Below are 230,686 nucleotides of genomic sequence, written 5' to 3' on the forward strand. Positions count from 1 at the left end.
TCCTGACCGATCCGTTCGGCAGGCTGCTGTGGGCCTCGCCCGCTCTGCCCGGCTCCACGCATGACCTGACCGCCGCCCGCGCACATGGGATCATCGACGCGCTGACCGACGCCGGGCTCAGGTGCTGGGCCGACAAGGCGGATCAAGGAGCCAGCCACCTGGTCCGCGTCCCGTTCCGGGGCCGACGGCTCAAGAGGTGGAAGCGGCGGCACAACACCACCCACGCCAAGATCCGCTGCATCGGCGAGCAGGCCATCGCCGTCCTGAAGAGCTGGCGGCTCCTGCGGAACCTTCGCTGCTGCCCTGACCGCATCACCGACATCGTGAAGGCCGCCCTCGCCCTTCACCACGCCTCAACGTGAGGTTGGAAAAGGCTCAGTGTCAGGTGGAACTGCGGTGGCCTGTGCCGGATCAGCCCGGCGCCGCGCCCAGCCGGAACACCACCTTCCCGAAGTGCTCGCCGGAATCCATGCGCGCGAAGCCCTCGTGGGCGCGGTCGAGTGGCAGCAGCTGGTCGATGACCGGCCGTACGCCGGTGGTGGCGCAGAAGGACAGCAGGCCTTCCAGTTCGTCCTTGGTGGCCACGGTCGAGCCGACGACGTTGATCTCCCGGTAGAAGATGCGGGTGAGCTCGGCGTGCGCGGGCCGGTCTCCGCTCGTGGCGCCCGAGATGACCAGCGTGCCGCCCCGGCGCAGGGACTTGACCGAATGGGACCAGGTCGCGGCGCCGACGGTCTCGATGACGGCGTCCACCTGCTGCGGCAGCCGCTGCCCGGGCGCCAGCGCCTCGACCGCGCCGAGTTCCACCGCACGCCTGCGTCTGGTCTCGTCGCGGCTGGTGGCGAAGACCCGCAGCCCCGCCGCCTTGCCGAGCACGATCGCGGCCGTGGCCACTCCGCCGCCCGCGCCCTGGACGAGGACCGAACCCCCGGCGCGTACACCGGACTTGGTGAAGAGCATGCGGTACGCGGTGAGCCAGGCGGTCGGCAGGCAGGCGGCCTCCGCGAAGGAGAGCCCCGGCGGTTTGGGCACCAGGTTCCAGGTGGGTACGGAGATGTGCTCGGCGAAGGTGCCCTGGTGGTGCTCCGTGAGGATCGAGCGGGGCTCCCCGGGGGCGAGTCCGTGGCCGGTCAGTCCGATCACCGGGTACACGATGACCTCGTTGCCGTCCTCGTCGACTCCGGCGGCGTCCGTGCCGAGGATCATGGGGAGCCGGTCAGGGGTGAGACCGACCCCGCGCAGGGACCACAGGTCGTGGTGGTTCAGTGCGGCGGCTCTGACGTCGATACGGCTCCAGCCCGGGCGCGGCCGTGGAGCGGGGCGCTCTCCCTGCCGCAGGCCCCGGAGCGGTTCGCGCAGTCCGATCTCTGCGGCGTAGACGGCGAACATGAGGCGGCGGTCACCACTCTCGCTGCGGGAAGTTCTCGCTGCCGCACCAGTGGACGACCGTCCCTCCGTAGCTCATGCCGGCGCCGAAGCCCAGCAGGAGGACGCGGTCGCCGGGGTGCAGCCTGCCCGTCCGCTCGGCTTCGGCGAGCGCGATCACCACACTGGAGCCGCTGGTGTTCCCGTACTTGTCGGCCACGATGACGGCCTTGTCCGCCGGCTGGCCGAGGCGGCCGACCAGTTCCCGTACGAGGGTGGGGTTGGCCTGGTGCGTGATGATCAGCCGCACGTCGTCGAGGCCGACTCCCGCGGACGCGGTGACCTCGTCCACGAAGCCCGGGACGACGTCCAGGGCGAAACTCTTGACTCCCTTGGCGTCCATGCGGGTCACGTTCGAACCACTGAAGCGGTTCAACTGCCCGTCGCTGTCGCATCGTTCGACGAAGGCCGTGTAGTAGCGCTCCGGGTCCGTCCCGAGAAGGATCCGGCCGATTCCGGGGCTGTCCGAGCAGCGCTCCAGGAGGTAGCAGGCGGCACCGTCCCCGAAGATCGCGGCCTGGGTCCGGTCGTCCGGGGTGTTCAGCTGGGCCACCGTGTCCGCGACGACCACCGCGACGCGTTCGTACTGCCCCGACTGCACGTACTTGAGGCCGACATCCAGGCCGTAGAGGCCGCCTGCGCAGCCTCCGGCGTTCACATCGAAACCCGGCACCCCGTGGATCTGCGCCTTGCGCAGGATCAGCGCGGCCACCGCCGGGATCATGTGGTCGGGCGTCGAGGTGCAGCAGATCAGGAGGTCGATGCTCGCCGGATCCACCGCGGCCCGCTTGCACGCGTCCTCCAAGGCACCGAGAGCGAGGTCCGAGGTGAACTCGCCGGGTCCCGCGATCCGTCGGCTGTGGATACCGAGCCGTTCGCGCATCCAGGCATCGGTGGTGTCGTAACGCTCGACGAGTTGTGCGTTGGTGACTTCTTTCTCCGGAACACAGACGCCGATGGAACGTATCCCCACACTCATGCCACATTCACCTTCTCTGGGTTCGGACCGGGTGTTTCAGGAGCTGCGACGCCGCAGCCCGGGGGACATGCGGACCGCACCGTCGATGCGGAGGGTCTCCCCGTTGATCATGGGATTGCCGATGATGTGGGCCACCAGGCCGGCGAACTCATCGGGATGTCCCCACCGCCCTGGATGCACGAGATCGAGGTCCAATTCCCGACGGGCCGCCCCGGGTACGGAGGCGACGGCCGGCGTCTCGAAGAATCCCGGTGCGACGGTGACCACGCGGATGAGCGAACCGGCGAGCTCACGCGCCAGAGGCAGCGTCATGGAGACCACGCCGCCCTTGGACGCGGCATAGGCCGCCTGACCGACCTGCCCCTCGAAGGCCGCCAGGGAGGCCGTGTTGACGATGACGCCGCGCTCCTGCTCGCTCGGCTCGTTCCGCATCATCCGCTCCGCGGCCAGCCGGACGACATTGAAGGTGCCCACGAGATTGGCGGTCAGGACGTCCACGAACCGCCCCAGCGCGTGCGGGCCGTTCCGGCCGACCACTTTCGCCGCGTGGGGCACGCCGGCACAGTTCACGACGATCCGCAGGGTGCCGTGCCGCAGCGCGACATCCAGCGCGGCGGTCACGTCCGCCTCGTCGGCGACGTCGCCGCGTACGAAGACCGCGGTGTCTCCCAGGGACTTCAGCGCTTGCCGGCCGCGCTCCTCGCTGCGGCCGAGGACGACCGGAGTGACACCGGATGCGAGGAGCCGGCGGGCGACGGCGAGCCCCAGGCCGGAGGTTCCGCCCGTCACCAGGGCGACGGTGTCCGCCGGCATCACGACTCCCGCCCTCCTTCGCCGAGGAGGCGCCCGGAGACGACCGAGGCGAGAACCTGGGGCTGATGGGTGACGAAGTAGTGGCCGCCGCCCCGGATTTCCACCAGTTCGACGCGGGTCGCGTGGCGCTTCCAGTCCAGATACGCGCTCGCGTATCCCTCGGTCGCGCTGTCCTCGTCACCCATGACGGCGATCAGCGGAGTGGCGAGCGGCTGCTGCCGGCCCTGCTCCATGCCGATCTGGAATCGCAGCCCCTGCGTCATGTCGTGCCGGATCGCCTTCAGGACGGACCGCAGATCGGATTCCTCCAGCGCTCCGTCGAACCCCCCGAGCGACTTCATGTACGTGTACAGCGTGTCCGCCGACCAGGTCTCCGCACTCGCGAGCTCCTTCTCCGGTGCGGTGGCCGGCAGCGCGGCACCGATGTACAGCGCGGCCGGCCGACGGCCCTCATCTTCGAGGCGGCGGGTGACGGCCAGCGCGAGGGCCGAACCGGCGCAGTGCCCGTACAGGGCGAAGGGCCCGGTCAGGGAGGCGCGGATCTCCGCGGCGATCAGCTCGGCGGTCTCGTCCAGATCCAGGAAGGGTTCCTGCGGCCGGGTCGGATCGTGGCCGGGCAGTGCGGCGCTCCAGGTTCCGATCCCGGGTGCCAGTTCGGCGGCGAGCCGGTGGTAGGCCGCGGCGGTGCCGCCCCCGTAAGGGATGCAGACCAGAGTGACGGCCGCGTCCTCGCTCAGCGGCCGCAGGATGCGCCGCTCCGCGGTCGCGCCGTCCAGCGCGCGGATACGCAGGGCCAGGCTCTGCGGCGTCGGGTTCTGGAAGACGTCGAGCACCGTGGTCCCTCGGCCCAGACGGCGGGCCAGCCGCACCGCCTTGAAGGAGTCCCCGCCCAGCTCGAAGAAGTCGTCCCCGGCAGTGATCCCCGGCACCCCGACCGCATCGACGAAGGCGTCAATCACCGCCTGTTCCAGGGGAGTTGACGATGTCGTGTCCTGCGGCTCCCTTACGTGTACGGGATCCGGCAGGGCGCGCCGGTCCAGCTTCCCGTTGGCGGTGAGCGGTATCCGGTCGATCGCCGTCACGGTGGCCGGCACCATATGGGACGGCAGCCGGCGCGCGAGGCGGGCACGCAGCGCGGCGGTGTCGACCCCGCCCGGCTCCGCCGGCACCACGTACGCGGCCAGCACGTCGTCCCCGACGGCATCCCTGCGGACGACCGCACAGCAGGCCTCGACCCCCGGCGCGGCGCGCAACTGCGCCTCGATCTCGCCGAGTTCGATACGGAAGCCGCGGACCTTCACCTGGGCGTCCGCGCGGCCCTCGTACCGGAGGACTCCTGCGCGGTCGCGGCCGGCGAGATCCCCGGACCGGTACATGACCGAGCCGGGCGCGCCGAAGGGGTCGGCCAGGAAACGTTCGGCGGTGAGGCCCGGTCGGTTGAGATAGCCGCGGGCGGTCTGGCCGCCGGCCACATAGATCTCCCCGGTGACACCCGGCGGTACGGGCTGCAGGTTCTCGTCGAGCACGTAGAGCGCGAGCCCCGGCAGGCTCCGGCCGATCGGGCTCCCGCCGCGAGACGCGACGAGGGAGTTGTCGAGGGCCAGATGGCTCGCATGGACGGTGGTCTCCGTGATCCCGTACATGTTGACCAGTACCGGGCCGTCGTCCGGGTGGAGTGCGCACCACTCATCGAGCCGCCGCACGTCGAGGGCCTCGCCGCCGAACACCACGTACCGGAGGCGGAGACGACGTCCGATGCCCGGCGCGTCCTTGTGTGCCTGCAGCAGTTGGTAGAACGCCGACGGCGTCTGGTTCAGCACGGTGACCGCCTCGTCGGCGAGCAGCCGGAGCAGTTGATCCGGGGCGCGTCGCGTGGCCGGCGGTACCAGGACCAGACGCCCCCCGTGCAGCAGCGGGCCCCACAACTCCCATACGGAGAAGTCGAAGGCGAATGAGTGGGCCATGGTCCACACGTCGTCGGCCCGGAAGTCGAACAGCTCCCGGGTCGCCGAGAACAGGGCGAGGACGTTGCGATGCGGCACGACCACGCCCTTGGGGCGTCCGGTGGACCCCGAGGTGTAGATGACATAGGCCGCGTTGTCCGGTGACAGGGCCCGGCCGAGCTCCTCGGGGCGAAGGTTCTCCGGGGAATGCCCGGCCTGCTGCCGCAGGGTGGCCTCGCCGTCGGTCTCCACCCTGACCGGGCCGGAGCGTGCGGCGGTACCGGAGGCGGTGGTGAGCAGGAGCACCGGCTTCGCGTCGTCGAGCAGCGAGTCGATGCGGTCCTGCGGGTACTCCGGGTCGACGGGAAGGTAGGCGGCCCCTGACTTGAGGACCGCGAGAAGCGCCACCAGCAGGCCGGCGGTCGGCGGCAGCGAGACGGCCACCAGGCGCTCCGGTCCCGCGCCGTGCTCCGCGAGGAGCCGGGCCAGCCGGTTGGCCCGGGCGTTCAGTTCCCCGTAGGTCAGACCCTCGGTGCCGTCCGTGACGGCGACGGCGGCCGGAGTGCGGGCGGCCTGGGCCTCGAAGGCGTCGACGAGCGTGCGGGACTCGTCACCGTCGTACGAACGGTCACGCGGGCGAAGGAACTCACGCCGTTCCGCGGAGGTCAGCACGTCGATCTCGCCGAGCGGGCGATGGGCCCGGGCGAGGACCTGTCGCAGGAACTCCCCGAACCTCGCGCGATGGTCCCTGAGGTCATCGGCACTGTAGAGACGCGCGTTGGCGTCGATCGTGAACGTCAGGCTCCGCGGTGTCTCGTACACACCGAGCATGAAGTCCTCGATCGGTCCCGGCGCGAGGTTGTGATGCTGTGCCGGGCACCCGCCGAACGACAACTCGGTCTCCAGCGAAAGGACATTGACCGTCGGGCCGAACACCCGCGCGCTCCCCCTCTCCTTGCGGAGGTCGCGCCGGATGTCCTCGAAGCGGTAGCGCCGGTGGGGGCGGGTCTCGTCGATCTTTCCGGTGACGTGCGCGAGCAACTCGACGAACGTGTCCGTACGGGAGGTCCGCACCCGCAGCGGGACGATGTTGGAGACCATGCCCGGGGTCATGGCGGTCGCGGCGGTGTGGCGGTTGGAGACCGGGAGGCCCACGATCGTGTCCCGCGAGCCGGTGAACCGGCTCGCGTACGCGGCGAACGCGGCGACCATCACACGCGACCACTTCACCCCGTGGGCGCGCGAGAAATCGTCGAGCAGTTCCCTGAGTTCCTGGTCGGCGGACCAAGTTTCCCGCAGCGCGACGCCCGCCGGAGGCAGAGCTTCCGCACAGAAACCCGTCACCTGGTCGATATCGGCGAACTCGCCCAGCCAGTAACGGCGGTCGAGCGGGAAATCGGCCGACGAACGATATTCCCGGTCCTCTTCGACAAGGCGGGAAAGGCTACCGAAGGGTGTGGCGGGTGGTTCCTTTCCTGCGGCCGATGCCCCGTATATCTGTGCCGCACGGAAGGCGAGCAGCTGGGAGCTCACGCCGTCGGAGACGATGTGGTGCAACTGGCAGAACCAGATATGGCGTTCGGGCGCGAGGCGGAGCACCGCGTGCCGCTGGATCTCTCCCGCGGCGGGATCGAGCGGCAGGTCGATCCGCGCACGCATCCATCGATGAGCCGCTTCCCACGGATCGCCCTCCGCGGTGAGATCGACGAGGGGGACGGGGGCGTCCGGGGCGGACTCCACCCGCTGCCACGGACCTTCCGGATCCTCACCGAAGGACACCCGTAGCGCCTCCGCCTCCGCGATGACCCGGCCCACCGCTTCCTGCAGCAGTGCGGGGGACAGCGAGCCCCGGATGTCCAGGAACTCCGCGTAGGCATAAGCGAGTCGGGAGTCGTCCAGCTGCCGGCCGTACCAGATTCCGGCCTGGCCTTCGGTGAGCGGGAGCTTGGACGAGGCGTCGACAGGTGAACCGGTCACGTCGGGGCCCTCTCATGGGGGAGGGCCGGGAAGCCCGGCCCTCCTGTCTGTGCGTACGTACGGGTGCTAGCGCGAGGCGCTCGCGCCCCGGCAGATCTCCAGGAGCGCCATCGCGATGGCCGTGCCTTGCCGGCCGAACGACTCCGTGTACGGGGAGATGACGCGCATCTCGCGGGTGAAGTCGGTGCGGGTGCCGCCCGTTAACATCCGGGTGCGCTGGACTTCGCGGGACAGATCGCGGCGGCGCTCCACCAGGGCGCGGATCTCCGCGTCCACCAGGTCGAGCTGGTCACGGAGCGCGGACACGTCCGCGAGGGCGGTGGACTCGGTGTGCGCCATGATCAGTTGCCCCAGGTGTGGTCGAAGGGGGTCAGCAGTTCCACAACCTCGCGCACGACTTCCCGCGTCTCCTCGACGGCGGTGGTGGCGGTGGCGGCTATGGTGCGGCCCGGAGCGGACTCCGTGGCGGTGGCAGCGGTGTCCCGGCCCGGAGCGGGCTGCTCGGAGGCCATGGCCGCCGAGACCGGCACGGTGGTCGCGAGGACCACCAGGGCGACGGTGGCGACCCGGCGGGTGGCGGGCTTGGCGATGCTGCGGAGGCTGTGACGGACGATGGCACGCATACGGTGATGTCTCCCCTGAACTTTCACTTCGGTGCGGTTTCGTTCTCGGTCTCCTTGAGTTTCACACTCACCGCCAGTCCCGTCAGCACTACCGAGTGTCAGGGTCCTGTGATGGCAACTCCCTGTCATCGGGGCCGTCGTGGGAGTCCAGGCCGAGCTGTTCGAGGGCGCTCACGAGAGGGGTCGCCGGGGCCCAGTCGAGTTCCGATTCCGCCGTCGCCGGCAGCGCGCGGGCGACCAGACGGGCCGCCGCCGCCTCGGTTCCTTTGCTGTCGGGATGACCGAGGAACAGGGTCAGGTGTGCACCGCCGTCGGGGGACGGGAGAACGTGGATGTGCTCCAACTGATCTTCAGGGAGGGCGAGTTGGCGAATACGATCGTCGAGGGACGGCTCGCCGGGCAGCGCTTCGGCGGGCACGGTGGTCGTCACCAGGTACATGGGTTGCGCCTCCGCGAACTTCCTGTGAACCGGATCGCGTACCCCTGAGTAAGGTTGCCCTTGATCGAACTGGGCTGCGATAGTTGAGGGGACTGCGACGCGGTTTGTCCGGTCGATGGGGGAACTCTGGGGGGAGTTGAGTAATGGGGCAACTGGGTCTTGATGCGGATGCCGAGGCGGTATACCGCATTCTGCTGAAGCAGCCCAGGGCCGGGGTGACGGAGATTGCGGAGGGGCTCGACTGGCCCGTCGAGCGGGCCAGGGCCACGCTGGACAGACTCGCCGAACTCACGCTCGTACGGAATTCCTCCGAGGAGCCGGGCAAAGTCCGCCTGGTCAATCCGGAATTCGGGCTCGCGGGTCTGCTGCAGCGCCAGGAGCAGGAGCTGGCCCAGCGCCAGCAGGCCGTCGCCACCACCCGGCTCGCGATCACGCAGATGCTCACGGAGTACGGCCAGGACCAGGACGTACAGACCGACGAGGTCCGCAGATACACCGGGCTCGACGCCATCAACTCCCAGATCGAGCGCCTCGCCCACGGAGCCGAGAGCAGTGTCGAGGTGTTCGCCCCGGGCGGCGCCCAGACGGAGGCGGCCCTCAAGGCCGCCCGCCCGCTCGACCGTGCCGCGCTCGAGCGTGGAGTGCAGGTGCGCTACGTCTACCTGGACTCGGTGCGCAACGACCCGGCGACACTGGCCTACGCCCGCTGGCTGCACGAGATCGGCGGCGAGGTACGGGTGCTGCCCCAGCTGCCGCTGCGGATGATCATCTTCGACCGGCGCGCGGCCATCGTGCCCATCGATCCCGAGGCCGCCGCCCGGGGCGTGCTGATCCTGCAGGGCGCCGGTGTCGTCACCGCGCTCGTCTCGCTGTTCCAGCAGACCTGGGAGCAGGCCCAGCCGCTCGGCACCAGCAGAGCGGTGACGGCGACACCGGACGGGCTCACCCCGCAGGAACAGGCCGTGCTCGACCTGCTCTTCGACGGCCACACCGACGACGTGGTGGCGCGCAAGCTGGGCGTCTCGGTGCGCACGGGCCGGCGGATCACCGCCGACCTGATGGCCCGCCTCGGCGCGCGCAGCCGCTTCCAGGCGGGGGCCCTGGCGATGGAGCGCGGCTGGCTCGGCCCCGGGGCGGCCCCGGACGGCGACGAGGGCGGCGACTGAACTCACCGCGCGGGCACGGACGCGTCGCGCGGCGCGTTGACCGCGTCCGGTACGGGCATCCCGGCGAGCGCGAGCAGCACGGACTCGGCGGCCTGGGTGCCCGCCCGCTCCTGCGCCTCGGGCGTGCTGGCCCCCAGGTGCGGAGTGGTCACCACGTTGTCCAGCTCGAAGAGCGGGGAGTCCGTGCACGGCTCCTGTGCGTACACATCCAGCGCGGCGCCCGCGATCCGGCCCTCCTTGAGAGCCGCGTACAGCTCCTGCTCGTCCACGATGCCGCCGCGCGCCGCGTTCACGATGCGCAGATCGGTGCGTACGCGCTGGAAGGCATCGAAGCCGATCAGGCCGGCCGTCCGCTCGTTCAGCGGCAGATGGACCGTCAGGAACTGTGCCCTGGCGAGGAGTTCGTCGAGGCTGGTGAGGCGAACGCCGAGACTCCGCGCGTGCTCGGGATCCGCGTACGGGTCGTACGCGATCACCTCCATGTCGAACGCGGCGAGCCGGCGCGCCACGAGCGAGCCGATGCGGCCGAGTCCGAGCACCCCGAGCGTCTTGCCCGCGAGCTCCACGCCCGTGTACGAACTGCGCGCCCAGCGCCCGTCCTTGAGCGCGGAATGCGCCTGGGGGACATGGCGGGCCACGGCCAGCAGCAGCGCGACGGCGTGCTCGGCGGCGCTGACCACGTTGGAGGCGGGGGCGTTGGCGACGAGCACACCGGCGGCGGTCGCGGCCGGCACGTCCACGTTGTCGAGACCGACCCCGGCCCGTGCGACGACCTTCAGACGGGGGGCCGCGGCGAGGGCTTCGGCGTCGATCCGGGTGGCGGACCGCACCAGGACGGCATCGGCCTCCGCGAGCGCGGCGAGCAGCGCGGGCCGGTCGGTGCCGTCGACGTGCCGCACCTCGGCGGCGCCGTCCCGGGTGAGCACCTGCACGGCCTGGGGGCTGAGCGCGTCGGCGATGAGGGCGACGTAGGGACTCATGAGGCGAGTGGCCTTTCAGCGGTGGGAAGGATGGGGTCAACAGGCCCAGCGAGCAGGTCGGTTGGCGTATGGAGGGCCGCGAGCAGTGCGGAGCCGTCGTGCCGGGTCGGCCGTACCGGTGCCCCGACGGTGGCGAGTGCGGCCAGATGGCCGGGGCCCGCGTCCAGGTCGTACAGGTGCAGCGGCAGCCAGGGACGGTCGGGACCCGACCACGACAGGAGCCGGGGCGCGGCGGCGGGCGCCGTGACGTGCAGCAGTTCCGGTGCCACGGCAAGCCCGTCGCCGGTGGACTTGAGCAGGGCCTCCTTGCGTGTCCAGTAGCGCACGAAGCCCGCGGGCCGCTCCGCCGAGGGGAGCGCCGCGAGGGCGGCACGCTCGGGTGGGGCGAGGACCCGGTCCGCGGTCTCCTGCTCGCACGGGGCGATCCGCTCCACATCGACGCCGATGTCGGTGCCGAGCGTGAGCGCGACCACGACCCGCTCCCCGGAGTGCGACCAGGAGAGCCGCAGCGGCCGAGGCGGCTGCGGTTTCCCGTGCGGACCGCCGCACTGCTTGCATACGGCGGTCAGGGTCAACTCATCTGTGGATACGCCGAGTTGGGCGGCCGTCACCGTACGGGCGAGCGCGTGCGCGGTGAGGTGGAGCGCACGCGCCGCCGGCTTGCGCAGCCGGTCGGCGCGGGCGCGCTCCCCCTCGTCGAGCAGCTCCCGCAGCCGCGGGTGGGCGTCCCTGGCCGACGCCCACCACAGCTGGCACTCACCGGGCCGCAGCGGCGGTACGAGGGCCTGGTGCGCCGGGGCGGCAGGCAGTGGCTCCGCGGCCCCGGCCGTCACAGCCCGCCGTCCACGGGCAGCACCGCACCGGTCACATACGAGGCGCGCGCGGAGGCCAGGAAGGACACCGCCTCGGCGACCTCGGCCGCGAGCCCGGTCCTGCCCAGGGCCGTGCGCGCGGTGACCTGCTGCTTGACCTGGTCGTCGAGCACCGCCGACATGTCGGTGTCGATCAGGCCCGGCGCCACCGCATTGACGCGGATGCCGCGCCGTCCGACCTCCTTCGCGAGCGAGCGCGTCAGGGCGATGACCCCGGCCTTGGACGCCGCGTAGTTGGTCTGCCCGGCGTTGCCGTACAGGCCGGAGACGGACGAGACGGTAACGATGGCGCCGCTGCGGCGCTTCATCATCGGGAACACGACGGCCCGGCAGACGTGGTACGCGCCGTCCAGATTGGTGTCCACGACGTCGTGCCAGTCGTCGTCGGACATCATCAACAGAGGCTTGTCCCGCGTGATCCCGGCCGAGGTGACGGCGACCGCGACGGGTCCGAGTTCCTTCTCGGTGGCGTCCGCCCAGTCCCGTACGGCCGCCGCGTCCGTGACGTCCACGCGCCGTGCCAGCACGCGTGCGCCCGATGCGGTCAGCTCCTTCTCCAGGTTCGCGGCGGCCTGTTCGTCGCCGCGGAAGCAGAAGGAGATGTCGTGACCGTCCTCCGCGAGCCGCAGGGCGACGGCCCGGCCGATCCCGCGCGAGCCGCCGCTGATGAGCGCGACCGGACGCGAAGTCCGCTGCTCGGGGCTGTTCATGTGCTCTCTCCGTCCGTCATCAGGCGCAGTACGGCGCATCCCACGGGCCCGTCCGGATCGGTGGCCGTCACCAGGGCGATACGGCCCGGCGCGCCCGGCTCGGACAGCAGAGCCGCGAGCTGGTACGCACCCGTGGCGGCGGCCGTCTCGCCGAGCAGCGCGACGGAGGCCGCGCGGCTACGCACCTGCGGGCCGAACAGGTCCTCGTGCACCTGCCGTTCCTGCGCGCCCGCCACCCCCGGGGCCTCGCCGGGCACGGCGGCCCAGACCGACTCGGCCTCGACACCCGCCTGGGCGAGCGCGGTCCGCACCGCGGCCGTGAGTACCTCGGTGAACTCGCCCTGCGGCGCCACCCGGTGGTGCACCGCGAGCACCTCGGCGAGGGGCCGGCCGGTCGCGGTGTCGCCGGGTTCGAGCAGGACCATCACACAGCCCTCGCCCAGCACGAGGGCGTCCCCGTGCGCCGCGTGGGTGAGATGGGCGCGGATCGCCGAGTACTCCTCGGCCGAACCGGCGACCACCCGCTCGGCCCGCCCCTCGGCGAGCAGCCGTACGGCCTGGTCGAGGGCGATGAGCCCGGAGAGGCGTCCGGCGGCGACCGTGGTGTTGGGGCCCTTGAGCGCATGGCGGATCGCGCTGGCCGAAGCCGCCCTGTTCATCGCCATGTTGGGGACCTTCGACGGCATGACGTCGATGGGACGGTCCCCTTCGAGCGAGGCCTTGGTGAACTCCATGAACCCCTGCGCGCTGCCGGCCGCCGTGCCGAGGACGACACCGGTGCCGAGGTCGCCCTCCGGCAGCGCCGCCGTCTCGTGCGTCAGGAGCTCCCGTACGGTCACCGCGGTGAGGCCGGTCAGCCGGTCCATGCCCCGCGTGCCGGCCTTGCCGAGCGCTTCACGGACCTCGAACCCGGGGACGAGACGGGCCGTCGCGTCCGGCTGCGCCGTCCACTCCTCGGGCCCGGCGGACTCTGGCGGCGCGACGCGTCCGCGCAGACCGGCCGCCAGCGGGGCGCGGCCCGTGCCGTACGGCGACACGGCCGACCATGCGGTGATGACGGCGGTACTCATCGGACGTACTCCCCTCGGGGGCTTTCGTTGCCATGGCCCTGGTGGGCACGGCTCTCGTGACCACGGCTGCGGTGGCCACGGTCTTCGTGACCACGGTCTTCGTGACCACGGTCTTCGTGACCACGGTCCTCGTGCCGGCCGAGCAGCACGACGGCGTTGTTGCCGCCGAACGCGAGCCCGTTGTTCTGCACGATGCGCACATCGGCCGGCACCGACTCGTTCGGTACGACGTCCACAGCACACTCCGGGTCGGTGCTGCGGTGGTTGGCGGTCGGCGGTATGAACCCGTGCCGGATGGCGAGCGCCGAGGCGATGGCGCCCAGGGCGCTGGCCGCGCCCATGGTGTGCCCGATCATCGCCTTGATGCCGACGGTGCGCGGCGCCTCGTCCCCGTACACCTGGCGGATGGCCGCGATCTCGGTGGTGTCGTTGGTCGGGGTGCCGGTGCCGTGCGCGGAGATCAGGTCGACCTCCTCCGGCTTGACGGAGGCGTTCTCCAGGGCGAGGCGGATACAGCGGGCGACGCTGTTCTCCTCGGGCGCGGTGGGGTGCGCGGCGTCGCAGTTGAGGCCGTAGCCGAGTACTTCGGCGTAGATGTGTGCGCCGCGGGCGAGCGCCGACTCCTCGGTCTCCAGGAGCAGCAGGCCCGCGCCCTCGCCGGTGAGCAGGCCCACCCGGTCGGCATCGAACGGACGGCACTCGTCGGGCGCGATCAGACCGAGCCGGGCGAAGCCCGCGAAGGTCTTGCGGTTCAGGGCGTCCGCGCCGCCCACGAGCGCCCACTCGGCGCGCCCGTTGCGCACCGCGTCGAAACCGGCGCCGATCGCGTAGTTTCCGGCGGCGCACGCGGTGGCGATCGTGGACGACTCCACGTTCGTCAGGGCCAGTTCGCGGACCACGCCGAGGGCGAGACTGCCGGTGGCGGTCCCGCCCAGGGCCGCACCGGTGAACGCGCCGAGCCCGATGGTCAGCGCCGACTCGGTGAGCAGATCGAGCTCGCCGACCTCGCCGTCGGTGGTGCCGACGACGACGGTGCCGCGCCGCTCGCGCAGCCAGGCCTCGTCGAGCCCGGCGTCGTCGAGCGCCATCCGGGCGGCGGCCGCCGCGAACTGCGTGGCACGGCCGGTGTGTTCGGGCCGCACCCGGTGCAGCCGGGCGGCGGCGTCGAAGCCGTGCACCTGGTGGCCGCGGCCGCTGGGGAAGCCGGTGGTGTCGAAGACGGTGATGGGCCCGGTGCCGACCCGGCCGGCCCGCAGGGCCGCGGTGAACTCCGCGACCCCGTTGCCGACGCTGGACAGCGCACCGCAGCCGGTGAGGACCACACGGCGAGGAGCGGCCGCGGCCTCGGCGGCGCTCATGGCTGACGCCGTTCGGCCGTGGCCAGCACCTCGAGCACGGCGTCCAGGTGGATCAGCTTCACGAGGTCGTCCTGCGGCAGGACGACGCCGAGTTCCTTCTCGATGCGGGACAGGATCTCGATGGCGCCGAGCGAGTCCGCGCCGTGGTCCTCGATGAACAGGCTGGTGTTGGTGAGCTCGTCGTCCTCCAGCTCCAGGATGTCGATGATGATGGCCCGGACGGCGGAGACGTCCACGGGAGTGTTCACAGTCATGTCAGCTGCCTCTCGGATCGGATGGCCCGGTTGCTCAGGCCGCGGTGCGGGTCAGGGACTTGGGCCGCATGTCGGTCCAGGTGCGCTCGATGTGGTCGAGCGCGGCCTCGCGGGGGCCGGCCGGAAGCACGGTGGTCCAGCCGGCCGGGACGGCGGCGAACTCGGGCCAGATGCAGTGCTGGCCCTCGTCGTTGGCAAGGACGAGGAAGGTGCCGCTCTCGTCGTCGAACGGGTTGTTCTTCATGGGTCTTTTCCTCCGGATGTACGTGCGGGAATTCAGGCCGAATGCGGAGTGGGTGCACTCCGTGAATTCACTGCGTGCGCTCGAGGTGTTCGGCGATGATGCGTCCGATCGCCCGCTGAGGTTCGGGCCGCATCATTCCGTCGTGGTCCGATGCGATGCTGTGGTGGGAGATACGGCCGCCGATGTACGGCTCCCATTCGGCGATCGTCGGCGACTGCTCGTCCCTGTCGTGTGCGGCGGACAGGAAGAGCACGTCACCGCCGAAGCGCTCGGGGGTGAACTCGGCGCTGAGGACCGCGTGGTTGCGCACGATCCGCAGGAGCCGGGCCAGCTGCCGCTCGTCGAGGCCGGCCAGCGGGTTGGCGTCCCGCCGGAACAGCTCCAGGACCTCGGAGAGTGTGGGCTCGCCGCCGGCGAACGCCGCCGCGTCGTAACCGCAGTACTCCAGGATCTTCGCGAGCAGGGCCCGGTCGTCCGGGATGCCGTCCGGCTCGGGGACCGGGTAGCTGTCGAGGTTCGCGAGGAACGCGACGCGGTGTCCGAGCGCTTCGAGACGGGTGGCCGCCGCGTGGGCGAGAAGCCCGCCGAAAGACCAACCGATTAGATAGTAGGGCCCGTTGGGCTGGATTTCCAGAATTCTTCCCACATATTCCTGGGCCATTTCCGCGATCGACGACGGAAGCGGTGCTTCCGTGACAATTCCGGACGCCTGGAATCCATAAACGGGGAATTCCTTTGCCAGATGTTCCACGAGCCCGAGATAGGGCCAGCTGAGACCGACTCCGCCGTGCAGGAAGAACAGCGGCGCACGGCTGCCGTCGGGCCGTATGGGCAGCAGCGGCTCGAACGCCTCGACGAGCAGCGCGGGTCGTTCCGCGCCCGGGGGTACGGCGAGCTCACCCGCACGCTCGGCCAGGGTGCGCAGCGCACGGAACCAGCCGTCGGCGAGCGCCTCGGCGTCCTCCGGCTCCAGCACCTTGCCCGCCCAGGTCCAGTTGGCGACGAGTTCGGGCCCGTCGGGGCCGTCCTCCACCAGGGCGTCCACCTCGATGCTGTGCCCGAGGGGCATCCCGCCCGAGGTGGCCGCGAACGCCTCCCGTGACTCGGGTGCGGCCGCCCAGCCGCCGCCGTACGCCTCCATCGAGGCGAAACGGCCCAGGTAGTTGAAGCCGAGCTGCGGGTTCGCCGCCGGCAGCGGCGCGGGTCCCTCGCCGAGGTGGCGCAGGATCCCGTGGCCGAGTCCGTGGTCCGGCAGCGCCGTGAGCTGCTCGTGCATCTCCTTGACGGACTGCTCGGGCCCGAGCGCCGCGGCCCTCAGGAGCACCGGATGGGTGCCGGTGAACCAGCCGACCGTACGGGAGAGATCGATGCCCGGGTGCACCTGCTCGCGGCCGTGGGTCTCGACCTCGACGAGCAGACTGCGGCCGCGCCACTCGGCGACCGCGAGATCGAGTCCGGCGAGCAGCACATCGTTGATTCCGGCCTGGAAGGCGGCCGGGGCCTGCTCCAGGAGCGGTGCGGTGTGCTCGGCCGCCAGGGTCAGGCGAAGCGTCCGGGCCGTGGCGTACGTGTCGCGGCCGGGGTCGAGGGCGCGCGCGCCGACCGGCTGCTCCTTGCGGGACAACAGCTGCTTCCAGTACGGCAGTTCGCGGGCGCGTGCGGTGGCCTGCGAGTGCAGCAGCTTCGACCAGTGGCGCAGCGAGGTGCCGACCGGGTCGAGTGCGGTGCCGGGGTGTTCGTACGCGGTGAGCAGATCGGGCAGCAGCACACGCCAGGAGACGCCGTCCACCACGAGGTGGTGGAGCATCAGGATCAGCCGGCCGGGGCGGCTGTCCCCGCGGTCGATCCACACGGCCTGCAGCGTGACCGCGTCCCTCGGGGCGAGCCGGTCGCGTGCGGCCTCCGCCTGGGCGGCGACGGCGCGGCGCAGCAGCGCCTCGTCCTCGTACGCGCGATGACTCGCGTCGATACGGGTCACGAGCGGGGCGACCGGCACGGCTCCCGGCTCGCTGATCACCAGCCGCCAGTCGCCGGGGCCGTGACCGGTCAGGCGCGCCCGCAGCGCGTCGTGGTGGTCGACGACCTGCCGGAGTGCTCCGGTGAGCCGTTCCAGGCTGAGGTCGGTGGGGGTGGTGAGGACGACGGACTGGTTGAAGCCGTCGACGGGACCGCCTTCTTCGAGCAGCCGGAACATGACCGGCAGGAGTGCCAGTTCACCCACACCGTCGTCGGTGCCGGCGATCTCGGCGGGCTCGGCCTCGCCGACGGCCGCGGCGAGCGCGGCCACCGACTTGTGCGTGAACACATCGGCCGCGGTGACCCGCAGCCCCGCCCGCCGGGCGCCCGCGACCACTTCGATGGAGCGGATGCTGTCGCCGCCGAGGTCGAAGAAGCTGTCGTCGATGCCGATGGAGGGCAGCCCGAGGACGGTCGCGAAGATCTCGCACAGGGCGCGCTCGGTGTCCGTACGGGGGAGGCGGGCCGGTCCCGTCGCTACGGCCTCCGGGGCGGGCTCCGGGAGGGCCTTGCGGTCGACCTTGCCGTTGGGGGTCAGGGGCAGCGCGTCCAGGGTGAGGAAGGCCCCGGGCACCATGTAGTCCGGCAGCACCGAGGAGAGCGCGCTCTTGGCGTCGTCGGTGGTGCCGATGAGGTAGCCGACGAGGCGTCCGTGGTGGACGGCGGCCGCGGCATCCGTGATGCCGGGCAGGGCGCGCAGTGCGGTCTCGATCTCGCCGAGTTCGATGCGGTGGCCGCGGATCTTGACCTGGTGGTCGGTGCGCTCCAGGAACTCCAGCTGGCCGTCGGGGCGTTGGCGCACCCGGTCGCCCGTGCGGTACATGCGAGTGCCGGGGACGGTGGCGTGCGGATCGGCGACGTAGGTGACGGCGGTCTTACCGGGGTCGTCGAGGTATCCGTGCCCGACGCCGACACCGGCGACGTACAGCTCGCCCGGCGTACCCGCAGGCACCGGCTGCAGCGCCGGATCCAGCACGTACAGGCGGGTGTTGCGCACCGGGTGTCCGATGGGGGCGCGGGTGCCGAGCGGGGTGTCCGGAGTGATGACGGCGTGGGTGACGTCGTCGGAGCACTCGGTCGGCCCGTAGGCGTTGACGAGCGGGATGTGCGGCGCAAGGGCCACCCACTCGCGCGCCAGGTCCGCGGGAAGCGCCTCACCGGTCACCAACAGGTGCGTCAGCGGAGCGAGTTCGGGCTGCTCCAGGCCGTTGCTCCAGGAGTCGACGGCGGCGCGGAGCAGGGAGGGGACGACTTCGAGGATGGTGACGTGGTCGGTGGCGACGCGCCCGAAGAGTTCCTGGGGGTCGGCTGCGGTGTCGCGGTCGACGACGACCAGCCGGCCGCCGGTGACGAGCGGGGAGAGCATCTGCCATACGGAGATGTCGAAGGTGACGGGGGCGTTGTGGACGACCACGTCATCGGAGGTCAGGCCGAGGTCGTCGACCTTGGCGAGCAGGTGGTTGACCATGCCGGCGCGGTGGACCATCGCGCCCTTCGGCCTGCCCGTGGACCCCGAGGTGAAGATGATGTACGCCAGGTCGTCGGCGCCACCGGCCGGCGGGAGCAGTTCGTCGTCCGCCGACCCGTTCCAGCCGACGATCTGCGGGCTGGTCTCCGCGTCGCCGAGAATCCGCGCGGCCGTATCGGCCTGTCCCGGTCCGACGTAGAGCACATCGGCCCGGCTGTCGCCGAGCAGCGCGGCCGTACGCGCCTGCGGGGCCCGCAGGTCGAGCGGGACCCAGGCCGCGCCCGCGCCGAGCACCGCGAGGATGCCGGTCACGAACGGGATCCCGGGCTCGCACAGCATCGCCACCCGCGACCCCGGACCCACCCCGGCCGCGACCAGGCGACGGCTCAACGCCGAAGCGAGACAGACCAGTTCACCGTACGAGACGGAGCTCTGCGGATCCTGCACCGCGAGCCTCCCCGGCTCCGCGGCGGCACGCTCCCGCACCCGCTCCACGACCCCGGCGTATGCCTCCTCGACGGCGGTCGCGCCCCATGCCGCGCGCACCGCGGCCGACTCGGCCGGCAGCAGCACCTCGGCCTCGCCCACCGGGCGGTCCGGAGCGCCGGTCAGGGCCCCGAGCAGATGCGCGAGACGCTCGGCGAAGGACCGTGCGGTCGCCTCGTCGAACAGGTCGCTGCTGTATTCGAGGACCGCGTCGATCCCGTCCGGAGCGCCCTCGTCCGTGCGCCGCTCGAAGAGCTCGAAGGCCAGGTCGGCCTTCGCGGTCCCCGTGCCGAGAAGCAGCGGCTCCGACTCCGTGCCGGCCAACTGCACCGCGGAATCAGGAGTGTTGTGCAGGGTGAGCATCGTCTGGAACAGCGGGTGCCGCGACAGCGACCTGGTGGGCGCGAGCGCGTCCACCAGGGCCTCGAAGGGCAGGTCCTGGTGCGCGTAGGCGGCCAGGTCAGTGGCGCGCACCCGGTCGAGCAGCTCGCGGAACGTCGGGTTGCCGGACAGGTCCGTCCGCAGCACGAGGGTGTTCACGAACAGGCCGACGAGGTCGTCGAGCGCCGGGTCCGTACGGCCCGCGACCGGCGAGCCGAGCGGGATGTCCTCGCCCGCCCCCAGCTTCGACAGCAGGGTGGCGAGCGCGGCCTGCAGCACCATGAACGTGCTCGCGCCCTGGGCGCGGGCCAGCGCGGCGACCGCCGCGTGCAGGGCGCCGTCGATACGGAACTCCACCTGCCCGCCCCGGTGCGTGGGCGCGGCCGGGCGCGGCCGGTCGGCCGGCAACTCCAGCTCCTCCGGCAGGCCGTCCAACACCGCGCGCCAGTAAGTGAGTTGCTCATCCGACACGGAGCCGAGCAGCTCGCGCTGCCACAGCGTGTAGTCCGCGTACTGCACCGGCAGCGGCGACCACGCCGGGGCCTCGCCCGCGCGCCGTGCCTCGTACGCCCGCGCCAGATCGGTGCCGAGCGGACCGACCGACCAGCCGTCGGCCGCGATGTGGTGCACCACGAGCAGCAGGACGTGCTCCTCGTCCGAGAGACGGAACAGCTCGGCTCGCAGCGGCAGTTCCGCGGCCAGGTCGAAGCCGCGCCGCGCCGCCGCCCGTACGGCCTCCTCGCTCAGTACGGAGACCGGCAGATCCACGCGTACGGCAGCGGCGTCCACGATCTCCTGGCGCGGGCGGCCGTCCGTGTCCGGGTAGCGGGTGCGCAGCGCTTCGTGGCGTACGACGACATCGCGCACCGCGGCCCGCAGCGCGGCGACATCGAGGGCGCCCTTCAGGCGGACGGCCACCGGGATGTTGTAGGCGGGGTTGTCCGTCTCCAACTGGTCGAGGAACCAGAGGCGTTGCTGGGCGGGGGAGAGGGGGAGCGGCTCCGGTCGTACGGCCTGCGTCAGGGCCGGCCGGGCCTCGCCGGATGCGGCGTCCGAGCCCGCGACGCGGGCCGCCAGGGCGGCCGGGGTGGGCGCGTCGAAGACCGCGCGGACCGGCAGTTCGGCGCCGAGCGCCGCCCGGATCCGGCCGGTGAGCCGGGTCGCGAGCAGTGAGTGGCCACCGAGCTCGAAGAAGGAGTCGTCCGGGCCGGCGGGCCCGGGAAGCCCGAGCACCTCGCCGAACACCTCGCACAGGAGCTGCTCCTGCGCGGTGCGCGGGGTGCGGGCCGCGGTGCGCGCGCCCTGGGCGGGCGCGGGCAGCAGCTTGCGGTCGACCTTGCCGTTCGCGGTCAGGGGCAGCGCGTCCATCGCCACGTACAGGGCGGGGACCATGTGCGCGGGCAGGCTCTCGGCCAGGTGTGCGCGCAGCGCGGCCGGGGCGGCCGTACCGACCGTGTAGGCCACCAACTGCATGCCGCCCGGCAGGTCTTCCCGCGCCAGGACCGTTGCCTGGGACACCTCCGGGTGTGCCGCGAGCGCGGACTCGATCTCGCCGAGCTCGATACGGAAGCCGCGGATCTTGACCTGGTGGTCGGCCCGTCCGATGTACTCGATCTGACCGTCGGCGCCCCACCGCACCACGTCCCCGGTGCGGTACATCCGGCTGCCCGGCGGACCGAACGGATCGGGCACGAACCGGGTAGCCGTCAGCTCGGGCCGCCCGTGGTAGCCGCGCGCCACCCCGTCACCGGCGATGTACAGCTCGCCGATCGCCCCCGAAGGGGCGGGCCGCAGCGCGTCGTCGAGCACGTACACCTGTGTGTTGGCGATGGGCCGGCCGATCGGCGGCACCCCCGGACGCGTGCCGTCCAGGATGGCGGCGGTGGACCAGATGGTGGTCTCGGTGGGCCCGTAGACGTTGGTGACCTCACGGGACGCGGCACGCAGCGCGTCGGCGAGCGGCTCGCCGACGGCCTCGCCGCCGATCAGCACCCGCAGGGCGGCCAGGCTCTCCGGGTGCTCGGTGACCAGGGCGTGCCACAGGGTCGGCGTGGCCTGCATCACGGTGGCGTCGCTGCCGGTGATCAGGGCGGCGAGCGCGGCCGGGTCCCGCACGGTGTCGCGCTCGGCGAGGACCAGTTCCGCGCCCGTGAGCAGCGGCACGAAGATCTCCAGGTTGGAGATGTCGAAGCCGAACGTGGTGACGGAGAGGAAGCGGTCGGCGCCGTCGATACGGAACCGCTCGGCCATGTCGTGCACGAGGTTGATCAGCGCGCCCTGCGGGACCACGACCCCCTTGGGGCGGCCGGTCGAGCCGGAGGTGTAGATCGTGTACGCGGTCTCCAGGGGGTCCGGGTCCACGGTGACCACGGGCCCGGTGGGCCGCTGCGCGAGCAGTTCGCCCGCGGTGTCCAGGGCCAGGTGCTCCCGTGCGGTGACCGAGGGCAGCGCGGCCGCGACGGCGGTCGTGGTGACGACGAGCGCGGGGTCCGCGTCGTCGAGCATGTAGCCGATGCGGTCGGCCGGATAGTCCGGGTCGAGCGGCAGATAGCCGGCGCCGGCCTTCACGACGGCGAGGGTCGCGACGATCAGGTCCGTCGAGCGGGGCAGGGCGAGGGCCACCAGGGCGCCCGGCCCGGCGCCGCGCGCCACCAGCTCGTGTGCGAGCCGGTCGGCACGCTCGTGCAGCGCGGCGTAGCTCAGGCGCTCGGCGCCGCAGCGCAGCGCGGGCGCGTCCGGCGTGGCCGCGGCGAGCGCCTCCAGCTGCTCGCGCAGAGCGTGGCGCGGGTAGGCGCGGGCCGTGTCGTTGTACGAGCCGAGCAGGGTCGCCCGCTCCTCGTCGCTCAGCAACTCGAGCTGCGAAAGCGGCAGTTCCGCCGTCTCGGGCAGAGTCTCCAGGAGTCGGAGCACCCGCCCGGCGAGAGCCGCGGCCTCCTCGGCGGTGACCAGGTCCGGCGCGTGGTCGAGCCGCAGGGTCAGCTGCTCGCCCGGCAGGACGAGCAGCGACAGCGGGTAGTGCGTGGCGTCGCGGCCCTTGATGCCCGCGACCGTCAGACCGGGCACGGCCGTGCGCAGGGCGTCCGCGTCGAGCGGATAGTTCTCGAAGATCATCACGGTGTCGAACAGCTCGCCGTGTCCCGCGTCCTGCTGGATCCGGGAAAGGCCCAGGTGCTGATGCGGAAGCAGGGCGGTGTGCTGCTCCTGCGCCGCCTTCACCACGTCCGCGAGGGAGTGCGATGCGGGCGCCTGAAGCCGTACGGGAAGGGTGTTGATGAACAGGCCGACCATCGACTCGACACCCGGTATCTCCGGCGGACGACCCGAGGTCGTGGTGCCGAACACCAGGTCGTCCCGCCCAGTCAGGGCGCCGAGCACCACGGCCCACACACCCTGGAGCACGCTGGACAGGGTCACGCCCTGCGCACGCGCCCACGCGGTCAGACGCGCGGTCGCCCCGGCGTCGAGCCGGGCGATGTGCTGTTCGGGCAGCACCGGCGCACGGCCGGGCGGCGCGGACACGAGCCGGGTGGGCTCCTCCAGGCCGGAGAGCAGCTCGCGGTAGGCGGCCGCGGCGGCCTGCGCGTCCTGCCGGTTGAGCCAGGACAGATAGCTCTTGTACGAGGTGACGGCGGGCAGTACGGAGGCGTCGCCGCCGGCCGCGTACGCGGTGAACAGCTCGGACAGGAGCAGGGGCATCGACCAGCCGTCGAGCAGGATGTGGTGGCAGGTGACCAGCAGCCGGTGGCGGTCCGTGCCCGTGGCGATGAGCGTGAAGCGGATCAGCGGCGGCCGGCCCACGTCGAACGGCTCGGTGCGGTCACGGTCGGTCAGTGCGTCAGGATCCTCCGCGGCGTCCAACTCCCGCCAGGGAACGGGCACTTCGCGCGGGATCAGCTGGACCGGCTGCCCGTTTTTGCGGTAGCGGAAGCCCGCCCGCAGATTCGGGTGCCGGGCAAGGACGCCCGCCGCGGCGGCCTTCAGGGCGCCGCGGTCCAGCGGCCCTTCGAGGTCCAGGACGAGCTGGACCGCGTACACGTCGAGTTCCTGCCGGTCGTACACGGCGTGGAACAGCAGGCCCTCCTGCAGCGGTGTCAGCGGCAGTACGTCGCTGAGGCCCCCCGTCGCCTGCGCTTTCCCCTTGGGTGCGGTCGTACTCATCCTTCGGTCCCCCACTCGTGTGCGAACTCGTTCTCGAACTCGTCGATCTCGTCCTGCTCGAGGCCCTCGACAAGCCCCAGGTCCGAGGGTGTGAAACCGCCGGCGTCGGGCCGTGCGGCATGTGCGGACAGCGCCTTCAGCGCCCGGAACCAGCCGTGCGCGATCGCCTCGGCGTCGGCGTCGGCTACGGTGCGCCCGGCCCATGCCCACTCGGCGACCAGGCGCGGGCCGTCGGAGCGGTCCTCGGTGCGCGCGTTGACCCCGAGCGCGTGCGGCAGCGGCATACCGGGGTCGGTGCCGGCCGCGACGTCCAGGGACTCGGGCGTGAGCTGCCAGTCGGCGGGCTCCGAAAGAGCCATCCGGCCCAGGTAGTTGAAGCCCAGCTGCGGCGCCGGATACGCGCCGAGCACCGGCGCCGTGTCCGGGCCGAGGCGGCTCAGCAGACCGTGTCCGATGCCGTGGTCGGGCACCCGGCGCAGCTGCTCCTTGACCTCCTTGAGTGCCTGGCCGAGTGCGGGACCACCCGCATGGACCTCGTCCCAGTCGCACAGGCCCACGTCCAGGCGGACCGGGTGCGTACTGGTGAACCAGCCGACCGTGCGCGTCAGATCGACGCCGGGCACCACCGCCTCGCGCCCATGGCCTTCGAGGTCGACGAGCACGTCCTGCGCCTCGCCGCGCCCGCGCCGCCAGTCGGCGACGGCCAGCGCGAGCGCCGTCAGGAGCACGTCGTTGATCTCCGCGTGGAAGGCGGCGGGGACGGAGGTGAGCAGCTCGGCGGTGTACTCGGCGGGCAGTTCGAGGCGCAGCCGGTGCGCGGTGCCCATCGTGTCGAGCGCCGGGTCGAGCGGACGCGCGCCGATCAGCGGGTCGCCCGGCGCCAGCATCTCCTGCCACAGCGGCAGTTCGGCCCGGCGTTCGTCCTGTACGGCCTCCTCGTGCAGCAGGTGCGCCCACTGCCGGAAGGAGGTGCCCACCGGAGTGAGGGGCCGCTGCGGGTGCTCGTACGCCTGCGCCAGATCCGGGAGCAGGATCCGCCAGGACACCCCGTCCACGACCAGGTGGTGCAGCGTGAGCAGCAGCCTGCCGGGCCGGCCGGCGCCGGCGTCGAACCAGACGGCCCGCAGCACATCGCCCTCGCGGGGCGCCAGTTCACCGCGGGCGGCCTCGGCCTCCTGGCGCAGGGGAGAGGCCGGATCGCCGGGGGCCGCCACCCTGCGCAGCACGTCCTCGGCCCGCACCGCACCGGCCTCGCGGATGCCTTCGCCGCTCCAGCGCAGCACGTCGTGGTGGTCGAGCAGCGTCTGCAGCGCGGCCGCGATCCGCTCGTACGAGGCATCGGCGGGCGTCCGCACCACCGCGGCCTGGTGGAAGCCGTCGGTCGGCCCGGGGATCGCATCGAACCAGGCGGTGATCGGTGTGGCCGGCACTGGACCGGTGCCCTCGCCCACACCCACCGTCTCGACCTGTCCGGCGGCTGCGGCGGCGAGCGCCAGGCCCTGCGGTGTGCGGTGCACGAACACGTCCTGCGCGGTGATCGCCAGGCCGAACTCACGTGCTTTGCCGACCAGTTGGATGGAGCTGATGCTGTCGCCGCCGAGGTCGAAGAAGCTCGCGTCCGCACCCGCCGACTCCAGGCCGAGCACCTCCGCGAATGCCCGGCACAGCGCAGCTTCCCGCTCGTTCGCGGGGGCGAGGCCCGCCGCGACCGCGGTGTAGTCGGGCGCGGGCAGGGCGCGGCGGTCCAGCTTGCCGTTGCCCGTGAGCGGCAGCGCGTCGAGGGCGACGACGGCGCTCGGCACCATGTGTTCGGGCAGTTCCGCGGCGAGCTGCGCGCGGATCTCCCGTACGTCGGCGTGCGCGCCGGCGGCGACCACGTACGCGACGAGCCGCTTGTCCCCGGGCCGGTCCTCACGGACGATCACCGCGGCCCTGGCGATGTCGTCCCGTGCGAGCAGCACGCCCTCGATCTCGCCCGGTTCGATACGGAAGCCGCGCAGCTTCACCTGGTCGTCGACGCGGCCCACGTAGTCGAGGCTGCCGTCGGCGTTCCAGCGCACCAGGTCGCCCGAGCGGTACATCCGGCCGCCCGGCGCGGTCGCGAACGGGTCGGCGAGGAAACGGTTCGCGGTCAGCCCGGGCCGCCGCAGATAGCCGCGGGCCAGCTGGTCGCCGCCGATGTACAGCTCGCCGGTGACGCCCGGCGCCACCGGACGCAGCCGCGCGTCCAGGACGTAGAGACGGGTGTTGTGCAGCGGGGAGCCGATGGGCGGCTTGACCGCACCGGACAGGGGCTCGCTGATGCTGGCACAGACGGTGGCCTCCGTCGGCCCGTACGCGTTGCGCATCACCCGTCCGCGGGAGAACCGCTCCACCAGCTCCGGCGGACAGGCCTCGCCGGCCACGACCAGCTGTACGCCCTCGGGCATCGGCCGGTCGTCGGGCCAGGCGGACAGGACGGTCGGCGGCAGGCAGACCATGGTGGTGCCGGTGCGCTCGACGAGCTCGGCGAGGGGTTCGCCGGGACCGCGCTCCTCGGCCGTCGACAGGACCATCGTGGCGCCCGAGAGCAGACCGATGGCCAGCTCCCAGGTCGCGGCGTCGAAGCTGTACGAGGCGAACTGCAGCCAGCGCGTGGCGGGTCCGATGCCCATGCGCGGACCCTGGTCGGCCACCATCACGGCCACCGTGCGGTGTTCCACGACGACGCCCTTGGGGCGGCCGGTGGACCCGGAGGTGTAGATCACGTACGCGGGGTCGCGCACGGTCAGCGGCCGGGTCCGGTCGGCGTCGGTCAGGGCGCGGGCGGGCCTGGCCGCGACCGCGGCGCGTACCTCAGGGTCGTCGAGCAGCAGCAGGGGCGCCGCCGAGGCGTCGAGGCCCACCGACTCGGCGGCCGTCGTCAGGGCGAGTGCGGGACGGGCGTCCTCGAGCATGTACGCGATGCGGTCCCGCGGGTACGCGGCGTCGATCGGCAGATACGCGGCGCCCGCCTTCAGGACGGCGAGCAGCGCGACGACCATCTCCGGCGAGCGGGGAAGCAGCAGCGCGACGAGGTCGCCGGGGCCGGTGCCGCGTGCGGCCAGCTCGTGGGCGAGTCGGTTCGCGCGGGCGTCCAACTCGGCGTACGACAGGACCTGTTCGCCGAACTGAAGGGCCGGGTGTTCAGGCTGCGCGGCCGCCCTGGCCGCGTACAGCTCGTGCACCGGGGCCACGTCCACGTGCTGCACGGGACCGGCCCACTCGCCGAGGATGCGCTCCCGCTCGGCCGGCAGCAGGGGGTCGACACGGCCGAGCGGGAGGTCGGGATCGCCGGTCAGGACACCGACGAGATGGGCGAACCGGTCGGCGAAGGACCGTGCCGTGGCCTGGTCGAACAGATCGCTGCTGTACTCGAGGACCGCGTCGATCCCGGCCGGCGCCCCGTCGGGGCCCTGCCGCTCCGTGAGCTCGAAGGCCAGATCCAGCTTGGCGGTGCCGGTGCGCACGGGGACGGTCTCGACCTCGAGGCCGGGCAGGGCGAGCTCGGTGGAGGCGTTGTTCTGCAGCACCAGCATGGTCTGGAACAGCGGCTGCCTCGACAGCGACCTGCTGGGCGCGAGCGCGTCGACCAGCGCCTCGAAGGGCAGGTCCTGGTGCGTGTACGCCGCCAGATCGCTCGTACGGACCCGGTCGAGCAGCTCGCGGAAGGTCGGGTCGCCGGAGAGATCGGTGCGCAGTACCAGCGTGTTGACGAAGAAGCCGACCAGCTCGTCGAGCGCCGGGTCGGTACGTCCCGCGACCGGTGAGCCGAGCGGAATGTCCTCGCCCGCCCCGAGACTCGACAGGAGGGTGGCGAGCATGGCCTGCAGCACCATGAACGTGCTCGCACCCTGGGTGCGCGCGAGTTCGGCGACCGCCGCGTGCAGCTCGCCGTCGACATGGAACTCGACGGTGGCGCCGCGGTGGCTGGGCACGGTGGGCCGCGGACGGTCGTACGGCAGCTCCAGCTCCTCCGGGATGCCCTCCAACACCTCGCGCCAGTAGGCGAGTTGTTCCTCCGACACGGTGTCGAGCAGCTCGCGCTGCCACAGCGTGTAGTCCGCGTACTGCACCGGCAGCGGCGCCCAGTCGGGGGCACCGCCCGACCGCCGCAGCGCGTAGGCCTCGGCGAGATCGCGGGCCAGCGGTGCCACGGACCAGCCGTCGGATGCGATGTGGTGCAGGACGAGCAGCAGCACGTGCTCGTCGTCGGCCAGCTTGAACAGCTCGGTGCGCAGCGGCAGTTCGGCCGCCAGGTCGAACCCGCGGGAAGCGGCGGCGGTCAGCCGTTCGGGCAGCGCCTCACGGGAGGTGCCGGTGACGGGCAGGCCCAGGTGCGCCTCGCCGGTCGGCACGACCCGCTGGCGGGGCCGGCCGCCGTCGTCGGGGAAGACGGTGCGCAGGCTCTCGTGGCGGGCCAGGACGTCGCCGAGCGCACGGTGCAGCGCGTCGACGTCGAGCGCGCCGGACAGCCGTACGGCGAACGGCAGATGATAGGTGGCGGAACCGTTCTCCAGCTGGTTCAGGAACCACAGACGCTGCTGGGCGGGGGAGAGCGGCAGTTCGGCCGGGCGCTCGGCGGCCGCGGTCAGCGCGGGCCGCACCGCGGCGGCCGCGTCGTCCAGGCGGGTCGCGAGTTCGGCCACCGTGGGCGCCTGGAAGAACGTACGGATGGAGACCTCGGCGCCGAGCCGGGCCCGGATCCGGGACGCGACCTTGGTGGCAAGGAGCGAGTGGCCGCCGAGGTCGAAGAAGCTGTCGTCGATGCCGACGGCCGGCAGCCCGAGCACCTCCGCGAAGATCTCGCACAGTGCCTGCTCGCGGGCGTTGCGCGCCGGAAGCAGTCCGGAAGCGGCAGTCGACGGGTCGGGCACGGGCAGCGCCTTGCGGTCGACCTTGCCGTTGGGGGTGAGCGGCAGCGCGTCCAGGGTGACGAAGGTGCTGGGCACCATGTATCCGGGCAGCGTGGCGCCGAGCGCGGTGCGGGCGTCCGGGGTGGCGCCGATGAGGTAGCCGACGAGGCGTCCGTGGTGGACGGCGGCCGCCGCGTCGGTGATGCCGGGGAGCCGGCGCAGTGCGGTTTCGATCTCGCCGAGTTCGATGCGGTGGCCGCGGATCTTGACCTGGTGGTCGGTGCGCTCCAGGAACTCCAGCTGGCCGTCGGGGCGTTGGCGCACCCGGTCGCCGGTGCGGTACATACGGGCGCCCGCTTCGAGGGCGAACGGATCGGCCAGGAACGTGACGGCGGTCTTGCCGGGGTCGTCGAGGTACCCGTGCCCGACGCCGGCACCGGCGACGTACAGCTCGCCAGGGGTGCCGGGGGGCACCGGCTGCAGCGCCGCATCCAGCACGTACAGGCGGGTGTTGCGCACCGGGTGCCCGATCGGCGCGCGGGAGCCGATGTCGCTGCCCGCGTGGATGACGGCGTGGGTGACGTCGTCGGAGCACTCGGTCGGCCCGTAGGCGTTCACCAGGGGGATGACCGGCTCGATCTCGCCCCAGGTCACGGCGAGATCGGCGGGCAGCGCCTCGCCTGTGACCATCAGGGAACGCAGCCCGTCGAGCGAGGGCCGGGGCGTGCCCGCCTGCCAGGAGTCGACGGCCGCGCGGAGCAGGGAGGGGACGACTTCGAGGATGGTGACGCCGTCGGTGGTGACGCGTCCGAAGAGTTCCTGGGGGTCGGCCGCGGTCTCGCCGTCGACGACGACCAGCCGGCCGCCGGTGACGAGGGGGCAGAGCATCTGCCATACGGAGATGTCGAAGGTGACGGGGGCGTTGTGGACGACCACGTCATCGGAGGTCAGGCCGAGGTCGTCGACCTTGGCGAGCAGGTGGTTGACCATGCCGGCGCGGTGCACCATCGCGCCCTTCGGCCTGCCCGTGGACCCCGAGGTGAAGATGATGTACGCCAGGTCGTCGGCGCCACCGGCCGGGGCGGCCAACTCGTCGTCCGCCGACCCGTCCCAGGCGACCACCGTCGGCGCGTGGGACGCGGCGGCCAGGATCTCGGCGGCGGTGTCCGTGTGCCCCGGTCCGACGTAGAGCACATCGGCCCGGCTGTCGCCGAGCAGCGCGGCTGTACGCGCCTGCGGGGCCCGCAGGTCGAGCGGGACCCAGGCGGCGCCCGCGCCGAGCACGGCGAGGATGCCGGTCACGAACGGGATCCCGGGCTCGCAGAGCATCGCCACCCGCGACCCCGGGCCGACCCCGGCCGCGACCAGGCGACGGCTCAACGCCGAAGCGAGACGGACCAGTTCACCGTACGAGACAGAGCCCTGCGGATCCTGAACCGCAGTCTTCGCGGGCTCGTCGACGGCCAGTGCCCGAACACGTTCCACCACCCCGGCGTATGCCTCGTCGATCGCGGTGGCGTTCCACCCCGCGCGTACCGTCTCCGACTCGGCGGGAAGGAGCACGTCCAGCCGGTCGACCACCGCCTGAGGACCCGCCTCGGCCAGCGTCCGCAGCCAGCCGAACAGGCGGCGCTGGTGGAGCTCGAGCTCCTGCTGCGTATAACGCGAGGGGTTGGCGTCCAGGCGGACCGCGTAGCCCTCCTCGGCGGAGTCGAGGTAGATGATCTGCAGGTCCTCGACCGGTCCGGTCGACAGGTTGTGCAGCAACCCGGTGCACTCGCCGAAGGCGTAGTCGAAGCCCGATTCGAGGACGTTGACGGTGGGGCCGAGCGAGCGGCCCGCGTCTCCGGTGAAGCCGAGGTCGCGGCGGATGCGGTCGCCCCGGTAGTTCTGGTGGCGCAGGGTGGAGCGCAGCTCAACAGCGCTGTCGCGCAGGAAGTCGGCGACGGTACGGCCGGGCAGCACCTGCACGGGATGCGGGACGAAGTTCGCGCGCATCCCGGGGACCGCCCGGGCGGCCGCGGTGGCGCGGGCCGGCACCGCGAGGGTGAGCAGGGCACGGTCCACACCGGCGGCGCGCTGGACGTACGCACCGGTCGCGGCGATCAGGAGCGTCTGCCAGGTGATACGGGAGTCCCAGGCCAGCGCGCGCAGACGCTCGACCGTGTCCGAGGGCAGCACGGCCTCGCACCGCAGCGAGCCGCGGGCCGGGCCGCCGGGCCGCTGGGAGAGGCTGACCGGCTCCGGCTGCTCCTCGAACCGGGAACGCCAGAACGCCTTCTCCTTCGCGTACTTGGCGGTCTGGGCGAACGCGGCCTCGTCGTCGGTGAGGGTCTGCGGCTCGGGGAAGGCGCCCTCGGCGTCCGGGTCCGTGTACAGCGCGGCGAGCCGGTTGTAGATGAGGACGCGGCTGAACCCGTCGACCAGGATGTGGTTGACCCGTATGTAGAACAGCGCATGCTCGGGGCCGAGCCGGAGCAGCACCGAACGCAGCGTGCCCGCGGTCAGATCCGGCGGCGTGAGCAGGTCCTCCCGCATGAACGCCTCGGCGGCTTCCCGGGGTTGAGGCTCCTGGGACAGATCCAGCGTCTCCACGGGGAAGTCCCCGGCAGGGGCGAGCTCCTGGCGGGGCTCGCCGTCGTGCTCGGTGAAGCGGGCGCGCAGGGTGCCGGCCTCCCGCAGCACCCCCTGCCAGGCGGCCGTGAACCGCGCTGTGTCCAAAGGACCGCGCAGCTCCAGGAAGTCGCCCATGGTGAAGACGGGGTTGCCCGGGTCGGCCTGCTGCCCGTACCACATCTCGCGCTGAGCGGCGGAGAGCGGCAGCTGCTGCCGTGCAGGGGGTGTGGGGATCATGACTGCTTTGCTCCAGAGGGAAGGTCCAGCGGGTCGATGCCGTACACGTCACCCACCCAGCTCGGCTGGTAGACGGTGTCGAGATAGCGCTCGCCGAGATCCGGGGCGATGGCGACCGCCGTGGTGTTCTGGCTCGGACGGTGCTCGGCGAGCCAGCGCAGCGCGCCGCTCACCACCGTTCCGGTGGAGCCGCCGAAGAGGAATCCGCCACGGGCCAGGGTGTGGCAGGCGCGCACGGTGTCGGCCTCGGGCACATGCACGACGTCGTCGATGTACGAGGTGTCGAGCAAGGCGGGCCGCACGCCCGTACCGAGTCCGGGGATCATGCGCGGGCCCGCCGGGCCGCCGAAGGTGACGGAGCCGACGCTGTCGACCGCGACCACCGTCACCGGCCGCGGCAGCTCCTTGAAGTAGCGGGCGCAGCCCATCAGCGTGCCCGTGGTGCCGGCGCCGACGAAGAGCACCTCCAGATCGGGGAACTGCTTCTCGATCTGCGGCGCCGTGGTGCGGTAGTGCGCCCGCCAGTTGTCCGGATTGGCGTGCTGGTTCAGCCAGACGACCCGCGGGCTGCGGGCGAGCAGCTCCCGTACGTACGCGAGCCGCGCCGCGAGGAACCCGCCGTCGGCGGCCGGTTCCGAGACGGTGTGCACCTCGCTGCCGAGCGACTCGATGACCTTGCGCGTGGCGGGGTTCGTCCGTGAGTCGACCACACAGATGAAGTGGTAGCCCTTGGCCGCGGCGATCACGCTCAGCGCCACCCCGAGGTTCCCGGACGAGGATTCGACGAGGGTCGAGCCCTCGGTGAGGGCGCCGCTGCGCTCGGCCGCCTCGATCATGCTCGCGGCGGCCTTGAGCTTGATGGACCCGGCGAAATTGAAGCCCTCACATTTGAGGTGCAGCGGATAGCCGTACATCTCCCGGAGATCCACGTAGAGATCTTCGGTATTGAATTCGTGCGGTGCCGATATAACCGGCATGGTTCCCCCAGGAAGACAAGGTCATCGCGTGGCCGACTTGCGGTACACGCGCAGGCTCAGAGGTATGAGAACGGCGATGAGCAGCCCGATGCTGATCAGCGAAACGATCACCGGATGCTGAACCGGGAAACTGCCGGACGTCACCGCGCCGGTGTTTCCCCACAATTGGCGGCAGGCCTCCGAGACCGCACTGACCGGATTCCATTCGGCGACCGCCTGCAGCCAGGCCGGCAGACCGGTGAGCGGCATGAACGAGCTGGAGAGGAACGAGAACAGGACCAGCATCAGCGCGGCGACCCCGCTGATCGCCTCCAGGTTGCGCATCACCATGCCGAGGAGCGCGCCGACCCAGAGCATCGCGTAGGCGAAGGCGAGCAGCAGCAGGAATCCGGTGACGTTCTCGGCGAAGCTGCCGTGCACCCGCCAGCCGACCGCGAGTCCGGTGACCGCCACGAGCGCGATGCTCAGGGCCGCGGCGGCGAGATCGGCGAGCGTATGGCTGACGAGGACGGTCGCCCGGCCCATCGGCAGCGAACGGAACCGGTCGATCAGGCCCTTGCCGAGATCGCCGGCCACCCCGATCGCGGTGATGCCGATACAGGAGAGCCCGACCTGGGCGAAGACGCCGGCCATGATGTATTCGCGATAACTGGCGCCGGTGCTCTTCACCTCGACGACCGTCGCGAACAGATAGCCGAGGATCACGACCATCGCGACGGGCGTGAGGGCCACGCCGATGATCTTCTCCGGGGTGCGCCGCAGATGGCGCAGATGCCGGCCGGTGAGGGCGGCGACATCGCCGCCGTGGGCAAGCGCCGAGCTCATAGAGCGGCCTCCGCTTTCGCCGTACGGGGGTGACCGGCCGGCTCTGCGGCCTGCTCGCCGGTCAGCTCTCCGGTCAGATGGAAGAACACGTCGTCGAGCGAGGGCCGCCGCAGCGCGAACTCCTCGACGCCGACCCCCGCGTACTCGAGCGCGGTCGCGGCGGACGCCAAAGCGCCCATGCCGTCGGGGAGTTGGATGTGCAGGGTGCGCTGCCGCTCGTCCAGCTGGGGCGCGCCCACCGCGAGCGGTGCGAGCACGCTCGCGGCCTGCGCGAGCAGGGCGGCGTCGGCGAAGGACACTTCGAGGCGCTCGCCCCCGACCTTCCGCTTGAGCTCGTCGGAGGTGCCCTCGGCGATCACCCGGCCCCGGTCGACGACCAGGATCCGGTCCGCGAGGAAGTCGGCCTCCTCCAGGTACTGGGTGGTCAGCAGGACCGTGACGCCCTGGTCGACCTGGTCCTGCACCATCCGCCACAGCGTCGCCCGGCTGGCCGGGTCGAGTCCGGTGGTGGGTTCGTCGAGGAACAGCACCTCGGGCGAGGCGATCAGGCTGACGGCCAGATCGAGCCGGCGGCGCATGCCGCCCGAGTACTCCTTCGCCGGCTTGTCCGCGGCGGCCTCCAGCTCGAACTGCGCGAGCAGTTCGGCGGCCCGGGCCCGCGCGCCCCTGCGGCCCAGGCGCAGCAGCCTGCCGAGCAGGACCAGGTTCTCGCGGCCGGTCAGGAGTTCGTCGACGGCGGCGTACTGCCCGGCGAGACCGATCCGGCGGCGCACCTCGCGCCGCTGCCGCACGATGTCGAAGCCCGCGACGCGAGCCGTGCCGGAATCGGGTTCGAGCAGAGTGGCGAGCGTGCGGACCGTGGTGGTCTTGCCCGCGCCGTTGGGCCCGAGCAGACCGAGCACCGTGCCTGCTTCGACCGACAGGTCCACACCGTCAAGGGCGCGGTGGCTGCCGTACTGCTTCGTCAGTCCTTCGGCCTCGATCGCGGTGATCACGGAAATTCCCCCTTTCGAGCATCGGATGCATCAGGTGAATTGGCGAATAGCCGAATTCCCGAGTCAGCGAATTGCTGAGACGAGTAGGAACCTAGCCGCCGATCTGGCCGGATCGGGCCGTTCCCGCTGTCCGCAGACTGCCGGTGCAGCATGTTGCCGACCCCGTGCCGACCTGCGGATCTTCAGGCGTTGGCAGGATCCTGCAGCGGCATTCAACTGACATATCAGAAGGGCGAGTTCAGGGGGCGCCGATATCTACAGTGAGACACGTCGCTGATCAATGGTCCCCGCAGACGTCCCACTGGGAGAGGTAATGGCAAGGCAACGAAATCTGGCGGCTTCACTGGGCGCCTGGAGCGCCCGGCACCGCAAGACCGCACTTTTCGGATGGCTCTTCGCCGTCATCGCGCTCACGGTCCTCGGCGGGATGGCGGGCCAGAAGAGCCTGACCGAAGCCGACTACGGCACGGGCGAGTCGGGCCGCGCCGCCCGGGTCCTCGTCGACGCCGGCATCAAGACCCCCGCACCCGAGATGGTCCTGGTCCACAGCGGTGAACTGACCGCCGATGACCCCGAGTTCAGGAAGGCGGTTGCCGACGCGATCGCCGCCGTGGACGGCACAGGCCTCGCGCAGAACATCGGTGACCCGTACAAGACGGGCGCGGTCTCCGAGGACAAGCACGACGCCCTGGTCCAGTTCGCCGTGAAGGGCGACCCGGACACCGCCGCGGACCGCATCCAGCCGGTCGTCGACGCCCTGGCGAAGACCGACGAGGCCCACGCGGGCGTCACGCTCGGGCAGTACGGCGCCGCCAGCGGCCTCAAGGGCATCAACGACTCGCTCGGTGAGGACTTCACCCGGGCCGAGTTCACCGCCGTACCCGTCGCGCTCGGCATCCTGCTCGTGGTGTTCGGCGCACTCCTGGCCGCCGTGCTGCCGCTGATCCTCGCGATCACCGCGTGCGTGGCCGCCATGGGACTGCTCGCGCTCTCCAGCCAGTTGGTCCCGGTCGACTCCATGACCAACTCGGTGCTGCTCCTGATGGGCCTCGCCGTCGGAGTCGACTACTGCCTCTTCTACATCCGCCGCGAGCGCGAGGAGCGCGCCGCCGGCCGCGACAAGGAGACCGCGCTGCGGATCGCCGCCGCGACCTCCGGCCGCTCGGTGCTGATCTCCGGTCTGACCGTGGCCGTCGCCATGGCCGGCATGTTCCTGTCCGGGCTCACGGTCTTCGAGGGCTTCGCCGTCGCCACGATCGAGGTCGTCCTGATCGCCGTGCTCGGCTCCATGACGGTGCTGCCCGCGGTGATGGCGATGCTCGGCGACCGGATCGACGCCGGCCGCATCCCGGGCCTGCGCCGCAAGGCGCGCGTGCGCACCATGGGCGACAAGCCGGGCAAGCTGCTCGGCGCGGTCCTCAAGGCGCCCGCCCTGTTCGCGGTACTCGGCGTCGCCTTCCTGCTCGCCCTGGCCGCGCCCGCCCTGTCCATGAAGACGGAGAAGCTCGGCTTCGACCAGCTGCTTCCCGCCGACAACGTCACCGCGCAGACCGCCCAGCGCATCGAGAAGGTCTTCCCCGGCGCACCCGCACCGGCCCAGATCGTCTTCGAGACCGGCGACATCACCTCCGCCGCATCCACCGGCGCCATCGAGGAGTTCAAGAAGCAGGCCCTCGCCTCCGGTCACGTCAAGAACCCCATCGAGGTGACCGTCCACGAGGACGAGAACATCGCCGTGATCAACGCGCCGCTCGCCGGCGACGGCCGGGGCGCCACCTCGGTCACCGCACTGGAGCAGCTGCGCGACGAGATCATCCCGGCCACCCTGGAGCAGGACTCCGCGAACCAGGCACCGGTCGGCGGCGACCTCGCGTTCTCGACCGACTACAACGACCAGCTCAAGTCGTCGATCGTGCCCGTCTTCGCCTTCGTCATGGGCATCAGCTTCCTGCTGATGCTGCTCTGCTTCCGCTCCCCGGTCATCGCGATCACCTCGATCGTCCTCAACCTCCTGTCCGTGGCCGCCGCTTACGGCGTGATGACCGCGGTCTTCCAGAAGGGCTGGGGCGACGAGCTGGTCGGTACGACGGCCGTCGGCGCGGTCGAGTCCTGGATGCCGCTGTTCGTCTTCGTGGTCCTGTTCGGCCTGTCCATGGACTACCACGTCTTCGTGGTCTCCCGGATCCGCGAGGCCTACGACCAGGGCGTCGACAACCGCGCGGCCGTGGCCCACGGCATCCGCTCCACCGCGGGCGTGGTCACCAGCGCGGGCCTGATCATGGTCGCCGTCTTCGCGGTCTTCGGCACGCTGTCCATGCAGGACTTCAAGCAGCTGGGCGTCGGCCTCGCCGTCGCCGTCCTGCTCGACGCCACGCTCGTACGCGCCGTGCTGCTGCCCGCCGTGATGACCCTGCTCGGCCGCTCCAACTGGTGGCTGCCCGGCTGGCTCAAGTGGCTGCCGCAGCTCTCGCACGGCGAGGAGCAGCCGGCCGCGGCCCCCGTACGGGAGCACACCGTCCCGGCTCCGTCCGAGCCGCCCACGCTGGCCCGCCGCTGAACAGCCCGCCCCGCCCCGTATCCGCTCACGACCCCAAGGACCCTTTTCCATGTACGAGTTCAGCGTCATCGGCGGCAAGACCGCACGGGAGATCATCGGAGCCTCCCGGCAGGAGATAGTCGACGTCGTACGCGACACCTACCTCGCCCACCACGCGGGCGACTCGGTGAACCCCGACAGCTACTTCCTGCGCTTCCCCGAGAAGCCCGACGCCCGCATCATCGCGCTCCCCGCGCACCTCGGCGCCGGTGACACCGAGGTCTCCGGGATCAAGTGGATCAGCAGTTTCCCGGCGAACATCGAGCGCGGCATCCCGCGGGCGTCCGCGGCCCTGCTCCTCAACGACTATGAGACGGGCTACCCCTTCGCCTGCCTGGAGGCCTCGCAGATCAGCGCCGCCCGTACCGCCGCCTCCGCGGTGCTCGCCGCGGAGCATCTGACCGGCGGGCGCACCGCCGGGAAGCTGACGGTCGTCGGCGCGGGCATCATCGCCCGCAACATCCTGGAGTTCTTCAAGTCCCGTGACTGGCAGGTCGGTTCGGTCACCGTGCACGACAAGAACGAGGAGTACGGCTCGGCGCTCGCCGCCCACGCCACCACGGAGCTCGGCTACCCGGCCGGCACGGAGTCCGACCTCACGGCGGCCGTCGGCGGCGCCGACGTGGTGGTGCTCGCGACCACCGCCGCCGAGCCGTACATCCTCGACCCCGAGGCCTTCGCGCCCGGCCAGGTCGTGCTCAACATCTCGCTGCGGGACATCGGCCCGGAGCTGATCGAGGGCGCGTACAACATCCTCGACGACGTCGAGCACTGCATGAAGGCCAACACCTCGCCGCACCTCGCGGAGCAGAAGTACGGCGACCGGCACTTCGTCACCGGCACGCTCGCCCAGTTCATCAAGGGCGAGGTGGCCACCGGCACCGACAAGCCGGTGATCTTCTCGCCGTTCGGCCTCGGCGTCCTCGACCTCGCGGTCGGCCTGCATGTCTTCCGTACGGCGAAGGCGTCCGGCGAGGCCGTCGAGATCCAGGACTTCTTCGGCGAGACCACCCGCTGGTAGCCCACCCACCGTCCCCATGCCGAAGGGCCCGGTCAGGAGAGTTCTCCTGCCCGGGCCCTTCGGTCCGACCGATTCGAGGTCCTGCCGTGCCAAGAGGCTGTTGTCCAACCCCGCTCCGGGCCCGAGGGGCCTGGCACCGCCGCCTCCCGCGTTGTCGTCGGTCGCCATGGCTCCGCCATGACTCCCTCCTCCGCCTTGGATTCGACGGCGCCGGGCCCCTCGGTCTGATCCGAAGCGGGGTTGGACAACAGCCTCTAACCCACGAGCCGGTAAGAGGCGCACACCCCGAGGAAGACCAGTGCGGCCAGCGTGCTGCACGTGTAGTGCAGCCGGCCGGTCACCCGCCACCAGCGCCGCCGCCAGGCGAGGAACGCGCAGACGACCATGGCGCACGTGGTCGCGAGCGCGATGCCGGTCAGCGCCGGTACGGCGGTCAGGAGGGCCGAATCACCCACGATGATCGTGCGGTTGAGGGCGTTCGGATCGGCGGACAGGAGCAGGAAGCACACCGTGGCCGCGGTGATCAGCGCCCCGGAGGTCCACAGGATCAGCTTGGCGGCGCGCGCCCCGGCGGGAGCGCCCGGCGAGCGGCGGCGTACCACCGCGAGCACCGGCAGCGCGAGCACGGTCAGGGCGAGGAAGGCGAGGGAGCCGAGCAGCGCCTGCTGGTGCAGGGTGGGGGACAGGTACCAGGGCAGCCGCTCGTACGCGACGGAGGCGTCGGAGGCGAGGGTGAGCCGGCCGTCGTGGAAGGCGATGCGGTCCTGGCCGCCCTTCTCCTGGAAGAGCCCCGGGCTCAGCTGCACCCAGTGCCGCTCGGTGACGTCCGGATTGCGCGACAGGCCCGTGGTGGTCAGCGTGGCGCCCTCGCCGGCGCTGACGTGCACCGAACCGGTCAGGGCACTCACCCGGGTCAGCTCGGAGGAACTGGTGCGCGTGGAGCGGTAGTCGCCCTCGTACCCGGAGACGTCGGCGTGCGAGGCCGAGCGCTGCACCTTGGCCGCCGTACCGAAGTGGTCGGCGACCCGGTCGGCCACCTCCTGCCCGGCGTAGGCGGCGCGCCCGTCCGTGCCGTCCCCGTTGTAGACCACGTACACGGCGGCGTCCCGCTCGGGCAGCAGCGCCAGATTGCCGTGGAAGCCCGGCAGATCGCCGTCCTTGACCAGCATGCGCTGCCCGCCGCGGACCCGCTCCTCCAGGATGTAACCGAGTCCGGACAGCCGCTTGTCGTTGCCGAACTGCCGGGCCTGGAGCGCCGAGTTGGAGCGCTCGGTCAGGATCGGGCCGCCGTCCTCGTCGAGCAGCGCCCGCAGCAGCTTCCCCATGTCGGCCGCCGTGGTGACCGCGCCCGCACCGGTCGGCGACCAGTCCCCGTACTGCCCGTCCTCGACGTGCTGCCCCTTGCCGTCGGGCCGGTGGCCGCGGGCGAGGTCCGCCTCGATCGCGGGGGTGTGCGGCTGCGCGAAGCTCGTACGGTCCATCCCGAGCGGCCGCAGAATCGAGCGGTCCACGTACGTGGCGAACGGGGTGTCCGTCACCGTCTCCACGAGGTATCCGGCAAGCGCCACACCGTAGTTGTCGTAGCTCGCGACCTCGCCAGGCGGCCGGACCCGGCGCGGCTGGTGCTCGGCGAGGCTCTCGCCGAGCGGGCGGACGTCCTCGGGCCGGGTGGCGGCGCGCCCGATGATGTTGTTGTCGAAGCCGGCCGTGTGCGTGAGCAGATCGCGTACGGTCACCGGGCGGCCGGGATAACTGTCCTCGATACGGAAGGACTTGAGGTAGCGGTTGACGTCGGACCGCAGGTCGAGCCGCCCCTTCTCGACCTGCTGCAGCACCGCGACCGCCGTGAACAGCTTGGCGTCGGAGGCCATGAAGAACCCGGTGCGAGCCGGGTCCACGGGCGTCCCGGCGCCGGCGTCCGCGACCCCGTACCCCTTGGCGAGCACCTGCCGGCCGTCTTCGACCACGACCACGGAGGCGCCGGGGATCCGGTAGTCGGCGAGCTGCCGCCGTACGAGGGAGTCGATCCGCTCGGCCAGGGAGCGGCTCTCCGGGGAGGCCGCCTGGGCGCTGCCGCCACCGCCCGCCAGGAGCAGCAGCACGCAGAGCGGAAGAAGCAGGAGCCGCAGTCGCTGTCGCAGTCGCATCGTCATGGATCAAGTCAAGCCCGGACGACGCGGACGAAAAAGGCACCTCGGTGGCATCCCGAGGGGGACCTGGGTACACCACCGTGCAGGGGACACATGTCCCGTGTGCGCAGGCCCGGCGTCGAACAGACTCGGGGCATCACCACGGCAGCGAGCCGTGCGCAGAGGGGAATGGGACGACCGTGAACACAGTGAACATCCGGACCGGAATCCGATCCGCCGGCAGGGGGCTGCCCGTCCTGGGCCTCGCCATCGCGGAGCTCGTCCTCTTCTGCCTCTTCGTGACGGCGGTGGCGCTGCTCGGCGTCGGCCTCGGCGTGCTGCTCGTCCCCGCGCTCGCCGTGGCCGTACGGGCGGTCGTGAACACCTCCCGCAGGACGGCCGCCCGTTGGTCGGGCGTCGCCCTTCCCGAGCCGTACCTGCCGCCGCCCGCCGCCGAACCGGGCCTCAAGGGCCAGTGGCAGCGCACGCACTGGGTCCTCACCGACCCGGCCACCTGGCGCGACCTCGCCTGGATGCTGGTCAACCCGGTGGCCGGCGTGGTGCTCGCGCTGCTGCCGTTCGCCCTCGTCGTCGGCGGCCTCGGCGGCGTCCTGATGCCCGCGGTCTATCAGCCGATCGCCGACGCGGGTGAGAACTACTACCTGTGGGTGGAGATCAGCGACATGACCTCCGCCTGGTACGCCGCCGCCCTCGGCCTGATCACCCTGTTCGCCGGCCTCGCCGTCGGACCCGCGGCCCTGCGCGCCCACGCCGCCCTGGCCCGGACGCTGCTCGCGCCCACCGCCGCCGCCCGGCGCGTACGGCATCTGACCGACACCCGCAGCGACGCCGTGAACAGCTCGGCCGCCGAACTGCGCCGTATCGAAAGGGATCTGCACGACGGAGCGCAGGCCCGCCTGGTCGCCCTCGGCATGAACCTGGGCGTCGCCGAGCAGCTGCTCGCCAAGGACCCCGAGGCCGTCCGCGCCATCCTCGCCGACACCCGCAAGGCCTCCGCCGCCGCGCTGACCGAGCTGCGCGACCTCGTCCGCGGCATCCACCCGCCGGTCCTCGCCGACCGCGGTCTCGCGGACGCGGTGCGCGCCCTGGCGATGGACTGCCCGCTCGACGTCACCGTGCAGGCCGATCTGCCCGGCCGCGCGGAGGCCCCCGTGGAGTCCGCGATGTACTTCGCGGTCGCCGAGGCCCTCACCAACGCCGCCAAGCACGCCTCGGCGGACAGCGTGAGCATCGACCTCTGGTACGAGGGCGGCGCGCTGCGCGGCCAGGTCATCGACGACGGCGAGGGCGGCGCCGACCCCTCGCGCGGCACCGGCCTGCGAGGGATCGAGCGCCGGCTCGCCGCCTTCGACGGAATACTCGCCGTGAACAGCAAGTCCGGTACGGGAACCACCCTGACCATGGAGCTGCCGTGCGCGTTGTCCTAGCCGAAGACCTGTTCCTGCTGCGGGACGGCCTGGTCCGCCTCCTCGAGTCGTACGACTTCGAGGTGGTGGCCGCCGTCGACAACGGGCCGGGACTGCTCAAGGCCCTGCTCGACCACAGGCCGGACGTCGCCGTCGTCGACGTCCGGCTTCCGCCGACGTTCACGGACGAAGGCCTGCAGGCCGCGCTGGAGGCCCGCCGCCAGGTGCCCGGTCTGCCGGTCCTCGTCCTCTCCCAGTACGTGGAGCAGCTCTACGCCCGTGAGCTCCTGGCCGACGGCAGCGGAGGCATCGGCTATCTGCTCAAGGACCGGGTGTTCGACCCGGACGGCTTCGTGGACGCGGTCCGCCGCGTCGCCGCCGGCGGCACCGCGATGGACCCCGACGTCGTGGCCAAGCTCTTCGCCAAGGGGGCCCACCGCGACGGCCCGCTCGCCCGCCTCACCCCGCGCGAACGCGAGGTCCTGTCCTTGATGGCCGAAGGCCGCTCCAATGCCGCGATCGCCCAGAGCCTGGTGATCACCGAACGCGCCGTCATCAAGCACACGTCGAACATCTTCACCAAGCTCGACCTGCCGGTCTCGGACGCGGACAACCGCCGGGTGCTGGCAGTGCTCGCTTACATCGGGTGAGGGCAAGGCCGGCGGACAGTTCCCGGCGAGCTGCGGCGTGATGCCTGCGCGCTTTCCGTACGGCGGCATGGGCCGCTGTTGCGGTTCTGTGTCGCGGGCGGGGAAAGAGTGGCGTTGAACCGTTTCAACGGGCACTGTGGGCGGCGATCCGTCGCCCGACTCCCGGACCGTACACGGAAGTTGTGGTGCGCCGCGCACTGCCCGCCCCCGGAAGGAACCCGATCATGAGCACCTCCCGCCGTGCCTTCGCCGCCCTCGCCGCCGGGGTCGCCCTGGCCGCGCTCGATCCGGCCGGGGCCGCGGCCGGTTCCCGGCGCGGGCGCAGGCTGCTGGCCAGGGACGGGTTCCGGCACGGGCTCGGGCAGTGGGCCGTCGAGCTGGAGGCCGGGGGCACCGTCACCGCGACGGGCGGTGTGCTCGAGGTCGACACACCGGCCGGTGCCACGATCTGGTTCAAGCGGAAGCTGCCCGCCTCCTACGAGATCACCTACACCGCCACCCCGGTGTCGGCCGGCGGTGCCAACGACCGTGTCTCCGACCTCAACAACTTCTGGAACGCCTCCGACGTCCGCTCGCCCCACGACCTCTTCGCCACCCCCCGTACCGGCGCCTTCGCCGACTGCGACTTCCTGAAGATGTACTACGCGGGCTTCGGCGCCAACTACAACACCACCACCCGCCTGCGCCGCTACGTGGGCGAACCCGGCGTGCGGCCCCTCCTCTTCGACTACACCGCACCCCTGCTCACCCCCAACGCTCCCCACCACGTCCGCCTGGTCTCCGACGGCCCCCGCCAGGAGTGGTGGCTGGGCGGCGTCCGGATATTCGCCTACGAGGATCCGGCTCCCTACCTCGGCGGCCACTTCGCCTTCCGCACCACCTGGAGCCACTTCGCCTTCCGCGACTTCGAGGTGCGCGGGCTCTGATCGGAGAGTTGGCGTGTCCGGCCGTGCAGGCACGGCACGGCCGAACACGCCCCGGGGTCAGGCGAGGAGGGTGACGGCCTCCGCGAAGTCGGCGTGCGCGGGCTCGAAGGTCCGCGCGGCGACGAGGAACATCGCGCGGTCCGTCAAGGCCCGCGCGAGCCGCGCGGGGTCGTCGGGCAGGCGGCGGGCGAGCGCCACGCCTTCGTCGAAGTACGGCTTGAACCGCTCCTCGAAACGGTGGGGACGGCCGCCGTCGCGCAGGGCCGCACGGATGCTGATTCTGCGCTGTACATCGGCCAGTTCGGGCAGCCGGCCCGCCTCGCGCAGCCCCGCCGCCTGCGCTTCGAGCTCGGGCAGAGTGCCGAGAAAGGCCTCTCGTGTATCAGCCGACCACTGACGGTCGGCGCCGAAGGGCGGCATCGGGGACTCGGCGGTCGCCGCCGGTTCGTCGGCCCGTCCCGACAGGGCGAACAGGGTGACCCACCACGCGAGAATGCAGCTCCAGTTCTTCGGCTCGCCCGTCGTCGCCAGCTCCTCCAGGACGGTCAGGGCCTCCCGCCGGAGGGCCGCGGCGTCCGCACCGTGCCCGGCGGCCTCGCGCATCCGGGACAGATGGACCAGCTCCCAGGTGAGGATGGCCGGCGACTTGTCCTGCTCGGCGGCCTTGCGCCGGGTCTCGTCGAGGAGTTCACCGAAGACGGCAGATGCCTTGTCGTGCAGGCCCGCGCCCTCCAGGTTCGCCGCCCACTCGACCATGTGCCAGAAGGAATGCTCCGGCTGGCCGTTCCGTACCGCCTTCTCGTTGAGCTCCGCGGCCTCCCGGAAGCGGCCCTCCTCCGCCAGGATGTTCGCCAGCCTCCCGTTCCACCCGGCCTCGGCCATTTCCTTGCAGACCGTACGTCCCTCTGCTCGGCGTCCGAGGGCGAACAGGGCCCGCTGATAGGCGTCCAGCGCCCTGCACAGCCTTTCCGTACGGCTCGGCTCCCCGGCCTCGATCCTCCGCGCGGCCCCGACGGCCTCGGCGCGCAGCGCCACGTCCACCTTCGGGTCCCGGGTGTGATAGCTCAGCGTGAGAAGCGCGTCGACCAGCTTCGGCAGATACGCCTTCGGGCTCACCTCCGCCAAGACCCGGTACGCGGTGACCAGTTGGAGCTCGCTCAGCCGTCCGGACCCCAGCAGCAGCACGCGAGCCCGCAGCACCGCGTCGTGATCGATTTTCCCCATGTGCCCCCTGTCTCCGGTGAGAAGTACGAGGGAGATTCTGGGACGCGGGGAGCGGACCGGACAAGGCTCGCGAACTGTGCGTTCCGTCCTACGAAAAACGCCGCTGACCTGCCATGATGGACATGCGTTCACGCTTGTTCCGGTCCAGTTGGCTCCGTTGCGCCGGCTCGAGTCGGTGCCGGCCTAATCCGGTTCGGGCGCCGGCCACTGCGGCAGCAGCTCCTCGATGGTGTCGAGAGTGCGGCGCAGTTGGCGTACCAGGAGCTCCCGTACCGTCTCGCGGTCGGGCTCCGCGCGGTCGAGCCAGTCGAGAGTCACCCCCTCCACGCCGCTGAGCCAGCCGACCAGCGCGAGCCGGGCCAGCGGCGGTATGTCCCGCCGCTGGTAGGCCCCTTCGGCGATCGTGGCGATGAGCTCCTCGCGTACGGCATGGCGGATCGCGAAGACCTCGGTGTCGAATCCCACGCCGCCCGTGACGATCGCGCGGTACGCCGCGCGGTGCTCCTTGGCGAAGCGCAGATAGCCGTCGACCGTGCGGTGGACGCGGATCGTGCGCGGCAGATCCTGCGCGCTGCCCGCGCGGGCGACGAGTGCCGCGGCGGAGTCCTCGACGATGGCCAGGTAGTAGCCGCGCTTGGACTTGAAGTAGTAGTAGAACAGTCCCTTCGCGACCCCCGCGCGCTGGGCGATGTCGTCCATCGACAGCGCGTCGTACGAGGTGTCGGCGAACAACTTCCGTCCGATGGCGATGAGTTCGGCGCGGCGTGCCTGGGAACGCCCGGTGCTGCCGCGCTGTTGACTATTATTCAAATTGCGCCCTAGTCTCCAACTGCCCGCGGAATGCCCGTAGTACGGCGCGCAGTATCGCGCACCGCGCCGAGCTGCGTCGATGTTCCGCGAGAGAACGGGCCGCATGCGGCGCGCTCCCGCATCCGGCCACGCACCCCCCTTACGCACGTGGACGACGTACGGGAGGCACCGTGAGCTCACAGCAGCGGCCCACCCCAGTGGGCAGAACCAACTGGAAGAAGACCGCGGTCGTCGCCCTGCCGGCGGTGCTCTGCGTCGGTCTGATGGCCTCGGTGATGGCCCAGGGCGCCCTGGCCGCGTCCTTCGCCGTCTCGGGAACGAGTTTCCAGGTCTCGTCGGGCAAGCTCTCCAGCGAGGGACTCGCCTCGTATGTGCAGGTGGACCGCTCGGTCGACGGCAAGGGCCATCCCGTGGCCCTGCTCGGCATCGGCGATGCCACGCTCTCCGACATCTGCCAGGCCGCGGAGGTGAAGACCCCCATCGGCACCGTGGTGTTCAAGCTGACGGCGGGCGGCGAGGCCGGGAACGTCACGGCGAGCAACCTCGTCATCGACGGAGAGGACCTCGTCGGCGACGCGCGCTTCGGTACGGCGCAGATCGGCCGGGACGCCTCCACCCTCGACAGCGTGGAGGGGGTCAAGGGCGAGGCCGGCAAGTTCGGTCTGCAGGCCGGGGACATCGAGGTGTCCGGTGTGAAGTCCAACGCGTGGTCCGCGACGGGTGGCAACTTCCGGCTCAAGGGCATGCGCGTGGACGTCAGCCTGGACGGCGACAAGTGCTTCTGAACCGCCACGGCGACGACGGACACGTCGGCGGTGGTGGCGGAGGAGGCGGCGCAGGCAGCGACGGCGGCGGAGGGTGGCTCGACCGCCGGCTGCCGGGGCCCGAGGCGCGCCGGGTCCTGCGCCGCTGGCGCCGCACCCGGCCGTTCTGGGGCGGACTGCTCCTGATCCTCGGCGGCGTCGAGCTGCTCCTCGTACCGCTGTCGCCGCTCACCGTCCTGGTCAGCCTCGGGCTCGGCGGTATCGCGGCGATCGGCATCGGGCTCGCGTTGATCGTGGCCGGGCTCTTCCTGTGGCTGCTGCCGCACACACGGCACTACGTGAGCATCAACGCCCTGATCCTGTCGGTGCTTTCGTTCGCCGCGACCAACCTCGGCGGCTTCCTCGTCGGCATGCTCCTGGGCATCGCGGGCAGCGCCATGGGCTTCGGCTGGACCCCGGTCGACCCGGACGCCAAGGAGAAGGCGAAGCGCGCGCGGATACGGGACGGGCAGGGCACGCGCACCCTCGGGCTGCTGCTCCCGGTGGTGCTCGTCGGCGCGGTCCACGGCCCCGGGGTCGGCCGGGCCCTGGCCGCACCGGCTGAGGACATCGTGGCGGCCCGCACGCCTCCGACGGTCACGACCTCCCTCTTCGCCCCGCAGGGCTTCCTGTTCGCAGGGGTCGAGGAACTGCCCACCGCAGACGGACCGTTGAAGGTCATGGTGCTCCGTATGAAGGCGGCCTCGCTCGACGACTACCGGCTGCGGACGCGAGACGGGCGCGACGAACTGGGGCTCGGGGCCGACACCTTGGAGCTGTCCGGTGATGTCACGCTCTACCTCACCAAGTTCAGCGGCTGCCTCGAAGGCCTGCTCTGTCTGACCTTCACGCCGGACGGCCTGCCCGTGCCGCCCGTCGTGCCGCCGTTCGTCTTCATGACCCAGGTGGAGGCCGAACAGGCCCTGGTCACCTCGGACGTGATCGTGGCCGACGGACTCACCCTGGAGGCGGCGCCATGATCCAGATCCAGGCCGCGCTGTTCTGGGCCTACGCGATCGGGGCCACGTTCGCCGTCGCCGCCGGACGCCAGCTCCAGATCTGGGAGCGGCTGAGCGTCGGCGAGGGCCCCCGCACCCGCAGCCGGGTCGCCAATCCGTATCTGACCCTGACGATGCTCTTCGCGACGGTACTGCTCGTGCCGACCGGCCTGTTCCTGCTCTGGCAGAACCCGTCCTGGGCGACCATGCAGGTCGCGGACGGCCACCGGGGGATCTGGGCCGGGTTCGTCCTCTTCTATGCGGGCGGCATCCCCGTCGCCACGCTGCTCGGGTTCACCGCGGCCCAGGCCCTCGTGCTCATGGGCGCGGGCTACTGGGCGTATCTGCAGTGCGTGGGCGGGTACTTCCTGCTGTTCGGGACGCTGATCCACGGCTGGGACGGCGAAGGCTACGCCCGCTTCTTCTCCACCGGCGCACGGGACTTCGCCGACTGGCCCGAGGACAGCATCGTCAACAACATCCTGGACTTCCTGACGTCGGGCACCTTCCTGGCGCTGCTCCTGCTCGGGGCCGCCGTGATCGGCACGATGCTGGTCACCGAGATCGCCTGGCTGTTGGAGGGGTGGGACCTGCCCGGCGGCGACGAGGACCGCAAGGTGCCCCGTATCGTCGCGATCGCCATCGCTGCCGCGGGCGTGTACGGACTGCCGTTCTTCGGCGCGCTGGTGGCAAGTGGCCTGATGCGGCTGCTCGGAGCGGTCTTCGGACTGCTCCTGTTCGCGGTGCTCGCGGGGGTGGTGCTCCTTCACCGCAGCTCGCCGGTGCGCTGGCTGTACGGCCTCGTGGGGATCCCGGAGCGGCACTGGCGGGCCTCGATGGACGTGACGGGGGTGGGGGAGGGCGTGGTGGGGGAGGGCGTGGTGGGGGAGCGCGGGATCGGGGAGCGCGACTGAGGGCCGCGCTCCCCGTGCCTCCACGCCGTCTACCCCGCGGAGTCCTGGAACGCCGGCAGGGCGAAGATCCGGGTCTTGTCCTCGTCCGACATCAGCTCGACCAGGGGGAGGACCACATCCCACAGGTCCTGCTTGTCCACCTCGCGGGCGAGCGCGTCGAGTTCGGGGTCGGTGAGCGCGCCCGCGGCGTCCGCCACGACCTTGCGGGACTCCTCGGGAAGCAGCTGCGCCAGCGGCAGGAACTCCGCCCACAGCCCCGTGCCGACCACGGCCCGTACGACCCCGGTGAGCACCTCGGCGCTGCGCAGCGAGGGCAGCACGGCGACCGCCCGCAGCTCGTCCGCGGGCAGCAGTGCCACCAGCGGGAGCAGTGACTCCCACAGACCCTGCTCGGCGGTCACGGTGACCAGTGAGTCGAGCCGCTCCGGCGGCTGTGCGGCCGCGAGCGAGGCGATACGGGCCCGCTCCTCGCCGGTCACCATGCCGGCCACCGCGAGCGCCTCGGGCCACAGCCCGTCGGCGGCCGAGGCGATGACCGACTCGAGCCGCTGCCCGCCCATCAACTCGATGATGCGGCTGAGCTGTTCGGGCCGGTCGATGGCGTATCCCGTACGGAGCACGGTCGCGTCGGGGACGTGCGGCAGGATCCGGCTGAGCGCCGAGTCCCGCAGATGCCCGACGAAGCGGCCCATGGTGAGGTAGTCGCCCTCTTCCGCGAGCCGTACGGCGATCCGCACGGTGAGGTTCTCGTCGAGCCGGTCCACGATCTGCGGGATGCGGCGCGGGTCGAGGTGCGCACAGGACTCGGCCGTGAACGCGACCGGCAGCTTCTCGATGATGTCGGCCGCGCGCCCCGCCTCCAGGCGGCCCGCGACGGCGGCCGCGAGCCGCGGTCCGAGCGCCTTCTGCGAGATGGCGGCGGCCACCCCGGCGGGCACCAGCTTGGTGGCGGCGGCGATCCGGTCCAGCATGTCCGGCACCTGGTCGAACAGGGCGGCGACGGCCTGCTCGCGGAAGCGCCGTACGTCCTGGAGGGGCAGCGCGGAGAGGAAGCCGATGGCGGCCGGATCCATGTCGAGGAGCGCGGCGATCTTCTCGGTCTCGGCGCGGTTCTGCAGTACTTCGGCGGCGTGGGGCCGGGGTGCTTCGGTGGCGCTGTGCTGCGGTGCCTCGGTGGCGGCGCTGTGCTGCGGTGCTTCGGTGGCGGCGCTGTGCGAGGGATCCATGACATGGCCTCCGGGTCAGCGGAACAGGATGCGGCGGACGGGTCCGCGGGCGAGCGCGGGCACCAGCTTGAGCGCGTCCTCGGCGGCCTCGTTCAGGCCGGCTGCCTGGCGTTCGCGGCGGGAGCGCAGGGCGTCGGCCAGGACGCCGGTCTGTGCGGGCGTCAGCTGCCCGAAGCTCGCCGGAGGGGCATCCCTCAACTCCGTACTCAACTGCGCCGTCGTTTCCGTACTCACGGGACCTCCCGGGCGGAGTGTGGCCGATGGAGCGGTGGTCCCGAGCGTCGTGCGCAATTGACTATTAGTCAATAGTGGTCGCCCAAGGGGCCTGCGGACCAGGGGTGTTGGGGCCTGGCGGGAGTCCCCGCGCAAAGTACGAGGTTTCACCGAGCGGTACTGCGCGATGGCCGCACGGTCGATCGAGCTGCCGGACCGCGGGGCGGGGGAGCCCGATGTCCTGATGCGGCACGCGGTGGCCGACCTGGAGGACTCGCCCCCCGGACGGCGAGCGGCACGTACGGATGGCGCATCTGCGGCTCACCGGCGAACAGTTCGCCGAGCTCGGGGCGCGGCTGCAGGCGCTGGCGGACGAGTACCGCGAGCTGTCCGACCCGTCGCTGCCGGACACGTCGCTCGTCTTCGCTCTGTTCCGGCCGGCGCAGGGCGGGCAGGGCGAACGGGCCGCGCAGGGCATGCAGGGCGAGCAGGCCAGGCAGGGCGAGCAGACCGGACAGGGCGTGCAGACCGGACAGGTCCAGTAGGCCGAGAGGGACGCCAAGTGCGTTTGGGCATAAGGAGGTTGCCGCCCGGATTCGGCCGGCTGTGGACCGCACAGACCATCTCCTCGCTCGGCGACGGCGTGATCCATGCGGCACTGCCCCTGATCGCCCTGACGCTGACGCGGGACCCGATGGCACTCGCCGTCGTCACGGCCGCGGGCACCCTGCCGTGGCTGCTCTTCGGCGTGCTCGGCGGTGCGCTGGTGGACCGCTGGGACCGCCGGCGCACGATGTGGGTCGAGGACACGGCACGTGCGGCGCTGCTCGCCGTCCTCGGACTGGCCGCCGCCCCGAATCCGTACGCGGCCGGTCTCGCGCTCGCCGTCTGCGGGGCCGGCATGGGCGCCACGATGGTGCTCGGCCGCTCGCTGCGGCAGGCGATCGTCCCGGCCCGCCTCATCGGCCGGGTCACCTCCACCTCCCGGATGCTGGCCATGTGTGCCGCCCCCTTCGGCGCCTTCCTCGGCGGCTGGCCGGCCACGCGGTACGACGTCCGCACCCCGCTGTACGCCGCCGCGGCCCTCCTCCTCGCGATGACCGCCATCACGGCGTCCCTGACCAGCAACCGCCGGGTCGAGGCGGCACTGCGCGCGGCCGCCTCGGCCGAGGACGAGGATCTGCCGGATCCCTCGGATCGTCCGGATCTCTTGGGTCACCCGAACCACTCGGACCACTCGGGCTACTCGCGCCACCCGGACCATCCGGACCATCCGGACCACTCGGACCACCCGGATGGTCCGGTGGCCAAGGAGCGCGCCCGGGACGGTGCATTCGACGCGCTGCGACAGTGCATCCCTGACCGTCGCGACCGCCAACTGGCCTGCTGTGTACGGGACTTGGTGGCCAGGCCTGGAGTGGCACGGCAGTCCGTCCCCGACGTCCGCCGGCCCGTCATCGGCCCCAGAGGAACCAGCCGGATCCCGCCCCTTAGGGGTGCCCGGGTGTTTCCCTGACCTTCACGGCGGACTTGTTAAATCCGCCGTGTTACGTGTCAGGTTCTTCTTACAGGTGTCATGCGGGTGTCATGGGTGACGAGAGGACGGTGAGAGGCATCGGTGAGTGGAGCGGGACGTGGCCGTATCTCCTGATCGTGCTGACCGTGGTGCCTCCGCTGGTGCCGAACTCGTGGCTCCTGATGACCGCGGGCGCCCTGTCGGCCACAGGCCGGCTCCACCTGCCGGCCGTACTCCTGGTGGCGGTGTGCAGTGCGGTCCTCGGTGACCTGCTGATCTACGGCAGCGCCCGGCGCTTCGGCGGCGGCCTGGTCCGGCTGCTCAACCGCGGCCCCCGGCGGCGGCTTGCGCTGGAGTGGGCGGCGGCCCGGATCGAGCGCTACGGGATCCCGTTCATGATCGCGGCACGTTTCGCCCCGAGCGGGCGCACCGTCGGCATGTCGGCCGCGGGCCTGGTGCGCTTCCCGTCGCGCCGCATGCTGTGCGCTTCGGGCGCCGCCGAGTCGGTGTGGGTCGCGTACACCGTGGGCCTCGGCTACTTCGGCGGCGCGGCGGCCGGGGAGGGCCCGCTGGGCGTACTGATCGGCCTGGCGATCTCGGGGACGGTGGGCGCTTTGCTGGCCACCGCGCGCTGGGTGATGCGACGCCGCGGCGGCGCGGCGGCGTCCCGCGTGGTGACCTGCGGCGAGACGCTGCGCGCGGACGCGGCGCTGCAGGCCGGACCGAAGGCGGGCGCCCGGGCGGACTGATACTCCGCACGCGACGTCCCGGCTTGTGCTCCTCGTAGCGGCCTGGGCCCTCGACCCGGCAGGTGCCCCTCTTCGCCGACTGTGCCCTTCGGGCGGCCCTCAGCCCAAGCTGACCGAACGCGAGGCGATGTGGAGGCGGATGCCCTCGTCGGTGAGGGTGACTCCGGTGATGTCGGCCTGGAAGGGGCCGCTCGAGAGGGTGACCATCTGCGGGGGTGCGCCCTCGGTCTCCGGCGTGAGCACCAAGTCCGGGCCCTGGCCGGTCAGTCGGGCGATCACATGCTGCCCGCCCGTGGTGACGCGGACCCGGTTCGCGCCGCCCGTCACGGCGGCGATCTCGATCTCGCCCTGCTCGGAGTACTGGCGCTGCAGCGCCTGCGCGAGCGCCTCGTAGGGGACGACCGCCTCGCCGTCGATGCTGTCGGCCACCGCGCTCGACATGCCCTCGACGCGTACGCCGTGGGCGGTCAGCGTGGCGCTCGGCAGGGTCAGGGCGGAGGAGCCCGTGGGGTCCGCGGTGTCCTTCACGGTGATGTCGATCTCGTCGAACTCACCGGCCGCGGCCTGCGTCAGAAAGGGGAAGCCGAGGATGTCCACGTCCACGCCGCCCTGCTGTCCGGGGAGCCGTTCCTCGACTTGGCCCGCGGCGAGGTTCTCGGCTATCTGCTCGGCCGCCAGATCGGCGCCCAGCGCCAGGGCGGACAGAACGCCGAGGGTGATGAGAGGCGTGCGCAGGCGCATGGGGCGGGTTCCTTCCCGAAGACGAGTGCCTTGTCTTGCACGTCGCCCGCGGGCAGGCGGATGGAGTGCCGGGGAGGTCGCTCATGCGGCTGCCTCGGCTGGTCGACAGGGCGGGGGAGCGGATCATAGCCTACCGATATCCGGAATCGAAACTCCGGCATACGGAAGATCTTTGCGCGTACTCGGCGGGGCGCCGGTCCGGCGCCGGCCCGGCGCCGGGGTGATCCATGATCCGGCCCATGGACCTCGCCCGGATACTGCGGAGCGCCTCGCCGCTGCCGCACAGGAGTTGGCTTTCGGCCGCAGCCGGGAGTGGTGCCGGTTGCGGGGTGGGGAGGCGCGGGCCGGTGTCATCCGGGCCGAGCTGACCCTGTGTCCCGCAGGGGAGGCGTTCCGGCGGACGCCGGTGCCGGGCGCCGGCGTGCTGCGGCCGATGTGGGACATCGGCGCCGGCGGGGCGCGCGAGCTGGATATCGCCCGGCTGTGGGTCGAGCACGCCGCCGAACTCGCCCCTGGCGCGACGGCGACGGTGCGGCTCCTGCCGCTCACCGCCGCGCGCTGGCGGCAGCTCGCGCCGGGCGACCGGATCACGCTGTACGAGACGGCGGAGGCCGGCGGGACGGGGGTGGTCGTGGAGGTGCGGCCGCCGGAGACGATCGCCCTCCCGAGGCGCGTCCGAGTCGTGATTGAGTAGGCGGCGGCCATGCCTGAACAGCGCGCGGCGACCAGGCCCGAACCGGCCCGCAGTTGAAGCGAATTGACCCGAAACCGAACCGAACTGTCCCGAACGAAGAGGAGCCCCCATGCCCGAGTCGGCCGCGAGGCGTCAGGCCCGCAATTCCGCCGCCTTCTGGGCCGCGACCGCCGAGTCACGCGGCCACGAGGTCGTACGGCGCCGCGGGTTTCTCGCCGCGGTCGGCGACGAGCGCGCCGGGACCCGGTTCCTGCTGCAGGAACCGGACCTCGACGCGGACGAGCTCGCGGAGCTGACCGGGCTGGCGCGGGGCGCGAGCGGTCCGGTGGATGCCGAGGATCCGTTCAGTGCCACCGACCTCGGCCACCTGGGGATGCGCAACTGGCAGATGCCGGTGATGGTGCGCGAGCCGGGACCCGTGGCCGCGCCGGCGATGGAGGTCGTCCGGGTGCACAAGCCCCAGGAGCTGCAGGACGCCGAGCGGATGGTGATCGGCGGCTTCGGCCTCGGCCGCTTCGAGCCGTACCGGCCCGGGGAGATGTTTCCCGACGCGCTCCTCGAACAGCCGGGCGTGGACGTGTTCCTCGCCGTCCTCGACGGTGAGCCCGCCGGTGCCTGCGTCACCGTCGTCGACGAAGGGATCGGCAGCCACTACTGGGTGGGCACGCCGGACACCTTCCGCTCCCGCGGTGTCGGGCGGGCCGTCATGCTCGGCTCGCTCGCGCCCCTGGCGGACCTGCGGGTGACCCTCACCGCCTCGAAGCTCGGACGTCCGCTGTACGAGTCGCTCGGCTACACCGCGCTCGCCGAGTCGACCTGGTGGGCTTCGAACTGACGGCAACGACCTTGTCAGCGGCGTGAGTTGAGCCGTACCGAACTGTTCTCCCGGTCGTACGTTCCGGGCCGTATCCGTCTTGGCATGCCCGCGCTAGCTTGCGCGCCATGAACCCCCACCACGCGCACGGATGCGCTCACGACCACGATCACCCGGCCGACCCCGCCGTCCCGTACGGCCATGTCGATCACCAGCACGGCGGGCTCGGCAGACGCGCCGTGCTGGCCTCCGCCGGCGGCCTGCTCATGCTCGCCGCCATGCCCGGCAGCGCGCGGGCCGCCCACGCCACCCAGGCCGGCTCCGCGCTGCCGCTGCTCGCGGCCTCGCGCACCTCGAAGCTGACGCAGGGCACGACGCTCGTCCACGCCGATATGCACAACCACACCGTGATGTCCGACGGTGACGGCTCCGCGCAGGCCGCGTTCGGGTCCATGCGCGAGGCCGGGCTCGACGTCGCGGCGCTCACGGACCACGCGACGCTGTTCGCGATCGACGGCCTGAGCTCCGGCGAGTGGAGCACCCAGGGCCAGCTCGCGGACGCGGCCAACGACCCCGGGCAGTTCACCGCGATCCGCGGCTTCGAGTGGTCGAGCCCGCTCGAAGGCCATATCAACGTCTGGAACACCGGCGACTTCGCCGACCTGCTCCGCGCCGCCGGACCCGGCAACCTCTACAACTGGCTGGCCGCACGGCCCGCGGGCCTCGGCAGCTTCAACCACCCCGGGCGCGAGCCCGGCCGGTTCAACGAGTTCGCCTTCAAGGCCTCGGTGCTCCAGCAGATGGTCGGCCTGGAGATGTTCAACCGCACCGACGACTACCTCTTCGAGGGCTGGTCGTCCGGCAAGGCGTCGCCGCTGGTCGTCTGCCTCAACTCCGGCTGGCGGCCCGGCCTCACGGGCGTCACCGACGAGCACGGCACCACCTGGGGCTTCCACGAGGGCAAGGGGCGCAGCGGTCTGTGGGTCACCGAGAACACCCGGGCCGGGGTGTTCGAGGCGATGCGCGCCCGGCGCTCCTTCGCCACGCGGGTCTCCGGCCTGCGGGTGGACGCCACGGCCAACGGCGTACGGATGGGCGGCACGCTGCCGGTCACCTCCGGCGACGTGCGCTTCCTCGTCGACATCGACCGCGGCCCCGACTGGGACGGCAAGCCGCTGCGGGCCCAGGTGCTGCGCCCCGGCACCAAGGCCCCGACGGTGGTCGACGTCGTGGACACGGTGAACGGCGCGGTCGCCGACCTCACCGTCCCGCTGAACGCCGCCGACGGGAACTGGGTCGTCCTGCGCGTCTCCGACCCGTCCGTCGCCAACGGCACCCCGGGTCCCGCGGGCCACGCCTGCAACGACTTCGGCGTCGCGTACACCAGCCCGTGGTGGCTGGGAGCCTGACCGGCCGGCATCGCTCGGCGGGCGCCCGTCATACGGTGCCTCGTACTAGGCGGGCGCCCGTCATACGGTGCCTCGTGCTCCGCGGGGGCGTCACCCGGCGCCCCCGCACTCCCCACCCGGCGCCCCGCACTCCTCACCGGCGCCCGTCACACCGAGCCCAGCGCCCCCCGTCGCAGCATCCGCGGATGGACGGGACCGTCGCGCAGGATCGCGTCCTGGAGGTCCTTCAGCTCGCGGGTCAGATCCAGGCCGAGCCGGGCAGCGAGCCGTGTGCGGGCCGAGGAGAGCACATGCAGGGCGTCCGCGCGGCGGCCGCATGCGTAGAGGGTGGCGGCGCGGAAGGCGAGCAGGGTCTCGTGCTCGGGGTGGGCCTCGGTGAGGCGGGCCAGCTCGGCGGCGAGCGGCCAGTAGTTGCCGATATCGAACTCGGCCGCCACATGCAGGAGTTGAGCCGTCAGATGCAGCTCCTCGAAGGCCGCGCCGACTCCGCGCCGTATGCGGTCGGAGGCCACATCCTCCAGGACGGGCCCCCGCCACTCCGCCAGGGCCAGCGAGGCGAGGCGCGAGATCTCCTGCGGGGTGGTGGCACCGCGCGCCCGGTCGACGAGGCGCGTGAACCGGTGCAGGTCGACCAGCTCGGGATCGCCGGTCAGGGTGTACGTGGAGCCGCTGCGCAACAGCTGTACGGAGCCGTCGCCGCCCCGGCGCAGGCTGGCCCGTAATCGGCAGACGTCCACGTACAAGTCGGCCCGTGGACGCGGGCGTTCGCCTTCCTCGGACAGTAGATCGGTCAGCCGGTCCATCGGCAGCGGCCGCCCCATCTCCACCAGGAGCAGGCCGAGCAGCAGCCTTTCGCGGCGGCGGCCGATGGCCGCGGGGCGTCCGTCGACGGTCCATTCGACGGTGCCGAGCACCCGGAAACGAGACCCCGTGGCAAGCATGGCGGCATCATGCGCACCTCGTCATGTTCCTGGCAAGATCTTGGCATTCTTGCGACAGGCACCACCTTTCACACTGATCCCTCCTGCATCTGCGCCCATCCGCGCCAGGGGGTCGGAACTTGCCTTACGTCATCACGGGTCTCGTGCTCGTCGCCGCCGTCGCCGCGCTCAACACCGTCCTGCTCGTCGTCATCCTGCGCCGCTGGCAGGAGCTCGAAGCCGTCCGCCGCCGTGACGGTTTCGCGGGCCAGGGGCCTCAACCGGGCGATCGGCTCCCGGAGTTCACGTCCACCGCGGTCAGCGGCCGCACCCTGAGCGAGAGCGACCTCCGCTCCGGTGAGCTGCTGCTCGGTGTCTTCTCGCACGACTGCCCGTCCTGTACGGACAGCCTCCCGGACTTCGCCGAACAAGCGGGGCGCGCCCGTGCGGCGGGCGGCCGGGCCGTGGCCCTCGTGATGGGGGAGGAGGCCGGCGACAGCGCACTGACCGGCCAACTGGACGGCATCGCGGACGAGATCGTGGTGCACCCGGAGGCGGCGCCGTTGTTCCGCGCGCTGCAGGTGCCCGCGTTCCCCACGATCCTGCGCTACCGGGACGGTGTGGTCACCGCCCCCTTCGCCGCCGACCGTGAACCGGTGCCGGCGGCCTCCTGAACCCCGGTGCGGCCGCGGATCGCGGCCGCACCGCGGAGTACGCACATCCCCAACCCACAGGAAGAGGAGAACCATGCGCACACTCAAGGCCGGCGCCGGCCGACTGATCGAGCGGATCCTCCCGAAGGCGGAGGCCGAGGCGGGCTGCCCGCCGGACTGCTGGACCGAGTGGTCCACCAGCGCCCAGCGCTGTCGCCGCTGCTGCTACACGGCGGCGTGCGGCGTGAGCTGCGGCAGCTGGAGCTACTGCTGACACCCGCGGGGCGGGCCGCGTGCGGCCCGCCCCGTTCCCGCCGGCTGTCCACGGTCGCCTCCCTGACCGTCGCGGTCTCCTCGCCGTCCCGGCCCGCCCGCCGTTCCGGTCCGCCTGCCCTCGGTCGCCGTCCACCCCTCCGGAGTGCCTCGTGTCCGACTCGCTGCTCCTGTCCGATCTGCTGCTCGTCTGCCGGCTGACCCTGGTCTGCGTCCTGGCCGTGGCGGGCCTCGCCAAGCTCCGCGACCGGCGCCGGTTCGCCCTGGCGCTACGGGACTTCGGCTTCGTGCCGGACGCCGTGCGGCCCGCGCTCGCCGTCCTTGTGCCGGTGGCCGAACTCGCCGCCGCCGTCCTGCTCGCCGTGCCCGGGACGCTGGCCGCCGGCCTCGCGCTCGCCGCGGCCCTGTGCGCCGCGTTCTGTGCGGTGGCCGTCTCCGCCATGCGGCGCGGCGGCGGCGCGGGCTGTCCCTGCTTCGGCAGCAGGACCGCCGTGCCGATGGGCGCGTGGCACGTCGCCCGCAACGCGCTCCTCACGGGGCTCGCGCTGCTCGGCGGCGGCATCGTCCTCGCGCAGGGCGCCTCAACACCCTTCAGCGGTCCGGCACTCGCGCTCGCCGCGGCGGCCGCCGTGTACCTCACCGCCTTCGCCGTCTTCACCGACGACCTGGCCGTCTTCTTCGCCACCCCGGCCACGCGCGCCTGACGTACGGGCCCGCCTCCCACGCCACCCGCTCCAGCCGGAGTCCGCCCCCGCCGAAAGGACGACCACCCCGTGAACTACGCCCTCGCCGGCCTCGCCCTGCTCGCCGCGATCACTCTCGCGAACGCCCTTCTGACCGCCGCGGTCGTGAAGCGCTGGAGGGCCGCCGTCACCGCCTCCGCCCATGCGGCCCACGCCTCCGCCGCACCTGCCGGCCCACCCGAACTAGCCGTACAAGAGGGCGACCCCGTACCGGAGTTCACGCTGCACACACCACAGGGCGAGGTCACCGCCCAGGACCTGTCCGGTCACACGGCTCTGCTCTGCTTCCTGCGCCCCGACTGCGGCCCCACCCGCGAGAGCCTGCCCGCCGTCCGGCGCTGGGCCGAGACGCACGCCCCGGCAGGCGCACGGGTCGTCGCGATCGTGAACGGCGCGCCCGAGGCCGCCGGACCGCTGCTCGAAGCCGTGGCCCCGTGCACGGAGCTCACCACCGTCGAGGCCCCGGACGGCCCGCTCGCCCGGACCTTCGGCGTACGCCACCACCCGTCGTTCGTCCTTCTGGACGCGGACGGCACAGTCACCGAGACCGGCATCGGCAACGGTTCCCTCACCGCGCTCGACCTCGCCACCGTATGAGCACGCGCCGCCGGATGAGCACGAAGCCGAAGCCGACGGGACCCGGACCGGACGGAAGCGAGAGCGCCCCGCGCCGCAGCGACCTCCTGCGCGGACTCACCGCCGCCTTCGCCCTCGCCCTGCGCGCCTGCCCCGGCGCGCTCGCCACCCGCGTGGCCACCGTCGTCGTCGCGGGCGCGGCCCCCATCGCCGCGTCCTGGCTCCTCAAGTACGTGGTGGACGGCCTCACTTCGGGGGACTTCCGCGTCGCCGACCTCACCTGGGCCGCCGCCGGTATCGGCCTGCTCACGGTGGCGCTCGCGGCCGGCGCGGCCGTCTCCTCGTACGCCGACGGCCGGATCCGGCGCGCCACTGGCACCCGCGCCCAGAGCGAACTGCTCGAAGCGGTGAACCGGCTCAGCGGCCTGTCCCGGCTGGAACAGCCCGCCTTCCACGACCGCCTCCAGCTCGCCATCCAGAGCGCACAGGGCGCCGAACGCCTCGTCGGCGCGGCACTCCAGGGCGCCCAGGGACTCCTCACCATGACGGGCTTCCTCGGCAGCCTGCTGCTCATCAGCCCGGTGCTCACCCTGATCGTGGTGGCTGCCGCAGTCCCCGCCCTCTTCGCCCAGCTGGCCAACAGCCGCCATCGCGCCGACCTGTTCTGGCGCACCAGCAACCTCGCCCGCCGCCAGATCTTCTACCGGGGCCTGCTCACCGACTCCCAGGCCGCGAAGGAGATCCGCCTCTACGGCCTCGGCCCCTACTTCGCGCGGCGTCTGCGCGAAGACCTCGACGGCATCAACGGCCAGGAGGAGCGGCTCGACCGCCGCCTCGTCCGCCACGAGAGCGCACTCGCCGTGCTCGGCGCCGCCGTGTCCACCGGGGCGCTCGTCTGGGGTGTGCACCAGGCCGCGACGCATGCCCTGAGCGCCGGTGACGTATCGCTGCTCGTGGCCGCGCTCGCCGGGGTGCAGACCTCGCTGATCAGCCTGGTCGGGTGCATCGCCCAGAGCCACCAGACGGCGCTGCTCTTCGACCACTTCCTGTACGTGACACAGGTGACGGACGACCTGCCCGCACCGGTGGCCCCCGTCGCGGTGCCGGCCCTGCGCCGCGGCATCGAACTGCGCGACGTCTGGTTCCGCTACACCGACGACGGGCCCTGGATCCTGCGCGGCCTCGACCTCACCATCCCGTACGGCACCAGCCTGGCCGTCGTCGGGCTCAACGGGGCCGGCAAGAGCACCCTGGTGAAACTCCTCTGCCGCCTCTACGACCCCCAGCGCGGCAGCATCAGTTGGGACGGCACCGACCTCAGGGTGCTGTCCGCCGAGGAGCTGCGCCGCCGTATCAGCGTGGTCTTCCAGGATCCCATGGAGTACGACCTCACGGCCGGCGAGAACATCGGCCTCGGCGATCTCGACGCGCTGCACGACCAGGAACGTCTGCGCGCGGCCGCCACGGATGCGGACATCCACACCGCGCTCGCCCGCCTCCCGCAGGGGTACGACACGATGCTCAGCCGGATGTTCTTCCCCGACGACACCGAAGAGAGCGCCACGGGCGTGCAGTTGTCGGGCGGACAGTGGCAGCGGCTCGCGCTCGCCCGCGCCCTGATGCGCTCCGGACGGGACCTGATGATCCTCGACGAGCCCGGCACCGGCCTGGACGCGGTGGCCGAACGCCATGTCCACGACCGCCTGACCACCCTGCGCCAGGGCGCGACGAGCATCCTCGTCTCCCACCGGATGGGCACCGCACGCGCCGCCGACCTGATCGTGGTCATCGCCGACGGCACCGTACAAGAGCGCGGCAGCCACGAGGAGTTGATGGCACTCGACGGAGCGTACGCCGAGCTCTTCACGACACAGGCCGAGGGGTACGAGGAGACCGTCAGGTGACCGCCGCGCTGCTCCTGTCCCTGGTGGGCCTGCCCCTGCTCGCCCTGCTGCTCCTCCGCGGCCGCCTGGTGGCCGTGACCGTACGCGGCTACAGCATGGCGCCCACGCTGATGCCGGGCGACCGCATCCTGATGCTGCGCGGCCTGCGCCGGATTGCCTCCGGCCGGATGGCCGTCGTCACCGCGCCCCACCCGGAGCACGGCTGGCAGCCGCCTGCCGGTGAGGCGCCCGCGTCCTGGTACGTGAAGAACATCGTGGCCGTGGCCGGAGAGCCCGTGCCCGACTGGGCCCACCGCTGCCCGGGCCCCCGCGTACCGCCGCGCATGCTCGTGCTGCTCGGCGAGCGGCCCGGGTCGATGGATTCAAAGCAGTGGGGCTACTGCCCCGAGGACCAGGTCATCGGGACGGTCCTGCTCCGCCTGCGGACGGCTGCACCTTCCCCTGGCCCTACTCCGGCATCGGCAGATCCAGCTCCGCCAGCCTCACCGGGTCGTTCACCACACTGATCCCGATGATCCGGCCGTCCGCGACGGAGAAGGAGAGCACCGAAGCCACCTTGCCGTCCACGCCCCAACTGACAAGTCCCGGACGCCCGTTGACCACGGCGGTACGACCGAGCGCCGCCTCTCCCGCCCCGAACCGCGCACTGGCCGCGACCTTGGTCGCACCGAGCACCACGACCTCGCCCTCCGCGGTGTCCACGCTCAGCCGGACCTCGGGGTCGAGCACCCGGAGCAGCTCGTCGAAGTCCCCGCCGCGCGCGGCCTTCAGGAACGCCCGCACCACGGCCCGCTGTTCGGGCCCCGGCTGCGGCCGCTCGGCCGCCTGCACCTTGCGCCGGGCCCGGCTGGCCGTCATCTTCGCGGCCGCGGTCGACCTGCCGAGGATCCGGCCGATCTCGTCGAACGGCACCGCGAACAGGTCGTGCAGCACGAACGCGAGCCGCTCGTTCGGCCCGAGCGACTCCAGTACGACGAGCAGCGCGGCCCCGACCGAGTCGGCGAGCGCCGCCGTCTCCTCGGGAGCGGGGACGGGGTCGGCGTCGAGAGTCACCACGAGCTCCGGCAGCTGGTCGTCGTACACGGGCTGGGGGCGGGTCCTGCGCGAGCGCAGCGCGTCGAGGCTGAGCCGGCCGACGACCGTCGTCAGCCAGCCGCCCAGGTTGTCGATGGCCGCCGGGTCCTGCCGCGCGAGCCGCAGCCAGGCCTCCTGCACCACGTCCTCGGCGTCCGCGTGCGAGCCGAGCATCCGGTGGGCCACCGCGTGCAGCCTGCCGCGCTCGGCCTCGAAGGCCTGGGCCACGGGCTCGGCCGGGCGGGGTTCGGTCATGTCGTTACCTTCCTCGGAACTGCTCCGTCATGGGGGATGACGGGCCCGAACGGGTCCGGGTAACGAATGAGGAGCATCACGATGGAAGCACGTATCAAGAGCACCCCGAACCCCGACGTGACCACCGCGGTCAAGCACCTGTACAAAGCCATAGCGGCAGGGGGAGTGGACCCGAAGGTACTGAGCCTGGTGCACCTGCGCGCCAGCCAGATCAACGGCTGCGCACCCTGCGTCCACGCCTCGGTCACCGCGGCGAAGCAGGCGGGCGAGACCGACGAGCGGCTGCACACCGCGGGCACCTGGCGCGAGACGCCCTTCTTCACCGACGAGGAGCGGGCCGCGCTCGCGCTCACCGAGGCCGCCACCCGTATCCAGGACGGCGCGCCCGGAGTGACGGACGAGATCTGGGACGCGGCCGCGGACCACTTCACCGAGGAGCAGCTCGGCTCGCTGATCCTGGAGATCGCCCTGACCAACTTCTTCAACCGCATCAACCACACGATCCGCGAGCAGGCGGGCAAGACATGGTGAGCGTCCAATCCTGGTGAACTCCCTTGCCTCCCAAGGCAACTGAGTTTGTCAGATCCGTTGACGAATACCTGCGCCCGGCCTAGCTTCGTCGCGTCCTTCGCCATATCTCATATACGAGACGCGATATCCGATCCGGAGAGGTGAGGTCGACGCATGAGAGCAGCGTGGAAGGTTTCGGTGCTTGCGCTGAGTGCTGTGCTGGTCGCTTCGGGGGCCGTGCAGGCCGACGGCAGGCAGGCACCGGAACCCGCCGCCCCGAGTCCGGCCGCCGCGAGCGCGGCGCAGTCCGCCGCCCGCGACCTGGGCCGTGAGGTCCTGCCCGCAGGGGACGGCTGGGCGAGCGCGGACGGCGGCACCACGGGCGGTACCGCCGCGGACGCCGCGCATGTCTTCACCGTCCGCAACCGCGCCGAGCTGGTGCGCGCCCTGGACGGCGGCAGCGACACCCCGAAGATCATCAAGATTGCGGGCACCGTCGACGCCAACACCGACGACCGCGGCCGCCGGCTCGACTGCGCGGACTACGTGACCGGCGGCTACGACCTCGACGCCTATCTGAAGGCGTACGACCCGCGCACCTGGGGCGCCGCCAAGCCCTCGGGGCCGCAGGAGGAGGCCCGCGCCGCCTCCGCCGCCCGCCAGGCCGAACGCGTCGAGCTCGCCGTCGGCTCCAACACCACGATCGTCGGCGAGGGCACGCGCGCCGTCCTCGAAGGCGGCAGTCTCCAGGTCGAGAACGCGGAGAACGTGATCATCCGCAACCTCGAAGTACGCGACGCCTACGACTGCTTCCCCGCCTGGCAGCCCAACTCCGGCGGCCTCGGCGACTGGAAGTCCGCGTACGACACCATCTGGCTGCGCGGCGCGCGCCATGTCTGGGTCGACCACGTCACGGCGAGCGACGGCGACCGCCCCGACGCGGGCGAGCCGGTGCACTTCGCCCGCCCGTTCCTGCGCCACGACGGACTGCTCGACATCACCAACGGCTCCGACCTGGTGACCGTCTCCTGGAGCGAGTTCGACGAGCACGACAAGGCGATGCTGATCGGCAACGGCGACAACGTCACCACCGACCGCGGCAAACTGCGCGTCACCCTCCACCACAACCGCTTCAAGTCGGTGGTGCAGCGTGCACCGCGCGTGCGCTTCGGCCAGGTGCACCTCTACAACAACCGCTACGACATCCCCGGTGACGGCCACTACCGCTACTCGATCGGAGTGAGCACGGAGTCGCGGATCGTCGCCGAGAACAACGCGTTCACGGCGCCCGCCCACATCGAGGTCGCGGACCTGGTGAAGAGCTGGAACGGCACGGCCCTGAGCCAGCGCGGCAACGAGTTCAACGGCTTCCCGGTCGATCTGCTCGCCATCTACAACTCGTACAACTCGGGGAGCGAGCGCGACCTGGTGGCGGATGTCGGCTGGACGCCCGAGCTGCACGGCCGGATCGACAGCGCGGGCGAGGCGGCCAAGGACGTGGCGCGCGGGGCGGGCGCGGGACGCCTGAGCCTGCGCGCAGCCGATGCCACCGCCACCACCGCCGCACTCACCACACACGACAGCCCCCACCTCGCCGACCGCCCTCACGGCTTCGCCTCCCTGGGCGGCGGCACGACAGGCGGCGCGGCGGGCGAGACCGTCACCGTCCGCACGCAGGCCGACCTGGCCAGGTACGCGGCCGCCCCGGAGCCGTACGTCATCCGGATCGAGGGCGCGATCGAGGTGGCGCCCTTCGGCTCGGACATCGTGGTGGCCTCGGACAAGACTCTGATCGGCGTGGGCACTTCGGGCGAGATCGTGCACGGAGAGCTGCACCTCAACCCCGGCACGAACAACGTCATCATTCGCAACCTCACCATCCGCGACTCGTACGTCGAGGGCGACTGGGACGGCAAGACCACTGACTTCGACGCGATCCAGATGGACTCGGTGCACCACGTGTGGATCGACCACAACCGCCTGACGCACATGGGCGACGGGCTGCTCGACATCCGCAAGGACAGCGACTACATCACCGTGTCGTACAACCGCTTCGAGAACCACAACAAGGCGCTCGGCATCGGCTGGACGAAGAACACGCAGACCCGGATCACGATCGACCACAACTGGTTCCTCGGCACGAAGCAGCGCAACCCTTCGGCCGACAACTGCGCATACGCGCATCTCTACAACAACTACCTGTCCGCCCAGGTCGACGACGGCGACCCGCTGTGGACGTACGGGAACTGGGCCCGCGGCAGCACCAAGATGGTGATCGAGAACAGCTACTACGACGGCGTGCAGCACCCCTACCAGGCGGACGCCACCGCCGAGTTGGTGGAACGCGGCTCGGTCCTGAAGGACGCCACCGGCCGTCACGACGAGTGGGGCGAGGCCTTCGACCCGCGCTCGTTCTACAGCTACCGCCTGGACCCGGCCCACGCGGTGCCGGCGCTGGTCCGCAAGTTCTCCGGACCGCAGTAAGCGACCGATGGTCCGGCACCTTGCCCCCCGTGCGAGGTGCCGGACCAACGGGGGCCGGGGGTCAGCTGCCCGCGTACTTCTCCACCGCCACCGCGACCTGCTCGGCGTCCACCGGGAACCCCGGGAAGCGGACCAGGCGGCTGAGCGGGATCGCCCGCATCATGGCCCCGTTGTGCGGGTCGAACATGATGCCCGCGAAGCCCTCCGTGCCGAGCGCCTCGCGCAGCCAGGGACCGGCCGCCGGATGCCCGAGCCACTGCTCGGCCGTCGATGCGGCGGCAAGCGGCGCCACGAAGCCGTCCCCGGCGAGCTCGACCGAGGTCTCCAGGCGGATGTCGCGCGAGGACGCGCCGACCCGGAGCCCGAACGTGCCGCCCTCGACCGTCCAGCGGCCCGCGCCCTCGTGCCAGTACGCGAAGGCCCGCCGCGTCAGCGTCAGCGTGACCCGCTCGCTTTCGCCCGGCGCGAGGAACACCCGCGCGAACGCCCGCAGTTCCTGCTCCGGACGCTGTACGGACGCCTCCGGATCGGTCACGTACAGCTGGACCGTCTCGCTGCCGGCCCGCTCCCCGGTGTTGGTCACCCGCACGCTGACCTCGACCAGCGGATCGTCGCCGTCGGCCTTCACCGTGGTCACCAGGTCGCTGTAGTCGTACGTGGTGTAGGACAGGCCGTGCCCGAACGGGTAGGCGACCGCCGCCCGCCGCGTGTCGTACCAGCGGTAGCCGATGAGCAGCCCCTCCGCGTACCGGACGCGGCCGAACTCGCCGGGGAACGCGCCGAACGCCGGGGTGTCCTCGTACCGCAGGGGCAGCGTCTCCGCGAGCCTGCCCGACGGGTTGGCCGTGCCGAGCAGGAGATCCGCGCAGGCCGCACCGCCGCCCTGCCCGAGCAGCCAGGTCTCGAGCACGGCGGGGACGCGGTCCTGCCAGGGCGCGAGGGTGACCGCGGAGCCATTGGACAGAACGACGACCGTACGAGGATTGGCGGTGGTGACCGCGTGCAGCAACTCGACCTGATGGGCGGGCAGTTCCATGTGCGTACGGTCGAATCCCTCGGACTCGTACGAGGCGGGCAGCCCGAGGAACACCACGGCGACCTCGGCCTTCGCCGCAGCCCTGAAGGCCTCGTCCACGAGCTCGGGGTCGGCCTGCTCGGACTCGATCACATAGCCCGGCGAGAAGGTGACCTCGCGCCGGCCGTCGAGCGCGGCCCGCAGCGCGTCCAGGGCGGTGTCGACCCGGGTCGGATTGACCTGTGAGGAGCCCGCGCCCTGGAAGCGGGGCGTGCGGGCGAACTCGCCGATGACGGCCAGCGAACCCCCGGCGTCGGGGTCGAGCGGCAGCAGCCCGTCCTCGTTCTTCAGGAGCACGGCGCTCGCGGCGGCCGCCTCGCGGGCGAGCGCGTGGTGCGCGTCGGCGTCGAAGCCGGCCGGCGCCTCGTCGAGAGCGGGCAGCGCGCGGTCGACGAGGGTGAGCAGCCGGGTGACCGCCCGGTCGAGGTCCGCCTCGGTCAGCCGCCCGTCGTCCAGGGCGTCGAGGAGCGCGCGGGCGCCCGTACCGCCGGAGGACGGCATCTCCAGATCGGCGCCCGCGGCGAGGCTCGCGGGACGGTCCTCGATCCCGCCCCAGTCGGAGACGACCAGGCCCTCGAAGCCCCAGCCGTCGCGCAGGATCTCCGTGAGCAGCTCGCGGCTCTCGGCCACGTACCTGCCGTTGACCTTGTTGTACGAGGACATCACGGTCCACGGCTGCGCCTTGGTGACCACGGCCTCGAAGGCCGGCAGATAGATCTCGCGCAGGGTGCGCTCGTCGATCTCGGCGGAGACCGTCATCCGGTCGGTCTCCTGATTGTTGGCTACATAGTGCTTGAGCGAGGCACCGACGCCCTGGCTCTGCACGCCCTCGACCCAGGCGGCGCCCAACTCGCCCGCGAGGTAGGGGTCCTCCGAGAAGTACTCGAAATTTCGGCCGCACAGCGGCGAGCGCTTCATGTTCACGCCGGGTCCGAGCAGCACCGACACCCGCTCGGCGCGCGCCTCACGGCCGAGCGCCTCGCCGACCCGCGTGAGCAGGGCGGTGTCCCAGCTGGACGCGAGGCCCGCGGCGGGCGGGAAGCAGGTGGCGGGCACGCTGTGCAGAAGGCCGAGATGGTCGCCGTCCTCGGGCTGCTTGCGCAGACCGTGCGGCCCGTCCGAGAGCATCACGGACGGGATGCCGAGCCGTTCGACGGGCTCGGTGTGCCAGAAGTCCGAGCCGTCGAGCAGCGCGGCCTTCTCCTCGCGGGTGAGCGCGGCGAGCAGGGCGGGTATGTCGAGGCGGCGTGACGTGGTGCCGGCGGCGGTCATGCGTCAACTCCTTGCTGTGTACGGGTGGTTGGTGCCGTGTCGGCGACGGTGTTCACCGCTGCGGCACCGGCGCCGCCCAGACCTCCCGCACCGCCCGCAGCGGATCGCGCTCCACGCGCGGGATGTCGTCCCAGAGCATCGTGGCCCGGTCCTCCTCCGTGTACGGGGGCCAGTGCGCGCCCGGGTCCAGGTCGGTGACGAAGGCGACCCAGGCCGCGTGCACCGCGTCGGCGAGCTGCTGCGGCGGGTTCTCGCCGAGCGCCGCGGTGACGCCTTCGGCGTCGAGAAGGTCGAAGGCGAAGGGCAGGTCCGTGCAGTGGTACGCGAGTCCGTCGACGCCCGGAGCGGTGGCGGTCCGCGTGAACTCGTAGAGCCAAGTGGGCAGGTGGCGGCCGGCCCGCGCATCGGCGATCGCCAGCGTGGGCGCGCGGAACACGGTGTCGGTGACCGCCTGGCCCCACAGGAGCCCCGGCCGCTCCGCGTACGCGGGGTGCGACTCGGCGAACAGCCGGGCGCGCTGCTCGTCGAGACCGAAGGGCGCGAGCATGGCCGCCGGGTCCTCGTCCGCGCCGCCCGGGGAGGGCGCCGCGTTGAACTCGTGCGAGGTGAACCCCGCCATCAGCGGCACATCCGCACCCGTGTCGCCGAACGCGAGCTCCTCGGCCACCGGGCGCGGGATCAGCTCCCCGTCGGCGAACGGCGCGAGGACGAGCATCGGCAGATCCCCGCGGTCGGGTCCGGGAGCCCCCAACGCGTCCTGATACGCCAGCAGTTCGGCGTCGCTCGCGTCCTGCAGCGCCGCGGCGGTCGCGGGCACGCCGGTACGGGAGGTGAACAGCCGGCTCACGGCTTCGGCGGTGGCGCGGTCCTGCGGCTGCATCACCGCCCCCGACACCGAGATCGCCGCCCGGAACAGGCCCTGCGCGGACGGCGTGGCGAGCAGGGTCTGCACCGCGCCGCCGCCCGCCGACTGCCCGGCCACGGTGACCTTGGCGGGGTCGCCGCCGAAGAGGGAGATCGTGTCGCGCACCCACTCGAGGGCCGCGATCCAGTCCCGTACACCCCGGTTGTCGGGGGCGTCGTCCAGGTGCAGATAGCCCTCGATCCCGAGCCGGTAGCCCACCGAGACCAGGACGACGCCGTCGCGGTTGAACGCGCTCCCGTCGTACCAGGGACTCGCCGCCGACCCGGCGACGAAGCCGCCGCCGTGGAACCAGACCAGGACCGGCAGTTGGGCGCCGGGGTACGGCGCGGGCGTGAACACGTTGAGGTTGAGCGTGGACGCGCCGGGGATCGTCGGCTCGGGGATCGTCGTGACCTCGGCGAACGGCCTGCGCTGGGCGGTCGGCCCGTACGCGGTGGCGTCCAGGGTCTCCGTCCACGGCTCGGGCGGCACGGGCGCGGCGAACCGCAGCGCGCCGACCGGCGGCTGGGCGTACGGAATGCCGAGGAAGCGCACGCCGGTGGCGCGCCGCTCCCCGCGGACGGGGCCGCGCGGGGTGCGGACGGTCACGTGGGAGGTGGTGGTGTGGTCGGGCATGTGGTTCTCCACAGTCGGCGGCGGTTGGCGGTTGGCGGTCGCGGTCGCGGTCGGCGGTTCAGGAACGCGGCGCGTACCGGGTGACGTACTGCTCGATACGGCGCAGTTCGCGGCCCCCGTCGGTCCGCACCCCGTACGTGCGGTCGGCGGTGATCGGGGCGACGGTGATGTGGCCCCGCTCAAGGAGGGCGGTCGAGTCGGCGTCGGGAACGGTCTCGGTGCACGGGTCACCAGGGCGGCCGGGGCACAAGCCCATCGCGATGTCGTAACTGTCCTGGTCACCACCGGACTTGGCCTCGTAGGCGTGCCACACGACCTGCCCGTGCCCGACCTTCGTCCAGGTGGGGGCCTTGGCCCGCTGCCCGGCGCTGACGTCCGGGTAGTCGACCTTCAGCGCGAACCGGTCGGTGAACAGGTCGCGTGCGCGCAGCCCGGCGACGAATCCGGCCGCGAACCGGGCGTGCGCACGGTAGTTGGCGACGGGGAAGCGCATCTGCGAGGCATCACCGGACGAGGACAGCGCCACCGCGGGCACGCCCTGGTCGATGGCGGCGATCGCGGCGCCCACCGTGCCCGAGTCGTTCACCTGGGCGCTGACGTTGGGCCCGGAGTTGATGCCGGTGACCACCAGGTCGGGTCCGTCCTGCCAGCCCGCCTTGGCCGCGAGGCCCGTACGCAGGGCGAACTTCACGGTGTCCGACGGGGTGGCGCTCGCGCTGTCCGGACCGCAGGGGACCGCCGACAGACAGATGCCGTAGACGGGGGAGCCCGAGGGGGTGCCGGAGCAGTCGTTCTCGTAACCGGCGGGCAGCTGGATGCGCTTGGCGAGGGTCAGGGTTCCGCCGTTGGTGACGGCGGTCCCCTTGCCCGACTGCACCTGCCAGGGCGCCATCACGACCACGTCGGCGCCCGCGTCGCACAGCGCCTTGCGCAGCTCGTACAGGCCGAGGCCGTCGGCGTTCGAAGCCTTCGCTGCCTGCATCGAGTCGTCGTTGGAGACGAGGATCCGCATCCCGTCCAAGGGCTTGGCCGATGCGGGCGTGCGCGAGGTGCCGTCCTGCGAGGCGGCCACCGTGAGCGAGGACAGGACCGCACCCGTGGTGCAGGCGACGACGAGGAGGGTGCGCAGCGCGCGATTCATGCGGGGGCTCCTTGAGTTGAGGGGTTCATGGCGTTCGGGGCTCAGCGCACGCCGCGGATCGGGACGACCGACAGGGCCCCGAGAACGGTGATCACGGCGCCGGCGACGAACAGCGCGGGGTAACCGCCGAGCGAGCCGACGACCACGGAGGCCAGGAAGGGGGCGATGATCTGCGGGCCCGCGTTGGCCACGTTCAGGACGCCCATGTCACGGGCGGCGTCGTCCGCGCTCGGCAGGACGAGGGTGACCAGGGCGGTGTCCACCGCCATGAAGCAGCCGAAGGAAAGCCCGGTCACGACCGCGAACACGAGCATGCCGGTCCAGGTCGGCAGCAGAACCGGGATCATCATGCCGATCGAGGTGAACACACAGGAGACCGCGATGAACGGCTTGCGACGGCCCACCCGGTCCGAGAGCACCCCGCCGACCACGGTCGACAGGAGCGTGCAGACCGCGCCGACGGGGGAGAGGATCGCCAGGGCGCCGGCCGGCGACAGTCCGCCGGGCAGCTCGACGTGGTCCTGCAGGACGTACAGCTGGTAGAGCATGACGGCCATGTAGCCGAGCACCATCAGGAACCGTCCGATGAAGGCCCACCGGAAGTCCGGGGTCCGCAGCGCGGACACCAGCGCGGCCAACTGCCGCCCCAGCGACTGCGGTTGGGGCACGACGGCCGGCAGCTTCTTCTCCCGTACGAGCGAGGTGAAGAGCACGGCCACGGCGGCGATGACCGCACCGAGGACCAGATACCCGGTCCTGACGTCGTCGGGCACGAAGGCCGAGGCGACCGTGACACCGATGATCGTGCCGATGGGCGTACCGATCCCGACCATCGCGGAGGCGAGACCGCGGCGCTCCATCGGCACGCGGTCGGGGACGACGGCGGTGATGGCGGCCTGGTAGACGTTCATCGTCGCCTGCACCAGGCACCAGCCGACGGTGACGAGCAGGATGCTGCGCACCGCGCCGAGCAGGGCGAGCGCGCCGAGTGCGGCGATACCGCCGCCGAGTATCCAGGGGTTGCGGCGCCCGGAGCGGTCCGAGAGCAGACCGGCGAGCGGGTTGAAGAGCGTGGCGAACACGGCCGAAATGCCGGAGACCAAGCCGAGGTTGGCGACCTTGTCGGCCGGGTTCAGGGCTTCGACCTGTACGGGGAGCAGCACCTGGCCGACGCCCATGTAGATCATGAACATCGCGGTGTTGCCGACCGCGAGCAGGCACAGGAGCGGGCCGAGCCGTCCGGTGTGCTGACGGAACGGCGTCTCGCCGGGGGACTCACCGGGTGACGGGGACGACGGGGGCGTTGCTGCCGAAGGCGTGCGGTGGGCTTCGGGGTTTGCAGTGCTCATGTCCGGCTCCTCAAGGGGCGGCTCTACGGGGACGGGGCACGTGGGGGGACAGACCGGTGATGACACGTGTCAACATCGACGGCGCAAAGCGGGGGCGCCCTAGGGGCGAGCACAGAGAACCACGAAACCCGAGTGGCCAATAGGTTTTCGGAAAGTGATACAGGTCACTCCGATCGAGGTGCCCGGCCCGGTCTACGGTGATCCACATGGACCGGACCAACGACCGTCAGCCCCGCCCTGCGACGAAGGCCGCGACGAAGGCCGCGCCGAAGGCGGCAGCCAAGGCGCGCGGCCCCTACGCCGTCGGCGACGAACGGCGGCGGCGCATCCTCGACGTGGCGGTCGAGCACTTCGCCCAATGGGGTTTCCACGCCTCGTCGTTGGCCCGTATCGCGAAGGAGGTCGGGGTCACGCAGGGCGGCCTCCTGCACCACTTCCGCAGCAAGGAGGACCTCCTCGTCTCCGTCCTCGAACGCAGCGAGGAGCACGACATCGAGCAGTCCTTCGCCGAGGACTTCGACTCCGCCGCGGACTGCTTCCTGCGTCTGATCGACCTCGTCGCGTACAACAGCCGCCGCCCCGGCCGCACCCGCATGTTCAACGTCCTGATCGGCGAGGCCTCGGACCCCGGCCACCCGGCGCACGCCTTCTTCAAGCGCCGCTACGCGACAGTCACCACGCGCCTGACGGACACCTTCGAGGCCGCCGTGGCCTCGGGCGAACTCCACCCGGACACCGACTGCACAGCCGTCGTCCACGAACTCATCGCGGTCATGGACGGCCACCAGCTCCAGTGGGCCCTGGCCCCGGACGAGGTCGACATGGCGGCGCGCCTCCGCCTCTACTTCGACCGTCTGTACCGGTCGATCTCGCGCGAGGGTGCCTCGCTGCCGTAGGGGGCCGGGGTGTGCCCTCAGCGCCCCCTGTCGGTGTCCTTGGGGTGTCCCGGTGACGCTCCGAGGAGCCATACGGTGCGGCGGTCGAGGTCGACGACATGGCGAACCCGGCCACCGCTGGTGACCTCGTATTCCCACTGGGGTAGTTGCCGCCCGTTGTGCTGGTGGGTGCCGAGATCGCCTCGCAGGCGGTGCTGGCGGTCGGGGTTGGCGGGACTGGTCGTTTCGGGGTCATTCGGTGATCTCCACCGGCCCGAAGTCGCCCTCGGTCGGCTCCTTGGCCTCGCGGTACTCGTCCGGATCGGCCTTGATGCGGGCTGTGGCGCGCCAGTCGGCGATGACGGCGGCGGCATTGCGATCGAGGTCGAGTTCCGCCGCATCCGACAGCGCTCCGACCAACTCGACGGTGAACTCCCGGACTTCACGGTCGGCCAGATGGCGCGCCCATGGGAACACATCCGGTATGGCGAGCTGCAGAGCCCGTGCACTCGCGTCGTGCCGCATCAGGGCCATGAACACCTGCGATGCCGTAAGGAGTGACTGGTCGCGCTGGTCGGACCGGTCCGCGTCCGTCAGGTAGAAATCGTGCGCATCGCGGTGGGTGATCCGCAGCCGTCCGAGCCGTGCCGCCTTCTCGGCGACCGCCTTCGGGTTGCGGGAGAGGTCCGAGAAGGTGACGGCTTCACTCTGGCTCAGCCTCATGCCGTCACTGTACTCAGAACGTATTCTGATGTCGACTGGATTCGTTCACGCACGCGCCCACTCGGTGGCCGACGTGCCGGGGATAAGCCCATCGGAGCCCAGGCCCCCGAGGGACCCGGGCTCCGGTGTCGGATGCGGGCTCAGTTCTGCGAGAACGGAGCCACCGTCAGCCGGTCGATCAGCGGTGCGAAACGCGAGCGCAGGAGCACACCCGGGAACGTGTCCGAGGCGTAGGTCGTGCCGTCGAAGTTGGGCAGTTCCTCGGAGCGGAACGTGAGGGTGTTCGGGCCCGCCTTCAGCTCCACCGGCACCGTCAGCTCCCAGAAGTTGTTCCGGTGGAAGCTGTGCGGGAAGGTGATGCGCTTGGCCGCGCCGCCGTTCACGCTCAGGTCGGCGTGGCGGGCCAGCGGGTCCGGGTTGTAGTGGGTGGCCTCCGACTGCTCGGGGTTGGCGTAGCGGATCCGTACCGCGTGCAGGCCGGCGCGGTCGGCGGTGGCCGTGAAGGTCGCCGTGTTGCCGTTGCCGGGCGCCCCGCCGATGTCCTTGATCGCCGTGCCGCCCGTGGCCAGCGAGAGCGGGGTCAGGGCCGCGGAGCCGCTGAGCTTCGCCTCGGAGGCTTCGTACGTACGGGTCCTCAGCGCGCCTTCCGTCGCCGTGGCCGTGAGCCGGTCGACCAGCGTCGTGACCGAACCGCCCTTCACCGTCACCTTGTTGAGGCCCCCGGACAGCGAGACCGCCGCGCTCGACCCGCCCGCCGCGAGCTGCCGCACCGTGTGGCCGTTGACGGAGAGCGTGGCGCCCGAGCCCGCCAGGGTCTCGACCTTGAGCGTCGCCTCGCGGTCGGCGGGCGAGTACACCCAGAACGTGGCGGTCTGGTTCCGCGCGACCCGGGCCGCACCCGAGCCGGTGGCCGGCTGCTTCGGCAGGTCGTAGACCGCCTGGGCGCCGTTCGCGAGCCACGCCAACTCACCCTCGTACACCTGGGAGTCGGCCGATGCGGACGGCAGGGAGAGCGTGAGGCGGTCGACGATCGCGTCGCCCTTCGTCGCGCGCGTGCCGTCCGCGCTCCTCGCCGCGAGGGTCAGCGTGTGCCGCCCCTTGGTGAGCTTCACCCTGGTGTCGGCGTGGTCCCACACCACCCACTTGTAGCCGAGCGGCAGATGCAGCTCCTGCTCGGTGGCGGCGTCCCCGTCCACGCGCAGGAAGACGTTCGTCGGACCCTGCTCCTTCACCTTGTCGAAGGTGTTGAGGGAGTTGGCGAAGACGCTCAGGTCGTACGTGCCGTCCTCGGGCACGTCCACCGTGAAGTCGAGCGTCACATCCGAACCGGTGCGAAGCCCGCCCACGTCGTAGCCGCCGGAGGTGTAGAACTTCGCCACGTCGCGCGGGGAGCCCTCCGGGCCGTTCTTCGTCCAGCCGGTCCCCGTGTGGGCCGCGTTCTCCGCCTCGTACGAGGAGTTCCAGCGCACGGGCGGCGTCTGGACGGACTTCGCGCGTCCCGCCGGGCTGAGGACGATCTCGTACGAGGAGGACTCCTTCAGCGCGGGCAGCGCACCCTCACCGGAGGAGCCGAACGACACGACCACCGTGCCGTCCGCGCCCACCTGCAGATTCTGCTCGGCGAGCAGCTTCGGTCCGGAGTGGTCGCCGAGCTGGCCGCTCCACTCGATCTCCCGCACCCAGGCGTGCACGCGCTCGCCGAAGACCTCCTTCGGCACATCGGAGAAGGTGATGTGGCCCTTGCCGTCCGAACCGCCGAAGAGCAGCCGGGACTGCTTCTTCTTCTCGTCGAGCGTCGCGACGCCCTGCATGGTGTAGTTCTCGCCCGGGAACGGCGGGGTCACCGCGACCGTGTGCCCGCTCATCGAGGCGTACGCATTCAGCAGCCACCACTGGCCGTTGCCGCGGTTGGCCTGCACGGCGGAGTCGGAGAGATTGCCGTCGATGTTCCAGTACGCGATGTCCGCGTCGACCTTGGACTCCTCGATCGCGGAGACCCACTGGATCATCTGGCCGGGGACCGAGGTGTGGTAGTTGAACGCGTACTCGTTGATATTGACGGGGAGTTGGGTCCCCTCGCGGTCCGTGCCCGCGAAGAGCTCCTTCTCCCAGGTCCGGTACTTGGCGACACTGTCGCGCACCGCCTCCGGGTGGCTCAGCTCGTGCCAGGTGACCACGTCGGGCAGGGTGCCGGCGGTCAGCGCGTGCTGGAGGAAGCCCTTCACCTGGCTGTAGAGGACGCTGGTGTTGGGGCCCGCTATGCGGGCGTCGGGCATCTTGCCCTTGATGAGCCGGTGGAAGTCGTCCCAGGCGGCGAAGTAGTCGTCCGGGTCGTTCAGCCAGCTGACCTTGTTGTAGCTCCACTCGCCGGTGCCGAACATGTTGCCCTCGGGCTCGTTGAACGGCACGAAGACGATGTTGTCCCGGTACTCCTCGGGCAGCTTCAGGACCTGGTCGACCTGCGCGGCCACCTTTTCGCGGAACAGCTTCAGCTTCTCGTCCGGGGTGCTGCCCGGCCACTGGTACGGGAAGCCGCGGTGGATGTCCGTCATGTAGATGTACACATCGCCGTCGGTGGAGTCCGCCAGCGGCTTCACCACTTCGAGCGCGTCGGCGCCCGGATGCTGCGGACCGTCCTGCGCCTTCGTCGAGACCGTGCGCAGCCCCATGCCCTCGATCAGGTTGTTCGTCGGCACGTCGGGTCCGTACACGCCGTAGAGGGTGCCGGAGGCGCCGCCGTGGAACGCGCCGGTGTCCGAGCCGAGATCGACGGTGAGCTGCCCCTCGCGGACCACCGTGACCGCCGCCTTCACCTCGCGCCCGGCCGCCTTGCCCGCCACGGTGAACGTGCCCGGCGCGGCGTACTGCTCGGGCGGTACGGAGTCCCAAGTGACCGGCGTATCGCGGTCGTAGCCGTCGGAGAAGGTGGCGCGGACGGCCTCGGGGAGTGCGGGGGCGGTCCCGGTCGTGGTGCGGACCTCGAAGGACGTGCGCGTCAGCTCCTGGAGGGTGGGCACGGCCTCGACCGTACCGGCGACCTGCTCGGCGCTCAGCGCCGCATGCCAGACCGTGAAGTCGTCGACGGCGCCCTTGAGCAGCGGGTCCGGCCACAGGGACTTGCCGATGTAGCCGGCCGAAGTGGCCGTGTCGGCGAGCACGTCCTTGGCCTTGAGATCCGTCTTCGCGGAGGAGACCGGGACCCCGTCGAGATACGTGGTGAGGCGGGCGGCGGCGGTGTCGAGGGTGACGGTGACCGTGCGCCACTCGTTCGCGGGCAGCGGTGCGTAGCCGCGCACCTGGGTCTCCCCGCCCCCCTTGGTGATCGCGGTCTGCAGGACGCCGTCCGCGTTGTGCGGCGTCGCGAACAGGTACTTCGTGGTGTCGGTCCCCAGGTCGAAGAGCCGCTGCCAGGGCGCCTTGTCGCCGCTCCACCGCACGCGTGCGGAGACCGTCAAGTCGCTTGCGCTGCCGATGACTTCGCGGGGCAGGCGGACATACGCGCCGTCCGAGGCGGGCGCACCGCCGGGCAGGGCGAGGGCCTTGCCGCCGCCGGTGCCGGGGACGGAGGAGGCGGTGGCGCCGTTCACCAGGGTCGCGGTCAGGTTGTTGCCGGAGCTGTCGGTGATCTGTCCGGAGGCCAGGTCGTCCTGGTCGAAGGTGTAGCGGGCGGCGGGTGCGGGGGTGGGCTCTTCGGCCGCGTGGGCCGTCCACGCAGGGGCGGAGAGGAGGCCCGCGCCGAGGGTCACGGCGAGGGCGGCGGCGGTGGCTCTGTCAGCGGAATGCATGGAGTGCGTCCTCAATGTCGAACCGGTTCGCTGGCGTTGGGCGAAGCTAGCACCGCGAAAAGTGCACCAGCAATCACTCCGACAGCAGTAATTCGCCTTGTGCGACAAGGGACTTGCCGATTCGGCACGAGGATGAGGAGGTGCGGTCGGAACGGTTGACAGGCGCCCGGGGTATCCCTAACTTCACTTCACGCGAACCGGTTCGACGATGTGTCCGAGGGGTCGAATAGGTTCGGGCAGCGCGCAGTACGCCGAGCAGCAGAACGACCAGAAGCGCGAGCAGTACGCCGAGCAGCAGGCAGAGCCGAACAGCAGCCAGAGCAGTCCGCCCGAGGAGGCGCCGTGAACATCGGTGAGATCGCCCGGCGAGCCGGTGTCTCGCGGAGCACCGTCTCGTACGCACTGAGCGGCAAGCGGCCCGTCTCGGACGACACCCGGCTCAAGATCCAGCGGGTCATCGACGAGCTCGGCTACCGGCCCAACGCGAGCGCCCGCGCCCTCGCCAACGGCCGGACAAGCACCATCGGCCTGGTCTTCCCGCCGGCCGGCAACCACTACACCGGGATGCAGCTCGACTTCATCGGCAGCGTCGTGGAGGCCGCGGCCGCATACGACTACGACGTGCTCCTGTCGCCGAGCGGCGTCGACAGCGACCGCTCCTTCCAGCGGCTGCTCGGCGAGCGGCGCGTGGACGGCGCGATCCTGATGGAGATACGCCTCCAGGACGACCGGGCCGACCACCTGGCCGACCTGGACTTCCCCTCCGTCGCCATCGGCCGCACCGCACAGCTCGACGGCCGCTGGTGGGTGGGCCTCGACCACACCGCGCTCGCCGCCGCCTGTGTGCACCACCTCGCGGACCTCGGCCACCGCCGGGTCGCCTTCGTGAACCGGCCCGAACAACTCCTGCGCGCCGGCTACGAGTCGGCGCACCGTGGCCTCGACGGCTTCACCAAGGCCGCCGCCGAACGCGGGCTCACCGTCCGCACGTACTGCTGCGGCGACGATGCCGCGGCCGGCCAGGAATGCGTGGAGCGGATCCTCCACGACGACCCGGCCACCACCGCCCTCGTCACCCTGAACGAGGCCGCGCTCGGCGGCCTCTACCGGGGCCTGGCCCGCGCGGGCCGCCATGTGCCGCGCGACTTCTCCGTCACCGGCGTCGTCGCCAACCGCTGGGCGGAGACGGTCACTCCGCAGCTCACGGCGGCCGATGTACCGGCGGCCGAGATGGGCCGGCTCGCGGTCGAACTGCTCGTGGAACGCCTCGACCAGCCCACGGCATCCGCCCGGCACCACCTCCTGACGCCACCGATCTCCCTGCGCGGCAGCACGGGACCGGCGGCGGCCGCGCCGGCTTCCTGACAGCGCCGCACCTCTTCGCAGATCCGCAGCACGGCCCGTTTCCCCTCTTTCATCCCCTTCCTCCCTCGCCCGTGGCACCCGCATGCCCAAAACCGAAGGAACCCGCGATGAACAGCCTCATCCGGCGCCACCGCCCCACCACCGCGGTCCTGGCCGCCCTGGCCCTCACCGCCACCGCTTCCGCCTGCGGCTCCGGCTCGGGCGGCACGAACACGGGAGGCGGCGACAGCGGTACGTACACGATCTGGGACCCGTACCCGCAGTTCGCCAAGGGCTCCGACTGGGCCAAGCTGCTCGACAAGTGCGGCAGCGACGCGGGCGTGAAGATCAAGCGGACCGCGTTCGACACCAGCGATCTGGCCAACAAGTCGCTGCTCGCCGCCCAGCAGGACAACTCGCCCGACGTGCTCATCGTCGACAACCCGGTGGTCTCCACGCTCGCCGAGGCGGGCGTGCTCACCAGCACCGACGAGACGAAGCTCGACACCTCGAAGACCGACCCGAACCTCCTCGCGGCCGGCCAGTCCGGCGGCAAGACGTACGGCACCCCGATCGGCGCCAACACCCTCGCCCTCTACTACAACAAGGACGTCCTGAAGGACGCGGGCATCGACATAGCCTCCGTCAAGGACTGGGCCTCGCTGACGGCCGCGCTCGACAAGGCCGAGAAGGCCGGCAAGAAGGGCATCACCTTCTCCGCGATCGGCACGGAGGAGGGCAGCTTCCAGTTCCTGCCGTGGTTCTGGGGTGCGGGCGCCGAGCTCACCGCCGTCGACTCGGCGAAGTCCGAGGCCGCGCTGACCTTGTGGTCGGACTGGCTCAAGAAGGGATACGCACCCAACTCGGTGCTCAACAACACCCAGACGACCAGCTGGCAGGAGTTCGAGAGCGGTCAGTACGCCTTCGCCGAGAACGGCACCTGGCAGCTCGCAGGCGCCGAGAAGGCGACGTTCGAGTACGGGGTCCTGCCCATCCCCGGCCAATCCGGCGGCACCGCGGCCGCCCCGACCGGCGGCGAGTTCGTCACGATGCCCGTGCAGAGCGACACCGGCCGCTACGCCACGTCCCAGAAGCTGGTCACCTGCCTGACCAGCACCCAGAACCTGCTCGCCACCGACACCACGCTCTCCTACGTGGCGCCCACCGCCGAGGTCCAGGACAAGCAGGTCGCGGCGAACGCGAAGCTCGGGCCGTGGGTCGACGCGGTCAAGGCGGCCAAGGGGCGCACGGATGATCTGGGCACCAAGTACCCGAAGATCTCGGAGCAGTTGTGGAAGGCCGTGCAGTCCGCGCTCAGCGGCGCCAAGTCCCCGAAGGACGCGCTGAGTGCCGCCCAGGAGGCGGCGGCCAAGTGAGCACCACCCAGGGGCCGTTGACCAGGCCCGCGCTCGATGTCCCCCGTGACCGGACCGCCGGGCCACGGGGGGCCGCGAAGCCCGTACGGAAACGGCGGCCCACCTCGCAGCAGCTCGCCGCCTGGGCCTTCCTCGCGCCCGTCGCCCTCTACCTCGTCCTCTTCTACGCGTATCCGCTCTACCGCAACATCGACCTGAGCCTGCGCCACTACACGGTCCGCTCCTTCGTCCAGGGCGACGCACCCTTCACCGGCCTCGCGAACTACCGGACCGTCTTCGAGGACCCGGCCTTCGCACCCGCCCTCCTTCACACCATCCTCTTCACCACGGTCTGCCTGGTCTTCCAGTACGTCATGGGCCTGGCCCTCGCGGTCTTCTTCCACCGGAACTTCCGGCTCTCGGCGACGCTGCGCGCCCTGTTCCTCGTACCGTGGCTGCTGCCGCTGATCGTGTCGGCGTCCACCTGGTCCTGGATGCTCAACAGCGACTCCGGCATCGTCAACGCGGCCCTGCACGCGATCGGCATCGACCCGGTCAACTGGCTGACGTCCCCGACCTGGTCGCTGACCGCGGTGATCCTCGCGAACATCTGGATCGGCGTCCCGTTCAACCTGGTCGTCCTCTACAGCGGTCTGCAGAACATCCCGGCGGGCCTGTACGAGGCCGCCGCACTCGACGGGGCGGGTCCCTGGCGCCGGTTCTGGAGCATCACCTTCCCGCTCCTGCGCCCGGTCTCGGCGATCACGCTGCTCCTGGGCCTCGTCTACACGCTCAAGGTCTTCGACATCATCTGGATCATGACCAAGGGCGGCCCGGCGGAGTCCTCCACGACCTTCGCCACCTGGTCCTACCAGCTCGGCTTCGGCAACCTGGTGCCCGCGTTCGGCCCGGGTGCGGCCGTCGGCAACCTGCTGGTGATCGCGGCGCTGGTGTTCGGCCTGATCTACGTACGGGTGCAGAGAAAGCAGGCAGAGTCATGACGACCGCACTCGCCAAGCGCACCAGGAACACACGGTCCTGGGGCAGGACCGCCGTCGGGCTGCTCCTGACCGCCGTCATGCTCTTCCCGGTCTACTGGATGGTGAACGTCTCCTTCACCCGCGCCGAGGACATGCGCAAGAGCCCGCCGAACCTGTTCCCCTTCGAGGGCACCCTCTCCGGCTACCGCACCGTCCTCGACCAGCAACTCCCGTACCTGGGAACGAGTTTCGTCATCGGACTCGGCACGGTCGTCCTGACCGTCGCCCTCGCCGCCCCGGCCGGCTACGCGCTCGCCAAGCTCCGCCCGCGCGGCGGCGGCCTGCTCGGCTTCCTGCTCCTGGTGGCGCAGATGATCCCCGGCATCATCATGGCGATGGGCTTCTACGCCATCTACCTGCAGCTCGGCCTGCTCCAGTCCGTACCGGGCCTGATCGTCGCCGACTCCACCCTCGCCGTGCCGTTCGCGGTGCTGATCTTCACCGCCTTCATGTCCGGGATCCCCGGCGAGCTGCTCCAGGCCGCGAAGACGGACGGCGCCGGAGTCGTCCGTACCTTCTGGTCGATCGTGCTGCCGATGAGCCGCAACGCGATCGTCACGGTGTCGCTCTTCGCGTTCCTGTGGTCCTGGTCCGACTTCGTCTTCGCGAGCACCCTCGTCAACGGCGGCGCCCACGAGCCCATCACGCTCGGCATCTACCACTACATCGGCAACAACAACCAGGAGTGGAACGCCATCATGGCCACCGCCGTCGTGGCCTCCCTGCCGGCCACGGTCATCCTCGTCCTCGCGCAGCGCTATGTCGCCGCCGGAGTGACGGCCGGCGCGGTCAAGGACTGAACTCCCGCTCTTTCCCCAGCACTTGAGTACGGCCCTGCCGGGCGCCCCTGCCCGAGAAACGAGTGACGTTTACATGACCGACGCCGCCCGACCCGGCCCGCGCTTCTCCCTCCGCGACATCCCGTTCAGCACGTACGGGTCCTGGTTCGGGATCTCCCCGGTGACAGCGGAGGCGGCCTGCGCCGACGACCTCCACCTCGTCTCGCACCAGAACGGCATGCACGCCGTCCTGCGCCTCGTCCCCTTCGATACGGCGACGGGTGAACGGGCGGAGGACGTCCAGGCGGACGCGACCCCGGGCCTGCTCTCCTGGACGCACCCGGAAGGCCACCGGATCGATCTCGCCTACGAGACACCGGACACGGTCCGCCTGCGCGGCACGGGCCTCGGGCTGCGCATCTCGGCGGTCGCCCCCGCCCTGACCCCCTTCAGCGGCACGTACTTCTTCCACGATCCTGTGGCGGATGCGTATGTCTTCACCTCGTACGAGACCGGTCGCCGCTACCGGGTGACAGTCCTGTCCGGGGATGTGGCCGAGACCCCGGGCACGCAGGGCCTCGGCAGTACGGAGCGGGGGCTCGCGCTCGCGGGGGAGTGGGAGATGGCGGTCGAGGAGTACGACACCGCCCGCCGCTCCTACGCCTCCACGACCGCCTTTGCCAAGATTGCCCAGGCCGCACGGAACGCCTTCGGCGACTTCGCCGACCAGGTCGCGCCCTGGCGCTCGGCCGAGACGCCGGCCGCCGAACTCGCCGCGTACGTCCTGTGGTCCGCGACCGTACGTCCGGCGGGGCTGGTCAAGCGGCCCGGCGTCCTGATGTCCAAGCACTGGATGGACAAGGTCTGGAGCTGGGACCACTGCTTCAACGCCCTTGCCCTGGGCGCGGGTTGTCCCGATCTCGCCCGTGACCAGTTCCAGCTGCCCTTCGACCACCAGGACGAGACGGGCGCGCTGCCCGACTCGGTCACCCACTCCGAGGTTCTGTACAACTACGTCAAGCCCCCCATCCACGGCTGGGCCCTGCGCCGCCTGCGTGCCCGGCTGCCCGAGCCCCTCGACGCGGCCGAACTGGCCCTGACGTACGACCGGTTGGCGCGCTGGACCGACTTCTGGCTCACCGAACGCCGAGCCCCCGGCGACGTGCTGCCCCACTACCAGCACGGCAACGACAGCGGCTGGGACAACGCCACCACCTTCGACCCGGAGCGCGTCATCGTCACGGCGGACCTGGCGGCCTTCCTCGTATTGCAGCTGCGTCAACTCGCCGAGCTGGCTCAGGTATTGGGGCGCGCCGAGGACGCGGATCGCTGGCGCAGCACCGCCGCCGAGGTCCAGGCGGCCCTGCTCGACGAGCTGTGGGCCGGGGACCGCTTCGTGGCCAGGGGAGTCGCCACCGGCAACAGCTGGAGCAGCTCCAGCCTGCTCGACCTGATGCCCATCGTCCTCGGCGAGCACCTGCCCGAGGACATCGCCGCGGCACTCGCCGACCGCATCGAGACCCACCTCACCCGCTACGGCCTCGCCACCGAACTGCCCTCCTCACCGCACTACCGCTCCGACGGCTACTGGCGCGGCCCCATCTGGGCGCCCGCCACGATCCTCGTCGAGGACGGCCTGCGCCGGGCCGGCCACACCCGTCTCGCCGACGAGATCGGCGCCCGCTTCCGCGCCCTGTGCGAGACGCACGGCTTCGCGGAGAACTTCGACGCCGCACGCGGCACGGGCCTGCGCGACCGCGCGTACACCTGGACCGCGAGCGCCTACCTCCTCCTGGCCGAGGCGCACACCCGCGGGGCGGGCGGCTGACCTGTGCAGCTGCTGCGGAAAGCGGCGGGCGGCTGACGTGCGCACCTCCCGGCTGATCTGCACACCTCCCGAAGGAAGCAAGCCGGGCACCCCGTGGACGAAATGTCGTAGGCCCCCCTTATGCTGCGCGGACGATCACGCGTGGCACCTGGGGAGGGCGCGGCATGTTGGGGAAGCTGTTCGGCAGAGGCGGGGATGCGGCGGGGGCGCCGCAGGGCCTCGCGCCGCGCAAGGGCAAGCACGGGGTGGTCACCCTGCGCGCGCTCGGCGACCCGCGGGTGCTCGCCCTCGTGGAGGCCGCCGACGCGGGGGACTGGGCCGGGGTGAAGGCGGCCGCCGCGCCGTTCGACCTCGGCCGCGAGCAGGCCGTGCTCGGCGAGCTGTCCGATGTCGCCGGCCTGGAGGAGTGGATCGTCCGGGCCGCCGACGAGGACAAGGAGCACAGGGCGACGGCCCTGCTGATCTCCGGGATGCGCCATGTCCACTGGGGCTGGGAGGCCCGCACCTCCGCCCGCGCCGTGGACGTCTCGCGCGAGCAGTGGCAGATCTTCTACGAGCGGCTGCGCATCGCCGAGGAGCACCTCCTCGAAGCCGCGGAGCTGCGCCCCGACTGGATCACCCCGTGGCGGCATCTGCTCACCTCGGGACGCGGGATGTCCGTGGACCGATGCGTCAAGGAGGCCCGGCTCGACGCCGGTCTGCGCCGCGACCCGCTGAACACCTCGATCCACCTGGAGTGGATCTCGCAGCTGCAGCCCCGCTGGGGCGGTGAACCGGGTGAGGCCCTGGAGTACGCCCGCAAGGCCTTCGCCGCCGCACCCGACGGACACCCGCTCGGCACCGCCGTCGCCATGGCGTACGTGGAGAACTGGGTGGAGTCGGACGACGGCGACTGCCTGGAGGACCCCCGGATCCGCACCGAGCTGCGGGAGGCCGCGGAGCGCAGCATCCTGCACCCCGCGTACCGGCGCCACCTGGGCTGGCACGGCGACTTCAACATCTTCGCCATGGCCCTCTCTCTGGCCGGCAGCAGCACGGCCGCCAAGGTCTTCCGCGAGCTGGACGGTGTGTTCACCGAGTGGCCGTGGACGTTCATGGCGGACCCGCAGAAGGCCTACGCGCGCTTCCGCAAGACCGCCTGAGCCACCCCGCCGGCCCCTCGCCCGGCCCGCTCTCCGCCGTCCGCCCGTCCACCACTCCACCCCGGACTGCCCCATGACTCTGCCCGAAAGCACCGAGCACACCGCGCACACCGACCGCACCTTCCAGGTCGACCTGCGCGGCCTCGTCGACCTGCTCTCCCACCACCTCTACTCCAGCCCCCGGGTCTACCTGCGCGAGCTGATGCAGAACGCGGTGGACGCCCTCACCGCCCGCCGCGCCCTCGACCCGCAGGGCAGCTTCGGCATCCGGCTGTACGCGGACGGCGCGGTCGTACGCGTCGAGGACGACGGCGTCGGTCTCACCGAGGCCGATGTGCACACCTTCCTCGCCACCATCGGCCGCAGCAGCAAGCGAGCCGAGAAGATCGCCGAGCAGCGCGCGGACTTCATCGGCCAGTTCGGCATCGGTCTGCTCTCCTGCTTCCTGGTCGCCGACGAGATCCACGTCGTCAGCCGCAGCGCCCGCACCCCCGGCGCCCCCGCCGTCGAATGGCGCGGCCGCGGCGACGGCAGCTACACCGTCCGTACGCTCCCGGCCTCGGCCCGCCCGCAGCCCGGCACCACCGTCACGCTGACGCCCCGCGCGGATGCCGCCGAGTGGACGAAGCCCGGCCAAGTGCACTCCCTCGCACGGCACTTCGGCTCGCTCCTGCGCCACCCGGTGACCTTCGAGGACGGCACGAGCGGCCCCGCCGTCCCGGTCAACCCCGAGCCCGCGCCGTGGTCACAGACCCACCCCACGCCGGGTGCGAGAAACCGCGCCCTGGCCGCGTACGGCGAAGAGGTCTTCGGCTTCAAGCCGCTGGACACCATCGAACTCGACCTGCCCGCCGTCGGGTTGAAGGGCATCGCCTGCATCCTGCCCGAGGCCGTCCCGAGCGGCCGCCGCCACGGCCACCGCGTGCACGTCAAGGGCATGCTCCTGTCCGAGCAGGCCCCGGAGATCCTGCCCGAGTGGGCCTTCTTCGTGCGCTGCGTCGTCGACGCCGAGTCCCTGCGCCCGACGGCCTCGCGCGAGTCCCTGTACGAGGACGACACCCTCGCCGCCGTACGCGACGCGCTCGCCGAGCGCCTGCGCGCATGGATCGCCAGGGCCGCCGCCAGCGATCCCGATCTGCTCGGCCGCTTCCTGCAGGTCCACCATCTCGCCGTGAAGTCCCTCGCCGTGCACGACGACGAGATCCTGCGGATGCTGCTGCCCTGGCTGCCGTTCGAGACCACCGACGGGCACGCCACGCTCGACGAGTTCGCCCGCACCCACCGCACCGTCCTGGTGACCGCCAGCGTCGAGGAGTTCCGGCAGGTCGCCGCGATCGCCTCCGCCGCCGGGCTCGGGGTGGTCAACGGCGGCTACACGTACGACCGCGAACTCGTCCACCGGCTCCCCGAGGTGCGCCCGGAGGTCAGCGTCGCCGACCTCGACCCGGAGACGCTCACCGCCCACCTCGACCCCGTCGACCGCGAGACCGAACTGGCCGCCGCGGCCTATCTCGCCCGCGCCCGCGACGCCCTCGCCGTCTTCGACTGCGATGTGGCCCTGCGCACCTTCCAGCCCGCGTCCGCCCCGGCCCTGCTCATCGACAGCCGCGACGCCCGGCACGAACGCACCCGCTCCCAGCTCGCCCGCGAGCAGGAGGGCGGCCTGTGGGGCGACATCCTCGGCTCGCTGCGCCAGGAGGTGCCCCGGGCCCAGCTGATCCTCAACCAGCTCAACCCCCTGGTCCGCACCGCCGTGGCCATCGAGGAGCCCGAACTGGCCCGCACCAGCGCCGAAGCCCTGTACGGACAGGCCGCGCTGCTGTCCCGGCGGCCGCTGCGGCCGTCCGAGTCCAGCCTCATCAACCGCTCCTTCCTCGACCTGCTCGCCCACGCCCTCCGCAAGGACAGCTGACGATGCCGACCGCACCCCTTCCGCAGAACACCGACGAGCTCTACGCGGCCCTGCGCGACAACGGCCAGCGCCCCTACGGCCGTACGCGCACGGTCACGGCCGAGGAACTCGTGGACGCAGCCGAGCAGTTCGACGACCCGGCCGCCCTGGTCTGCGCGCTGCTCGAACTGCAGAGTGCCTACACCTACGGCTCCGAGCCGAGGAAGTCGCCCGTCGTCTTCGCCCGGATCCTCAACCTGTACGACGAGCAGCCCGACGTCTTCGACGACTCGCTGCGCCACCAGCTGTTCTGGCGCTTCAAGTGGGTGGCCAACGCCCTGCTCGCGCTCCCCGAGGTCCCGCTGCCCACCCTGCGCCAGTGGCTCACCGAGATGCGCGACCGCTACACCAAGGCGGACCTCGACCTGCAGCCGTACTACGGCCAGGCCTACGACCTCGCCGCGCACATCGGCGAGGGCGCCGACCTCGCGTACGACCTGTGGGCGAGCCGGGTCCGCACCCGGCTCAGCGACTGCGAGGCCTGCGAGATCTGCACCCGCGCCCGCTACCACCTCGGCGCGGGTGACGACGCCCGGGCGCTGCGGATCTGGGAGCCCGTCCTGTCCGGCAAGGACTCCTGCCAGGAGGAACCGGCCCGCTCCGTCTCCTACGCGCTCCTGCCGCTCCTGCGCACCGGACAGACCGACCGCGCACGGGAGTTGCACCTCGCCGGATACCGCGCCTGCCGGCGCAACGCCTCCATGGCGGGGGAGGTGGGCCGCCATCTGGAGTTCTGCGCGCTCACCGGGAACGAGGCGCGCGGCCTGGAGCTGCTCTCCGAGAACCGGACCCTGTTCGAAGAGGTGGACTCGCCCTCCGAGCAGCTCGACTTCCTCACCGGTGTGGAAGTGCTCCTCCAGCGCGTCGAGTTCCTCGGCCACGGAGAGCTGGCCTGCGCCGGATACGCGGGCCGCGCCTGGACGGTCTCCGCTCTGCGCGCCGAGGTGCGCGGCCGCGCCGACGACCTCGCCGCCCGCTTCGACGCCCGCAACGGCACCACGACGCAGAGCGCCCACCGCCGCGCCCGCCTGGAGTGCGCCCCGCTGCTCGACGCGCTCGAACTGACGCTGCGGCCGCGGGAGCTCGACGATCTGGTGGCGTCCGATGAGGCGGTGCCGGCTGCTGCTCCCGTACGCCGGACCGCTGCCCTTCCGGAGTCACTGTCCGAACTGATCCTGCGCGCAAGGGAGTTGCACGCCCAGGGCCACCCGGGCGACGCGGCCTGCTGGGCACGCCTGCGCGTCCTGACCGCCGCGCGCGACTACCGCCACCCCGAGGACCCGGCCGTCGGCCCGCTCCTGCAGCTGCGGGCCGACCTGCTGACCGACGAGGCGTACACGGCCCGGTCCAAGGACGAGTTCGACGAGGCCGTGGCCCTGCACGAGGAGGCGGCCGGCCTCTACGAGGACGCCGGGCTCGCCGGTGACGCGGCCGTCGCGCAGGCCTGCGCGCTGCTCGCGGCGGCCGAGGCGCCCGTACGGGACCAGTCGGCCGAACCCGCCGACGAGACCGCACAGATCGAGGCGCTGACCGCCGCCCACGCGGCCATGGTCCGTCTCCAGGAGGAGACCCTTGGCCTCACCCCGCTCCAGGAGGCCAGGCTCCTGCGCCTGCGCGCCTCCGCGCACGGCATCCGCCTGCAGGCCTCCCGCAGCGAGGAGCACATCGCCCCCGCCTTCGCCGAGCTCGGCCTGCTCCAGGAGTTCGCCGCCCGCCACGGGCTCGCCAACCAGAGCTCCGGCGCCGGACTCCTGCATGCCACCCTGCACGCGCTCTCCGGCAACCTGCCCGCCGCGGTCACCGAAATCGACGCCCTGCTCGCCCGGTTGAGGGCCGAAGGACCCGCGTGGCACCTGCCGCGCACGCTCGGCCTGCGCGGCCGGATCCAGCTCGGCCTGCAGGACCCCGAGGCGGCGTACAAGGACCTGACCGAGGCGCTGCGCGCGGCCGGCGAGTGGCCCGCGGACGCGGACGACCGCGGCCGCATCCACCAGGACCTGGCCGAGACGTGCATGCACCTCGGCCGCCCCGACGAGGCCCTGCGCCATCTGACGCGCGCCGCCGAACAGCATCTGCGGTACGGCAGCCGCGTGGACGGCTTCTGCGCGTACAGCAACGCGGCCCAGCTCAGCGTGGACCTCGACCGGGTCGAGGACGCCATCGCGCTGCTCGACTCGGTCCTCGCCGAACCCGACATCGCCAAGGGCGAGCTGGACGACCGTCTCACCGCCCAGCTGCGGCTCACCCGGGCCCGCGCCCTGCACGCGGGCGGCGACCTCAAGGCGGCCACGGCGGAGTTCGCCGAGCTCGCCGCCGAGTCGGCGGGCTGGGACGACGACCCGGGCAGCCACGCGATGATCGCCGGCGAGACGGCCGTGGTGCTCGCGGAGGGCGGCGAGTTCGGGCCCGCCCGCGCGGCCCTCGGCCAAGCGCTCGCCGCCCACGCCAAGTCCCCGCGCTACGAGCAGATCAGCAACCACCTGCGCGAGGTGGCCCGCCTCCAGGCCAAGCACCAGGGCATGGAGGGGCTGCGCGACGCCCGCGCGGTGCTCGCCGACGCCGAGCGCGTCGCGGTCGCGGCCGACAAGGCCGGGTTCACCCCGCAGGGCCGCTCCCTGGAGAGCGCCCTCGCGTACGAGCACGGCCGGGTGAACGCCTACGCCGGCGAGTACGAGAGCGCGCTGGCCGCACTCGACCAGGCCTGCGCCCTGCTCGGCGAGTTCGGCCCGGGGGACGACCGGCTCGGCGAGTGGACCGAGTGCGTCCGCCTCGCGGGCGCCGTCGAGGGCCTCTACATGGAGCGCACCGCCCCTGCGCTCGCCCGCGTCGACGCGGCGATCACCCGCCTGACCGCCCTGGGAGCGACCGAGGAGGCCGCACCGCTGAGGGAACTGGCGGCACAGATACGGGACGAGTGAGGAGCCGGAACGTCCCCTGTATCCAGACCCGGAACCGCCCTGCATCCAGGGGCGGTTCCGCGCCTGCTCCTGGGCCACGACGGTGCTACGGGTTGACGGGGGCATGCCGAGGCAGTTCAATCACGGCTCAAGAAAAGCAGGTTGACCAGTACTGCCCTTTTTGCGTACGACACCTGTGAGGAGCCGTCATGCCCCGCGCCAGCGCTCTGTCCTTCTTACGCACCAGACGCCGCACCGCTTTCGTGGCGATAGCCGCCGTCACCGCCCTGCTCGGCCCGCTCGCCCCCGCATGGGCGCAGCCCCCGGCGGGCGACCCGCAGCAGCAGCCGCTCTACCTCGACGCCCGCCAGTCCACCGAGCGCCGCGTCGCCGACCTCCTCGGGCGGATGACGCTCGAGGAGAAGATCGGCCAGATGACCCAGGCCGAACGGGCCGCCGTCGCCGACGACCCCACCAAGGTGAGGACCCAGATGCTGGGCTCGCTGCTCTCCGGCGGCGGCTCGACCCCGGCCGAGAACACCCCGGCCGCCTGGGTGGAGATGGTCAACTCCTTCCAGGAGCAGGCCCTCAAGACCCGCCTCAAGATCCCGCTCATCTACGGCATCGACGCCGTCCACGGCCACGGCAATGTGCACGGCGCCACCGTCTTCCCGCACAACATCGGCCTCGGCGCCACCCGCGACCCGAAGCTGACCGAGCGCATCGGCCGCGCCACCGCCGAAGAGGTACGGGCCACCGGCATCCCCTGGAACTTCTCCCCGTGCCTGTGCGTCTCGCGCGACGAACGCTGGGGCCGTACGTACGAGAGCTTCGGCGAGGACCCCGCCCTGGTCGCGCAGATGGCCACGGCGGTCAAGGGGCTGCAGGGCGACGGCCCGCGCCGCGGCTGGGACGACGACGAAGTCCTCGCCACCGCCAAGCACTTCGCGGGCGACGGCGGCACCCGCTTCGACACCGCCACGGCCGAGGCGAACAAGACCAAGCCCTGGTGGGAGCAGAAGTACACGATCGACCAGGGCATCACCGTCACCACCAAGCAGGACTTCGCCCGCCTCCACCTCGCGCCCTATCTGCCGGCCCTGCACCGCTACGACGTCGGCAGCGTGATGCCCTCGTTCTCCAGCGTCGACTGGATCGAGGACGGCGTCGGCAACCCGACCAAGATGCACGCCCACAAGGACCTGCTCACCGGCACGTTGAAGGGCAAGCTGGACTTCGACGGCTTCGTGATCTCCGACTGGGAGGGCATCCACCAGATCCCCGACCCCGCCGATCCCGCCAACGCCGCGCTCACCGCGTACAAGGTCCGCACCGGCGTGAACGCGGGCACCGACATGTTCATGGAGCCCAACACCTCCAAGGAGTTCCAGGACCTGCTGCTCGCCGAGGTGCAGGCCGGACGCGTGCCGATGTCCCGGATCGACGACGCCGTGGCGCGCATCCTCACCAAGAAGTTCGAGCTCGGACTCTTCGAGAACCCGTACGCCTCCGCCGACGACCTCGACGAGGTCGGCAGCCGCGAGCACCGCGCCCTCGCCCGCAGCGCCGTCGCCAAGTCCCAGGTCCTGCTGAAGAATGCGGGCCGCGCACTGCCGCTCGGCAGCAAGGACAGCCTGTACGTGGCCGGGCGCAACGCCGACAACCTCGGCAACCAGGCCGGCGGCTGGACCATCAGCTGGCAGGGCGAGTCGGGCGACACCATCCCCGGCACATCGGTACTCGACGGCATCCGCCAGGTCGCACCCAAGGCCGACATCACCTACAGCGCCGACGGTTCGGCCCCGGTGGGTGACGCGGACACGGCTGTCGTGGTCGTCGGCGAGACCCCGTACGCCGAGGGCTACGGCGATGTCGGCGGACCCGAGTGCGGCTGGTGCGGCCCCGCGAACCACGAGGAGAAGTCCCTCTCCCTGCAGAGCGCCGACCAGAAGGTGGTCGACGAGGTCTGCGCCGCCGTGGACACCTGTGTGGTCCTCATCGTCTCGGGCCGCCCGCAGATCGTGGCCGACCCGCAGGGCCGTATCGACGCCCTGGTCGCCTCCTGGCTGCCGGGCTCGGAAGGCGCGGGCGTCGCGGACGTCCTGTTCGGCAAGCAGCCCTTCACCGGGCGGCTCCCGCTGACCTGGCCGGCGAGCGCGGACCAGGTCCCGATCAACGTCGGCGACCGCGACTACCGTCCCGCGTACCCGTACGGCTGGGGCCTGCGCACCGGCGGCCACGACGCCGCCTTCGCGGCGCAGGACCGGGCACAGGACGCGGTGCTCGCGGGCAGCGCCCCCGCGAACTGGGCGAGCCTGATCGCCGAGGCCGAGCAGGCGCGTCTCGCCGGGGACGGCGACAAGGCGAACGTCCTGCTGTCCCGGGTCGACCGCGGGTGAACCGAGGGCCGGCCGGTGATCGTCCGATCGCCGGCCGGCCGATTCCCGTTCCGGCCGAAGGCCCGGCCGCCGGGGGAGTCTTCGGTCCCTGTGACCGGGAACGTACGGCCCTCGTGCCCGCGTACGGCCGCGTCGTACGTTGACGGGCCCGCATACAGGAACACGGCACCGAGCAGCCCCGAACTCTGCCGGACTGTGGCAATGCACGGCCACGGCCGCCGTTGCGACGATGCGAGCGCACAGCAAGGACCACACGGGGGACGAGGGAGCGATCAGTGGCGCGATCAAGAGCGCAGAGCGTACGGAGGGCCGTCTCCGCGGTGGCCGGCGGGGCCGACCCGCGGCAGCTGGCCGAGGAGGAGATCCGGCGCCGCGTCGGGGGCGCCGCCGAGGGCGGGCGCGGCGCGTTCGAGCCGCAGGAAGAGGGCATGGACCCGGCCGACTTCCCCGCCGCACGCGAACAGGGCGGCGCCCTCGCGACCCTCATGGTGCAGAAGACCGTCGCGCTCGACGAGGCCGGCGAGGCCCTGAACCAGAGCGAGCAGACCCGCGAGGGCGGCGAGCAGGTCCATGTGATCTGCCCGATGGTGCTGCCCAAGGGCCGCTCCTTCATCAGCATGCTGCCGGTGCTTCTGCTGGTCGTCATCGGTGTCGTGGGCACCGTCATCGTGTCGGCGACGGATGAATCGCCGCTGACCAACCCGCTGTTCGGCCTGCACTACTGGGTCATCGCGCTCGCCGCGGTCGCCTTCGTGTGGTGGCGGCAGGGCATGGTGATGGTGCCGGACGGCTGCCAGGCCCTGATCACCCGCTTCGGCAAGCTGGAGAAGGTGGTCGGCCCGGGCCGCGTCACCCTCATCAGCCCGTGGAAGCGCGTCTCGTACATCGTCAACACCACCCGCGAGTACCCCTTCAACGCCCCCGTGCGCGAGGCGCCCACCAAGGGCGGCGTGAAGGCCTCGATCGATCTGTTCATCCAGTTCCGGATCAGCGACCCCACCGAGTTCGTGTACACGCTCGGCGCGGTCCGCGGCTTCGAGGAGAAGCTCGCCAACGCGGTCAGCGAGACCATCCGCAGCCTCATCTACGAGCAGGAGGCGGCGGGCATCTACGACATGGTCGGCGAGGACACCAGCCGGCTCCTGGAACAGCTCAACCAGCAGTTCCGCCCCGCGGTCGAGCTCACCAACGCCAACATCACGCACGCCGAGCCCTCCGACCAGGCGTACCGGATGGACCTCGCCGCACCCGAGATGGTGCGGATGGCGAAGGAGGCCTACACCCACGAGTACGCGTTGATGCTCCGCAAGGAGCAGGACGAGGGCGACCTGACCAAGGAGCTCGCGACCAGCCACGAGACGCTCTCCGCGATCCAGGCCGACATCGCCCAGTACCAGGCCCGGATGGACACCGCCGTCGAACGCGAGACCAACCGCGCCCAGGCACTCGCCCACCAGCGTTACGTACAGGCCGAGTCGGAGGCGAAGGCCAACGCGGCGCTGCTCGAAGCGCAGGCGCTCGACATCCGGGCGGTGACCGCGGCCGAGGCGCCGGAGATCCTCGAATACCGCTATCAGCAGCAGATCCTCGACACCCTGGAACAGGTCGCCGACCATCTGCCGCACCTGGTGCGGATCGGCGGCGCGGAGGCCGACGGCAGCCTCGGCGTGGACTTCCTGCGCCTGGCAAGGGAGTTGGTGGGCGAGCACGGCGACGAACTGTTCACCGAGGCCGACACGGCGGCCGTACGGGACCGTCTCGACGAGGTCGCGGCACGGATCGCCGCACGGCAGGGCGAGATCGACGAGCTGCTCGCGGCGGAGCGGCCGACGGTCGTGGCGGTCGTGGAGGAGGACGGGCCGGCCGTCGCCGGCGAAGCCGGACCCACCGTCATGGAAGCGGCCGCCCCCACCGTCACCGAGGCCGAGGAAGGCGACGAAGCATGAGCACCCCTCGTACCCACCGCAGGTCGGTCATCTCCGAGGCCGTCGCGCCCTGGGGCCGCGTCGCACAGCTGCTCCGCGGCGGCGAGGCCGGCACCCTGATCCCGGTCATCATCCCGCGCAGCACCCGCCGCCTGTGGTGGATGCTGCCGCTCTGGCTCGGCCTGTTCACGCTGCTCTCCGGCGTCATGCTGTCCCTGCGCGAAGCCGGCTCGGACGGCCTCGGCGGACTCGCGTACGGCACGCTCGCGACGCTCTCCTACACGGCGGGCGCGCTGTTCCTGGTGATCGGCGCCCTGTGGTGGTGGCGCTCCTCGATCGTCGAGATCGAGCAGGGCACCAACGGCGTCCTGACCCGCTACGGAGCCGTCACGCGCACCCTCGAAGCGGGCCGCCACTACCTGTGGCACCCCTGGTCGCGGGTGGACTTCGTGGTCGACACGGCAACCGAAATCCCGTACTCCGCCCCGGTGATGGCCTGCCCGACCCGCGAGAACGTGCCGCTGCGCTCGATCGAGTTCTTCCTCAAGTTCCGTATCACCGACGCGGTCCTGTTCGTACGGACCATCGGCGCCGGCAACTTCGACCTGGTGCTCTCCAGCGCGGTCCAGGACGCCATCCGCCAGCGCGCCCGCATCATCTCCACCGAGCGCGCCTACGACCTGCGCGGCTCGGACGTGGCCGACATGCAGCAGCTCCTCAACCGCCAGCTCGACCGCTACGGCGTCCGCATCACCGGCTGCAACATCCCGGACGTCCAGCTCCCCACGCAGTACCAGCAGCACCTGGCCACCCGCGAGCGGGTCGCCAAGGAGCGCACGGCGTACGAGCAGGAGTGGGGCCTGACGCGCAAGCGCCGTATCGACAGCCTGGGCATGGACATCGAGCGCGCCAAGAAGGTGCGCGACGCCCGCATCGTCGAGGTCAAGGCGGCCCTCAACAAGGCGCGCGAGCAGGTCGCCCAGCTCCTGGAGGAGCAGGAGACCAACGCGCAGCGGGTCCGCTTCGAGATCGAGACCCGCGGCCGCAGCGGCCTGATCTCCGCCGAGAACGAGGCCCGCGCCCAGCGCGCCCTGGCCCAGGCCTACCGCGACAACCGCGCGGTCCTCCAGTACGAACTGGCCCGCCGCCGCCTCGACGTGGGCGCGGAACTCGCCTCGAAGGCCCCGCAGCCGGTCGTGGTCCGCACGGACGGCGGAGCGGGCACCGGCGACACCTCGGCCCTGTCCACCCTCCTCGCGGCCCAACTCCTGCCGCGCATGACGCCGTTGCCCCAGGGGCGCGGCGAGGTGCGGGCGCTGCGGGAGTACTTCGACGGGGAGGGGCAGGGGGAGGACTGACGCGGCAGTGACAGAAATGGGGGCTGCCCGGGCGTGAGCCCGGGCAGCCCCCATTTCTGCTGCGTGTCCTCGGTCAGTCGCTCTTCGACGTGTCGAAGTATCCGACGCCGCCCTCCTGGAACGACTTCGCCGCCTGCTCGGCCTCCTCGGCCGTCAGCGTCTGGCCGGCGACTTGGTACACCCAGTCGATCTGCATGTCCCAGGCCCGCTCACCGGAGAGCGGCTTGTCCAGGTCCACGAACCAGGTGTTGAAGTTGATGTGCATGTCCGAGCGCGGCACGTAGGCCTTCTTGCTGCGGTACAGCGTCTTGCCGTCCATGCTGTACGTGACGCCGTCCTCGTCCACCACGATCAGCATCGTGTGCCAGCCGCCCAGGCGCTGGTCGTGCTCGCGGGTGACGCGTGCGCCGATGTCGTCGAGATTGTCGTTGCGCCAGGTCGTGGTGGTCAGCCGCGGACCCACGGCGCCCCAGCCGCCGTTCGGCATGTACTCGAAGTCGAGCTCGCTGTACTTGGCGCCCTTGCCACCGATGGTGAAGAAGGTCTGCTGGATCGGGTCGCCGTTCTTGCCGGCGGCCGGCTTGTCGGAGAACTTGATCCGCGCGGCGTAGGTGCCGGTCCGGAACGTTCCGTTCCTGGTGCCGATCGCCGACTGGCTGGTGCCCGCCTTGGTGCCGTCCGTGGCGGCCCTGAGATTGAGGACCTGCCCGTCGATTGCGTCCTTCGCGCCGGGGAAGGAGATGCCCTCCGGCTGCCAGGTGTCCTCGATACCGGGACCGCCCTCGCTGGAGCGCACCAGCCAGTTGTGCTTGAACAGCGCGGTGTCCTTGGGGCCCTGGTAGTTGAAGTTGTCGAACACGGCGCCCTGCGGGAGCTCGGTGAAACCGCCGGCGGCGGTGCGGCCGGTCCCGCCGTCCGGCTCCTTGCCCCAGGCGAGCTCACCCTGCCGGTAGGCCGCGATCTGCTCGGATTCCGTATAGGCGGTCTTCGCCGCATCGAACGACCAGTCGTCGTCCTGCTGCAGGGGCTTGTGGTCGGTACGGAACAGCTGCAGTTCCAGACCCTTGCTGTTGCCGCCCGGCGCCACTGTGCCGGACTTGTCCGAGAAGCCCAATTCCAGGTAGTGATCTGCCTTTTCGCTGGGCTTGTCCATGGTGACGATCGTCCCGGACAGGTTCGAGCAGCCGATGTGGGCTTCGACGCAGTTGAAGGCGTACGAGGCGTCGTCCTCGGCCGTGAAGTAGTAGCGCAGCTTCACTTCGCTGAGCGGCAGGGGCTTGTCGGACGTGTTCAGAACCTCGAGCCAGGGGCGTGCCGCATCGGACTCGGCCTTGGTCTCGGTGCGATAACGCACCGTAAGGTCTGGTTCGTCCGGATTGAAGTGGTTGTACAGCGGTTTGGCGGCAAGAGCCGCACCGGCGATGACCGCCACGGCGAGCAGGACTTTGAACGCTCGGGCTATTCGGCTGCGGCCACGAGGCCGACGGCGGCGAGTTGACGCCACGGTGACTCCTTGGGGGGCGCGGGGGCGATGCGCGCCCGGCTGCTGGAACGGCGCCGAGACTACCCGCTGCGAACGGGTGGGGCGGGTGGGCGGCGAAGTGACGGATGGGTAACGGAGGATGAGGTTCCTTGTTACCAGTGGGTTCTTCGCAGGGGGTGACTATCCAGGGGGTGAAAGGGTTGTACGTCGGTTCCTGTGAGAAGAGGAACCATGTGCGAGTTGTGAAGGCTTGGCCAATCCTCGCTACCATCGCGAGTCGATTATTCGATTCTTGAGAGAACTGGGCGCCTGCCACCGGGGGGTCGGCGCGGTGGTGGAAAGCGTGGCCGTGAACAGAACCGCAGCTGTTGATCTGGTCGTTGTCGGACTTGGCTACGTCGGCCTGCCGCTCGCCCGTGCCGCCAGCGCATCCGGGCTGAAGGTGGTCGGACTCGACCGCAGTGCACCGGTCATCGAGGGGCTCAACTCGGGTGTTTCGCACATCGACGACATCAGCGACGCGGATGTCCAGGCGATGGTCGGGCGCGGCTTCCGTGCCGTCGACAGCCCGGAGGTCATAGCCGAGGCGGCCGCCGTCGTCATCTGCGTGCCCACCCCGCTGACCGATCACGGGGCTCCCGAGCTGGGTGCGGTGAACGCCGCGGTCGCCGACATTGCCGCCCACATGCTCCCGGGCACCCTGGTGGTCCTCGAGTCCACCACGTACCCGGGCACCACTGACGAGGTGGTCCGGCCCGCGCTGGAGGCCGGTGGCCTCACGGCCGGCGTCGACTTCCACCTCGCCTTCTCGCCCGAGCGCATCGACCCGGGCAACCCGACGTACGGCCTGGAGAACACCCCCAAGGTCGTCGGCGGCACCACGCCCGACTGCACCAAGGCCGCCCGTGCCCTGTACGAGGGGTTCGTCGGCGGGGTCGTCGAGGCCAAGGGCACGCGTGAGGCCGAGATGGCCAAGCTGCTCGAGAACACCTACCGGCATGTGAACATCGCCCTCGTCAACGAGATGGCCATGTTCTGCCGCGAGATCGGCGTCGACCTCTGGGACTCGATCCGCTGCGCCTCCAGCAAGCCCTTCGGCTTCGCCCCCTTCTACCCGGGTCCGGGTGTCGGCGGGCACTGCATCCCGATCGACCCCAACTACCTCTCGTACAAGGTGCGCTCGCTCGGCATCCCGTTCCGTTTCGTGGAGCTGGCGCAGGAGATCAACCAGCGGATGCCCGCCCATGTCGTCTCCCGCGCCGCCGACCTGCTCAACGAGCAGGGCAAGCCCGTCCGCGGCTCGAAGGTGCTGCTCCTCGGCGTGACGTACAAGCCGGACATCTCGGATCAGCGTGAGAGTCCTGCCGTCGATGTCGCCGAGCTGCTGCTCGAACGCGGCGCCGACCTCGTCTACTACGACCCGCGCGTCGAGGGCTGGACCGTCGAGGGCACCGAGGTGCCGCGGGCCGACGATTACCTCGAGGGCGCCGCGCAGGCCGACCTGACCATCCTGCTTCAGCACCACAGCGAGCTGGACCTGGACAAGCTGGCCGACCACGCCACGATGCTCTTCGACACCCGAGGCAAGTCCGCCGACCACCCCCAGGTAGTCAAGCTGTGAGCGATACGGACACGTACATACCGGGCGCCGTCGACACCGACGGCCGCCGCCGGCACAAGCGCCGACGACATCTGAAGGTGTCGTACATCTTCTTCATCGCCATCGCCGCGGTGATCGCCTCGAAGCTGGACCCGGACTCGCTCCACCTGTACTCGTTCGGTGCGATGGGTCTGCTGACCCTGAAGATGTTCGGCGCGCTCTTCTACCGGCCCGCCAAGGCGGACCGCGAACAGCTGATGTACCTCGACAACGCGTGGGTCACCGCGGTCATCCCGATCTACAACGAGGACCCGGTGATGTTCGAGCAGGGCATGCGCTCCCTGCTCGCCCAGAGCCGGCTCCCCAACGAGATCCACATCATCGACGACTGCAGCGCGGACCCCGGAGGCATCCGGGCGGCCAAGAAGATGCGCCGTGAGTTCGAGGCCAAGGGCGTCAAGTACACCGTCAGCATCCAGCCCGTGAACAAGGGCAAGCGCGAGGCACTCGCGCTCGGCTTCGAGGCGGCGCCGTACACGGATCTGTTCCTGTGCGTGGACTCCGACACCGTGCTCTCCCGCGACACCGTCCGTGAGCTGCTGCTGCCCATGGCCGACCCGAAGATCATGGCCTCGACCGGCATGGTGCTCGCGCTCAACCACGACAGCAACATCTTCACCCGGCTCCAGGACCTCAGGTACGGCAACTCGTTCCTCTTCGAGCGGGCCGCGTACTCCCGCCTGAAGTCGGTCCTGTGCTGCTGCGGCGCCCTGTCCGTGTACCGCGGCACCCTGGTGCGCAAGTATCTGCCGGACTTCCTCAACCAGCAGTTCCTCGGCAAGCCCGCCGTCTTCGGCGACGACCGCCGGATGACGAACTACTGCCTGATGGAAGGCCAGGTCGTCTTCCAGGAGACCGCCGTCGGCTACACCGCCGTCCCGGAGAAGCTGCCGCACTTCCTGCGCCAGCAGGTCCGCTGGAACAAGTCCTTCTTCCGCGAGTCCCTGTGGGCCTTCCGCAAGCAGAAGAAGTACCGCCCGGCCTTCTGGCTGACCTGCATGGAACTCGCCCTGTGGCTGATCTTCGGCTCGGCGATGTTCTACTCCATGGTCATCCTGCCGATCATGCGCCCCGAGCAGTTCGTCAACCACATCGGCGACTACCTGATCTTCATGGTCCTGATGGGGTACCTGCGCAACGTCCGCTACCTGGACTTCCCGCGCCGCGGCATGGGCTTCATCAAGCGCTTCGGCATGTTCCTGCTCGCCCCGCTGTACGGCGTGATCCAGCTCCTGCTGCTCACACCGCTGCGCTTCTACGCGCTGCTCACCCTGCACAAGGGCAGCTGGGGTACGCGTCAGGCCGGCGTCGAGGTCTCCGTGGCCGGCCACGAGGGCGAGATCGCCGAGGTCTGGGAGGAGGAGGACCTCAACTCCTCGCGCCAGGTCTCCTCCACGATCGAGATGATGCGCCTCGAAGGCATCGCGCTCGCCCGCACACAGCCGCACCACACCGAGCGTCCGCTCGCGGGCCGTCCGTACCACGATGCGTACAGCGACGACGAGTTGAAGGACCTCGGCGCCAGCACTCCGCAGCAGCGGGTGGCGTGGAGCGGAGTACCGGGCGAACCGCAGCCCATCCCGCAGCAGGGACAGCGGCCCGTGTACCAGAACGGCCAGCCCACCCCGGCCCGCGCCCCCTACCAGCAGCCGCAGCAGAGCGGGTACCCGCAGGCGCAGTACCCGCAGAACGGGTATCAGCAGAACGGGCACCCCCAGAACGGGCACCCGCAGGGGCAGTACCAGCAGAACGGTTACCAGCAGAACGGTTACCCGCAGGACCAGCACGCCCCGGCCCGAGCACAGTCCCAGGGCGGCTACCAGCAGGGCGGCCACATCCCGCAGCAGCCGCAGGGACCGCACCCGATGGCGGGCCGGTCGCAGGGCGGTCAAGTCCCTTACGGACAGGGCGGTCCCGCGCCCCAGCAGGGTTACCCGCAGGGGCAGCAGCCGCAGGGCCAGTACCCGCAGGGCGGACAGCCGCAGGGCCAGTACCCGCAGGGCGGACAGCCGCAGGGGTACGGCCAGGGCGCCGGCCGTCCGCAGGGCGGACAGCCGTCCCGCATCCCGCAGCAGCCGCAGGCCGGCTATCAGCAGCAGCCGCGGCAGCCCGGTGGCTACGGGCAGCGGGGATACGACGGTACGGAACCGCAGCCCGACCAGTACGGCAACAGCCGCCGCAGCCGCGAACCGCAGCCGCAGGACGGGTGGTTCGGCGAAGGCCGCTGACAGAAGAGCGGTCCGCGGGCGAACAGCCGCGTGGACCGCACGCAAAGGGGCGGGGCCCGGTGTCGATCACCGGGCCCCGCCCCTTTTCCCGACGGCCCCGCCCTCAGGCGTAGTACGTCATCGCTTCCTGCACGGTGAGCACCTCGATCTCCCGCTTCTCGATCTCCTTGAGAAGCTTGCCCAGACCCGCCTGGCTGATCTCGGTACTCGTCTTCGGCGGGCCCTCGGTGAGCTTGTGCAGACACAGGATGAGCCAGTCGCCGCTCTCCGCGCACCGGTCGAGCTGCCCGCCGGGACCGATGACCTTGGCCAGCGTCGTACCGCCGATCCCCGAGCCGTCGTTGATGCCCGTCAGCGCCTTCAGGCGGTACGGCATGGCCGGTGCGAAGGACTCGATGGTCTCGGAGATGATCGACCGGGCCGTGGTGAAGTGGCGTGCGGCGAGCATGTCGACGGGCACACCGTCGGTGGTCTTCTGGAACGCGCCGTGCGGATAGGCGAAGTGGTCGCTGGTGAAGCCATTGCTCACCAGCCACTCGCGCAGCTTGCGGAAGTCCTCGTCCACCTGCTGGGCCGTGAGCTTCGCATAGCTCGCCGTGTGCGCCGCGTTGGCATACGAGTGCCCGGCCATCTCCCAGCCGGAGGAGTCCTGCAGGCTGCGCATCTCGTCGATGGTCAGGAAGGTGCCGGTACCGATCGCGTCGGCGATGTTGTAGATGGTGCCGGGCATGCCCAGCTCGTCCATCACCGGACGCCCCAGATCGTGGATCGACTGATGGGAGTCGTCGAAGGTGATCGAGACGACGCCCTTGGGGAACTTCGACGTCGTGTCCGGCACGGCCTCCACGGCCTGCAGGTTGTACGTCACCTTGCCCGCGCCGTCGTCGTACACCGCGAAGGACAGATCGGTGAAGCCGGTCTTCACCGAGGGCTTCCCGGTGGCCGAGAGCGTGTACGCGCCCGAAGCGGCGGCGACGTCGGCCCACTGCAGATGGACCGTGACCCATTCACCGGACTGCACATAGTTCGCGGCGGTCCTGGAGTGGTTGTGGAAACGCCAGCTGTAGGTGTCCTTGAACCCACCGCTGCCCAAGTAGAAGACCATCTTGGAGAGATGGTCGGCATTGTCGACGCGGAAGATCAGCCGGAGCATCTTGCCGGTCATGTTCAGCGCCGGCAGACCGGCCTTGCGGATGTACGACTGTGCTCCGGCACCCGTGGTCGTGGCCCGCGCCGACTGTGTCCCGCGCGTGAACACCTCGGTGTCGTCGGGATCCGAAGAGGCGGTCCCGGAGCCGCCTATGGACCAGCCGTGGCCCTTCTGGAACTGCTGGCTCCACGTGGCCCGGCGGTAGCGGGGCCGCCGGCCCGACGGGGCGAACGACGGCACGGTCAGACCGTCCACCTGGCTCCCGGCGGGCAGGCTCAGGGCGCCGGTGGCGGTGGCGGCCTGGGCCGTGGACGGCAGGACCAGATCCTTGCCGAGCACACCCGCCGCGGCCCCGCCGGCCGTGAGCAGCCCGCCGAAGCCCATGAACTTGAGCGCCGAGCGCCGGTTCTGCCCCTTGGCGGCCTTGCCCCGGACCGGCTCGGCGGCCGGGCTCGGCTCCGGTTCCGGCCGGCTCTCGGGCTCTGCGGGCCGCTGGTACGAGGGGTCGGGGCGGCGTCCGTAGGAGGCGTCCGGCTGGTCGTAGGACGGCTGACCGTACGAAGGCTCCTGACCGTACGAGGACTCCTGACCGTACGAGGGCTGCTGGCCGTAAGAGGACTGCTGCCCGTACGAGGGCTGCTGGTACGAGCCCTGGTCGTAGGACGGCCGGCCGTGCGGAGGCCGGCTGTGCGACGGCCGGCCGTACCCGTCCTGCGGATACCCGTAGGACGGTTCCTGCCCGCCGTACTCGGGCTCGCCTGCCGAATAGTTGCTGTTGCTCAAGGCGACTCCTCGGTGACTACAGGGCGAGGACGGTCGACGTGATCCCCCCGGACCTTGAAGATCCCCCGGCCCTGCGACTTCCGGCTCAGCGATGCGTCATCCCTGCGACGTCAGGCAACGGAAGGTGTGGTCTATGAGCCCGGAGTATAGCCGCGAGGCCCGATCCACCATCAGTGGCCGGACGATTGTGACGCGGCCCGTGCAATCCTTGCCGAGTGAGAGGAAAAGTGCCGCTCGACGATCTGAAGCGCCTGCGGCGGGCCCGCGACATGATGGACCGCGACTACGCCGAGCCGCTCGACGTGGAGCGGCTCGCGCGGCACGCCCATATGTCGGCCGGGCACTTCTCGCGCAGCTTCCGGGCCGCGTTCGGCGAGACCCCGTACAGCTATCTGATGACGCGGCGGATCGAGCGGGCGAAGGCCCTGCTCAGACGCGGTGATCTGTCCGTCACCGAGGTCTGCTTCGCCGTGGGATGTACCTCGCTCGGATCGTTCAGCACGCGCTTCGCGGAGCTGGTGGGCCAGTCGCCGAGTGCGTACCGGGCCATGGACCACGAAGAGGTCTCCGACATCCCGGCGTGCGTGGCGATGATCTATTCGCGACCGCTCAGGAACGCAAAGCCGGACAACAAGCCGGGCAACAAGCCGGACGACTGACCCGCGTCCGTACCGGTCAGGAATGAAGAAGCGGTACGGCCGGGACCGGCCGTACCGTAAGCCCATGGACATCAAGCTGAAGCAGTGCTTCATCGCCGTCGACGACCACGACAAGGCGCTCGCCTTCTACCGCGACGCACTCGGGCTCGAAGTGAAGAAGGACGTCGGCTTCGAGGGCATGCGCTGGGTGACGCTCGCCTCTCCGACGCAGCCCGACGTCGAGGTGGTGCTCGAGCCGCCGCTCGCCGACCCCAACGCCTCGCCCGACGACCGGCAGGCCATGGCCGAGCTGATGGCCAAGGGCATGCTGCGCGGCGTGATCTTCTCGACCGAGGACTGCGACGCGACCTTCGAGAAGCTGGCGGCCTCGGGCGCAGAGGTGATCCAGGAGCCGATGGACATGCCGTACGGCGTGCGCGACTGTGCCTTCCGCGACCCCGCCGGCAACCTGCTCCGGTTCGCCCAGCGCCCGAAGACCGCCTGAGCCCCGCTGCCTCTACGGCTTGCGGCCCACCGCGCAGAACTCGTCGACCTCCGCCGGCTGCCCGAAGGGATTCTCCTGCGGGCGCCAGCGCGAGCAGGACACGACGCCGGGCTCCAGGAGTTCGAGACCTTCGAAGAACCCGGCGATCTGCTCGGGATTGCGCAGGTGGTACGTGGGGCGGCCGACCTGGTTCCAGATGGCGATGGCCTGCTCGAAGGCCTCGCCCGTGACGACGTTGGTGCCGTCCGCGGTGACCAGGTAGCTGCCCGAAGGCAGCGCGTCCACCAGGCGCTTGGCGATCGAGGTCGCCTCCGCGGTGTCCTCGATGTGGCCGAGGATGTTCAGCATGCACAGCGCGACGGGCCGCTCGAAGTCGAGCAGCTTGGCCGCACGCTCCAGGATCAGGTCCGGGTCGCGCAGATCCGCGTCGATGTAGTGCGTGGCCCCTTCGGGGCTGGACGTGAGCAGTGCGCGGGCGTGGGCGAGCACGACCGGGTCGTTGTCCACGTACACGATGTGCGCGTCGGGGGCGGTGCGCTGGGCGATCTGATGCGTGTTGTCGTGCGTGGGCAGCCCCGTGCCGATGTCAAGGAACTGCCGGATGCCGGCCTCGCCCGCGAGATACGTGACCGCGCGCGTGAGGAAGCCGCGCGAGTGCCGGGCGATCGGCACGATCGACGGGTAGATCTCGAAGAACTGGTCGCCGACCGCGCGGTCGACCTCGTAGTTGTCCTTGCCGCCCAGCCAGTAGTTCCAGATACGGGGCGAGCAGGGGACGGTGATGTCTATCGCGGGGCCTGGCGAAGGGGACTGTGCGGTCACGGGGCATCTCCTGAGAGGACGTACAGGATGTATGCGGTACGGGGGACAGGCGGAGGACCGGCTCGGAGCTCGACGGTGACGAGGAGGACCGACTCGGAACTCGGCGGTACGAGCAGGACCGACTCGGAACTCAGTAGTACGAGTCGAGCAGCTCCTCCAGGAACCGGACGCTGGCCTCCGTGTCGGAGGCCGCCGAGCAGACCTGGTCCATCACCGCCATGTAGTTCTCGACATCGGCACGTTTGTCGAGATACAGGGCGCTGGTGAGCTGTTCGAGATAGACGATGTCCGGCAGGTCCGGCTCGTCGAAGCGCAGGATCGTTATCGGCCCGCCCGCCGCGGCGAGCCCCCCGGCGCCGAACGGCGCCACCTGCAGGGTGACATGGGGCATCTCCGCGACCTCGATGAGCCGGCGCAGCTGGGTCCGCATCGTGAGGCGGCCGCCCATCGGCCGGCGCAGCGCGGCCTCGTCCACCACGAACCAGAGCTTCGGCGCCTCGGGACGGGTGAGCAACTCCTGCCTGCGCAACCGCAGTTCGACCTTGCGCTCGATCTCGCGCACCGACCCGCGGGCCTCGCCCAGGCTCACCACGGACCGTGCGTAGTCGGAGGTCTGCAGCAGCCCGGGCACGAACTGCACCTGGTAGCTGCGTATCACCGCGGCGGCCTCTTCCAGGCCGAGGATCGTCTCCAGCCAGCTGGGCATGACGTCGCTGTACTTCTGCCACCAGCCGGGGTTGCTCGCGCGCCGGGCCAGGTCCAGGTACTCCGCGCGCTCGTCGGGGTCGGTGACGCCGTAGAGCGTGAGCAGGTCGGCTACGTCCCGCTCCTTCTGGGCCACCCGGCCGAGCTCCACGCGGCTGATCTTCGCGTGCGAGGCCCTGATGGCGTCGCCCGCGTCCTCACGGGTGATCCCGCTCGCCTCACGGAGCCGGCGCAGATGCGTGCCGAGCACGATGCGCAGCACCGTGGGACCGCCGTGCCGCTGAGCGGCTGTCGACCGGAGCCCGGGTGTCCCCGTCAGCTCCGGAGCACCCTCTGCCCGAGAGCCCGTCATGCCATCCCCAAATTCTCGACGACGCCCGAACAGGGAGACCTCATCCGCTCCCCGCTTGTCCGCCGTCGGTCCGGCAGTTCGATTGGCGGCTCAGTGTCGCACCGGCGCGCGCGGCGTGTACAGCGTTCCGAACTAAACGTGGTCCAGACTTAGTTGGGCGCCTAGCCGGTCGCCGCTGCCTCCTGCGCTACGTCAGGTCGTCGAAGTCCCCGTCCTTGGCCCCGCCGATGAACGCCGCGATCTCGGCTCTGGTGTAGATCAGCGCGGGCCCTTCGGGGAAACGGGAGTTGCGCAGCGCGATCTGCCCGTCGGCGAGCTCCGCGACCTCGACACACTCCCCGTTCGCGTTCGAGCGGCCGCTCTTGCGCCACCGGACTCCGTCGAGAACGGCCGCGGACATGCCGTTGTCAAAGTCCCCGGAAAAGGCGTGTGGTGAGCGCATGCGGGTCTCTCCCCTGGACGTGTATATGCGGATGTACGTGCAAGCGTAAGCACAGGCGTACTTGCAGACGTTCTTGCAGATGTTCTTGCGGATGTGCTTGCAGTGACGCGGGGGACACCCCACCATGTCCGCGTATGCCCTGTTGGCCAAGGGCCGTGACGGACAAGGGAGTTCAGGTGACCACTGCGCCAAGCCGCCCGGCGGAACTGCTGCTCGGCGCGGCGGCGGCCGGCGCCGACTCGGCGACCCTGTCGCTCCCCGCCGACTTCGGCGCGGAGAAGGCGGCCTGGGCGTTCGTGGACGCGACCCTGGTCCGCTGGCGGCGCACCGCGCTCGCGCCCCGTGTGCACACCGCGGCCGGCGAACTGGTGGCGAACGCACTGGAACACGGCCTGTCCGGCCCCTTTGCAGAACCCTTTCCGCACCCGCTCGTCGTCGCCGTGCTGAGCGAGGGCCCGGACGTCCTGTGCGCGGTGTTCGACCCGGGCACGGGCCTCCCGCTCAAGGCCACGGGCCACGGCCTGCACGTGGTCGACGCGGTCTCCGACGCGTGGGGCTGGACCGTGCCGGGCCCCTGGGGCAAGGGCGTCTGGGCGGCGATCTCGGCATCCGGCACAGGAGCGGGCCCCGCCCCGCACACCGTCCGACGACTGCTGCTGCTCACGGAGTTCCTCACGGGCGACGAGCGGCCGCGCCTGGTCACCGCCGGCCGGGAACCGACGGTGCCCGGTCTGGTCTGAGCCCCCGGACTCAGAGAATCCCGGCTCCCCGCGCCGCCCTGATCCACTGCGGGAACTCGGAGAGCAGCCGGTCGTAGAGCTCCTCGTCGGAGACCTTGTCGATGTCGTCCACGGCGAAGAAGCCCACGTTGTCCACGCGCCGTCCCGGCAGGGTGTCGAACCGTTCGAGCACGCCGTACGAGGCCCGTCCGAGCCCCACGAACTGCCAGAACACCGGCTCCTCCACGGCCTCGCGCAGCTGCTGCTCGATCTGCGCGTTCCGGTAGACCCCGCCGTCCGAGAAGAACAGCACGAGGGTCGGATCCGCCGTGCGGTTCCCGCGGACGTACGAGCGGACCTCGGCGATCACCTTCTGCTCCTCGTTCTGGATGCCGACGAGCCGCATGTCGACCTGCTCGTCGAGCAGTCCGCGCTTGCGCTTCTTCGGCCGCAGCAGGCTGATCTCGCCCACGCGCACGTGGAGTTGGAGCCACTTCGGCAGTTCGCCGAGCCACAGGTCGGGCAGCCGCGCCGGGTGGGAGGCGAAGGTCCACGCCTGCATCGCCCCGTCGTCGTCCAGCTGCGCGGCCACGGCCGCCATCCGCTCGACCACGCTCGCGACCGTGCCGCGCTGGTACAGCGCCGACATGGATCCGGACGCGTCGAGCACGAGGATCACCCGGGCCCGTACCCCGGTCGCACCGTGCTTCTGCAGACTGACGGCGACCTTCTGCTTGCGCAGGTCCAGGCGCTTGCGCATGTCGACGGGGAGGTTCTCCTCGCCCTTGGTCATACGGGGAGGAGTGCCCGGTCCCGCAGCGGTCGCCGCGACCGGGGGAGTGGGCGCCACCGGCGGCGCGGGCGGCGGAGCCGGGGTGTACGCGGGAGCGGGCGGCGGCACGGGCGGGGGAGTCATCGGTGTCGGTGAGGGAACAGGTCCGAAACCAGGGGGAGTTGAAGGGGCGTACGGGGACGATCCGGCGGCCGGAGCCGCACCGGCACCCGGAGCCGCACCAGCACCCGGACCCGAGCCCGCTGCGGAAGCAGAACCCGCCCCGGTGCTCTCCTCGTCGTCCACACTGATCCCGAAATCCGTGGCGAGCCCCGCGAGCCCCGACGCGTAGCCCTGCCCCACGGCCCGGAACTTCCACTGCCCGCCGCGCAGATAGAGCTCACCCCCGATGAACGCGGTCTCGCTCCCCGCCTCCGTCTCGAACCGGGCCAGCTCCGCCTCCGTACCGGCGTCGAGGAGCCGCAGCGTCAGCCCGGCGAGCTGTCCGAACGTGCCGCCGTCGGCCGAAGCGGTGAGCACCACCCGCTCGATCTCCGCTTCGAGCTGCGTCAGCCGCACCTCGACGGAGTTGGCCACCGTGCCCGGCTCCCGCTGCGTCCCCAGATAGCGCACGGCGCCCGAGGCGTGCTCGGGCTGGTTGTAGAAGACGAAGTCGAGGTCGTCGCGCACCTTCCCGGTCGCGGTGAGCAGCAGCGCCGAGACATCGGCCTCGGGGCTGCCCGGCCGGTCCGCCCAGCTGAGCACCGCCCGTACGGTGGCGGCGGGAACCGGGATGTTGGCGCCTTTGCGCATCGATGTCGTCACCCGGCCCAGTCTGCCGACAGGTCCGGGTGACGACCAGGGGCCGAGGGCGCCGCGAGCCGCCGGCCGCCCATGAGTCGAGCCGCCGGCCGCCCCTCAGCCGAGCACGAGCAGCGCGGCGATCGCGGGCCCGAACGCCCCGCCCAGCTGGTAGCAGAGCACGAACAGGCCGATGGCGGACGCCCGTTGGTGCGCCGGCGCCTCCTGCCCCGCGTACACCGCGAGGACCGCGTTGCCGCCCGTCGCCGCGAGCACCGCGACCGTCGCGGCCACGAGCAGCAGCGGCGCCCACGCGGCGCAGACCGCGGTGAGCGGCGCCAGCGCGCCGAGGGTCAGGAGCACCCCGTACACCGCCCGCCGGCTCATCCGCACCGAGACGGCCGCGAGCCCCCAGGACAGCGCGGACCCGGCGAGCAGCGCGATCATCTGGCCCAGGCCGATGGCGCTCTGCTCCCAGCCCGCACGGTCCGCGATCAGCCGCGGCAGGGCGAAGAGCAGCGAGAAGTACGAGGTGGAGACGGCCAGCGCGGTCAGTGCGGCGCCGGCGAAGCGCGGCGAGCGGACCACGGCGGCCGGCACCAGACCCTCGGGCCGCCGCCGCACATGCAGGACGAGCAGCACGGCCGCGGCGAACGCGGCGAGCAGGACGGGAGGCGCGGCCCCGGTCTGCGGAATCAGCACGAGAGCACTCGCCAGGGCGACCAGCGCGCCTGCTCCCCGTACGTCGAAGGAACTCCCCTTCACCGGCGCCGACTTGGCATACCGCGCCACCGCCGGCACCGCCACCAGGGACACCGCGGACAGGAGCAGCGCCACGCGCCAGGACGCGGCCTCGCCGATCAGGGAGCCGAGCAGCGGCCCCGACGCCCCGAGCACACCGAACCCGGAGGTGATCACGCCCATCCGGCGGGCGGACCCGGCCGCGAGACTCATTGCCACCGCCACGAACCCTGCCCCGCCGAGCGCCTGCGCCGCACGCCCCACGAGCAGCGCGGGCAGCCACGGCGCGAGCGCCACGAGCGCGCTGCCCGCGAGGACGAACGCCGAACTCACCCACAGTGCGGCACGCAGGCCCCGCAGCCGGAGCAGCCCCGCGAACAGCGGTGTGCCGACCGCCATCGCCCAGGCGAAGGCGGTGACGATCCAGGTCACGGAGGCCGTGGAGACCCCCAGCGAGGCGGCCGTGCTCGGCAGGATGAGGACGGGGGCGTTGGCCCCCGCGGCGATCGGTGTGGCGAGCAACGCCAGGAGCGGCGCCGGGACTTGGCGCCCGCCGGTCGCCTCGCGCACCTTGCCCCGTACGGCGGACCCGACGGCGGTCTGGACAGCCATGCCTCCCCCTCAACATTGATTATTTCAACGTTGAGATAAAAGCATCCGGTATCGTTCGGCGTCAACTGTTTCAACGTTGAGATACATCCGAGGGATACGAGGGAGAGGCCCCGTGAGCGACGCGGTGGACGCGATCATCGGCCAGTGGGAGGCGGAACGCCCCGATCTGACCGACGCCCTCTGGCCGGTCCAGGTCATCGGACGGCTGCAGCGCCTCGGCCGGATCCTGGAGAAGGAGATCAAGACCTTCGCGGCCGAACGCGGCCTGGAAATGGGTGAGTTCGACGTCCTCACCACGCTTCAGCGCTCGGGCCCTCCGTACGAGCTGACCGCCGGCGCCTTCCGCAAGGCCGCGATGGTCACCTCGGGCGCGATCACCAACCGCATCGACCGCATGGAGGCCAAGGGCCTGGTCGAGCGCGTACGGGACACCGACGACCGCCGGGCCGTGAAGATCCGTCTGACCGAGCGCGGGCACGAGGTCACCAGCGCCTTCATGAAGGACCACCTCGCCAACGAGGCCCGCCTCCTCGCGGACTTCGGCCGCGAGGGCTCCGAGGAGCTCGCGGCGCAGCTCCGCAGACTCCTCGAGGCGTTCGGCGACACCTCGATCAAGTGACCTGCGGCGGTACGCCTTTCGCGTGGCGGGACGCGGAGCTCAGGTGACCCTGAGCTCCGCCACCGCCTCCGGTCCGGCCCCCGTCTGCACGATCCGCACCCACCGCACGGAAGCCCCGGGGGCGAATCGCCCCCACCGCTTCCCGTCCACCGACGTCTCCACCCGATAACTCCCGCCCGCGGAAACGGACTTCACCGGCCGCATCTGCCCCAGATCCACACTCAGCGCGGCCCCCGCCCGCTCCGGCCGCCACACCGTGGCCGTGCTCCCGTCCACCGCGGCCGCCGCGTAGAGCCCGGGTTCCTCCGAGGTCGCCGAGACCGGGCGGCAGCGGGCGAGCGAGCCGCCCGGCGCCAGGTCGGGGCGGCGGGTCTTCAGGGCGGCCGGCTTGCCGGCGGTCACCGTGAACGACCCCTGCGGCGACTCGACCGTGAACGGCTTCCCCGACGTCAGCCGCACCGTCGTCTCCCGCGGTCCCACGGCCACGTCGTATGTGCGCCCGCGCCATGACAGCCCGTACAGCCGTACGCCGGAAGCGAGTTGGGGCGGAAGGACCGGGTCGAGCCGCACCGCGTCGGGATGCAGCCGCAGCCCCGTCAGACCGTGCGTGAACACCTGGAGGAACCCGCCCTTGCCCGTGAGGAAGTCCTGCGCGGGGGAGCCCGCGAGCGGATCGTGCGCGCCGGCCTTCTCGCCGCGTGCCTCCGAGAAGAGCGCGAACGGGCCGCGCACGAAGGGCCGGATCGCGCGCTGCAGATAGGTGTACGCGGAGCAGCCGGGCTCACCGATCGCCGCCGCGTCGACCGCATGCACCGAGTCGGTCATCGCCGGACCGTCCGGGTCCGTGATCGCCGCGTAGTGGTCAAGGGTCGCCGCGGCGGCACCCTCCGGCATCGGCCACTCCAGGGGATACATCAGGAGCACCGTGTCCGCCTGCTTGATCTTCGGCGCGGAGAGCCGCTGGAACCCCTCGTACTGCCAGAAGATCTTCCGCCGCGCGTCGTACGGGATCCGCAGCTTGTCCGCGATGCGCCGCCAGGCGGGAGCGGGCCGCCCGCCGAGGAGTTCGACGGCCTCGGCGGCATGGCGCAGGGCGGTGGCCGCGCCCGCGTTGGTGAAGACCGCGTCGTCGACGCCGTTGCTGTACTCGTCGGGACCGGCCACATCGCGGAGCGAGTACGAACCGTCCGCGTTCCTCTCCGCCTTGTCGGCCCAGAACTCCGCGATCCCGCGAAGCAGGGGCTCCCCGCGCTCGCGCAGCCAGCGGCGGTCACCGGTCGCGAGCCAGTACTGCCAGGCGGCGAGGGCGATATCGGACTGCAGATGGACCTGCGTGAGGCAGTGCGGCGGACGCCAGCTGTGGCACTCCGCCCAGAGCCGCCCCTTCGAGCCGCTGGTCCAGGGGAAGAAGAGGCCCTTGAAGCCGAGCCGCCGGGCGTTCTCGCGGGCGCCTTCGATCGTGTGGAAGCGGTAGTCCAGGACCGGCTTGGCGAGCTCGGGGCGGGTGGCGAGCAGCGGCGGGAACATCCAGGTCTCGGCGTCCCAGAAGACGAGCCCCGCGTAGTTGTCGCTGCTCAGGCCGACTGGCGAGAGGCTGTCACGGCCGCCGCGGCGCAGCGCCGTGTACAGGCCGTACTGCGCCGAGCGCGTCCACAGCTGCAGATCCTCGCGGCCCGGCACCTCCACCCGCGAGGACCACAGGCCGCGCCAGGCCGCGGTGTGCGCGGCGAACAGCGCGGGCCAGCCGCGCAGCGCCGCGTGCTGCGAGGCCTGGACCGCGGCCCGGCGGGAGTCCGCGCCGGCCTCGGCGCTGCCGACGCCGACGAACTTCACGACCTCGTAGCTCTTGCCCGACCGCACGGGGAACTTCGCGGCCTGCGCCACGCTCAACCCCTTGGCCGGCCCCGCCGCCCGGACCCGCCCGGGCGCCCGCAGCGTCGAGGCGAGCGCGCCCCGCGTCCCGGTCCCGTCCGCACGGAAGGCCACATCGACGGTGGCCCGCCCGGTGGCCCCGCCGCCCTCGTGGGTGAGCCGCCGCGCGCCCCGGCCGTCGATCCGGTCCACGACGGTGGCCTCACCGTTCCAGTGCGGGGTGATCCGCAGCCGTACCGCGGCGCCCCGCGGGGCGTTCCGGTCGGCGAGCACGTCGTAGACGAGGTCGGTGCGGCGGCCGTCGCCGGCGGTCCAGGTGAGCGCCGTCCGCACGAAGCCGCAGCGCAGGAAGAGCGTCTGCCGGTACGCGGAGACCTTGCCCTGTGTGCCGTACGTCCGGTCCCCGGCGGCGAAGTCGAGGGTGCTCCAGTTCGGCAGCGCGGCGACGGCCTGGCGCCCCGACTCCTTGTCGATCCCGTACAGCCCGGCCGCGAACGCCCCGTCGTAGCGCGGCGTGAACAGCGGCCACCCCGTCTTCGCGTCGGACACCGCGTACCCGTGCCCGCGCGGCGGCACCCGCACCCCGAGCAGGCCGTTGCCCACATAGGCGTGTGCGGGCCCGGTCTTCCGCGGATCCGTGGAGCTCGGCGTCCAGCCGGGGGAGGGTGCACAGCTCCCGCCGGGGGCCGTACGGTCCATCGGATCGGCGGGCCAGGGGCGCCCGGCCGCCTCGGCGGACAGGGCTCCGGTCAGGAGCGCCAGGGCGGCGGCGAGTGCGGCGTACCGGGTGCTGCGCGGGGTGGTCACGGGCCGACCCTAGGAAGGGTGCCGGGCGCTGCCGGGGCGCGGCGCGCGGGGGTACCACGCATGGAGGGTGCGGCCCGGGTTCCGGACGACAGGGCACAGGTGCCCCCGCGCCCCGTACGATTCGGGCAGCAGTTCGCACGAGCCGACCAGGAGACCGGAACCCGTGGCCATACCCCCGCCGCCCCAGGACAACCCCTACGGCCCGCCTCCGCAGAACGATCCGTACGGACAGCAGCCCCAGCCGCAGCCCCAGCCCTATGGGCAGCAGCCTTACGGCCAGCAGCAGCCGTACGGCCAGCAGCCCCAGGCTCCGTACGGTCAGCCGCAGGCGCCCTACGGACAGCAGCCTCCCTACGGCGGCTGGGCGCCCTATCCGGCCGCTCCCAAGACCAGCGGTCTGGCCATCGCCGCGCTCGTCACCTGTGTGCTCTGCTTCCTGCCGCTCGGCCTGATCTTCGGTGTGGTCGCGCTGCGGCAGATCAAGAAGAACGGCATGACCGGCAAGGGCCTCGCGATCTCGGGCATCGTGGTCAACTCGGTGACCCTCCTCCTCACCCTCCTCTTCTTCGTCAGCGGTGCGGCCGCCGACTTCCGTGAGGGCTTCGAGGAGGGCATGAAGGACGCCCAGAAGGAACAGCTCGCCTCGCCCGACAAGGGCGAGTGCTTCAACGCGCCCGGCGGCGACCTCGAAGGCCTCACGTACGAGCTCGATGTCGTGCCCTGCTCGAAGCCGCACGACGGCGAGGCCTTCGGCTCGTTCCAGCTCGACCACAGCGAGTTCCCGGGCCAGAGCAAGATCGACGAGCTGGCGAACGAGAAGTGCGGCGCCATGGTCGAGGACTACGTCGGCAATATCGACGCCATCCCCGAGGACACGTACATCTTCTTCTACAGCCCGACGTCCCAGAGCTGGAAGCTCGGCGACCGTGAGGTCACCTGCATCCTCGGCGAGGAGAACGGCGGCCGGACGACGGGCTCGCTGCGGGACGCGGGCGGCTCCGGCAGCTCGGGTGACGGCACGAAGTCGGAGGAGCCCGCTCCGGGCACCTCCGAGGAGCCCGCCCCTGGTGAGGGTGCGGACGTCTAGATCAACTACGCGCCGGGGGCAAGCTTCCCACCAGGAACAGCATCACTTCGAGTGATTCCCTGGCCTTTGGTTGCGGTCAACAACCCACGGTTGCCAGGCTGTTGCTGTCTGTCAACCTGATGGGAGTGGCCAGTGACGTTCGGTGAGCAGCCCGCGTATCTGCGCGTAGCGGACGATCTCCGGAAGCAGATCGTGAGCGGCACGCTGCCGCCGCACACCCGGCTCCCCTCGCAGGCCCGGATCCGCGAGGAGTACGGCGTCTCGGACACGGTCGCCCTGGAGGCCCGCAAGGTCCTGATGGCCGAGGGTCTCGTCGAAGGACGCTCGGGATCCGGTACGTATGTGCGCGAGCGGCCTGTTCCGCGCCGGGTCTCGCGCGCGGCCTACCGGCACAGAGGCGGGCTCTCGCCGTTCCGGCAGGAGCAGGCCGAGGCCGGCGTGCGCGGCACCTGGGAGTCCCGCAGCGAGCAGGACCTGGCGGACGCCGACGTGGCCCGCAGGCTCGCCCTCGAGCCGGGCGACCGCGTGATGCGCACCTCGTACGTCTTCCGCGACGCGGGCGAGGCGATGATGCTCTCCACGTCCTGGGAGCCCCTCGTGATCACCGGCCGCACTCCGGTGATGCTCCCCGAGGAAGGACCGCTCGGCGGCTGCGGGGTGGTGGAGCGGATGGCCGCCATCGACGTGATCGTGGACAACGTCGCGGAGGAGGTCGGCGCCCGCCCCGGCCTCGCCGAGGAGCTGCATCTGCTCGGCGGAGTGCCGGGCCATGTGGTCCTGGTCATCGAGCGCACGTACTACGCCTCCGGCCGCCCGGTCGAAACGGCCGACGTGGTCATCCCGGCAGACCGCTACCGGGTGGCCTACCACTTGCCGGTCAAGTAGCCCTGCTGGCGGCCGAGTAGCCCGAGCAGTCGCTCGGTCAACGCCCACCACAAGGGACTTGACCGATACCCGGACGCCCGCGTCCGCCGCCGTGACCCGGAGTTAACGCCATCTCCGGCTGTGTAACACCGGGTTAATGGTATACCGCTACGGATCGTCATGTCCGGCTCCTACCTTCACCGACCGAACCCGCACCCAGGTCGGCGACAGCGTGAAGGAGCCAGCATGACGGACACGGTCACTCGCACCGAAGAGGTCGATCCGGGGCCTCCGAAACGGAGTTACGCCAAACTCGCCGCGGACGAGAGCCGCGAGGACTACTCGCTGCGCTATGCCCCGCACTCGTTCCGGCGCTGGTCGCCCTCGATGGTCGCGGGCACCGCGCTCGGCGGCATCGCCTATCTCGCGGACTTCGCGATCGGCGCCTCGATCGTGTTCACGTACGGCTTCACCAGCGGCTTCGCCTCGATCCTCACCGCGGCCACGATCATCTTCATCACCGGCATCCCCATCGCCAAGGCCTGCGCGAAGTACGGCCTGGACATGGACCTGGTGACCCGCGGCGCCGGCTTCGGCTACTTCGGCTCCACGCTGACGTCGCTCATCTACGCGTCCTTCACCTTCATCTTCTTCGCGCTCGAAGGCTCGATCATGGCCCAGGCCATGAAGCAGGCCTTCGGACTCCCGGTCGAGATCGGGTACCTGGTCACGACGCTGATCGTGATCCCGATCGTCTTCCGCGGCATGGGCGCGCTCGCCAAGGTGCAGGCCTGGACGCAGCCGATCTGGATCATCGGCATGATCCTGCCGTTCGTCATCCTCGCCTTCGAGGCACCGGACGCCTGGGGCGCCTTCGGCTCCTTCGGCGGCACGGAGGGCGCGGGCTCCGGCTTCGACTGGATCGGCTTCGGACTCGGTACGGGTGTCGCGTTGTCCCTCATCGCCCAGATCGGCGAGCAGGCCGACTACTTGCGCTTCATGCCGAAGAAGACCGAGGCGAACAAGCGCCGATGGAATCTGGCCGTTCTTGCCGCGGGTCCCGGCTGGGTGATCATCGGCGCGGCCAAGCAGCTCGGCGGCGCCTTCCTCGCCTTCGTCGCCCTGGAGGCCGTGGGCAAGACGCACGCGCTCGAACCCATCGCGCCTCAGCTCGAAGCACTCAAGCCCTGGCTCGGCTCGGTGGCGCTGCCGGCCGCCGCGATCTTCGTGATCGTCTCGCAGATCAAGATCAACGTCACCAACGCCTACAGCGGCTCGCTGAGCTGGTCGAACTTCTTCTCCCGCATCACGCACAAGCACCCGGGCCGGGTCTGGTACATCTTCCTCAACCTGGCCATCGCGCTGACGCTGATGGAAATGAACATGTTCGCCGCGCTCAACAAGCTGCTCGGCTTCTACTCCAACGTCGGCATCGCCTGGATCACCGCGGTCGCCGCCGACCTGGTCATCAACAAGCGGATGGGCTGGAGCCCCAAGTACATCGAGTTCAAGCGCGCGTACCTGTACGCGGTGAACCCGGCGGGCTTCGGTGCCATGACGATCGCCTCGACCGTCTCCATCATCGCGTTCTTCGGGGCTTTCGGGGAGTACGGCGAGGCCTTCTCGACCTTCATCGCCGCCGGACTCGCCCTGATCCTCTGCCCGTTGATCGCCTGGGCCACCAAGGGCAAGTACTACCTGGCCAGGCCCAACCCGGTGAACGGCCCGGACGTCGTGATCGAGGACGAGACCGCCACGCACGACTGCGCGGTCTGCGAGACCGCCTACGAGCTGCCCGACATCGCCGACTGCCCGGTCCAGAGCGGCCCCATCTGCTCGCTCTGCTGCTCCCTGGACGCCGACTGCGGCGACGTCTGCCGCAAGGCACCGTCCGCCGAACCGGTCCTGATGCCGCTGCCGACCGTCCGTACCGCCGCTGAACAGCCTTGATCCCGGACCGACTTGAGGGAGAGGGGGCGCATCCGCGGGATGCGCCCCCTCACCCATGGCCGATTCGCTACCTCTTTGTGCCATACCGGCTCCGCAGAGTGAAGGTCGGGCGTAGGCTCGGGCATATGCGTAGTGCGGTTTCCCCACAGGACGCGATGCGGCGCGCGCCAAGCGGAGGGGCGGGTGAGCGATGAACGACAGCAGCCCCCTGCTCCCTTGGCATGTCATACGGCAGGACGACAACGGCAACCGCTACCGCGTCGGCAGGTATGCGACCAGGGCGGAAGCGGAGAAGGTGGTCGACACCCTGGAGGGGCGCGGCCACAAGCAGCTCTACTGGGTGGAGCGCCCCGACCGCCGCACCGCCTGACGCAAGCGGACTCCCGGCGGGCCGTAGGCTCCCGCGCATGAACGAACGGATCGTGGTGGTCGGTGCCGCACTGTGGCACGAAGGGCGCATCCTCGCGGCCCGGCGCAGCGCCCCGCCGGAGCTCGCTGGCCGCTGGGAGCTCCCCGGCGGCAAGGTCGAGGAGGGCGAGCGCCCCGAGGAGGCCCTCGTACGGGAGCTGCGCGAGGAGCTCGGCGTCGAGGCCGAGCCCGTGGAGCGCATCCCGGGGGAGTGGCCGCTCGGCCGCCCCGGATACGTCCTGCAGGTCTGGTCCGCCAAGCTCCTGAGCGGTGAGCCCGCCCCGCTGGAGGACCATGACGCGCTGCGCTGGCTGCGCACCGACGAGCTCGACGAGGTGGACTGGCTCGACCAGGACCGCCCGGCCGTCCTGGAGGCGGTCCGCCGTCCGCATCCGTGACGGCTGATCCTTCCCTCGCATCCCCGACGCCGGATCCGTCCCCCCGTAATGGGGGGCTCGGAGGATGCGAAACCCCAGCTGGTGAACACCCCCCTACGCCGTTTGTGCCACAGTGCGCCGACATAAGCGGTAGGCGCTTCCTGATATCGGGTATGTGCTGATTAACCCCATGAAACCGGACAGAGGCTCCGGTCCCCCGCTCCGGGAAGTGATCGGCGTGATCGAGACCGAAGGCGACTGCGCCGAGTGGACCTTCCCCGCCGACCCGACCGCTGTCCGCACCGCCCGCGCGGTCGTCCGCAAGCAGCTCGTGCACTGGGGGATCGGCACACTCGGTGATGTCACGGTGCTGCTCGTCAGCGAGCTCGTGACCAATTCTTTGCGGTACGCCTCGGGACCCATCGGTGTAAGGCTCGTACGCCCCCTCGACGCCCCCGGCGTACTGCGGGTCGAAGTCTCCGATCCGCTGCCGGATCCGCCCCTCGAGCGGCATGCGTCCCTGGACGACGAAGGGGGCCGTGGCCTGCAGCTTGTCGCCTGCTCGGCCACGCGCTGGGGGACCAGACAGGGGCATTCCGGCAAGACCGTCTGGTTCGAGCTGACGCTTCCGGTTCCCGGGCGGGGTTAGAGGCGGCCTCCGCATGGTTAGAAGGTGAACTAGAGCCGATCTCTTGTGGGCGGCCGAAAAGGGTTGTCTCGCATGGGAGCTGTGAACGCAGTGTTGCGTGCGGCCGTAGTGCTGGATACTGCGGGCAAGCCGTCGAGAGGTCCGGTCCATGACGGCGAGCTGGAGGGGACGGTCGCGTGAGCGAGATACCAGCTGGGGTGCCAGAGCCCGAGCAGCCCGGCGGGCGGGAGTCCGCGCGGGGTGCAGGCGACATCCTGTGGCAGTCGAGCCCGCCCGGTTCGATCTATGACTACATCAAGGTCGCCTCGTTCTCGCTCGGCGCCGACGGCCGGATCGACCAGTGGTCGCTGCGCGCGGAGCAGCTCTTCCATGTCGCCGCGGCCGACGCCGTGGGCAAGGACCCCATCGAGGCCTTCGTCCCCTCGGGGCTGCGCGACGTCGGTCACCGCAGGGTCGGCGAGATACTCGACGGCAAGGAGTGGACGGGCATCGTCCCCTTCCGGATGGCCGAGGACGGCTCGAATGAAAGGGGCGGCGCGCAGCGCCTCGTTGAGGGGCGGTGGTCGGGCGAGGGGCTGGCCGGGGTCGCCGAGGTCTATGTGATGCCGACCGAGACCGAGCGGGGCGAGCGGGGCGCGGTCTGTATCGTGGTCGACGTCAGGGCGCTGCGCCGGATAGAGACCGACCTGGCCGCCTCGCAGGCGATTTTCGGGCAGTCTCCCTTCGGGTTCCTGCTGTTCGGAACCGATCTACGCGTGCAGCGCGCCAACAAGCGCTTCGCCGCCGTCTTCGGCGGCAGCGCCGACGACCACCGCGGCCGCACCGTCCACGACTATCTGCCGCGCGGCGAGGCCGACCGGATGGCCGCCGCGCTCAAGCGGGTCCTGGAGACCGGCGAATCCGTCACGGACATGCAGATCGTCGGACCCGCGCCCGGCTCCAACGACCGCCGCCACTGGTCCATCAACCTCTACCGCGTGCACAGCGGCACGGGCCGCCCCATCGGCGTCGCCGGCCTCGGCACCGATGTCACCCGCCGCCATGCGGCCGCCCGCGAGGCCGCGCAGTCCCGCCGTAATCTCGCGCTCCTCAATGAGGCCGGTTCACGGATCGGCAACTCCCTCGATCTGGAGACCACCGCCCGCGAACTCCTCGACGTCACCGTCCCGGTCTTCTGCGACCTGGCCTCCGTGGACCTCTACCAAGGGCTGCTCGACGGTGACGAGACCCCGCCCGGTCTCGCCGACGGCAGCGCGGAGCTGCGCCGCGTCGCGTTCTCCAGCGCGGTCTCGGACGCGCCGATAGACGACTGCGGAGAGCCCGTCACCGTGGGCGCCCTGCACCGCTACTCCTTCAACTCGCCCTGCGCGGACGCCCTGCGCACCGCGCGCCCGGTCACCATTCCGCGCACCGAGGGCGGCATGGTGCGCTCCACGCTCGCCGTGCCGATGGTCGCGCACGACACCGTCGTGGGCCTGGTCCGCTTCTCGCGCACGATGGGCAGCGAGCCCTTCTCGGAGCGCGACCGCACGCTCGCGGTGGAGCTGGCCGCGCGGGCCGCCGTCTGTATCGACAACGCCCGCCTGTACCGCCGCGAGCACGAACGCGCCCTGATCCTCCAGCGCTCCCTGCTGCCGCCCGGCGACCCCGAGGCCGCGGGCCTCGACATCGCCTGCCGGTATCTGCCCGGCAACGCGGCCACCGAGGTCGGCGGCGACTGGTTCGACGTCATCGAACTGCCAGGACACCGCACCGCCCTCGTCGTCGGCGACGTCATGGGCCGCGGTCTGCGCGCGGCGGTCGCCATGGGTGAACTCCGTACCGCCGTCCGCACGTTGGCGCTCCTCGACCTGGAGCCGGCCGAAGTCCTCAGCGCCCTCGACGAGATCGCCCGGGGCCTGGGCGCACCGACCCCCTGGGGCCAGCACACGCACTCGCCCCAGTCCACGCGCCGCGCCCTGCAGGGCCGCGACGTCGACCCCTCCGAGGTCTACCTCGCGACCTGCGTCTACGCCGTGTACGACCCGGTCACCCGCCGCTGCACCTTCGCGAACGCCGGCCATCTGCCGCCCGTCCTCGTGGAACCGGGCGAAGAGGCCCTGATGCTCGACGTGCCCCCGGGCATGCCGCTCGGCGTCGGCGGCGAGCCCTTCGAAGAGGTCGAGGTCCAGCTCCCTGAGGGCGCGCTGCTCGCCCTCTACACGGACGGACTCGTCGAATCCCGCGACCACCCGCTCGACGAGGGCCTGCGGGCCTTCCGCTCCGCGCTCACCGACCCGGCCCGCCCGCTGGAGGACGTCTGCGACCACGTCCTCAACACCCTGGACACCCGCCACGGCGAGGACGACATCGCCCTGCTCATGGCCCGCGTCCAGGGCCTGCCCCGCGAAGCCGTCGGCGACTGGACCCTGCCGCGCGAGGCACGCTCGGTGGGCCGCGCCCGCGAACTGGCCCGCGCCCAGCTCGCCTCCTGGGACCTCGAAGCCCTCGTGGACACCACGGAGTTGCTGGTCAGCGAGCTGGTCACCAACGCCCTTCGGTACGGCGAAGGCGAGATCAGACTCCGTCTGCTCCTCGACCGCACCCTGGTCTGCGAGGTCTGGGACGCGGGCCTCGTCCAGCCGCGCCGCCGCCGCGCCCGCGACACGGACGAGGGCGGCCGCGGCCTCCAACTCGTCGGCCTCCTCAGCGCCTCCTGGGGCGCCCGCCGCACACCCCGCGGCAAAACGGTGTGGTTCGAACTGCCGCTGCCGGACGGCGAATCCCCTTCGGAGCCCTCGGTGGATGCGCTGTTGAGCATGTTCTAACCCAGCCCCTGCGGCGTTTGAGCAGATCTTTCAGCCCCTCCGGCGTTTGAGGAGACCCGAACGAAGTTCGGATGCCGGGGTCCGGGGCGGAGCCCCCCACGCGGCGGAGCCGCAAATGTCACAGCCGGGAAGGGGCGGGGCTGGGGAAAATTCAAGCCGTAGCCTTCATGGCGGCGAGCCGAGCCTCGATCTCCGCCTGGTCGCCCAGAGAGTCGAGCTGCTCGAACTGGGCGTCCAGGGACGACGCCGCCAGCTCCTGCTTGCCCAAGGCGCGGGCCTCCTCGCGACGAACCTTGTCCTCGAAGCGGGAGAGCTCACTCGTCGGATCGAGCACATCGATGTTCTGCGCCGCGTCCATCATCTGGTTCTGCGCCTCGGCGGTCTTGGCCCGCGCCACCAACTGATCCCGCTTGGCCTGCAGCTCGCTGAGCTTGACCTTCATCTGGTCGAGGCCGGACTTCAGCTTCTCGACCACCTCGGTCTGCGCCGCGATCGTCGGCTCAGCGTCCTTCGCCTCCTTCTCGGACTGCAGCTGCCGCCCGAGCGCCACCTTCGCGAGCGCGTCGAACTTGTCCGCGCCCTCCGCGTCCCCGCCCGAGCGCAGCTGATCGGCCTTCTTGCTGGCCGCGAGCGCCTTGCCGCCCCACTCACCGGCCGCGTCCACATCCTCCTTGTGGTCCGCTTCGAGCAGCCGCAGATTGCCGATCGTGGTCGACACCGCCTCCTCCGCCTCGCGGATGTTGTTGGTGTAGTCGCGGATCAGCTGGTCGAGCATCTTCTGCGGATCCTCGGCCTGGTCGAGCAGCGAGTTGATGTTGGCCTTCGCGAGCTGGGCGACACGGCCCAGGATGGTCTGCTTCGTCATCGCGGTGAACTTCCTTTACAGGTACGTGAGTTCCGATGCGGATACCTGAGTTCCGGGACCGCGTACGGAAGCCACGAGAAGGGCCCTCCGTACGCGCAAGCCTGATTCAGAAGCGCCCTCCACCGCCCATCCGCCCCCGCGTCCCACCCCCGCCGAAGCTCCCCGGCCCGCCGAATCCGCCACCGCCCCCGCCGCCCCGGCCGTAACCGCCGCCGAAGCCGCCGCCCATCCCGCGCCCCATCCCGCCGAGCACCTCGCCGAGGATGATCCCGCCGAGCACCGCACCGCCGGTCCCGCCCGAGCGCGAACGGCCGGCATACGGACCGCCGTACGGATCGAAGGACTGGGCGTCGCGCTCGGCCAGCTGCTGCGCCTGACGCGCCATGGAGTCCGCCTGCTGGGCCCGGGCCAGCGCACCCGAGGCGTCGGTGGCCGCCAGCGCGTCGGCGGACGCGAGATGCCGCTGCGCCTCCGCGAGCCGGGTACGGGCCTCGCTGCCCACCCCGCCCCGGTGCGTGGTGATGTAGTCGGCGGCCGCGCTCACCGCGCTGCGGGCGGTGAGCAGCGTCTGGTCGAGCAGCCCGCGCGCCCGCTGATCGGCGACCTCACGCTCGCGTGCCCCGGACAGGGCCTCGTCCAGCGCGGCATCGGCCTCCTCGATACGGCGCAGCGCGTCGATCGGGTCGTACCGCCCGCCGGCCACCACTGCCCGTACGTCCTGGAGCACGGTCTCGGCGCGCGCGATCCGCCCCTGCAGATCGGCCGTCGAGGTCCCGGCCGTGGTGCCCTGGAGCAGCCCGCGGGCGTCGGCCAGATCGGTCTCCGTCTCGGTCAGCGCTCCCGGCAGCTTCGCCTCGGCCTGTCCGAGCTCCTGCGCGAGTCGCTCCACCGCGTCCACCAGCGTGCCCGCCTGGTCGACGGCGCCCTCGGCGGCCCGCAGATACACCGCGGCCTGCCCGTTCTCGCCCGTGTCCACCGCCTGCCGCGCCTGGTTGAGCGTGCCGGTCGCGAAGAGCAGCCGCTCCTTGGCCTCCTCGATGTGCCCGCTCACGGGCGCGGCCGCGGAGTCCGCATAGCGCGTGGTCAGCGTGGTGTACGTACCGGCCGCCGCGGTGGTCCGCGCGCTGACCTCGCGGAACGTGCCCTCCGCGAGCGTCAGCGCCGCGGGCGCGTTCTGCTCCAGGGCCCGGAGCCGGTCGAAGTCCGCGGTCTCGGCGTCGAGCCGCCGGCTGGCCTCGGAGCACCGCGAGACGATCTCGTCGAGCATCCGCCGCTTGGTCGTGTCGTCCTCGGGAAACGCGTCGTCGAGCTGCTGCCGCAGCTTGAACGCTGCCGTCAGCTCACCCTTCGCGTACGTCACCGCGTCCTGGAACCGCTTGACCGCGTCGTCCCCGAACTGGGCTGCGGCGAAGCCGAGTTCCTCGGTCGACGTCCGTACCGCGTCGTCCGTCTCGACGAGCAGCAGCCTGGCCTTCTTGTCCAGCTCGGGCAGCGGGGTGGGCGCGGGCCCCTGCGACCAGCCCGGGGCCGCCCCGCCCGGTCCGCCGCCGTTCTTCTTCCGCTTGCCCCGCGTGTACGCGTACGCGGCCAGCGCACCCGCACTGCCCACCGCGACCACCGGAAGCACCAGGTCGCCGGTGGCCGGACCGTGGTCCTCGGCCGCACCCGGGTCGGGGTCGCCCGGAGTGATCGCGGGGGCCGGCACCGGCTGACCCGACAGCACGGCGTCGCATCCGTTCGCCGCACCGATCGCGGCTCCCGCCCAGTCGTTCTGCTTGAGCGCCGGCTCGATCGCCGTGGTCGCGACCTGCTGCAGCTGGGCCTCGGTGAGCCGGGAGTCCTGGTCGACCGAGTACGCGTACTGCCGGTCGTGCGTGGCGACGGCGAGCAGGATGTCGTCGAGCCCGAGCCCGTTGCGCTCGGCGGTGCTGTTGGCCCAGCTCTTCGCGGACTGCCCGGAGAAATCCCGTACGTACGCGACGAAGAGCTGGATCCCGTTGTCGTCATAGAGCTTGTCGAGCGCCTGCGTCACCTCGCCCTTGCGGTCCCCGAGCGCGCCCACCTTGTCGGTGATCTGCCCGGTCCGCGACAGCGTGATCGGGCCCTCGGCGTGTGCGGGGCCCGACACGAGCAGTGGCAGCACCACCACGAAGAGGGCGGCGAGCACCGCCCGCGCGGCTATGTGGGGCAGCGAGCGATCGCGGGATGGCGTCACATACGTGAGCCTATGTCCGCTTATGTGGGGTCGCGACCGGGCCCGTTCCCGGTCGTGGGGCCGTACGGCCGGTGCGCCCGATCCATCCGCGTGAAGTCACCGGGCCCGCCGTGTGGCCGGCCGCCACGGGTGGCACGGATGGCCGCGGCCACCACCGGACGGCCCCCGTCCGGTCCGTACCGTCCGAATGAGGTCTCTTCATGGCTTACCGTCACGGCGTCCGCGCAGCCGTCGTCGCCGCGTCCTTCCTCGCCCTCGTCCTGCCCGCGTCGCTCGCGCACGCGGACGCGGCGCCGCCCAAGAACTGCAACGCCTACCAGAAGACGGTCAACCGCCACCAGGAGGCCGCCGACCGGCTCGACGAGCGGTTCGCGGCGGAGCAGGCGAAGTCCGACGAACTGTACGACGCGGTCGTGGAAGCCACCGGCGAGGTCGACTGGATCATGGACTCGATCGGTGACGTCGAGGAAGGCCTCCACTACGCGGAGCCGGAGAGCGCGGAGTACGCGGAGCTCATCGAGAAGCGCGAGGACCTGCGCAAGGACCTGGAGAAGGCCCGCGCGAAGGAGCGCGCCGCCTACAACGCCTGGCGCGCGCACGAGCCCGACGAGGAGCTCGCCGAGCAGCGCACCAAGACCCACCGGCTCCTGAAGACGGCGAAGACCCGCCTGACCAACTGCCAGAACAAGCTGGCCGCCTGACACGACGAGGCGCAAGCCAGGGCCCGCCCCACCGCATCGGGCGGCGGGGCGGGCCGCGTGCTGTCCGGGATCAGGACTCCGTGCGCCGCCGGATCTTGTTCCCCAGCCACACCAGCGGGTCGTACTTGCGGTCCACCGCCCGCTCCTTCAGCGGAATCAGCGCATTGTCCGTGATCTTGATGTGCTCGGGGCAGACCTCGGTGCAGCACTTGGTGATGTTGCAGTAGCCGAGCCCGTGCTCGTCCTGGGCGGTCTTCTTCCGGTCGAGCCCTTCCTCGGCCGCCGCGTCCAGCGGATGCATGTCCAGCTCGGCCACCCGCATCAGGAAACGCGGCCCCGCGAAGGCCCCCTTGTTCTCCTCGTGGTCCCGCACCACATGGCAGGTGTCCTGGCACAGGAAGCACTCGATGCACTTGCGGAACTCCTGCGAGCGGTCCACGTCCTCCTGCATCATCCTGTACTCGCCGGGACCGAGCCCCTGCGGCGGCACGAAGGAGGTCACCTCACGGGCCTTGGTGTAGTTGAACCCGACGTCCGTCACCAGGTCCCGTACGACGGGAAAGGCGCGCAGCGGCGTGACGGTCAGCGTCTCCTCGCGCGAGAACGTGGACATCCGCGTCATGCACAGGAGCCGCGGCCGCCCGTTGATCTCCGCCGAGCAGGACCCGCATTTGCCGGCCTTGCAGTTCCAGCGCACCGCGAGATCGGGCGCCTGGGTGGCCTGCAGGCGGTGGATGATGTCGAGGACGACCTCCCCGTCGTTCACCTCGACCGTGAAGTCCTCGAGCCCGCCGCCGTCGGTGTCCCCGCGCCAGACCTTGAAGTGCGCCTCGTACGAGGTCGATGCAGCCGTGCTCATTCAAAGAGCTCCTCTTCGGCGAGGTACTTGACCAGCTCTTCCTTCTCGAACAGCGCGAGCAGGTCCGGTCGGATGGGTTCGGTCTCCTTGCGTACGAGCCGGATCTGGCCGCGTACGGGATCGGTGGCCGCGAGCCCGCCGGTGGGATCGGCGAGGTTGCACAGCAGATTGACCCGCCGCCAGGCGCGGTCCATGCCCGGATAGTCCTCGCGGGTGTGCCCGCCGCGGCTCTCGGTGCGCTCGAGGGCGGAGCGGGCGATGCACTCGCTGACGAGCAGCATGTTCCGCATGTCCAGGGCCAGATGCCAGCCCGGGTTGAACTGCCGGTGCCCCTCGACCCCGGCCCGTCGCGCCCGTACCCGCAGCTCCGCGAGCTTCTTGAGCGCCGTGGCCATCTCCTCCTCGCGGCGGATGATCCCCACGAGGTCGTTCATCGCCTGCTGCAGCTCCTGATGGAGCGTGTACGGGTTCTCCGCGGGCTTGGCGCCGGACGCCACCGGACCCTCGTCCACCAAGGACTCGTCCGGACCCTCCGCCGAGAAGGGCCGCAGCGCCTCCGCGGCCGCGAGGTCGATCTGCGTCTCCTCGATCACCGGCCGCTCGGCGAGCGACGCCGCGTACTGCGCCGCGTGCAGTCCGGCCCGCCGCCCGAAGACGAGCAGGTCGGACAGGGAGTTGCCGCCGAGCCGGTTCGAGCCGTGCATTCCGCCCGCGACCTCACCGGCCGCATAGAGCCCGGGCACACCGAGCGCGGCCGCCGTGTCGGACTCGACCGCGATCCCGCCCATCACGTAGTGACAGGTCGGCCCGACCTCCATCGCCTCGGCCGTGATGTCCACGTCCGCCAGCTCCTTGAACTGGTGGTACATGGACGGCAGTCGGCGCCGGATGACGTCCGCGGGCATACGGGTCGACACATCCAGGAACACGCCACCGTGCGGTGATCCGCGCCCCGCCTTGACCTCGGAGTTGATCGCCCGCGCGACCTCGTCCCGCGGCAGCAGCTCAGGAGGCCGCCGGTTGCGGTCCGGGTCCTCGTACCAGCGGTCGCCCTCCTCCTCGGACTCCGCGTACTTCTCCTTGAAGACATCCGGGATGTAGTCGAACATGAACCGCTTGCCCTCGGAGTTCCTGAGCACCCCGCCGTCCCCGCGGACGGACTCGGTGACGAGGATCCCCTTCACCGACGGCGGCCAGACCATGCCCGTCGGGTGGAACTGCACGAACTCCATGTTCATCAGCGGCGCCCCGGCGAGCAGCGCGAGCGCGTGCCCGTCGCCCGTGTACTCCCAGGAGTTGGACGTCACCTTGAAGGACTTGCCGATCCCACCGGTCGCGAGGATCACCGTCGGCGCCTCGATCACGAAGAAGCGCCCGGACTCCCGCTCGTACGAGAAGACCCCGGCCACCTTCCCGTCCACGTCGTCCTTGAGGATCCGCGTGACGGTGCACTCCTGGAAGACCTTCAGACCGGCCTCGTAGTCGCCGTGCTCCTTGAAGTCCTCCTGCTGCAGCGACACGATCTTCTGCTGCAGCGTCCGGATCAGCTCCAGGCCCGTACGGTCGCCGACATGCGCGAGCCGCGGGTACTCGTGTCCGCCGAAGTTGCGCTGCGAGATCCGCCCGTCCTTGGTGCGGTCGAACAGCGCACCCCAGGTCTCCAGCTCCCATACGCGGTCGGGGGCCTCCTGCGCGTGCAGCTCGGCCATCCGCCACTGGTTGAGGAACTTGCCGCCGCGCATCGTGTCGCGGAAGTGCACCTGCCAGTTGTCGCCGTCGTTCACATTGCCCATCGAGGCGGCGATGCCGCCCTCGGCCATCACGGTGTGGGCCTTGCCGAACAGGGACTTGCAGATCACCGCCGTCCGCGCGCCCTGCGCCCGCGCCTCGATCGCCGCCCGGAGACCGGCCCCGCCGGCCCCGACCACGACGACGTCCCACTGCTGCCGTTCCACTGTGGTCATTCAGAAGGCCCCTGACATCAGAAGAAGCGCGGATCGTCGAACACACCGCTGGCGACGAGATAGACGTAGAAGTCCGCGAGGGCGACGCTGATCAACGAGGCCCAGGCGAGCAGCATGTGACGGGCATTCAGCTTCCCGATCCACTGCCACATCCGGTAGCGCACAGGGTGCTTGGAGAAGTGCTTGAGCTTGCCCCCGACGATGTGCCGGCACGAGTGGCAGGACAGGGTGTAGGCCCAGATCAGCACGATGTTGACGAGGAACACGAGCGTGCCGAGGCCCATGTGGCCCCACGCGTAGTCTTCGTCGCGGAAGGCGAGCACGGTGTCGTACGTGAGGATGCCCGCCACCGGCACGGCCGCGTAGAAGAAGTAGCGGTGCATGTTCTGGAAGATCAGCGGGAACTTGGTCTCGCCGCTGTACTTCTTGTGCGGCTCGGCCACCGCGCAGGCCGGGGGAGAGGCCCAGAAGCCCCGGTAGTAGGCCTTCCGGTAGTAGTAGCAGGTGAGCCGGAAGCCCAGCGGGAAGATCAGGATCAGGAGCGCGGGCGAGAGCCCCCACCAGCTGCCGAAGATCTCCCAGTTGGGGCCGCCCTTCATGGGCTCGCAGTTCTCGGCGAGACAGGGCGAGTAGAACGGCGAGACGTAGGGCGCCGCGTAGTAGTCCGCGTTGGCGAAGGCGCGCCAGGTCGAGTACACGATGAAGGCGAGCAGCCCGGCGGCGGTCGCGGCCGGCTGCAGCCACCAGCGGTCGGTGCGCAGATGCGGGGCGGCGATGGCCGCGCGGCCGGCGCCGCGCACCCCGCCCTCGCTATGGACTTGAGGATCTGTGCCAGTTGCCAACTTCGGTCTCCAGTCGGTACGGCCCTACGGCGGCCGGAGCCGGGAGTCACACGCGCGGCGGCCGCCCGGTCAAGGGGCGTGGCGGTCGTGGGCTCCCAGCCCTTCGTCGTCGGAATCGGTCCACAAGGAACGGTCGTACGGGGCGTCCGGGATGGAGATCATCTCCGGCGGCGCCTTGGGGCGCAGCGTCGGCGCGGCTTCCTTGAGCAGGGCGACGCTGTCGCGCAGATGGTCGGCGTCCGTGCGCACCCGGCGGATGTCCAGGGCGGACCCGACATGCTGCTCGAGTCGTCCGACCGAGCGCACCAGATCGTCGAGACAGCGCTGAACGGCCGTCAAATCGTCGTGCAGGGACATGAGTTGCCCTCCACTTCCGCGTCATGCGGCGGGAACAGGACCGTGCGGGGGTCGTGCGCCTGCGAGTGTCGCGCGTCACATCCCGGATTGTGAAGGGATCTGCGCGGATTCCCCCGTACGAGGGTCGATGGGGGCTCATGAAGCACGGGTCGCGGCCGGATTGGGCCGCACGGGTGGGCTTGGCGCCGCCTGCCGACGTGTCTGCCGGGCCGCCTTCCGGCCATCCCGTTCAGTGGGCACGTATCCGTGTGATCAGCACGCAATATCTCCACATACCGCACCAGAATTGAACGATCCCGGCCTCAAGGGAAGCGCGGTGGCCGGGCTAGCCCCGGAGGTTCCACGCCATGCCCCCACGCGATCCCGCCGTCCCCGTCGGCGTCCGCCCCGCAGTGCGGGCGACGGCCTACCTCATCGCGGGCGTGCTCGCACTGCCCTCGCTCGCCGCGTGCGGGAGCGCCGACGACGCGGCCGGCGCCCCCGCGGCCGCCCAGGACATCGCGGCCGCCGAGCGTGATCTGATCGCCGACGGCGGCAAGGCGGCCTGGGCCGTGGACGCGCTGCCCGAGACCTTCAACTCCTTCCAGTCCGACGCGGATCCGGCCACCGCCCGGATCGCCGGCGCCGTCCTGCCGTCGATGTACGACCTCGACGAGCGCGGCCGCGCGGTGCGCAACGCGGACTACCTGGAGAGCGCCGAGATCATCGAGCGCGAGCCCAAGCAGGTCGTCCTGTACAAGCTGAACCAGCAGGCGGTGTGGAGCGACGGCCGGGAGATCGGCGCCGCCGACTTCGCCGCCCAGTGGCGCGCCCTGTCCGGCGAGGACTCCGCGTTCTGGACCGCGCGCAACGCGGGCTACGACCGGATCGAGAAGATCGAGAAGGGCGCCAACAACCTGGAGGTGCGCGTCACCTTCGAGAAGCCGTACACCGACTGGCGCTCGCTGTTCTCGCCGCTGTACCCCAAGGACGTCATGGGCACCCCGGACGCCTTCAACGACGGCGCCCGCAAGCAGCTGAAGGCGACGGCGGGACCGTTCCGTGTCGCGGAGGTCGACCGCAAGGCCGGCGAGCTCACGCTGACCCGCAACCCGCGGTGGTGGGGCCGGCCCGCCAAGCTGGAGAAGATGGTCCTCAAGGCCGTGCCGCGCGAGGACCGGGCCGAGGCCCTTGCCGCGGGCCAGGTGGACATCGCCGAGGTCACCCCCGACCAGGCCGAGCGCATCGCGCTCGCCGCTCGCGAGAAGGGTGCGAGCGGTCCGCTCGCGCACGGTCCGGGCGCCGAACTGACCCCGGCCAAGGCCCTCAATTCCTGGGCGATCGCCAACGACCCGGAGAACGAGGAGCGTGCCGAGGCCATGGCCGCCTCGGTCGCCAGGACCCACAAGGCCATCAAGAAGTACGCGAAGGAACAGCAGGGCCTGCGCGGCTTCGTGATCCGCAAGTCGCTCGAACCGGCTTACACCCAGCTGGCGTTGAACGGTTCCGGCGGCCCGCTCGCCGACGAGCGCGTCCGCCGCGCGGTGGCCCGCGCCCTGGACCGCGAGGAGCTGGCGCGCATCGTCCTCAAGCCGCTCGGTCTGCCGGTGAACCCGGTCGGTAGCCATGTCGCCCTGGCCGGCCAGGAGGCGTACTCCGACAACAGCGGAGCGATCGGCGACCAGGACACCGCCGAGGCCCGCGCGCTGCTCGCCGACGCGGGCTGGGTGCAGGGCGGTCCGGTCAAGACCGCGGGCAGCAAGGCGGACAAGAAGAAGGCCGCGGGCTCCGCCGACGAGGACGGGACGTACATCGTCGGCCAGGAGGACGGAAAGCCGCGCGCGGACACCGACTTCGAGGTGCGCGCCGACAACCAGCCCGAGGCGAAGGCCAAGCGCAAGGAAGAGGAGCGCGCCAAGAAGGACGCTCACCGCGGCGGCGCTCCCGGCGCCTACGCCCCCAAGGGCACCGCCGCCCCCAAGCCGGCCGGCGGTCCGCTCGCCAAGGACGGCGAGGCGCTGAACCTCAAGTTCGTGCTGCCCTCGGGCCCGGGTTCGGAGCAGCTGCGCGCGGTCGGCGAGGGGATCCAGCGGATGCTGCAGAAGGTCGGCATCCGCACCGAGATCACCAAGGTCCCGGACGACAGCTACTTCAAGGACCACATCGCCTCGGGCCAGTACGACATGGCGCTGTACTCCTGGCCCGGCTCGGCCTACCCGGCCACCGACGCCCGCCCGATCTTCGCCAAGCCGGAACCGGCGGCGGACGGTTCGCTCAACGTCGAGCAGAACTACACCCGGGTCGGCACGGACCACATCGACCAGCTCTTCGACCAGGCGCTCGCCGAGCTCGACGAGGGCAAGGCGCGGGACCTGGTCAGGAAGGCCGACGCCCGGATCTGGGCCGCGGCCGGCTCCATCCCGCTCTACCAGCGCCCCCAGCTGGTGGCGGTCCGCCCGGATCTCGCGAACACCGGCGCCTTCGGCTTCGAGTCGCCCTCGTACGAGGACATCGGCTTCCTGAAGGCGGCGCCGGCGGCGAAGAAATAGCGCCCGGCGCGACAGTGAAGATCACATAGCTCAGAAGTACCTCAAGTCCCTTGCCCGCCGGCCCCGCCGGCGGGCAAGGTCGTTCCCGACTCATTGACCCGTGTCATCCGCGCCGGCCGCCTGATCGCCTTCCTCAGAGGTTGATCAAATCCGAGGTACCCCCCCACGCCGGCGGGCCAGAATCACCACGCGATGTCCGACCAGCCATCGCGTACACAACGGGGGTACGACCATGAAGCGGATTCTGTCCATCAGCGCTGCCCTGCTCGCGCTGAGCGCGGCCGCCACGGCCTGCACGTCCTCGGACGACGGCACGAAGCGAGCGGACAAGCCGTCGCAGAAGGCCTGCTCCGGCGGGACGTACGAGTGGAGCGTGGCGCGGCGAGCGGAGCTGACCGGCCTCGCGAAGCCCATTCACCTGAAGAAGGACGGGCAGCCCTACACCGCGCACATCAAGTCGGTCGACGGCCGCTTCTACGTGGCGGGCGTGACCCCCGCGGGCGGCGGCAAGCGCGGCGACGCGGCCAAGGAGCCGAAGCCGGCGCAGGTCCTGGCCTCGCTGCGCAAGGAGCTCGGCACCGAGGAGCCGCTCGCGAAGCCCGGCGAGAAGTACATGGACGACAAGGACGGGCTGTACTTCGAGAACGCCACCGGCGACCCGGAGGGCCACTACTTCGCGTACTCCTACATCAACCTCGTCGAGGGCGACTACCGCTACACCTGCGGAGACGGGAAGCCCGTCGAGGGGCACGTGGTGACCTGGACGGGCACCGGCAGCGGCACGCTGCCCTGCGCCGCCCGCATCGAGGACGACGCCTTCGCCGGCGAACCCGACATGGCCACGGTCGAGTCGCAGGCCGCCCAGGCCTCCTGCCCGCCCGGCTCGGCGGCCCTGAAGGACCCCGCGTAAGGCGCGAAATGCCTGGTCAGGTGGCCTGTGCGGTACCCGCGCAGGCCACCCCCCGCCGCGCCACGTAGGATGGGGTAAGGCCGTGGCGTGTCCAGCCCGGCGCGGTGAAGGCGTACATCGGTCGACCAGACCGTTGAGATACGCGAGCCGCTCGCAAGTTCCACTCGTCCCGGGAGAAGCACCGCACGTGCCCACGCGCCACGACATTCGAAACGTCGCCATCGTCGCCCACGTCGACCACGGCAAGACGACCATCGTCGACGCCATGCTCAAGCAGGCGGGTTCCTTCGCTGCGCACGCCGCCGAGTCCCTCGACGACCGCATGATGGACTCGAACGACCTGGAGCGTGAGAAGGGCATCACGATCCTGGCCAAGAACACGGCCGTCAAGTACCACCCCAAGGATGGCGGCGACGTCATCACCATCAACATCATCGACACCCCCGGCCACGCCGACTTCGGTGGTGAGGTCGAGCGCGGTCTGTCGATGGTCGACGCGGTGGTCCTGCTCGTGGACGCGTCGGAGGGCCCGCTCCCGCAGACCCGCTTCGTGCTGCGCAAGGCGCTCCAGCAGCGGCTGCCCGTGATCCTTTGCATCAACAAGACGGACCGTCCGGACTCGCGGATCGACGAGGTCGTCAACGAGACGTACGACCTGTTCCTCGACCTCGACGCCGACGAGGACCAGATCGAGTTCCCGATCGTCTACGCCTGCGGCCGTGACGGCATCGCCTCGCTGACCAAGCCGGAGGACGGCACCGTCCCGGCCGACAGCGACAGCCTCGAACCGTTCTTCTCGACGATCCTGGAGCACGTCCCGGCTCCGGAGTACGACGAGAGCGCCCCGCTGCAGGCGCACGTCACCAACCTCGACGCCGACAACTTCCTCGGCCGTATCGCGCTGCTCCGTGTCGAGCAGGGCGAGCTGCGCAAGGGCCAGACGGTCGCGTGGATCAAGCGCGACGGCTCGGTCCAGAACGTCCGCATCACCGAGCTGATGATGACCGAGGCGCTCACCCGCAAGCCGGCCGAGATGGCGGGCCCCGGTGACATCTGCGCCGTGGCCGGTATCCCGGACATCATGATCGGCGAGACCCTGGCCGACCCGGAGAACCCGATCGCGCTGCCGCTCATCACGGTGGACGAGCCGGCCATCTCCATGACCATCGGTACCAACACCTCGCCGCTCGTCGGCCGTGGCGGCACCGGCAAGGGCGCCGACAACAAGGCCGCGGTCAAGGACCGCAAGGTCACCGCCCGCCAGGTCAAGGACCGCCTCGACCGCGAGCTCATCGGTAACGTCTCGCTGCGCGTCCTCGACACCGAGCGTCCCGACGCCTGGGAGGTCCAGGGCCGTGGTGAGCTGGCGCTCGCCATCCTGGTCGAGCAGATGCGCCGCGAGGGCTTCGAGCTGACCATCGGCAAGCCGCAGGTGGTCACGCAGGAGATCGACGGCAAGGTGCACGAGCCGGTCGAGCGCATGACGATCGACGTGCCCGAGGAGCACATGGGCGCCGTCACGCAGCTCATGGGCGTCCGCAAGGGCCGCATGGACAACATGTCGAACCACGGCTCCGGCTGGGTCCGTCTGGAGTTCGTCGTCCCGTCCCGCGGCCTCATCGGCTTCCGTACGGAGTTCCTGACGCAGACCCGCGGCACGGGCATCGCGCACTCCATCCACGAGGGCCTGGAGCCCTGGTTCGGCACCCTGGCGACCCGTAACAACGGTTCGCTGGTCGCCGACCGCGCCGGTGCCGTCACCGCGTTCGCGATGACCAACCTGCAGGAGCGCGGTGTGCTGTTCACCGAGCCCGGTACCGAGGTGTACGAGGGCATGATCGTCGGCGAGAACTCGCGCTCCGACGACATGGACGTGAACATCACCAAGGAGAAGAAGCTCACCAACATGCGTTCGGCCTCGGCCGACACGTTCGAGGCGATCGTCCCGCCGCGCAAGCTCTCCCTGGAGCAGTCCCTGGAGTTCTGCCGCGACGACGAGTGCGTCGAGGTCACCCCGGAGGCCGTGCGCATCCGCAAGGTCGTCCTGGACAAGACCGCCCGCGCCCGCACCGCCTCGCGCGCCAAGAACGCCTGAGCGCAGTGCTCCGCTGATTCAAGCCTGATTCAAGGCTGCTGAACCGGCCCGATTCCATGCCCAGTTGGGCGTAGAGTCGGGCCGGTTTCATGTCCGGGGGACACTCGCGACTCTCCGTGTTCCGCCCGACGCTACGCGTGTTGACACGCAAGTGGTTTTCCGCACCAGCCTGTCCGGAATGCGGACGCTCCTGACCGATAGATGTGTAACGAGTCCGTTTCGCGAGCATCTATCTCGGATCGGTTTGTCCGTATTTCGGAAGAAGTAGGCGACAGGTGTGATCGAACCGAGACCAAAAGAGTGTGGTCGGGCAGTACCCCATGGCTAATAGTTGAGCGCGTAGAGCTCGGGTCAATGGGTCACGCGCTGTGGGGAGCGCCGACTCACGAGCACACTGGGGTACTTGATCATCGCCGTCAGGGGTGTCGGCACAGAATCACTTACCCCCTCTTGTAGTGAACAAGTGGACTCATGAGGAGGAACCCATGCGTGGTGCCAAGAGCGCCAAGTGGGTCGCGATAGCCACTGCGGTGGCGCTGGGTGCGACTGCCTGTGGTGGTAGCGACGGCGATAGCGGCAACAAGGGCACCAAGGGCGGCAAGCCCGAGGGCTACGTCTCGATCGACGTCGGCGAGCCGCAGAAGCCGCTGATCCCGGCCGACACGAACGAGTCGAACGGCTCGTACGTCATCCAGTCCCTGTTCACGCAGCTGCTGGACTTCGACGGCGACGGCAACATCGTCTACACGAACGCCGAGTCGGTCGAGTCCGCGGACTCGAAGACCTGGACCGTGAAGCTCAACAAGGGCTGGAAGTTCCACAACGGCGAGGACGTCACGGCGAAGTCGTACGTCGACGCGTGGAACTGGTACGCCAACATCAAGAACAACCAGCAGAACTCCTTCTGGTTCCAGGACATCAAGGGTTACGACGACGTCCACCCCGAGAAGGGTGACCCGAAGGCCGAGACCATGTCCGGCCTGAAGATCGTCGACGACCACACCTTCACGATCGAGCTGAAGTACACGATGCCGTACTTCAACTACAAGCTCGGCTACACCACCTGGGCCCCGCTGCCCAAGGTCTTCTACGACGACCCGAAGGCCTTCGGCCAGAAGCCGGTCGGCAACGGTCCCTACACCTTCGAGAAGTGGGACCACAAGAAGCTCATCCAGGTCAAGGCCAACCCGGACTACAAGGGTCCGAACAAGGCCGCCAACAAGGGCGTCCAGTTCAAGGCGTACACGACCCTCGAGGCCGCGTACAAGGACGTCGTCTCCGGCAACCTGGACATGATCCGCCAGGTCGGCCCGACGGACCTGCCGAAGTACAAGCAGGACCTGGGCGACGGCGCCATCGAGCAGCCGTACGCGGCCATCCAGACGCTGACCCCGGCGTTCTACTCGAAGACCTTCAAGGACATCGACCCGAAGGTCCTCCAGGGTCTGTCGATGGCGATCGACCGCGACACCATCACCAAGACGGTGCTGAACAACACCCGTACTCCGGCCAAGTCCTTCACGCCTCCGGGCGTCAAGGGCAACCAGGACCTGGACACGGACGTGTTCACGTACAACCCGGAGAAGGCCAAGAAGCTCATCGAAGAGGGCGGTGGCGTTCCGGGCAACAAGTTCACCGTTCAGTACAACACCGACGGTGGGCACAAGGAGTGGGTGACCGCGGTCTGCGAGTCCATCCGCAAGAACACCGGTGTCGAGTGTGTCGGCGACCCGAAGCCTGACTTCGCCACGGACCTCGAGGCCCGTGACAACGACCAGGTCAAGGGCATGTACCGCGGTGGTTGGGTTGCCGACTACCCGGTCAACGCCAACTTCATGAAGGAGCTGTACCACACCACCGCCGAGGCCAACAACGGTCGCTTCTCCAACAAGGAGATCGACGCGCTGATGAACGAGGCCGACAAGGCCAAGTCCCTCGACGAGTCGGTGAAGGCCTTCCAGGAGGTCGAGAAGAAGCTGGTCGAGCACATGCCGGCCATCCCGCTCTGGTACTACCGCATCAACGGTGGTCACGGTAAGAACGTCGACAACGTGAACGTCGACTTCCACGGTGACCTCGAGGTCTGGGCCGTCACCACCAAGTAAGACGAGCCCGCGGGCCTCATCCCCAATTCGGCCGTTGACCCACCGCCGTCGCAAGGCGGCGGTGGGAGGTTGCACGGGGCCGTCCCCTGACCCAGGGGGCGGCCCCCGCACCTGCAGTAACCCCTCACGGAGGCACCTATGGGGCGCTATGTCGCACGACGACTGCTCCAGATGATCCCGGTCTTCATCGGGTCAACTTTCATCATCTTCTTCATGATGTACGCCCTGCCCGGCGATCCCGTCAGGGCAATGATGGGGGATCAGGCGTACGACCCCGCAGTGGTCGCGAGCATCAAGAAGGACCTCGGCCTTGATCAGCCGATCATTCAGCAGTACGTCACGTACATGGGGAACCTCGTCCAGGGTGACTTCGGTACCCAGATCGCGAGTGGACGTCCCATCGCGGACATCATCGCCGACGCCTTCCCTGTGACGATCCGGCTGACGATCTTCGCCTTCACGTTCGTCTCGCTCGTCGGCATCGGCCTCGGCATCGTCGCCGGCCTGAAGCCCGACACCCTGCGTGACCGTGGACTGCTCACCCTGACGCTGTTCCTCGTCTCGATGCCGTCCTTCGTGCTGGGCTTCCTTCTTCAGTACCTGCTGGCCTTCCAGTGGAAGGTCACCGATCCGACGGTGACCGATTCCGAGAACTGGGGCCAACTCATGCTTCCCGCCATCGTGTTGGCGTCGCTCTCGCTCGCCTATGTCGCCCGGTTGACCCGCACGTCGATCGCGGAGAACCTGCGGTCGGACTACATGCGCACCGCCGTGGCGAAGGGTCTGCCGCGCCGCCGCATCATCGGCGTCCACCTGATGCGCAACTCGCTGATCCCCGTGGTCACGTTCCTCGGTATCGAGGTCGGCAACCTGATGACCGGTGCCATCGTGACCGAGGGCATCTTCAACGTGCGGGGTATCGGCGTCGAGATCTACGAGGCGCTCAGTCGGCGTGAGGGTGCCACCGTCGTGGGTATCGCCTCGCTGATGGTTCTCATCTACCTCGCCGCCAGCTTGATCGTCGACCTGCTTTACGCGGTCCTGGACCCGAGGATCCGGTATGCCTGACAAGACCGTTGAGAAGGTCGCCACCGCAACTGGCGAGCCGATTCCGGCCGTTGCCACGGACGCCGGTCCGGCTGCGACGGGCAAGCCGCGCAGCCTCTGGTCCGACGCCTGGCACGACCTGCGGCGCAACCCGCTGTTCCTCGTGTCCGCCGTGCTGATCGTCTTCCTTCTCGTGATGGCGATATGGCCGAGCCTGTTCACCAGCGCCTCGCCGCGTGACGTCGAGAACCTGGCCCGCGACTTCCGGCAGCCCCCGCAGTGGGGTCATGTCTTCGGCCGCGACTGGCTGGGCTTCGACGGCCAGGGCCGCTCGATCTACGCGCGCATCGTGTACGGCGCCCGCGCCTCGATCACCGTCGGTGTGGGCGTGACCGTCTGCGTCACCATCCTCGGCACGATCGTGGGCATGATCGCCGGTTACTTCGGCGGCTGGATCGACACCCTGCTCTCGCGGATGACCGACATCTTCCTCGGCATCCCGTTCCTGCTCGGCGCCCTCGTCGTCCTCAACACCTTCGAGAAGCGCAGCGTCTGGGTCGTCATCCTGGCCCTGGCCTTCCTGGGCTGGACGCAGATCGCCCGTGTCGCCCGCGGCGCGGTGATCACGATCAAGCAGGCCGACTACGTGGTGGCCGCCAAGGCGCTCGGCGCCTCGACCACCCGGATCCTGATGCGGCACATCCTGCCGAACGCGCTCGCGCCGATCATCGTCGTCGCGACCATCGCACTCGGTGGTTACATCGCCGCGGAGGCCACGCTGTCCTTCCTCGGCATCGGCCTCACCGAGCCGACCGTGTCCTGGGGTGGAGACGTGTCCACGGGACGTGAGCTGCTGCGTATCGCCCCGCACGTCCTGATCATCCCCTCGGTGATGGTCTCGATCACGGTGCTCTCGTTCCTGATGTTCGGCGATGCTGTACGCAACGCCCTCGACCCCAAGCTGCGCTGAGGGAGGCGTTGTGACCACCATCGACAAGGCGTCGACCGTCCCGGGCCCCCGAGGCCCGCAGGACGACGGCGGACCCCTGCTCGAAGTCCGCGATCTGCACGTGGAGTTCAGCACCCGCGACGGTGTCGCCAAGGCCGTGAACGGTGTGAACTACACCGTCAGCGCCGGCGAGACCCTCGCCGTCCTCGGCGAGTCCGGCTCCGGCAAGTCCGTGACCGCTCAGGCGATCATGGGCATCCTGGACATGCCGCCGGGCCGTATCCCCAAGGGAGAGATCTTCTTCCGCGGGCAGGACATGCTGAAGATGTCCAACGACGAGCGGCGCAAGATCCGCGGCCAGAAGATCGCGATGATCTTCCAGGACGCGCTCTCCTCGCTCAACCCGGTGCTCTCCGTGGGCTACCAGCTCGGCGAGATGTTCCGCGTGCACCAGGGTCTCTCCAAGAAGGAGGCCAAGGCCAAGGCCATCGAGCTGATGGACAGGGTCAAGATTCCCGCCGCGAGCGCGCGGGTCAACGACTACCCCCACCAGTTCTCCGGCGGTATGCGCCAGCGCATCATGATCGCCATGGCCCTGGCCCTGGAGCCGGACCTGATCATCGCGGACGAGCCCACCACGGCGCTCGACGTGACCGTCCAGGCCCAGGTCATGGACCTCCTCGCGGAGCTGCAGCGCGAGTACAACATGGGTCTGATCCTGATCACCCACGACCTCGGCGTCGTCGCCGACGTCGCGGACAAGATCGCCGTGATGTACGCGGGCCGGATCGTCGAGACCGCACCGGTGCACGAGCTGTACAAGCGCCCGGCGCACCCCTACACCAAGGGTCTGCTCGAGTCGATCCCGCGCCTGGACCAGAAGGGCTCGGAGCTCTACGCGATCAAGGGTCTGCCGCCCAACCTGACGCGGATCCCGAGCGGCTGCGCCTTCAACCCGCGCTGCCCGCAGGCCCAGGACGTCTGCCGTACGGACATCCCGGCGCTGATCCCGGTGACCGAGCGCGACGGCGGCGAGCTGCCCGGCCGCGGCAGCGCGTGCCACTTCTGGAAGGAGACGATCCATGGCTGAGCTGAGCAAGAAGGATGAGGCTGTGGACGCCACTCCCAACGTCACCGAGGTGGAGACGGTCGACGCCGCCACCGCCGAGGAGGCCGTCGCGGCCATCGAGGCCCCCGTCGAGCGCGGTGAGCCGATCCTGCAGGTGCGCAACCTGGTCAAGCACTTCCCGCTGACCCAGGGCATCCTCTTCAAGAAGCAGGTCGGCGCGGTCAAGGCCGTGGACGGGGTCTCCTTCGACCTCTACCAGGGCGAGACCCTCGGCATCGTGGGCGAGTCCGGCTGTGGCAAGTCCACCGTTGCCAAGCTCCTGATGATGCTGGAGTCCGCCACGGCCGGCGAGGTCTTCTACAAGGGCCAGGACATCACCAAGCTGTCGGGGCGCGCGCTCAAGGCCGTGCGCCGCAACATCCAGATGGTGTTCCAGGACCCGTACACCTCGCTGAACCCGCGTATGACGGTCGGCGACATCATCGGGGAGCCCTTCGACATCCACCCCGAGGTGGCCCCGAAGGGTGACCGGCGCAAGAAGGTCCAGGACCTTCTCGACGTCGTCGGTCTCAACCCCGAGTACATCAACCGCTACCCGCACCAGTTCTCCGGCGGTCAGCGCCAGCGCATCGGCATCGCCCGCGGCCTCGCGCTCAACCCGGAGATCATCATCTGCGACGAGCCGGTCTCCGCGCTCGACGTATCGGTGCAGGCGCAGGTCATCAACCTGATGGAGAAGCTGCAGGACGAGTTCAACCTCTCCTACATCTTCATCGCGCACGACCTGTCGATCGTCCGGCACATCTCCGACCGCGTCGGCGTGATGTACCTGGGCAAGATGGCCGAGATCGGGACCGACACCCAGATCTACGACCACCCGACCCACCCGTACACGCAGGCGCTGCTCTCCGCGGTGCCCGTGCCGGACCCGGAGTCCCGCGAGGGCCGCGAGCGCATCATCCTCACCGGCGACGTCCCGTCGCCGGCCAACCCGCCGTCGGGCTGCCGCTTCCGCACCCGCTGCTGGAAGGCCGAGGACAAGTGCGCCACTGAGGTGCCGCTGCTCGCCATCCCGCAGCGCTTCGTCGGCAAGGACACGCCGGCCGCCCACGAGTCGGCCTGCCACTTCGCCGAGGAGAAGGACGTCGTGCACGCGGCGTAACCCGTACCGCGCGGAACCCCCGGATGTCCTGATGGGCGTCCGGGGGTTCCTGCGTTCCAGTGGGAGTGCACTCGGAAAGCCTCCGTCGACGTGCGGAATCGACCCATTTGGGGTGTATTGGGCCGTAACTGAGTTCAGGCCTGACAAGGAGGCACTCCATGCGTGGAGCCACACACGCCAAGTGGGCCGCATGCGCGGTGACCGTAGCGCTGGCGGCGACCGCCTGCGGTGGCGGCGGCAGCGGCGGCGGGAGCGGTGACGGCTCCGGCATCGTGCGGTCCTCATGGGGTGACCCGCAGAACCCGCTCGAGCCCGCGAACACCAACGAGGTGCAGGGCGGCAAGGTCCTCGACATGCTCTTCCGGGGTCTGAAGAAGTACGACCCGAAGTCCGGCGAGGCCCAGGACCTGATCGCCGAGAAGATCGAGACCACCGACTCGCAGAACTTCACCGTCACGATCAAGGACGGCTGGACGTTCAGCAACGGTGAGAAGGTCACGGCCAAGTCCTTCGTCGACGCCTGGAACTACGGCGCCCACGTGGACAACAAGCAGAACAACGCGCCGTTCTTCTCCAACATCAAGGGCTACGACGAGGTCCACCCCGAGGGCGGCGCGGCCAAGGCCAAGACCATGTCGGGCCTGGTCGTCAAGGACGACAAGACCTTCACGGTCGAGCTCAAGGACAAGTTCTCGACCTGGCCCGAGACCCTCGGCTACCAGGCCTTCTCGCCGCTGCCCGAGGCCTTCTTCAAGGACCACGACGCCTGGCTGTCCAAGCCCATCGGCAACGGCCCGTACACCGTCGACTCGTACGCGAAGGGCTCGGAGATGAAGCTCCGCGCCTGGGACGGGTACAAGGGCGAGGACAAGGCGCGGAACGGCGGTGTGGACCTCAAGGTCTACACCGACAACAACACCGCCTACACCGACCTCATGGCCGGCAACCTCGACCTCGTCGACGACGTGCCGGCGCAGCAGCTCAAGAACGTCAAGGCCGACCTCGGCGACCGGTACATCAACCAGCCCGCGCTGATCATCCAGACGCTGGTCTTCCCGATGTACGAGGCGAACTGGTCCAAGGCCGGCATGGAGAAGGTCCGCCGTGGTCTGTCCATGGCGATCAACCGCGACGAGATCACCAAGCAGATCTTCGAGGAGACCCGTACCCCCGCGAAGGACTGGACCTCGGCCGCGCTCGGCGACAAGGGCGGCTACAAGGACGTGTGCGGCGACGCCTGCACGTACAACCCGGACGAGGCCAAGAAGCTGGTCGCGGAGGGCGGCGGGCTGCCCGGCGGGAAGATCACCATCTCCTCGAACGTGGACACCGGATCGCACCGGGTGTGGATGGACGCGGTCTGCAACTCCATCAACAACGCGCTCGGCAAGGGCAGCTGCACGGTCAACCCGATCGGCACCTTCGCCGACTTCAAGAACCAGCTGGGCGCCTACAAGTTCACCGGCCCGTTCCGTTCGGGCTGGCAGGCGGACTACCCGCTGATCCAGAACTTCCTGCAGCCGCTGTACTACAAGAACGGCTCGTCGAACTACGGCAAGTTCGACAACAAGGCCTTCAACGACCTGGTGGACAAGGCGAACCAGGAGACCGACCAGGCCAAGGCCACCGAGGACTTCCAGAACGCCGAGAAGATCCTCGCCGAGCAGATGCCCGCGATCCCGCTCTGGTACCAGAACGGTTCGGCCGGCTACTCGGACCAGGTCTCGGATGTGACCCTCAACCAGTTCAGCGTCCCGGTCTACGACCAGATCAAGGTCAACTGACCCACTCCCCTTGAGGGGCCGCCCGTTTCGGGGCGGCCCCTTCCCCGACCCCCGGAGCTGTCATGGGACGCTACGTGATCCGGCGGCTGCTCCAGATGATCCCGGTGTTCATCGGAGCGACCTTCCTGATCTTCGTCATGGTGTACGCGCTCGGCGACCCGGTCGCGGCGCTGTTCGGCGACAAGGCGCCCGACCCGGCGACGGCCGCGCGCATCCGCGAGGATCTCGGCCTCGACAAGCCCTTGTGGCAGCAATACCTGCACTACATGGGCAATATCTTCCGGGGCGACTTCGGCACCGCGTTCAACGGGCAGAAGGTCACGGAACTGATGGCCACGGCCTTCCCGGTGACGGCGAAGCTGACCCTGGTCGCGATCGTCATCGAGATCGTCGTCGGCATCGCCCTCGGCGTGGTCAGTGGTCTCAAGCGGGGCCGTCCGCTCGACACCTCGCTGCTGGTGCTCACGCTGATCGTGATCTCGGTCCCGACCTTCGTCTCCGGCTATCTCCTGCAGTACCTCTTCGGCCTGAAGCTCGGCTGGGTGCGGCCCACGGTCTCAACCGACGCACCCCTCAACGAGCTGATCCTGCCGGGCATCGTGCTCGCCCTCGTCTCCCTCGCATACGTCACGCGCCTGACGCGGACGTCGATCGCGGAGAACGCCCGCGCCGACTATGTGCGTACGGCGGTGGCGAAGGGCCTTCCGCGGCGGCGGGTGATCACCAAGCACCTCCTTCGCAACTCGCTGATCCCGGTGGTCACCTTCATCGGTGCGGACATCGGCGCCCTCATGGGCGGCGCGATCGTCACCGAGCGGATCTTCAACATCCACGGCGTGGGCTACCAGCTCTACAACGGCATCCTGCGCGGCAACACCCCGACCGTGGTCGGCTTCGTGACGATCCTCGTGCTCGTCTTCCTGGTGGCCAACCTCCTTGTCGACCTGCTGTATGCGGTCCTGGACCCGAGGATCCGTTATGCCTGAGGCCTACGACCCCAAGGACGTCGCCAAGGACGCCATCGCGCCGACCGGAGCAGGCGGAGCGATGGACCTGGCGATGAGCGAAGCGGAGACGCTGGAGAAGAACCCGGGCGGCCCGCTCGGCACCGGACCGCAGGAGAAGGCCCGCAGCCTGTGGACCGACGCCTGGCACCAGCTGCGCCGCAACCCGGTCTTCATCATCTCCTCGCTCCTGATCCTCTTCCTGATCGTCATCTCGCTGTGGCCCTCGCTGATCGCCAGCGGCGACCCCAACTCCTGCCAGCTGTCCAAGGCGCACGAGTCCGCGACCTCGGGCCATCCCTTCGGCTACGACGCGCAGGGCTGCGATGTCTATACGAGGACGGTGTACGGGGCCCGCGCCTCGATCGCCGTCGGTATCTGCGCCACGCTCGGCGTGGCCATCCTCGGCTCGCTGATGGGCGGTCTGGCCGGCTTCTTCGGCGGCTGGTGGGACGGGCTGCTCTCGCGGCTCGCGGATGTGTTCTTCGCGATCCCGGTGATCCTCGGCGGTCTGGTCTTCCTGTCCGTGGTGGTCTCCTCGACCATCTGGCCGGTGGTCGGCTTCATGATCCTGCTCGGCTGGCCGCAGATCTCCCGTATCGCCAGAGGCGCGGTGATCACCGCCAAGCAGAACGACTACGTGCAGGCCGCGCGGGCACTCGGCGCCTCCAACTCGCGGATGCTCCTGAGGCATGTGGCGCCCAACGCGATCGCGCCCGTGATCGTGGTCGCGACCATCGCGCTCGGTACGTACATCGCGCTCGAGGCGACGCTCTCGTATCTGGGTGTGGGCCTGCGGCCGCCGACGGTCTCGTGGGGCATCGACATCTCCAACGCCTCGCAGTACATCCGCAACTATCCGCATGAACTGCTGTGGCCCGCCGGCGCCCTGAGCATCACCGTGCTCGCGTTCATCATGCTCGGCGACGCGGTGCGCGACGCCCTCGACCCGAAGCTGAGGTGAGACGTCGCATGCTGCTCGAAGTGCGCGATCTGCAGGTGGAGTTCCGTACGCGCGACGGCGTGGCCAAGGCCGTCAACGGCGTGACCTACGAGGTCGACGCGGGCGAGACCCTCGCCGTGCTCGGCGAGTCCGGCTCGGGCAAGTCCGTGACGGCGCAGGCCATCATGGGCATCCTCGACATGCCGCCCGGCAAGATCACGGGCGGGGAGATCCTCTTTCAGGGCAAGGACCTGCTCAAGATGAAGGAGGACGAGCGGCGCAAGGTGCGCGGCGCCGAGATGGCGATGATCTTCCAGGACGCGCTGAGCTCGCTCAACCCCGTCCTGAGCGTGGGCGACCAGCTCGGCGAGATGTTCATCGTGCATCGCGGGATGTCCAAGAAGGACGCGCGGGCCAAGTCCATCGAGCTGATGGACCGGGTGCGGATCCCGGCCGCGAAGGAGCGGGTCTCGCAGTACCCGCACCAGTTCTCCGGCGGTATGCGCCAGCGCATCATGATCGCGATGGCGCTCGCGCTCGAACCCGCCCTGATCATCGCGGACGAGCCCACCACGGCGCTCGACGTCACCGTCCAGGCCCAGGTCATGGATCTGCTCGCGGAGCTCCAGCGCGAGCTCAACATGGGCCTGATCCTCATCACGCACGACCTCGGCGTGGTGGCGGACGTGGCCGACAAGATCGCGGTGATGTACGCGGGCCGGATCGTCGAACGCGCCCCCGTCCACGACATCTACAAGGCCCCGGCCCACCCGTACACCAAGGGCCTGCTCGAATCGATCCCGCGCCTGGACCAGAAGGGCCAGGAGCTCTACGCGATCAAGGGTCTTCCGCCCAACCTGATGGCGATCCCGCCCGGCTGTGCCTTCAACCCCCGCTGCCCGCGCGCCCAGGACGTCTGCCGCACCGACGTACCGCCGCTCGCCCAGGTGTCCGAGGACCGGCAGAGCGCCTGTCACTTCTGGAAGGAGACGCTGCGCGATGCCTGAGCTGACGAAGGAGATCGCCGACGCGCATCCCACGCCGACGGCCGAGCCGATCCTTGAAGTGCGCGGCCTGGTCAAGCACTTCCCGCTGACCCAGGGGATCCTCTTCAAGAAGCAGATCGGCGCGGTCAAGGCCGTGGACGGCGTGGACTTCGACCTCGGCGCGGGCGAGACCCTCGGCATCGTGGGCGAGTCCGGCTGCGGCAAGTCGACGGTCGCCAAGCTGCTCGTGAATCTGGAGCAGCCCACGGCGGGGGAGATCCGCTACAAGGGCGAGGACATCACCAAGCTGTCGGGGCGCGCGCTCAAGGCGGTGCGCCGCAACATCCAGATGGTGTTCCAGGACCCTTACACCTCCCTCAACCCCCGCATGACCGTGGGCGACATCATCGGGGAGCCGTACGAGATCCACCCCGAGGTCGCGCCGAAGGGCTCGCGGCGGCAGAAGGTGCAGGAACTGCTCGATGTGGTCGGTCTCAACCCCGAGTACATCAACCGCTATCCGCACCAGTTCTCCGGCGGTCAGCGCCAGCGCATCGGCATCGCGCGCGGGCTGGCGCTGCGGCCCGAGATCATCGTGGCGGACGAGCCGGTCTCGGCGCTCGACGTCTCCGTGCAGGCGCAGGTCGTGAACCTCCTGGAGAAGCTGCAGGACGAGTTCGGCCTGTCGTACGTGTTCATCGCGCACGACCTGTCGATCGTGCGGCACATCTCCGACCGGGTCGGGGTCATGTACCTCGGCCGGCTCGTGGAGATCGGCAGCGATCGGGAGATCTACGACCACCCGACGCACCCCTACACCCAGGCGCTCCTGTCCGCCGTGCCCGTCCCCGACCCGGACGCGCGGCTGCACCGCGAGCGGATCATCCTCAGCGGCGATGTGCCCTCGCCGGCCAATCCGCCCTCGGGCTGCCGGTTCCGTACGCGGTGCTGGAAGGCGCAGGAGCGGTGCGAGCTGGAGGTGCCGGAGCTCGCGGTGCCGGCCGTGTTCCGCCTCGAGGGCGGGCCCACGGCCCATCCGTCGGCCTGCCACTTCGCCGAGGAGAAGCAGGTGGTCCCGGAGTCGGACGAATCGTGATGCTCCGGCACCAAGTGCGTTAACACGCAGGCAACTTGGGTGTCGCAACCGCGAATCACGAGCGGGTCACGATGATGCGCGTACGGCCGTGCGGGTGCCGTAGATCGGCCGGGGCACGCCATGTCGCCCCGGCCGATCGTCTTTCCGTCCGGCTCATGTGGGCCCCCTTGTCCATTGCCGCCCACAGCGGGAGTATCGCGGCCTATGGGGCAGCCGCAGATACTCACCCGGGGAGCGCGGATCACCGGATCCGTGGCGTCGGCGCTGATCGCGCTGATCAGTGCCGGCTGGATCGTGCGCGATCTGTACGAGGCGAAGAGCGCCGAACCGGTCTGGCGGCTGTGGATCGGGCTTCAGCCCGAGGTCCAGCTGATCCTCTACTCCAGCCTGATCGACCTCGTGCTCTTCCTCGTCTGCGCCGTTGTCGCCGTGACCGCGGTGAGCTCGCCCTCGGCCACCTCCTCGCTCGTGGCGGCCGGAGTGCTCGCGGTCTTCTCGCGCGCCCCCAGCGTCTGGCTCCTGATGGACGAGGAGCGGTTCGGCGCCATCGACATCCGGGTCCGGCTGCTCGCGGGCGCCGCCGCCACCGTCGGGCTCGGGGTGATCCTGCTGCTGCTCGCGGCCTTCGGACGCCGCCCCGCCGGGGAGTCCGCCTCCTACTCGTACACCTTCGACGTCGAGCAGGAACCGCCGCGGCCCACCAACGCCGCCGCGGCCACGGCCTTCATCTTCCTGGGCGCGGCGGCCGCCGTGAGCGGCGCCTGGCAGGTGCACACGGCCCTCGACGCCGACGGCGGCTGGCGGCAGTACCGCGAACTGCTCGTCGGGGACGTCTCGTTGACCTCGGTGCTCGATCCGCCGATCGGCTGGCTGGTCTGGTCGGCCTCGCTGTTCGCCCTGGTCGCGGCGGTGGCCGCGCTGCAGCACGCCTCGTTCGGCCGCGCCCTGGGGATGACGGCCGCCACCGTCTATCTGGTGTTCGGGGCCGCCGGGATCGGCTGGATCGTGGAGACCGACCGGTTCGACGGGCTGTTCGACGCGCCCCTGAGGGTCCAGCTGGACGTGCTCAGCCAGCTCTTCTACGCACTGGCCGGCCTCGTGGCCCTGCTCGTGCTGCTGCGCGGGCGCGAGCGCCGCGAGGAGGAGACGTACGGAGGGTGGGATCCCGCCGACGGCACATACGGACCGCCGCCACCCTCCTCGCTGCCGCCGGGCTGGTGACCGCGGGGCTCAGCCGAGCCCCAGCGACCGCTTGAGGAAGTCCACTTGGAGCAGCAGCAGATTCTCCGCCACCTGCTCCTGCGGTGTCGCATGCGTGACTCCCGACAGCGGCAGCACCTCGTGCGGCCGGCCCGCGGCGAGCAGCGCGGAGGAGAGCCGCAGCGAGTGCGCCACGACGACGTTGTCGTCCGCGAGGCCGTGCACGATCATCAGCGGCCGGGCCGGCTCCGCCGCGCCCGACAGGCCCTCGTCGGTGACCAGGGAGTTCTCCGCGTACACGGCGGGCTGCTCGGCCGGATCGCCGAGATAGCGCTCCGTGTAGTGGGTGTCGTACAGGCGCTGGTCCGTGACCGGGGCGCCCGCGATCGCCGCATGGAAGACATCCGGGCGGCGCAGGACCGCGAGCCCGGCGAGATAGCCGCCGAAGGACCAGCCGCGGATCGCCACGCGCTCCAGATCCAGGGGGAACCGTGCAGCGAGCGCGTGCAGCGCGTCGACCTGGTCCTGCAGGACCACCGCCGCCAGATCGTTCTTGATCACCTTCTCCCAGGCGGGACTGCGGCCCGGTGTACCGCGGTTGTCCGCGATCACCACGGCGAAGCCCTGGTCCGCGAACCACTGCGAGGTGAGATACGGATCGTGCGCGGCGACCACGCGGGCATGGTGCGGACCGCCGTACGGATCGAGGAGCACCGGCAGGGGTCCGTCCCCCTCCGTATAGCCGGTGGGGAGCAGGACGGCGCACGGGATGCGCCGTTCGCCCGCCTCGGTCAGGGTCATGCGCGGGGTGATCCCCGGCTGCTCCGCGTACGACGCGACGACCGCCTTCTGCTTGCCGTCCTTCAGGACCTGCGCCTGCGCGCCGGGGTGTCCCGGCCGGGCCGAGACGAGGACCGTGACGGAGCCGGAGCGGACCGCGGAGTGCACGCCCGGGTCCTGCGAAATCCGTTCCACACCCAGCTCGTTGACCCGGTAGACATGCACCTCGCCGGTCTCCGGGGCGGCGGCCTCCTCGCCCGCGGACGCCTGGATCAGGACATCGCTCTCGCCGATGTCCAGCACCGCACGCACCTGCAACTGGGGTCCGGTCAGCGGACGCCCGCCCACGCTCAGGACCCGCGCCCCGCCCTCGTCCGCGATCCGTACGAGGCGGCCGCTCGGCGACCAGGCGGGGGTGCCGACGAACAGTTCAAGCCATGCCGGGTCCTCGTCCGCGTGCACCATCCGCGTCGAGCCGTCGTCCGGGTTCGCCGCCAGATACACCTGACCGGCCTGGTCACGGGTCTGTACGAGGAGCAGCGGCGCACCCGCCGACGACCAGTGCACCCGGGCCAGATACGGGTAGCGGTCCCGGTCCCAGTTCACCTCGGTGCGCGCACCGTCCAGGCCGAGCACGAACAGCCGCACCTCGGCGTTGGGTGTGCCCGCCGCCGGGTACGCGACCTGTACGGGACCGTTCTCGGGGTGCGCGGGATCGGCCATCCACCAGCGCTGAACAGGGGAGTTGTCGACCCGGGCGGCGAGCAGCCGGTCGGACTCGGGCGACCACCAAAAGCCCCGGTGGCGCTGCATCTCCTCGGCGGCGATGAACTCCGCGAGGCCGTACGTGACTTCGGGTCCCTCGGGCTCCGCGAGCGCCACGTCTCCCTCGCCCTCGGCGCCGACCACCCGCAGCGCCCCCTGGGCGACATACGCGACGAGCCGGCCGTCGGGCGAGGGCCGCGGATCGATCACCGGACCGGGAACGCGCAGTTCACGGGCGGTGCCGGCGCGCAGCTCCGCCGTGAAGAGCCGCCCCGACAGGGCGAAGGACGCCAGCTCCGCCGCCGCGTCGGTCGCGTACGCCACGACACCCGCGCTGAAATCCCGGCTGCGCTCGCGCCGTTGGCGCTCGGCGGCGGGCAGCTGCTCCACGGCGCCGCCCAGCAGCACGTCCGGGTCCGCGGCGATCCGCTCCGTACCGTCCTCCACGTCAAGCACCCACAGCAGATTCGCCCGATCCGTACCCGAACGGGACCGCAGGAAGGTCACGCGCTCTCCATCGGGTGACACGGTGAACGCGCGCGGAGTACCGAGGGAGAACCGCTGAGTACGCGCATGCCGGCGGGGGAAAGACTGCTGTCCGGATGTCATCCCCCGAGGCTACTGATCCGGGCGCCGGTACGCCTCCCTGCGAGCACACCCGCGCCAGGCCCTCGCCGACGGCAGTGTCCGGAATGCGTGCGCCCCCATGTGCTGCCATGCACCATCCATGCGTTGGTACGGAAAGTTATGATCCGTAGCGCTGGGTGGTAGGAACCTGGCGGGGCCCGTACTGCCTTACGGGTCATGGAACTTGATGCTTGGAGGCGGCCGCGTGGCACTCTCGATCTCGGCGGTGGTGCTGTTTGCGATCCTCGTCGTCATCTTCATCAAGAAGTCCGGTCTGAACGCGATGCATGCGATCGTCTGCATCCTGCTCGGCTTCTACCTGGCGAGCTCCTCGGTCGCCCCGACCATCAGCGACGTGACCACCAATATCGCGGGGATGCTGAGCGACATCCGCTTCTGACCAGGGGCCGGGCGCCGGGCGCCTCGTACGCTTGCCCCATGACCGAACAGCCCGCACCGCCGGAGAGCCGCCGGCTCCTCCTGGTGCACGCGCACCCCGACGACGAGTCGATCAACAACGGCACCACCATGGCCAGGTATGCGGCCGAGGGTGCCGAGGTCACGCTCGTGACCTGCACGCTCGGCGAGGAGGGCGAGGTCATTCCGGCCGATCTCGCCCACCTGGCGCCCGACCGCGAGAACACCCTGGGCACCCACCGCATCGGTGAACTCGACCGCGCCATGAAGGAGCTGGGCGTCATCGACCACCGCTTCCTCGGCGGCCCGGGGCGCTTCCGCGACTCCGGGATGATGGGCCTGGCCACCAACGACTCGGGCTTCTGGGGCGCCGACCTCGACGAGGCGGCGGCCGAACTGGTCGCGGTGATCCGCGAGGTGCGCCCCCAGGTCCTCGTCACGTACGACGAGAACGGCGGCTACGGTCACCCCGACCACATCCAGGCCCACCGCGTGGCCCTGCGCGCCGCGGACCTCGCGGCCGAGCCGGCCTTCCGCCGCGACCTCGGCCCGGCGCACACCATCGCCAAGGTCTACTACAACCGCGTGCCGCGCTCGGTGGCCGAGGAGCGCTTCGAGGTGCTGCGCGGCGCGCTCGGCCATCTGCCCTGGTCCCAGGCCGCCGTGATCGGTGACGTGCCGGGTGTCGTCGACGACGCGGCCGTCACGACGAAGATCGAGGCGGGCCCGTACGGCGCCGCCAAGGCCGCCGCGATGCGCGCCCACGCCACCCAGGTCGAGGTGGTCGAACCGTGGTTCGCGCTCTCCAATAATCTGGCGCAGCCGCTCTTCGCCGACGAGTACTACGAGTTGGTACGAGGAGAGCTCGGCGCATCCGCAGGACAGCTGGAGGACGATCTCTTCGCCGGCCTGCCGCTGGAGGAGGAGAACGCATGAGCACCCCGAAGCCGTCGCGTGCGAGCGGCGGGCCCAAGCCGTCGAAGCCGTCTCGTGCGAGCGGCGGACCGAAGCCCTCCCGCGCGAGCGGCGGACCGAAGCCCGAGCAGCCCGCCCAGGAGCCGGCGCCGCGCATGTCCACGGGGCTGCGTGTGCTCGTCCATGTCCTGCTCGTCGTCCTGGGCGCCGCCGTCGGCGTCGCGGGTGCGCTGCTCCAATCCGCCTGGTTCCCGGCCGGGTTGCTGCTCTCGCTGCTCGGTGCGGCCGGACTCTTCTACGGGGGTGCGCGGGCGCTCGGCGCGCGTTCGGGGGCATTCGCGCCCGGTGTGGGCTGGCTGCTCACCGTGCTGTTCCTGACCACCACCCGGCCGGAGGGCGATTTCGTCTTCGGCTCAGGAGCGAGTTCGTACCTCTATCTCCTCGGCGGTATGGCAGTTGCTGTGATGTCCGCCACCCTTGGCGCACCGTCGCAACCAGGCGGACTAGCTGCCCGACTTGCCAAGTGACGTACGACTTACGAAGTCTGATCCGTCCGTATTTGCCGACGGTCACACGATGCCGCCGGGGCGCGGCCAGTATGGTGGTGCGCGCCGCCGGGCCGTCCACATACGGTCGTTTGCAGAACGGGACTCGGGAAACGAGCCCCGGAGTGACGAAGGCCGGGCGGTGAAGCCGATCGGGAGAACCTGCCTTGAGTCGTGAAACAGACAGTCCGTCCTCCGGGCCCCAGGGGCGCGGAGGTGCCGCCTATCCCTCGGGCACGCCCGCGTACGGAACTCCGTCGGGCGGGCCGGACGCGGGCTTCGACGCGGACCGCATGGAACCGCCGCAGCCGCCGGCCGACGAGCCCGAGACGCAGACCACGCTGACCACGCGCATCCGGATCAACATCCCCGGATCGCGGCCGATCCCGCCCGTCGTGATGCGCAAGCCGATGGGCGAGGGCGGCTCCTCGTCCACCCAGGACATCCCCGGTGTGCCCAAGGCCGAGGCCGCGCCCGAGCCGGCCCCCGAGCCGGAGCCGCCGGCCGCGGACAAGAGCGACGAGAAGGCCAGCGACTGGTTCGCGCCGCGCAAGCCGGCGCCGGGAGCCAAGGGTTCCGGCGCGGGCGGCCCGGCCACCACGGGCGGCCAGTCCTCGGGCCCCGCGCCGCGCGGCGACCTTCCGTATCGCAACGGGTCCGTGCCCGAGACCCCGCAGGAGGCCCCGCGCCCGAAGAGCGGTCTGAGCGACCTCGCCGGCGACACCGGCCGTGGTGCGCCCCCGAGTTCACCCTCGGGCCCGCGGCCCGGCGCCGCGGGGAACCCTGCCGCGGGCGGTCCGCCCGGAGCCGCGGGCAACCGTCCCGCCGGCGGTCCGCCCGGAGCCGCGGGCAACCGTCCCGCCGGTGGTCCGCCCGGCAGCACGCTCGGCGGTCCGAACGGCCAGGGCCCGATGGTCCCCGGCACACCCGCCGCCCCGTCCGGTCCCACCACGGGGCCGGCGACCGGCGCGGGCGCGCCGCCGACCCCCTTCCGCAAGCCGGCCTTTCCGGGTACGCCCGCCGCCGAGCCGCCGCGGATGAGCGATGACACCGCCGTCCTCACTCCGCAGAAGCCGGCCCCCGCGCCCGCGCCGATCCCGGCGCCGGGTCAGGTCTCCGGCTCCACGCTGACCAGCGGCATCCCGGTGGTGCCGCCTGGTCAGGGCGCGCCGCCCAGCCCGTTCGGCGCGCAGAGCCCGCCGGTTGCCGAACCGCCGGCGCCCGCTCCGGCCGCGAGCAGCCCGCGCCCCGCGAAGAAGGGCCGCAGCAAGCTGGTCCTCGCGGCGAGCGGTGTCATCGGCCTGCTCGGTGTCGCGTACGGCGCCGGTCTCCTGATGAACCACTCCGACGTGCCCAAGGGCACCACCGTGCTCGGCGTGGACATCGGCGGCGGCACCCGCGACGACGCGGTCAAGAAGCTGGACGCGGCGCTCGGCAAGCGCACCACGCAGCCGCTCGAACTCACCGTGGCGGGCAAGAAGGCCGAGCTCGAACCCGAGCAGGCGGGCCTCTCGCTCGACACCCAGGCCACCGTGCGCGCGGCGGCAGGCAGCGACTACAACCCGGTCTCGGTGATCGGCTCGCTGTTCGGCGGCGAGCGGGAGATCGAGCCCGAGATGCCGGTCGACGAGGAGAAGCTGACGGACGCCCTGGAGCGCATCTCGGGCTCCACCTCGTCGGGCGAGGGCGGCATCACCTTCTCGCCGGGCAAGGCGACGCCCGTGTACGGCAAGGAAGGCAAGCGGATCAACCCGCAGGGTTCGGTCGCGGCCATAGAGGCGGCGTACCGCCAGCAGGTCGAGACGGGCGAGCGCGCCGCGGTCGAACTGCCGGTCTCCACGGCCGCACCGAAGGTGGCCAAGGAAGAAGTCGACCGGATGATGAAGGAGTTCGCGACTCCGGCGATGTCCGGGATGATCACGATCCGGGTGGACAGCGGGCAGTTCGTCCAGTTCTCTCCGGAGAAGTCGATCTACAAGTTCGTCAAGGTGGTGGCGACGCCCGAAGGCAAGCTCACCGAGAAGTACGACGAGACCGTGCTCAAGGGTCTCTACGGTTCGACCTTCGACGGCGTCATGATCACGCGGGGCACCGGCCAGAAGACGGCGCTCAACGAGAAGGACGTCATCGTGGCGGTCCGCCAGGCGCTGCGCGGCAAGACCGAGGCGGAGCGCACCGTCACGATCGAGACGAACCCCAGCTGATCCGGTCCTGAAGGTCCGGGCGAGCCCGGTGCGACACCTGTCGCGCCGGGCTCGCCCGCTTCACGACCGCCGCAGCTGCTCGAACCACCGCACCACCGCCGTGGTGCCCGCCAGGTTCGCCCCCAGATGGCGTGAGCCCGCGTAGTCGACGGCGCCCAGATCGACGACCGGTACCCGGGCGCCCTCGTCGCGCAGCCACTCCTGGCACCGGTCGGTGTTCTCCGTGACGGCCTGCTCGTCTCCGGAGGCCATGTAGAGCCGCGTCGGCACCCGCGGCGCCCAGTCCTTGCAGACGCCGTCGGTCCCGCGCAGCGCCTCGGCGAGACCGCCCGCCGGGCGGGCGAGCAGCGCACGCCCGTGCGGGGTCAGGAGCTCGTCGACCGTGCCGGGTGTGCCGCGCATCAGCTGCTCGCCGGTGTGCGCGCCGTCGAAGAGCGCCTCCACCGTGCGGTCGTAGGGGGCACGGAAGACCTCGGCGGGATCGTCGTAGAACGGGTGCAGCCGGTTGAAGGCCACCAGCGCGTACGCCGTGTACAGCACACCGGACTTGGCCTCCACGCGCCCTTCGAGCAGCGCGGGCAGCTCCGTGCCGCCGAAGTCGTACGCGCCGCTGATGGGTGCGAGCGCGCCGAGCCGGAAGTACGGGTCGGCGCCGCTCTGCAGCGCGCGGCCGAGGGCCAGGGCCGCCGAGGCGCCCTGCGAGAAGCCGGTGACCTGGACCTCGCGCTCCAGGGTCCGTCCTGTGCGCGGCGCGAACGAGCGGGCGGCCCTGAGCATGTCGAGCGAGGCCGTGGTCTCGGACGGGATGTCCATCCAGGGGTGCAGGCCCGGCCCCTTGCCCATCCCCAGGTAGTCGGGCCCCACCGCGGCCGCGCCCGCGGCGGCGTGGGCGATCACCGGCGCGGAGACGAAGGCGGCCCGGCGCATGGAGGGGGAGTCGTCCTTGTGGCTGCCGGTGCCGTGCGCGAAGGAGACCGCGGCGAGGCGGCGCTCGCCGTTCAGCGGCAGGACGAGCAGCCCGCTCGCGGTGGTGGGCCGGCCCTGGGTGTCCACGGTCCGGTAGACGAGCCGGTGGGCGGTCACCCCGTGCCGGGCGTCACCGGCCGCGAAACCGGCCTGCCGCAGCTCGGCGGCGACGGCGGCCGGCGAGGCGAGCGTGTACAGCTTCTCGGCCGACACCAGGGTGCCGCGCCCGTGGGACGGCGCCTCCCGCTCGTGCGCGGCCGACGGCGGCGCCTGGGCGGCGGCAGTGGTGGCCGCCGTCCCCAGGAGCAGCCCGCAGCAGACCAGGGCCGCACCGGCCCGCAGCGCGGCGGCCCGGTGGCGGGTGCGTCGGGTGCGTCGGGTCCGACTGATGGGGGCGTCGGGGCGAGTGGGCGGCTGAGGGGACGGCCGAGCAGACATCGAATCCTCCAACTGGCTTACGTGAAAGGCCAGTTCAGCTTCGCCGCGACAGAGTGCGGACACATTGGAGCGGCCCCCCGGGCCCACCGGGTGTCAGCCCCACCCCGCGGCCCCCGGCCACCTTGTGCGGCACCGCGCCCACCTCGTACGACACCACTTCGTCCGCCACCCGCGGCCCCCCCGTATGACACCTGTCATGCCGGACCCACGACCGCCGGCACTGCCGGGCGCACCCCATACGGAGTGATCGTGGATCACATGACGACCTCAGCGATCACCGCCGCCCGGCGCACCGGGGCCGTGCTCTTCGACAGCGTGACCAAGAGCTACGGCACCGTCCGCGCGGTCGACGGCCTCACCTTCGCACTGCACCCCGGCGAAACCGTCGCCCTGCTCGGCCCCAACGGCGCCGGGAAGTCCACCACCCTCGATCTGCTCCTCGGGCTGCGGCCCGCCGACAGCGGCACCGTCGAGGTCTTCGGCACGACGCCCCGCGAGGCGGTCGTGGCGGGACGGATCGGCGCGATGCTGCAGAGCGGCGGGCTGATGGAGGACGTCACCGTACGGGAGCTGGTGGAGCTGGCCTGCGCGCTGCACCCCCGTCCGTATCCCGTGGACCAGGTGCTCACCCGGGCCGGTCTCGCCCAGATCGCCGGCCGCAAGGTGAACAAGCTCTCCGGCGGCCAGGAGCAGCGCGTACGGTTCGCCCTCGCCACGGCCGGCGACAGCGACCTGATCGTGCTCGACGAGCCGACCACCGGCATGGACGTCACCAGCCGCCAGGACTTCTGGGCCACCATGCGCGAACAGGCCGCCGCGGGCCGCACCGTCCTGTTCGCCACGCACTACCTCGAAGAGGCCGACGCGATCGCCGACCGCGTCCTCGTGCTGCACCGCGGCCGGCTCCTCGCGGACGGCACGGCCGCCGAGATCAAGGCGAAGGCCGGTGCGCGCAAGGTGTCCTTCGACCTCGACACCGCCGTGGACGAGGCCGCCCTGCGTGCGCTCCCCGCCGTCGGCTCCCTCGAGATCTCGGGCCGTACGGTCCGGCTCAGGTCCCACGACGCCGATGCCACGGTCCACGCGCTGTACGCGACAGGGCTCTACCCCCACAACCTCGAGGTCGCAGGACTCGGCCTGGAACAGGCCTTCGTCGCCCTCACTCAGGCCGAGGAGGCCAGGACGGCATGAACACCTTCACCTCCCGCGCGCTGATCCGGCTCGAACTGATCCGGGCGCTGCGCAACCGCAAGTTCCTGTTCTTCTCGGTGATCTACCCGTCGGCGCTCTTCCTGCTGATCGCGGGAAATGCCGACAGCACCGAGCGGATCAGCGGTCTCACCGTCCCCACGTACATGATGGTGTCCATGGCCTCCTTCGGAGCCCTGACGGCCGTCCTGATGGGCAACAGCGAACGCATCGCCAAGGAGCGCGAGAGCGGCTGGGTGCGCCAGCTGCGCCTGACCGCGCTGCCGGGGCGCGGCTATGTGCTCGCCAAGACGGCGAGCGCGGCCGTGGTCAGCCTGCCGTCCATCGTCGTGGTCTTCGTGGTCGCCGCATTCGCCAAGGACGTGCAGCTGGCGGCCTGGCAGTGGTTGGCGCTCACCGGCACCGTCTGGGCGGGCAGCCTGGTCTTCGCGGCGCTCGGCGTGGCCCTCGGCTATCTCGCGACCGGTGACGCGGTGCGGCCGCTGACGATGATCGTCTACTTCGGTCTGTCGATGCTCGGCGGCCTGTGGATGCCGATGACGACCTTCCCGCAGTGGCTGCGGGACATCGCCGAATGGCTCCCCACCCACGCGTACGCGGCGCTCGGCCAGGCCATCGAACTCGGCCACGCGCCGGGCGCCCGCGATCTCGCGACTCTCGCCGTGTACTTCGCGCTCTTCGTGGGCGGGGCGGCATGGCTGTACCGGAAGGATGCGCTGAAGGCGTGACAGCGGACGACCGTGCGGCAGGTGCCGCTGACGACCGAGGCCGTGCGGCGGCCGCCGCCGACGACATCGAGATCCCCATCGGCCGGCCGCCGGCGAACCTCAGGGTGGCCCTCTCCAAGATCCTGTGGATCGGCATCTGGCTGGTCTTCCTCGCCTCCCCGGTGATGGACCTGGTCCACCGCGAACACGGCGCGCCCGCCACGATTCTGGGCTGGCTCGGCCTCGCCGTCTTCGTCGCCACGTATCTCTCGCTGGTCTTCCGCTTCACCTCCCGCGTCGACGCCTGGCTGGTCCCGGGCGCGTCCCTGGTCTTCCTGTACGCGCTCGGCTCGGTGCTCGCGTACAGCCTGGGCGACGCGTGGCTGGGGATCTTCGTCTACGTCTCCGTGGCGATGGGCGCGGTGCTGCCCTTCCGGGCTGCGCGCTGGGCGATTCCGCTGGTCACCGCCACGATGATCCTGATCGGCACCCGCACCGAGCCGGTCGGCGAGGTGGTGGCCTCGCTCGGCCTTCTCACCTTCATGATCGGCTTCGCGATGTGCGGCATCCGCCAGCTCGTGCGCACCACGATCGAGCTGCGCGAGGCCCGTGCGACGGTCGCGGAGCTCGCCGCGAACGAGGAACGGCTGCGCCTGGCACGGGACTTGCACGACCTCCTCGGCCACTCGCTCTCCCTGATCACGCTCAAGAGCGAGCTGGCGGGCCGGATGCTCCCCGCCCACCCCGACAAGGCGGCCGAGCAGGTCGCGGACATCGAACGCGTCAGCCGCCAGGCGCTCGTGGATGTACGGGAAGCGGTCACGGGCTATCGCAGGGCGAAGCTCTCGGAGGAACTGGCCGGTGCGCGCACGGTGTTGGCGGCGGCCGGGATCGCCGCGACCGTGCCGGCCGTGGCCCCGGCGCTGCCCGAGCCCGTGGAGGAGGCGCTCGCCTGGGCGCTGCGCGAGGCGGTCACGAACGTCGTACGCCACTCGGGGGCCCGCCGCTGCACGGTGGACCTGGCCGGCCGGCAGACGCTGGACGGGCCGGTGTGCGAACTCGTCGTGGAGGACGACGGTTCGGGCGGATCCGGGACGCAGGGCAACGGTCTGACGGGCCTCGGCGAACGCCTCGCGGCCGTCGACGGCACCTTGGAGGCGGGCCCGGGCCGCAAAGGCTTCCGCCTGGCGGCCCGGGTGCCGCTGGGGTCCGCCGCCTCGGACCACGCCTCGCCGCCGCCGGAAACGGGCGCACCTCTAGGATCCGACCTATGACCCCCTCCCCGATCAAGGTTCTCCTCGCCGAAGACCAGTCCATGGTCCGCGAAGCGCTCGCGGCGCTGCTCGGCCTGGAGCCCGACATCGAGGTGGTCGCCCAGGCCGCCCGCGGCGACGAGGTGCTCGACGCGGTGCGCGCCCACGCCCCCGATGTGGCCCTCCTCGACATCGAGATGCCGGGCGCGACGGGCCTGGAGGCGGCGGAGCAACTCCAGGCCGCCTTCCCGGACTTGAAGGTCGTCATCCTCACGACGTTCGGCCGCCCCGGCTACCTGCGCCGCGCGATGGAGTCCGGCGCCTCGGCCTTCCTGGTCAAGGACGCCCCGGCCGCCCAGCTCGCCGAGGCCGTGCGCAAGGTCCTCGCCGGCGAGAAGGTCATCGACCCGGCCCTCGCGGCCGCCGCGCTTGCGGAGGGCGCCGACCCCCTCACGGACCGCGAACGCGACGTGCTCCGCGAGGCGGCGGACGGCGCGACCAACGCCGAACTGGCCACCCGCCTCCACCTCTCCCAGGGCACGGTCCGCAACTACCTCTCGACCGCCATCCAGAAACTGGCGGCCCGCAACCGCGCGGACGCGGTGAGAATCGCCCGCGAGAAGGGCTGGCTGTAGTCCCAGGCCCTGCGGATCTTTCAGCCCCTGCGGCGTTTGAGCAGATCCGAACGAAGTTCGGATGCAGGGGTCCGGGGCGCAGCCCCGGTTTCGGGAAGGGGCGGGGCGGGGCGGGGAGAAGGGTCCGCCGCAGGCGCCACCCACCCGCACTCGGCAACCCACCCGCCCCCAGGCGTCAGTTGAGCCGGGCCCGAGCCCCCCGAGCCTCAACCCGCACCCGCTCCGCCACCCCCCGATCCACCGCATCGACCACATCCGCGTACGCCTCGAGCTCCACCGCCCCCCGTACGAACTCACCGCGCTGCAGCAGCAGTTGAGCCCGCTCGTACCGCAGCCGCGCCGGATGCGAGGGCAGCAGCAGCGAGAGTTCCACCGCCCACAGCGCCACCCCCGACTTCTCGGGACGCGCCGCCGCCCACGCCCGGATGTTGTTCAGAATCCGCAGCACGGTGTCGAGCGGCGAGGCGGGACGCAGCATCGAGGGATGGAGCGGAGCCCCGGTGGCGCCGGCGACCAGCAGCTCCGCGTCGTTGCCGCTCAGGACCCGCCCGCCCTCGAAGGGATCGGCGAGCACCGGCTCGGCCCCCGCCTCGCCGAAGCCGACGACGAAGTGACCCGGCAGCGCGACTCCGTAAACGGGCGCACCCGCCCGCCGCGCGACCTCCATCCAGACCACCGAGAGCAGGATCGGCAGCCCTCGCCGGCGCCGCAGGACCTCGTGCAGAAGCGAGGATTCGAGCCGCTGGTAGTCGGCCGGCGCACCCCGGAACCCACAGCGCTCACCGAGGAGTTCACCCACCGCACGCGCCCACGCGAGGGGCGCGCCGGGGCGGTACGGAAGGAGCCCCGCGAGCCGGTCGAGCTCGACCTGCGCCGTGTCGATCACCGTCGAATCCACCGCCCCCTCGGCCTCCGCCCCGATGAGCAGACACAGCAGAGCGAGGTCCGGCCGTTCGGCCCGGGCCTCCTCGGCGAACTGGTCACGCCACTGCGACTCGGTCATGGCTCAGGACGGCTCCGCGGGCCGGTGGTAGTGGTAGTGGTGATGGACCGCGAAGCCCATGGCGTCATACATCGCCTGCGCCCCCGAGTTGCCCGCCTCGACCTGCAGCCAGGCCGCCGAGGCGCCCTCGTCGAGCGCCCGCCGGGCGAGCGCCGTCATCACCGCGGTGGCGAGCCCCTGGCGCCGGTACGCGGGGTCGACCTCGACCGCCATGAACCCGGCCCACCGCCCGTCGACCACACACCGCCCGATCGCCGCGGGCGCCCCGCTCCCGGCGGGCACGGACGCGAACCAGACCGAGGGCCCGTTGTGCAGCACCTTGAGCACGGCGGGGGAGCCCTCGCCGAAGCGCTGGTACCGGCTCAGCCACGCCTCGTCACAGGTCCGCGAGAGCCGCACCCGCGCCACATCGGCATCGATGTCCCCGACCGGCGCGAGCCCCCCGATCCGCACCTGCGCATACGTCTCGGGCAGCCAGCCCCTCGACTCCAGCTCGGCGCACAGCAGTTCATGCGTGCCCTCGGCCCCGGTCGACGTCTGGACGAACGGAGGCAGCCCGCGCTCCGCGTACCACTCCCGTACGCGGGACAGCGCCTCGTCGAGCGGCATCCCGGGGGAGCCGAGCGCGAGCACCGAATTGGCGCGCCGCGTGAAGCCGTCCGCGGCCCGCAGCTCCCAGTCGCCGAGCGGCTCGCTCTCGACCGGCTGCCAGCCGCGCGCCGTCACCCGCGCCAGCTCATCGAAGGACGTCGCAGGTCCCCGCCTGCGCGCCGGAGCGGCGGGAACGATTTTGCCCGCGACCAGGCGGGATTCCGGGATACGGACAGCCGTACCGTCACGTCGTGTGATGAGCAGCACACCGTCGGTCCACGATGTGAGAACCCCCACCGTGTCGGTGAACTTCCCACCCGGTGTCCCGGGATCGGTCACGGCTCGGACGGAGACCCGTTTGCCCACGTCAGAGCGGTTGATGCGGATTTCGAGAAGACCGCCACCGATGATTTCCACAGCTCAGTCCGCCCCTCCTGTTCGGATCATGCCCCGGAACGGAGATACTAGGTGCGGGCATCGACGACGCCGCGCTCCCGCGCGCCAGGTGGCGGAGGCCCAGGAGGCCCGCCAGCGCCCTATCGAGGAGGAACGACAGCGTGACTTACGTCATCGCGCAGCCTTGTGTCGACGTCAAGGACAAGGCGTGCATCGAGGAGTGCCCGGTCGACTGCATCTACGAGGGCTCCCGGTCCTTGTACATCCACCCGGATGAGTGCGTCGACTGCGGCGCCTGCGAGCCGGTCTGCCCGGTCGAGGCGATCTTCTATGAGGACGACACTCCTGAGGAGTGGAAGGACTACTACAAGGCGAACGTCGAGTTCTTCGACGAGCTCGGCTCCCCGGGCGGTGCCAGCAAGCTCGGCCTGATCGAGCGCGACCACCCGTTCATCGCCGGCCTGCCGCCGCAGAACCAGTAGTTCCGAGCGGCACCACGCCTTTCCGGTCCCCGTACGGCAGTTGACCGACTGCCGTACGGGGCCGAGGTGTTTTCTGTACGTACGAGAAAGTGAGCACCTTCGTGAGCGCAGTCTCCGACCGTCTGCCTGTCTTCCCCTGGGACAAGCTCGAGCCGTACAAGGCCACCGCCGCCGCCCACGCGGACGGCATCGTCGACCTGTCGGTCGGCACCCCGGTGGACCCGGTGCCCGAGCTGATCCGAAAAGCCCTGGTGGACGCGGCGGACTCGCCCGGCTACCCCACGGTGTGGGGCACGGCCGAGCTGCGGGACGCGCTCGTCGGCTGGTGCGAACGGCGGCTCGGTGCAAGCGGGTTCACGCACCGCAATGTGCTGCCGACCGTCGGCTCCAAGGAACTCGTCGCCTGGCTGCCGACCCAGCTCGGTCTGGGCCCCGGTGACAAGGTGGCGTACCCGCGGCTCGCGTACCCGACGTACGAGGTGGGCGCTCGTCTGGCCCGCGCCGACTACGTCGCGTACGACGACCCGACGGAGCTCGACCCCACCGGCATCAAGCTCCTGTGGCTCAACTCGCCCTCCAACCCCACCGGCCGCGTCCTCACCAAGGACGAGCTGATCCGGATCGTGGCCTGGGCCCGCGAGCACTCCATCCTCGTCGTCTCCGACGAGTGCTACCTGGAGCTCGGCTGGGAGGCCGAGCCGGTCTCCGTGCTGCACCCGGAGGTCTGCGGCGGCTCGTACGAGGGCCTGATCGCGGTGCACTCGCTCTCCAAGCGCTCCAACCTCGCGGGCTACCGCTTCGCGTTCCTCGCGGGCGACGAGAACCACCTGTACGACCTGCTGCAGATCCGCAAGCACGGCGGCATGATGACCGCCGCTCCCGTGCAGGCCGCGGCCGCCGTGGCGCTCGGCGACGACGCGCACGTGGCCGAGCAGCGCGCCCGCTACGCGGCCCGCCGCGAGGCGCTGCGCGAGGCGCTGACCGGGCACGGGTTCCGTATCGAGCACAGCGAGGCCAGCCTCTATCTGTGGGCCACCCGCGACGAGGACTGCTGGGAGACGGTGGCGCATCTCGCCTCGCTCGGCATCCTGGTCGCGCCCGGCGAGTTCTACGGCGAGGCCGGCCGGACCTTCGTACGCGTGGCCTTCACGGCCACGGACGAGCGGGTCGCGGCGGCCGTGGAGCGGCTGCGCAAGGGCTGACCTGCGGATCAAGAGGCGCCTGACCGCCGCACAGGAGGTGCCGAACAGGCCGAAGGGGCCCGGGAGTTGCTCCCAGGCCCCTTTCGCATACGGACGCGTCCGCGGATCAGCCGCCGATCGGCAGGCCGCCCATCAGGCCGTCGGTGGGCAGACCGCCGCCCGCGACCGGCAGACCGCCCTTGGTCAGGCCGTCGGTGGGCAGGCCGCCCTTGGTGAGACCGTCGGTGGGCAGACCGCCCTTGGTCACGGCGTCGGTGGGCAGACCGCCCTTGGTCACGGCGTCGGTGGGCAGACCGCCCTTGGTCAGCGCGTCGGTGGGCAGGCCCGAGCCCACGACCGGCAGTCCGTCCTCGGTCGCGGCCTTGGCGCTCTCGCCGAGCACCTTGCCGGCGCTGCCGGCGACCTCGCCGGCGGCCTTCTGCACGGCGGGCGTGGCGGTCTTGCCGGCCTTGCCGACGGTCTTGCCCGCGGTCGGTACGGCCTTCTTCACGGTCTTGGAGCCGGCATCGCCCGCGAGGCCCGAGACGTTCTGCGCGGTGCTGTCGATGGTGTCGCCGAGGCCCGCGCCGTCCAGGGCGGTCAGCCCGCCGAGGTCGGGTGCGGCCGGGAGGTCGACGGCGCTCGCGGAGCCGGCCGCACCGACCGCGGAGGCCGCTCCCGCTGCGGTGAGCAGCGCGGCACGGGCGATCCGACGGGTCAGGGGGAGGGACATGATGCTCCTTTTGGACGGGGAAGTAGAACGTTTTCTGTCCTGCCGGATCCGGCTCACGGACTGCCGCATCCGGCGTACGGACGCCGTGACTACCGCTCGAAGCGCGGGAAGGTTGCGGTCCGGCAACGTAAAGAGTTGGCAATGCGTCGCATCATCGTCTGCGGCGAAATCCGGGCAAAATCGGCCCTTCGCCGGGGCTTGTGGACGCGCCACTTCCCTTTGTTCTCAAGGGATTTGAGGACCAGGGGACCGTACGTAGAAAAACTGGTCCCAGAGGTCGCGCGTACGCCACCGGGCTAACTCTCACGGGTGAACGACCGCACGGCTGCCCACTGACGTTCCGGAGGTCTCGCGGCGGCCGCCGGGCTCAGGACGCGGTGACGATGAGGACCTCTGCGGCGCCCGCGTCCTTGCCGGAACCCGCACCGGGCCCGGCGTCGCGCCACTGCCCGTCGTTCTCGCCGGCGACCCACTCGCGACCGTCGTACACGACCCGCTCGAGATGCAGCGCCGAGGCCTGCGCCACGGCCCACTGCGCGAGCTCCCAGCCGCGCCGCTCGTCGCCGGCCGTCACCGGTACGTGCACGGTGCGCTCCTGCTCGGCGGCCTTCTTGTCGTCCGTGACCTCGGCCCCGGCCGACTCCGTACGCGGCAGTACGCCCTTGCCGAAGTCCCGCGCGAGCAGCGAGCGGACCTCGGCCGGATCACCGGCCTGCACGGCCGCGGGACCCTCGCACTTCAGCGCACCCGCGGCCCGCCCGGTGAGCGCGGCCGAAAGCAGCGCGGCATCCGGCTCGTGCTTGGCGTACGCCTGCGGGAACCCGCTGCGCTGCACCTTCTGCGCGGCGACCGTCAGCGGAAGCCGCGAGTAGCCGGGCACGTCCTTGAGGCCGTCGTAGAACTTCCCGGCCGAGTACACCGGGTCCATGATCTGCTCGACCGTGCCCCAGCCCTGCGAGGGCCGCTGCTGGAAGAGGCCGACCGAATCGCGGTCGCCGTGGCTGATGTTGCGAAGCCCGGACTCCTGCAGTGCGGTCGCGAGCGCGATGGTCACGGCACGCTCGGGCATCTTGTGCGCGGTGCCGACCGCGGAGATCGTCGCCGCGTTCTCGGCCTGCTCGTACGTCATCTCGTACGCGGCGCCGCCCGCACCGACGACGGTGCAGCGCGGCGCGGGCCTGCCGCCGCCCTCGTACTGGACGACCAGATACCCCGCGAGCGCGAGCAGCACGACGAAGGCCGCGCCGTACCTCACAAGACGGCCGCGGCCTGCGACGGCGGGGGACTGACCAGGCACGCGGACCACCGTACTGGAGTCCGCACCACGGACGGGCACGGTCCTCACCCGACCCGGACGTTAGGCTCGCCACCATGGCCGACCAGCAGACCCCGTACCCCCAGCCGACCTCCCTCGACCTCGACGCCGACGCGGCGAAGCTCACCGCCCAGCTCGTCGACTTCGCCTCGCCGAGCGGCTCGGAGAAGCCCCTTGCCGACGCGATCGAGACGGCGCTGCGCGCCCTGCCGCATCTGACGGTCGACCGCTTCGGCAACAACATCGTGGCCCGCACCCACCTCGGCCACAGCGAGCGCGTCATCCTGGCCGGCCACATCGACACGGTCCCGATCGCGGACAACGTGCCCTCGCGCCTCGACGAGGACGGCACGCTCTGGGGCTGCGGCACCAGCGACATGAAGTCCGGTGTCGCCGTCCAGCTGCGCATCGCGCAGACCGTGCCCGCGCCCAACCGCGACCTGACCTTCGTCTTCTACGACAACGAAGAGGTCGCCGCCCACCTCAACGGACTCGGCAAGGTCGCCGAGGCCCACCCCGACTGGCTCGCGGGCGACTTCGCGATCCTGCTCGAAGGCACCGAGGGCCTCGTCGAGGGCGGCTGCCAGGGCACGCTGCGGGTCTTCCTGAAGTTCAAGGGGGAGCGGGCGCACTCGGCGCGCGCCTGGATGGGCTCCAACGCCATCCACCGCGCCTCGAAGGCCCTGGCCGCCCTCGCCGCGTACGAGCCGCGCAAGCCGGTGGTCGACGGGCTGCAGTTCCACGAGGGACTCAATGCCGTACGGGTGGAGGGCGGCGTCGCGGGCAACGTGATCCCCGACGAGGCCACCCTGGTGGTCAACTTCCGCTACGCGCCCGACCGCGACATGGAGAACGCTCTCGCCTTCGTACAGGACTTCTTCGCGGACTGCGACGTCGACGAGTTCGTGGTCGACGACCACTCGGGCGGCGCCCGCCCGGGTCTGACGCACCCGACGGCCGAGGCCTTCCTGAAGGTGGTCGGCGGCGAGCCGCGCCCCAAGTTCGGCTGGACCGACGTGGCCCGCTTCAGCGCCCTCGGCGTACCGGCCGTGAACTTCGGCCCGGGCAACCCGATCTACGCCCACAAGGTGGACGAGCGGGTGGACACGGCGAAGATCCTGGCGGGCGAGATCGCCCTGCGGGAGTGGCTCACCGCCTAGCGGGCGCCACCGCCCCGCACCCGCCACCGCCCGCACGCCCGTAATTCCCCGCCCGGCAACCCCAACCGACCTACCCTGATCAAGCACGCCGCAAGGCATGCGCACCAGCGGAAGGAGAAGGTCATGGGCAGTCCGGGAGCGCAGGGGGAGCCGCAGGAGCAGTACCTCGGTCCGGTGGTGCGGCGACGGGAACAGGTCACGCACGACACCACCGACCGGCGCCTGCTCGACACCGAGGGCGACTCGGAGTGGGTGCACACCGATCCCTGGCGGGTGATGCGGATCCAGTCGGAGTTCGTCGAGGGCTTCGGCACGCTCGCCGAACTCCCCAGCGCGATCAGCGTGTTCGGCTCCGCGAGGACCCCGGCCGACACCCCGGAGTACGACGCGGGCGTCGCGATCGGCCGCGCTCTCGTCGAGGCGGGCTTCGCCGTCATCACCGGCGGCGGGCCCGGCGCGATGGAGGCCGCCAACAAGGGGGCGCGCGAGGCCAACGGTGTCTCCGTCGGCCTCGGTATCGAGCTCCCCTTCGAGCAGGGCCTCAACGAGCACGTCGACATCGGGGTCAACTTCCGCTACTTCTTCGTGCGCAAGATGATGTTCGTGAAGTACGCGCAGGGCTTTGTGGTCCTGCCGGGCGGCCTCGGCACCCTCGACGAGCTCTTCGAGGCCCTGACCCTCGTCCAGACGCGGAAGGTCACCCGGTTCCCGATCGTGCTCTTCGGCTCGGCGTACTGGAGCGGCCTGGTCGACTGGCTGCGCGACACGGTGATCGCGCAGGGCAAGGCCTCCGAGAAGGATCTGCTTCTCTTCCACGTGACGGACAGCGTGGACGAGGCCGTCGCCCTGGTGACCAAGGAGACGGGCAAGTAGCGGCCCGGCGGCGGGCCTCAGCCGGCCGTACGCAGGGGCCCGCCGTCCGGAACGCTGTCCAGGAGCAGCCGTGTGTACGGATGCCGCGGTTCGCCGAACAGGGCGTCTCGCGCGGCGAGTTCGACCAGCTCTCCGTCCTTGAGCACCGCCACCTCGTCACAGACATGGCGCACCACGGCCAGGTCGTGGGAGATGAAGAGCATCGTGAGGTCGAGCTCGCGGCGCAGCTCGCGCAGGACGCCGAGCACCTCCGCCTGAACGGAGGTGTCGAGCGCCGAGGTCACCTCGTCCGCGATGATCAGCGCCGGCCGTACGGCGAGCGCACGGGCCACCGCGATCCGCTGGCGCTGGCCGCCGGAGAACTCCTGCGGATGGCGGGCGGCCACCTCGCCGTCGAGCGCGACGCGGTTGAGCAGCGCCTCGATCTCCGTACGGTGCGCCTTCACGCTCGCGCGCCGCGGATCGAGCGCTTCGGCGAGGGTCTCGCCGATGGTCATCCGGGGGTTGAGCGAGGAGTACGGGTCCTGCGGGATCATCTGCACCCGGCGGCGCACCGCGACCGTCCGCTTCGTGTGCGTGAGGTCCACACCGTCGAGCAGGATCCGTCCGCCGGCCGGCTTCACCAGACCCACGATCGCCTTGGCCAGCGTGGACTTGCCCGACCCGGACTCGCCGACGAGGCCCAGGGTGCGGCCCTGGGGGACGGTCAGGCTGACTTCTTTCAGTACGTGGTGCTTGCCGAAGGCGACGTCCAGGTCCTGGACTTCGAGCACTGTCGTGGTTCCCGCCCCCGCCTTCTGTATCGCGTCCGTCATGCGAGGACCTCCTTGTCCCAGTGGAGCGCGTGGCAGGCGGTGGCGCCCGTGTCCGTGACCGTGAGCACCGGCAGTTCGTCGTGGCACTGCTGCCGGGCCAGCGGACAGCGCGACGCGAAGGCGCAGCCTGCGGGGCGGCCCGCCGGGTGGGGCGGGCGGCCGGGTATCGAGGACAGCGGCTCGTCCACCGGCGAGTGCAGCGTCGGCGTGGCGGCCAACAGGGCGTGCGTATACGGGTGTTCGGCCTCGCCCGCGCGCAGCCGCTCGATGGGCAGGGTCTCCACGATGCGGCCCGCGTACATGACGACGACCCGGTCGCAGATCGCGGAGATCACCCCGACGTCGTGCGAGATCAGCAGGATCGCGGTGCCGTCGCGCTCGTTGGCCTCGCGAAGCAGCCCGAGCACCTCGGCCTGGACCGTCACGTCGAGCGCCGTGGTGGGCTCGTCGGCGATCAGGAGCTTCGGCGAGGTGAGCAGCGCCGAGGCGATCATGGCCCGCTGCCGCATCCCGCCGGACAGCTCGTACGGGTACTGCTTGAGCCGCTGCTCGGGCAACGTGACGCGAGCGGCGGCCAGTTGGCCCACGGCCTGCTCGGCCGCGGCCGCGCGGGACGCGCCGCCATGCTTACGGAGTGTCTCGGTGAGCTGGCCGCCGAGCTTGAGCGTGGGGTTGAACGAGGCCGAAGGGTCCTGGTAGACGATGCCGATCTCGGTGGCGAGCCGCCCGGCCGGCGGCCTGCCGTTCAGATCGAGGTCGCCGACCTTGAGCGTCCCGGCCACCGCGGTGAGGTCGTCCGGAAGCAGCTTGGCCAGGGCCATCGCGGTCAGGCTCTTGCCCGAGCCCGACTCGCCCACCAGGCCCAGGACTTCACTGGGCTTGATGGCGAACGAGACCTCGTCCACCAGGCGCGTCCCGTCGGGCAGGACGACGCTCAGCCTGTCCGCGACGGCGAGCGCGTCCTCGTCGTGCGCGTCGTACGCGGGCACGGAGGTGAGCGCCTCGACCTTGGCCCGGTAGCCGCGCTTCCGTCCGGCCGCCGGATTGACCGCGGCCGCGAGCCCGTCGCCGATCAGGCCGCCGGAGAGGCCGGCCAGGATGATCACGAGGGAGGGGCCGAGCGCGGGCCAGGGGTTGAGGTAGATGCCCTCGAGTCCCTTGTGGAGCACGGCTCCCCAGTCATAGTCCGGCGCCTGGACGCCGACTCCGAGGAAGGACAGGCCGGACAGCGCCTTGAGCGAGACGGTGAACGCCACCGAGAGCAGCACCAGCAGCGGCTCCGCGATGTTGGGCAGGATGTGCCGGCGCAGCAGCCGGGAGGGCGGAACGCCCAGCAGCCGCGCGGTGGAGACGAAGTCGCGGCCCGCGATGGACGCGGCGAGGTTGGTGGTCAGCCGCGCGAAGGCGGGGCAGGTCGCCAGGCCGATCGCCACGATCGAGGTGCCCACGCCCGGGCCGAGGATCGCGACCATGGCCAGGGCGAAGATGACGCTGGGATACGAGATGAGCACGTCGATCACGCGCTGCCCGAGCGCCCGCACGCGCGGGCCCCCCACCCAGATCGCCGCACCGAACCCGATGCCGCCCACCGCGGCGATCGCCGTCGTGGCCAGGCACATCAGGAGCGTGAGCCGGGTCGCGACCATCGTGCGGGCGAAGATGTCCCGGCCGAGCGCGTCGGTGCCGAACCAGTGCTCGGCGGAGGCCGCCAAGTGGGTCTGGTCGGTGAGGGTTTCGGCCCGGTCCGTCCAGATGAACGGGGCGACGATGCCGAGGACCACGAAGAACGCGAGCCCGGCGAGGCCGAGCATCAGCGCAGGGGACCTGCGCAGCTTCTGCATCATGCGTCGCCCGCCTTTCCGCGGAGGCTGCGGGGGTCGAGGAGGCCGAGGACGACGTCCACGAGGAGGTTGAGCAGGGTGGCCAGGATGCCGAGCAGCAGCACGACGCCCTGGATCACGGGGTAGTCGCGCTTGACGAGGGCGTCGAGCACGCCCGTGCCGAGCCCGGGCCACTGGAAGACGAACTCGACGATGACCGCGCCCCCGAGCAGACCGGTCAGGACCAGGCCGCCGAGCGTCAGGGTGCTGGTCATCAGGTTGGGCAGCGCGTGACGCCCGTACAGCCGCAGTGCCTTGAGGCGGCGGCCTTTCGCGGTGCGCATGTAGTCCATCGCGAGGACCGTCGCGGTCTCGCGCCGCACCACGCGCGCAAGGGTGCAGATCGGCGCGATGGTCAGCGCCAGGATCGGCAGCACCATCGAGTCGAGCGTGGCGGCGCCCGACGGCGGGAACATGTTGAGCTTGATCGCGAAGAACATGATCAGCAGGGTCGCGAGCACGAACTCGGGGATCGAGCCGAGGACCGCGGTCACCGAGGTGAAGGCGGTGTCGAGCGTCCTGCGCCGGCCGCCCCGGCAGGCCACCGCGATCGCCATCCCCAGCGGGATGCTCACGACGAGGGCGATCGCCACCGCGAGGAAGGCGATCTGGGCGGTGAAGGGGAGCCGGTTGGCGATGACCTCGGAGACCGGGATGCCGCTCGTGTACGAGGAGCCGAGGTCGCCCTGGAGCAGGCCTGTGGCGTAGTCGCCGAACTGAGCCAACAGGGGCTTGTCCAGGCCCTGTTCGTGCCGGATCTGCTCGACCTGCGCCTGACTGGCGTCGGGCCCGGCCATCACCTGGGCGGGATCGCCCGGGATCAGCTGGACGATCAGGAACGTGCCGACGACCAGCATCACGAGGACACCCGCGAAGCCGGCCAGGCGGCCGAGCAGGAACCGCGGCCAGGGCGATCCGGCGGTCTTCGGCGCTGCGGCCTTGGGCCCCGGGGGCGCCTCGGGGGATGCGATCAGAGTCTCCACGACTCTCCTCACCTGGGAGAAGAGACCGGCCGGGGCATCGTCGCCCCGGCCGGTCGGGGTGCTACGTGACGGCGTACTACTTGACGACGCGCACGGTCTCCGGCGCGAGCAGACCGTCGGGGGCCGCGATCGAGATCCGGGCGGCGGTCGTGTAGTTGAGGTTCACCGTCGCCAGTGGCACCACGTCGTGCGCGCCGAGCAGCGACTTCTGGGCCTCGCCCCACGCGGCGCACTTCGCGGCCTCGTCGGTGGTGGCCATCGCCTCGCCGAAGCCCTTCGCGAAGCCCTTGTTGTCCACGCCGGGGAAGTTGCGTCCGCCGTCGGCCGGGTCCGGGCCCATGAACAGGCTGGCCGGGGTGGTCAGGAGGTTCGTGAGGTTGAGGTTCGGCAGGATCGTGAGGTCCCAGTCGCCCTTGTTGCTGATGACGTCGTTGCCCCAGGTGGCGCTGTCGGCGTTGCGCAGGGAGACCTCGGCGCCCGCGGCCTTGAGCGAGGCCTGGACGTAGTCGTTGCCGGAGCCGCCCGCGACCGCGTTCGTACCGACGAGCTTGATCTTGACGCCCTTGAGCACGTCCTTCGCGGCGGCCACATCGGTCTTGGCGAGCAGCGACTCGTCCGTGTTGGCGCAGGGCACGCTGCCGTCGGTGATGCTGGCCATCAGGGTGCCGGTGCCGCGCGTGACGGCCTGGTTGAAGGCCTTGCGGTCCAGGGTCTTGGCGATCGCCTCGCGGACCTTCGGGTCGGCGCCCGGGTGGCCCTTGCGCTCGTTGAAGACCACCATCATGCGGATGATCGGCGCCGGGTTGATCGTGAACCGCTTGTCCTTGACGAACCGGGCGACGTCCGGGCCCGTGAAGGCCGCGTAGTCAAGGGTGCCCGCCTGGAGGTTGTTCGCCATCGTGGCCTCGGACTGGATGACCGGCATCTCGACGGTGTCCGGCACCTTGCCCTGCGGCATGTTCTTGTACTTCGCCCAGCCGTTGTAGCCCTTGACCGCGGTCAGCGTGTAGCTGGTGCCGGGCTTGGCGGACTCCATGTAGTACGCGCCCGTCCCCGCGCCCTTCTTGCCGGACTTGAGCAGCTCCGGCTTGTCCAGTGCGGCCGGGCAGACGATGCCGGCCTGCGGGAGCGCGAGCCCGTAAAGGAGGTCGGACCAGGGCTTGTCGAGCTTCACGGACACCTTGCCGGACGCGTCGTCACCGGTGGCGGTGACCTTCGCGCCGGGGCCGAACACCTGGCTCGCGGCGGTGGACTTGGTGGCCGGGTCCGCGAACCGGGTCAGAACCTTGGCCACCCCGGACGCGGTGAGCTTCGTACCGTCGGTGCACTGGGCGTCCTCGCGGAGCGTGAACTCGGCGGAGGCCGCGTCGGCCTTCCACTCCGCGGCGAGGCCGGGGATGATCTCGCCCTTGTCGTCACGGCGGACCAGCTGGTCGTTCAGCATGCGCGCGAAGACGAAGTCGGCCGCCACGGTGCCCAGGTTGGGATCCAGGCTGGTCGGGTCGGAGGACGTCGCGATGGTGGCCTTGACCTTCTTGCCACCGTCCTTGCCGCCGCCGGTGCTGTCCGCCGAGGTGGTGCAGCCGGTCACGGCCAGGCCGAGAGCCAGGGTGCAGACGCCCGCGGCGAGGGGGACACGTGCCATTTGGAGCCTCCTGAGGTGCGCGTATGCGCGAATGCGAGACCGCTGGACAGAGATGTGGGGGAGGGGCGAGTACGTGCGTGGGGGGGGTGCGGACATTCAGGGCGTGACCCGCTCAGAGATCGGGCCACCGTCCGGACCAGGGCTTGGCGGCCTCCAATTGGGCGCACAGGGAAAGCAGTTGGGCGTCCTCGCCCAGTCGGCCGGTCAGCATGACGCCGATCGGCAGGCCCTCGGCCGACCAGTGCAGCGGCACGCTCGCCGAGGGCTGGCCGGTGACGTTCTGCGCCGCCGCGTAAGGGCTGGCCAGGAACTGACGGTGCAGATCGGCCTCCGGGCCGAGCTCCTTGAACCACTCCGGCCGCTGCGGAGGCAGCGCAAGCGTCGGGCTGAGGACCGCGTCGTACGCCTGCGTGGCGACCATCGCCTGGGCGCCGCGCAGCTGGATCTCCTGCAGCGCTTCGAGGAACCGCTCGGAGCCGACGCCCCTGCCCCGCGCACGCCAGTGCCGGGTCAGCGGAAGGAGTACGTCCTCGTCGGCGACCGGCACGCGCAGCGACCGTACGGCCCAGACGTCCCGGAACTCCTCGACCATGGACCGCCCGAACGGCGCCTGGATCTCCTCGACTTCATGCCCGAGCGATACGAGGAGCTCGGTGGCCTCCTCGTACGCGGCGAGCACATCCGGGTGTACGGAGACCTCGTCGCTGCCCGGATCGCTGAACCGGCCGATCCGCAGCTTGCCGGGCTCGCGCCGCGCCCAGCCGAGAAAGCTCTCCCCGGCGGGCAGTCCGGGCGCCCAGAACAGATCGCCCGGCACCGGACCCGCCATCGCGTCGAGCATCGCCGCGGCGTCCGCGACGGTCCGGGCGAGGGGGCCCTGGCAGAGCTGGATGACCGGGTCGTGCCCGAGCGGACCGTTGCTGACCCGGCCCCGCGAGGGCTTGAACCCGAAGAGGCCGCAGACGCTCGCCGGGATCCGGATGGACCCGCCCGCGTCGTTGCCGTGCGCGAACGGCACGAGCCCGGCGGCCACCGCCGCTCCCGAACCGCCGCTGGATCCGCCCGCGGTACGGGTGAGGTCCCAGGGGGTACGGGCCGATCCGGCGTACGAGTCGGAGTAGGCGGAGAGCCCGAACTCGGCGGAGTTCAGCTTGCCCAGACCGATCGTGCCCGCCTCGCGCAGGAGCCGGACCAGATGGGCCTCGACCGGCGGCGTGAACCCGCGGAAGGCGGCCGAGCCGAAGGCGGTCGGCATGTCGTTGGTGCCGGTCAGGTCCTTGATCGCGGTCGGTACGCCGAACAGCGGCGGCAGCCCGTCCTCGCCCAGCCGCTTCTCCGCCGCCACCGCCGCGGCCCTCGCCTGCTCCACCGCCACGTACGAGAACGCGCCGACCAGCTCGTTCAGGCTCGCGATCCGCCCCAGGTAATGCTCGACCAGTTCGACGGGTCCGATCTCGCGGGCCCGTATCGCGGCGGCCTGCTCCAGAGCGCTGAGTTCGTGCAGCTGCCCCGCCATCAGAAGGCCCCGTCCGGCACGTCCATCAGGTGGTTGTCCGTCTGCTCCAGCACGGCCAGACGGGCGGCCAGTTCGGGCAGCACCGTGGTCGTGAAGAAGCGGGCGGCCGCGACCTTGCCGTTGTAGAAGTCGCTCTCGGCCGAGCCGTTGTCCAGCGCGGCCAGCGCCACCGCCGCTTGGCGCACCAGGAGATAGCCGATCATGAGATCGCCGACGCTCATCAGGAGCCGGGTGGTGTTCTGCCCGATCCGGTGGACGGCATCGGGGTGTTCCCGGGACTCCTGCTGCCAGCCGAGCAGCACGTCGACCATGCTGCGGACGTCGCACAGGGCCCCGTTCACCTTGGCCCGCTCGGTCTTGAGCCGCCCCTCGCCCTCGATCCGCACGAGGAAGTCCTGGATCTCGCGGGTCAGCATCGACAGCGCGGCGCCGCGGTCCCGGGAGATCTTCCGGAAGAAGAAGTCCAGGCCCTGGATGCCGGTCGTGCCCTCGTACAGCGAATCGATCTTCACGTCCCGGACGTACTGCTCCAGCGGATAGTCCTGCAGATAGCCGGATCCGCCGAACGTCTGCAGGGCCAGGGCGAGTTGCTCGTACGCCCGCTCGGAGCCGACGCCCTTGACGACCGGCAGCAGCAGATCGTTCATGGCGGCCGCGGTCTTCGCGTCCACGTCGCCGCGGTCGAGCCAGTCCGCGGTGTACAGGTACACCGCGCGCAGCCCCTCCGCGTACGCCTTCTGCAGCATCAACATCCGGCGCACATCCGGGTGTTGGTCGATGGTGACCCGGGGCGCGGTCTTGTCCGAGGCCCGGGCGAGATCGGCGCCCTGGACGCGGGTCCGCGCGTAGTCGAGCGCGTGCAGATAGCCGCTGGAGAGCGTCGCGATCGCCTTGACGCCCACCTGCATACGGGCCGACTCGATCACATGGAACATCTGGGCTATGCCGTCGTGCACCTCGCCGAGCAGCTGCCCCACCGCGGGTATCGCGCCGCCGAAGGTCAGCTCGCAGGTGGTGGAGACCTTCAGACCCATCTTGCGCTCGACGTTCGTCGCGAACACGCCGTTGCGCTCGCCGGGTTCACCCGTCTCCGGGTCGAAGTGGAACTTCGGTACGAGGAAGAGCGACAGGCCCTTCGTGCCGGGCTGCGCGCCCTCCGGCCGGGCGAGGACGAAGTGCACGATGTTCTCGGCCAGATCGTGCTCGCCCGAGGTGATGAACCGCTTGACGCCCTCGATGTGCCAGCTGCCGTCGTCCTGCCGGACGGCCTTCGTGCGCCCGGCCCCGACATCGGAGCCGGCCTCCGGCTCGGTCAGGACCATGGATGCGCCCCAGCGCCGCTCGATCATCAGGTCGCCGATACGGGCCTGCTCGGGCGTGCCGAGCCGGTGCAGCAGACCGCCGAAGCCGGGGCCGCTGCCGTACATGTAGACCGGCGCGTGGGCGCCCTGGATCATCTCGATGACCGACCACCACAGCGCCCGCGGCGCGCGGGTGCCGCCGGCCTCGACCGGCAGGTCGAGCCGCCACCACTCGGCGTCCATGTACGCCTCGTAGCTGCGGCGGAAGGCCTCCGGCAGGGTGACGGAGAAGGCCGCCGGGTCGTACACCGGCGGGTTGCGGTCGCCGTCCGTGAAGGACGCGGCCACGGGCCCCGTGGCGAGCCGTTCCACCTGGCCGAGGATGTCCCGGGCGGTGGCACCGTCGATGTCCTCGAACGGCGCGGAGCCGAGCCGGCCGTCCAGGCCGAACACCTCGAACAGGTTGAACTGGAGATCGCGCAGATTGCTGCGGTAGTGACTCACGGTGACCCTCTCGACTGCATGCGAGATATCGCATGCATCACACTCGGGGCGGGGAATTTTGTCAATACCGATCGGTCGGTATGTGAAAACGTGACGTAGAAGCCCCAAGGGCCTCGCTTCATTTCCCCTGCTCAGGAGGGGTAGTTCGGGTACGACTCCTTGAAGACGCCCTGGTGGAGCAGGACCTCGGCGACGGGGGAACCGGTCTCCTCGTGCGTGACGGTGGTGCGCACCCAGGCCGTCTCGGTACGCCGGGTCTCACCCAGAGCGACGATCTCGCGTTCCAGGGTGTAGGCCTCGTCCACGAACACCGGGCTGCCGAGCAGCCTGATCTGGAGATCCAGGAAGAGCCCGACGGACGGCTCGGCCTTGGTCAGACCGGACTCGGCCCACGTGGCCATCGACAGCACGCTGATCATCTCGACCGGCACGATCGGCCGGCCCCAGGGATTGTCCGCGCCGGTGTACCAGAGGCTGGTCTCGGTGATCGTCTCCAGCTTGCGCCGCAGCGTGAACGGATACAGATCGCCCATGTGCGTCTCGAAGTCCATCCGCACATGCTCGGGCCGTGCGCCCTTGCGGCCGGGAGTCCAGCCTTCGAAGATCACGGGCCGTTCCAGGGGGCGCAGCCGGGCCAACCGCTCGTCCAGGGCGGTCGGTTCGTCGCCGAGGGTGGCGGTGCCGGACAGGACGACCGTCCCGTCCTCCTTCAGTGTCCGGATCTCGGCCCTGTCGCCCGCGAAGGCCCCGGTCGCCCTGGTCCGCTCGCCTTCCAGGCAGATCGCTTCGAAGCGCGCGCTCAGACAGCCCTCGGTGAACCACTTCTCGCCCCACATCCGGGCCGCGAGCGGGTCGTACTGGCTGAAGTGCGTGGGACCCTCGACGGCCGCCCCCGCGACGCCCAACTTCTGTGCGGTGGCGGGGTCGTGGATGCTCGCGTGATCCCCGTAGGTCTGGTCGAGCAGGAGGTTGCGCGGAGACCTGAGGGGGCCCGAGAGCTCGAGCGGCGTGGTGAACATGGCCGCTTTCTAGCATGAGTTCGTAGGCATACCAACCGGTCGGCATTGACTTTGTTCCGGCGCCGCGCTGTGATGTGAGCCGCAGTATCCGCCTCGCGAGCGCACCTGGAGGACAGCGATGGCCCGCACCAAGGCTCCCAACCCGGAGGTGCGCCGGCGCATCCTCGACGTCTCCCTCGACCTGTTCGCGACGAAGGGGTTCGCCGCCACCGGCGTGCAGGAGATCGTCACCAAGGCGGGCGTCACCAAGGGTGCGCTCTACCACTACTTCAAGTCCAAGGACGAGATCCTCTTCGAGATCTACGGCAAGGTCTTCGGCCGCGAACTGGATTCCCTGCAAAGGATCGTGGCCGAGGGGCAGGACCCCGAGCGGACCCTGCGCGCGATCATCGTCGACCTGGTCGTGCACACCGCGGACAGCACCAGGGAGTCGGCGGTCTTCGCCCGCGGCGGGCACGCCGAATCCCCGCACTGGCAGGCCATGCAGGAGCAGTGGCGGCGCTACCAGGAGGGCTTCCGCCAGGTGATCAGGGACGGCCAGGAGTCCGGCGTCTTCGCCGCGAAGGCCTCGCCGGAGGTGGTCTCCTGGTCGGTCTTCGGCTTCACCAACTCCATGCACACCTGGTACCGGCCGGAAGGCCGCAAGAGCCCCGCCGCCATCGGCGACGAACTCGCCGACCTCGTCCTCACGGGCCTGCAGTCGTGACCGGCGGATCCGCCCCGGTCTCCGTCCTCGCCGCCGCGCTCGCGTGCGTGCGCGGTGCGGTGGAGACGACGGCCGACGATGCGGGCGTCACGTTCCAGCGGGTGCCCGCCGCGGCCAGGGCGCGGATCGCCGACCCCACGCTCGACCTGATGAGCGCGGTGCCTTCGGGCGTACGCCTCGAAGTGCTCACCGACGCCACGGTGTTGGAACTCGACGCCGATCTCACGCATCTCGTGCCGATGGGGGAGGAATCACCCGGCACAGCGCTGGACCTCGTCGTCGACGGCATGCTGCGCGCGCCGGTCCACGCCGGCCGGGAGACGGTCGTCCACATCGACTACCGCACCCGCGAGACGCGGGTGAGCCCGGCCGGCCCGGCGACGCTGCGGTTCGAGCTCGGTCCGCCCGGTCCCGAGCGCCGGGTCGAGGTCTGGTTCCCGGTGGCCTCCGCCATGAAGCTGCTCGACATCCGGATCCCCGAGGGCGCCTCGCTGCGGCCGGCACCGCCCACCGGCCCCCTCTGGGTGCACCACGGCAGCTCGATCAGCCAGTGCTCCGAAGCCGACCGCCCCACCGGGTCCTGGCCGGCGGCCGTGGCGCGTGCGGCCGGAGTGTCCCTGGTGAACCTCGGGCTCGGCGGGCAGTGCCATCTCGACCAGTTCATGGCGCGCACGATCCGCGACCTGCCGGCGGCCGCGATCAGCCTCGAACTCGGCATCAACGTCGTCAACTTCGACAGCATGCGCGAACGCGCCTTCGTCTCCGCCTTCCACGGCTTCCTCGACACCGTGCGCGACGGCCACCCCGCCACCCCGCTCCTGATCGTCACACCGATCCACTGCCCGGCCGCCGAGGACCGCCCGGGCCCGACGCCGTACGGCCCCGACGGCCGCTTCACGGCGCTGGAGCGCCCGGCGGAGAGCTCGCGCGGCTGCCTGACCCTCACCCGCGTCCGTGAACTCCTGCGCGCCCAGGTCGACTTGCGCCGCGCCGAGGGCGACACCGCCCTCCAACTCCTCGACGGCACGGACCTGTTCGGCCCCGCGGACGCCGCGGACCTGCCGGACGGCCTCCACCCGAACACGGCGGGCTACCACCGCATGGCGACCCGCTTCCTTCCTCGGGCCTTCGGCGACCGGGGCGCTTTGCGCGGCCCGCCACTCTCACTGCTCCACAGCCGCAAGCGAGTTGACGGTACGGAGGCCTCCCTCTGACCGCCCCTTCCCGCTGCATCTTTTCGGCTCCGCCGCGGGTGAGGTCTACGCCCCCGGACCCCCGGTGGGTGGGCGCCTGCGGCGGGCTGATTTCCCCACCCCTTCCCGAAACCGGGGCTCCGCCCCGGACCCCGCATCCGAACTTCGTTCGGATCTGCTCAAACGTCGCAGGGGCTGGATTGCCGGACCGGCCGGAAGCCCCACCGGGCGGCAGACGCGGAACCGGCCGGAGGGGACGGGGTGGGGTGCCTGGTTTTCGGGCGGTCCGTTGGCAACAACGTGAGTCCCTCGGTACCGGCCCGCATTGCCCGAAAACCAGGCACCCCACCCCGGCACCGACCCAAGACGAACCGCACGCGCAGGCACGCGTGCAGCAAACGGAAGACACCGCACGCAAGCCGACACCAAGGCGCAGAGCGCCGAAGCTCAGGCCAACCCCCGCCGAGCCACCGCCGGCGCCCGATGCCCAGCGATCGAGGCGACCATGTCGAGGACCTGCCGCGTCTCCGCCACCTCATGCACGCGATACACCTGCGCCCCCAACCACGCCGACACCGCCGTGGTCGCCAGCGTCCCGATCACCCGCTCCTTCACGGGCTTGTCCAACGTCTCACCCACGAAGTCCTTGTTGGACAGCGAGACGAGCACAGGCCACCCACTCTCCGCCATCTCCCCGAGCCGCCGCGTCGCCTCCAGACTGTGCCGCGTGTTCTTGCCGAAGTCGTGCCCGGGGTCGATCAGAATCGACTCCCGCGGAACACCCAGCTCAAGCGCCCGCTCCGCAAGCCCCACGGTCACCTTCAGGATGTCGGCCATCACATCCGCGTACGCGACCCGGTGCGGCCTGGTCCGCGGCTCGGCCCCACCCGCATGCGTGCACACGAGCCCGACCCCATACCGCGCCGCGACCTCCGCGAGCTTCGGATCGACGCCGCCCCACGCGTCGTTGAGCAGATCCGCCCCCGCCTCGCAGACCGCCTCGCCGACCTCGTGCCGCCAGGTGTCCACACTGATGATCACGTCGGGGAAGCGACGCCGCACCTCGGCCACGAACCCGACCGTGCGCCGCGCCTCCTCCTCGGCCGTGACCTCTTCACCGGGCCCGGCCTTCACCCCGCCGATGTCGACGATCTCGGCGCCCTCGGCGATCGCCTGCTCGACCCGGGCGAGCGCGGGCTCGTCCTGGAACGTGGCGCCCTGGTCGTAGAAGGAGTCGGGGGTGCGGTTGACGATCGCCATGATGACCGGCTCGTACGGGCCGAACTCGCGCCGTCCGAGCCTCAGCGGGCTGGGCATCGTCGATCTCCTCATATCTCTCGTCGGTCGCCTGCGACCTTAACTGTCGGTGCCGCATGGCACGATCGGAGCCGGACAGTTTCTGCAGCCGGGGAGTCGCCGTGTTCTGGTTCCTGCTCATCGCGCTGGTCGTGGTGGTCGCCGCGGTCACGCTCGCCGTCCTCGGCGGCTCCGAGGACGGAGTCCTGCCCGAGGCGCCGCCTCAGTACCTCGTCGACCCGCTGCCCGCGGACCGCCCGCTCGGCCGCGCGGACGTCGAGGCCCTGCGCCTGCCCACGGCCGTACGCGGATACCGCATGGCGGATGTGGACGACGCGCTGTCCCGCCTCGGCGCCGAACTCGCGGAGCGGGACGCCCGGATCGCCCGCCTGGAACACGCGCTCGCGGGCAGCACCAGGACCGGGGGACCGGGCCTCTTCGACAAGGTGCACGCGACGGGCTCCACCCCTGTCGTCGCCGAAGCCCCCGCCGAACCGGAGCCGCCGGAGCCCGCCGACGCCGGGTGGACGCGGCCCGAGGAAGCGGGCGCGGCGCGGGCGGACGAGGACGAGGACGTCGACCCGTGGCGCGAGCCGCCGGCCGGCGAGGGGTCCGACGCACCGGAAGGACCGAAGCAGTGAGCGGCGCACTGGCCGGTCCCGACGGCGCGCTGCGCTGCCCGTGGGCCCTGTCCACCGACGACTACATCGCGTACCACGACGAGGAGTGGGGCCGCCCGGTCCACGGCGACGACGCGCTGTTCGAGCGCCTGAGCCTGGAGGCCTTCCAGTCGGGCCTGTCCTGGATCACGATCCTGCGCCGCCGCGAGAACTTCCGTAAGGCCTTCGCCGACTTCAGGATCGAGGCGGTCGCGGCCTTCACGGACGCCGATGCCGAACGGCTCCTCGCGGACGCGGGCATCATCCGCAACCGCGCCAAGATCGAGGCGACCCTGTCCAACGCCCGGGCCCTCGCGGACTGGTCCCCGGGCGACCTGGACACCCTCATCTGGTCCTTCGCCCCGACCGCCCACAAGGCACCCCGCACCCTCGCGGACGTCCCCGCGATCACGGACGAGTCGACGGCCTTGTCCAAGGCCCTGAAGAAGCGGGGCCTGAGGTTCGTCGGCCCGACGACGGCGTACGCGCTGATGCAGGCGTGCGGGTTGGTGAACGATCACTTGTCGGACTGCGGGGCGCGAGCCCGGGGCTGAGGCCCCGGGAGCCCCCTACCGCCCCAGATAGACCGGCTTCTCCTTGGCGATGAACGCCTGGACCGCGATCGTGTGGTCCTGCGACGCCCCCGCCCGGGTCTGGAGCTCGTCCTCCTTCTCCAGCGTCTCCGCCAGCGAATGCGAGGCCGCGTAGGCGAGCGCCTCCTTGAGCGCCGCGTAGGCGACCGTCGGCCCCTCGGCCAGGGTGCGCGCCACCGCGGCGGCCTCCTCGGCGAGCGACTCAGCCGGCACGAGCCGGTTCGCGATCCCCAGCTCGTACGCCTCCTGCGCCTTGACCGTACGGGGGAAGAGCAGGAGATCCGCGGCGCGCCCGGGCCCGATCAGTTTCGGGAGCGTCCAGGAGACCCCCGAGTCGGCGGTCAGGGCGACGCCCGCGAACGACGTGTTGAACGAAGCCGTCTCCGCCACCACGCGATAGTCCGCCGCCAGCGCGAAGCCGAATCCGGCCCCCGCCGCGACCCCGTTCACCCCGGCCACGACCGGCTTCGGCATCTCGGTGAGCGCGCGCACGATCGGGTTGTAGTGCTCCCGCACCGTCGACATCGTCTGTCCGCTGCCCGACTCGCGGTCGGCCGTGAGCGACCCGATGTGCTCCTTGAGGTCCTGCCCCACACAGAAGGCGCGCCCGGTCGCGGTGAGCAGTACGGCCCGTACGGAGGCGTCCGAGGCCGCGGCCTGCACCGCGTCCCGCAGCGCCACCTTCGCCTCGGTGTTCATCGCGTTCATCGCTTCGGGACGGTTCAGCGTGATCGTGGCGAGCCCGTCGCCCACCTCGTAGAGCACGGTGTCGGCCATGGAGGTCCGTCCCCTCGTTACGTATGAACAGGTATGCGCGCACGCACCGTCACGGCGCATGCGTCAGGGGACAGCATGGCTCAGACGGATCACTCGGGGTATGGGTCCCGGCATGTGACGTGCGTCAAAGAATTCACGTCTGCTGAGGGGTGAGAAGCGGAGCAGTATCGCAGTCACATCGCCGAATTGAGTGGTTTTGCTCAAGCGCGTTGCGCAAGCGATGCCGACTGATGTTGGTCATCGGGTCCTGTGATGCGGGATAATGGCTTGGAAGCAATGTGTTCGATGCCGGTGACACCTGGGTTGTCGGCTGCGTGAGCTGGTTTCAGGAAGGGGAACGAGCATGGCGGCCATGAAGCCGCGGACGGGCGACGGCCCGCTCGAGGTGACCAAGGAGGGGCGGGGCATCGTCATGCGCGTTCCGCTCGAAGGCGGCGGTCGACTCGTCGTCGAGCTGACTCCGCAAGAGGCCAAGGAGCTTGGCGACGCCCTCAGCAAGGTCGTCGGCTGACGCATCAGTCGCCCACCACTTTCACCGCCCCGGCACATTAACAAGTGTGCCGGGGTGGTGTGTTTCCCGGGCCCCGGGAACCAAACCTGCCGCAGCTCGGGCCTTGGCCCTCAGCGGCTCGGCCCGCAGCTCGGCCCCTGGTTCAGCCCGCCGCGAGCGGCCGCTTCACCGCGCACAGCAGACCGTCGCCCACAGGCAGGACGGACGGCACGAGCTCCGCGCTCTCCCGTACGGTCCGCAGCAGCTCGCGCAGCCGGAGCACCTCGACGGGCTGGGGCCCCGAGTCCACCGTGCGACCGTCCGCGAACACACCCTCGAACACGACCAGGCCGCCGGGCCGCAGCAGGCGCAACGATTCAGCGAGGTAGTCGAGGGACTCGGTGCGGTCGCCGTCGCAGAAGACCAGGTCGTATCCGCTGTCCGCGAGCCGCGGCAGTACGTCGAGCGCGCGGCCCGGAATGAAGCGGGCCCGGTTGCTCGCGAAGCCGGCGGCGCGCAGCGCGGTGCGGGCGAACTGCTGGCGCTCGGGCTCCGGGTCGACGGTCGTCAGGACGCCGTCGGGGCGCATGCCGCCCAGGAGATGGATTCCGGACACCCCGGTGCCGGTACCGATTTCGGCCACCGATTTGGCGCCCACGGTCGCGGCCAGCATCCGCAGCGCGGCACCCGTCGCGGGTGACACCGCGCGCAGCCCCGCCTCGCGTGCGCGCTGGCGCGCCCAGAGCAGCGCGTCGTCCTCCGCCACGAAAGCGTCGGCGAACGCCGAACTCGGCTGCCGGTTGCCGGTAATGACCCTCTCCTGTCTCCCCGTATGTATCTGGCCGTGACTGTATCCGCTGGGCCGGGAACCTGCTGATGGGGCTGGGCGTTGAAAGCGGTGTATGGGCAGGTGCGGGGGCGAGGGGGACCCCTCGGGAAGTTCTGGCGCCGCGTGACGGGGGGAATGAAATGGACCAGGGGGACGAAGAGTACGAACGGCCGGTGCGAACCCGTCCGCTTCCTTCTCCGCGATCTTCAAATTCTCGTAAAGACTCTTATCCTGAGCTAACGGGCGAGGTGGCTATGGTAGGGGCTCCACTGGACACCACCAGAGCCGACAGGGGAGGTGCGGCTACGGCCGGTGACCTCGGGACGATGGCGCGAATCAGGCGCCGCTTCCTCAGGTCGGCGGGCGAGCCGAAATCCGTGACCGACACCGCTGACCACTCCACCGCCGTTTCCGCACAGACCGCGACCTTTGCCGCCGATGCGGAATCCCAGGCGTGGACTCCGCCCACGTGGGAGGAGATCGTCAGCACGCACAGCGGCCGCGTCTACCGCCTCGCCTACCGACTGACGGGCAATCAGCACGACGCCGAGGACCTCACGCAGGAAGTCTTCGTGCGCGTCTTCCGCTCGCTCTCCACGTACACGCCCGGCACCTTCGAGGGCTGGCTGCACCGCATCACCACCAACCTCTTCCTGGACATGGTCCGCCGCCGCCAGCGCATCCGTTTCGACGCGCTCGGCGACGACGCGGCCGAGCGGCTGCCCAGCCGTGAGCCCAACCCGCAGCAGGTCTTCAACGACACGCATTTCGACGCGGACGTCCAGCAGGCCCTCGACACGCTCGCGCCCGAGTTCCGCGCCGCGGTCGTCCTGTGCGACATCGAAGGACTCTCGTACGAGGAGATCGCCGCGACCCTCGGCGTGAAGCTCGGCACCGTGCGCAGCCGGATCCACCGCGGCCGCTCGCAGCTCCGCAAGGCCCTGCAGCACCGGTCTCCCGAAGCCCGCGCCGAGCGCCGCTCTCTCGCGGTCGTCGGTGTGCCGGCTCTGGGGGGAGGGGGCGCGACCGCGTGAGTGGATCACGGCTCAATCCTGCCGAGAGGCAGCTTGCCGAGCAGCATCTGGGAGACCGGCTCGCCGCCCTGGTGGACGGTGAGTTGGGCCATGACACCCGCGAGCGCGTGCTCGCCCATCTCGCCACCTGCGCCAAGTGCAAGGCCGAAGCCGATGCACAACGCCGTCTGAAGACCTTCTTCGCGGAGGTCGCACCGCCCCCGCCGTCCGAGAGCTTTCTCGCGCGGCTGCAAGGTCTCTCCGAGTCAGGAGGGCCGGGCGGTCCCGGCGAGGGCGATCCCTTCGGCCGTCCGCTCGCCGACGGTGTGTTCGGCGTGCGGGACGACGGCGGCTTCGGGCTGCGCGCCGACACCTTCTCGTACGCGCCCTCGGGCGGCCGCGGCGGCATGCTGCCCGGCGGCGACCGCGCGGGCGGGTTCCGTATCCATCAGGTCGGCCGTGGCGCGGCCGAGCGTGCGGCCGCCTCGCGCGGGCGGCGCTTCGCCTTCGCGGCGGCCGGTGCGGTCTCGGTGGCCGCGATCGCGCTCGGCGGGGTCTCCACCGGAGTGCCCGCGGACGCCTCCGACGCCCGCGGCAGGACCAATGCCTCGCCGACGCGCGCCCAGGGCGGCGCCACCGCGGCCGACACGACCCGGCGGCGCGGCGGAGCGCAGAGCACCGGCACCCAGGAGGCCGGCAAGCTTCCCGCGGTGGTCGCCGCGCCCGAGGTGTCCGCACCGTCGGTGCCCGGTCCGGCGGGACAGCGGCAGCTGCCGCTCGCCTCGCCGATACTCAACCGCGCTTCGCTGCTGCCTCCGCTGATACGTCCGGTCGCGGCCACCGTTCCGTACTCGCCGCTGCCTCCGATCGCGGAGCACACCGCCGAGCCGGGGGAGACCTCCGGACCGGGTGAGGCCCCCCTGCCGAGCCCGTCCCCCTCCGCCGGTCTCTCGCTGCGCGCCCGCTGACCCTGCTGCTGCCCGCCCGGCGGTGCACCTGGTTGAATCCCCGGGTGGGGTCGCCTCCTGGAGATGGGTATCTCTGTTGGAGGGTTGCGCCCGGTGGGGCTGATCCGGGCCGAGGGCCGTGTCTTCGTACGGCGGGTTCTTGCCGTGGATCGCGTGTGCCGGGGACCTCGTGTGTGGACCGCGCCTGAGAGGCGCGGGGACGAGACGCCGAGCGCTGCGTGGGGAGAGGCATGGACGAGGGGAAGGCCACCGGGCCCAAGCCGAAGTGGTGGAGCCGGCCCCGGAGTTCGGACGAGTCCGCGCCGGCGGATGCGGTGCCCGGGGACGCGGGGGCTGCTGCTTCTTCGGGATCTTCGGATTCTTCGGACGGGGACTATCCGTTGAGTGCGCCGGGTGTCCCGGGTGCGCCGGGTGTCTCGGACGCTTCGGGCGCGCCGGGTTCTTCGGGTGCGCTGGATGTTCCGGGTTCTTTGGGTACTTCGGGTACTTCGGGTACTTCGGGTGTGCCGAGTGCTTCGGAGGCGTCGGGCGGTGACCAGGTGCGGGACGCCGCCGGGACGAGGGCGCCGGTGGACGGATACGCCGCTGCGGCCGCCGACGCGCAGGCCGAGTCCGCCGCCGCGAGTGCGTCCGCCGAGCCTGTGACGCCGGTCGACTCCGCAGGATGGGCCGACTCCGCAGACCCGGCTGATGCCGTGCCTCCGGCCGAATCCGCCGCGTCGGCGCCCGCCGAGTCCGCGCCCGCCGCCGAGCGGCCGAGTCCGCTGCACAAGCCCGACCCCTACAGCACGCCTCCGTACGGCGGCCCCGGCCCCTGGGCGCCCGCGCCGCCCGTGCAGCACCCGGTGGCCACACCGGCGCAGGGCACGGCGGTGCCGCAGGGCGCGGTGCCGGTCCAGGGCGCGCCCGCCGCGTACCCGCAGAGCGCGCCGGCGCCTCAGCCGATACCCGGTGCGCAGATACCCGGGATACCTCCGACACAGGGCGCTCCGACACAGGGCGCTCCGGCTCCGGGCGCCCCGGCCCCGCACGCCCCGTCCGCCCACGTACCGCCGCACGCCACGCAGCCGCACGGTGTGCCGACGCCTCAGCAGCCGACCGCCCCGCAGCACCCCCAGACCGGGGCGCACCCTCAGACGGGGGCCCACCCGCACCCGCAGCAGCCGCAGGCAGCCGGACACCCCCAGCCCTCCGCCGCCCAGCAGCCCGCCGCCCCGCAGCCCCCAGCTGCCAACCCCTGGGCCGCGTACGACCCTTGGAGCTCTCCCCAGCCGCTGCTCCAGAGCAACGGAAGCGGGGCAGGGGCGCCGAGGAAGAAGTCCCGCAAGGGGCTGCTCGTGCTCGGAGCCATCGCGCTCTCCCTGGTCACCGGCGGCATAGGCGGCGGCATCGGCGCGTACATCGAGCGCAACGGCGGCGTGACCGACGTCGAGCTCGGCCAGGCAGGCAAGGAGTCGCGGGACCGCGCCCCCGAGAGCGTGGCCGGTATCGCGGCCAGTGCGCTGCCCAGCGTCGTGACCCTGCATGTCAGCGGCGACGACGGCGCGGGCACCGGCACCGGCTTCGTGCTCGACCGCAAGGGCCACATCCTCACCAACAACCACGTGGTGGACCCGGGAGGCTCCGGCGGCGAGATCTCCGTGACCTTCAGCGGCGGCGAGACCGCCAAGGCCAGGATCGTGGGCCGCGACGCCGGTTACGACCTCGCCGTGGTGAAGGTCAGCAACGTCAAGGGCCTCAAGCCGCTGCCGCTCGGCAACTCCGACAACGTGCAGGTCGGCGACCCCGTCGTGGCGATCGGCGCGCCCTTCGACCTCTCCAACACCGTCACCTCCGGGATCATCAGCGCCAAGGAGCGCCCGATCACGGCCGGCGGCGACGCGGACGGCAGCGACGTCTCGTATGTGAACGCACTCCAGACCGACGCCCCCATCAACCCCGGCAACTCCGGTGGCCCGCTCGTCGACTCCCAGGCCCGTGTGATCGGCATCAACAGCGCGATCCGCTCGGCCGGCGACAGCACCGACCCGGAGAGCGGCCAGGCGGGCTCCATCGGTCTCGGCTTCGCGATCCCGATCAACCAGGGCAAGCGCGTGGCCGAGCAGCTGATCAACGAGGGCCGGGCCACGCACCCGGTGATCGAGGTCACGCTCGACACCGAGTTCCTCGGCGACGGCGCCCGGGTCGCCGAGGAGGCCTCCGGCGGCGGACCCGCGGTCAAGCCCGGCGGGCCCGGAGCCAGGGCGGGCATCAAGCCCGGCGATGTGATCACGAAGGTGGACGGCCAGCGGATCCACGCGGGCGAGGAGCTGATCGTGAAGATCCGCGCCCATGAGCCCGGCGACCGCCTGGAGTTGACCATTGAGCGCGACGGCAAGGAGCGGGCGCTCACGGTGACCCTCGGTGAGGCGGGCGACTGACCTACGGGACGGACAGTGGCCGTACGGGCCCGATGGTCACTGTTCACCGAAACGTCGGACGATTGATCGCCGATCCCGGCGGCCGGACAGTACCGGTCGCCCGGGATCGGCGGGTACCGTAGAGCTGCCCGGAACACGGTCTTCGGACCACCTGCCACCGGGGCTGCGGACAGGGCAAGGAGCGATACGTGTTCAACGACATAGGCGGACTCGAGCTGATCGCGCTCGTGGTCCTCGCCGTGCTCATCTTCGGCCCGGACAAGCTGCCCAAGGTCATTCAGGACGTATCCGGTTTCATCCGGAAGATCCGCGCATTCTCCGAGAATGCAAAGCAGGACATCCGTGAGGAATTGGGCCCGGAATTCAAGGACTTCGAGTTCGAGGACCTGAATCCGAAGAAGTTCATCCGCAAGCAGCTCGACCAGCACGGCGACGATCTCGGCATCGACGAGATCCGCAACGGCTTCAATCTCAAGAAGGAGATGGCCGAGGTCTCGGACGCGGTGAACGGCCACGAGAGCGACAGCTCCGCCGCGGCCTCCTCGTCCTCGTCGGGCGGCACCAAGACCAGCCTCACCAAGGGCCCGGACCTGGAGAAGAAGTCCGCGCAGGACGACCGACCGCCCTTCGACTCCGACGCGACCTGACCTGCCGAAAACCTCCCCCGCCGAGCCGTATGGCTATTCTCCTCAGGTGTTGTCCGGACTCAGGACGCCCGAGGGGGGCGGGCCGCTCCGGACCGATGGAGACGAAGGAGGCGGCCGGTAGATGGAGACGACGAGTCGAACCAGTCAGGCTGGAGTGCGCACGGTCGACGGCTATCTGCTCGCGCCGTTCCCGTGGTACGCGCTCGACGAGGCCTTCACGGGTCCTCGCTGGCTGATGCAGGTCGGTGCCGCGGCGGACGGCACGGTCGAGCACGGTTCGATCGGTCACGGCGACGAGCCCGCGGTCCGCGCCGACATGAGCGCCGACCGTGAGCGCTTCGCGGTCGTGGTGAGCGTCGCGGCCAACCCCGTGCGCCGCAGCGCGGACGGCACCGGCGTCATGGAGGCCACCTCGGTCTCCTCGGCCGCGTGGCTGGCCGGAGTGGGACTCCTCAACTTCACCTGGCCGCAGCAGATGGACCACACCCTGCGCGACGACTGGCTCGACCAGCAGACCGAGACCGCCTGGGTGCTCGCCGACGACCTCGCCGGCAGCGACTGGTCCACGCTCTCGCTGCCGGTGGACGGCGTGCCGACCTCGTTCCACTACCGCGAGTCCGAGTTCGGCTGGGTGCTCGCCGGCTCCACTCAGGAGGGCGTCCACCTGGGCGCGTACGGCCGCGGCATGAGCGCGTACGGCCTCGGCTTCTCGATGGTCAAGGACATCGGCGCCTACGCGGGCTGAGCCTTCGCCGATACGCGGATGGGGCGGCCTTCATGGTGAAGGCCGCCCCATCCGCGTATCGGCGTCAGTGCGCAGAGGAACGCGTCAGCACGCGTACCAGCGCGCCGGTGCTCAGAACTTGTTGCGCGGCGTGATCCCCAGGGACATGCCCGACAGACCGCGCTGACGCCCGCCCAGCTTGCCCGCGATGGCCCGCAGCGCGGCACCGGCCGGCGAGTCCGGGTCGGACAGGACGACCGGCCTGCCGTCGTCGCCGCCTTCGCGCAGCCGTACGTCGATCGGGATCGCGCCCAGGACCGGCACATTGGCGCCCGTGGTCTTGGTGAGGCCCTCGGCCACCGCCTGGCCGCCGCCGGTGCCGAAGACGTCGATCATCTCGTCGCAGTGCGGGCAGGGCAGGCCCGACATGTTCTCGACGACGCCGACGATCTTCTGGTGCGTCTGCACCGCGATCGAACCCGCGCGCTCGGCCACCTCGGCGGCGGCCTGCTGCGGGGTGGTGACGACGAGGATCTCGGCGTTCGGGACCAGCTGTGCGACCGAGATCGCGATGTCGCCGGTGCCCGGCGGCAGGTCGAGGAGCAGGACGTCGAGGTCGCCCCAGTAGACGTCCGCGAGGAACTGCTGGAGCGCGCGGTGGAGCATCGGGCCGCGCCATACGACGGGTGCGTTGCCCGGCGTGAACATGCCGATGGAAATGACCTTCACGCCGTTCGCGGACGGCGGCATGATCATGTTCTCGACCTGGGTGGGACTGCCGTCCGCACCCAGCATCCGCGGCACCGAGTGGCCGTAGATGTCGGCGTCCACGACACCGACCTTGAGGCCGTCGGCGGCCATCGCGGCCGCGAGGTTCACCGTCACCGAGGACTTGCCGACGCCGCCCTTGCCGGAGGCCACCGCATAGACGCGGGTCAGCGAGCCGGGCTTGGCGAAGGGGACCTCGCGCTCGGCGGTGCCGCCGCGCAGCGCCGCGGCCAGCTCCTTGCGCTGCTCGTCGCTCATCACGTCGAGCTCGACCTGGACGGAGGTCACACCCTCGACGGCCTGCACCGCCTCGGTCACGCGGGACGTGATCGTCTCGCGCATCGGGCAGCCGGAGACCGTGAGGTAGATGGCGACGGCCACCGCGCCATCCTCGGCGACCTCGACGGATTTCACCATGCCGAGCTCGGTGATCGGCCGGTTGATCTCGGGGTCGTTGACCGTGGAGAGCGCCTCGCGGAGGGCTTCCTCAGTCGGATACGTGTCGGTAGCCATACGGAGATGGTACGGCGACCGGGTGACTGCCCGTATGCCTACTCAGCGGTCGTCTTCGTCACGCTGCTCGGCAGGCGAGAGCGGGAATACATGGCGCTCCAGCGCTCTGCGTTCCTCCATCTCCTTGACCAGGTCCTGCAGTTCGGACCGGATCCAGTCCCGCGTCGCCACCTCGCCGAGACCGATCCGCAGCGCGGCGATCTCCCGGGTCAGGTATTCGGTGTCCGCGATGGACCGCTCGTTCTGCTTGCGGTCCTGTTCGAGGTTGACCCGGTCGCGGTCGTCCTGCCGGTTCTGCGCGAGCAGGATCAGCGGGGCCGCGTACGAGGCCTGCAGCGAGAGCATCAGGGTCAGGAAGATGAACGGGTACTCGTCGAAGCGCAGGGCGTCGGGCGCCACGACGTTCCAGACCACCCAGGCCAGGATCAGGATCGTCATCCAGACCAGGAAGGTGCCCGTCCCGAGGAAGCGCGCGATCTTCTCCGAGAACCGTCCGAACGCGTCCGGATCCACCTCGGGCACGAAGCGCCGCCGCGGCGGCCGCGGCTGGTCGAGCCGCACCCGGGCGCGGGCGAGCGCACGCTCCTTGGTGGCGGCCTCGCCGCGCTCGGTCAGCCCGTACTCACGTCCGTACTCACTCATGGACCGGGTTCACCTCCGCCGCGTGGAACTCGGTCTCGCGCCAGTCGTCCGGCAGCAGATGGTCGAGCACGTCATCGACGGTGACCGCGCCGAGCAGCGATCCGCTGTCGTCGACGACGGGCGCCGCGACCATGTCGTACGTGGCGAAGAAGCTGGTCACCTCGGGCAGCGAGGTGTCCGGCGACAGCGTCTGCAGATCCTTGTCGAGCATCGCGCCGACCAGCGTGAACGGAGGATCACGAAGGAGGCGCTGGAAGTGGATGGTGCCGAGGTACTTGCCGGTCGGCGTCTGGTCCGGCGGCCGGCAGACGTAGACCTGCGCGGCGAGCGCGGGGGAGAGGTCGGGGTTGCGCACCCGGGCGAGCGCGTCGGCCACGGTCGCGTCCGGCGGCAGCACGATCGGCTCGGTGGTCATCAGACCGCCGGCCGTGCGCTCCTCGTACGCCATCAGCCTCCGTACGTCGGCGGCGTCCTGCGGCTGCATCAGTTCGAGCAGCTTCTCCTGCTCGTCCTCGGGCAGCTCGGAGAGCAGGTCGGCCGCGTCGTCCGGGTCCATCGCCTCCAGGACGTCGGCCGCGCGCTCCTCCTGGAGCTTGCCGAGGATCTCGATCTGGTCGTCCTCGGGCAGCTCCTCCAGGACGTCGGCGAGCCGGTCGTCGTCGAGGGCCGCCGCCACTTCGATACGGCGCTTCGCGGACAGATGGTGCAGCACGTTGGCAAGGTCGGCGGCGCGCAGCTGCTCGAACGTGGCGAGCAGCGACTCCGCGCCCTGCCCCTGCTCCTCCAGCGTGAACCCGGTGACGGCCGACCACTCGACGGTCAGCGTCTCGCCCTTGGCCCGCCGGAACGTTCCTGCCTTGCCCTTGCGTACGTAGACCCGGTCGATCTCCCAGTCGCGGCGGGCCGGCAGCTGCTGCACCGACACATCGAGGACCGTGACCTCCTCGCCGGAGTCGACCAGGCGTACGCGGCGGTCGAGCAGCTCTCCGAGGACCAGGCGTTCGGTGGGCCGCTGCTCGAAGCGCCGTACGTTCAGTACACCCGTCGTGATGACCTGGCCGGCCTGGATGCCGGTGACCCGGGTCATGGGCAGGAAGATCCGGCGGCGTGTGGACAGCTCGACGACGAGGCCGAGCAGCGTCGGCGGACGGTTGCCCACCCGCAGCATCGCGACCAGGTCGCGGACGCGTCCTACCTGGTCGCCGTTGGGGTCGAAGACAGCCGTGTCCGACAGATGCGAGACGAAGATCCGCGGGGTGCCGGACGCCATGCGGTCTCCTCCTCGCGTGCCAGTGTGGCAATACGGCCTTCAGGCTAGTACGCCCGGTTTGGAAACGCCCTGGTGGGGCGTCCGCACGGCTGTCTGCAGGCTGTCTGCAGGTGGCGTACGGGTGCCGGGTACGCTGCCCTACTGCTGGTAAACAACCCGGACGAGAGGCAGTGCCGCACGTGACCGTGATCCTCCTGGGCCGTGCCCGTCGCAGCGCCGTGGTCGGTGCGCTGAGCGCGGGGTTGTTCGCCGGGATCACTGGCCTGGTGGGCTGCAGTTCCGAGGACCCGGACGCAGGCACCAACGGCATGGCCGACCTCTCGGCCGCGAAGATCCACAGCCAGGCGCGGGCCGCCGCGGACAGCGTCGCCTCGGTGACCGTCAACGCCGACCTGGTCGTCAAGGGACAGCCGTACAAGATCGACATGAAGCTGAACTCGGACGGCGGCACCGGGAAGATCACCGACAACGGGGTCAGCTTCCGTCTGCTGCGCGTGGGCGACGACGTCTTCGTGCAGGCCGATGCCGCACTGCTCAAGGAGGGCGACAAGCCCGCCGAGCCGTCGAAGCTCTCCGACAAGTACGTGAAGGTCCCCGAGGACGACCCCAAGTACAAGCGTCTTCGCGCCTACACCGACAAGGGCGATCTCCTCGACATGCTGCTCGACATGCCGGGCAAGCTCACCAAGGGCGACCGCTCCAAGGTCGGCGCGGTCCGCACCATCCAGCTGGCGGCGGGCAACGGCGAAGGCGGCACGATCGACGTCTCCCTCGAGGGCGAGCCCTACCCGCTCCGCCTGGTCCGCGCGGGCGGCGCGGGCACGCTGCGGCTCAGCGACTGGGGCCAGAGCGTGACGGTGACGCCGCCGGACAAGGACGAGATGGTGGACTTCGGGTCGCAGCTGCCGAAGTCGAGCGGCTGAGGTAATCAGCCCCTGGGGCCCCTGCGGGACCCTGCCTATGACCGCTTCCGCCGCCCCTTGAAGAGCAGCCGCGGCAGCGCCGCCGGAATCTCCTGCCGCGTCGTGTACGGCGAAGGCAGTGGCGCCGCGGCCAGCGAGCCGTCCGGCAGCTCACGGTCCGTGCCCTGCCACTCCAGACGCAGCACGCGACACTCCCGCGCCCACCGCTCGGTCAGCTCCTCGCTGTCGGGCGCGTTCAGCCGCTTCCCCTTCAGCTCGGCGACCGCGGCCTCCCACGCCTCGGAGCGCGGTGCGAGCTCCACCACCCCGGCCCGCCAGCCGACGATCCGTCCGCCCTTGTCCTTGCTGCGTACGGTGACCTGCGCGGTGCCGCCGTCGGTCAGACCGGGCAGTGGCTGCTCGCCGGGCCCGTCACCCACGATGTGGGCGGCGCCGTCGGTCCATACGTGCCACAGCGCGCGGGCGGGCCCGGAGCCCTGCACCCAGATGAGGCCGGACTTCTTGGTGGCCTCCTCGGCGAGGGCGGCGGCGAGGAGGGACTCGTCCGCGGCGGCCGCGGGAGTCGTCGGAGTCGTGGGAGCAGCCATAGGTGCAGGGTAGGCGAGGGGTGCCGGGCCCCGTACGGGCGAGGGGTGCCAAAGCCTCGTACCGAGGGGTGCCAAACCTCGTACCGAGGGGTGCCAAACCTCGTACTGGGGGGTGCCAAACCTCGTACTACAGCCACCCGTTCCGCTTCAGGGTGCGGTGGATCACGAAACAGATCCCGGCGATCCCGGCCATCACCATGGGGTAGCCGTATCGCCACTCCAGCTCCGGCATGTGGTCGAAGTTCATCCCGTACACGCCGCAGATCATCGTGGGCACGGCGATGATCGCCGCCCATGAGGTGATCTTGCGCATGTCCTCGTTCTGCGCGACCGTCGCCTGCGCGAGATTGGCCTGCAGGATCGAGTTGAGCAGCTCGTCGAAACCGACGACCTGCTCCTGGACGCGGGCCAGGTGGTCGGCCACGTCCCGGAAGTAGTTCTGGATGTCCGGGTCGATCAGCCGCATCGGCCGCTCGCTCAGGAGCTGCAGCGGCCGGCACAGCGGAGACACCGCGCGCTTGAACTCCAGTACCTCGCGCTTGAGTTGGTAGATCCGACCGGCGTCGCTGCCGCGCGCACGGCCTCTGCTGTCCGGCGAGAAGACCTCGCTCTCGACCTCGTCGATGTCGTTCTGCACTGCGTCGGCGACGGCGATGTACCCGTCCACGACATGGTCGGCGATCGAGTGCAGGACCGCGGACGGGCCCTTCGCGAGCAGGTCGGGGTCGTCCTGGAGGCGGTGCCGCAGGCCCCGCAGCGAGCCCTGGCCGCCGTGCCGGACGGTGATGAAGAAGTCCTTGCCGGTGAAGCACATGACCTCGCCGGTCTCCACCACCTCGCTGGTGGCGGTGAGTTCGGCGTGCTCCACGTAATGGATCGTCTTGAACACCATGAACAGCGTGTCGTCGTAACGCTCCAGCTTCGGCCGCTGGTGCGCGTGCACGGCGTCCTCCACGGCGAGCGGGTGCAGGCCGAACTCGGCGGCGATACCCGCGAATTCGGTCTCGGTGGGCTCGTGCAGACCGATCCAGGCGAAGCCGCCGTCGCGGCGCACGTTCAGCATCGCCTCGTGCGGGGTCAGCGACTCGTCGCTCTTGATACGGCGGCCGTCGCGGTAGACGGCGCAATCGACGACGGCGCTCAGCGCGGACGGGCTGCGGGTGGTGTCGTACGCGGGGCCGTTCGGGGTCTTGCGCAGCTGGGGGCGGACGGCGGCGCGCAGGTCACGGATCATCGACATGGCAGGCTCCTTCGAGGCGCGACTGCCGGTGCGGGCGGTGGCGCAGCCCGGAATGGGGACGTCCGTGTTCGCGTGGGGCTGGACATCCGCAAAGCGGGCGGCACCGTGCATCGCTGCCGGCACTCTCACCACTGGGACAGATCAAGCACGGGATCTTGCGGGTACCCCCGTTCGTGAGCGGGGGAGGGACCGAGACGCTCTTCCGTCGTGCGGATGCCTGGTGTCCGGAGTTTGCCCGACTGCGGGCGGGGTACGGAAAGCCCCGAGTACTCCGTCTTCCCGGGGACGATCCCCCGGACTCCCCAGCCGTACAAGCGAGTTCGGCTGGAGCGAAAGGCAGTTAAGCGGCGGAAGTGCGGGTGGTACTGCCAGGTCGACTTCGATCCATCAGTCCCACCTCCTCGCGCCGGGCCCCCGTGGGGGAAAGCCGTCTGCCGGGTCTTCGCATGTCGGTACCAGTGTGGCCGTCAACATGCTGCCCTGACCAGCCGCCAACCTTATCAGCCGACTGAAGTGGGCCAGCTCGCTTTGCTGTTCTTTGACGGGGGGTTGGTGTTGGTGGTGGGTGTTGTTGGGTGGTGCCGCTGGGTGGTGGGCTGTGGGTGCTGCTGGGTGGTGTCGCCGGGTGGTGGGCTGTGGGCTCCCGCTGCGTGCTCCTCCGCTCCGTGCTCCTCCGCTCCGTGCTCCTGGTTCCTGCTGAGCGCTTCCCCTCTGCGCTGCCGGGGACTGCGGCTTGGGCGGTTCGTGCCGAGATCTATGCTCGCGGCATGGCAGATGTACTGGCTCTCGTCGAAGCCCGGCTGCGGATGGCGCTGGGCGAACCGGATGCGCGCGCGGCGGTCACCTTTCTGGGCACGGACCGTATCGAGGTGCTGCGCTTCACCGAGGGCGACCTGGTCCGGTACGCGACGCTCGGCATGTCCGCCACGCCCATGACGGACCCCGCCGCGGCGCTCGCGGATCCGGTGCGCGGTCCGCGTGCGGAGCTCGTCCTCTCGGTACGAGGGGGGCGCGCCGACACGGACAAGGTGCTCCGTCCGCTCGCGGTTCTCGCGGCGTCTCCGCAGGTCGAGGGCGTGGTGGTGGCTCCGGGCGCCTCACTCGACACGGGCGAACCCCTGTGGCCCGGCGCACCCTTCACCTCGGTCCTCGTGGCCGAACCGGGCGGCCTGGTCGAGGACTTGGCCCTGGACGAGCCGATGGATCCGGTGCGGTTCCTGCCGCTGCTTCCGATGACGCCGAACGAGGCGGCGTGGAAGCGGGTGCATGGTGCGGAGGCGCTGGAGGAGCGGTGGCTGGCGCGGGGGACGGATCTGCGGGATCCGCTGCGGGGGTCGGTGGGGTTGGACTGACGGGTGTTTGGCCGGGGCTTTGGCGGTGCTCGGCCGGGCGGGTGGCCGGGGCTTTGACGGTGCTTGGCCGGGCGGGTGGCCAGGGCTTTGACGGTGCTTGGCCGGGCGGGTCGGTGGGTGTCGGGTGGTGTTCCGGTGGCGGGTGGGTGGCAACTGCTCTGTGCGGCGCGCAATCAAGACGGGTGATCGTCCTTGACGCGGCGGCGGGTGGGTAGGACTGTGGAGCGCTATGAGGGGCGAACCCAGTTGCCCGAAGTGTGGTGGCCGGGTGCGGGCTCCCGGCCTTTTCGCCGATGCCTGGCAATGCGATGTGCACGGAACCGTGCATCCGCTGCAGCCGGTGGTTCCGCCGAGCGTCGAGGCGCTCTCCGTCGCGGTGCACCGTTCGCATGTTCCGGTCTGGATGCCGTGGCCGTTGCCGGTGGGCTGGCTGTTCACCGGGGTGGCCTGTGCGGGGGACGACCGCAGCGGTGGGCGGGCGACGGCTGTTGCCTGTTCCGGTCCCGGGCCGCTCGGGGGCAGCGGTGAGCTGATCCTGGTCGCCGAGGAGCTCGGGATCGGGCTCGGTGCGCGGTATGCCGGACTCTCGGGTCCCGATCCCGGGCCGCACATGGACGTTGCCGGGCCTCCCCAGGCCAAGGTGCATGCGGCGGGGCGTCCGACTCCGTTGTGGCACGTGCGCGATACGCCTGCGGATCGGGCGGTGTTCGCGGGGGAGGCGCGGGGGCTGTGGCTGTGGGCGGTGGTCTGGCCCGAACAGTCGGGGCTCCTGATGTACGACGAACTCGTCCTGACGGACCTGCGCGACGCGGGCGCCGAGGTCGAACTCCTCCCGTGCGGAGCGCTGTCCCCGCGGATCCTGGCCCCCTGAGTGGTGGGGTCACGGGGGCGCTGCCCCCGAGGTCGAGGTCACGGGGGCGCTGCCCCCGGGCCCCCGCTGGTGGCTCTCGCCCCCAGGCCCCCGCTGCTCGGGGTGCTGCTTCGTGTCCGGCTCTCTGGCCGTCGCGCTGTGCCGGCTGCGGTTTCGTGTCCGACTTCCAGCCGGTGCGCTGTGCCGACTGCTGCTTTATGTCTGGCTTCCCGTCGGTGTGCTTTGCCGCCTGCGGTTCGTCTTGGGTCCCGTGGTCCCCACCGACCCCTGGTCCCCACCGACCCGTGGTCCCCACCCACCCATGGTCCCCACCGACCCAGGGTGCCCACCCACCCCGGGGGTCCGGGGGCGCAGCCCTCGGTTTCGGGAAGGGGCGGGTAGGGGAGAAGAGCCCGCCGCAGGCGCACCCTGCCCGCAGACGGCACGAGACCGACCCTCAAGCGCACCGTTGCCGCAGACCGCACCCCAAGCGCACCGCAGCCAAAGGACCGCACCCCAAGCGCACCGCAGCCAAAGGACCGTACCCCAAGCGCACCGCAGTCAAACGACCAGCGCACCGCAGCCCTGAAGTCGGCGGCGGGAGACCGCGCGTGAGCGGCCCGCCCGTGACGGTCCGGACACCCCCGAACCCCCCGTTATCCTGGAGCGTCACCCGAACCGCAGAAGCCGAGAGGAGCCGCCGTGCGTATCGATCTGCACACCCACTCCACGGCTTCCGACGGCACCGACACCCCCGCGGAACTCGTCCGCAACGCCAAGGCCGCCGGCCTGGACGTGGTCGCGCTGACCGATCACGACACCACGCGCGGGCACGCCGAGGCGATGAAGGCGGTGCCCGAGGGGCTCACCCTCGTCACCGGCGCCGAGCTCTCCTGCCGCCTGAACGGCACGGGCCTGCACCTGCTCGCGTACCTCTTCGACGCCGACGACCCCGCCCTCCTCGCCGAGCGCGAACTCGTCCGCGACGACCGCGTCCCGCGCGCCCGCGCCATGGTCGGCAAGCTCCAGGAGCTCGGCGTGGACATCGAGTGGGAGCGCGTGGCGCGGATCGCCGGTGACGGATCGATCGGGCGGCCGCACATCGCCGAGGCGCTCGTCGAGCTGGGCGTCGTGCCCACCGTCTCCGACGCCTTCACCGAGGACTGGCTGGCCAACGGCGGCCGCGCGTACGCGGACAAGCACGAGCTCGATCCGTTCGAGGCGATCCGCCTGGTCAAGGCGGCCGGCGGGGTCACCGTCTTCGCGCATCCGCTCGCCGTCAAGCGCGGCGAGGTCGTGCCGGAGGAAGCCATAGCGGACCTCGCGCAGGCGGGGCTCGACGGGATCGAAGCCGATCACATGGACCACGACCCGGCGACGCGCGCCCGGCTCAAGGGCCTCGCGGCCGAGCTCGGTCTGCTGGCCACCGGTTCGAGCGACTACCACGGCAGCCGCAAGACCTGCTCGCTCGGCGAGTACACCACCGACCCCGAGGTCTACGGGGAGATCATCCGCCGGGCCACGGGAGCGTTCCCCGTTCCGGGTGCCGGGGGAGTCCCCGCGTAACCCTGCGCCCGCAGTTCCCGGCGTGACGGCCCGTGGTTCCCGGGTTCCCGGCGTATGTCCACGCCCGCCGCGCACGGGTACTCCGCGTCCATCACCGGAAGCGCGCCTCCGCGTCCACCACCGAAAGTGCAACTCGGCGTCCACCGCTGAAAGCGCACCCCGCGTCCACCGCTCAAGGCGCAACCCCGCGCCCACCGCTCCACCCTCGACTCCCGCAAGGCTCCCCTGTGTTCGACGCCGCCGTATTCGGCTCTCTGTTCCTCACCCTGTTCGTGATCATGGACCCGCCCGGGGTCACTCCGATCTTCCTCGCCCTGACCGCGGGCCGGCCCGCCAAGGTCCAGCGCCGGATGGCCTTCCAGGCCGTGTGCGTGGCGTTCGGTGTGATCTCCGTGTTCGGTCTGGTCGGCCACCAGATTCTGGACTATCTGCACGTCTCGGTCCCGGCCCTGATGATCGCCGGCGGTCTGCTGCTGCTCCTGATCGCGCTCGATCTGCTGACCGGCAAGACCGACGAGCCCAAGCAGACCAAGGACGTCAACGTCGCCCTCGTCCCCCTGGGCATGCCTCTGCTCGCCGGCCCCGGCGCGATCGTCTCGGTGATCCTCGCCGTGCAGGACGCCGACGGGTTCGAGGGGCAGTTCTCGGTGTGGACCGCGATCCTCGCGATCCACACCGTGCTCTGGATCGTGATGCGCTACTCGCTGGTGATCATCCGCGTGATCAAGGACGGCGGCGTCGTCCTGGTCACCCGTCTGGCGGGCATGATGCTCTCCGCGATCGCGGTGCAGCAGATCATCAACGGTGTCACGCAGGTCATCCAGGGTTCCTGACCCGCCCGCCGTGCCCTTGTCCGAGGGGCCGGCCCGCCCGCAGGTACGCGAAAGGCCCCCGCGCAGCATTGCGCGGGGGCCTCGTACGTCTGCGTCTTTATCAACTACAGCGTGCGATCAACTATCAACGACGGCGTTACGAAGCCGTGCCGGTGGCCGGGCGGATGTAGATGCGCTGGCCGGTAGCGGCGGCCTGCTGCACGATCCGGTTGACGGAGGCGGCGTCTACGACGGTGCTGTCCACGGCGGTTCCGTTGACATCGTCCAGGCGCATGATCTCGAAGCGCATGAGGCTTCTCCCTTCGTCTGGTGATCCTCCTGAAGGAGAACTAAGTGAACTATGCGTTTGTTCGCGCTGGATGTCGCGATGACTCCCAGCGCGTTACGTATGGTCCAACGACTTGCACCCTACAAACATTCCCTACGCTAAGGAAATTTTTTCCTCGTCTAATTACCTGCGAGTAGCGAGACCGCTTGTGTTCGCAGCGTGACCGGCCGGAGAATGGCTGCCCTATGAACGAACAAGAGCTCGCCGTGCTGTCGACGCGTATCGATCACACCAATGAGCTGCTGCAACGCATGCTCGCCGAGGTCGCCAAGACCCCGTCGACCCACGCGATCTTCGTGGACGCCGGCTATCTCTACGCCGCGGCCGGCCGCCTCGTCGCCGGTACGGAGGACCGCCGGTCCTTCGACCTCGACGCGGAGGGCCTGATCGACGCGCTGATCGACAAGGCCCGCACGATCTTCGCGGACAGCAGGCTGCTGCGCGTCTACTGGTACGACGGTGCGCGCCGCCGTATCCACACCTCCGAGCAGCAGTCGATCGCCGAGCTCCCGGACGTCAAGGTCCGCCTGGGCAACCTCAACGCGAACAACCAGCAGAAGGGCGTCGACTCACTGATCCGCAGTGATCTGGAGTCCCTCGCCCGGCACCGCGCCATCAGCGACGCGGCCCTGCTCGGCGGCGACGAGGACCTGGTCTCCGCGGTCGAGGCCGCGCAGGGGTACGGGGCCCGTGTCCACCTCTGGGGCATCGAGGCCCCCGACGGCCGCAACCAGGCCGAGCCCCTCCTTTGGGAGGTCGACAGCCAGCGCACCCTGGAGCTGGACTTCGTCAAGCCGTACGTGGCCCGCCGCACCGCCACCGCCTACGACCTGGCCGCACCCCGGCCCGCGCGCGAGGACGTCCGCTTCGTGGGGGCGCAGATCGCCGCGACCTGGCTGGGCGCCCGCGGCCGCGAGCAGATGGTCGAGCTCCTTCCCGGCCATCCGTATCTGCCGGGCCCGGTCGACCAGGACCTCCTGGTCGAGGCCGAGAAGCTGCTCCAGTACTCGCTGCGCGGCCAGGCGGACCTGCGCCGCGCGCTGCGCGACGGCTTCTGGGACCACCTGCAGGGCCAGGTCTGACCTCGCCGGACCGCCATCAGGGCACCGGACATGACGAGAACGCGGACGACGGGCAGGGGCGGGGCTTGAGCGACGGCGAGTTGCCGGCGGCTGTACGGAGCGGGGACGAGGAGGCCGTACGGGTGCTTCTCCATGCGGGCGCTGCCCCCGACGCGCTCATGGAGGACGGACTGCCGGTGCTCTGTGCGGCCGTCGCCGCATACAACCTGGACATCGCGCGAGCCCTGATCGACGGCGGCGCGGACCCCGACCTCGTACTGCCGGACGGCACCACGCCGCTGATCAGGGCGGTCGAAGGCGGTTCGCCCGCGATGGTCCTGGCCGTACTGGGCCGCGATCCGCGGCTGCGCCTGCCCGGAGCCGTACGGGAGCGGCTGCTCGATCTGGCGCGGCGCCGGCACGAGTGCGGCGCGGAGCCCGGACTCCGGCTCAGGGCCGGGCTGTCCGGGCCCGCGCGGGCCGAAGTGGTCGAGGACGAGTACGACTCCGTGACGGAGCTGACGCTCGGCCACCACAAGGTGCGCGCCGGGCATCTCGCGATCCTGACGTGCCTCGAATGGGCCTTCCGGATCCTGACGCCGGTGGACGAGCTCGTGGCCCGTGCCGTGTCGCACGGTGACCGGGACCACGTGGTGTGGACGGCCGCGCGTGGCGTCCTCGGCGAACGCCGCGGCCCGCAGACCTGGTCGGCGGTGACCGCGTACCGCCGTCACGCGGATCCGCTGCACCGCCGCTTCGTCGTGGACGTGCTGCGGTCGTACGCGTATTGACCGGTGATGCCGCGCACCTCGTACGAGAAGGAGGCGGCCGACCTGCTGGCGGCCTGGATCGCCGAGGGCGAGGGCGATCCCGAGGTGCTCGCCGACGCGCTCGACGCGCTCGACGCGCTCAGCGAGACGACGTACGGCGGCCAGGAGGCCGTCGGCCTGCGGTACTTGGGCCACTCCGCGGCCGTGGTGCGGGCCCGCGTTCCTTCCCTGCTCCTCGGAAGCCGCGAAAGCGGCTGCGGTCCGGCGGCGCGGGCGGCGCTCCTGCGGCTCGCGGAGGACGAGGACGCGCGGGTACGGGGGCAGGCCGGGCTTGTGCTGGCCCTGGCCCATGACGGAAGCCCCGCGGTGTCCGCGGCTCTGGTGGCGCTGCTCAAGGACCCGGACGCCGGAGTCCGTTGCTTCGTCGCCGAATACGCGGCACCCTGCCCCGACCGCACACCGGCCCTCGCCGACGCCCTCGTGGATCTGCTGCACGAGGGCGACCTCAACGCGCGGCTCAACGCCGTCCACGGTCTGCTGCTGCGCGAAGACCCGCGCACGGCTCGGGCGATCGACGGTCTGGGCCCGCTCAGCGTGCCGCACGTCTCCGCGCACGACCACCGGGTCTCCGCGATCCGGACATGGCGGTGGAAGCGTGAGCATGCCGAACCGCCGGACGCGTAGGGAGTCAGCGCGGTCCCAGCCCGTCCCAGAAGGCGATCAGGGCCTCCGCGGTGGCCGCGGGGCGATCCGTGTTCGGTGAGTGCTCGGCCCCGGCGATGACGGTCCGCTCGGCGCCGAGGCGCAGGGCCATCTCGTCGAGCAGCGGTACCGGCCAGGTGTCGTCCCGCTCGCCGGACAGGACGTGCAGCGGCAGCGGTACGGCGGCGAGTTCGGCCACGCGGTCCGGTTCGGTCTGCAACTGGCGTCCCGTGGCCGTGAGTTGGGCCGGGCTGTGGCGGAGCCAGCGGCCGCGCAGCTCGGCGTCCGTGTCCGTCTCCTCGGGGGCGTCGAGCGCCTGGATCGCCTCCCAGACCTGCGCCATGTCCATCACGGCCAGCGCGTCGAGCAGCAGCTTGGCACGCTGCTGCTGCGAGGGGGAGATCTGGGCCGGTCCCGAGGACATGAGCGTGAGGGACGCGAAGGGCGAGGCGTCGAGGAGTACGGCGGCGCGGGAGATCTGGCCGCCGAGTGAATGGCCCACGAGGTGGACGGGGCCGGCCGCCACGGCTTCCACCTGGGCGAGCACGTCGCGTGCCAACTCGCCCTGTGCGTACGGTGCTTGGTCGTCCTTCGGGCCCTCGGACTCGTACTGCCCGCGGCCGTCGATCGCGACGCTGCGGTATCCGGCCGCGGCGAGCGGCTCGTGCAGGGCGATGAAGTCCTCTTTGCTGCCGGTGAATCCGGGGAGCAGGACGGCGGTTCCTCTGGGTGCGCCGGCCGGCCGCGCGTCGATCACGGCGAAGTCGCCACGGGCGGTACGGAGGACGTCGGCGTGGGCGCACGGGGGCGGCGTGAAGGTGGGCGGCCTGCTCATGAGGCGAGGCTAACCGCCCCGGGCGACCGCTGCGGGTCGGGGGCACGGCGAACGGACGCAACGAGGCCCGGCCCCGTAAGAGGGAGGCAATCTGGCCCGGCCCCGTGAAGCGGAATGCAACCTGGCCCGGCCCCGTAAGACGGGCGCCACATCGCCCGGCCCTGTAGGGCGAACGCAACGTGGCCCGGCCCCCGCAAGGGGACCGGGCCACGATGACGAACGTGTCAGCTCTCGGGCTGCTCGGCGGCCGGCTTGCGCGTCCGCGTACGGCGGCGGCGCGGCTTGGCCGCACCCTCACCGGACTCGGCCGCGGGAGCCTCGGCGGCCGGAGCCTCCGTGGCGACGGCGGTGGCAGCGGTCGCGGCCGACTCCGCACCCGAGCGGGTACGGGTACGGCGGCGGCGCGGCTTGGCCGGAGCGTCCGCGGACTCGGCGGCCGGGGTCTCGTTGGCCGGAGCCTCCGTGGACGTCGCGGGAGCCTCGGCACCGTCCACCGCGGCACCGCCACGGGTACGGCGGCGCTGACGCGGCGTACGCGTACGGGCCGGGCGCTCCTCCTCGGTCACGGTCGCGGTCTTGCCGCGACCGCGGCCACGGGCGTTGCGGCCGCCCGGCTCGCCCAGGTCCTCGAGCTCCTCCGCGTCCAGACCCGCACGCGTGCGGTCGGCGCGCGGCAGAACACCCTTGGTGCCCTCGGGGATACCGAGGTCCGTGAACAGGTGCGGGGACGAGGAGTACGTCTCGACCGGGTCGTTGAAGTCCAGCTCAAGGGCCTTGTTGATCAGCTGCCAGCGCGGGATGTCGTCCCAGTCGACCAGCGTGATCGCGGTGCCCTTGGCGCCCGCGCGGCCGGTGCGGCCGATGCGGTGGAGGTAGGTCTTCTCCTCCTCCGGCGTCTGGTAGTTGATGACGTGCGTGACACCCTCGACGTCGATGCCGCGCGCGGCGACATCGGTGCAGACGAGCACGTCGACCTTGCCGTTGCGGAACGCGCGAAGAGCCTGCTCACGCGCGCCCTGGCCCAGGTCGCCGTGGACGGCGCCGGAGGCGAAGCCGCGCTTTTCGAGCTGCTCGGCGATGTCGGCCGCCGTGCGCTTCGTACGGCAGAAGATCATCGCGAGTCCGCGGCCCTCGGCCTGCAGGATGCGGGAGATCATCTCCGGCTTGTCCATGGAGTGCGCGCGGTAGACGAACTGCGCGGTGTTCGCGACGGTCTGGCCCTCGCCCTCCGGCGCCGTGGCGCGGATGTGCGTGGGCTGCGACATGTAGCGGCGCGCGAGGCCGATGACCGCACCCGGCATGGTCGCCGAGAACAGCATGGTCTGACGCTTGGCCGGAAGGAGGTTGATGATCTTCTCGACGTCGGGCAGGAAGCCCAGGTCGAGCATCTCGTCGGCCTCGTCGAGGACCAGGCACTTCACCTTGGACAGGTTCAGCTTCTTCTGGCCCGCGAGGTCGAGCAGCCGGCCCGGGGTGCCGACGACCACGTCGACGCCCTTCTTGAGGGCCTCGACCTGCGGCTCGTAGGCACGGCCGCCATATATGGCGAGGACGCGCACATTGCGCACCTTGCCCGCGGTGAGCAGGTCATTGGTGACCTGGGTGCACAGCTCGCGGGTGGGGACCACGATGAGCGCCTGCGGCGCCTCGGTGAGGTCCTCGGGCTTGGCACGGCCCGCCTCGACATCGGCGGGCACGGTGACGCGCTCGAGCAGCGGCAGGCCGAAGCCCAGCGTCTTGCCCGTGCCGGTCTTGGCCTGGCCGATGACATCGGTGCCGGAGAGCGCTACGGGGAGCGTCATCTCCTGGATCGGGAACGGGGTCATGATGCCGACGGCCTCAAGGGCCTCGGCGGTCTCGGGAAGGATCCCGAGCTCTCGGAAAGTCGTAGGCGTGTTCAGGGTGCAGCCTCTTCTGTGAGACGCGGCGCGAGGCGAACGCTGGGGGTCTGGACCGGGCGGGATCTGCCGAAAAAGCAGTCCGCCGGTGGCCGAGCCGGTAGCTTCCGGCCGCTTGGCGCAGGCCGGGTGGCGCGGGACCACAGCCGTCGCTCGAGCGCTCGTGCCGCTGAGGGGCCCCTCTGGGACGTACATCCATGTACGTCATTTGAGGGCTGTCGGGTCGGAGCCGATCGGGCCACCGACCGGGCATCCTCATTCGGGATGGCCCGTCGAGGCGGCTGGTCCACTCTCCGTACGTCTCGTACGCAGGGGAAAACCGGCCACGGCTCAGCGGGCGCATTACCACTGTACCCCGAGTACCTGCAGGCGTGTCTGTCAAATTCCTCACGTCACGCTGGTCACAGCAGATGACCAGGGCCTTCCCAGGCCGTACGGGCGGGCTATTGTGCGGTCCATGGAGACGCCTGACAACACCCCGGAAGCCCAGTCGCCGACCGGAATCGCAGCCCAGGACTGGGCCACGGCCAGCGCCGACCCGCAGTACCGCGCCGCGGTCGTCGACCTCCTGGGTGCGCTCGCGTACGGCGAGCTCGCCGCGTTCGAGCGCCTCGCGGAGGACGCGAAGCTGGCGCCGACGCTGGCGGACAAGGCGGAGCTGGCGAAGATGGCCTCGGCCGAGTTCCACCACTTCGAGCAGCTGCGGGACCGGCTCTCGGCGATCGGTGCGGAGCCGACGGACGCGATGGAGCCCTTCGTGGCCGCGCTGGACGGTTTCCACCGGCAGACGGCTCCGTCGGACTGGCTCGAAGGCCTGGTCAAGGCGTATGTCGGCGACTCGATCGCCTCGGACTTCTACCGCGAGGTGGCGGCCCGGCTCGACTCCGATACGCGCAATCTCGTGCTCGCCGTCCTCGACGACACCGGTCACGCGTCGTTCGCGGTGGAGAAGGTGCGGGCCGCGATCGACGCGGATCACCGGGTGGGCGGGCGGCTCGCGCTGTGGGCCCGGCGGCTGATGGGGGAGGCGCTTTCGCAGTCGCAGCGGGTGGTGGCGGATCGGGATGCGCTGTCCACGATGCTCGTGGGCGGGGTCGCGGACGGGTTCGATCTGGCCGAGGTGGGCCGGATGTTCTCGCGGATCACTGAGGCGCACACGAAGCGGATGGCTGCGCTGGGGCTGGCTGCGTAGTCGGTTGGGTCGCGGTCTGGTTGTTCGTTGTCGGGTGCGGGTGGGTGGGCGCCTGCGGCGGGCGGATTTCCCCTACCCGCCCCTTCCCGAAACCGGGGCTCTGCCCCGGACCCCGGGTGGGTGGCCCGCGGGGGCTTCGCCCCCCTGCACCCCCTTGGGGCTTCGCCCCTTGCCCCCACTGGGGGCTCCGCCCCCAGACCCCGTCATCCGAACTTCGTTCGGATCTGCTCAAGCGCCGCAGGGGCTGGTTATCCGACCTTTGGTCGGATGGCCTCAAACGCCGGCCGGGCTGAGTTGCGCAGCAGCAGGGACAGCGAAGCAACCGCCAGCACCACCGCGCCCGCAAGCACCGCCAGCGGGTTGCCCGGGCCCACCACCGAGTGGGTGACGAAAGCGCCGAACAGGGCGCCTGCCGCGCCCGTCGCCAGGACAAGGTTGCGGGACGGGAGGCGGTGGGCGAGGCGGTGGGTGGCGAGCAGGGCGAGGGCCAGACCGAGGAGTACGGAGGCGAGCGCTTCCAGAAACATGGGTCCTCCCGCGGCCAGGGTGCAAATCGGTCACAGCCGGTCCTACCCGGGGCACGCGGAATGCAACCCTCCTTTCGCGTCAGGCGAATTGAGGGTTCGGGGCACAAGGCCGAAGACACAAGGGCGGGCCCCGGAGAGTTCATCTCCGGGGCCCGCCCTGTTCATCCGAGGCGGCGCGGCCTAGAGGGCGCTGAAGCCCACCTTGCGCGCGGCAGGCTCGCCGAGCTCGACGTACGCGAGCCGGTCGGCCGGTACCAGGACCTTGCGGCCGTGGTCGTCCACGAGAGTGAGCAGCTGAGACTTTCCGCTCAGCGCCTCGGACACCGCCTTCTCGACCTCTGCGGCGGTCTGGCCGCTCTCCAGAACGATCTCGCGCGGCGCGTGCTGCACGCCGATCTTGACCTCCACGGCTTTGTCCCTCCGACGGTCACTGGTGCGCGGGCGTCCGCGCCGTACGCAGCACACATTAGCCCGGTGAGGGGACTCGGCAGCGCGCCGCCGTGCACGCTCGCAGCGAACAGAAGGAAGGAATAGAAGCCGCTAGTGCTGGTCCGTGCCGTGCAGCGGGAAGCCCGCGACACCGCGCCAGGCCAGCGAGGTGAGCAGTTCCACGGCCTTGTCGCGGTCGACCTTGGACTCGCTGTGCAGCCAGTAGCGCGCCACGACCTGGGCGAATCCGCCGAGGCCGACGGCGAGCAGCATCGACTCGTCCTTGGACAGGCCGGTGTCCTCGGCGATCACCTCGCAGATCGCGGTGGCGCACTCCAGGGTGACCTTCTCGACGCGCTCGCGTACGGCCGGCTCGTTGGTGAGATCCGACTCGAAGACCAGACGGAACGCGCCGCCCTGGTCCTGTACGTACGTGAAGTACGCGTCCATCGTGGCGGCGACGCGCAGCTTGTTGTCCGTGGTGGACTCCAGGGCCGCGCGCACGGCTGTCAGAAGCGACTCGCAGTGCTGGTCGAGCAGCGCGAGATACAGGTCGAGCTTGCCGGGGAAGTGCTGGTAGAGCACCGGCTTGCTGACGCCCGCGCGCTCGGCGATATCGTCCATCGCCGCCGCGTGGTATCCCTGCGCAACGAACACTTCCTGGGCCGCGCCCAGAAGCTGATTGCGGCGGGCCCGGCGCGGCAGGCGGGTGCCCCGCGGGCGGGCCGCGGCCTCGGTCTGCTCGGTGGCTGTCACGCCGCCTCCCCATACATGGCTGTTACGTGTGCGGTGTGCTGCCGCTTCGCCATCGTACTTTTCGGTAACCGTCGTGTGCGCGGCTCGGAGGCAGAATTTCATGCACCGGACGCTTGTCCGGTGTCCGGTAAAGCCCTGTAAAGCCTGGATACGAGGGCAATGCGGCCGCCCCCGAGTGCCGGGTCCGGCAGGGGTGCCGGGCCCGCCGGCGGTCCGTCAGCGGTAGTCGTCCTCGTCCTGGCTCACCACCCGGGCCTGTTCCGCGGCGTCGGCGGGGTCGGCGTTGGCCGGGTCGAACTGCGGCTCCGGCTCGTCGCGGTCCTGCCGGAGCGCCGTGTGCTGTTCGGCGGCGTCGGCCTCCGGTGCCTCGGGGGAGAGCGGGGTGTCCGCCTCGAATTCCTCGAAGGTGTCCGGTTCGGTGGGATCGACCGTCATGACTGGCTCCCTCTCTCGTAAGAAGTCAGGGGCCAGGGCGTGTGCCCATGCTTCCTGGGCGTATGCCCTTGCTCCATGAGCGTAGGAGAGTCCGTTTCGGGGCGCTACGCGATCGTGTGACCGCGAACACGTGATCCAACGCGTGATCGTCTCGTAACATCGCCGTATGTCTTCGACCGAGCTCCCGGGTGCCGTCGCCGCGGCGGTGACCCCGAAAACGCTGCCGGTACGGGTCGCCGAGGGAGAGAAGCTGCGCCAGGTGTCCCTGCCCGGCCTGACGCTCACGGTGCGGTCGAGACCGCCGACGCGCGAGGGGCTCGTGCCCGCGATGTTCGTGCACGGGCTCGGGGGTTCCTCGCAGAACTGGTCGGCGCTGATGCCGCTGCTCGAGGACGTCCTGGACTGCGAGGCGGTCGATCTGCCCGGCTTCGGCGACTCGCCGCCGCCGGACGACAGCAACTATTCGGTGACCGGGCACGCGCGTGCGGTGATCCGGCTGCTCGACGCGAGCGGCCGCGGCCCGGTGCACCTGTTCGGCAATTCGATGGGCGGTGCAGTCGCCACCCGCGTCGCGGCGGTCCGCCCCGATCTCGTACGGACCCTGACGCTGGTCTCGCCGGCGCTGCCGGAGATCCGGGTGCAGCGCACCGCGGTCCCGACCGCGCTCGTCGCGCTGCCCGGGGTCGCGCAGCTCTTCGCGCGGCTCACGAAGGACTGGACGCCCGAGCAGCGCACGCGCGGTGTGATGTCGCTCTGTTACGGCGATCCGGGACGGGTGACGCCGGAGGGATTCGCGCACGCGGTGCAGGAGATGGAGCGGCGGCTTCAACTGCCGTACTTCTGGGATGCGATGGCCCGCTCGGCGCGCGGCATCGTGGACGCGTACACCCTCGGTGGCCAGCACGGACTGTGGCGGCAGGCGGAGCGGGTGCTCGCGCCCGCGCTGCTCGTCTACGGCGGACGCGATCAGCTGGTCTCGTACCGCATGGCGCAGAAGGCGGCGCGTGCCTTCCGTGGCTCCAGGCTGCTCACGTTGCCTGAGGCGGGCCATGTGGCCATGATGGAGTATCCGGACGTGGTGGCCACGGCCGTACGTGAACTGCTCGCCGCGCAAGGCGACTTGACGGTGGAGAGCTGAGGCGGGGAGTGGGCAGGCACGCGCGCAAGGGCGGCAAGAAGGACGGCGATACGGGTGCGATACCCGTCGTCCCCGGCAGATCCGGGGATTCCGGCGCGCCCGTAGGACCGCCTTTCGGTGCGGTTTCCGGTGCGGTTTCCGCGGAGGGTACGGGGCGTCGTCGGCGTCCGGGTCCTGCGGGACCGGTGCCGGGCCAGGCGCAGGGGCGGCCCGATCCGACGCCGCCGCGCGGTGTGCCGCAGGCCCGTGTAGGGATGACGCCTCCGCGCGGGGTGCCGCAGGCGCGTCCTGCGATGACTCCTCCGCACGGTGTGGCCCAGGTCCGCCCCGGGATGACGCCGCCGCACGGCGTTCCGCGGGTACGTCCCGACGGGACTCCCGCGCACGGCACCCCGCGGGTGCCGCAGCAGGGCGCAGGCCGGCCGCATCCGGAGCAGCGTGAGGCCGGCGGCGGGTGGGGTGCGATATCCGGGACCGGGCCGCAGCCGCGCATCAGCCAGACGGGTCCGCAGCCGCGCATCGGTCAGACGGGCCGGCAGCCGCGGATTCCCGGGCCGCGTAATGAGTACGTGTCGGCGTTCGACGGGATCGATCCGCTCGCCGAGGAACCGGATCTGTTCGATCCGGCCGGGCGGCGGTCCGCTCGTGATCCGTATGCCGCCGTCACCGACTTCCGGCACGAGCTGTCCGAGGACGAGGCGCCGCCCGCCGCTCCCGTGCAGCCCGATCCGCCGCAGAAGAACACCAAGGGGCGCACGTTCACCGGGATCGCGGCCGCCGCCGTGACCACCGTGCTCGCCGTGGTCGTCGCCGGTCAGGTGACCGACGGGCGTGACCAGGATCCGCAGGGGCAGGCCGCCGAGGCCAAGAGCGGCCTGCGGGGCGACGCCTCGGAGGCCTCGCGCTCCGACGAACGGCAGACGCCGGCGGCGAAGCCGCTCTCGTACGCGCAGAAGATGGCGAAGAAGGCCACGCTGCCGCCGCAGCGGGGCAGCGGGGAGTTCGAGGCGGTCGGTGGCCTGGACAAGGCGCCGGGCACCGGGCAGAAGTTCCGCTACCGGGTGGATGTCGAGCAGGGACTCGGTCTGGACGGCGCGCTGTTCGCCGAGGCCGTGCAGAAGACCCTGAACGACGAACGGAGTTGGGCGCACAAGGGTGCGCGGACCTTCGAGCGGGTCTCCAGCGGCAAGGTCGACTTCGTGATCACCCTGGCCAGCCGGACCACGACCGCCAAGTGGTGCGCGAAGTCCGGGCTCGACACGACCCAGGACAACGTCTCCTGCGACTCGGCCGCCACGGACCGCGTGATGATCAATGCCGACCGCTGGGCGCAGGGCGCCGAGACGTACGGCGATGCGATCTTCGCGTACCGGCAGATGCTGATCAATCACGAGGTCGGGCACCGGCTCGGGTTCAACCATGTGAGCTGCAGCGAGGACGGTGGGCTTGCCCCGGTCATGCAGCAGCAGACGAAGTTCCTGGACCACGACGGGATCACGTGCCGGGCCAACCAGTGGGTGTATCCCAACAGTTGAGCCCCGGAGTTTCTTCCGCCGGGACCGGAGATTCTTTCGGTCCCGGATCGTGAGACTGTTTCGACCGGATCATGAGATGAGCGCCTCGAAGCTTTGACTTCGGGGCGCTCGTCGTGGATATTTCTCGCCATGTCGACCCGTCACGCCTCCGTGAGCGCCGCCCTTGAGCTGGCGCTGTTCGGCGTGAGCGCGCTCTGCGCGGCCGACATCCACTGTCGCTGAACGCACCCGCCCCTGGCGTGTGCGTCGCGTCCCTCCATGTGACGAATGCGACGACCATCCCTCTTTCTCCTGTGGATTCTTGGCGCTGCCTTGCGCCGGGGCGGACTCCGTCGTGCTCCCTTCAGTCCTGCCCTGTGATCCCGAGAGGTCTCGCTGCGATGAGTCGCATTTCCCGTATGTCCGTCATATCGCGCCGTGTCGCGGGCGCTTCCGTCAGCCTCGCCCTGGCCGCGGGCCTCGCCGCGTGCGCCGGACCCGACTCCGCGGACAGCAGCGGCGGTTCGGGAGCCGGCGGCAAGCCGCAGAAGGGCGGCACGCTGACCGTCCTCAACAGCAATCCGCAGGACGACTTCGACCCGGCCCGTCTCTACACCTCCGGCGGCGGCAACGTCCCGAGCCTCGTCTTCCGCACGCTGACCACCCGCAACCGCGAGGACGGCGCCGCCGGCGCCCAGGTCGTCCCCGACCTCGCCACCGATCTGGGCAAGCCCAACAAGGACGCCACCGTCTGGACGTACACCCTCAAGGAGGGCCTGAAGTACGAGGACGGCTCGCCCATCACCTCGGCCGACATCAAGTACGGCATCGAGCGCTCTTTCGCTGCCGAACTGTCCGGCGGCGCACCGTACTTGAGGGACTGGCTGATCGGCGGCGACAAGTACCAGGGCCCGTACAAGGACAAGGGCGGGCTCGACTCGATCGAGACGCCCGACGAGCGGACCATCGTCTTCAAGCTGAACAAGCCCGAGGGCGAGTTCCCCTACCTCGCCACCCAGACGCAGTTCGCGCCGGTGCCGAAGGCCAAGGACACCGGCACCAAGTACGAAGAGCACCCGGTCTCCTCGGGCCCGTACAAGGTCGTCAAGAACGAGAACGACGGCGAGCACCTGGTCCTCGAGCGCAACGAGCACTGGGACCCGAAGACGGACGAGGAGCGCAAGGCCTACCCGGACAAGATCGATGTCCGCTCCGGGCTGGACTCCGCAGTGATCAACCAACGGCTGCAGGCGGGACAGGGCGCCGACGCGGCCGCAGTCACCACCGACACCAACCTCGGCCCGGCCGAGCTCGCCAAGGTCAGCGGCGACGACGCGCTCGCGAAGCGGGTCGGCACCGGGCACTTCGGCTACACCAACTACCTGGCGTTCAACCCGAAGGTGAAGCCCTTCGACGACCTCAAGGTGCGCCAGGCCGTCTCGTACGCCGTCGACCGTACGTCGGTGATCAACGCGGCCGGCGGCTCCTCGCTCGCCGAGCCCGCGACCACCTTCCTGCCGCCGCAGAAGTCCTTCGGGTACACGAAGTACGACCACTTCCCGGCCGGCGCGAACGGTGACGCGGCCAAGGCCAAGGCGCTGCTCAAGGAGGCCGGTTACGAGGACGGCCTGAAGATCACGCTGACGCACTCCACGGACAAGGACTTCGAGACCAGCCCGGAGATCGCGACCGCGCTCCAGGACGCGCTGCAGAAGGCCGGGTTCAAGGTCGAGCTGCAGGGTCTGGAGAGCAACGACTACAGCGACAAGACGCACAGCGTGAAGACCGCGCCCGGGCTCTTCCTCGGGCACTGGGGTGCGGACTGGCCGTCCGGCGGCCCGTTCCTCGCGCCGATCTTCGACGGCCGGCAGATCGTCAAGGAGGGCTCGGGCAACTACAACCACGCCCAGCTGAACGACGCCGCGGTCAACAAGGAGATCGACGAGATCAACAAGCTGACCGACCTGGATGCGGCCGCCGCACGCTGGGGCGCCCTCGACAAGAAGATCGGTGAGCAGGCGCTGAGCGTGCCGCTGTTCCACCCGGTCTACAAGCGGCTGTTCGGCAAGGACATCAAGAACGTCGTGATCAGCGACTGGACCGGTGTGCTCGACATCTCGCAGGTCGCGGTCAAGTGACGCAGTCCCTCGCACTGTTGGGTACGGAGGCGGCCTCTTCCTCGGAAGGGCCCGCCCCCGGCACCCGCTCGTTCTGGCGGCGGCTGCGCGCCCAGAAGGCCGCCATGGCGGCCGGGAGCGTCATCGCCCTGCTCGTCCTGACCGCGCTCGCCGCCCCGCTGCTCACCGCTCTCGCCGGCCAGGACCCGAACGCGTACCACCCCGAGGCCGTGGACTCCGCGGCCGGCGGGGTGCCGCTCGGGTCCTTCGGCGGGATCGGCGCCGAGCACTGGCTCGGCGTCGAACCCGGCACGGGACGCGATCTGTTCGCGCGGATCGTGTACGGGGCGCGGGTCTCGCTCGGCGTCGCGCTGTTCGCGACCCTGGTCCAGCTGGCGATCGGCATCACGCTGGGTCTCGCGGCCGCGCTCGGCGGGCGCTGGACGGACCAGATCGTCAGCCGGTTCACGGACGTCAATGTCGCGCTGCCGCTGATGGTGCTCGCCCTCGCGCTGCTCGCCATCGTGCCGCAGTCCGTGCCGCGCCCGGTTCTGATCGCCCTGGTCATGGGCCTGGTGGGCTGGTCGGGGGTGTCCAAGCTGGTGCGTGCGCAGGCGCTCGCGCTCAAGCACGCGGACCATGTCGAGGCCGCGCGGCTCAGCGGCTGGTCCACCTGGCGGATCGCCCGGCGCGAGCTGCTGCCTTCGCTCGCGGCGCCGATCATCACGTATGCCGCCCTGATGGTCCCCTCGAACATCTCGGTGGAGGCGGCCCTGTCCTTCCTCGGCGTGGGCATCAAGCCGCCCACGCCCTCCTGGGGCCAGATGATCACCGAGGCGGACACCTGGTACCAGACGGCACCGACGTATCTGCTCATCCCGGCGGGCCTGTTGTTCGTGACCGTGCTCTCGCTGACCGTCTTCGGGGAGGGCGTGCGGCTCGCGCTCGATCCCCGGGCCAGGACCCGTGTGCTGCGGGCCGGTAAGGGGAGTGCCGCGTGACCGGGTTCCTTCTCCGCCGTATCGCGGGCGCGCTCTTCGTCCTCTTCGCGCTGAGCATCGTCGTCTACGCGATCTTCTACGTGGCCCCGGGCGACGTGGCCCGGATCGCCTGCGGTCCGCGCTGCTCGACGGCCCAAGTCGACCAGGTGCGTGAGCAGTTGAGGCTCGGCGATCCCGTGTACGTGCAGTACTGGCACTTCCTTCAGGGCATCGTGGCCGGCCGCGACTACTCCACCGGCACCGCGCTCGCGCACTGCGACGCACCCTGCCTCGGCTTCTCGTACCAGACGGATCAGCAGGTCACCCAGCTGATCCTGGCGAAGCTGCCGGTCACGGCCTCGCTGGTGTTCGGCGCCTTCGTGCTGTGGATCGTCATCGGCGTCGGTACGGGTGTGCTGTCGGTGTGGCGGCGCGGACGGCTCTCCGAGCGCGTCCTGACCTGGCTGACGCTGACGGGCACGGCCACGCCGGTCTTCGTGATCGGCCTGCTCCTGATCATCGTCTTCTGCTCCACGCTGGCCTGGCTGCCCTTCCCGCAGTACGTGCCCTTCACCGAGGACCCCGAGCAGTGGATGTGGAATCTGCTGCTGCCGTGGTTCGCGCTCGCGCTGCTCGAATCCGCCAAGTACGCCCGTCTGACCAGGAGTTCCATGCTGGAGACGCTCGCCGACGACCATGTGCGCACCTTCCGCGCCTTCGGCGTGAGCGAGGGCGCGATCCTGCGGCGGCACGCGCTGCGCGGGGCCGTGGCCCCGGTGATCGCGCTGAGCGCCCTGGACTTCGGGACGATGTTCGGCGGCGCGGTGCTCACCGAGTCGCTCTTCGGGATCCCCGGGCTCGCCCGCGAGCTGGTCGAGGCCGTGAAGGTCGTCGACCTGCCGGTGGTGGTCGGCCTGGTCATGGTCATCGGGTTCTTCGTGGTCCTCGCCAACACCGTCGCCGACGTGCTCTACGCGGTGGCCGACCGACGGGTGGTGCTCGCATGAGCCTCATCGAAGTGACCGATCTGAGCGTGCGGTTCGACGAGGTGCGCGCGGTCGACGGGGTGTCCTTCACCCTGGACCCGGGCGCCGCTCTGGGCGTGGTCGGCGAGTCCGGGTCCGGCAAGAGCACGGTCGCGTACGCGCTGCTCGGCCTGCACCGGGAGACCGGAGCGTCCGTCTCGGGAACGGTGAAGGTCGCGGGCGTCGACGTACTGACCGCTGACGAACGGGAGTTGAGAGGGCTGCGCGGGGGCAAGGCCGCCATGGTCTTCCAGGACCCGCTGTCCTCCCTCGACCCGTACTACGCGATCGGTGACCAGATCGCCGAGGTGTACCGGGTGCACCATCGCGTATCGCGGCGGGCGGCCCGGGCGCGGGCGGTCGAGGTCCTCGACCGGGTGGGCATCCCCGATGCCGTACGGAGGTCGCGCTCGCGGCCGCACGAGTTCAGCGGCGGGATGCGGCAGCGGGCGCTCATCGCGATGGCGCTCGCCTGCTCTCCCGAGCTGCTCGTGGCGGATGAGCCGACCACCGCGCTCGACGTGACCGTCCAGGCGCAGATCCTCGACCTGCTGCACGAGCTGCGCGCCGAGACCGGGATGGGGCTGCTGCTCGTCACGCATGACGTGGGCGTGGCCGCCGAGAGTGTGGACGACATTCTGGTGATGCGGCACGGGAAGGTGGTCGAACGGGGGCCGGTGGGCTCGGTGTTGGCGTCGCCCCGGGAGGCTTATACGCAGGAGCTGTTGGCTGCGGTGCCTCGTATCGACGCTTCTGACACTTCTGACGTCCGGCCGGGTGGCGCGGAGACGGCCGAGCCCGTCCTCGAAGCCCGTGACCTGCGCAAGGTCTACGGCAAGGGCAAGCAGGTCTTCCCCGCCGTGGACGGCGTCTCCGTCTCCGTGCGCCCGGGCGAAACCCTCGGCGTCGTGGGCGAGTCGGGCTCCGGCAAGACCACGCTCGGCCGGATGCTCGTCGGCCTGCTCACGCCGGACGGCGGCAGCGTGACCGGCACCTCCGACGTGCAGATGGTCTTCCAGGACCCGGCCTCCGCGCTCAACCCCCGCCGCTCCATAGGGGAGTCCATCGCCGACCCGCTGCGGGCGCGCGGCGAGAAGGACGAGGAGCGGATACGGGCCCGGGTGGGCGAGTTGCTCGTACGGGTGGGCCTCGACCCCACGCTCTACGACCGCTATCCGCACGAGTTCAGCGGCGGGCAGCGGCAGCGGGTGTGCATCGCGCGCGCCCTCGCCCCCTCGCCGCGGCTGATCGTGTGCGACGAACCCGTGTCGTCCCTCGATGTCACCACTCAGGCCCAAGTACTCTCGCTGCTCGACGAGTTGCGGCGCGAGCTCGGGCTCGCGCTCGTCTTCGTCGCACACGACCTGGCGGTGGTACGGCAGGTCAGCGACCGGGTCGCGGTGATGCGGCGCGGGCGTGTGGTGGAGTCGGGGACGGTTGCCGAGGTGTACGGGGCCCCGAAGGATCCCTACACGAAGCAGCTGCTCGCGGCCGTACCGGCGCTGGATCCTTCGGTGGCGGCCGAACGGCGTTCCGAGCGCAAAGAGTTGGCGGAGGCGGCCTGACGGCGGACGCCGGGCGGCCCGAACGAGACCCGGACCGTATGCCCCGGCTTGACCATGCGTGACGGAGCGCACGCCTAGCGCGACGAAACGCTACCCGGCCAGGAAAGTTACGGCCGTTCACCCCTTCTGGTGGCGCGATGGACAACCGTCCATCGCGCCACCGGCATATCCGCATACGTTCGTTTCGCGGGGGGCGCCCGTGACCACGGAGCCCCAGTCGAAGAAGGATCGGGGGTGTACTCGTGCGCATCGGACTGCTCACGGAGGGTGGCTATCCGTATGTGACGGGTGAGGCCAGGCTCTGGTGCGACCGCCTTGTGCGGGGGCTCGACCGGCATGAGTTCGACATCTTCGCGCTGAGCCGCAGCGCGCACCAGGAGGAGCAGGGGTGGATCCAGCTGCCGCCCCAGGTGCACCGCGTGCGGACCGCCCCGCTCTGGACCGCGGAGGACGACGGTGTGGTGTACGGACGGCGCGCACGGCGCCGGTTCGCCACCCACTGGGGAGAGTTGGCGGCGGCCGTCTGCGCCGAGGGTGAAACCGCGGCGGACCGTTTCGCCAATGCCCTGTACGGGCTCGCCGACTTGGAGCGCGAAGAGGGCGGACTCGCCGCTGCCCTGCGCTCCGAGGCAGCGGTCGACGCCCTGGAGAAGGCCTGCCGGGCGCCGGGTGCGCCGCGGGCCGCGCGGCAGGCACGGGTCGCCGATCTGCTGACCGTGACCGGGCTGATCGAGCGCACCCTGCGGCCGCTCTCGCTCGACTGGTACGAAGAGGTCGAGGGCGGCCTCGGAGCGGTGGACCTGTGCCATGCCGCGTCGGGGGGCGCGGCCGCGCTGCCCGGACTGCTCGCCAAGCACTTCTACGGCGTTCCGCTGCTCGTCACCGAGTACGGAGTGCAGCTGAGGGCGCACTACTTGGGGGCCGCCGGGGCGCTGAGTGCGCCGGCGCGTGCGCTGCTCGCGGGCTTCCACGGGCGGCTGGCCACGGAGGTCTACCGGCAGGCCGCGCTGATCACGCCCGGCAACACCCACGCGCGCCGCTGGCAGGAGAGATGCGGGGCCGACAAGGCCAAGCTGCGCACGGTCTATCCGGGCATGGAGGTCTCCCGTTTCGCGGAGGTCGGCGAGAGCGCCGACCTCGCCGACCCGGACACGCTGGTGTGGGTCGGGCGGATCGAGCCCTCCAAGGACCTGATCGCCCTGCTCCACGCCTTCGCGGAGGTCCGCAAGGAGGAGCCCAAGGTGCGGCTGCGCATCATCGGCGCTCCCGCGGACGGGCCCGAGGCGGCCACGTATCTCGCCCACTGCACGACCCTCGCGGCGCAGCTCTTCCCCGACGAGGCGGAAGGGGTGCACGCGGTCGGTGACAACCCCGTCTCCTTCGAGGAGATCGGCGGGCCCGAGGTGCCGGAGCTGGCCGACGCGTATGCGGCGGGCTCGGTCGTGGTGCTCTCCAGCGTGGTCGAGGGCTTCCCGATCAGTCTGGTCGAGGCGATGTTCTGCGGCCGGGCGACGGTGTCCACGGATGTCGGCGCGGTCGTCGAGGTCATCGGCGGTACGGGACTCGTGGTGCCGCCGCGCAATCCGCGGGCGCTCGCCGACGCCTGTCTCGCGCTCCTGCGGGATCCGGAGCGGCGGGACCGGCTCGGCGCCGCGGCCCGGGCGCGGGCGCTCGAACTCTTCACGGTGGACCAGAACATCGCGGCATTTCGCAGCATTTACCTGGAGATCGTCGCGCGTCATCCCGTACGGCGGGAGGGCCTGGACGAGTCCGGGGAGCCGCAGCCGTTCGCGAATCCGGCGGAGGTGTTCCTGCCGGGGCGGTGGGGGCCCTCGGGGCGCTCGGGGCTTGAGGAGTCGGGGGCTTCCGGGCCCAGCTGGGCGGCGGACGGTGCGGCTGCGGAGGCTTCGCAGCCGGCCGAGGCCTCGACGGACGGCGTGTCCGACGGTGACGAGCCCGTCGGGGTCGGGGCCGCGGGGGAGGGGGAGCGGTGAGTGATTCCCGTATGACATCGGATGCACCGGCGGAGGACGTCGTGGATACGCCCACCACCCCGGCCAGTCCCGGGAGTTGGGACACGCGGTCCGAGGAGGTGCTCGCCTCGTCGGCGCTCACGGCGTCGTCCCGTACCGGCGATGTGCCTGCCGTGAAGGGCAAGGCACGCAGGCCCGGCGGTCGCCGGGGTGCGGTCGACCCCGTGAAGGCGCTGATGCACCGGCACCGCGAGCTGTGCGAACAGGCCGTGGACCCGCTGGAGATCGCCGCCGGTCTCGAGGCGCACGGCGTCACCGACCGTACGGCGGCGCGTTTCCGGCACCGCGATGTGTTCTCGCTGGCCGAGGAGATGTATGCGCGGGCCGAGCGGGACGAGGAGTCCGCGCCCGCGTCTTCGGAGCCCGCTGGTTCTGTTGCGGGGCCTCAAGTGCCGGTCGGGTGGGCGGCGTTCGCGATGCTGCCCGGTGCGGTGTGTGCGATGGCGGTCGCCGCGCTCGACTTCACGTCGGGGTCGGCGAAGCTGTTCGCCGGGCTGCTCGGGGCGATCGCCGTGGGGATCGCGCTCCGCGTCGCGCTGCGGCAGGGGCCGCTGCGGGTGCGGGGGCGGCAGGTGCCGGCCACGCGGGCGTGGACCGGGTTCCTGCTGGCGTATGCGCTGGTCGGCGAGGGGCTGCTCGACGGCATCCTGGCCGGCGGGCCCGACGGGCCCTGGCCGCTGCACACCGCGCCCCTGCTCGGGCTCGCGCTCGCCGTGGCGCCCGCGGCCGTCTGTGCGCGGCTCTTCGCGGTGCAGAGTGCGCGGACGCTGGCCCTCAGCCGGGGGCTCGACGATTTCGCCTCTGCTGTACGGCCGTTGCTCTGCGGGGTGTTCGCGGTCTTTCTCGCGGTGGCGACCGGGCTGCTGCTCGCGTCCGGGGCGGTGCTCGGGGAAGGGGCCCGGGGGGTCGGTCCGGCCGTGGCGCTGGGGGCCCTTCTGCTGCTTGCGCGGCTGCTCGAAGTGCATGGATTCCCGGACGCGGGTGCGCTGATGCTCGGTGCGGCCTGCGCGGCGGAGGCGCTCGCGCTGGCCACCGCGCTCGGTGGGCGGCTCCCGGGGTTCGGCTTCCTGTCCGCGCCCGTCGAGAGCGTGGCCTCCGCGTGGGGGCCGGGCGCCGTGCCCGTGCTGATCTGCGGCGGAGCGGCGGCGGTGCTGCTTGCTCACGCCATGCGGCGCCTGACGCGGGCGTCGGCGCATGCGGAGGCTGTGCGGTGAGCGGGCTGTGCGCTGCCGGGTGCGGGTGGGTGGCGCCTGCGGCGGGCTTCTTTCCCCTACCCGCCCCTTCCCGAAACCGGGGGCTGCGCCCCCGGACCCCCGCGGGGCGGGGGGAGGGGTTGTACGGGGCTGCGCCCCGGGCGGCCTGGCGGGGGCTGCGCCCCCTGCACCCCGCTAGGGGGTGGGTGTCTGCGGTGCCTGGCAAGGCGTTGGCGTTCGCGGTGCCTGGCAGGGCGTTGGCGTTCGCGGGGCCTTCGCGGGGGCTGCGCCCCCTGCGCCCCGCTAGGGGGTTGGGCCTGCCCGCCCTTGCCGAGCCCGCGGCGCTTCACCCCACCTCCGAGCCCGCGGCGCTTCACCCCACCGCCGAGCCCGCGGCGCTTCACCCCACCTCCGAGCCTGCGGCGCTTCACCCCACCTCCGAGCCTGCGGCGCTTCACCCCACCTCCGAGCCCGCGGCGCTTCACCCCACCTCCGAGCCCCCGGCACCCCACGCCCCCGCCGACCCCCCACCGCCCCACCCCACCCCGGAGCCCCACCCGGCATCCGGTGTCCATGACCTGACCCCTCCCGCGGAGCCGACGCCGCGGGCGGGTGTCTTACCCCGGTTCGAACGTCCTTGAGGAGCACGGAAGATGAGCACCCGCGAACACAGGCCCGCACCCACCGGAGCCGCCCGATGAGGGTGTTGCTGCTCGGTGCCAATGGATATCTGGGCCGCTTCGTGGCCGACCGGCTGCTCGCCGACCCGGCCGTCCAGCTCACGGCGCTCGGCCGCGGTGACGACGCGGATGTGCGGTTCGACCTCGCGAGCGGCAGCCCCGGCGCCCTGACCAGGTTCCTGGACGCGGTGCATCCCGGCGTGGTGATCAACTGCGCCGGGGCGACACGGGGTGGCGCCCGCGATCTGGTCCGGCACAACACCATTGCCGTCGCCACGGTCTGCGAGGCCCTGCGAAGGAGCGGCTGCGGCGCCCGGCTCGTACAGCTGGGCTGCGCCGCCGAGTACGGGCCGAGCCAGCCGGGATCGTCCACGTCGGAGGACGCGGTGCCCAGGCCCGGAGGCCCGTACGGGGTGAGTAAGCTCGCCGCGACCGAGCTGGTGCTCGGGTCCGGGCTGGACGCCGTCGTGCTGCGGGTGTTCTCGCCCGCGGGGCCCGGCACTCCGGCGGGCTCACCGCTCGGACGTCTCGCCGAGGCCATGCGCCGCGCGATGCAGGCCGGCGACGGCGAGCTGAAGCTCGGCGGACTCGGCGTGCAGCGGGACTTCGTGGACGTACGGGATGTGGCGCGGGCCGTGCACGCCGCCTCCCTGTCCGCCGCGCAGGGCGTGGTCAACATCGGCTCCGGCCGGGCCGTGAAGCTGCGCGACGCCGCCGCCGTGCTCGCCCGGGTCGCCGGATACGGGGGCGCGCTCCACGAGTTGGACGGCGGCGGCCGGGCATCCATCGGCCACCCCCGCACCGAATCCGATGCGGCACCCGCCGCCTACCCGTACCCGGACGGCTGCGGCAGCTGGCAGCAGGCCGATGTGCGCACCGCGCGCGACCGGCTCGGCTGGCGGCCCCGGATCAACCTCGAAGAGTCCCTCGCCGACATCTGGATGGAGGCGGCATGCCGCATCTGATCACTCCCACCGGCGCACAGCAGCATGCGGCGGAGGCCACCATGGGCCTCGGCGTGCCGGGGTACGCCCACCCCTTGGTCGCTCCCATGGAGTGGGCCGAGCTGACCCGCCCGGGTACTCCTCTGCACTGGACTGTCCTGAATGTCGCGAATGGGCCGGGTGCCCGTCCCGACCCGCACTGTCTGGAAGCCTCCGGAAGGCTCCGCAATGCCGGCACCCGCGTGCTCGGCCACCTCGATCTCGCGTACGGCGCCCGCAGCTTCGGCGAGCTGGTCTCCGACGCGCACCGCTATCTCGACTGGTACCAGGTCGACGGCTTCTACGCGGACCGCGCCCCCACCGAGCGCGCGGCGCTGACCGAGGTGCGCCGGGTCGCCGCCACCCTCAAGGCGCTGCGTCCCGACGGCCATCTGGTCTTCGGGCACGGCACCCACCCGTATCCCGGATATGCCGAATCCGCCGACCAGTTGGTGACGTTCAGCGGCCCGTGGAGCGACTACCGCTGGTCGCAGGTGGCGGAGTGGACGGCGGAGTACCCGCCGGAGAAGTTCTGTCATCTCGTGCACGGCATTCCGCGCGGCCATCTCGAAGAGGCGCTGCGGATCGCCCGCTGGCAGGGCGCCGCCACGATCTGGTTCACGGACCGCACCGACAAGCACCGCACGGTCGATCCGTTCGAGGCCCTGCCCGGTTACTGGGACGAAATCGTCTCGCGTATCGGACGGGGTGTCTCGGAATGAAGAAGCGTGTGGCAGCGTTACGGGAAGAACCACTGTTCGTATACCGATCTACGGAGTTCCCGTGTCGCTGCCACCCCTGGTCGAGCCTGCCGCAGAGCTCACCGTCGACGAGGTCCGCAGGTACTCCCGCCACCTGATCATCCCGGACGTCGGGATGGACGGGCAGAAGCGGCTGAAGAACGCCAAGGTGCTGGCCGTCGGCGCCGGTGGACTGGGGTCCCCGGCGCTGATGTACCTGGCCGCCGCCGGTGTCGGCACGCTCGGCATCGTGGAGTTCGACGAGGTCGACGAGTCGAACCTGCAGCGCCAGATCATCCACAGCCAGGCGGACATCGGCCGCTCGAAGGCGGAGTCCGCGAAGGACTCGGTCCTCGGCATCAACCCGTACGTGAACGTGGTCCTGCACGAAGAGCGGCTCGAAGCCGAGAACGTGATGGACATCTTCAGCCAGTACGACCTGATCGTGGACGGCACGGACAACTTCGCCACCCGCTACCTGGTCAACGACGCGTGCGTGCTCCTCAACAAGCCGTACGTGTGGGGGTCCATCTACCGCTTCGACGGCCAGGCGAGCGTGTTCTGGTCCGAGCACGGCCCCTGCTACCGCTGCCTCTACCCGGAGCCCCCGCCGCCGGGCATGGTCCCCTCCTGCGCCGAGGGCGGCGTGCTCGGTGTCCTGTGCGCCTCGATCGGCTCGATCCAGGTCACGGAGGCCATCAAGGTCCTGACCGGCATCGGTGACCCGCTGGTCGGCCGCCTGATGATCTACGACGCCCTGGAGATGCAGTACCGCCAGGTCAAGGTCCGCAAGGACCCCAACTGTGCGGTCTGCGGCGAGAACCCGACCGTCACCGAGCTCATCGACTACGAGGCCTTCTGCGGCGTCGTGTCGGAAGAGGCCCAGGAGGCGGCCCTCGGCTCGACGATCACTCCCAAGCAGCTCAAGGAGTGGATCGACGAGGGCGAGAACATCGAGATCATCGACGTCCGCGAGCAGAACGAGTACGAGATCGTCTCGATCCCGGGCGCGAAGCTGATCCCGAAGAACGAGTTCCTGATGGGCACGGCGCTCGAGTCGCTGCCCCAGGACAAGAAGATCGTCCTGCACTGCAAGACGGGTGTCCGCAGTGCGGAGGTCCTCGCCGTGCTCAAGTCCGCGGGCTTCGCGGACGCGGTGCACGTCGGCGGCGGCGTGATCGGCTGGGTCAACCAGATCGAGCCGGAGAAGCCCGTCTACTAGGCCTCGCCTCGGACGGCTCATCGGCTGTACGGCTCCGAGTGCCGCGCTCCTGTTCCGGGGGCGCGGCACTCGTGCGTCCGGCCCCGGGCCGCCGCCCCTCACGGCCACCCCTCGCCGCCGCCCCTCACCTGCGCCACAGCGGCGGATACCCTCGGTTCCACCATGACGAACCCACGCACCATCCCGCTGGCAGCGAAGGCCGACAAGGACACGGTGCGCCGGCACAACCTGTCGCTCGTGCTGCGCTCCGTCCACGACGAGGGCGAGACGACCAGGGCGGCCGTCGCGGCCCGCTCCGGTCTGACCCGCGCCGCGGTGTCCTCGCTGGCCGAGCAGCTGCTCGACAGCGGGTTCCTCACCGAGTCGGGCAAGGCGTTCAGCGGTCAGGCGGGACGGCCCGGCACGGTGCTCAAGGTGGCGCGCAGCGGGTTCGCGGGGCTCGGCATCGAGATCAACATCGATTACGTGGCCGTGTGCGTCGTCGACCTCGCCGGCACCGACCGGGTGCGGCGCACCGAGCACCTCGACAACCGGGGCGTGCCGGCCGCCGAGGTCATCGCGCGGGCCGCGCGGATCGCCGCACAGGCCCTGGAGTCGGCGGCGGAGCAGGATCTGCATCCGGCCGCCGCCCATCTCGCGCTGCCCGGCCTCGTCTCGGGCGGCACGGTGCGCCAGGCCCCCAACCTGGGCTGGAACCGGGTCGCCGTCGAGGGCATCTTCGCGCAGGCCTTCTCCCAGCTGCGGCTGCCGGCCGCGGCGGACGGCAGCGCCCGCCGCCCGCTGCCGGTCACCTCCAGCAACGAGGCGGACGCCGCGGCCCTGGCCGAGCTGTGGTTCGGCGGCCTCGGGAAGATCCGTACCTTCCTCTATCTCACCGGCGAGATCGGCATCGGCGGCGCACTCGTCGTCGACGGTCAACTCCTGCGCGGCGCCAACGGGTTCGCGGGCGAGATCGGCCATGTGGTCGTGGACGAGGACGGCCCGGCGTGCCGGTGCGGGGCACGCGGCTGCCTGGAGCAGTACGCGGGGCAGGCGGCCCTGCTGCGGGCGGCCGGGATCGACGAGAACGCGGGACAGGCAGGCGTCGCCGACCTCGAGCGGCGCGCGGCCGCCGGCGACGAGCGGGCGATCGCCGCCGTCACCGAGGCCGGACGCACCCTGGGCCTGGTCCTGTCGAGCGCGGTGAACCTGCTCGACCCGGCGGCGATCGTGCTCGGTGGCACCTACCGCGGCCTGATGCCGTGGCTCGCCGAACCCATCGACTCGCGTCTGGAACGGCGCGTGGTGTCGGGGCTGTGGACGGCGGGCAGCGGCAGGCTGCGGGCGTCCTCGCATGCCGGGGACGCCGCACGCGGTTCGGCGGCCCTGGTCGTCAGGGACGTCCTGGCGGACCCGGTGAGGTACGCGGAGCGCGCTGCGCGCTGAGCCGCGCACCACCCGAGGTCCGTACGGCGATCAGCGATGCCGTGCGATCAGCTCCTGGTACCACCGGTAGCTGTCCTTCGGCGTGCGCTTCTGCGTCTCGTAGTCGACCCGGACGATGCCGAAGCGCTTCGCATAGCCAAGCGCCCACTCGAAGTTGTCGAGCAGCGACCACACGTAATAGCCGCGCACGTCGACCCCCGCGTCCATCGCGGCCCGCAGCGCGGTGAGATGGTCGCTCAGATACTGGACACGGTCCGCGTCGTGCACCTCGCCGTCGCCGGATACGGCGTCGTGCTCGGCGCTCCCGTTCTCCGTGATGTGCACGGGCGGCAGCGCGTCCCCGTAACGCTCCTTCAGGGCGACGAGGAGTTGTGTGAACGTCTCGGGGACGACCGGCCAGTTCATCGCCGTGCGCCGTACGCCGGTGTACGCGACCTCGGCGTAGCGGTTGTCCGTCGCGGTGCGCTGCGCCGGGTCCGCCTCGCGGTACGGGGCGTCGGCGACCATCGTCGGCCGGTAGTAGTTGACGCCGACGAAGTCCAACGGCTGGGAGATCAGGGCGAGATCGCCCTCGCGCCGGAAGTCCTGACGCTCGATCAGCTCGCCCCAGGTGTCGTTCTCGCTCGCCGGATACGCGCCCGCGAACAGCGGATCCGTCCACACCAGGTTGTGCTGCGTGTCCGCACGGACGACGGCCGCGCGGTCGGCGGCGGAGTCCGTCGCGGGCACGTTCCAGTCCGGGTTGAGGGTGATGCCCACCTCGCGTACGCCCTCGGCGCGCAGCGCGGTCACCGCGTGACCGTGGCCGACGAGGAGATGGTGCGCGGTGGCCAGAGCGGGAGTGCCCTCCTTGGCGCCAGGGGCATGGCGGCCCACCGAGTAGCCGAGGAAGGACGAGCACCAGGGCTCGTTGAGGGTGATCCAGCGCGGCACGCGGTCGCCGAGACGGCGCGCCATGATGCCCGCGTACTCGCCGAAGAGCTCCGCGGTCTCGCGCACCCGCCAGCCGCCGCGGTCCTCCAGGGCCTGCGGCAGGTCCCAGTGGTAGAGGGTGACGGCGGGTTCGATGCCGGCGGCGAGCAGTTCGTCGACGAGCCGGTCGTAGAAGTCGAGGCCCGCCGGGTTGACCGGGCCCGAGCCCTGCGGCTGGATACGCGGCCACGCGACCGAGAAGCGGTACGAGCCGACGCCCAGCTCCTTCAGGAGCGTCACGTCGTCGGCGTACCGGTGGTAGTGGTCGCAGGCGATGTCGCCGGTGTGGCCCTGGTAGGTGGCGCCGGGCGTGCGGCTGTAGGTGTCCCAGATGGAGGGGCCGCGGCCGCCTTCGGCGACGGCCCCCTCGATCTGGTACGAGGCGGTGGCGGCGCCGAAGACGAAGCCTTCGGGGAAGGCCGGAAACGTAGGAGAGGTCACGAGGAGAGACTCACTTCACCGAGCCGCCGGTGATCCCGGCGGCGATGTACTTCTGGGCGAGGACGAGGAGGATCGCGGCGGGGATCGCCGACAGGACGGAGGCCGCCATCACGGAGCCCCAGTCGCCGACGTGGGCGCCGATGTACTGGTAGATGCCGAGCGTGACCGGCTTCACCGCGTCCGTGGTGTTCAGCGTGAGCGCGAACATGAAGTCGCTCCACGCGAAGAGGAACGCGAACAGACCTGCCGTAATAAGGGAGTTGCGGCTCATCGGCAGCACGACCTGCACGAACGTCCGGATCCGGCCCGCGCCGTCGACCTCGGCGGCCTCGATGACCTCGCGCGGGATGGAGACCATGAACGCCCGCATCAGGATGATCGCGAACGGGATGCCGAGCGAGGCGTCGGCCAGCATCAGGCCGAAGTACGAGTTGACCAGGCCCATCGACACATACGCGCTGTACAGGGCGTTGGCGACGACGATGCCCGGCACCATCTGCGTGATCAGCGTGCCGAAGACGATGGACTTGGCCCCGGGAAGCCGGAACTGCGCGAGCCCGTACGCACAGGGCGCGGCGATGACGAGACAGATGACGACCGCGCCCGCGGCGACGAGCAGCGAGGTGAGCAGGTTCGTGCCCTGGTCACTGAAGGCCTTGGTGAAGCCGGAGAAGTCGAAGTGCGTGGGCACCCAGCCGACTTCCACCAGACCGGCCTTCGGCTGCAGCGCCGTGTTGAGCATCCAGTACAGCGGGAACATCATGATCAGCAGGATGACGATCCCGGCGGCCAGCGATCCCCAACTGCGGCGCTGCTTGCGGGACTTCCCTGCCGGGAGCATGGAACTGGTGGCCATCTCCGGTCACTTCCCCTCGGAGCGGTTGGCCCGCAGGTAGAACACCGCGAACACCGCGGAGATGAGGATGAGGACGTTGCCGACGACCGCGCCGGCGCCGAAGTCGAGCTGGACGAACGAGTTCTGGTACGTCAGCGTGCCCAGCGTCTGCGTGGAGTCGGCGGGACCGCCGTCGGTCAGCGCCAGGATCAGGTCGAGGATCTTGACCGTCGACATGAAGCCGAGGACGAGCACGACCGTGATGACCGGCCGCAGCATCGGCAGCGTGATCGAGCGGAACGTCCGCCAGGCGGAGGCACCGTCCAGCGCGGCCGCCTCGTACAACTCCTTGGGAATCTCCTGGAGTCCGCCGTACAGGATCACCATGTTGAACGGGATGCCGATCCAGATGTTCACCATGATCACGGAGAACAGCGCGAGCGACGGGCTGGAGATCCACGGGGTGGCGTCACCGACCCCGAACAGGCCGAGGAAGGAGTTGAGTACACCGGTGTCCTGGTCGAGGATGCGGCGCCACACCACACCCGAGACGACCATGGGCACCAGCCACGGCAGCAGGATCAGCGAGCGCAGCACCCCGTTCAGCGGGAAGCGGCGCCGGAAGAAGACCGCGAGCGCGAGACCGATGCCGAACTGTCCGGCGAGCGAGCCGACGGTGAAGATCAGCGTGTGGCCGAGCGCGGAGCCGAACAGGTCGTCGCCGAAGACGGTGCGCCAGTTGTCGAGCCCGTTGAACGGAGCCTCACCGGTGAAGAACGTCTTCGGTGTGTACGACTGGAAGCTCATGACAACGTTACGCACGAGCGGATAGCCGAAGAACAGCGCCATGAAGGCGACGGCGGGGGCGATGAACCCCCACTGCGCGAGCTTGTTGCCGCGGGTCCTGCGGGCGGCCGGTTGCGTGGCGGACACGGAGGTCCGCGCGGTGGGCACGGAGGCCGCGGGAGACGTGGTGGTCGACATGGTGCGGTGCCTCATTCTCCGCTCGTGGCCCGGCGCTGGGCGGCGTCCAGGGCCGCCTCGGAGCCGGCCTTGCCGGTCAGGGCCTGCTGGAACGCGCTCTGCAGGGCGAGCGAGATGGTGGGCCACCGGTCGCCGACCTTGGCGGTGCGCGAACGGGCCGTCTCGACCTGGTCGGCGATCGCGGACAGCTCGGGGAACTTGGCGCGCCAGGCCTTGGCGGCGTTCTCGTTCGCGGGCACCATGCCGGAGTTGATCGCGTAGGTGAGCTCCTCCTTCTCGGAGGTCATACAGTTGATGATCTTCGCCGCGGTCTTCTCGCGCTCGCTCTCCCCGGTGTTGGCGACGGTCAGGACGGCGCCGCCCATCGGGGCCACGGAGTCCTCGCCCGCCTTCGGCACCGGGATGGTGGCGATGCCGTAGTGCAGGTCCTTGTCGGTGTTGAGGGTCTCCAGCTGCCAGGGGCCGTTGATCATCATGGCCGCGTTGCCCGCCATGAACTGGTCGTTGACGTCCGCCTGGGTCCAGTTGACGGTCGACTTCGACAGGGAGCCGTCGGAGAGCAGGCTCTTCCAGTAGTCGAGGGCCTCGGCCACGTTCTTCGAGCCCAGATCGGTCTCGTCGCCGCCGTTGGACCACATGAACGGTGTGAACTGGAAGACACCGTCCTCGGCGCCGCCCGCGCTGAGCGCGATGCCGTACCGCTTGCCCTCGGTGAGCGCCTTCGCGGCCTCGCGCATCTCGTCCCACGTGGTGGGGACCTCGATGCCGGCCTGGTCGAGGATGTCCTTGTTGTAGAAGAGGGCGAGGGTGTTCACCGAGCGGGCGGCGCCGTACCACTCGCCCTTGTACGAGCCGAAGTCGATGGTGGACCGCGACACGTTCTCGTCGCTCACGCCGGCTTCGCGCAGCGGTGTCAGCCCGCCGGCCTCCGCGAACTGCGGGACCTCGGAGGCGTCGAGCTGAAGGACATCGGGCAGGGACTTCGAGGACGCCATGCGCAGCGCCTTCGTCTTGAGCTGCGCGGCCGGTACGGACTGCTGCTCGATCTGGATGCCGAGCTGCTCGCTGCAGGTGGCGAGGGTCTTGGCGTCCCAGCGGTGGAAGGACTCGTCGGTGGAGGAGTTCAGCACCGTGTAGACGTCCGGGTCCCGCTGCTGCGAACAGCCCGCGAGCACGGAGCCGGCGACGAGCGCGCCGACGACGGACAGGGAGACGGCGGTCGTACGGGAGATGCTGCGGCGCCTGCTTCGTCCGGCGGCGCCGGAAGGTGGTGCGGTCACGATCGTGGTGCCCTTGCGTGCGGAGGGGTGCCGGTACCTGGGTGACATCGGTGTCATCGCAGGGGTGGGAAGGGCGCGGTGCGCGGGCTCCGGCGGCCCGCACACCGCAAGGCGCGACGGTCGACACCGGTTCAGGGGCCGGCGTCGACTCCGGCGCGGGATCAGACGCCGAGCAGGTGCTCCATCGCGAGCTGGTCGAGGCGCTCGAACGCCATCGACCGCTCGGCGGCCGCGGTCACGTCGAACTCCTCGTACGCGCCGCGGTCGGCGAGCAGGGCGTCCAGGCCGTCACCCGCGGTGGCCTGCTCCAGCTCGTCCAGACGCGAGTCCTTCAGCGCCTGCTGTACGGCCGGGTCGGCACGGAAGGCGGCCGCGCGCTCCTTGAGGATCAGGTAGTTGCGCATGCAGTTCTTCGCGGACTCCCACACGCCGTCGAAGCCGTCGGTGCGCACCGGCTTGAAGTCGAAGTGGCGCGGGCCCTCGTAACCGGCCGTCTCCAGGAGGTCCACGAGCCAGAACGCCTGGCGCAGATCGCCGGCGCCGAACCGGAAGTCCTGGTCGTACTTGATGCCGGTCTGACCGTTGAGGTCGATGTGGAAGAGCTTGCCCGCCCACAGGGCCTGCGCGATGCCGTGCGGGAAGTTGAGGCCCGCCATCTGCTCGTGCCCGGTCTCCGGGTTCACACCGACGAGCTCGGGGCGCTCCAGGCGCTCGATGAAGGCGAGGGCGTGGCCGATGGTCGGCAGGAGGATGTCGCCGCGCGGCTCGTTTGGCTTCGGCTCGATGGCGAAGCGCAGGTCGTAGCCCTGCCGGGTCACGTACTCGCCGAGCAGGTCGAAGGCTTCCTTCATCCGGTCGAGCGCGACGCGGACGTCCTTTGCGGCACCCGATTCGGCGCCCTCGCGACCGCCCCAGGCGACGTACGTCGTGGCGCCGAGCTCGACCGCGAGGTCGATGTTGCGCAGCGTCTTGCGCAGGGCGAAGCGGCGTACGTCGCGGTCGTTCGCGGTGAAGCCGCCGTCCTTGAAGACGGGGTGCGTGAAGAGGTTCGTGGTGGCCATCGGCACCTTCAGGCCGGTGGCGTCGAGCGCGGTGCGGAACCGCTTGACGACGGCCTCGCGCTCGCTGTCCGACGAGCCGAAGGGGATCAGGTCGTCGTCGTGGAACGTGACGCCGTACGCGCCCAGTGCGGCAAGGCGCTCGACCGACTCGACCGGGTCGAGCGCGGGGCGCGTGGCCTCGCCGAAGGGGTCGTTGCCGCGCCAGCCCACGGTCCACAGACCGAACGTGAACTTGTCCTCGGGCGTGGGGGAGAAGCGGTCCGTCATGGTCGCCCTTCGTTCGTTTCGAATTTGTTTCTTGCATTACCAATAGCGCAGCGAGGCGCCATCGCGCCAGGGTGGAGTGCGTCACAATCGGTTCGGTCTTTTGGTTCTGTAGCTGTTGTGCTTAATTTGTTCCATGCGCGATCAAACCTTGAACGCTCGCCCGAGACCGCTCGTCATCGGCGTGGACAGCTCCACCCAGTCCACGAAGGCCGCCGTCGTGGACGCCTCCACCGGCGACCTCCTCGCCGTCGGCCGCGCCGCGCACACCGTCACCGGCGCGCAGGGTGCCCGGGAGACCGATCCCGAGGTGTGGTGGCGGGCGCTCGCGGAGTCGGTCGCCGACGGGCTGCGGACGGCCGGGGCCGCGGCCCCCGACGTCACCGGGATCGCGGTCGCCGGACAGCAGCACGGACTCGTCGTCCTCGACGCCGCGGGCCGCCCGCTGCGGGACGCCCTGCTGTGGAACGACACGCGCTCCGCGCCCCAGGCCCGCGCGCTGACGCGGGCGCTGGGCGAGGACGCGTGGCTCGCGCGCGCCGGATCGCTGCCGGTGGCCTCCATGACCGCCACCAAGTGGCAGTGGCTGCGCGAGAACGAGCCGCGCACCGCCGAGGCGGCCGCCGCCGTCCGGCTGCCCCACGACTTCCTGACGGAGCGCCTGAGCGGTGCCGCGGTCACCGACCCCGGCGACGCCTCCGGCACCCTCTGGTACTCCACGGCCGACGGCGCGTACGACCCGGTATTGCTCGAACTCATCGGTCTGGACAAGGACTTGCTGCCCGAGGTCGCGCCGACGGGCGGCTCCCGCGCCGGCCGGCTCACCGCGGCCGCCGCCGCGGCACTCGGTCTGCCCGAGGGCATCCCGGTGGCGGCGGGCACCGGAGACAACATGGCCGCCGCGGTCGGGCTCGGCCTCGGCGGAGCCGGGCTGCTCGACCATCCGGTGCTCAGCCTCGGCACCTCGGGCACCGTGTTCGCGGCGACCCGCACCCGCCCCGCGGCGCCCGGCCTCGCGGGCTTCGCCGCGGCCGACGGCACGTATCTGCCGCTCGGCTGCACCCTCAACTGCACGCTCGCCGCGGACAAGTTCGCCGAGCTGCTCGGCCTCGACCGCGAGGACATCGCCCCCGG

The 230,686-nt window shown here is 70.9% G+C and carries 187 protein-coding genes and 3 pseudogenes (1 of these 190 cut by a window edge); 110 read left to right on the plus strand and 80 right to left on the minus strand.

Features of this window, described 5'->3' with window-relative positions:
* Window positions 1–362: transposase family protein (locus H9Y04_RS00005; protein WP_306660103.1), on the plus strand; the 362-nt coding region annotated here is incomplete at its 5' end.
* Between the two features lie 49 nt (window positions 363–411).
* Here the strand turns inward: H9Y04_RS00005 and H9Y04_RS00010 are convergent.
* The 7 genes from H9Y04_RS00010 to H9Y04_RS00040 all read right to left on the minus strand — a co-directional run bounded on the left by H9Y04_RS00010 (window position 412) and on the right by H9Y04_RS00040 (window position 8,199).
* Entirely contained in the window at window positions 412–1,389 is a 978-nt protein-coding gene (locus tag H9Y04_RS00010; RefSeq protein WP_187811504.1) for a zinc-binding dehydrogenase, read from the minus strand.
* A 10-nt stretch (window positions 1,390–1,399) separates the two neighbouring features.
* The gene (locus H9Y04_RS00015) at window positions 1,400–2,404 is read right to left on the minus strand and encodes a 3-oxoacyl-ACP synthase III family protein (protein WP_187811505.1); all 1,005 of its coding nucleotides are present in this window, start codon (window positions 2,402–2,404) and stop codon (window positions 1,400–1,402) included.
* 36 nt (window positions 2,405–2,440) lie between these two features.
* On the minus strand, window positions 2,441–3,217 hold the full coding sequence (locus H9Y04_RS00020) for an SDR family NAD(P)-dependent oxidoreductase (protein WP_214660684.1): 777 nt from the start codon (window positions 3,215–3,217) through the stop codon (window positions 2,441–2,443).
* Window positions 3,217–7,137: a non-ribosomal peptide synthetase gene (locus H9Y04_RS00025; protein ID WP_187811507.1), complete on the minus strand. Its 3,921-nt coding sequence runs from the start codon at window positions 7,135–7,137 to the stop codon at window positions 3,217–3,219. The genes H9Y04_RS00020 and H9Y04_RS00025 overlap by 1 nt, the downstream gene beginning before the upstream one ends.
* 66 nt (window positions 7,138–7,203) lie before the next feature.
* Window positions 7,204–7,476 carry a chorismate mutase gene (locus H9Y04_RS00030; protein WP_187811508.1) on the minus strand — a complete coding sequence of 91 codons (273 nt, stop codon included), beginning with the start codon at window positions 7,474–7,476 and terminating at the stop codon, window positions 7,204–7,206.
* A gap of 2 nt (window positions 7,477–7,478) precedes the next feature.
* The gene (locus tag H9Y04_RS00035) at window positions 7,479–7,760 is read right to left on the minus strand and encodes a hypothetical protein (protein WP_187811509.1); all 282 of its coding nucleotides are present in this window, start codon (window positions 7,758–7,760) and stop codon (window positions 7,479–7,481) included.
* Between the two features lie 88 nt (window positions 7,761–7,848).
* Window positions 7,849–8,199, minus strand: coding sequence for a hypothetical protein (locus H9Y04_RS00040; protein ID WP_187811510.1), 351 nt, complete (start codon window positions 8,197–8,199; stop codon window positions 7,849–7,851).
* 143 nt (window positions 8,200–8,342) lie between these two features.
* Here H9Y04_RS00040 and H9Y04_RS00045 point away from each other — a divergent pair, with 143 nt between their 5' ends.
* Window positions 8,343–9,365, plus strand: coding sequence for a helix-turn-helix transcriptional regulator (locus tag H9Y04_RS00045; RefSeq protein ID WP_187811511.1), 1,023 nt, complete (start codon window positions 8,343–8,345; stop codon window positions 9,363–9,365).
* A 35-nt stretch (window positions 9,366–9,400) separates the two neighbouring features.
* Here the strand turns inward: H9Y04_RS00045 and H9Y04_RS00050 are convergent.
* The 12 genes and pseudogenes from H9Y04_RS00050 to H9Y04_RS00105 all read right to left on the minus strand — a co-directional run.
* Window positions 9,401–10,345, minus strand: a pseudogene (locus tag H9Y04_RS00050) (hydroxyacid dehydrogenase); the annotation flags it as partial.
* Complete coding sequence (locus H9Y04_RS00055; RefSeq protein WP_214660685.1) at window positions 10,342–11,178, minus strand: 4'-phosphopantetheinyl transferase family protein; 837 nt, start codon at window positions 11,176–11,178, stop codon at window positions 10,342–10,344. The gene H9Y04_RS00055 and the pseudogene H9Y04_RS00050, both read right to left, overlap by 4 nt.
* Entirely contained in the window at window positions 11,175–11,927 is a 753-nt protein-coding gene (gene fabG / locus H9Y04_RS00060) for a 3-oxoacyl-[acyl-carrier-protein] reductase (RefSeq protein ID WP_187811513.1), read from the minus strand. The genes H9Y04_RS00055 and fabG overlap by 4 nt, the downstream gene beginning before the upstream one ends.
* Window positions 11,924–12,997, minus strand: coding sequence for a beta-ketoacyl synthase N-terminal-like domain-containing protein (locus H9Y04_RS00065; protein ID WP_187811514.1), 1,074 nt, complete (start codon window positions 12,995–12,997; stop codon window positions 11,924–11,926). The genes fabG and H9Y04_RS00065 overlap by 4 nt, the downstream gene beginning before the upstream one ends.
* Complete coding sequence (locus tag H9Y04_RS00070; protein ID WP_187811515.1) at window positions 12,994–14,355, minus strand: beta-ketoacyl-[acyl-carrier-protein] synthase family protein; 1,362 nt, start codon at window positions 14,353–14,355, stop codon at window positions 12,994–12,996. The genes H9Y04_RS00065 and H9Y04_RS00070 overlap by 4 nt, the downstream gene beginning before the upstream one ends.
* The gene (locus tag H9Y04_RS00075) at window positions 14,352–14,609 is read right to left on the minus strand and encodes an acyl carrier protein (RefSeq protein WP_187811516.1); all 258 of its coding nucleotides are present in this window, start codon (window positions 14,607–14,609) and stop codon (window positions 14,352–14,354) included. The genes H9Y04_RS00070 and H9Y04_RS00075 overlap by 4 nt, the downstream gene beginning before the upstream one ends.
* A 34-nt stretch (window positions 14,610–14,643) precedes the next feature.
* The gene (locus H9Y04_RS00080) at window positions 14,644–14,853 is read right to left on the minus strand and encodes an MbtH family protein (RefSeq protein WP_187811517.1); all 210 of its coding nucleotides are present in this window, start codon (window positions 14,851–14,853) and stop codon (window positions 14,644–14,646) included.
* A gap of 67 nt (window positions 14,854–14,920) precedes the next feature.
* Window positions 14,921–23,362, minus strand: a complete 8,442-nt coding sequence (locus H9Y04_RS47445) for a non-ribosomal peptide synthetase (protein WP_187811518.1) — start codon at window positions 23,360–23,362, stop codon at window positions 14,921–14,923.
* A complete protein-coding gene (locus H9Y04_RS00090; protein WP_187811519.1) occupies window positions 23,359–31,089 on the minus strand; it encodes a non-ribosomal peptide synthetase in 7,731 nt (2,576 codons plus the stop codon). The genes H9Y04_RS47445 and H9Y04_RS00090 overlap by 4 nt, the downstream gene beginning before the upstream one ends.
* Window positions 31,086–32,066, minus strand: coding sequence for a 2,3-diaminopropionate biosynthesis protein SbnA (gene sbnA / locus H9Y04_RS00095; protein WP_187811520.1), 981 nt, complete (start codon window positions 32,064–32,066; stop codon window positions 31,086–31,088). The genes H9Y04_RS00090 and sbnA overlap by 4 nt, the downstream gene beginning before the upstream one ends.
* A gap of 21 nt (window positions 32,067–32,087) precedes the next feature.
* Entirely contained in the window at window positions 32,088–32,891 is an 804-nt protein-coding gene (locus H9Y04_RS00100) for an ABC transporter permease (RefSeq protein WP_187811521.1), read from the minus strand.
* On the minus strand, window positions 32,888–33,886 hold the full coding sequence (locus tag H9Y04_RS00105) for an ATP-binding cassette domain-containing protein (protein ID WP_438818047.1): 999 nt from the start codon (window positions 33,884–33,886) through the stop codon (window positions 32,888–32,890). Before H9Y04_RS00105 ends, H9Y04_RS00100 begins: the two co-directional genes overlap by 4 nt.
* Before the next feature lie 313 nt (window positions 33,887–34,199).
* Between H9Y04_RS00105 and H9Y04_RS00110 the strand changes: the two genes are divergently transcribed.
* Window positions 34,200–36,443: an MMPL family transporter gene (locus H9Y04_RS00110; protein WP_187811522.1), complete on the plus strand. Its 2,244-nt coding sequence runs from the start codon at window positions 34,200–34,202 to the stop codon at window positions 36,441–36,443.
* 49 nt (window positions 36,444–36,492) lie between these two features.
* On the plus strand, window positions 36,493–37,503 hold the full coding sequence (sbnB, locus tag H9Y04_RS00115; protein WP_187811523.1) for a 2,3-diaminopropionate biosynthesis protein SbnB: 1,011 nt from the start codon (window positions 36,493–36,495) through the stop codon (window positions 37,501–37,503).
* 254 nt (window positions 37,504–37,757) lie between these two features.
* Here sbnB and H9Y04_RS00120 read toward each other — a convergent pair whose 3' ends face one another.
* Window positions 37,758–39,656, minus strand: coding sequence for a serine hydrolase domain-containing protein (locus tag H9Y04_RS00120; RefSeq protein ID WP_187811524.1), 1,899 nt, complete (start codon window positions 39,654–39,656; stop codon window positions 37,758–37,760).
* 176 nt (window positions 39,657–39,832) lie between these two features.
* Here H9Y04_RS00120 and H9Y04_RS00125 point away from each other — a divergent pair, with 176 nt between their 5' ends.
* From H9Y04_RS00125 to H9Y04_RS00135, 3 genes are all read left to right on the plus strand, one after another.
* Entirely contained in the window at window positions 39,833–41,080 is a 1,248-nt protein-coding gene (locus H9Y04_RS00125) for a sensor histidine kinase (RefSeq protein ID WP_214660686.1), read from the plus strand.
* Window positions 41,065–41,709: a LuxR C-terminal-related transcriptional regulator gene (locus tag H9Y04_RS00130; RefSeq protein WP_187811525.1), complete on the plus strand. Its 645-nt coding sequence runs from the start codon at window positions 41,065–41,067 to the stop codon at window positions 41,707–41,709. Before H9Y04_RS00125 ends, H9Y04_RS00130 begins: the two co-directional genes overlap by 16 nt.
* Window positions 41,710–41,933: 224 nt before the next feature.
* Window positions 41,934–42,635: a DUF6250 domain-containing protein gene (locus H9Y04_RS00135; protein WP_187811526.1), complete on the plus strand. Its 702-nt coding sequence runs from the start codon at window positions 41,934–41,936 to the stop codon at window positions 42,633–42,635.
* A 57-nt stretch (window positions 42,636–42,692) separates the two neighbouring features.
* Here H9Y04_RS00135 and H9Y04_RS00140 read toward each other — a convergent pair whose 3' ends face one another.
* Together H9Y04_RS00140 and H9Y04_RS00145 are read right to left on the minus strand one after the other, a co-directional pair.
* On the minus strand, window positions 42,693–43,859 hold the full coding sequence (locus H9Y04_RS00140; RefSeq protein ID WP_187811527.1) for a hypothetical protein: 1,167 nt from the start codon (window positions 43,857–43,859) through the stop codon (window positions 42,693–42,695).
* Window positions 43,860–44,042: 183 nt separating this feature from the next.
* A complete protein-coding gene (locus tag H9Y04_RS00145; RefSeq protein WP_236070480.1) occupies window positions 44,043–44,669 on the minus strand; it encodes a TetR/AcrR family transcriptional regulator in 627 nt (208 codons plus the stop codon).
* A gap of 263 nt (window positions 44,670–44,932) precedes the next feature.
* On the opposite strand from H9Y04_RS00145, the gene H9Y04_RS00150 reads away from it, so the two are divergent.
* The 3 genes from H9Y04_RS00150 to H9Y04_RS00160 are packed head-to-tail and all read left to right on the plus strand — an operon-like array spanning window position 44,933 to window position 47,384.
* On the plus strand, window positions 44,933–45,454 hold the full coding sequence (locus tag H9Y04_RS00150; RefSeq protein ID WP_214660712.1) for a DUF6230 family protein: 522 nt from the start codon (window positions 44,933–44,935) through the stop codon (window positions 45,452–45,454).
* Window positions 45,445–46,452 carry a DUF6114 domain-containing protein gene (locus H9Y04_RS00155; RefSeq protein WP_438818048.1) on the plus strand — a complete coding sequence of 336 codons (1,008 nt, stop codon included), beginning with the start codon at window positions 45,445–45,447 and terminating at the stop codon, window positions 46,450–46,452. The genes H9Y04_RS00150 and H9Y04_RS00155 overlap by 10 nt, the downstream gene beginning before the upstream one ends.
* Complete coding sequence (locus H9Y04_RS00160; RefSeq protein WP_236070481.1) at window positions 46,449–47,384, plus strand: hypothetical protein; 936 nt, start codon at window positions 46,449–46,451, stop codon at window positions 47,382–47,384. Before H9Y04_RS00155 ends, H9Y04_RS00160 begins: the two co-directional genes overlap by 4 nt.
* 29 nt (window positions 47,385–47,413) lie before the next feature.
* Here the strand turns inward: H9Y04_RS00160 and H9Y04_RS00165 are convergent, their stop codons facing one another.
* Both H9Y04_RS00165 and H9Y04_RS00170 read right to left on the minus strand, forming a co-directional pair.
* Complete coding sequence (locus H9Y04_RS00165) at window positions 47,414–48,610, minus strand: hypothetical protein (RefSeq protein ID WP_236070482.1); 1,197 nt, start codon at window positions 48,608–48,610, stop codon at window positions 47,414–47,416.
* Window positions 48,611–48,625: 15 nt separating this feature from the next.
* Window positions 48,626–48,844 (minus strand): hypothetical protein, encoded by a 219-nt coding sequence (locus tag H9Y04_RS00170; RefSeq protein ID WP_187811530.1) that lies wholly within the window; start codon window positions 48,842–48,844, stop codon window positions 48,626–48,628.
* A 130-nt stretch (window positions 48,845–48,974) separates the two neighbouring features.
* Between H9Y04_RS00170 and H9Y04_RS00175 the strand changes: the two are divergent.
* The 3 genes and pseudogenes from H9Y04_RS00175 to H9Y04_RS00185 form a co-directional block, all read left to right on the plus strand.
* Window positions 48,975–49,368 (plus strand): annotated as a pseudogene (locus H9Y04_RS00175) (hypothetical protein); the annotation flags it as partial.
* 38 nt (window positions 49,369–49,406) lie between these two features.
* Window positions 49,407–50,021, plus strand: a pseudogene (locus H9Y04_RS00180) (MFS transporter); the annotation flags it as partial.
* A 407-nt stretch (window positions 50,022–50,428) separates the two neighbouring features.
* Window positions 50,429–51,088 (plus strand): DedA family protein, encoded by a 660-nt coding sequence (locus H9Y04_RS00185; RefSeq protein WP_308800810.1) that lies wholly within the window; start codon window positions 50,429–50,431, stop codon window positions 51,086–51,088.
* Window positions 51,089–51,187: 99 nt separating this feature from the next.
* Here H9Y04_RS00185 and H9Y04_RS00190 read toward each other — a convergent pair whose 3' ends face one another.
* Window positions 51,188–51,829 carry an LmeA family phospholipid-binding protein gene (locus H9Y04_RS00190; protein WP_187811531.1) on the minus strand — a complete coding sequence of 214 codons (642 nt, stop codon included), beginning with the start codon at window positions 51,827–51,829 and terminating at the stop codon, window positions 51,188–51,190.
* Between the two features lie 289 nt (window positions 51,830–52,118).
* Between H9Y04_RS00190 and H9Y04_RS00195 the strand changes: the two genes are divergently transcribed.
* From H9Y04_RS00195 to H9Y04_RS00205, 3 genes are all read left to right on the plus strand, one after another.
* On the plus strand, window positions 52,119–52,523 hold the full coding sequence (locus tag H9Y04_RS00195; RefSeq protein ID WP_187811532.1) for a hypothetical protein: 405 nt from the start codon (window positions 52,119–52,121) through the stop codon (window positions 52,521–52,523).
* Between the two features lie 109 nt (window positions 52,524–52,632).
* A complete protein-coding gene (locus H9Y04_RS00200; protein WP_187811533.1) occupies window positions 52,633–53,358 on the plus strand; it encodes a GNAT family protein in 726 nt (241 codons plus the stop codon).
* Between the two features lie 107 nt (window positions 53,359–53,465).
* Complete coding sequence (locus H9Y04_RS00205) at window positions 53,466–54,746, plus strand: CehA/McbA family metallohydrolase (protein WP_187811534.1); 1,281 nt, start codon at window positions 53,466–53,468, stop codon at window positions 54,744–54,746.
* A 146-nt stretch (window positions 54,747–54,892) separates the two neighbouring features.
* On the opposite strand, the gene H9Y04_RS00210 is transcribed toward H9Y04_RS00205, so the two are convergent.
* Window positions 54,893–55,687 carry an AfsR/SARP family transcriptional regulator gene (locus tag H9Y04_RS00210; protein ID WP_187811535.1) on the minus strand — a complete coding sequence of 265 codons (795 nt, stop codon included), beginning with the start codon at window positions 55,685–55,687 and terminating at the stop codon, window positions 54,893–54,895.
* A 119-nt stretch (window positions 55,688–55,806) separates the two neighbouring features.
* Between H9Y04_RS00210 and H9Y04_RS00215 the strand changes: the two genes are divergently transcribed.
* From H9Y04_RS00215 to H9Y04_RS00240, 6 genes are all read left to right on the plus strand, one after another.
* Complete coding sequence (locus tag H9Y04_RS00215) at window positions 55,807–56,340, plus strand: redoxin domain-containing protein (RefSeq protein ID WP_187811536.1); 534 nt, start codon at window positions 55,807–55,809, stop codon at window positions 56,338–56,340.
* A 73-nt stretch (window positions 56,341–56,413) separates the two neighbouring features.
* Complete coding sequence (locus H9Y04_RS00220; RefSeq protein ID WP_187811537.1) at window positions 56,414–56,593, plus strand: hypothetical protein; 180 nt, start codon at window positions 56,414–56,416, stop codon at window positions 56,591–56,593.
* 151 nt (window positions 56,594–56,744) lie between these two features.
* Window positions 56,745–57,296, plus strand: coding sequence for a MauE/DoxX family redox-associated membrane protein (locus H9Y04_RS00225; protein ID WP_187811538.1), 552 nt, complete (start codon window positions 56,745–56,747; stop codon window positions 57,294–57,296).
* A 69-nt stretch (window positions 57,297–57,365) separates the two neighbouring features.
* On the plus strand, window positions 57,366–57,932 hold the full coding sequence (locus tag H9Y04_RS00230; RefSeq protein WP_187811539.1) for a TlpA family protein disulfide reductase: 567 nt from the start codon (window positions 57,366–57,368) through the stop codon (window positions 57,930–57,932).
* A 14-nt stretch (window positions 57,933–57,946) separates the two neighbouring features.
* Entirely contained in the window at window positions 57,947–59,815 is a 1,869-nt protein-coding gene (locus H9Y04_RS00235) for an ABC transporter ATP-binding protein (protein ID WP_187811540.1), read from the plus strand.
* Complete coding sequence (locus H9Y04_RS00240) at window positions 59,812–60,321, plus strand: S26 family signal peptidase (protein WP_187811541.1); 510 nt, start codon at window positions 59,812–59,814, stop codon at window positions 60,319–60,321. The genes H9Y04_RS00235 and H9Y04_RS00240 overlap by 4 nt, the downstream gene beginning before the upstream one ends.
* Here H9Y04_RS00240 and H9Y04_RS00245 read toward each other — a convergent pair.
* Entirely contained in the window at window positions 60,263–61,144 is an 882-nt protein-coding gene (locus tag H9Y04_RS00245) for a sigma-70 family RNA polymerase sigma factor (RefSeq protein ID WP_187811542.1), read from the minus strand. The two genes, H9Y04_RS00240 and H9Y04_RS00245, sit on opposite strands and share 59 nt — an antisense overlap.
* An 81-nt stretch (window positions 61,145–61,225) precedes the next feature.
* On the opposite strand from H9Y04_RS00245, the gene H9Y04_RS00250 reads away from it, so the two are divergent.
* Together H9Y04_RS00250 and H9Y04_RS46485 are read left to right on the plus strand one after the other, a co-directional pair.
* Window positions 61,226–61,675, plus strand: coding sequence for a carboxymuconolactone decarboxylase family protein (locus H9Y04_RS00250; RefSeq protein ID WP_187811543.1), 450 nt, complete (start codon window positions 61,226–61,228; stop codon window positions 61,673–61,675).
* Between the two features lie 153 nt (window positions 61,676–61,828).
* Window positions 61,829–64,138, plus strand: coding sequence for a pectate lyase family protein (locus H9Y04_RS46485; protein ID WP_236070483.1), 2,310 nt, complete (start codon window positions 61,829–61,831; stop codon window positions 64,136–64,138).
* Window positions 64,139–64,199: 61 nt separating this feature from the next.
* Here the strand turns inward: H9Y04_RS46485 and H9Y04_RS00260 are convergent, their stop codons facing one another.
* From H9Y04_RS00260 to H9Y04_RS00275, 4 genes are read right to left on the minus strand one after another with little or no spacing between them, the layout of a single operon-like run.
* Window positions 64,200–66,485, minus strand: a complete 2,286-nt coding sequence (locus H9Y04_RS00260; protein WP_187811544.1) for a glycoside hydrolase family 3 C-terminal domain-containing protein — start codon at window positions 66,483–66,485, stop codon at window positions 64,200–64,202.
* A 52-nt stretch (window positions 66,486–66,537) separates the two neighbouring features.
* Window positions 66,538–68,025, minus strand: coding sequence for a carboxylesterase/lipase family protein (locus H9Y04_RS00265; RefSeq protein WP_187811545.1), 1,488 nt, complete (start codon window positions 68,023–68,025; stop codon window positions 66,538–66,540).
* Window positions 68,026–68,083: 58 nt separating this feature from the next.
* On the minus strand, window positions 68,084–69,166 hold the full coding sequence (gene surE, locus H9Y04_RS00270) for a 5'/3'-nucleotidase SurE (protein WP_187811546.1): 1,083 nt from the start codon (window positions 69,164–69,166) through the stop codon (window positions 68,084–68,086).
* Window positions 69,167–69,207: 41 nt separating this feature from the next.
* Window positions 69,208–70,515 (minus strand): MFS transporter, encoded by a 1,308-nt coding sequence (locus tag H9Y04_RS00275; protein ID WP_187811547.1) that lies wholly within the window; start codon window positions 70,513–70,515, stop codon window positions 69,208–69,210.
* Window positions 70,516–70,721: 206 nt separating this feature from the next.
* On the opposite strand from H9Y04_RS00275, the gene H9Y04_RS00280 reads away from it, so the two are divergent.
* Complete coding sequence (locus H9Y04_RS00280) at window positions 70,722–71,411, plus strand: TetR/AcrR family transcriptional regulator (RefSeq protein ID WP_187811548.1); 690 nt, start codon at window positions 70,722–70,724, stop codon at window positions 71,409–71,411.
* A 231-nt stretch (window positions 71,412–71,642) separates the two neighbouring features.
* On the opposite strand, the gene H9Y04_RS00285 is transcribed toward H9Y04_RS00280, so the two are convergent.
* Both H9Y04_RS00285 and H9Y04_RS00290 read right to left on the minus strand, forming a co-directional pair.
* Entirely contained in the window at window positions 71,643–72,113 is a 471-nt protein-coding gene (locus tag H9Y04_RS00285; protein WP_187811549.1) for a hypothetical protein, read from the minus strand.
* A gap of 140 nt (window positions 72,114–72,253) precedes the next feature.
* Window positions 72,254–75,898, minus strand: coding sequence for a LamG-like jellyroll fold domain-containing protein (locus tag H9Y04_RS00290; RefSeq protein ID WP_187811550.1), 3,645 nt, complete (start codon window positions 75,896–75,898; stop codon window positions 72,254–72,256).
* Window positions 75,899–76,106: 208 nt separating this feature from the next.
* Here H9Y04_RS00290 and H9Y04_RS00295 point away from each other — a divergent pair, with 208 nt between their 5' ends.
* The 12 genes from H9Y04_RS00295 to H9Y04_RS00350 all read left to right on the plus strand — a co-directional run bounded on the left by H9Y04_RS00295 (window position 76,107) and on the right by H9Y04_RS00350 (window position 93,916).
* Window positions 76,107–76,244: a hypothetical protein gene (locus tag H9Y04_RS00295; protein ID WP_187811551.1), complete on the plus strand. Its 138-nt coding sequence runs from the start codon at window positions 76,107–76,109 to the stop codon at window positions 76,242–76,244.
* Window positions 76,241–77,263: a LacI family DNA-binding transcriptional regulator gene (locus H9Y04_RS00300; protein ID WP_187811552.1), complete on the plus strand. Its 1,023-nt coding sequence runs from the start codon at window positions 76,241–76,243 to the stop codon at window positions 77,261–77,263. The genes H9Y04_RS00295 and H9Y04_RS00300 overlap by 4 nt, the downstream gene beginning before the upstream one ends.
* Before the next feature lie 107 nt (window positions 77,264–77,370).
* On the plus strand, window positions 77,371–78,618 hold the full coding sequence (locus H9Y04_RS00305) for a sugar ABC transporter substrate-binding protein (RefSeq protein WP_187811553.1): 1,248 nt from the start codon (window positions 77,371–77,373) through the stop codon (window positions 78,616–78,618).
* Window positions 78,615–79,598, plus strand: coding sequence for a carbohydrate ABC transporter permease (locus tag H9Y04_RS00310; RefSeq protein ID WP_438818049.1), 984 nt, complete (start codon window positions 78,615–78,617; stop codon window positions 79,596–79,598). Before H9Y04_RS00305 ends, H9Y04_RS00310 begins: the two co-directional genes overlap by 4 nt.
* Window positions 79,595–80,437, plus strand: a complete 843-nt coding sequence (locus H9Y04_RS00315) for a carbohydrate ABC transporter permease (protein ID WP_187811554.1) — start codon at window positions 79,595–79,597, stop codon at window positions 80,435–80,437. The genes H9Y04_RS00310 and H9Y04_RS00315 overlap by 4 nt, the downstream gene beginning before the upstream one ends.
* A 73-nt stretch (window positions 80,438–80,510) precedes the next feature.
* Complete coding sequence (locus H9Y04_RS00320) at window positions 80,511–82,244, plus strand: amylo-alpha-1,6-glucosidase (protein WP_187811555.1); 1,734 nt, start codon at window positions 80,511–80,513, stop codon at window positions 82,242–82,244.
* Window positions 82,245–82,408: 164 nt separating this feature from the next.
* The gene (locus tag H9Y04_RS00325) at window positions 82,409–83,386 is read left to right on the plus strand and encodes a hypothetical protein (RefSeq protein ID WP_187811556.1); all 978 of its coding nucleotides are present in this window, start codon (window positions 82,409–82,411) and stop codon (window positions 83,384–83,386) included.
* Window positions 83,387–83,459: 73 nt separating this feature from the next.
* Window positions 83,460–85,298, plus strand: coding sequence for an HSP90 family protein (locus H9Y04_RS00330; RefSeq protein ID WP_187811557.1), 1,839 nt, complete (start codon window positions 83,460–83,462; stop codon window positions 85,296–85,298).
* A gap of 2 nt (window positions 85,299–85,300) precedes the next feature.
* On the plus strand, window positions 85,301–88,255 hold the full coding sequence (locus tag H9Y04_RS00335) for a hypothetical protein (RefSeq protein ID WP_187811558.1): 2,955 nt from the start codon (window positions 85,301–85,303) through the stop codon (window positions 88,253–88,255).
* A gap of 188 nt (window positions 88,256–88,443) precedes the next feature.
* Window positions 88,444–90,633 carry a glycoside hydrolase family 3 protein gene (locus H9Y04_RS00340; RefSeq protein WP_187811559.1) on the plus strand — a complete coding sequence of 730 codons (2,190 nt, stop codon included), beginning with the start codon at window positions 88,444–88,446 and terminating at the stop codon, window positions 90,631–90,633.
* A 275-nt stretch (window positions 90,634–90,908) separates the two neighbouring features.
* Complete coding sequence (locus H9Y04_RS00345; protein ID WP_187811560.1) at window positions 90,909–92,579, plus strand: SPFH domain-containing protein; 1,671 nt, start codon at window positions 90,909–90,911, stop codon at window positions 92,577–92,579.
* Window positions 92,576–93,916 carry an SPFH domain-containing protein gene (locus tag H9Y04_RS00350; protein WP_187811561.1) on the plus strand — a complete coding sequence of 447 codons (1,341 nt, stop codon included), beginning with the start codon at window positions 92,576–92,578 and terminating at the stop codon, window positions 93,914–93,916. The genes H9Y04_RS00345 and H9Y04_RS00350 overlap by 4 nt, the downstream gene beginning before the upstream one ends.
* Before the next feature lie 73 nt (window positions 93,917–93,989).
* On the opposite strand, the gene H9Y04_RS00355 is transcribed toward H9Y04_RS00350, so the two are convergent.
* Window positions 93,990–95,420 carry a cellulose binding domain-containing protein gene (locus H9Y04_RS00355; RefSeq protein WP_187811562.1) on the minus strand — a complete coding sequence of 477 codons (1,431 nt, stop codon included), beginning with the start codon at window positions 95,418–95,420 and terminating at the stop codon, window positions 93,990–93,992.
* Between the two features lie 328 nt (window positions 95,421–95,748).
* On the opposite strand from H9Y04_RS00355, the gene H9Y04_RS00360 reads away from it, so the two are divergent.
* Window positions 95,749–97,020, plus strand: coding sequence for a nucleotide sugar dehydrogenase (locus tag H9Y04_RS00360; protein ID WP_187811563.1), 1,272 nt, complete (start codon window positions 95,749–95,751; stop codon window positions 97,018–97,020).
* A complete protein-coding gene (locus tag H9Y04_RS46490) occupies window positions 97,017–99,287 on the plus strand; it encodes a glycosyltransferase (RefSeq protein ID WP_308800811.1) in 2,271 nt (756 codons plus the stop codon). Before H9Y04_RS00360 ends, H9Y04_RS46490 begins: the two co-directional genes overlap by 4 nt.
* A 103-nt stretch (window positions 99,288–99,390) precedes the next feature.
* Here H9Y04_RS46490 and H9Y04_RS00370 read toward each other — a convergent pair whose 3' ends face one another.
* On the minus strand, window positions 99,391–101,220 hold the full coding sequence (locus H9Y04_RS00370; RefSeq protein ID WP_236070484.1) for a polysaccharide deacetylase family protein: 1,830 nt from the start codon (window positions 101,218–101,220) through the stop codon (window positions 99,391–99,393).
* A 269-nt stretch (window positions 101,221–101,489) separates the two neighbouring features.
* Here H9Y04_RS00370 and H9Y04_RS00375 point away from each other — a divergent pair, with 269 nt between their 5' ends.
* Window positions 101,490–101,879 (plus strand): helix-turn-helix transcriptional regulator, encoded by a 390-nt coding sequence (locus tag H9Y04_RS00375; RefSeq protein ID WP_214660717.1) that lies wholly within the window; start codon window positions 101,490–101,492, stop codon window positions 101,877–101,879.
* 64 nt (window positions 101,880–101,943) lie between these two features.
* Window positions 101,944–102,363 (plus strand): VOC family protein, encoded by a 420-nt coding sequence (locus H9Y04_RS00380; RefSeq protein ID WP_187811564.1) that lies wholly within the window; start codon window positions 101,944–101,946, stop codon window positions 102,361–102,363.
* A gap of 12 nt (window positions 102,364–102,375) precedes the next feature.
* Here the strand turns inward: H9Y04_RS00380 and H9Y04_RS00385 are convergent, their stop codons facing one another.
* The 3 genes from H9Y04_RS00385 to H9Y04_RS00395 all read right to left on the minus strand — a co-directional run bounded on the left by H9Y04_RS00385 (window position 102,376) and on the right by H9Y04_RS00395 (window position 104,684).
* Window positions 102,376–103,185 (minus strand): SAM-dependent methyltransferase, encoded by an 810-nt coding sequence (locus H9Y04_RS00385; protein WP_187811565.1) that lies wholly within the window; start codon window positions 103,183–103,185, stop codon window positions 102,376–102,378.
* A gap of 130 nt (window positions 103,186–103,315) precedes the next feature.
* Window positions 103,316–104,242, minus strand: a complete 927-nt coding sequence (locus H9Y04_RS00390; RefSeq protein WP_187811566.1) for a Sco1979 family transcriptional regulator — start codon at window positions 104,240–104,242, stop codon at window positions 103,316–103,318.
* Window positions 104,243–104,429: 187 nt separating this feature from the next.
* Complete coding sequence (locus H9Y04_RS00395) at window positions 104,430–104,684, minus strand: DUF397 domain-containing protein (RefSeq protein WP_187811567.1); 255 nt, start codon at window positions 104,682–104,684, stop codon at window positions 104,430–104,432.
* 176 nt (window positions 104,685–104,860) lie between these two features.
* Between H9Y04_RS00395 and H9Y04_RS00400 the strand changes: the two genes are divergently transcribed.
* Complete coding sequence (locus H9Y04_RS00400; protein WP_187811568.1) at window positions 104,861–105,424, plus strand: ATP-binding protein; 564 nt, start codon at window positions 104,861–104,863, stop codon at window positions 105,422–105,424.
* Between the two features lie 10 nt (window positions 105,425–105,434).
* Here the strand turns inward: H9Y04_RS00400 and H9Y04_RS00405 are convergent, their stop codons facing one another.
* Both H9Y04_RS00405 and H9Y04_RS00410 read right to left on the minus strand, forming a co-directional pair.
* Window positions 105,435–106,988, minus strand: a complete 1,554-nt coding sequence (locus tag H9Y04_RS00405; protein WP_187811850.1) for a VWA domain-containing protein — start codon at window positions 106,986–106,988, stop codon at window positions 105,435–105,437.
* Between the two features lie 105 nt (window positions 106,989–107,093).
* Window positions 107,094–108,329 (minus strand): MFS transporter, encoded by a 1,236-nt coding sequence (locus tag H9Y04_RS00410; protein WP_187811569.1) that lies wholly within the window; start codon window positions 108,327–108,329, stop codon window positions 107,094–107,096.
* A gap of 112 nt (window positions 108,330–108,441) precedes the next feature.
* Here H9Y04_RS00410 and H9Y04_RS00415 point away from each other — a divergent pair, with 112 nt between their 5' ends.
* A complete protein-coding gene (locus H9Y04_RS00415; RefSeq protein ID WP_187811570.1) occupies window positions 108,442–108,948 on the plus strand; it encodes a MarR family winged helix-turn-helix transcriptional regulator in 507 nt (168 codons plus the stop codon).
* Window positions 108,949–108,987: 39 nt separating this feature from the next.
* Here the strand turns inward: H9Y04_RS00415 and H9Y04_RS00420 are convergent, their stop codons facing one another.
* Entirely contained in the window at window positions 108,988–111,627 is a 2,640-nt protein-coding gene (locus H9Y04_RS00420) for a glycosyl hydrolase family 65 domain-containing protein (protein ID WP_438818050.1), read from the minus strand.
* A 163-nt stretch (window positions 111,628–111,790) separates the two neighbouring features.
* On the opposite strand from H9Y04_RS00420, the gene H9Y04_RS00425 reads away from it, so the two are divergent.
* The 7 genes from H9Y04_RS00425 (at window position 111,791) to H9Y04_RS00455 (ending at window position 119,769) form a co-directional block, all read left to right on the plus strand.
* On the plus strand, window positions 111,791–112,714 hold the full coding sequence (locus H9Y04_RS00425; RefSeq protein WP_187811571.1) for a DUF4190 domain-containing protein: 924 nt from the start codon (window positions 111,791–111,793) through the stop codon (window positions 112,712–112,714).
* 132 nt (window positions 112,715–112,846) lie between these two features.
* Window positions 112,847–113,599, plus strand: coding sequence for a GntR family transcriptional regulator (locus H9Y04_RS00430; RefSeq protein ID WP_187811572.1), 753 nt, complete (start codon window positions 112,847–112,849; stop codon window positions 113,597–113,599).
* Window positions 113,600–113,824: 225 nt separating this feature from the next.
* A complete protein-coding gene (locus H9Y04_RS00435; RefSeq protein ID WP_187811573.1) occupies window positions 113,825–115,528 on the plus strand; it encodes a purine-cytosine permease family protein in 1,704 nt (567 codons plus the stop codon).
* Window positions 115,529–115,718: 190 nt separating this feature from the next.
* Complete coding sequence (locus H9Y04_RS00440) at window positions 115,719–115,898, plus strand: SPOR domain-containing protein (RefSeq protein ID WP_187811574.1); 180 nt, start codon at window positions 115,719–115,721, stop codon at window positions 115,896–115,898.
* Window positions 115,899–115,935: 37 nt separating this feature from the next.
* Window positions 115,936–116,334, plus strand: a complete 399-nt coding sequence (locus H9Y04_RS00445; RefSeq protein ID WP_187811575.1) for a (deoxy)nucleoside triphosphate pyrophosphohydrolase — start codon at window positions 115,936–115,938, stop codon at window positions 116,332–116,334.
* Window positions 116,335–116,542: 208 nt separating this feature from the next.
* On the plus strand, window positions 116,543–116,962 hold the full coding sequence (locus tag H9Y04_RS00450) for an ATP-binding protein (protein ID WP_187811852.1): 420 nt from the start codon (window positions 116,543–116,545) through the stop codon (window positions 116,960–116,962).
* 176 nt (window positions 116,963–117,138) lie between these two features.
* A complete protein-coding gene (locus H9Y04_RS00455; RefSeq protein ID WP_187811576.1) occupies window positions 117,139–119,769 on the plus strand; it encodes a SpoIIE family protein phosphatase in 2,631 nt (876 codons plus the stop codon).
* Window positions 119,770–119,920: 151 nt separating this feature from the next.
* Here the strand turns inward: H9Y04_RS00455 and H9Y04_RS00460 are convergent, their stop codons facing one another.
* Together H9Y04_RS00460 and H9Y04_RS00465 are read right to left on the minus strand one after the other, a co-directional pair.
* Entirely contained in the window at window positions 119,921–120,634 is a 714-nt protein-coding gene (locus H9Y04_RS00460) for a PspA/IM30 family protein (protein WP_187811577.1), read from the minus strand.
* A gap of 106 nt (window positions 120,635–120,740) precedes the next feature.
* Window positions 120,741–122,849: a TPM domain-containing protein gene (locus tag H9Y04_RS00465; protein WP_438818051.1), complete on the minus strand. Its 2,109-nt coding sequence runs from the start codon at window positions 122,847–122,849 to the stop codon at window positions 120,741–120,743.
* 200 nt (window positions 122,850–123,049) lie between these two features.
* On the opposite strand from H9Y04_RS00465, the gene H9Y04_RS00470 reads away from it, so the two are divergent.
* Window positions 123,050–123,550: a hypothetical protein gene (locus tag H9Y04_RS00470; protein WP_187811578.1), complete on the plus strand. Its 501-nt coding sequence runs from the start codon at window positions 123,050–123,052 to the stop codon at window positions 123,548–123,550.
* A 70-nt stretch (window positions 123,551–123,620) separates the two neighbouring features.
* On the opposite strand, the gene H9Y04_RS00475 is transcribed toward H9Y04_RS00470, so the two are convergent.
* From H9Y04_RS00475 to H9Y04_RS00490, 4 genes are all read right to left on the minus strand, one after another.
* Window positions 123,621–124,409 (minus strand): succinate dehydrogenase/fumarate reductase iron-sulfur subunit, encoded by a 789-nt coding sequence (locus tag H9Y04_RS00475; protein ID WP_187811579.1) that lies wholly within the window; start codon window positions 124,407–124,409, stop codon window positions 123,621–123,623.
* Window positions 124,406–126,373: a fumarate reductase/succinate dehydrogenase flavoprotein subunit gene (locus H9Y04_RS00480; RefSeq protein WP_187811580.1), complete on the minus strand. Its 1,968-nt coding sequence runs from the start codon at window positions 126,371–126,373 to the stop codon at window positions 124,406–124,408. Before H9Y04_RS00480 ends, H9Y04_RS00475 begins: the two co-directional genes overlap by 4 nt.
* Window positions 126,374–126,390: 17 nt before the next feature.
* Window positions 126,391–127,215 (minus strand): succinate dehydrogenase subunit SdhC, encoded by an 825-nt coding sequence (sdhC, locus tag H9Y04_RS00485; RefSeq protein ID WP_187811581.1) that lies wholly within the window; start codon window positions 127,213–127,215, stop codon window positions 126,391–126,393.
* Between the two features lie 69 nt (window positions 127,216–127,284).
* Window positions 127,285–127,572, minus strand: a complete 288-nt coding sequence (locus H9Y04_RS00490; RefSeq protein ID WP_187811582.1) for an Rv0250c family protein — start codon at window positions 127,570–127,572, stop codon at window positions 127,285–127,287.
* Window positions 127,573–127,919: 347 nt separating this feature from the next.
* Between H9Y04_RS00490 and H9Y04_RS00495 the strand changes: the two genes are divergently transcribed.
* The 14 genes from H9Y04_RS00495 to H9Y04_RS00560 all read left to right on the plus strand — a co-directional run bounded on the left by H9Y04_RS00495 (window position 127,920) and on the right by H9Y04_RS00560 (window position 146,471).
* On the plus strand, window positions 127,920–130,100 hold the full coding sequence (locus H9Y04_RS00495) for an ABC transporter family substrate-binding protein (RefSeq protein ID WP_187811583.1): 2,181 nt from the start codon (window positions 127,920–127,922) through the stop codon (window positions 130,098–130,100).
* A gap of 232 nt (window positions 130,101–130,332) precedes the next feature.
* Window positions 130,333–131,010: a hypothetical protein gene (locus H9Y04_RS00500; protein WP_187811584.1), complete on the plus strand. Its 678-nt coding sequence runs from the start codon at window positions 130,333–130,335 to the stop codon at window positions 131,008–131,010.
* 187 nt (window positions 131,011–131,197) lie between these two features.
* Window positions 131,198–133,105, plus strand: coding sequence for a translational GTPase TypA (typA, locus tag H9Y04_RS00505; RefSeq protein ID WP_187811585.1), 1,908 nt, complete (start codon window positions 131,198–131,200; stop codon window positions 133,103–133,105).
* Between the two features lie 485 nt (window positions 133,106–133,590).
* Window positions 133,591–135,210 carry a peptide ABC transporter substrate-binding protein gene (locus H9Y04_RS00510; RefSeq protein ID WP_187811586.1) on the plus strand — a complete coding sequence of 540 codons (1,620 nt, stop codon included), beginning with the start codon at window positions 133,591–133,593 and terminating at the stop codon, window positions 135,208–135,210.
* A gap of 138 nt (window positions 135,211–135,348) precedes the next feature.
* Complete coding sequence (locus H9Y04_RS00515) at window positions 135,349–136,278, plus strand: ABC transporter permease (protein ID WP_187811587.1); 930 nt, start codon at window positions 135,349–135,351, stop codon at window positions 136,276–136,278.
* The gene (locus tag H9Y04_RS00520; protein ID WP_187811588.1) at window positions 136,271–137,227 is read left to right on the plus strand and encodes an ABC transporter permease; all 957 of its coding nucleotides are present in this window, start codon (window positions 136,271–136,273) and stop codon (window positions 137,225–137,227) included. Before H9Y04_RS00515 ends, H9Y04_RS00520 begins: the two co-directional genes overlap by 8 nt.
* A 10-nt stretch (window positions 137,228–137,237) precedes the next feature.
* Window positions 137,238–138,296 carry an ABC transporter ATP-binding protein gene (locus H9Y04_RS00525; RefSeq protein ID WP_187811589.1) on the plus strand — a complete coding sequence of 353 codons (1,059 nt, stop codon included), beginning with the start codon at window positions 137,238–137,240 and terminating at the stop codon, window positions 138,294–138,296.
* Window positions 138,289–139,437, plus strand: a complete 1,149-nt coding sequence (locus H9Y04_RS00530) for an ABC transporter ATP-binding protein (RefSeq protein WP_187811590.1) — start codon at window positions 138,289–138,291, stop codon at window positions 139,435–139,437. The genes H9Y04_RS00525 and H9Y04_RS00530 overlap by 8 nt, the downstream gene beginning before the upstream one ends.
* A gap of 158 nt (window positions 139,438–139,595) precedes the next feature.
* On the plus strand, window positions 139,596–141,221 hold the full coding sequence (locus H9Y04_RS00535; RefSeq protein WP_187811591.1) for a peptide ABC transporter substrate-binding protein: 1,626 nt from the start codon (window positions 139,596–139,598) through the stop codon (window positions 141,219–141,221).
* Between the two features lie 62 nt (window positions 141,222–141,283).
* A complete protein-coding gene (locus tag H9Y04_RS00540) occupies window positions 141,284–142,207 on the plus strand; it encodes an ABC transporter permease (RefSeq protein ID WP_187811592.1) in 924 nt (307 codons plus the stop codon).
* Entirely contained in the window at window positions 142,200–143,189 is a 990-nt protein-coding gene (locus H9Y04_RS00545) for an ABC transporter permease (protein WP_187811593.1), read from the plus strand. The genes H9Y04_RS00540 and H9Y04_RS00545 overlap by 8 nt, the downstream gene beginning before the upstream one ends.
* An 8-nt stretch (window positions 143,190–143,197) precedes the next feature.
* A complete protein-coding gene (locus H9Y04_RS00550) occupies window positions 143,198–144,175 on the plus strand; it encodes an ABC transporter ATP-binding protein (RefSeq protein ID WP_187811594.1) in 978 nt (325 codons plus the stop codon).
* Window positions 144,168–145,250: an ABC transporter ATP-binding protein gene (locus H9Y04_RS00555; protein ID WP_187811595.1), complete on the plus strand. Its 1,083-nt coding sequence runs from the start codon at window positions 144,168–144,170 to the stop codon at window positions 145,248–145,250. The genes H9Y04_RS00550 and H9Y04_RS00555 overlap by 8 nt, the downstream gene beginning before the upstream one ends.
* A 204-nt stretch (window positions 145,251–145,454) precedes the next feature.
* Window positions 145,455–146,471, plus strand: a complete 1,017-nt coding sequence (locus H9Y04_RS00560) for a hypothetical protein (RefSeq protein ID WP_187811596.1) — start codon at window positions 145,455–145,457, stop codon at window positions 146,469–146,471.
* Window positions 146,472–146,480: 9 nt separating this feature from the next.
* On the opposite strand, the gene H9Y04_RS00565 is transcribed toward H9Y04_RS00560, so the two are convergent.
* Window positions 146,481–148,604, minus strand: coding sequence for a S9 family peptidase (locus H9Y04_RS00565; RefSeq protein WP_187811597.1), 2,124 nt, complete (start codon window positions 148,602–148,604; stop codon window positions 146,481–146,483).
* Between the two features lie 223 nt (window positions 148,605–148,827).
* On the opposite strand from H9Y04_RS00565, the gene H9Y04_RS00570 reads away from it, so the two are divergent.
* The 4 genes from H9Y04_RS00570 (at window position 148,828) to H9Y04_RS00585 (ending at window position 152,703) form a co-directional block, all read left to right on the plus strand.
* A complete protein-coding gene (locus H9Y04_RS00570; protein ID WP_187811598.1) occupies window positions 148,828–149,022 on the plus strand; it encodes a hypothetical protein in 195 nt (64 codons plus the stop codon).
* A 38-nt stretch (window positions 149,023–149,060) separates the two neighbouring features.
* The gene (mshB, locus tag H9Y04_RS00575; RefSeq protein WP_187811599.1) at window positions 149,061–149,975 is read left to right on the plus strand and encodes an N-acetyl-1-D-myo-inositol-2-amino-2-deoxy-alpha-D-glucopyranoside deacetylase; all 915 of its coding nucleotides are present in this window, start codon (window positions 149,061–149,063) and stop codon (window positions 149,973–149,975) included.
* Between the two features lie 134 nt (window positions 149,976–150,109).
* Entirely contained in the window at window positions 150,110–150,481 is a 372-nt protein-coding gene (locus tag H9Y04_RS00580; RefSeq protein WP_187811854.1) for a DUF6113 family protein, read from the plus strand.
* 185 nt (window positions 150,482–150,666) lie between these two features.
* Window positions 150,667–152,703 carry a hypothetical protein gene (locus tag H9Y04_RS00585; RefSeq protein ID WP_187811600.1) on the plus strand — a complete coding sequence of 679 codons (2,037 nt, stop codon included), beginning with the start codon at window positions 150,667–150,669 and terminating at the stop codon, window positions 152,701–152,703.
* Window positions 152,704–152,763: 60 nt separating this feature from the next.
* Here the strand turns inward: H9Y04_RS00585 and H9Y04_RS00590 are convergent, their stop codons facing one another.
* Window positions 152,764–154,107 (minus strand): lipase, encoded by a 1,344-nt coding sequence (locus H9Y04_RS00590; RefSeq protein ID WP_236070485.1) that lies wholly within the window; start codon window positions 154,105–154,107, stop codon window positions 152,764–152,766.
* 258 nt (window positions 154,108–154,365) lie between these two features.
* Between H9Y04_RS00590 and H9Y04_RS00595 the strand changes: the two genes are divergently transcribed.
* Genes H9Y04_RS00595 through H9Y04_RS00610 form a run of 4 tightly spaced genes read left to right on the plus strand, consistent with a single transcriptional unit; the run spans window position 154,366 to window position 157,911 of the window.
* The gene (locus tag H9Y04_RS00595) at window positions 154,366–155,298 is read left to right on the plus strand and encodes an ABC transporter ATP-binding protein (protein WP_187811601.1); all 933 of its coding nucleotides are present in this window, start codon (window positions 154,366–154,368) and stop codon (window positions 155,296–155,298) included.
* Window positions 155,295–156,044, plus strand: a complete 750-nt coding sequence (locus H9Y04_RS00600) for an ABC transporter permease (protein WP_187811602.1) — start codon at window positions 155,295–155,297, stop codon at window positions 156,042–156,044. Before H9Y04_RS00595 ends, H9Y04_RS00600 begins: the two co-directional genes overlap by 4 nt.
* Complete coding sequence (locus H9Y04_RS00605) at window positions 156,041–157,297, plus strand: sensor histidine kinase (RefSeq protein ID WP_438818052.1); 1,257 nt, start codon at window positions 156,041–156,043, stop codon at window positions 157,295–157,297. Before H9Y04_RS00600 ends, H9Y04_RS00605 begins: the two co-directional genes overlap by 4 nt.
* Window positions 157,294–157,911, plus strand: a complete 618-nt coding sequence (locus tag H9Y04_RS00610; RefSeq protein WP_187811604.1) for a response regulator transcription factor — start codon at window positions 157,294–157,296, stop codon at window positions 157,909–157,911. The genes H9Y04_RS00605 and H9Y04_RS00610 overlap by 4 nt, the downstream gene beginning before the upstream one ends.
* 175 nt (window positions 157,912–158,086) lie before the next feature.
* Here the strand turns inward: H9Y04_RS00610 and H9Y04_RS00615 are convergent, their stop codons facing one another.
* Window positions 158,087–158,914, minus strand: coding sequence for a transglutaminase family protein (locus H9Y04_RS00615; protein ID WP_187811605.1), 828 nt, complete (start codon window positions 158,912–158,914; stop codon window positions 158,087–158,089).
* A 3-nt stretch (window positions 158,915–158,917) separates the two neighbouring features.
* Window positions 158,918–159,922, minus strand: a complete 1,005-nt coding sequence (locus H9Y04_RS00620; protein WP_187811606.1) for a GNAT family N-acetyltransferase — start codon at window positions 159,920–159,922, stop codon at window positions 158,918–158,920.
* Window positions 159,923–160,062: 140 nt separating this feature from the next.
* Here H9Y04_RS00620 and fdxA point away from each other — a divergent pair, with 140 nt between their 5' ends.
* Together fdxA and dapC are read left to right on the plus strand one after the other, a co-directional pair.
* Complete coding sequence (gene fdxA / locus H9Y04_RS00625) at window positions 160,063–160,383, plus strand: ferredoxin (protein ID WP_187811607.1); 321 nt, start codon at window positions 160,063–160,065, stop codon at window positions 160,381–160,383.
* A 101-nt stretch (window positions 160,384–160,484) separates the two neighbouring features.
* Window positions 160,485–161,585, plus strand: a complete 1,101-nt coding sequence (dapC, locus tag H9Y04_RS00630; RefSeq protein WP_187811608.1) for a succinyldiaminopimelate transaminase — start codon at window positions 160,485–160,487, stop codon at window positions 161,583–161,585.
* Window positions 161,586–161,691: 106 nt separating this feature from the next.
* On the opposite strand, the gene H9Y04_RS00635 is transcribed toward dapC, so the two are convergent.
* Window positions 161,692–162,297 (minus strand): ATP-binding protein, encoded by a 606-nt coding sequence (locus H9Y04_RS00635; RefSeq protein WP_438818053.1) that lies wholly within the window; start codon window positions 162,295–162,297, stop codon window positions 161,692–161,694.
* 367 nt (window positions 162,298–162,664) lie between these two features.
* The gene (locus H9Y04_RS00640) at window positions 162,665–163,594 is read right to left on the minus strand and encodes a heavy metal transporter (protein ID WP_187811609.1); all 930 of its coding nucleotides are present in this window, start codon (window positions 163,592–163,594) and stop codon (window positions 162,665–162,667) included.
* Window positions 163,595–163,668: 74 nt separating this feature from the next.
* On the opposite strand from H9Y04_RS00640, the gene dapE reads away from it, so the two are divergent.
* Both dapE and H9Y04_RS00650 read left to right on the plus strand, forming a co-directional pair.
* Entirely contained in the window at window positions 163,669–164,772 is a 1,104-nt protein-coding gene (gene dapE, locus H9Y04_RS00645) for a succinyl-diaminopimelate desuccinylase (RefSeq protein ID WP_187811610.1), read from the plus strand.
* Between the two features lie 123 nt (window positions 164,773–164,895).
* Window positions 164,896–165,645, plus strand: coding sequence for an LOG family protein (locus H9Y04_RS00650; protein ID WP_187811611.1), 750 nt, complete (start codon window positions 164,896–164,898; stop codon window positions 165,643–165,645).
* A gap of 17 nt (window positions 165,646–165,662) precedes the next feature.
* Here H9Y04_RS00650 and H9Y04_RS00655 read toward each other — a convergent pair whose 3' ends face one another.
* From H9Y04_RS00655 to H9Y04_RS00685, 7 genes are all read right to left on the minus strand, one after another.
* Window positions 165,663–166,460 carry an ATP-binding cassette domain-containing protein gene (locus tag H9Y04_RS00655; RefSeq protein ID WP_187811612.1) on the minus strand — a complete coding sequence of 266 codons (798 nt, stop codon included), beginning with the start codon at window positions 166,458–166,460 and terminating at the stop codon, window positions 165,663–165,665.
* Entirely contained in the window at window positions 166,457–168,304 is a 1,848-nt protein-coding gene (locus H9Y04_RS00660; protein WP_214660694.1) for a dipeptide/oligopeptide/nickel ABC transporter permease/ATP-binding protein, read from the minus strand. Before H9Y04_RS00660 ends, H9Y04_RS00655 begins: the two co-directional genes overlap by 4 nt.
* On the minus strand, window positions 168,301–169,323 hold the full coding sequence (locus H9Y04_RS00665) for an ABC transporter permease (RefSeq protein WP_214660695.1): 1,023 nt from the start codon (window positions 169,321–169,323) through the stop codon (window positions 168,301–168,303). Before H9Y04_RS00665 ends, H9Y04_RS00660 begins: the two co-directional genes overlap by 4 nt.
* A gap of 76 nt (window positions 169,324–169,399) precedes the next feature.
* Window positions 169,400–170,968 (minus strand): ABC transporter substrate-binding protein, encoded by a 1,569-nt coding sequence (locus H9Y04_RS00670; protein WP_187811613.1) that lies wholly within the window; start codon window positions 170,966–170,968, stop codon window positions 169,400–169,402.
* A gap of 112 nt (window positions 170,969–171,080) precedes the next feature.
* On the minus strand, window positions 171,081–172,484 hold the full coding sequence (locus tag H9Y04_RS00675) for an amidase (protein WP_187811614.1): 1,404 nt from the start codon (window positions 172,482–172,484) through the stop codon (window positions 171,081–171,083).
* Complete coding sequence (locus tag H9Y04_RS00680; protein ID WP_187811615.1) at window positions 172,484–174,289, minus strand: acyl-CoA dehydrogenase; 1,806 nt, start codon at window positions 174,287–174,289, stop codon at window positions 172,484–172,486. Before H9Y04_RS00680 ends, H9Y04_RS00675 begins: the two co-directional genes overlap by 1 nt.
* A 131-nt stretch (window positions 174,290–174,420) precedes the next feature.
* Window positions 174,421–175,308 (minus strand): hypothetical protein, encoded by an 888-nt coding sequence (locus tag H9Y04_RS00685; RefSeq protein WP_187811616.1) that lies wholly within the window; start codon window positions 175,306–175,308, stop codon window positions 174,421–174,423.
* A gap of 118 nt (window positions 175,309–175,426) precedes the next feature.
* Here H9Y04_RS00685 and H9Y04_RS00690 point away from each other — a divergent pair, with 118 nt between their 5' ends.
* Both H9Y04_RS00690 and H9Y04_RS47930 read left to right on the plus strand, forming a co-directional pair.
* Complete coding sequence (locus tag H9Y04_RS00690; protein ID WP_187811617.1) at window positions 175,427–176,014, plus strand: TetR/AcrR family transcriptional regulator; 588 nt, start codon at window positions 175,427–175,429, stop codon at window positions 176,012–176,014.
* A complete protein-coding gene (locus H9Y04_RS47930) occupies window positions 176,011–177,228 on the plus strand; it encodes an SGNH/GDSL hydrolase family protein (protein WP_187811618.1) in 1,218 nt (405 codons plus the stop codon). The genes H9Y04_RS00690 and H9Y04_RS47930 overlap by 4 nt, the downstream gene beginning before the upstream one ends.
* A gap of 426 nt (window positions 177,229–177,654) precedes the next feature.
* On the opposite strand, the gene folP is transcribed toward H9Y04_RS47930, so the two are convergent.
* Window positions 177,655–178,524 (minus strand): dihydropteroate synthase, encoded by an 870-nt coding sequence (folP, locus tag H9Y04_RS00700; RefSeq protein WP_187811619.1) that lies wholly within the window; start codon window positions 178,522–178,524, stop codon window positions 177,655–177,657.
* Between the two features lie 56 nt (window positions 178,525–178,580).
* Between folP and H9Y04_RS46500 the strand changes: the two genes are divergently transcribed.
* The gene (locus tag H9Y04_RS46500) at window positions 178,581–179,144 is read left to right on the plus strand and encodes a DivIVA domain-containing protein (RefSeq protein ID WP_236070486.1); all 564 of its coding nucleotides are present in this window, start codon (window positions 178,581–178,583) and stop codon (window positions 179,142–179,144) included.
* A complete protein-coding gene (locus tag H9Y04_RS00710; RefSeq protein ID WP_187811620.1) occupies window positions 179,141–179,716 on the plus strand; it encodes a DNA-3-methyladenine glycosylase I in 576 nt (191 codons plus the stop codon). The genes H9Y04_RS46500 and H9Y04_RS00710 overlap by 4 nt, the downstream gene beginning before the upstream one ends.
* Window positions 179,717–179,731: 15 nt before the next feature.
* Here H9Y04_RS00710 and chcB read toward each other — a convergent pair whose 3' ends face one another.
* Window positions 179,732–180,532 carry a 2-cyclohexenylcarbonyl CoA isomerase gene (gene chcB, locus H9Y04_RS00715; protein ID WP_187811621.1) on the minus strand — a complete coding sequence of 267 codons (801 nt, stop codon included), beginning with the start codon at window positions 180,530–180,532 and terminating at the stop codon, window positions 179,732–179,734.
* 343 nt (window positions 180,533–180,875) lie between these two features.
* Between chcB and H9Y04_RS00720 the strand changes: the two genes are divergently transcribed.
* A complete protein-coding gene (locus H9Y04_RS00720; protein ID WP_187811622.1) occupies window positions 180,876–181,043 on the plus strand; it encodes a DUF3117 domain-containing protein in 168 nt (55 codons plus the stop codon).
* Window positions 181,044–181,185: 142 nt separating this feature from the next.
* On the opposite strand, the gene H9Y04_RS00725 is transcribed toward H9Y04_RS00720, so the two are convergent.
* A complete protein-coding gene (locus tag H9Y04_RS00725; protein WP_187811858.1) occupies window positions 181,186–181,860 on the minus strand; it encodes an O-methyltransferase in 675 nt (224 codons plus the stop codon).
* A 326-nt stretch (window positions 181,861–182,186) separates the two neighbouring features.
* On the opposite strand from H9Y04_RS00725, the gene sigE reads away from it, so the two are divergent.
* The 5 genes from sigE (at window position 182,187) to H9Y04_RS00750 (ending at window position 187,644) form a co-directional block, all read left to right on the plus strand.
* The gene (gene sigE, locus H9Y04_RS00730) at window positions 182,187–182,885 is read left to right on the plus strand and encodes an RNA polymerase sigma factor SigE (RefSeq protein ID WP_187811859.1); all 699 of its coding nucleotides are present in this window, start codon (window positions 182,187–182,189) and stop codon (window positions 182,883–182,885) included.
* The gene (locus H9Y04_RS00735) at window positions 182,882–183,832 is read left to right on the plus strand and encodes an anti-sigma factor family protein (RefSeq protein WP_187811623.1); all 951 of its coding nucleotides are present in this window, start codon (window positions 182,882–182,884) and stop codon (window positions 183,830–183,832) included. The genes sigE and H9Y04_RS00735 overlap by 4 nt, the downstream gene beginning before the upstream one ends.
* A gap of 503 nt (window positions 183,833–184,335) precedes the next feature.
* Window positions 184,336–186,252, plus strand: coding sequence for a S1C family serine protease (locus tag H9Y04_RS00740; protein ID WP_438818054.1), 1,917 nt, complete (start codon window positions 184,336–184,338; stop codon window positions 186,250–186,252).
* A 188-nt stretch (window positions 186,253–186,440) separates the two neighbouring features.
* Window positions 186,441–186,899, plus strand: a complete 459-nt coding sequence (locus H9Y04_RS00745; RefSeq protein ID WP_187811625.1) for a sec-independent translocase — start codon at window positions 186,441–186,443, stop codon at window positions 186,897–186,899.
* Window positions 186,900–187,020: 121 nt separating this feature from the next.
* Window positions 187,021–187,644: a hypothetical protein gene (locus tag H9Y04_RS00750; protein ID WP_187811626.1), complete on the plus strand. Its 624-nt coding sequence runs from the start codon at window positions 187,021–187,023 to the stop codon at window positions 187,642–187,644.
* A 111-nt stretch (window positions 187,645–187,755) separates the two neighbouring features.
* Here H9Y04_RS00750 and H9Y04_RS00755 read toward each other — a convergent pair whose 3' ends face one another.
* From H9Y04_RS00755 to H9Y04_RS00765, 3 genes are read right to left on the minus strand one after another with little or no spacing between them, the layout of a single operon-like run.
* Window positions 187,756–188,904: an Mrp/NBP35 family ATP-binding protein gene (locus H9Y04_RS00755; RefSeq protein ID WP_187811627.1), complete on the minus strand. Its 1,149-nt coding sequence runs from the start codon at window positions 188,902–188,904 to the stop codon at window positions 187,756–187,758.
* A 42-nt stretch (window positions 188,905–188,946) separates the two neighbouring features.
* On the minus strand, window positions 188,947–189,546 hold the full coding sequence (locus H9Y04_RS00760; RefSeq protein WP_187811628.1) for a DUF1003 domain-containing protein: 600 nt from the start codon (window positions 189,544–189,546) through the stop codon (window positions 188,947–188,949).
* Complete coding sequence (locus H9Y04_RS00765) at window positions 189,539–190,816, minus strand: magnesium transporter MgtE N-terminal domain-containing protein (protein WP_187811629.1); 1,278 nt, start codon at window positions 190,814–190,816, stop codon at window positions 189,539–189,541. Before H9Y04_RS00765 ends, H9Y04_RS00760 begins: the two co-directional genes overlap by 8 nt.
* Window positions 190,817–190,995: 179 nt before the next feature.
* On the opposite strand from H9Y04_RS00765, the gene H9Y04_RS00770 reads away from it, so the two are divergent.
* Entirely contained in the window at window positions 190,996–191,739 is a 744-nt protein-coding gene (locus H9Y04_RS00770; RefSeq protein WP_187811630.1) for a hypothetical protein, read from the plus strand.
* A 35-nt stretch (window positions 191,740–191,774) separates the two neighbouring features.
* Here the strand turns inward: H9Y04_RS00770 and H9Y04_RS00775 are convergent, their stop codons facing one another.
* Both H9Y04_RS00775 and H9Y04_RS00780 read right to left on the minus strand, forming a co-directional pair.
* A complete protein-coding gene (locus tag H9Y04_RS00775; protein ID WP_187811631.1) occupies window positions 191,775–192,326 on the minus strand; it encodes a hypothetical protein in 552 nt (183 codons plus the stop codon).
* A gap of 127 nt (window positions 192,327–192,453) precedes the next feature.
* Entirely contained in the window at window positions 192,454–193,566 is a 1,113-nt protein-coding gene (locus H9Y04_RS00780; RefSeq protein WP_187811632.1) for a magnesium and cobalt transport protein CorA, read from the minus strand.
* Between the two features lie 767 nt (window positions 193,567–194,333).
* Between H9Y04_RS00780 and H9Y04_RS00785 the strand changes: the two genes are divergently transcribed.
* The 4 genes from H9Y04_RS00785 (at window position 194,334) to H9Y04_RS00800 (ending at window position 198,167) form a co-directional block, all read left to right on the plus strand.
* On the plus strand, window positions 194,334–194,918 hold the full coding sequence (locus H9Y04_RS00785) for a suppressor of fused domain protein (protein ID WP_187811633.1): 585 nt from the start codon (window positions 194,334–194,336) through the stop codon (window positions 194,916–194,918).
* Window positions 194,919–195,147: 229 nt separating this feature from the next.
* Entirely contained in the window at window positions 195,148–195,789 is a 642-nt protein-coding gene (locus H9Y04_RS00790; protein ID WP_187811634.1) for a DUF6758 family protein, read from the plus strand.
* A gap of 681 nt (window positions 195,790–196,470) precedes the next feature.
* Complete coding sequence (locus H9Y04_RS00795) at window positions 196,471–197,334, plus strand: PHP domain-containing protein (protein WP_187811635.1); 864 nt, start codon at window positions 196,471–196,473, stop codon at window positions 197,332–197,334.
* Between the two features lie 227 nt (window positions 197,335–197,561).
* Entirely contained in the window at window positions 197,562–198,167 is a 606-nt protein-coding gene (locus H9Y04_RS00800) for a MarC family protein (RefSeq protein WP_187811636.1), read from the plus strand.
* 136 nt (window positions 198,168–198,303) lie between these two features.
* Here the strand turns inward: H9Y04_RS00800 and H9Y04_RS00805 are convergent, their stop codons facing one another.
* On the minus strand, window positions 198,304–198,456 hold the full coding sequence (locus H9Y04_RS00805; protein WP_165334512.1) for a DUF8834 family protein: 153 nt from the start codon (window positions 198,454–198,456) through the stop codon (window positions 198,304–198,306).
* Between the two features lie 224 nt (window positions 198,457–198,680).
* On the opposite strand from H9Y04_RS00805, the gene H9Y04_RS00810 reads away from it, so the two are divergent.
* The 3 genes from H9Y04_RS00810 (at window position 198,681) to H9Y04_RS46510 (ending at window position 201,010) form a co-directional block, all read left to right on the plus strand.
* Window positions 198,681–199,577 (plus strand): NYN domain-containing protein, encoded by an 897-nt coding sequence (locus H9Y04_RS00810; RefSeq protein WP_187811637.1) that lies wholly within the window; start codon window positions 198,681–198,683, stop codon window positions 199,575–199,577.
* 65 nt (window positions 199,578–199,642) lie between these two features.
* Window positions 199,643–200,347: an ankyrin repeat domain-containing protein gene (locus H9Y04_RS46505; protein WP_236070487.1), complete on the plus strand. Its 705-nt coding sequence runs from the start codon at window positions 199,643–199,645 to the stop codon at window positions 200,345–200,347.
* Between the two features lie 6 nt (window positions 200,348–200,353).
* Window positions 200,354–201,010 (plus strand): HEAT repeat domain-containing protein, encoded by a 657-nt coding sequence (locus tag H9Y04_RS46510; protein ID WP_236070488.1) that lies wholly within the window; start codon window positions 200,354–200,356, stop codon window positions 201,008–201,010.
* A 4-nt stretch (window positions 201,011–201,014) separates the two neighbouring features.
* On the opposite strand, the gene H9Y04_RS00820 is transcribed toward H9Y04_RS46510, so the two are convergent.
* Together H9Y04_RS00820 and H9Y04_RS00825 are read right to left on the minus strand one after the other, a co-directional pair.
* On the minus strand, window positions 201,015–201,863 hold the full coding sequence (locus H9Y04_RS00820; protein WP_187811638.1) for an alpha/beta fold hydrolase: 849 nt from the start codon (window positions 201,861–201,863) through the stop codon (window positions 201,015–201,017).
* 224 nt (window positions 201,864–202,087) lie between these two features.
* The gene (locus H9Y04_RS00825) at window positions 202,088–203,689 is read right to left on the minus strand and encodes a DEAD/DEAH box helicase (protein WP_236070489.1); all 1,602 of its coding nucleotides are present in this window, start codon (window positions 203,687–203,689) and stop codon (window positions 202,088–202,090) included.
* 529 nt (window positions 203,690–204,218) lie between these two features.
* On the opposite strand from H9Y04_RS00825, the gene H9Y04_RS00830 reads away from it, so the two are divergent.
* The gene (locus H9Y04_RS00830; protein WP_187811639.1) at window positions 204,219–204,953 is read left to right on the plus strand and encodes a ferritin-like fold-containing protein; all 735 of its coding nucleotides are present in this window, start codon (window positions 204,219–204,221) and stop codon (window positions 204,951–204,953) included.
* 248 nt (window positions 204,954–205,201) lie between these two features.
* Here the strand turns inward: H9Y04_RS00830 and H9Y04_RS00835 are convergent, their stop codons facing one another.
* The 4 genes from H9Y04_RS00835 to H9Y04_RS00850 form a co-directional block, all read right to left on the minus strand.
* Window positions 205,202–205,480, minus strand: coding sequence for a hypothetical protein (locus H9Y04_RS00835; protein WP_187811640.1), 279 nt, complete (start codon window positions 205,478–205,480; stop codon window positions 205,202–205,204).
* Window positions 205,481–205,660: 180 nt separating this feature from the next.
* Window positions 205,661–205,888 (minus strand): DUF3107 domain-containing protein, encoded by a 228-nt coding sequence (locus tag H9Y04_RS00840; protein ID WP_187811641.1) that lies wholly within the window; start codon window positions 205,886–205,888, stop codon window positions 205,661–205,663.
* A gap of 132 nt (window positions 205,889–206,020) precedes the next feature.
* Window positions 206,021–206,665, minus strand: coding sequence for a TetR/AcrR family transcriptional regulator (locus tag H9Y04_RS00845; protein WP_187811642.1), 645 nt, complete (start codon window positions 206,663–206,665; stop codon window positions 206,021–206,023).
* A gap of 216 nt (window positions 206,666–206,881) precedes the next feature.
* The gene (locus tag H9Y04_RS00850; RefSeq protein ID WP_187811643.1) at window positions 206,882–207,100 is read right to left on the minus strand and encodes an Rv3202a family protein; all 219 of its coding nucleotides are present in this window, start codon (window positions 207,098–207,100) and stop codon (window positions 206,882–206,884) included.
* A gap of 166 nt (window positions 207,101–207,266) precedes the next feature.
* On the opposite strand from H9Y04_RS00850, the gene H9Y04_RS00855 reads away from it, so the two are divergent.
* From H9Y04_RS00855 to H9Y04_RS00910, 13 genes are all read left to right on the plus strand, one after another.
* Window positions 207,267–208,238: an alpha/beta fold hydrolase gene (locus H9Y04_RS00855; protein WP_187811644.1), complete on the plus strand. Its 972-nt coding sequence runs from the start codon at window positions 207,267–207,269 to the stop codon at window positions 208,236–208,238.
* 8 nt (window positions 208,239–208,246) lie between these two features.
* Window positions 208,247–209,773, plus strand: a complete 1,527-nt coding sequence (locus H9Y04_RS00860) for a DUF3152 domain-containing protein (RefSeq protein ID WP_438818055.1) — start codon at window positions 208,247–208,249, stop codon at window positions 209,771–209,773.
* Window positions 209,774–209,902: 129 nt separating this feature from the next.
* Window positions 209,903–209,995: an Ms4533A family Cys-rich leader peptide gene (locus tag H9Y04_RS48385; RefSeq protein WP_368858424.1), complete on the plus strand. Its 93-nt coding sequence runs from the start codon at window positions 209,903–209,905 to the stop codon at window positions 209,993–209,995.
* A gap of 167 nt (window positions 209,996–210,162) precedes the next feature.
* Window positions 210,163–211,890 carry an ABC transporter substrate-binding protein gene (locus H9Y04_RS00865; RefSeq protein WP_187811860.1) on the plus strand — a complete coding sequence of 576 codons (1,728 nt, stop codon included), beginning with the start codon at window positions 210,163–210,165 and terminating at the stop codon, window positions 211,888–211,890.
* On the plus strand, window positions 211,887–212,870 hold the full coding sequence (locus H9Y04_RS00870; RefSeq protein WP_187811646.1) for an ABC transporter permease: 984 nt from the start codon (window positions 211,887–211,889) through the stop codon (window positions 212,868–212,870). The genes H9Y04_RS00865 and H9Y04_RS00870 overlap by 4 nt, the downstream gene beginning before the upstream one ends.
* Window positions 212,867–213,856 (plus strand): ABC transporter permease, encoded by a 990-nt coding sequence (locus tag H9Y04_RS00875; protein WP_187811647.1) that lies wholly within the window; start codon window positions 212,867–212,869, stop codon window positions 213,854–213,856. Before H9Y04_RS00870 ends, H9Y04_RS00875 begins: the two co-directional genes overlap by 4 nt.
* On the plus strand, window positions 213,853–215,439 hold the full coding sequence (locus H9Y04_RS00880) for a dipeptide ABC transporter ATP-binding protein (RefSeq protein WP_187811648.1): 1,587 nt from the start codon (window positions 213,853–213,855) through the stop codon (window positions 215,437–215,439). The genes H9Y04_RS00875 and H9Y04_RS00880 overlap by 4 nt, the downstream gene beginning before the upstream one ends.
* A gap of 242 nt (window positions 215,440–215,681) precedes the next feature.
* The gene (locus tag H9Y04_RS00885) at window positions 215,682–217,433 is read left to right on the plus strand and encodes a DUF3492 domain-containing protein (RefSeq protein WP_187811649.1); all 1,752 of its coding nucleotides are present in this window, start codon (window positions 215,682–215,684) and stop codon (window positions 217,431–217,433) included.
* An 11-nt stretch (window positions 217,434–217,444) separates the two neighbouring features.
* The gene (locus H9Y04_RS00890; protein ID WP_187811650.1) at window positions 217,445–218,686 is read left to right on the plus strand and encodes a hypothetical protein; all 1,242 of its coding nucleotides are present in this window, start codon (window positions 217,445–217,447) and stop codon (window positions 218,684–218,686) included.
* 676 nt (window positions 218,687–219,362) lie between these two features.
* Window positions 219,363–220,310, plus strand: coding sequence for an NAD-dependent epimerase/dehydratase family protein (locus H9Y04_RS00895; protein ID WP_187811651.1), 948 nt, complete (start codon window positions 219,363–219,365; stop codon window positions 220,308–220,310).
* Complete coding sequence (locus H9Y04_RS00900; protein ID WP_187811652.1) at window positions 220,298–221,050, plus strand: spherulation-specific family 4 protein; 753 nt, start codon at window positions 220,298–220,300, stop codon at window positions 221,048–221,050. The genes H9Y04_RS00895 and H9Y04_RS00900 overlap by 13 nt, the downstream gene beginning before the upstream one ends.
* A 61-nt stretch (window positions 221,051–221,111) precedes the next feature.
* Window positions 221,112–222,290 (plus strand): adenylyltransferase/sulfurtransferase MoeZ, encoded by a 1,179-nt coding sequence (gene moeZ, locus H9Y04_RS00905; protein WP_187811653.1) that lies wholly within the window; start codon window positions 221,112–221,114, stop codon window positions 222,288–222,290.
* Between the two features lie 162 nt (window positions 222,291–222,452).
* The gene (locus H9Y04_RS00910; protein ID WP_187811654.1) at window positions 222,453–223,715 is read left to right on the plus strand and encodes an ROK family protein; all 1,263 of its coding nucleotides are present in this window, start codon (window positions 222,453–222,455) and stop codon (window positions 223,713–223,715) included.
* Window positions 223,716–223,745: 30 nt separating this feature from the next.
* Here the strand turns inward: H9Y04_RS00910 and H9Y04_RS00915 are convergent, their stop codons facing one another.
* From H9Y04_RS00915 to xylA, 5 genes are all read right to left on the minus strand, one after another.
* The gene (locus tag H9Y04_RS00915) at window positions 223,746–225,128 is read right to left on the minus strand and encodes a GH1 family beta-glucosidase (RefSeq protein WP_187811655.1); all 1,383 of its coding nucleotides are present in this window, start codon (window positions 225,126–225,128) and stop codon (window positions 223,746–223,748) included.
* 10 nt (window positions 225,129–225,138) lie between these two features.
* Window positions 225,139–225,984, minus strand: a complete 846-nt coding sequence (locus H9Y04_RS00920) for a carbohydrate ABC transporter permease (RefSeq protein ID WP_187811656.1) — start codon at window positions 225,982–225,984, stop codon at window positions 225,139–225,141.
* 6 nt (window positions 225,985–225,990) lie between these two features.
* On the minus strand, window positions 225,991–226,947 hold the full coding sequence (locus tag H9Y04_RS00925) for a carbohydrate ABC transporter permease (protein WP_187811657.1): 957 nt from the start codon (window positions 226,945–226,947) through the stop codon (window positions 225,991–225,993).
* Window positions 226,948–226,958: 11 nt separating this feature from the next.
* Complete coding sequence (locus H9Y04_RS00930; RefSeq protein ID WP_187811658.1) at window positions 226,959–228,275, minus strand: sugar ABC transporter substrate-binding protein; 1,317 nt, start codon at window positions 228,273–228,275, stop codon at window positions 226,959–226,961.
* A gap of 113 nt (window positions 228,276–228,388) precedes the next feature.
* Window positions 228,389–229,555, minus strand: a complete 1,167-nt coding sequence (gene xylA / locus H9Y04_RS00935) for a xylose isomerase (protein ID WP_187811659.1) — start codon at window positions 229,553–229,555, stop codon at window positions 228,389–228,391.
* 133 nt (window positions 229,556–229,688) lie between these two features.
* Between xylA and xylB the strand changes: the two genes are divergently transcribed.
* On the plus strand, window positions 229,689–230,686 hold the 5' portion of the coding sequence (xylB, locus tag H9Y04_RS00940) for a xylulokinase (protein WP_187811660.1). The gene runs 484 nt beyond the window's last position; 998 of the gene's 1,482 nt are visible here — the first part of the coding sequence; it begins with the start codon at window positions 229,689–229,691; the stop codon falls past the right edge of the window.

Origin of the sequence: Streptomyces polyasparticus, assembly GCF_014493765.1 — a bacterium.
GTDB lineage: Bacteria > Actinomycetota > Actinomycetes > Streptomycetales > Streptomycetaceae > Streptomyces > Streptomyces polyasparticus.

What these genes read in the sequence shown, in the direction of transcription:
- H9Y04_RS00650 (WP_187811611.1), top strand. Translation starts at nt 164,896, where the DNA reads ATGGGCAGTCCGGGAGCGCAGGGGGAGCCGCAGGAGCAGTACCTCGGT.
- H9Y04_RS00810 (WP_187811637.1), top strand. Translation starts at nt 198,681, where the DNA reads ATGAACGAACAAGAGCTCGCCGTGCTGTCGACGCGTATCGATCACACC.
- H9Y04_RS00045 (WP_187811511.1), top strand. Translation starts at nt 8,343, where the DNA reads ATGGGGCAACTGGGTCTTGATGCGGATGCCGAGGCGGTATACCGCATT.
- H9Y04_RS00560 (WP_187811596.1), top strand. Translation starts at nt 145,455, where the DNA reads ATGGGGCAGCCGCAGATACTCACCCGGGGAGCGCGGATCACCGGATCC.
- H9Y04_RS00540 (WP_187811592.1), top strand. Translation starts at nt 141,284, where the DNA reads ATGGGACGCTACGTGATCCGGCGGCTGCTCCAGATGATCCCGGTGTTC.
- H9Y04_RS00015 (WP_187811505.1), bottom strand. Translation starts at nt 2,404, where the DNA reads ATGAGTGTGGGGATACGTTCCATCGGCGTCTGTGTTCCGGAGAAAGAA.
- H9Y04_RS48385 (WP_368858424.1), top strand. Translation starts at nt 209,903, where the DNA reads ATGTCGACCCGTCACGCCTCCGTGAGCGCCGCCCTTGAGCTGGCGCTG.
- H9Y04_RS00035 (WP_187811509.1), bottom strand. Translation starts at nt 7,760, where the DNA reads ATGCGTGCCATCGTCCGTCACAGCCTCCGCAGCATCGCCAAGCCCGCC.
- H9Y04_RS00250 (WP_187811543.1), top strand. Translation starts at nt 61,226, where the DNA reads ATGGAAGCACGTATCAAGAGCACCCCGAACCCCGACGTGACCACCGCG.
- H9Y04_RS00720 (WP_187811622.1), top strand. Translation starts at nt 180,876, where the DNA reads ATGGCGGCCATGAAGCCGCGGACGGGCGACGGCCCGCTCGAGGTGACC.
- H9Y04_RS00780 (WP_187811632.1), bottom strand. Translation starts at nt 193,566, where the DNA reads ATGTCGATGATCCGTGACCTGCGCGCCGCCGTCCGCCCCCAGCTGCGC.
- H9Y04_RS46510 (WP_236070488.1), top strand. Translation starts at nt 200,354, where the DNA reads ATGCCGCGCACCTCGTACGAGAAGGAGGCGGCCGACCTGCTGGCGGCC.
- H9Y04_RS00475 (WP_187811579.1), bottom strand. Translation starts at nt 124,409, where the DNA reads ATGAGCACGGCTGCATCGACCTCGTACGAGGCGCACTTCAAGGTCTGG.
- H9Y04_RS00075 (WP_187811516.1), bottom strand. Translation starts at nt 14,609, where the DNA reads ATGACTGTGAACACTCCCGTGGACGTCTCCGCCGTCCGGGCCATCATC.
- fabG (WP_187811513.1), bottom strand. Translation starts at nt 11,927, where the DNA reads ATGAACAGCCCCGAGCAGCGGACTTCGCGTCCGGTCGCGCTCATCAGC.
- H9Y04_RS00855 (WP_187811644.1), top strand. Translation starts at nt 207,267, where the DNA reads ATGTCTTCGACCGAGCTCCCGGGTGCCGTCGCCGCGGCGGTGACCCCG.
- H9Y04_RS00500 (WP_187811584.1), top strand. Translation starts at nt 130,333, where the DNA reads ATGAAGCGGATTCTGTCCATCAGCGCTGCCCTGCTCGCGCTGAGCGCG.
- H9Y04_RS00190 (WP_187811531.1), bottom strand. Translation starts at nt 51,829, where the DNA reads ATGCGCCTGCGCACGCCTCTCATCACCCTCGGCGTTCTGTCCGCCCTG.
- H9Y04_RS00210 (WP_187811535.1), bottom strand. Translation starts at nt 55,687, where the DNA reads ATGCTTGCCACGGGGTCTCGTTTCCGGGTGCTCGGCACCGTCGAATGG.
- H9Y04_RS47445 (WP_187811518.1), bottom strand. Translation starts at nt 23,362, where the DNA reads ATGAGTACGACCGCACCCAAGGGGAAAGCGCAGGCGACGGGGGGCCTC.
- H9Y04_RS00120 (WP_187811524.1), bottom strand. Translation starts at nt 39,656, where the DNA reads ATGACGATGCGACTGCGACAGCGACTGCGGCTCCTGCTTCTTCCGCTC.
- H9Y04_RS00260 (WP_187811544.1), bottom strand. Translation starts at nt 66,485, where the DNA reads ATGACCGCCGCCGGCACCACGTCACGCCGCCTCGACATACCCGCCCTG.
- H9Y04_RS00515 (WP_187811587.1), top strand. Translation starts at nt 135,349, where the DNA reads ATGGGGCGCTATGTCGCACGACGACTGCTCCAGATGATCCCGGTCTTC.
- H9Y04_RS00245 (WP_187811542.1), bottom strand. Translation starts at nt 61,144, where the DNA reads ATGACCGAACCCCGCCCGGCCGAGCCCGTGGCCCAGGCCTTCGAGGCC.
- H9Y04_RS00785 (WP_187811633.1), top strand. Translation starts at nt 194,334, where the DNA reads ATGGCAGATGTACTGGCTCTCGTCGAAGCCCGGCTGCGGATGGCGCTG.
- H9Y04_RS00330 (WP_187811557.1), top strand. Translation starts at nt 83,460, where the DNA reads ATGACTCTGCCCGAAAGCACCGAGCACACCGCGCACACCGACCGCACC.
- H9Y04_RS00655 (WP_187811612.1), bottom strand. Translation starts at nt 166,460, where the DNA reads ATGACGGACGCGATACAGAAGGCGGGGGCGGGAACCACGACAGTGCTC.
- H9Y04_RS00490 (WP_187811582.1), bottom strand. Translation starts at nt 127,572, where the DNA reads ATGTCCCTGCACGACGATTTGACGGCCGTTCAGCGCTGTCTCGACGAT.
- H9Y04_RS00080 (WP_187811517.1), bottom strand. Translation starts at nt 14,853, where the DNA reads ATGAAGAACAACCCGTTCGACGACGAGAGCGGCACCTTCCTCGTCCTT.
- H9Y04_RS00835 (WP_187811640.1), bottom strand. Translation starts at nt 205,480, where the DNA reads ATGTTTCTGGAAGCGCTCGCCTCCGTACTCCTCGGTCTGGCCCTCGCC.
- H9Y04_RS00580 (WP_187811854.1), top strand. Translation starts at nt 150,110, where the DNA reads ATGTCCACGGGGCTGCGTGTGCTCGTCCATGTCCTGCTCGTCGTCCTG.
- H9Y04_RS00460 (WP_187811577.1), bottom strand. Translation starts at nt 120,634, where the DNA reads ATGACGAAGCAGACCATCCTGGGCCGTGTCGCCCAGCTCGCGAAGGCC.
- H9Y04_RS00565 (WP_187811597.1), bottom strand. Translation starts at nt 148,604, where the DNA reads ATGACATCCGGACAGCAGTCTTTCCCCCGCCGGCATGCGCGTACTCAG.
- H9Y04_RS00895 (WP_187811651.1), top strand. Translation starts at nt 219,363, where the DNA reads ATGAGGGTGTTGCTGCTCGGTGCCAATGGATATCTGGGCCGCTTCGTG.
- H9Y04_RS46500 (WP_236070486.1), top strand. Translation starts at nt 178,581, where the DNA reads ATGGCACGATCGGAGCCGGACAGTTTCTGCAGCCGGGGAGTCGCCGTG.
- H9Y04_RS00090 (WP_187811519.1), bottom strand. Translation starts at nt 31,089, where the DNA reads ATGATCCCCACACCCCCTGCACGGCAGCAGCTGCCGCTCTCCGCCGCT.
- xylA (WP_187811659.1), bottom strand. Translation starts at nt 229,555, where the DNA reads ATGACGGACCGCTTCTCCCCCACGCCCGAGGACAAGTTCACGTTCGGT.
- H9Y04_RS00065 (WP_187811514.1), bottom strand. Translation starts at nt 12,997, where the DNA reads ATGAGTACCGCCGTCATCACCGCATGGTCGGCCGTGTCGCCGTACGGC.
- H9Y04_RS00150 (WP_214660712.1), top strand. Translation starts at nt 44,933, where the DNA reads ATGGCCTCGGTGATGGCCCAGGGCGCCCTGGCCGCGTCCTTCGCCGTC.
- H9Y04_RS00470 (WP_187811578.1), top strand. Translation starts at nt 123,050, where the DNA reads ATGGCTTACCGTCACGGCGTCCGCGCAGCCGTCGTCGCCGCGTCCTTC.
- H9Y04_RS00165 (WP_236070482.1), bottom strand. Translation starts at nt 48,610, where the DNA reads ATGGATCCCTCGCACAGCGCCGCCACCGAAGCACCGCAGCACAGCGCC.
- H9Y04_RS00510 (WP_187811586.1), top strand. Translation starts at nt 133,591, where the DNA reads ATGCGTGGTGCCAAGAGCGCCAAGTGGGTCGCGATAGCCACTGCGGTG.
- H9Y04_RS00410 (WP_187811569.1), bottom strand. Translation starts at nt 108,329, where the DNA reads ATGGCTGTCCAGACCGCCGTCGGGTCCGCCGTACGGGGCAAGGTGCGC.
- H9Y04_RS00755 (WP_187811627.1), bottom strand. Translation starts at nt 188,904, where the DNA reads ATGGCTACCGACACGTATCCGACTGAGGAAGCCCTCCGCGAGGCGCTC.
- H9Y04_RS00375 (WP_214660717.1), top strand. Translation starts at nt 101,490, where the DNA reads ATGATGGACCGCGACTACGCCGAGCCGCTCGACGTGGAGCGGCTCGCG.
- H9Y04_RS00830 (WP_187811639.1), top strand. Translation starts at nt 204,219, where the DNA reads ATGGAGACGCCTGACAACACCCCGGAAGCCCAGTCGCCGACCGGAATC.
- H9Y04_RS00390 (WP_187811566.1), bottom strand. Translation starts at nt 104,242, where the DNA reads ATGACGGGCTCTCGGGCAGAGGGTGCTCCGGAGCTGACGGGGACACCC.
- dapE (WP_187811610.1), top strand. Translation starts at nt 163,669, where the DNA reads ATGGCCGACCAGCAGACCCCGTACCCCCAGCCGACCTCCCTCGACCTC.
- H9Y04_RS00910 (WP_187811654.1), top strand. Translation starts at nt 222,453, where the DNA reads ATGACGAACCCACGCACCATCCCGCTGGCAGCGAAGGCCGACAAGGAC.
- H9Y04_RS00040 (WP_187811510.1), bottom strand. Translation starts at nt 8,199, where the DNA reads ATGTACCTGGTGACGACCACCGTGCCCGCCGAAGCGCTGCCCGGCGAG.
- H9Y04_RS00110 (WP_187811522.1), top strand. Translation starts at nt 34,200, where the DNA reads ATGGCAAGGCAACGAAATCTGGCGGCTTCACTGGGCGCCTGGAGCGCC.
- H9Y04_RS00820 (WP_187811638.1), bottom strand. Translation starts at nt 201,863, where the DNA reads ATGAGCAGGCCGCCCACCTTCACGCCGCCCCCGTGCGCCCACGCCGAC.
- H9Y04_RS00135 (WP_187811526.1), top strand. Translation starts at nt 41,934, where the DNA reads ATGAGCACCTCCCGCCGTGCCTTCGCCGCCCTCGCCGCCGGGGTCGCC.
- H9Y04_RS00550 (WP_187811594.1), top strand. Translation starts at nt 143,198, where the DNA reads ATGCTGCTCGAAGTGCGCGATCTGCAGGTGGAGTTCCGTACGCGCGAC.
- H9Y04_RS00030 (WP_187811508.1), bottom strand. Translation starts at nt 7,476, where the DNA reads ATGGCGCACACCGAGTCCACCGCCCTCGCGGACGTGTCCGCGCTCCGT.
- H9Y04_RS00825 (WP_236070489.1), bottom strand. Translation starts at nt 203,689, where the DNA reads ATGACCCCGTTCCCGATCCAGGAGATGACGCTCCCCGTAGCGCTCTCC.
- H9Y04_RS00290 (WP_187811550.1), bottom strand. Translation starts at nt 75,898, where the DNA reads ATGCATTCCGCTGACAGAGCCACCGCCGCCGCCCTCGCCGTGACCCTC.
- H9Y04_RS00920 (WP_187811656.1), bottom strand. Translation starts at nt 225,984, where the DNA reads ATGGCCACCAGTTCCATGCTCCCGGCAGGGAAGTCCCGCAAGCAGCGC.
- H9Y04_RS00610 (WP_187811604.1), top strand. Translation starts at nt 157,294, where the DNA reads ATGACCCCCTCCCCGATCAAGGTTCTCCTCGCCGAAGACCAGTCCATG.
- H9Y04_RS00900 (WP_187811652.1), top strand. Translation starts at nt 220,298, where the DNA reads ATGCCGCATCTGATCACTCCCACCGGCGCACAGCAGCATGCGGCGGAG.
- H9Y04_RS00480 (WP_187811580.1), bottom strand. Translation starts at nt 126,373, where the DNA reads ATGACCACAGTGGAACGGCAGCAGTGGGACGTCGTCGTGGTCGGGGCC.
- H9Y04_RS00555 (WP_187811595.1), top strand. Translation starts at nt 144,168, where the DNA reads ATGCCTGAGCTGACGAAGGAGATCGCCGACGCGCATCCCACGCCGACG.
- H9Y04_RS00635 (WP_438818053.1), bottom strand. Translation starts at nt 162,297, where the DNA reads ATGTCCCTCCCCCTGACCCGTCGGATCGCCCGTGCCGCGCTGCTCACC.
- H9Y04_RS00670 (WP_187811613.1), bottom strand. Translation starts at nt 170,968, where the DNA reads ATGGCACGTGTCCCCCTCGCCGCGGGCGTCTGCACCCTGGCTCTCGGC.
- H9Y04_RS00775 (WP_187811631.1), bottom strand. Translation starts at nt 192,326, where the DNA reads ATGGCTGCTCCCACGACTCCGACGACTCCCGCGGCCGCCGCGGACGAG.
- H9Y04_RS00435 (WP_187811573.1), top strand. Translation starts at nt 113,825, where the DNA reads ATGACGGACACGGTCACTCGCACCGAAGAGGTCGATCCGGGGCCTCCG.
- mshB (WP_187811599.1), top strand. Translation starts at nt 149,061, where the DNA reads ATGACCGAACAGCCCGCACCGCCGGAGAGCCGCCGGCTCCTCCTGGTG.
- H9Y04_RS00140 (WP_187811527.1), bottom strand. Translation starts at nt 43,859, where the DNA reads ATGGGGAAAATCGATCACGACGCGGTGCTGCGGGCTCGCGTGCTGCTG.
- H9Y04_RS00340 (WP_187811559.1), top strand. Translation starts at nt 88,444, where the DNA reads ATGCCCCGCGCCAGCGCTCTGTCCTTCTTACGCACCAGACGCCGCACC.
- folP (WP_187811619.1), bottom strand. Translation starts at nt 178,524, where the DNA reads ATGCCCAGCCCGCTGAGGCTCGGACGGCGCGAGTTCGGCCCGTACGAG.
- H9Y04_RS00530 (WP_187811590.1), top strand. Translation starts at nt 138,289, where the DNA reads ATGGCTGAGCTGAGCAAGAAGGATGAGGCTGTGGACGCCACTCCCAAC.
- H9Y04_RS00305 (WP_187811553.1), top strand. Translation starts at nt 77,371, where the DNA reads ATGAACAGCCTCATCCGGCGCCACCGCCCCACCACCGCGGTCCTGGCC.
- chcB (WP_187811621.1), bottom strand. Translation starts at nt 180,532, where the DNA reads ATGGCCGACACCGTGCTCTACGAGGTGGGCGACGGGCTCGCCACGATC.
- H9Y04_RS00760 (WP_187811628.1), bottom strand. Translation starts at nt 189,546, where the DNA reads ATGAGTGAGTACGGACGTGAGTACGGGCTGACCGAGCGCGGCGAGGCC.
- H9Y04_RS00790 (WP_187811634.1), top strand. Translation starts at nt 195,148, where the DNA reads ATGAGGGGCGAACCCAGTTGCCCGAAGTGTGGTGGCCGGGTGCGGGCT.
- H9Y04_RS00395 (WP_187811567.1), bottom strand. Translation starts at nt 104,684, where the DNA reads ATGCGCTCACCACACGCCTTTTCCGGGGACTTTGACAACGGCATGTCC.
- H9Y04_RS00010 (WP_187811504.1), bottom strand. Translation starts at nt 1,389, where the DNA reads ATGTTCGCCGTCTACGCCGCAGAGATCGGACTGCGCGAACCGCTCCGG.
- H9Y04_RS00925 (WP_187811657.1), bottom strand. Translation starts at nt 226,947, where the DNA reads ATGTCGACCACCACGTCTCCCGCGGCCTCCGTGCCCACCGCGCGGACC.
- H9Y04_RS00285 (WP_187811549.1), bottom strand. Translation starts at nt 72,113, where the DNA reads ATGAGGCTGAGCCAGAGTGAAGCCGTCACCTTCTCGGACCTCTCCCGC.
- H9Y04_RS00315 (WP_187811554.1), top strand. Translation starts at nt 79,595, where the DNA reads ATGACGACCGCACTCGCCAAGCGCACCAGGAACACACGGTCCTGGGGC.
- H9Y04_RS00880 (WP_187811648.1), top strand. Translation starts at nt 213,853, where the DNA reads ATGAGCCTCATCGAAGTGACCGATCTGAGCGTGCGGTTCGACGAGGTG.
- H9Y04_RS00440 (WP_187811574.1), top strand. Translation starts at nt 115,719, where the DNA reads ATGAACGACAGCAGCCCCCTGCTCCCTTGGCATGTCATACGGCAGGAC.
- H9Y04_RS00595 (WP_187811601.1), top strand. Translation starts at nt 154,366, where the DNA reads ATGACGACCTCAGCGATCACCGCCGCCCGGCGCACCGGGGCCGTGCTC.
- H9Y04_RS00205 (WP_187811534.1), top strand. Translation starts at nt 53,466, where the DNA reads ATGAACCCCCACCACGCGCACGGATGCGCTCACGACCACGATCACCCG.
- H9Y04_RS00275 (WP_187811547.1), bottom strand. Translation starts at nt 70,515, where the DNA reads ATGAGCACTGCAAACCCCGAAGCCCACCGCACGCCTTCGGCAGCAACG.
- H9Y04_RS00325 (WP_187811556.1), top strand. Translation starts at nt 82,409, where the DNA reads ATGTTGGGGAAGCTGTTCGGCAGAGGCGGGGATGCGGCGGGGGCGCCG.
- H9Y04_RS00320 (WP_187811555.1), top strand. Translation starts at nt 80,511, where the DNA reads ATGACCGACGCCGCCCGACCCGGCCCGCGCTTCTCCCTCCGCGACATC.
- H9Y04_RS00805 (WP_165334512.1), bottom strand. Translation starts at nt 198,456, where the DNA reads ATGCGCTTCGAGATCATGCGCCTGGACGATGTCAACGGAACCGCCGTG.
- H9Y04_RS00445 (WP_187811575.1), top strand. Translation starts at nt 115,936, where the DNA reads ATGAACGAACGGATCGTGGTGGTCGGTGCCGCACTGTGGCACGAAGGG.
- H9Y04_RS00685 (WP_187811616.1), bottom strand. Translation starts at nt 175,308, where the DNA reads ATGTTCACCACGCCGCTCGAGCTCTCGGGCCCCCTCAGGTCTCCGCGC.
- H9Y04_RS00350 (WP_187811561.1), top strand. Translation starts at nt 92,576, where the DNA reads ATGAGCACCCCTCGTACCCACCGCAGGTCGGTCATCTCCGAGGCCGTC.
- H9Y04_RS00220 (WP_187811537.1), top strand. Translation starts at nt 56,414, where the DNA reads ATGCGCACACTCAAGGCCGGCGCCGGCCGACTGATCGAGCGGATCCTC.
- H9Y04_RS00590 (WP_236070485.1), bottom strand. Translation starts at nt 154,107, where the DNA reads ATGTCTGCTCGGCCGTCCCCTCAGCCGCCCACTCGCCCCGACGCCCCC.
- H9Y04_RS00545 (WP_187811593.1), top strand. Translation starts at nt 142,200, where the DNA reads ATGCCTGAGGCCTACGACCCCAAGGACGTCGCCAAGGACGCCATCGCG.
- sbnB (WP_187811523.1), top strand. Translation starts at nt 36,493, where the DNA reads ATGTACGAGTTCAGCGTCATCGGCGGCAAGACCGCACGGGAGATCATC.
- H9Y04_RS00660 (WP_214660694.1), bottom strand. Translation starts at nt 168,304, where the DNA reads ATGATGCAGAAGCTGCGCAGGTCCCCTGCGCTGATGCTCGGCCTCGCC.
- H9Y04_RS00380 (WP_187811564.1), top strand. Translation starts at nt 101,944, where the DNA reads ATGGACATCAAGCTGAAGCAGTGCTTCATCGCCGTCGACGACCACGAC.
- H9Y04_RS00675 (WP_187811614.1), bottom strand. Translation starts at nt 172,484, where the DNA reads ATGGCGGGGCAGCTGCACGAACTCAGCGCTCTGGAGCAGGCCGCCGCG.
- H9Y04_RS00265 (WP_187811545.1), bottom strand. Translation starts at nt 68,025, where the DNA reads ATGCCCGACCACACCACCACCTCCCACGTGACCGTCCGCACCCCGCGC.
- H9Y04_RS00070 (WP_187811515.1), bottom strand. Translation starts at nt 14,355, where the DNA reads ATGAGCGCCGCCGAGGCCGCGGCCGCTCCTCGCCGTGTGGTCCTCACC.
- surE (WP_187811546.1), bottom strand. Translation starts at nt 69,166, where the DNA reads ATGAATCGCGCGCTGCGCACCCTCCTCGTCGTCGCCTGCACCACGGGT.
- H9Y04_RS00405 (WP_187811850.1), bottom strand. Translation starts at nt 106,988, where the DNA reads ATGCGCAAAGGCGCCAACATCCCGGTTCCCGCCGCCACCGTACGGGCG.
- H9Y04_RS00600 (WP_187811602.1), top strand. Translation starts at nt 155,295, where the DNA reads ATGAACACCTTCACCTCCCGCGCGCTGATCCGGCTCGAACTGATCCGG.
- H9Y04_RS00295 (WP_187811551.1), top strand. Translation starts at nt 76,107, where the DNA reads ATGTGTCCGAGGGGTCGAATAGGTTCGGGCAGCGCGCAGTACGCCGAG.
- H9Y04_RS00930 (WP_187811658.1), bottom strand. Translation starts at nt 228,275, where the DNA reads ATGTCACCCAGGTACCGGCACCCCTCCGCACGCAAGGGCACCACGATC.
- H9Y04_RS00020 (WP_214660684.1), bottom strand. Translation starts at nt 3,217, where the DNA reads ATGCCGGCGGACACCGTCGCCCTGGTGACGGGCGGAACCTCCGGCCTG.
- H9Y04_RS00615 (WP_187811605.1), bottom strand. Translation starts at nt 158,914, where the DNA reads ATGACCGAGTCGCAGTGGCGTGACCAGTTCGCCGAGGAGGCCCGGGCC.
- H9Y04_RS00335 (WP_187811558.1), top strand. Translation starts at nt 85,301, where the DNA reads ATGCCGACCGCACCCCTTCCGCAGAACACCGACGAGCTCTACGCGGCC.
- H9Y04_RS00160 (WP_236070481.1), top strand. Translation starts at nt 46,449, where the DNA reads ATGATCCAGATCCAGGCCGCGCTGTTCTGGGCCTACGCGATCGGGGCC.
- H9Y04_RS00750 (WP_187811626.1), top strand. Translation starts at nt 187,021, where the DNA reads ATGGAGACGACGAGTCGAACCAGTCAGGCTGGAGTGCGCACGGTCGAC.
- H9Y04_RS00535 (WP_187811591.1), top strand. Translation starts at nt 139,596, where the DNA reads ATGCGTGGAGCCACACACGCCAAGTGGGCCGCATGCGCGGTGACCGTA.
- H9Y04_RS46485 (WP_236070483.1), top strand. Translation starts at nt 61,829, where the DNA reads ATGAGAGCAGCGTGGAAGGTTTCGGTGCTTGCGCTGAGTGCTGTGCTG.
- sbnA (WP_187811520.1), bottom strand. Translation starts at nt 32,066, where the DNA reads ATGCCGGTTATATCGGCACCGCACGAATTCAATACCGAAGATCTCTAC.
- H9Y04_RS00520 (WP_187811588.1), top strand. Translation starts at nt 136,271, where the DNA reads ATGCCTGACAAGACCGTTGAGAAGGTCGCCACCGCAACTGGCGAGCCG.
- H9Y04_RS00100 (WP_187811521.1), bottom strand. Translation starts at nt 32,891, where the DNA reads ATGAGCTCGGCGCTTGCCCACGGCGGCGATGTCGCCGCCCTCACCGGC.
- H9Y04_RS00890 (WP_187811650.1), top strand. Translation starts at nt 217,445, where the DNA reads ATGACATCGGATGCACCGGCGGAGGACGTCGTGGATACGCCCACCACC.
- H9Y04_RS00765 (WP_187811629.1), bottom strand. Translation starts at nt 190,816, where the DNA reads ATGGCGTCCGGCACCCCGCGGATCTTCGTCTCGCATCTGTCGGACACG.
- H9Y04_RS00235 (WP_187811540.1), top strand. Translation starts at nt 57,947, where the DNA reads ATGAGCACGAAGCCGAAGCCGACGGGACCCGGACCGGACGGAAGCGAG.
- H9Y04_RS00495 (WP_187811583.1), top strand. Translation starts at nt 127,920, where the DNA reads ATGCCCCCACGCGATCCCGCCGTCCCCGTCGGCGTCCGCCCCGCAGTG.
- H9Y04_RS00850 (WP_187811643.1), bottom strand. Translation starts at nt 207,100, where the DNA reads ATGACGGTCGATCCCACCGAACCGGACACCTTCGAGGAATTCGAGGCG.
- H9Y04_RS00280 (WP_187811548.1), top strand. Translation starts at nt 70,722, where the DNA reads ATGGACCGGACCAACGACCGTCAGCCCCGCCCTGCGACGAAGGCCGCG.
- H9Y04_RS00200 (WP_187811533.1), top strand. Translation starts at nt 52,633, where the DNA reads ATGCCCGAGTCGGCCGCGAGGCGTCAGGCCCGCAATTCCGCCGCCTTC.
- H9Y04_RS00690 (WP_187811617.1), top strand. Translation starts at nt 175,427, where the DNA reads ATGGCCCGCACCAAGGCTCCCAACCCGGAGGTGCGCCGGCGCATCCTC.